193 protein-coding genes, 4 tRNA genes, 1 pseudogene and 1 riboswitch are annotated in these 181,486 nt (G+C 68.7%); of the genes and pseudogenes, 56 read left to right on the top strand and 142 right to left on the bottom strand.

Annotated elements, in window-relative coordinates; genetic code table 11:
• Positions 1-140: 140 nt before the first annotated feature.
• The 3 genes from guaA to Ahu01nite_RS10755 all read right to left on the bottom strand — a co-directional run bounded on the left by guaA (position 141) and on the right by Ahu01nite_RS10755 (position 5,164).
• Positions 141-1,694, bottom strand: a complete 1,554-nt coding sequence (gene guaA / locus Ahu01nite_RS10745) for a glutamine-hydrolyzing GMP synthase (RefSeq protein ID WP_203836328.1) — start codon at positions 1,692-1,694, stop codon at positions 141-143.
• 43 nt (positions 1,695-1,737) lie between these two features.
• On the bottom strand, positions 1,738-3,360 hold the full coding sequence (locus Ahu01nite_RS10750; protein WP_203836329.1) for a S8 family serine peptidase: 1,623 nt from the start codon (positions 3,358-3,360) through the stop codon (positions 1,738-1,740).
• A gap of 67 nt (positions 3,361-3,427) precedes the next feature.
• On the bottom strand, positions 3,428-5,164 hold the full coding sequence (locus Ahu01nite_RS10755; protein WP_203836330.1) for a S8 family serine peptidase: 1,737 nt from the start codon (positions 5,162-5,164) through the stop codon (positions 3,428-3,430).
• A 142-nt stretch (positions 5,165-5,306) separates the two neighbouring features.
• Here Ahu01nite_RS10755 and Ahu01nite_RS10760 point away from each other — a divergent pair, with 142 nt between their 5' ends.
• Positions 5,307-6,410 carry an LCP family protein gene (locus tag Ahu01nite_RS10760; RefSeq protein ID WP_203836331.1) on the top strand — a complete coding sequence of 368 codons (1,104 nt, stop codon included), beginning with the start codon at positions 5,307-5,309 and terminating at the stop codon, positions 6,408-6,410.
• Here the strand turns inward: Ahu01nite_RS10760 and Ahu01nite_RS10765 are convergent.
• Both Ahu01nite_RS10765 and Ahu01nite_RS10770 read right to left on the bottom strand, forming a co-directional pair.
• The gene (locus Ahu01nite_RS10765; RefSeq protein ID WP_203836488.1) at positions 6,400-7,782 is read right to left on the bottom strand and encodes a M1 family metallopeptidase; all 1,383 of its coding nucleotides are present in this window, start codon (positions 7,780-7,782) and stop codon (positions 6,400-6,402) included. The two genes, Ahu01nite_RS10760 and Ahu01nite_RS10765, sit on opposite strands and share 11 nt — an antisense overlap.
• Positions 7,783-7,831: 49 nt before the next feature.
• Positions 7,832-9,256 carry a M1 family metallopeptidase gene (locus Ahu01nite_RS10770; RefSeq protein ID WP_203836332.1) on the bottom strand — a complete coding sequence of 475 codons (1,425 nt, stop codon included), beginning with the start codon at positions 9,254-9,256 and terminating at the stop codon, positions 7,832-7,834.
• A 98-nt stretch (positions 9,257-9,354) separates the two neighbouring features.
• Between Ahu01nite_RS10770 and Ahu01nite_RS10775 the strand changes: the two genes are divergently transcribed.
• Both Ahu01nite_RS10775 and Ahu01nite_RS10780 read left to right on the top strand, forming a co-directional pair.
• The gene (locus Ahu01nite_RS10775; protein WP_203836333.1) at positions 9,355-10,191 is read left to right on the top strand and encodes a DNA-3-methyladenine glycosylase family protein; all 837 of its coding nucleotides are present in this window, start codon (positions 9,355-9,357) and stop codon (positions 10,189-10,191) included.
• A gap of 85 nt (positions 10,192-10,276) precedes the next feature.
• On the top strand, positions 10,277-11,485 hold the full coding sequence (locus Ahu01nite_RS10780; RefSeq protein ID WP_203836334.1) for an MFS transporter: 1,209 nt from the start codon (positions 10,277-10,279) through the stop codon (positions 11,483-11,485).
• Between the two features lie 150 nt (positions 11,486-11,635).
• Here Ahu01nite_RS10780 and Ahu01nite_RS10785 read toward each other — a convergent pair whose 3' ends face one another.
• Both Ahu01nite_RS10785 and guaB read right to left on the bottom strand, forming a co-directional pair.
• Positions 11,636-12,754 (bottom strand): GuaB3 family IMP dehydrogenase-related protein, encoded by a 1,119-nt coding sequence (locus tag Ahu01nite_RS10785; RefSeq protein ID WP_203836335.1) that lies wholly within the window; start codon positions 12,752-12,754, stop codon positions 11,636-11,638.
• Between the two features lie 64 nt (positions 12,755-12,818).
• Positions 12,819-14,306, bottom strand: a complete 1,488-nt coding sequence (gene guaB / locus Ahu01nite_RS10790; RefSeq protein ID WP_203836336.1) for an IMP dehydrogenase — start codon at positions 14,304-14,306, stop codon at positions 12,819-12,821.
• 121 nt (positions 14,307-14,427) lie between these two features.
• Here guaB and Ahu01nite_RS10795 point away from each other — a divergent pair, with 121 nt between their 5' ends.
• On the top strand, positions 14,428-14,829 hold the full coding sequence (locus tag Ahu01nite_RS10795; RefSeq protein ID WP_203836489.1) for a DUF5319 domain-containing protein: 402 nt from the start codon (positions 14,428-14,430) through the stop codon (positions 14,827-14,829).
• 711 nt (positions 14,830-15,540) lie between these two features.
• On the opposite strand, the gene Ahu01nite_RS10800 is transcribed toward Ahu01nite_RS10795, so the two are convergent.
• Entirely contained in the window at positions 15,541-16,386 is an 846-nt protein-coding gene (locus Ahu01nite_RS10800; RefSeq protein WP_203836337.1) for a response regulator transcription factor, read from the bottom strand.
• Positions 16,387-16,617: 231 nt separating this feature from the next.
• On the opposite strand from Ahu01nite_RS10800, the gene Ahu01nite_RS10805 reads away from it, so the two are divergent.
• The 3 genes from Ahu01nite_RS10805 (at position 16,618) to Ahu01nite_RS10815 (ending at position 17,977) form a co-directional block, all read left to right on the top strand.
• A complete protein-coding gene (locus tag Ahu01nite_RS10805) occupies positions 16,618-17,007 on the top strand; it encodes a WhiB family transcriptional regulator (protein ID WP_203836338.1) in 390 nt (129 codons plus the stop codon).
• Positions 17,008-17,291: 284 nt separating this feature from the next.
• Complete coding sequence (locus Ahu01nite_RS10810; protein WP_203836339.1) at positions 17,292-17,681, top strand: hypothetical protein; 390 nt, start codon at positions 17,292-17,294, stop codon at positions 17,679-17,681.
• Entirely contained in the window at positions 17,681-17,977 is a 297-nt protein-coding gene (locus Ahu01nite_RS10815) for a hypothetical protein (protein WP_203836340.1), read from the top strand. Before Ahu01nite_RS10810 ends, Ahu01nite_RS10815 begins: the two co-directional genes overlap by 1 nt.
• On the opposite strand, the gene Ahu01nite_RS10820 is transcribed toward Ahu01nite_RS10815, so the two are convergent.
• The 4 genes from Ahu01nite_RS10820 to groES all read right to left on the bottom strand — a co-directional run bounded on the left by Ahu01nite_RS10820 (position 17,964) and on the right by groES (position 22,227).
• Positions 17,964-19,466, bottom strand: coding sequence for a molybdopterin-dependent oxidoreductase (locus tag Ahu01nite_RS10820; RefSeq protein ID WP_203836341.1), 1,503 nt, complete (start codon positions 19,464-19,466; stop codon positions 17,964-17,966). The genes Ahu01nite_RS10815 and Ahu01nite_RS10820 overlap by 14 nt on opposite strands.
• 35 nt (positions 19,467-19,501) lie before the next feature.
• A complete protein-coding gene (locus tag Ahu01nite_RS10825) occupies positions 19,502-20,122 on the bottom strand; it encodes a hypothetical protein (RefSeq protein WP_203836342.1) in 621 nt (206 codons plus the stop codon).
• An 82-nt stretch (positions 20,123-20,204) separates the two neighbouring features.
• Positions 20,205-21,848: a chaperonin GroEL gene (gene groL, locus Ahu01nite_RS10830; RefSeq protein ID WP_203836343.1), complete on the bottom strand. Its 1,644-nt coding sequence runs from the start codon at positions 21,846-21,848 to the stop codon at positions 20,205-20,207.
• Positions 21,849-21,918: 70 nt separating this feature from the next.
• On the bottom strand, positions 21,919-22,227 hold the full coding sequence (groES, locus tag Ahu01nite_RS10835) for a co-chaperone GroES (RefSeq protein ID WP_498370755.1): 309 nt from the start codon (positions 22,225-22,227) through the stop codon (positions 21,919-21,921).
• A 237-nt stretch (positions 22,228-22,464) separates the two neighbouring features.
• Here groES and Ahu01nite_RS10840 point away from each other — a divergent pair, with 237 nt between their 5' ends.
• The 6 genes from Ahu01nite_RS10840 to Ahu01nite_RS10865 all read left to right on the top strand — a co-directional run bounded on the left by Ahu01nite_RS10840 (position 22,465) and on the right by Ahu01nite_RS10865 (position 28,810).
• Positions 22,465-23,634, top strand: a complete 1,170-nt coding sequence (locus tag Ahu01nite_RS10840; RefSeq protein ID WP_203836345.1) for a class I SAM-dependent methyltransferase — start codon at positions 22,465-22,467, stop codon at positions 23,632-23,634.
• On the top strand, positions 23,627-24,109 hold the full coding sequence (gene ybaK / locus Ahu01nite_RS10845) for a Cys-tRNA(Pro) deacylase (RefSeq protein ID WP_203836346.1): 483 nt from the start codon (positions 23,627-23,629) through the stop codon (positions 24,107-24,109). The genes Ahu01nite_RS10840 and ybaK overlap by 8 nt, the downstream gene beginning before the upstream one ends.
• A 263-nt stretch (positions 24,110-24,372) precedes the next feature.
• Positions 24,373-25,473 carry a sugar ABC transporter substrate-binding protein gene (locus Ahu01nite_RS10850; RefSeq protein ID WP_203836347.1) on the top strand — a complete coding sequence of 367 codons (1,101 nt, stop codon included), beginning with the start codon at positions 24,373-24,375 and terminating at the stop codon, positions 25,471-25,473.
• An 89-nt stretch (positions 25,474-25,562) separates the two neighbouring features.
• Positions 25,563-26,378, top strand: coding sequence for an ATP-binding cassette domain-containing protein (locus Ahu01nite_RS10855; RefSeq protein ID WP_203836348.1), 816 nt, complete (start codon positions 25,563-25,565; stop codon positions 26,376-26,378).
• Complete coding sequence (locus tag Ahu01nite_RS10860) at positions 26,375-27,628, top strand: sugar ABC transporter permease (RefSeq protein ID WP_203836349.1); 1,254 nt, start codon at positions 26,375-26,377, stop codon at positions 27,626-27,628. The genes Ahu01nite_RS10855 and Ahu01nite_RS10860 overlap by 4 nt, the downstream gene beginning before the upstream one ends.
• A gap of 3 nt (positions 27,629-27,631) precedes the next feature.
• Positions 27,632-28,810 (top strand): ROK family transcriptional regulator, encoded by a 1,179-nt coding sequence (locus Ahu01nite_RS10865; RefSeq protein WP_203836350.1) that lies wholly within the window; start codon positions 27,632-27,634, stop codon positions 28,808-28,810.
• Here the strand turns inward: Ahu01nite_RS10865 and Ahu01nite_RS10870 are convergent.
• The 6 genes from Ahu01nite_RS10870 to tsaB are packed head-to-tail and all read right to left on the bottom strand — an operon-like array spanning position 28,807 to position 34,668.
• Entirely contained in the window at positions 28,807-30,543 is a 1,737-nt protein-coding gene (locus tag Ahu01nite_RS10870; protein WP_203836351.1) for an ABC transporter ATP-binding protein, read from the bottom strand. The genes Ahu01nite_RS10865 and Ahu01nite_RS10870 overlap by 4 nt on opposite strands.
• Positions 30,540-32,231: an ABC transporter ATP-binding protein gene (locus tag Ahu01nite_RS10875; RefSeq protein WP_203836352.1), complete on the bottom strand. Its 1,692-nt coding sequence runs from the start codon at positions 32,229-32,231 to the stop codon at positions 30,540-30,542. The genes Ahu01nite_RS10870 and Ahu01nite_RS10875 overlap by 4 nt, the downstream gene beginning before the upstream one ends.
• Before the next feature lie 43 nt (positions 32,232-32,274).
• Positions 32,275-32,529, bottom strand: coding sequence for a hypothetical protein (locus tag Ahu01nite_RS10880; protein ID WP_203836353.1), 255 nt, complete (start codon positions 32,527-32,529; stop codon positions 32,275-32,277).
• Between the two features lie 9 nt (positions 32,530-32,538).
• Positions 32,539-33,591, bottom strand: a complete 1,053-nt coding sequence (tsaD, locus tag Ahu01nite_RS10885) for a tRNA (adenosine(37)-N6)-threonylcarbamoyltransferase complex transferase subunit TsaD (protein WP_203836354.1) — start codon at positions 33,589-33,591, stop codon at positions 32,539-32,541.
• Positions 33,584-34,012 (bottom strand): ribosomal protein S18-alanine N-acetyltransferase, encoded by a 429-nt coding sequence (gene rimI, locus Ahu01nite_RS10890; protein WP_203836490.1) that lies wholly within the window; start codon positions 34,010-34,012, stop codon positions 33,584-33,586. The genes tsaD and rimI overlap by 8 nt, the downstream gene beginning before the upstream one ends.
• Positions 34,012-34,668, bottom strand: a complete 657-nt coding sequence (gene tsaB / locus Ahu01nite_RS10895; protein WP_203836355.1) for a tRNA (adenosine(37)-N6)-threonylcarbamoyltransferase complex dimerization subunit type 1 TsaB — start codon at positions 34,666-34,668, stop codon at positions 34,012-34,014. The genes rimI and tsaB overlap by 1 nt, the downstream gene beginning before the upstream one ends.
• Positions 34,669-34,786: 118 nt before the next feature.
• Between tsaB and Ahu01nite_RS10900 the strand changes: the two genes are divergently transcribed.
• Entirely contained in the window at positions 34,787-35,512 is a 726-nt protein-coding gene (locus Ahu01nite_RS10900; protein WP_203836356.1) for an SDR family NAD(P)-dependent oxidoreductase, read from the top strand.
• A 15-nt stretch (positions 35,513-35,527) separates the two neighbouring features.
• The gene (locus Ahu01nite_RS51340; protein ID WP_203836357.1) at positions 35,528-36,109 is read left to right on the top strand and encodes a TetR/AcrR family transcriptional regulator; all 582 of its coding nucleotides are present in this window, start codon (positions 35,528-35,530) and stop codon (positions 36,107-36,109) included.
• Positions 36,110-36,152: 43 nt separating this feature from the next.
• Here the strand turns inward: Ahu01nite_RS51340 and Ahu01nite_RS10910 are convergent, their stop codons facing one another.
• From Ahu01nite_RS10910 to glmS, 7 genes are read right to left on the bottom strand one after another with little or no spacing between them, the layout of a single operon-like run.
• Positions 36,153-36,833, bottom strand: coding sequence for a uracil-DNA glycosylase (locus Ahu01nite_RS10910; protein WP_203836358.1), 681 nt, complete (start codon positions 36,831-36,833; stop codon positions 36,153-36,155).
• A 21-nt stretch (positions 36,834-36,854) separates the two neighbouring features.
• Positions 36,855-37,403, bottom strand: coding sequence for a tRNA (adenosine(37)-N6)-threonylcarbamoyltransferase complex ATPase subunit type 1 TsaE (gene tsaE, locus Ahu01nite_RS10915; RefSeq protein ID WP_203836359.1), 549 nt, complete (start codon positions 37,401-37,403; stop codon positions 36,855-36,857).
• Complete coding sequence (locus Ahu01nite_RS10920) at positions 37,400-38,515, bottom strand: alpha/beta fold hydrolase (protein WP_203836360.1); 1,116 nt, start codon at positions 38,513-38,515, stop codon at positions 37,400-37,402. Before Ahu01nite_RS10920 ends, tsaE begins: the two co-directional genes overlap by 4 nt.
• The gene (gene alr / locus Ahu01nite_RS10925; RefSeq protein ID WP_203836361.1) at positions 38,512-39,642 is read right to left on the bottom strand and encodes an alanine racemase; all 1,131 of its coding nucleotides are present in this window, start codon (positions 39,640-39,642) and stop codon (positions 38,512-38,514) included. Before alr ends, Ahu01nite_RS10920 begins: the two co-directional genes overlap by 4 nt.
• 37 nt (positions 39,643-39,679) lie before the next feature.
• Positions 39,680-41,128, bottom strand: a complete 1,449-nt coding sequence (locus Ahu01nite_RS10930; protein WP_203836362.1) for an NAD(P)H-hydrate dehydratase — start codon at positions 41,126-41,128, stop codon at positions 39,680-39,682.
• Between the two features lie 40 nt (positions 41,129-41,168).
• Positions 41,169-41,537: a holo-ACP synthase gene (locus tag Ahu01nite_RS10935; RefSeq protein ID WP_203836363.1), complete on the bottom strand. Its 369-nt coding sequence runs from the start codon at positions 41,535-41,537 to the stop codon at positions 41,169-41,171.
• Positions 41,538-41,596: 59 nt separating this feature from the next.
• Positions 41,597-43,471, bottom strand: coding sequence for a glutamine--fructose-6-phosphate transaminase (isomerizing) (gene glmS, locus Ahu01nite_RS10940; protein ID WP_239158770.1), 1,875 nt, complete (start codon positions 43,469-43,471; stop codon positions 41,597-41,599).
• A 210-nt stretch (positions 43,472-43,681) separates the two neighbouring features.
• Between glmS and Ahu01nite_RS10945 the strand changes: the two genes are divergently transcribed.
• Together Ahu01nite_RS10945 and Ahu01nite_RS10950 are read left to right on the top strand one after the other, a co-directional pair.
• Complete coding sequence (locus Ahu01nite_RS10945) at positions 43,682-44,563, top strand: MmpS family transport accessory protein (RefSeq protein WP_203836365.1); 882 nt, start codon at positions 43,682-43,684, stop codon at positions 44,561-44,563.
• 69 nt (positions 44,564-44,632) lie between these two features.
• Positions 44,633-45,808 (top strand): pyridoxal phosphate-dependent aminotransferase, encoded by a 1,176-nt coding sequence (locus tag Ahu01nite_RS10950; protein WP_203836491.1) that lies wholly within the window; start codon positions 44,633-44,635, stop codon positions 45,806-45,808.
• Positions 45,809-45,859: 51 nt separating this feature from the next.
• Here the strand turns inward: Ahu01nite_RS10950 and glmM are convergent, their stop codons facing one another.
• The 3 genes from glmM to rplM all read right to left on the bottom strand — a co-directional run bounded on the left by glmM (position 45,860) and on the right by rplM (position 48,409).
• Positions 45,860-47,212, bottom strand: a complete 1,353-nt coding sequence (gene glmM / locus Ahu01nite_RS10955; protein ID WP_203836366.1) for a phosphoglucosamine mutase — start codon at positions 47,210-47,212, stop codon at positions 45,860-45,862.
• 145 nt (positions 47,213-47,357) lie between these two features.
• A complete protein-coding gene (gene rpsI / locus Ahu01nite_RS51345) occupies positions 47,358-47,945 on the bottom strand; it encodes a 30S ribosomal protein S9 (RefSeq protein WP_275411733.1) in 588 nt (195 codons plus the stop codon).
• A 20-nt stretch (positions 47,946-47,965) separates the two neighbouring features.
• The gene (rplM, locus tag Ahu01nite_RS10965) at positions 47,966-48,409 is read right to left on the bottom strand and encodes a 50S ribosomal protein L13 (protein WP_203836367.1); all 444 of its coding nucleotides are present in this window, start codon (positions 48,407-48,409) and stop codon (positions 47,966-47,968) included.
• A gap of 639 nt (positions 48,410-49,048) precedes the next feature.
• On the opposite strand from rplM, the gene Ahu01nite_RS10970 reads away from it, so the two are divergent.
• Positions 49,049-50,173, top strand: a complete 1,125-nt coding sequence (locus Ahu01nite_RS10970; protein WP_203836368.1) for a uroporphyrinogen-III synthase — start codon at positions 49,049-49,051, stop codon at positions 50,171-50,173.
• A gap of 215 nt (positions 50,174-50,388) precedes the next feature.
• On the opposite strand, the gene Ahu01nite_RS10975 is transcribed toward Ahu01nite_RS10970, so the two are convergent.
• The 4 genes from Ahu01nite_RS10975 to Ahu01nite_RS10990 are packed head-to-tail and all read right to left on the bottom strand — an operon-like array spanning position 50,389 to position 54,938.
• Complete coding sequence (locus tag Ahu01nite_RS10975; protein WP_203836369.1) at positions 50,389-51,009, bottom strand: GTP-binding protein; 621 nt, start codon at positions 51,007-51,009, stop codon at positions 50,389-50,391.
• Positions 50,990-51,352, bottom strand: a complete 363-nt coding sequence (locus Ahu01nite_RS10980; protein WP_203836370.1) for a DUF742 domain-containing protein — start codon at positions 51,350-51,352, stop codon at positions 50,990-50,992. Before Ahu01nite_RS10980 ends, Ahu01nite_RS10975 begins: the two co-directional genes overlap by 20 nt.
• 50 nt (positions 51,353-51,402) lie before the next feature.
• Complete coding sequence (locus Ahu01nite_RS10985; RefSeq protein WP_203836371.1) at positions 51,403-51,813, bottom strand: roadblock/LC7 domain-containing protein; 411 nt, start codon at positions 51,811-51,813, stop codon at positions 51,403-51,405.
• On the bottom strand, positions 51,810-54,938 hold the full coding sequence (locus Ahu01nite_RS10990) for a sensor histidine kinase (RefSeq protein ID WP_438874767.1): 3,129 nt from the start codon (positions 54,936-54,938) through the stop codon (positions 51,810-51,812). Before Ahu01nite_RS10990 ends, Ahu01nite_RS10985 begins: the two co-directional genes overlap by 4 nt.
• A gap of 626 nt (positions 54,939-55,564) precedes the next feature.
• On the opposite strand from Ahu01nite_RS10990, the gene Ahu01nite_RS10995 reads away from it, so the two are divergent.
• Positions 55,565-56,710 carry an ABC transporter substrate-binding protein gene (locus Ahu01nite_RS10995; protein ID WP_203836373.1) on the top strand — a complete coding sequence of 382 codons (1,146 nt, stop codon included), beginning with the start codon at positions 55,565-55,567 and terminating at the stop codon, positions 56,708-56,710.
• Between the two features lie 136 nt (positions 56,711-56,846).
• On the opposite strand, the gene Ahu01nite_RS11000 is transcribed toward Ahu01nite_RS10995, so the two are convergent.
• Positions 56,847-57,632, bottom strand: a complete 786-nt coding sequence (locus tag Ahu01nite_RS11000; protein ID WP_203836374.1) for an ABC transporter permease — start codon at positions 57,630-57,632, stop codon at positions 56,847-56,849.
• A 3-nt stretch (positions 57,633-57,635) separates the two neighbouring features.
• Positions 57,636-58,751, bottom strand: a complete 1,116-nt coding sequence (locus Ahu01nite_RS11005; RefSeq protein ID WP_203836375.1) for an ABC transporter substrate-binding protein — start codon at positions 58,749-58,751, stop codon at positions 57,636-57,638.
• A gap of 87 nt (positions 58,752-58,838) precedes the next feature.
• On the opposite strand from Ahu01nite_RS11005, the gene Ahu01nite_RS11010 reads away from it, so the two are divergent.
• The 3 genes from Ahu01nite_RS11010 (at position 58,839) to Ahu01nite_RS11020 (ending at position 62,650) form a co-directional block, all read left to right on the top strand.
• Complete coding sequence (locus tag Ahu01nite_RS11010) at positions 58,839-59,783, top strand: LLM class F420-dependent oxidoreductase (protein ID WP_203836376.1); 945 nt, start codon at positions 58,839-58,841, stop codon at positions 59,781-59,783.
• Between the two features lie 133 nt (positions 59,784-59,916).
• On the top strand, positions 59,917-62,118 hold the full coding sequence (locus Ahu01nite_RS11015) for a hypothetical protein (protein ID WP_203836377.1): 2,202 nt from the start codon (positions 59,917-59,919) through the stop codon (positions 62,116-62,118).
• Between the two features lie 82 nt (positions 62,119-62,200).
• The gene (locus tag Ahu01nite_RS11020) at positions 62,201-62,650 is read left to right on the top strand and encodes a ribonuclease domain-containing protein (protein WP_203836378.1); all 450 of its coding nucleotides are present in this window, start codon (positions 62,201-62,203) and stop codon (positions 62,648-62,650) included.
• On the opposite strand, the gene thiC is transcribed toward Ahu01nite_RS11020, so the two are convergent.
• The 9 genes from thiC to Ahu01nite_RS11065 all read right to left on the bottom strand — a co-directional run bounded on the left by thiC (position 62,638) and on the right by Ahu01nite_RS11065 (position 70,608).
• The gene (gene thiC, locus Ahu01nite_RS11025; protein ID WP_203836379.1) at positions 62,638-64,236 is read right to left on the bottom strand and encodes a phosphomethylpyrimidine synthase ThiC; all 1,599 of its coding nucleotides are present in this window, start codon (positions 64,234-64,236) and stop codon (positions 62,638-62,640) included. The genes Ahu01nite_RS11020 and thiC overlap by 13 nt on opposite strands.
• 64 nt (positions 64,237-64,300) lie before the next feature.
• Positions 64,301-65,011, bottom strand: coding sequence for a bifunctional hydroxymethylpyrimidine kinase/phosphomethylpyrimidine kinase (gene thiD / locus Ahu01nite_RS11030; protein WP_203836493.1), 711 nt, complete (start codon positions 65,009-65,011; stop codon positions 64,301-64,303).
• Between the two features lie 29 nt (positions 65,012-65,040).
• Positions 65,041-65,589 (bottom strand): thiamine phosphate synthase, encoded by a 549-nt coding sequence (locus tag Ahu01nite_RS11035; RefSeq protein WP_203836380.1) that lies wholly within the window; start codon positions 65,587-65,589, stop codon positions 65,041-65,043.
• Positions 65,583-66,326, bottom strand: a complete 744-nt coding sequence (locus Ahu01nite_RS11040; protein ID WP_203836381.1) for a thiazole synthase — start codon at positions 66,324-66,326, stop codon at positions 65,583-65,585. Before Ahu01nite_RS11040 ends, Ahu01nite_RS11035 begins: the two co-directional genes overlap by 7 nt.
• Before the next feature lies 1 nt (position 66,327).
• Positions 66,328-66,528: a sulfur carrier protein ThiS gene (gene thiS / locus Ahu01nite_RS11045; RefSeq protein ID WP_203836382.1), complete on the bottom strand. Its 201-nt coding sequence runs from the start codon at positions 66,526-66,528 to the stop codon at positions 66,328-66,330.
• A complete protein-coding gene (locus Ahu01nite_RS11050) occupies positions 66,525-67,529 on the bottom strand; it encodes an FAD-dependent oxidoreductase (RefSeq protein WP_203836383.1) in 1,005 nt (334 codons plus the stop codon). The genes thiS and Ahu01nite_RS11050 overlap by 4 nt, the downstream gene beginning before the upstream one ends.
• On the bottom strand, positions 67,526-68,155 hold the full coding sequence (gene thiE, locus Ahu01nite_RS11055) for a thiamine phosphate synthase (protein ID WP_203836384.1): 630 nt from the start codon (positions 68,153-68,155) through the stop codon (positions 67,526-67,528). Before thiE ends, Ahu01nite_RS11050 begins: the two co-directional genes overlap by 4 nt.
• Positions 68,149-68,260: riboswitch (TPP riboswitch) on the bottom strand. Its footprint overlaps the gene before it by 7 nt.
• Positions 68,261-68,306: 46 nt before the next feature.
• Positions 68,307-69,962, bottom strand: a complete 1,656-nt coding sequence (locus Ahu01nite_RS11060) for an ABC-F family ATP-binding cassette domain-containing protein (protein WP_203836385.1) — start codon at positions 69,960-69,962, stop codon at positions 68,307-68,309.
• A gap of 31 nt (positions 69,963-69,993) precedes the next feature.
• A complete protein-coding gene (locus Ahu01nite_RS11065) occupies positions 69,994-70,608 on the bottom strand; it encodes a class I SAM-dependent methyltransferase (protein ID WP_203836386.1) in 615 nt (204 codons plus the stop codon).
• Between the two features lie 95 nt (positions 70,609-70,703).
• Here Ahu01nite_RS11065 and Ahu01nite_RS11070 point away from each other — a divergent pair, with 95 nt between their 5' ends.
• Positions 70,704-71,492, top strand: coding sequence for a hypothetical protein (locus Ahu01nite_RS11070; RefSeq protein WP_203836387.1), 789 nt, complete (start codon positions 70,704-70,706; stop codon positions 71,490-71,492).
• A 67-nt stretch (positions 71,493-71,559) separates the two neighbouring features.
• On the opposite strand, the gene truA is transcribed toward Ahu01nite_RS11070, so the two are convergent.
• From truA to Ahu01nite_RS11355, 57 genes are all read right to left on the bottom strand, one after another.
• Positions 71,560-72,372: a tRNA pseudouridine(38-40) synthase TruA gene (gene truA, locus Ahu01nite_RS11075; protein WP_203836388.1), complete on the bottom strand. Its 813-nt coding sequence runs from the start codon at positions 72,370-72,372 to the stop codon at positions 71,560-71,562.
• A 73-nt stretch (positions 72,373-72,445) separates the two neighbouring features.
• Positions 72,446-73,000, bottom strand: a complete 555-nt coding sequence (rplQ, locus tag Ahu01nite_RS11080; RefSeq protein WP_203836389.1) for a 50S ribosomal protein L17 — start codon at positions 72,998-73,000, stop codon at positions 72,446-72,448.
• Positions 73,001-73,031: 31 nt separating this feature from the next.
• Positions 73,032-74,054, bottom strand: coding sequence for a DNA-directed RNA polymerase subunit alpha (locus Ahu01nite_RS11085; protein ID WP_015619022.1), 1,023 nt, complete (start codon positions 74,052-74,054; stop codon positions 73,032-73,034).
• Positions 74,055-74,144: 90 nt separating this feature from the next.
• Positions 74,145-74,771, bottom strand: coding sequence for a 30S ribosomal protein S4 (rpsD, locus tag Ahu01nite_RS11090; protein ID WP_203836390.1), 627 nt, complete (start codon positions 74,769-74,771; stop codon positions 74,145-74,147).
• Positions 74,772-74,787: 16 nt separating this feature from the next.
• Positions 74,788-75,195, bottom strand: coding sequence for a 30S ribosomal protein S11 (gene rpsK, locus Ahu01nite_RS11095; RefSeq protein WP_015619020.1), 408 nt, complete (start codon positions 75,193-75,195; stop codon positions 74,788-74,790).
• 18 nt (positions 75,196-75,213) lie between these two features.
• Positions 75,214-75,594 carry a 30S ribosomal protein S13 gene (gene rpsM / locus Ahu01nite_RS11100; protein ID WP_203836391.1) on the bottom strand — a complete coding sequence of 127 codons (381 nt, stop codon included), beginning with the start codon at positions 75,592-75,594 and terminating at the stop codon, positions 75,214-75,216.
• A 174-nt stretch (positions 75,595-75,768) separates the two neighbouring features.
• Positions 75,769-75,885 (bottom strand): 50S ribosomal protein L36, encoded by a 117-nt coding sequence (gene rpmJ / locus Ahu01nite_RS11105; protein WP_015619018.1) that lies wholly within the window; start codon positions 75,883-75,885, stop codon positions 75,769-75,771.
• A gap of 47 nt (positions 75,886-75,932) precedes the next feature.
• A complete protein-coding gene (infA, locus tag Ahu01nite_RS11110; protein WP_007073013.1) occupies positions 75,933-76,154 on the bottom strand; it encodes a translation initiation factor IF-1 in 222 nt (73 codons plus the stop codon).
• A 232-nt stretch (positions 76,155-76,386) separates the two neighbouring features.
• A complete protein-coding gene (locus Ahu01nite_RS11115) occupies positions 76,387-76,902 on the bottom strand; it encodes a DUF1707 SHOCT-like domain-containing protein (protein WP_203836494.1) in 516 nt (171 codons plus the stop codon).
• 55 nt (positions 76,903-76,957) lie between these two features.
• Positions 76,958-77,401, bottom strand: a complete 444-nt coding sequence (locus tag Ahu01nite_RS11120; RefSeq protein WP_239158771.1) for a DUF1707 SHOCT-like domain-containing protein — start codon at positions 77,399-77,401, stop codon at positions 76,958-76,960.
• A 146-nt stretch (positions 77,402-77,547) separates the two neighbouring features.
• Positions 77,548-78,402 carry a type I methionyl aminopeptidase gene (gene map, locus Ahu01nite_RS11125; RefSeq protein ID WP_203836392.1) on the bottom strand — a complete coding sequence of 285 codons (855 nt, stop codon included), beginning with the start codon at positions 78,400-78,402 and terminating at the stop codon, positions 77,548-77,550.
• Between the two features lie 2 nt (positions 78,403-78,404).
• A complete protein-coding gene (locus Ahu01nite_RS11130; protein WP_203836393.1) occupies positions 78,405-79,058 on the bottom strand; it encodes an adenylate kinase in 654 nt (217 codons plus the stop codon).
• 74 nt (positions 79,059-79,132) lie between these two features.
• Positions 79,133-80,479, bottom strand: coding sequence for a preprotein translocase subunit SecY (gene secY / locus Ahu01nite_RS11135; protein WP_203836394.1), 1,347 nt, complete (start codon positions 80,477-80,479; stop codon positions 79,133-79,135).
• Positions 80,480-80,756: 277 nt separating this feature from the next.
• Positions 80,757-81,200 (bottom strand): 50S ribosomal protein L15, encoded by a 444-nt coding sequence (rplO, locus tag Ahu01nite_RS11140; protein WP_203836395.1) that lies wholly within the window; start codon positions 81,198-81,200, stop codon positions 80,757-80,759.
• Positions 81,200-81,382 carry a 50S ribosomal protein L30 gene (gene rpmD, locus Ahu01nite_RS11145; protein WP_203776584.1) on the bottom strand — a complete coding sequence of 61 codons (183 nt, stop codon included), beginning with the start codon at positions 81,380-81,382 and terminating at the stop codon, positions 81,200-81,202. The genes rplO and rpmD overlap by 1 nt, the downstream gene beginning before the upstream one ends.
• Entirely contained in the window at positions 81,382-82,002 is a 621-nt protein-coding gene (gene rpsE / locus Ahu01nite_RS11150; protein ID WP_203836396.1) for a 30S ribosomal protein S5, read from the bottom strand. Before rpsE ends, rpmD begins: the two co-directional genes overlap by 1 nt.
• 13 nt (positions 82,003-82,015) lie before the next feature.
• Positions 82,016-82,411 carry a 50S ribosomal protein L18 gene (gene rplR / locus Ahu01nite_RS11155; protein WP_438874766.1) on the bottom strand — a complete coding sequence of 132 codons (396 nt, stop codon included), beginning with the start codon at positions 82,409-82,411 and terminating at the stop codon, positions 82,016-82,018.
• Positions 82,408-82,950: a 50S ribosomal protein L6 gene (gene rplF, locus Ahu01nite_RS11160; protein WP_203836397.1), complete on the bottom strand. Its 543-nt coding sequence runs from the start codon at positions 82,948-82,950 to the stop codon at positions 82,408-82,410. The genes rplR and rplF overlap by 4 nt, the downstream gene beginning before the upstream one ends.
• Before the next feature lie 13 nt (positions 82,951-82,963).
• Positions 82,964-83,371: a 30S ribosomal protein S8 gene (gene rpsH / locus Ahu01nite_RS11165; protein ID WP_203836398.1), complete on the bottom strand. Its 408-nt coding sequence runs from the start codon at positions 83,369-83,371 to the stop codon at positions 82,964-82,966.
• A 125-nt stretch (positions 83,372-83,496) separates the two neighbouring features.
• Positions 83,497-83,682 carry a type Z 30S ribosomal protein S14 gene (locus Ahu01nite_RS11170; RefSeq protein ID WP_023358191.1) on the bottom strand — a complete coding sequence of 62 codons (186 nt, stop codon included), beginning with the start codon at positions 83,680-83,682 and terminating at the stop codon, positions 83,497-83,499.
• Positions 83,683-83,684: 2 nt separating this feature from the next.
• The gene (gene rplE / locus Ahu01nite_RS11175) at positions 83,685-84,254 is read right to left on the bottom strand and encodes a 50S ribosomal protein L5 (RefSeq protein ID WP_203836399.1); all 570 of its coding nucleotides are present in this window, start codon (positions 84,252-84,254) and stop codon (positions 83,685-83,687) included.
• Positions 84,254-84,574 (bottom strand): 50S ribosomal protein L24, encoded by a 321-nt coding sequence (gene rplX / locus Ahu01nite_RS11180; protein ID WP_203836497.1) that lies wholly within the window; start codon positions 84,572-84,574, stop codon positions 84,254-84,256. The genes rplE and rplX overlap by 1 nt, the downstream gene beginning before the upstream one ends.
• On the bottom strand, positions 84,571-84,939 hold the full coding sequence (gene rplN, locus Ahu01nite_RS11185) for a 50S ribosomal protein L14 (RefSeq protein ID WP_203836400.1): 369 nt from the start codon (positions 84,937-84,939) through the stop codon (positions 84,571-84,573). Before rplN ends, rplX begins: the two co-directional genes overlap by 4 nt.
• A gap of 96 nt (positions 84,940-85,035) precedes the next feature.
• Positions 85,036-85,311 carry a 30S ribosomal protein S17 gene (rpsQ, locus tag Ahu01nite_RS11190; protein WP_203836401.1) on the bottom strand — a complete coding sequence of 92 codons (276 nt, stop codon included), beginning with the start codon at positions 85,309-85,311 and terminating at the stop codon, positions 85,036-85,038.
• Positions 85,308-85,541, bottom strand: a complete 234-nt coding sequence (gene rpmC / locus Ahu01nite_RS11195; protein WP_203836402.1) for a 50S ribosomal protein L29 — start codon at positions 85,539-85,541, stop codon at positions 85,308-85,310. The genes rpsQ and rpmC overlap by 4 nt, the downstream gene beginning before the upstream one ends.
• The gene (gene rplP, locus Ahu01nite_RS11200; RefSeq protein WP_015618999.1) at positions 85,541-85,966 is read right to left on the bottom strand and encodes a 50S ribosomal protein L16; all 426 of its coding nucleotides are present in this window, start codon (positions 85,964-85,966) and stop codon (positions 85,541-85,543) included. The genes rpmC and rplP overlap by 1 nt, the downstream gene beginning before the upstream one ends.
• A gap of 3 nt (positions 85,967-85,969) precedes the next feature.
• Positions 85,970-86,812: a 30S ribosomal protein S3 gene (gene rpsC, locus Ahu01nite_RS11205; protein ID WP_203836403.1), complete on the bottom strand. Its 843-nt coding sequence runs from the start codon at positions 86,810-86,812 to the stop codon at positions 85,970-85,972.
• Positions 86,812-87,288, bottom strand: coding sequence for a 50S ribosomal protein L22 (rplV, locus tag Ahu01nite_RS11210; protein ID WP_203836404.1), 477 nt, complete (start codon positions 87,286-87,288; stop codon positions 86,812-86,814). Before rplV ends, rpsC begins: the two co-directional genes overlap by 1 nt.
• Before the next feature lie 31 nt (positions 87,289-87,319).
• Positions 87,320-87,601 carry a 30S ribosomal protein S19 gene (rpsS, locus tag Ahu01nite_RS11215; protein WP_014440726.1) on the bottom strand — a complete coding sequence of 94 codons (282 nt, stop codon included), beginning with the start codon at positions 87,599-87,601 and terminating at the stop codon, positions 87,320-87,322.
• A 14-nt stretch (positions 87,602-87,615) separates the two neighbouring features.
• Complete coding sequence (rplB, locus tag Ahu01nite_RS11220; RefSeq protein WP_203836405.1) at positions 87,616-88,455, bottom strand: 50S ribosomal protein L2; 840 nt, start codon at positions 88,453-88,455, stop codon at positions 87,616-87,618.
• A 14-nt stretch (positions 88,456-88,469) separates the two neighbouring features.
• On the bottom strand, positions 88,470-88,772 hold the full coding sequence (rplW, locus tag Ahu01nite_RS11225; RefSeq protein ID WP_203836406.1) for a 50S ribosomal protein L23: 303 nt from the start codon (positions 88,770-88,772) through the stop codon (positions 88,470-88,472).
• Positions 88,769-89,419, bottom strand: a complete 651-nt coding sequence (rplD, locus tag Ahu01nite_RS11230) for a 50S ribosomal protein L4 (protein WP_203836407.1) — start codon at positions 89,417-89,419, stop codon at positions 88,769-88,771. The genes rplW and rplD overlap by 4 nt, the downstream gene beginning before the upstream one ends.
• The gene (gene rplC / locus Ahu01nite_RS11235) at positions 89,416-90,069 is read right to left on the bottom strand and encodes a 50S ribosomal protein L3 (RefSeq protein ID WP_203836408.1); all 654 of its coding nucleotides are present in this window, start codon (positions 90,067-90,069) and stop codon (positions 89,416-89,418) included. Before rplC ends, rplD begins: the two co-directional genes overlap by 4 nt.
• Positions 90,070-90,079: 10 nt before the next feature.
• Complete coding sequence (gene rpsJ / locus Ahu01nite_RS11240) at positions 90,080-90,388, bottom strand: 30S ribosomal protein S10 (protein ID WP_097322778.1); 309 nt, start codon at positions 90,386-90,388, stop codon at positions 90,080-90,082.
• Positions 90,389-90,766: 378 nt separating this feature from the next.
• The gene (gene tuf, locus Ahu01nite_RS11245; protein WP_203836409.1) at positions 90,767-91,960 is read right to left on the bottom strand and encodes an elongation factor Tu; all 1,194 of its coding nucleotides are present in this window, start codon (positions 91,958-91,960) and stop codon (positions 90,767-90,769) included.
• Between the two features lie 119 nt (positions 91,961-92,079).
• On the bottom strand, positions 92,080-94,176 hold the full coding sequence (fusA, locus tag Ahu01nite_RS11250; protein ID WP_212995686.1) for an elongation factor G: 2,097 nt from the start codon (positions 94,174-94,176) through the stop codon (positions 92,080-92,082).
• A gap of 109 nt (positions 94,177-94,285) precedes the next feature.
• Positions 94,286-94,756 (bottom strand): 30S ribosomal protein S7, encoded by a 471-nt coding sequence (gene rpsG, locus Ahu01nite_RS11255; RefSeq protein ID WP_203836410.1) that lies wholly within the window; start codon positions 94,754-94,756, stop codon positions 94,286-94,288.
• Position 94,757: 1 nt separating this feature from the next.
• On the bottom strand, positions 94,758-95,132 hold the full coding sequence (rpsL, locus tag Ahu01nite_RS11260) for a 30S ribosomal protein S12 (protein ID WP_014440718.1): 375 nt from the start codon (positions 95,130-95,132) through the stop codon (positions 94,758-94,760).
• Between the two features lie 429 nt (positions 95,133-95,561).
• The gene (locus Ahu01nite_RS11265) at positions 95,562-96,035 is read right to left on the bottom strand and encodes a DUF4190 domain-containing protein (protein ID WP_239158772.1); all 474 of its coding nucleotides are present in this window, start codon (positions 96,033-96,035) and stop codon (positions 95,562-95,564) included.
• A gap of 91 nt (positions 96,036-96,126) precedes the next feature.
• Positions 96,127-96,441, bottom strand: coding sequence for a hypothetical protein (locus Ahu01nite_RS11270; protein WP_203836500.1), 315 nt, complete (start codon positions 96,439-96,441; stop codon positions 96,127-96,129).
• A 130-nt stretch (positions 96,442-96,571) separates the two neighbouring features.
• A complete protein-coding gene (locus Ahu01nite_RS11275) occupies positions 96,572-100,462 on the bottom strand; it encodes a DNA-directed RNA polymerase subunit beta' (RefSeq protein ID WP_203836411.1) in 3,891 nt (1,296 codons plus the stop codon).
• Positions 100,463-100,554: 92 nt separating this feature from the next.
• Positions 100,555-103,995, bottom strand: coding sequence for a DNA-directed RNA polymerase subunit beta (gene rpoB / locus Ahu01nite_RS11280; protein WP_203836412.1), 3,441 nt, complete (start codon positions 103,993-103,995; stop codon positions 100,555-100,557).
• Between the two features lie 618 nt (positions 103,996-104,613).
• The gene (rplL, locus tag Ahu01nite_RS11285; RefSeq protein WP_203836413.1) at positions 104,614-104,991 is read right to left on the bottom strand and encodes a 50S ribosomal protein L7/L12; all 378 of its coding nucleotides are present in this window, start codon (positions 104,989-104,991) and stop codon (positions 104,614-104,616) included.
• 55 nt (positions 104,992-105,046) lie between these two features.
• A complete protein-coding gene (gene rplJ, locus Ahu01nite_RS11290) occupies positions 105,047-105,592 on the bottom strand; it encodes a 50S ribosomal protein L10 (protein WP_203836414.1) in 546 nt (181 codons plus the stop codon).
• Positions 105,593-105,858: 266 nt separating this feature from the next.
• The gene (locus tag Ahu01nite_RS11295; protein ID WP_203836415.1) at positions 105,859-106,554 is read right to left on the bottom strand and encodes a hypothetical protein; all 696 of its coding nucleotides are present in this window, start codon (positions 106,552-106,554) and stop codon (positions 105,859-105,861) included.
• Positions 106,551-107,294, bottom strand: coding sequence for an ATP-binding cassette domain-containing protein (locus Ahu01nite_RS11300; protein WP_203836416.1), 744 nt, complete (start codon positions 107,292-107,294; stop codon positions 106,551-106,553). The genes Ahu01nite_RS11295 and Ahu01nite_RS11300 overlap by 4 nt, the downstream gene beginning before the upstream one ends.
• Positions 107,295-107,360: 66 nt before the next feature.
• Positions 107,361-108,074, bottom strand: a complete 714-nt coding sequence (gene rplA / locus Ahu01nite_RS11305; RefSeq protein WP_203836417.1) for a 50S ribosomal protein L1 — start codon at positions 108,072-108,074, stop codon at positions 107,361-107,363.
• A 59-nt stretch (positions 108,075-108,133) separates the two neighbouring features.
• Positions 108,134-108,946: a transcription termination/antitermination protein NusG gene (nusG, locus tag Ahu01nite_RS11310; protein ID WP_239158773.1), complete on the bottom strand. Its 813-nt coding sequence runs from the start codon at positions 108,944-108,946 to the stop codon at positions 108,134-108,136.
• Between the two features lie 27 nt (positions 108,947-108,973).
• The gene (gene secE / locus Ahu01nite_RS11315) at positions 108,974-109,354 is read right to left on the bottom strand and encodes a preprotein translocase subunit SecE (protein ID WP_203836418.1); all 381 of its coding nucleotides are present in this window, start codon (positions 109,352-109,354) and stop codon (positions 108,974-108,976) included.
• 115 nt (positions 109,355-109,469) lie between these two features.
• Positions 109,470-109,542, bottom strand: a tRNA-Trp gene (locus tag Ahu01nite_RS11320).
• A gap of 161 nt (positions 109,543-109,703) precedes the next feature.
• Entirely contained in the window at positions 109,704-110,099 is a 396-nt protein-coding gene (locus Ahu01nite_RS11325) for a MaoC family dehydratase (RefSeq protein WP_203836419.1), read from the bottom strand.
• A gap of 2 nt (positions 110,100-110,101) precedes the next feature.
• A complete protein-coding gene (locus tag Ahu01nite_RS11330) occupies positions 110,102-110,548 on the bottom strand; it encodes a MaoC family dehydratase N-terminal domain-containing protein (protein ID WP_203836420.1) in 447 nt (148 codons plus the stop codon).
• A gap of 92 nt (positions 110,549-110,640) precedes the next feature.
• Positions 110,641-110,808, bottom strand: coding sequence for a 50S ribosomal protein L33 (gene rpmG / locus Ahu01nite_RS11335; protein ID WP_067495822.1), 168 nt, complete (start codon positions 110,806-110,808; stop codon positions 110,641-110,643).
• 127 nt (positions 110,809-110,935) lie between these two features.
• A tRNA-Met gene (locus tag Ahu01nite_RS11340) sits at positions 110,936-111,008 on the bottom strand.
• A gap of 46 nt (positions 111,009-111,054) precedes the next feature.
• A tRNA-Thr gene (locus tag Ahu01nite_RS11345) sits at positions 111,055-111,130 on the bottom strand.
• A gap of 105 nt (positions 111,131-111,235) precedes the next feature.
• Complete coding sequence (locus tag Ahu01nite_RS11350; RefSeq protein WP_203836421.1) at positions 111,236-113,764, bottom strand: putative bifunctional diguanylate cyclase/phosphodiesterase; 2,529 nt, start codon at positions 113,762-113,764, stop codon at positions 111,236-111,238.
• Positions 113,765-113,821: 57 nt separating this feature from the next.
• Positions 113,822-113,977: a hypothetical protein gene (locus tag Ahu01nite_RS11355; protein ID WP_203836422.1), complete on the bottom strand. Its 156-nt coding sequence runs from the start codon at positions 113,975-113,977 to the stop codon at positions 113,822-113,824.
• 259 nt (positions 113,978-114,236) lie between these two features.
• Between Ahu01nite_RS11355 and Ahu01nite_RS11360 the strand changes: the two genes are divergently transcribed.
• Positions 114,237-114,635, top strand: a complete 399-nt coding sequence (locus Ahu01nite_RS11360) for a hypothetical protein (protein ID WP_203836423.1) — start codon at positions 114,237-114,239, stop codon at positions 114,633-114,635.
• Here Ahu01nite_RS11360 and Ahu01nite_RS11365 read toward each other — a convergent pair.
• Together Ahu01nite_RS11365 and Ahu01nite_RS11370 are read right to left on the bottom strand one after the other, a co-directional pair.
• Positions 114,622-115,485: a sulfurtransferase gene (locus tag Ahu01nite_RS11365; protein WP_203836424.1), complete on the bottom strand. Its 864-nt coding sequence runs from the start codon at positions 115,483-115,485 to the stop codon at positions 114,622-114,624. The two genes, Ahu01nite_RS11360 and Ahu01nite_RS11365, sit on opposite strands and share 14 nt — an antisense overlap.
• Before the next feature lie 11 nt (positions 115,486-115,496).
• Complete coding sequence (locus Ahu01nite_RS11370; protein WP_203836425.1) at positions 115,497-115,991, bottom strand: YajQ family cyclic di-GMP-binding protein; 495 nt, start codon at positions 115,989-115,991, stop codon at positions 115,497-115,499.
• A 150-nt stretch (positions 115,992-116,141) separates the two neighbouring features.
• Here Ahu01nite_RS11370 and Ahu01nite_RS11375 point away from each other — a divergent pair.
• Positions 116,142-116,222 (top strand) — tRNA-Tyr (locus tag Ahu01nite_RS11375).
• A 282-nt stretch (positions 116,223-116,504) separates the two neighbouring features.
• Here the strand turns inward: Ahu01nite_RS11375 and Ahu01nite_RS11380 are convergent.
• Positions 116,505-117,173, bottom strand: coding sequence for a DUF6082 family protein (locus tag Ahu01nite_RS11380; RefSeq protein WP_203836426.1), 669 nt, complete (start codon positions 117,171-117,173; stop codon positions 116,505-116,507).
• Positions 117,174-117,453: 280 nt separating this feature from the next.
• Positions 117,454-119,151, bottom strand: a complete 1,698-nt coding sequence (locus Ahu01nite_RS11385; protein ID WP_203836427.1) for a hypothetical protein — start codon at positions 119,149-119,151, stop codon at positions 117,454-117,456.
• Between the two features lie 38 nt (positions 119,152-119,189).
• Here Ahu01nite_RS11385 and Ahu01nite_RS11390 point away from each other — a divergent pair, with 38 nt between their 5' ends.
• Complete coding sequence (locus Ahu01nite_RS11390) at positions 119,190-120,005, top strand: tetratricopeptide repeat protein (protein ID WP_203836428.1); 816 nt, start codon at positions 119,190-119,192, stop codon at positions 120,003-120,005.
• Here Ahu01nite_RS11390 and Ahu01nite_RS11395 read toward each other — a convergent pair.
• Positions 119,931-121,151, bottom strand: a complete 1,221-nt coding sequence (locus Ahu01nite_RS11395) for an MFS transporter (RefSeq protein WP_203836429.1) — start codon at positions 121,149-121,151, stop codon at positions 119,931-119,933. The two genes, Ahu01nite_RS11390 and Ahu01nite_RS11395, sit on opposite strands and share 75 nt — an antisense overlap.
• Before the next feature lie 102 nt (positions 121,152-121,253).
• Here Ahu01nite_RS11395 and Ahu01nite_RS11400 point away from each other — a divergent pair, with 102 nt between their 5' ends.
• Positions 121,254-122,057, top strand: a complete 804-nt coding sequence (locus tag Ahu01nite_RS11400; protein WP_203836430.1) for a helix-turn-helix transcriptional regulator — start codon at positions 121,254-121,256, stop codon at positions 122,055-122,057.
• On the opposite strand, the gene Ahu01nite_RS11405 is transcribed toward Ahu01nite_RS11400, so the two are convergent.
• Genes Ahu01nite_RS11405 through Ahu01nite_RS11420 form a run of 4 tightly spaced genes read right to left on the bottom strand, consistent with a single transcriptional unit; the run spans position 122,054 to position 125,143 of the window.
• Positions 122,054-122,731 (bottom strand): MOSC domain-containing protein, encoded by a 678-nt coding sequence (locus tag Ahu01nite_RS11405; protein WP_203836431.1) that lies wholly within the window; start codon positions 122,729-122,731, stop codon positions 122,054-122,056. The two genes, Ahu01nite_RS11400 and Ahu01nite_RS11405, sit on opposite strands and share 4 nt — an antisense overlap.
• Positions 122,728-123,537 (bottom strand): GNAT family N-acetyltransferase, encoded by an 810-nt coding sequence (locus Ahu01nite_RS11410; RefSeq protein ID WP_203836432.1) that lies wholly within the window; start codon positions 123,535-123,537, stop codon positions 122,728-122,730. Before Ahu01nite_RS11410 ends, Ahu01nite_RS11405 begins: the two co-directional genes overlap by 4 nt.
• A gap of 42 nt (positions 123,538-123,579) precedes the next feature.
• A complete protein-coding gene (locus Ahu01nite_RS11415) occupies positions 123,580-124,590 on the bottom strand; it encodes an LLM class flavin-dependent oxidoreductase (protein WP_203836433.1) in 1,011 nt (336 codons plus the stop codon).
• Complete coding sequence (locus tag Ahu01nite_RS11420) at positions 124,562-125,143, bottom strand: TetR family transcriptional regulator (RefSeq protein ID WP_203836434.1); 582 nt, start codon at positions 125,141-125,143, stop codon at positions 124,562-124,564. The genes Ahu01nite_RS11415 and Ahu01nite_RS11420 overlap by 29 nt, the downstream gene beginning before the upstream one ends.
• Before the next feature lie 101 nt (positions 125,144-125,244).
• Between Ahu01nite_RS11420 and Ahu01nite_RS11425 the strand changes: the two genes are divergently transcribed.
• Positions 125,245-127,344 (top strand): acyltransferase family protein, encoded by a 2,100-nt coding sequence (locus tag Ahu01nite_RS11425; protein WP_239158774.1) that lies wholly within the window; start codon positions 125,245-125,247, stop codon positions 127,342-127,344.
• On the opposite strand, the gene Ahu01nite_RS11430 is transcribed toward Ahu01nite_RS11425, so the two are convergent.
• A complete protein-coding gene (locus tag Ahu01nite_RS11430; RefSeq protein ID WP_203836435.1) occupies positions 127,328-127,780 on the bottom strand; it encodes a DUF1707 SHOCT-like domain-containing protein in 453 nt (150 codons plus the stop codon). The genes Ahu01nite_RS11425 and Ahu01nite_RS11430 overlap by 17 nt on opposite strands.
• A gap of 28 nt (positions 127,781-127,808) precedes the next feature.
• Between Ahu01nite_RS11430 and Ahu01nite_RS11435 the strand changes: the two genes are divergently transcribed.
• On the top strand, positions 127,809-128,444 hold the full coding sequence (locus tag Ahu01nite_RS11435) for a class I SAM-dependent methyltransferase (protein WP_203836436.1): 636 nt from the start codon (positions 127,809-127,811) through the stop codon (positions 128,442-128,444).
• On the opposite strand, the gene Ahu01nite_RS11440 is transcribed toward Ahu01nite_RS11435, so the two are convergent.
• The gene (locus Ahu01nite_RS11440; protein WP_203836437.1) at positions 128,395-129,123 is read right to left on the bottom strand and encodes an SDR family NAD(P)-dependent oxidoreductase; all 729 of its coding nucleotides are present in this window, start codon (positions 129,121-129,123) and stop codon (positions 128,395-128,397) included. The genes Ahu01nite_RS11435 and Ahu01nite_RS11440 overlap by 50 nt on opposite strands.
• A gap of 84 nt (positions 129,124-129,207) precedes the next feature.
• Here Ahu01nite_RS11440 and Ahu01nite_RS11445 point away from each other — a divergent pair, with 84 nt between their 5' ends.
• From Ahu01nite_RS11445 to Ahu01nite_RS11455, 3 genes are read left to right on the top strand one after another with little or no spacing between them, the layout of a single operon-like run.
• Positions 129,208-129,819, top strand: coding sequence for a TetR/AcrR family transcriptional regulator (locus tag Ahu01nite_RS11445; RefSeq protein ID WP_203836438.1), 612 nt, complete (start codon positions 129,208-129,210; stop codon positions 129,817-129,819).
• A gap of 15 nt (positions 129,820-129,834) precedes the next feature.
• Entirely contained in the window at positions 129,835-130,251 is a 417-nt protein-coding gene (locus Ahu01nite_RS11450; protein ID WP_203836439.1) for a helix-turn-helix domain-containing protein, read from the top strand.
• The gene (locus tag Ahu01nite_RS11455; protein WP_203836440.1) at positions 130,244-130,606 is read left to right on the top strand and encodes a DUF4180 domain-containing protein; all 363 of its coding nucleotides are present in this window, start codon (positions 130,244-130,246) and stop codon (positions 130,604-130,606) included. The genes Ahu01nite_RS11450 and Ahu01nite_RS11455 overlap by 8 nt, the downstream gene beginning before the upstream one ends.
• Positions 130,607-130,759: 153 nt before the next feature.
• Here the strand turns inward: Ahu01nite_RS11455 and Ahu01nite_RS11460 are convergent, their stop codons facing one another.
• Genes Ahu01nite_RS11460 through Ahu01nite_RS11470 form a run of 3 tightly spaced genes read right to left on the bottom strand, consistent with a single transcriptional unit; the run spans position 130,760 to position 132,138 of the window.
• Entirely contained in the window at positions 130,760-131,086 is a 327-nt protein-coding gene (locus Ahu01nite_RS11460) for a hypothetical protein (protein WP_203836441.1), read from the bottom strand.
• Positions 131,087-131,090: 4 nt separating this feature from the next.
• Complete coding sequence (locus tag Ahu01nite_RS11465; RefSeq protein ID WP_203836442.1) at positions 131,091-131,813, bottom strand: hypothetical protein; 723 nt, start codon at positions 131,811-131,813, stop codon at positions 131,091-131,093.
• Between the two features lie 25 nt (positions 131,814-131,838).
• A complete protein-coding gene (locus Ahu01nite_RS11470) occupies positions 131,839-132,138 on the bottom strand; it encodes a hypothetical protein (protein ID WP_203836443.1) in 300 nt (99 codons plus the stop codon).
• A gap of 23 nt (positions 132,139-132,161) precedes the next feature.
• On the opposite strand from Ahu01nite_RS11470, the gene Ahu01nite_RS11475 reads away from it, so the two are divergent.
• The 5 genes from Ahu01nite_RS11475 to Ahu01nite_RS11495 all read left to right on the top strand — a co-directional run bounded on the left by Ahu01nite_RS11475 (position 132,162) and on the right by Ahu01nite_RS11495 (position 136,302).
• Positions 132,162-132,767, top strand: coding sequence for a hypothetical protein (locus tag Ahu01nite_RS11475; protein ID WP_203836444.1), 606 nt, complete (start codon positions 132,162-132,164; stop codon positions 132,765-132,767).
• Positions 132,768-132,881: 114 nt separating this feature from the next.
• Positions 132,882-133,769: a zinc metalloprotease HtpX gene (htpX, locus tag Ahu01nite_RS11480; RefSeq protein WP_203836445.1), complete on the top strand. Its 888-nt coding sequence runs from the start codon at positions 132,882-132,884 to the stop codon at positions 133,767-133,769.
• A 139-nt stretch (positions 133,770-133,908) separates the two neighbouring features.
• Positions 133,909-135,132, top strand: a complete 1,224-nt coding sequence (locus tag Ahu01nite_RS11485) for an MFS transporter (RefSeq protein ID WP_203836503.1) — start codon at positions 133,909-133,911, stop codon at positions 135,130-135,132.
• Between the two features lie 55 nt (positions 135,133-135,187).
• Positions 135,188-135,454, top strand: a complete 267-nt coding sequence (locus tag Ahu01nite_RS11490; protein ID WP_203836446.1) for a hypothetical protein — start codon at positions 135,188-135,190, stop codon at positions 135,452-135,454.
• 428 nt (positions 135,455-135,882) lie between these two features.
• The gene (locus Ahu01nite_RS11495; protein WP_203836447.1) at positions 135,883-136,302 is read left to right on the top strand and encodes a hypothetical protein; all 420 of its coding nucleotides are present in this window, start codon (positions 135,883-135,885) and stop codon (positions 136,300-136,302) included.
• A gap of 79 nt (positions 136,303-136,381) precedes the next feature.
• Here Ahu01nite_RS11495 and Ahu01nite_RS11500 read toward each other — a convergent pair whose 3' ends face one another.
• Positions 136,382-136,870 (bottom strand): SMI1/KNR4 family protein, encoded by a 489-nt coding sequence (locus Ahu01nite_RS11500; protein ID WP_203836448.1) that lies wholly within the window; start codon positions 136,868-136,870, stop codon positions 136,382-136,384.
• 50 nt (positions 136,871-136,920) lie between these two features.
• On the opposite strand from Ahu01nite_RS11500, the gene Ahu01nite_RS51800 reads away from it, so the two are divergent.
• Together Ahu01nite_RS51800 and Ahu01nite_RS11505 are read left to right on the top strand one after the other, a co-directional pair.
• Positions 136,921-137,091: a hypothetical protein gene (locus Ahu01nite_RS51800; RefSeq protein ID WP_369076631.1), complete on the top strand. Its 171-nt coding sequence runs from the start codon at positions 136,921-136,923 to the stop codon at positions 137,089-137,091.
• Between the two features lie 18 nt (positions 137,092-137,109).
• Complete coding sequence (locus Ahu01nite_RS11505; protein WP_203836449.1) at positions 137,110-137,748, top strand: DUF7003 family protein; 639 nt, start codon at positions 137,110-137,112, stop codon at positions 137,746-137,748.
• Positions 137,749-137,752: 4 nt separating this feature from the next.
• On the opposite strand, the gene Ahu01nite_RS11510 is transcribed toward Ahu01nite_RS11505, so the two are convergent.
• The 6 genes from Ahu01nite_RS11510 to Ahu01nite_RS11535 are packed head-to-tail and all read right to left on the bottom strand — an operon-like array spanning position 137,753 to position 144,194.
• The gene (locus tag Ahu01nite_RS11510; protein ID WP_203836450.1) at positions 137,753-139,183 is read right to left on the bottom strand and encodes an NADH-quinone oxidoreductase subunit N; all 1,431 of its coding nucleotides are present in this window, start codon (positions 139,181-139,183) and stop codon (positions 137,753-137,755) included.
• A complete protein-coding gene (locus Ahu01nite_RS11515) occupies positions 139,180-140,613 on the bottom strand; it encodes a complex I subunit 4 family protein (RefSeq protein ID WP_203836451.1) in 1,434 nt (477 codons plus the stop codon). The genes Ahu01nite_RS11510 and Ahu01nite_RS11515 overlap by 4 nt, the downstream gene beginning before the upstream one ends.
• Positions 140,610-142,502, bottom strand: a complete 1,893-nt coding sequence (locus tag Ahu01nite_RS11520; RefSeq protein WP_203836452.1) for an NADH-quinone oxidoreductase subunit 5 family protein — start codon at positions 142,500-142,502, stop codon at positions 140,610-140,612. Before Ahu01nite_RS11520 ends, Ahu01nite_RS11515 begins: the two co-directional genes overlap by 4 nt.
• Positions 142,499-142,810, bottom strand: a complete 312-nt coding sequence (gene nuoK / locus Ahu01nite_RS11525; protein ID WP_203836453.1) for an NADH-quinone oxidoreductase subunit NuoK — start codon at positions 142,808-142,810, stop codon at positions 142,499-142,501. Before nuoK ends, Ahu01nite_RS11520 begins: the two co-directional genes overlap by 4 nt.
• Positions 142,810-143,463: an NADH-quinone oxidoreductase subunit J family protein gene (locus Ahu01nite_RS11530; protein ID WP_239158775.1), complete on the bottom strand. Its 654-nt coding sequence runs from the start codon at positions 143,461-143,463 to the stop codon at positions 142,810-142,812. Before Ahu01nite_RS11530 ends, nuoK begins: the two co-directional genes overlap by 1 nt.
• Complete coding sequence (locus Ahu01nite_RS11535) at positions 143,460-144,194, bottom strand: NuoI/complex I 23 kDa subunit family protein (RefSeq protein ID WP_203836454.1); 735 nt, start codon at positions 144,192-144,194, stop codon at positions 143,460-143,462. The genes Ahu01nite_RS11530 and Ahu01nite_RS11535 overlap by 4 nt, the downstream gene beginning before the upstream one ends.
• A gap of 311 nt (positions 144,195-144,505) precedes the next feature.
• Here Ahu01nite_RS11535 and Ahu01nite_RS11540 point away from each other — a divergent pair, with 311 nt between their 5' ends.
• Positions 144,506-144,916 carry a hypothetical protein gene (locus Ahu01nite_RS11540; RefSeq protein ID WP_203836455.1) on the top strand — a complete coding sequence of 137 codons (411 nt, stop codon included), beginning with the start codon at positions 144,506-144,508 and terminating at the stop codon, positions 144,914-144,916.
• Between the two features lie 78 nt (positions 144,917-144,994).
• Here Ahu01nite_RS11540 and Ahu01nite_RS11545 read toward each other — a convergent pair whose 3' ends face one another.
• The 3 genes from Ahu01nite_RS11545 to Ahu01nite_RS11555 all read right to left on the bottom strand — a co-directional run bounded on the left by Ahu01nite_RS11545 (position 144,995) and on the right by Ahu01nite_RS11555 (position 148,089).
• Positions 144,995-146,170, bottom strand: coding sequence for a serine hydrolase domain-containing protein (locus Ahu01nite_RS11545; RefSeq protein WP_203836456.1), 1,176 nt, complete (start codon positions 146,168-146,170; stop codon positions 144,995-144,997).
• Positions 146,171-146,284: 114 nt separating this feature from the next.
• The gene (nuoH, locus tag Ahu01nite_RS11550) at positions 146,285-147,244 is read right to left on the bottom strand and encodes an NADH-quinone oxidoreductase subunit NuoH (protein WP_203836457.1); all 960 of its coding nucleotides are present in this window, start codon (positions 147,242-147,244) and stop codon (positions 146,285-146,287) included.
• The gene (locus Ahu01nite_RS11555; protein WP_203836458.1) at positions 147,244-148,089 is read right to left on the bottom strand and encodes an NADH-quinone oxidoreductase subunit C; all 846 of its coding nucleotides are present in this window, start codon (positions 148,087-148,089) and stop codon (positions 147,244-147,246) included. Before Ahu01nite_RS11555 ends, nuoH begins: the two co-directional genes overlap by 1 nt.
• Before the next feature lie 124 nt (positions 148,090-148,213).
• On the opposite strand from Ahu01nite_RS11555, the gene Ahu01nite_RS11560 reads away from it, so the two are divergent.
• Together Ahu01nite_RS11560 and Ahu01nite_RS11565 are read left to right on the top strand one after the other, a co-directional pair.
• Positions 148,214-148,711, top strand: coding sequence for an RNA polymerase sigma factor (locus Ahu01nite_RS11560; RefSeq protein WP_239158776.1), 498 nt, complete (start codon positions 148,214-148,216; stop codon positions 148,709-148,711).
• Positions 148,704-149,723 carry a hypothetical protein gene (locus Ahu01nite_RS11565; RefSeq protein ID WP_203836459.1) on the top strand — a complete coding sequence of 340 codons (1,020 nt, stop codon included), beginning with the start codon at positions 148,704-148,706 and terminating at the stop codon, positions 149,721-149,723. The genes Ahu01nite_RS11560 and Ahu01nite_RS11565 overlap by 8 nt, the downstream gene beginning before the upstream one ends.
• Here Ahu01nite_RS11565 and Ahu01nite_RS11570 read toward each other — a convergent pair.
• From Ahu01nite_RS11570 to Ahu01nite_RS11585, 4 genes are all read right to left on the bottom strand, one after another.
• Complete coding sequence (locus Ahu01nite_RS11570) at positions 149,720-151,015, bottom strand: DUF2252 domain-containing protein (RefSeq protein ID WP_203836460.1); 1,296 nt, start codon at positions 151,013-151,015, stop codon at positions 149,720-149,722. The genes Ahu01nite_RS11565 and Ahu01nite_RS11570 overlap by 4 nt on opposite strands.
• A 62-nt stretch (positions 151,016-151,077) precedes the next feature.
• Positions 151,078-151,614, bottom strand: a complete 537-nt coding sequence (locus Ahu01nite_RS11575; protein WP_203836461.1) for an NADH-quinone oxidoreductase subunit B — start codon at positions 151,612-151,614, stop codon at positions 151,078-151,080.
• A 16-nt stretch (positions 151,615-151,630) separates the two neighbouring features.
• Positions 151,631-153,067, bottom strand: coding sequence for a pyridoxal phosphate-dependent decarboxylase family protein (locus tag Ahu01nite_RS11580; RefSeq protein ID WP_203836462.1), 1,437 nt, complete (start codon positions 153,065-153,067; stop codon positions 151,631-151,633).
• On the bottom strand, positions 153,064-154,386 hold the full coding sequence (locus Ahu01nite_RS11585) for an MFS transporter (RefSeq protein WP_203836463.1): 1,323 nt from the start codon (positions 154,384-154,386) through the stop codon (positions 153,064-153,066). Before Ahu01nite_RS11585 ends, Ahu01nite_RS11580 begins: the two co-directional genes overlap by 4 nt.
• A 48-nt stretch (positions 154,387-154,434) precedes the next feature.
• Between Ahu01nite_RS11585 and Ahu01nite_RS11590 the strand changes: the two genes are divergently transcribed.
• Complete coding sequence (locus Ahu01nite_RS11590) at positions 154,435-155,853, top strand: gamma-glutamyltransferase (RefSeq protein ID WP_203836464.1); 1,419 nt, start codon at positions 154,435-154,437, stop codon at positions 155,851-155,853.
• Here the strand turns inward: Ahu01nite_RS11590 and Ahu01nite_RS11595 are convergent.
• Positions 155,772-156,737 carry an NAD-dependent epimerase/dehydratase family protein gene (locus tag Ahu01nite_RS11595; protein ID WP_203836465.1) on the bottom strand — a complete coding sequence of 322 codons (966 nt, stop codon included), beginning with the start codon at positions 156,735-156,737 and terminating at the stop codon, positions 155,772-155,774. The two genes, Ahu01nite_RS11590 and Ahu01nite_RS11595, sit on opposite strands and share 82 nt — an antisense overlap.
• 90 nt (positions 156,738-156,827) lie before the next feature.
• Here Ahu01nite_RS11595 and Ahu01nite_RS11600 point away from each other — a divergent pair, with 90 nt between their 5' ends.
• The gene (locus Ahu01nite_RS11600; RefSeq protein WP_203836466.1) at positions 156,828-157,505 is read left to right on the top strand and encodes a TetR/AcrR family transcriptional regulator; all 678 of its coding nucleotides are present in this window, start codon (positions 156,828-156,830) and stop codon (positions 157,503-157,505) included.
• On the opposite strand, the gene Ahu01nite_RS11605 is transcribed toward Ahu01nite_RS11600, so the two are convergent.
• Positions 157,506-157,808 carry an MGMT family protein gene (locus Ahu01nite_RS11605; RefSeq protein ID WP_203836467.1) on the bottom strand — a complete coding sequence of 101 codons (303 nt, stop codon included), beginning with the start codon at positions 157,806-157,808 and terminating at the stop codon, positions 157,506-157,508.
• A 61-nt stretch (positions 157,809-157,869) separates the two neighbouring features.
• Here Ahu01nite_RS11605 and proB point away from each other — a divergent pair, with 61 nt between their 5' ends.
• Both proB and Ahu01nite_RS11615 read left to right on the top strand, forming a co-directional pair.
• Positions 157,870-158,982, top strand: a complete 1,113-nt coding sequence (gene proB / locus Ahu01nite_RS11610) for a glutamate 5-kinase (protein WP_203836505.1) — start codon at positions 157,870-157,872, stop codon at positions 158,980-158,982.
• A 49-nt stretch (positions 158,983-159,031) separates the two neighbouring features.
• On the top strand, positions 159,032-160,270 hold the full coding sequence (locus Ahu01nite_RS11615; RefSeq protein ID WP_203836468.1) for a glutamate-5-semialdehyde dehydrogenase: 1,239 nt from the start codon (positions 159,032-159,034) through the stop codon (positions 160,268-160,270).
• 58 nt (positions 160,271-160,328) lie between these two features.
• On the opposite strand, the gene Ahu01nite_RS11620 is transcribed toward Ahu01nite_RS11615, so the two are convergent.
• Positions 160,329-161,135, bottom strand: a complete 807-nt coding sequence (locus Ahu01nite_RS11620) for a prenyltransferase/squalene oxidase repeat-containing protein (RefSeq protein ID WP_203836469.1) — start codon at positions 161,133-161,135, stop codon at positions 160,329-160,331.
• A gap of 55 nt (positions 161,136-161,190) precedes the next feature.
• Here Ahu01nite_RS11620 and Ahu01nite_RS11625 point away from each other — a divergent pair, with 55 nt between their 5' ends.
• The gene (locus tag Ahu01nite_RS11625) at positions 161,191-161,739 is read left to right on the top strand and encodes a DUF4240 domain-containing protein (RefSeq protein WP_203836470.1); all 549 of its coding nucleotides are present in this window, start codon (positions 161,191-161,193) and stop codon (positions 161,737-161,739) included.
• A 197-nt stretch (positions 161,740-161,936) separates the two neighbouring features.
• On the opposite strand, the gene moeZ is transcribed toward Ahu01nite_RS11625, so the two are convergent.
• Both moeZ and Ahu01nite_RS11635 read right to left on the bottom strand, forming a co-directional pair.
• On the bottom strand, positions 161,937-163,118 hold the full coding sequence (gene moeZ / locus Ahu01nite_RS11630) for an adenylyltransferase/sulfurtransferase MoeZ (protein WP_203836471.1): 1,182 nt from the start codon (positions 163,116-163,118) through the stop codon (positions 161,937-161,939).
• A gap of 112 nt (positions 163,119-163,230) precedes the next feature.
• Positions 163,231-164,139 (bottom strand): DUF3152 domain-containing protein, encoded by a 909-nt coding sequence (locus tag Ahu01nite_RS11635; RefSeq protein ID WP_239158777.1) that lies wholly within the window; start codon positions 164,137-164,139, stop codon positions 163,231-163,233.
• A 1,276-nt stretch (positions 164,140-165,415) separates the two neighbouring features.
• On the opposite strand from Ahu01nite_RS11635, the gene Ahu01nite_RS51805 reads away from it, so the two are divergent.
• Positions 165,416-166,576, top strand: coding sequence for a hypothetical protein (locus Ahu01nite_RS51805; protein WP_369076632.1), 1,161 nt, complete (start codon positions 165,416-165,418; stop codon positions 166,574-166,576).
• Between the two features lie 83 nt (positions 166,577-166,659).
• Here Ahu01nite_RS51805 and Ahu01nite_RS11645 read toward each other — a convergent pair whose 3' ends face one another.
• The 3 genes from Ahu01nite_RS11645 to Ahu01nite_RS11655 form a co-directional block, all read right to left on the bottom strand.
• Positions 166,660-167,613, bottom strand: a complete 954-nt coding sequence (locus tag Ahu01nite_RS11645) for a DUF3152 domain-containing protein (protein WP_203836473.1) — start codon at positions 167,611-167,613, stop codon at positions 166,660-166,662.
• Between the two features lie 159 nt (positions 167,614-167,772).
• Complete coding sequence (locus tag Ahu01nite_RS11650) at positions 167,773-168,732, bottom strand: alpha/beta fold hydrolase (protein ID WP_203836474.1); 960 nt, start codon at positions 168,730-168,732, stop codon at positions 167,773-167,775.
• The gene (locus Ahu01nite_RS11655; RefSeq protein WP_239158778.1) at positions 168,732-170,579 is read right to left on the bottom strand and encodes a Daple; all 1,848 of its coding nucleotides are present in this window, start codon (positions 170,577-170,579) and stop codon (positions 168,732-168,734) included. Before Ahu01nite_RS11655 ends, Ahu01nite_RS11650 begins: the two co-directional genes overlap by 1 nt.
• A gap of 240 nt (positions 170,580-170,819) precedes the next feature.
• On the opposite strand from Ahu01nite_RS11655, the gene Ahu01nite_RS11660 reads away from it, so the two are divergent.
• The 3 genes from Ahu01nite_RS11660 (at position 170,820) to Ahu01nite_RS11670 (ending at position 173,985) form a co-directional block, all read left to right on the top strand.
• Entirely contained in the window at positions 170,820-171,482 is a 663-nt protein-coding gene (locus Ahu01nite_RS11660; protein ID WP_203836476.1) for a TetR/AcrR family transcriptional regulator, read from the top strand.
• A gap of 36 nt (positions 171,483-171,518) precedes the next feature.
• The gene (locus Ahu01nite_RS11665; RefSeq protein ID WP_203836477.1) at positions 171,519-171,743 is read left to right on the top strand and encodes a DUF3107 domain-containing protein; all 225 of its coding nucleotides are present in this window, start codon (positions 171,519-171,521) and stop codon (positions 171,741-171,743) included.
• A gap of 382 nt (positions 171,744-172,125) precedes the next feature.
• The gene (locus Ahu01nite_RS11670; protein WP_203836478.1) at positions 172,126-173,985 is read left to right on the top strand and encodes a DEAD/DEAH box helicase; all 1,860 of its coding nucleotides are present in this window, start codon (positions 172,126-172,128) and stop codon (positions 173,983-173,985) included.
• A gap of 73 nt (positions 173,986-174,058) precedes the next feature.
• On the opposite strand, the gene Ahu01nite_RS11675 is transcribed toward Ahu01nite_RS11670, so the two are convergent.
• The 5 genes from Ahu01nite_RS11675 to Ahu01nite_RS11695 form a co-directional block, all read right to left on the bottom strand.
• Positions 174,059-174,352: a DUF2470 domain-containing protein gene (locus Ahu01nite_RS11675; protein WP_203836479.1), complete on the bottom strand. Its 294-nt coding sequence runs from the start codon at positions 174,350-174,352 to the stop codon at positions 174,059-174,061.
• On the bottom strand, positions 174,349-174,987 hold the full coding sequence (locus Ahu01nite_RS11680) for a biliverdin-producing heme oxygenase (RefSeq protein ID WP_203836480.1): 639 nt from the start codon (positions 174,985-174,987) through the stop codon (positions 174,349-174,351). The genes Ahu01nite_RS11675 and Ahu01nite_RS11680 overlap by 4 nt, the downstream gene beginning before the upstream one ends.
• Positions 174,988-175,056: 69 nt before the next feature.
• Complete coding sequence (locus tag Ahu01nite_RS11685; protein WP_203836481.1) at positions 175,057-176,058, bottom strand: DUF8832 domain-containing protein; 1,002 nt, start codon at positions 176,056-176,058, stop codon at positions 175,057-175,059.
• Positions 176,051-176,263 carry a heavy-metal-associated domain-containing protein gene (locus Ahu01nite_RS11690; RefSeq protein WP_203836482.1) on the bottom strand — a complete coding sequence of 71 codons (213 nt, stop codon included), beginning with the start codon at positions 176,261-176,263 and terminating at the stop codon, positions 176,051-176,053. The genes Ahu01nite_RS11685 and Ahu01nite_RS11690 overlap by 8 nt, the downstream gene beginning before the upstream one ends.
• A gap of 26 nt (positions 176,264-176,289) precedes the next feature.
• Positions 176,290-176,595 (bottom strand): metal-sensitive transcriptional regulator, encoded by a 306-nt coding sequence (locus Ahu01nite_RS11695; protein WP_239158779.1) that lies wholly within the window; start codon positions 176,593-176,595, stop codon positions 176,290-176,292.
• 74 nt (positions 176,596-176,669) lie between these two features.
• On the opposite strand from Ahu01nite_RS11695, the gene Ahu01nite_RS11700 reads away from it, so the two are divergent.
• From Ahu01nite_RS11700 to Ahu01nite_RS11720, 5 genes are all read left to right on the top strand, one after another.
• Positions 176,670-177,638: a C40 family peptidase gene (locus Ahu01nite_RS11700; protein WP_203836483.1), complete on the top strand. Its 969-nt coding sequence runs from the start codon at positions 176,670-176,672 to the stop codon at positions 177,636-177,638.
• 62 nt (positions 177,639-177,700) lie between these two features.
• Positions 177,701-178,471, top strand: coding sequence for an MBL fold metallo-hydrolase (locus tag Ahu01nite_RS11705; RefSeq protein WP_203836484.1), 771 nt, complete (start codon positions 177,701-177,703; stop codon positions 178,469-178,471).
• Positions 178,472-178,551: 80 nt separating this feature from the next.
• Complete coding sequence (locus Ahu01nite_RS11710; protein WP_239158780.1) at positions 178,552-179,346, top strand: VanZ family protein; 795 nt, start codon at positions 178,552-178,554, stop codon at positions 179,344-179,346.
• Positions 179,347-179,355: 9 nt separating this feature from the next.
• On the top strand, positions 179,356-180,021 hold the full coding sequence (locus Ahu01nite_RS11715; RefSeq protein ID WP_203836485.1) for a response regulator transcription factor: 666 nt from the start codon (positions 179,356-179,358) through the stop codon (positions 180,019-180,021).
• Positions 180,014-181,117, top strand: a complete 1,104-nt coding sequence (locus Ahu01nite_RS11720; RefSeq protein WP_203836486.1) for a sensor histidine kinase — start codon at positions 180,014-180,016, stop codon at positions 181,115-181,117. Before Ahu01nite_RS11715 ends, Ahu01nite_RS11720 begins: the two co-directional genes overlap by 8 nt.
• 158 nt (positions 181,118-181,275) lie before the next feature.
• Here the strand turns inward: Ahu01nite_RS11720 and Ahu01nite_RS11725 are convergent.
• Positions 181,276-181,486, bottom strand: a pseudogene (locus Ahu01nite_RS11725) (hypothetical protein); the annotation flags it as partial.

Here is a 181,486-nt window from a genome sequence, read left to right on the forward strand (position 1 = left end):
GCACAGCGGGCCGCGGCGCACCGCACAGCGGGCCGCGGCGCACCGCACAGCGGGCCGCGGCGTACCGCACAGCAAAGCGGGGCCGGGCTGCCCGCTCTCAGAGCGGGCAGCCACGACCCCGGCCAGAAACGTGTGGGGGCTTACTCCCACTCGATGGTGCCCGGCGGCTTGGAGGTCACGTCCAGGACGACCCGGTTGACCTCGCGCACCTCGTTGGTGATCCGGTTGGAGATCGTGGCGATCACGTCGTAGGGCAACCGGGACCAGTCGGCGGTCATCGCGTCCTCGGACGAGACGGGCCGCAGGACCACCGGGTGGCCGTAGGTGCGGCCGTCGCCCTGGACCCCGACGCTGCGGACGTCGGCGAGCAGGACCACCGGGAACTGCCAGACCGAACGGTCGAGACCCGCGGCGGTGAGCTCCTCGCGGGCGATGAGGTCGGCGGCGCGCAGGATCTCGAGGCGGTCGCGGTCGACGGCGCCGATGATGCGGATGGCCAGGCCGGGGCCGGGGAACGGGTGCCGCTGGACGATCTCCTCGGGGAGGCCGAGCTCGGCGCCGAGGGCGCGGACCTCGTCCTTGAAGAGGGTGCGGAGGGGCTCGATCAGGGCGAACTGGAGGTCGTCGGGGAGGCCGCCGACGTTGTGGTGGGACTTGATGTTCGCCGTGCCGGTGCCGCCACCGGATTCGACCACGTCGGGGTAGAGCGTGCCCTGGACGAGGAATTCGATGTGGCGTTCCTCGTCGAGCTCGCGGGCCGCCGCCTCGAAGGTGCGGATGAACTCGCGGCCGATGATCTTGCGCTTCTGCTCGGGGTCGGTGACGCCCGCGAGGTGGCCGAGGAAGACGTCGGCGGCGTCGACGACCTTGAGCCGGATGCCGGTGGAGGCGACGTAGTCCTTCTCGACCTGCTCGGCCTCGCCCGCGCGCAGCAGGCCGTGGTCGACGAAGACGCACGTGAGCTGGTCGCCGATGGCCTTGTGCACCAGGGCCGCCGCGACCGCCGAGTCGACGCCGCCGGAGAGGCCGCAGATGACCTGCTTGTCGCCGACCTGGGCGCGGATCGCGGCCACCTGGTCGTCGATGATGTTGGACGAGGTCCAGGTGGGCTCGAGGCCGGCGATGTCGTAGAGGAAACGCTTGAGCATCTCCTGGCCCTGCTCCGTGTGCGCCACCTCGGGGTGGAACTGCACGCCGGCGCGGCGGGAGGCGAGATCCTCGAAGGCGGCGACGGGCGCTCCCGGGGAGGAGGCTGTCACGGTGAAGCCGGCCGGGGGCTCGGCCACGGAGTCGCCGTGCGACATCCAGACCGGCAGGCCCTCGGGGAGCTCACGCAGGAGCGTGCCGGCCTCCGCGGCCGGGGACAGCACCGTGCGGCCGTACTCCCGCGAGCCGGTGTGCGCGACCGTGCCGCCGAGCGCCTGGGCCATGGCCTGGAAGCCGTAGCAGATGCCGAAGACCGGCACCTCGTTGTCGAACAGCGTGGGGTCGAGCGAGGGCGCGCCCGGCTCGTACACACTGGACGGTCCGCCGGAGAGGATGATCGCGGCGGGGTTCTTGGCGAGCATCTCGGCGACGGGCATCGAGTGCGGGACGATCTCGGAGTAGACCCGCGCCTCCCGGACCCGGCGGGCGATCAGCTGGGCGTACTGGGCGCCGAAGTCGACGACTAGGACGGGGCGCGGTGTGCTCATGGACAGCGAGTCTACCGACGTGGGCAGGCGCCCCGAGAGGACCTCAGCGGTACCACTTGCGGACCGGCGTTGAGGCGACATTTCCGGCACGGTCGTACGCGCGTACGCGTACCGAGATGGTCTTGCCGTATCGAGCCGTGGCCACCGCGAACCGGTGTGACGTGCCCGCGTAGGTCTGCACCACCTTGCCATTGACCTGCAGCTCCAGCCGCCGGATGGCGTTGGCGTCGGAGGCCGTGGCGGTGACGTACTTCGTGCCGCGGATCTTGCGGGTGCCGTTCGCCGGGCCGCTGGTGATCTTGACGGTCGGCGCCCCGTTGTCGACCCGCAGAGTGCGGGTGGCGCTCGCCACGTTCCCACCGCGGTCGTACGCCTTCAGCCCGAGCGTCACCGAGGCACCACGGATCGCGCCGGAGTCCCACGTGAACGCGTACGGCGACGAGCGGTCCGTACCCACAACCTTGCCGTTCACGAGCAGTTCGACCTTGGCGACGTCGACGTCGTCGGTGGCTCGCGCGGTAACGGCGACCTTGCCCCGGACCAGCGCGCCCGATACCGGCGAGGAGAACGACGTGACCGGCGCCACGGTGTCGTCGGGAAGCGGCATCGACTTCTCGACGGCGAGGGCCCGCCCGGCGTCGACCCGGCCGGAGCCGACCCAGTCTCCGCCGATCTTGACGGCGGTGGATTCCAGCGCGGAGCGGATGGTCGCCGCGTCGGGCTTCGGGGTGGTCGACGCGAGCAGCGCGGCGACCCCGGCGACGAACGGTGTCGCGGAGGAGGTGCCGCAGTACTGGCCGGCGACCTGCTTCATCGACTGTGCGAGGTTGCAGCCGGGGGCCGCGATATCGACCCAGTCGCTGCCGTAGTTCGACCACGGGTAGCGCTCGTCGCTCTGCGTCGAGCCGCCCACCGCGAGAACCGAGGGAATCGCGGCCGGGTAGTGCTTGACCGTTTTGCCGCTGTTGCCCGCTGCCGCGATGACCAGGGCACCCTTGGCGCTTGCGTACGCAGCCGCGTCACGCAGGAGCTGACTGTCGTCGGCAGCGCCCAGGGAGAGGCTGATGACGTCGGCGCCCTGGTCCGCGGCCCAGCGGATGCCCGCACCGATGTCGCTGTAGCTGCCCATTCCGTTGCTGCCGAGCACCTTGACCGGCAGGATCCGGCAGTTCCAGCAGATGCCGGCGACACCGATCCCATTGTTGCCGGCGGCAGCGATCACGCCGGCGGCCTGCGTGCCGTGGCCCTCGTCGTCGGTGGCGTCGTTGTCGCCGTTGACGAAGTCCTTGCCGGGCAGCAGCCGGCCGGCGAGGTCCGGGATCGCGGTCACGCCGGTGTCCAGTACGGCGACCACGACACCGCTCGCGCCGTGGGTGGTCCCCCAGGCGACGTCGACGCCGGTCCTGGCGATCCCCCACTGGCCCGAGTAGGAGGGGTCGTTCGTGGCGATCCGGGCGATGTGGTCCGGCTCGACGTAGGTGACCGCGGGGTCGGCACGCAGCGCCTTCGTGGCCTGGCTCACCTGGCCGGCGGGCACCTCGACGGTGGTGGGGGCGCCGGTCCGGTAGCCGACCACCAGGGTGACGGGGTCGGCTGCCACGGGCGCAGAAACGGCCGGGCTCCCGGAGAGTGCGAGGAGGCCGGCCGTCACCGCGTTCAGAATCATGCGACCAGACTCGGTGCGCTCCGATCCGAAAATCGGACCGCACCGGGTGCGATCAGGTAGCTACCGCTCAGCGCGTGTAGGTGCGCGTCGCGACGTACTTCACGTTGCCCGCGTTGTCGTACGCGCGGATCTGCATCTTCATCGTCTTCGGCTGGCTGGCGGCCTTGAACTTCAGGACGTACCCCGAAGTGGTGTCGGTCGCCTTGACCTTGCCGTTGATCAGAAGTTCGACCTTCTTGATGCCGTTCTTGTCGGACGCCTTCACGTTGACGGTGACGGTGCCCTTCACCTTCGCCTTGTTCTTCGGGGCGCTGGTGATGCTTACGCTCGGGGTGATGTTGTCGGCGGTGATCCACTTGGTGGTGGACGTCTGGTTGCCGGCCCGGTCGGTCGCCTTCAGCAGGAACGTGACCTTCCCGTTCTTGCCCTTGGTGTCATAGGTGAACTGGTGCGGCGCGGCATTGTCGCGGGAGACCCACGTGCCGTTGACGTAGAGGTCGACGTACTTGACGCCGGACCAGTCGTCGCCGGTGGTGGCCTTGATCGTGACCTTGCCGTGCATGCGCCAGCCGTTGCCCGGCGACGAGATGCTGATCGTCGGCTTGCCCCGGTCGGTACCCCGGTTGACAGCCGCACCCGCGTCGACCATGCCGTACTTGTTCCACGTGCCGATCTTGCGAGCGGACGAGAACAGCACCTGCTGCAGCGACCAGCTGTTGTAGTCGGGGTGAGCGGACTTGATCAGCCCGGCCACACCGGCCACGATCGGCGACGAGAACGACGTGCCGCTGTAGTCGCTGTTGTACGTGCCGTTCGTCGCCATGGTGGTGACGTACTCGCCGGGAGCCGCGAGGTCGACCCAGCTGTCACCGTAGTTGGAGAAGTAGACCCGGCCGTCCGAGCGGTACGAGGTAGCGCCGACCGAGACCACGTCCGGCAGCGCCGCCGGGTACATCTTGGTCCCGGTGCCCTCGTTGCCCGCCGCGGCGACGACAAGAACGCCCTTGGAGTTGGCGTACTTCACCGCGTCGGCGACGACCTGGCTGTAACCGTCGAGGCCGATGGACAGGTTGATGATCTGCGCGCCGACGTTGCTCGCGTAGGTGATGCCCTTGGCGATGTCGCTGGCGTAGCCCATCCCGTCGGCGTTGAGCACCTTGACCGGGATGATCGTGCAGCTCCAGCAGGCACCGGCCATGCCGGCGCCGTTGTTGCCACGGGCCGCGATGAGCGAGGAGACGGCGGTGCCGTGTCCGTTGTCATCCGTGGTGTTGCCCGTGTTGGCCCAGTAGTTGTAGCCACCGGCAACCGCGCCGGTGAGGTCGCCGACCTTGGCCACACCGGTGTCGACCACAGCGATCTTGATGGCGGAACCCGTGGTCTTGGACCACGCGGTCGGCCACTTGACCTGGTCGGCCTCGGGCTGGTTGCCGTTGGTGTACTCCGGGTCGTCCGGCACCACGTCGGCCACGTGGGCCTTACCGTCAACCTCGACGTACGCGACGCTCGGGTCACGCCGCAGCACGGAGGCCACGGCGGCCTGACGCGACGCGGGCACCTCGATGGTCTGAACGCCCAGCGGCGCGAGGGCCGCCTTCGCCTCGGCGGTCAGGTTGGTGAACTTGGCGCCTAGGGCGGACGCCGTGTTTGCCGATGCCGTGGTGTCGGTACCGGCCTTGAAACCGATGATCAGGCGGACCGGCGCTTCGCCCGCCGTTGCCACCGTAGGCGCCACGGCCGAGGCCGCGATGACTCCGATGGACAGCGCTCCGACGACCAGGCGTCGTGCGACATGCTTCTTCAAGCCGTGCCTCCCCGTTTGATCCGCTCGCCCGGCGGATCGCGGCGGTCAGCTTAAGACGGATTTCATGTTTGGCTAGTCCCTGTTCCATCAAGCGAGATCTTGGGTCATTGAGCTGCTTGAAAGTGTCGCCTACTGTTCCATCATGCGGACAAAGACGATCTTGTGGACGGCGGCGGCAGCGGTTGTTGTCCTTCTGCTCGCCGGAGCGGGCATCACCTTCGCCCTCCGCAGCGGCGACGACGAGGACACCGCGAGCACCGCGCCGAGCGCCGTGGCGAGTGTCCCGTTGGCACCCTCGCCGAGCGCCACACCTTCGCCGTCGCCCGGTTCCGACATCACCGGGCCGCTCGACCTGCTGCTGCTCGGGGTGGACACCCGGGTCAGCGTGGCGGACTGGCAGCCGCACTCGGACTCCATCATGTTGCTGCACGTCGACGCCGGACTCAAGACCGCATATCTCACGTCTCTGCCGCGCGACCTCCGCGTCGACATCCCCGCTTTCGCCAAGAACGGATATCCGGGTGGACGACACAAACTGACCGAGGCGATGGCGTACGGCGCCCGGGTCAAGGGCACCGACAAGGCGAACGTGCCGCAGGGCTATGAGCTGCTCGCCAAGACGATCAGCGCGTACACCGGGATCAAGAAGTTCGACGCCGGCGCGGTCCTGACGTTCGGCGGCCTCGCCAAGCTGACCGACGCGCTCGGCGGCGTGACGCTCACCATCGACCAGAAGGTCGTGTCGCACCACCGCAAGCCCGACGGCAGCATGCGTCCGCTCAAGGCGGGCGGCGGCGACTACGTGGGGCCACAGGCCGTCTACCTTCCGGGAACGCGCACGCTGGTCGGCTGGCAGGCGATCGACTACGCCCGGCAGCGGTACGGGCTCCCGAACGGCGACTACGACCGCACCCGGCACCAGCGCCAGCTCGTCAGGGCGCTGCTCACCAAGGCTGAGAGCTCAGGGCTCGCCACCGATTCGAGCAAACTGCAGGCCGTGATCACCGCGCTCGGCGACTCGCTGCTGCTGACCGGGTCACGATCCGCTGTTGAGTACGCGTACGCGCTGCGCGACCTGACCCCGGCGTCCATCAAGCTCGTCGACCTGCCGGGCGACTCGGTGTCCAGCGGCGGCGGTTACGTCGGCGAGCAGCTCAGCGCGGAGGGCCGGGCGTACCTGAAAGCAGTCGCCGCCGGGAAACCCGCGGCGTTCCTCGCCGGCCACCCGAAGCTGATCAATAAGTAGGCCGGTAGCTCCCGGAGAGCCAGACGTCGAAGAACTCGCCGAGCTTCTGACCGGAGATCCGCTCGGCGGCGGCGATGAAGTCCGCGGTGGTGACATTGCCGTTCGCGTGCGTCTTGGTCCAGGACCGCAGCAGCTTGAAGAACGAGGTGTCACCGATCCTGGTACGCAGTGCGTGCAGCGCCATCGCACCCCGCTCGTACGGGCCGGACGAGAGCAGCCCGTCCGGCCCCGGGTCCTCGGCGGGCAGCACCTGCCAGGGGTAGTTGGTGTACTGCTCGTGGACCGTCTGCTCGACCGTCGGGCCGCCCTCCTGATCGAGCCACAGCCATTCGGCGTACGTGGCGAAGCCCTCACTCAGCCAGAAATCCTGCCAGCGGGTCAGCGACACACTGTTGCCGAACCACTGGTGGGCCAGCTCGTGCGCGATCACGGCGGTGTTCTGACGCGACGAGCCGTCGAGCGCGTGCCGGCTGTACACCGGCCGGGTCTGGGTCTCCAGCCCCGAGTCCAGCCCGGGGTCGTCGATCACCACCCCGCCGTACGCGTCGAACGGGTACGGCCCGAACCGCTTCTCGAACCAGTCCGCGATCTCCCCGGTGCGGGCGAGCGCGCGGGCCTCGGGCGCGTTCGCGGACATCGTGGCCGGCACCGCGGTGATCATGGGCTTTCCCTGATGGGTACTGGTCGTGACGCGGTACTTACCGATCGCCACGAAGGCCAGGTAGGTCGCCATCGGAGCGGCCTGCGACCAGCGCCACGTGGTCCGGCCGTCCCTGCTGGTCGACCTGCCCGGGATGCCGTTGCTGATCGCGGTGAGCCCCTGCGGCACGGTCATCTCCAGCGCGAACGCCGCCTTGTCGGCCGGGTGGTCGTTCGCGGGGAACCAGGCGCCGGCGGAGAACGGTTCGCCCAGCGCGTACGTTCCCCTGGCGGTCCTGTGCCACCCGCCCGGACCGACGACGGGGGTCTTGATCTCCCGCGGGGTGCCGCCGTAACTGACGACGACCGTGAACTTCTTGCCGCGCTTGATGCCGGTCGGCGCCGCGACGGCCACTTCGGCGCTGCTCGCGCTGGTGACAGCGGTGAGCCCGTTGACAGTGACCTCGCGGACGGTCAGGCCGGTGAGGTCGAGGTGGAAGCCCGACAGGTTCTGCGTGGCGGTGGCGGTGATGGTCGCGGTGCCGTCGAGCCGGCCGGAACTCGGTTCGTAACGCAGCTTCAGGTCGTATCTGCCCACGTCATAACCGCCGTTGCCGGCCGAGGGGAAGTACGGGTCACCGATGCCCGAGCTTCCCGGGGAGAACACGACGGGTTTCGGGCTGGCGGGCATGACCGGGACCGGTGCGTCGCCGGCTGAACAGCCGGCGAGCATCAGGACCAGGGCACCCGCCACCACGACTCGCACATAGAAATAGACGCCGCTAGGGGTGCGCTGGTTGAGTACGACTTTCCAGCCAGGCCCGGAAAAAGGACGTCAGGTCCTTTCCGGATGCCCTTTCAGCCGCCGCGATGAACTCCGCGGTGGTGGCGTTGCCGTCGCGGTGCTCGGCCGGCCACGACTTCAGGAGAGCGAAGAACGCCTGGTCACCGATGGTTTTGCGGAGAGCGTGCACGGCCATCGCGCCGCGCTGGTAGACGGCGTCGCCGAAAATCTTGTCCGCGCCGGGATCGCCCGTCGGCGTCTTCCAGTCGAAGTCCCGATATGCCCGATCGAACGCCTGCTGCGTTGTTTCCTCACCCTTGTGCTCCTGCCAGAGCCATTCCGCGTACGTCGCGAAGCCCTCGTTCAGCCAGATGTCCTGCCAGCGTTCGAGGGCCACGCTGTCGCCGTACCACTGGTGGGCAAGTTCGTGCGCGACGACCGTCGGGTTGCTGCGCTCCCGGAAGAAGACGTTGCCGTAGACGGGGCGGGACTGGGTCTCGAGGGCGTAGCCGACGCGGTTGTCATCGATCACCACCCCGCCGTACGCGTCGAACGGATAGGGCCCGAAGAGGGTGACCAGATAATCGGCGATCTCCCCGGTCAGAGCCATGGACTGAGCGGCCGGTCCGTCCGCGGGCAGCGAGTCGGGGATCGCGATCACCATCGGCTTGCCGTCATGGGTCGAGCTCTGCACCCGGTACTGTCCGATGACGACGGTCGCCAGATAGCTGGCCATCGGCTTGTCCTCGCTCCACCGCCAGGTGGTCCAGCCGGCCGCGGTGCTGCGCTCACCCGCCACCCCGTTGCTGATCGCCTCCACCCCGTCGGGCACGGCCATGGCCAGCGCAAACGTCGCCTTGTCGCTGGGGTGGTCGTTCACCGGGAACCACGTGCTCGCCGATTCCGGCTGTCCCAGGGCAAAAGCGCCATCCTTGGTACGCAGCCAGCCGCCCACGCCCAGCGCATCGTTGGTCAGAGGTGCGGGCCTGCCCCCGTAATCGACGACCACGGTGAAGCCGGTCCCCTTGACGATCCCCGCCGCGGGAGTGACCACGAGCTCGTTCCCGTCAGCCTTGCTCGTCGCCGGCTGCCCACCCACGGTCACCTTGCTCGCGACGAGCGTCGCCAGGTCGAAGTGGAGACTCGACAGGTCCTGCGTGGCGGTCGCCGTGATCGTCGCGGTGCCGTCGAGCTGCCCCGACGTGGGGTCGTAGCGCAGGTTCAGGTCATACCCGGCGACGTCGTACCCTCCGTTGCCGTAGGTCGGGAAGTACGGGTCACCAGCACCCTCAGCCCCCGGCGTGAAGCTCGCCGCAACCGTCGGCGCCGTGCTCCTGACGGGCTCCGCTGGTTTCTCACCGTCCGCCGTGCACCCGCCGATCGCAAGCACGACGATGGCCGCCGCCGCGATTCCTGCCCGCATGTAACCGCTCCCCCGCTCGTCACGTCCGTACGAGGCTACGTCGCCCTGGCTTCAGCCCTTCCCTTCCGGAGGCGTTTGATGTCAGTATCCTGACACCCATGACCGATCACCAGGCCACCATCGAGCCCAGGGGCGAGTTCGAGCTCTCCCGCGCTATCGCCTTCCTTGAGGCATGGCCGGCTACCCAACTGCCGGCGAACGGCACTGACCTGTGTTTCTCCTACTGCTCGGAGAGCGACTGGCAGCCCGTCGACATCCGCGTCTCGCAATCCGGCCGCAAGGTCAACCTGACGATGACCGCCCCGGTCGAGGACGAGGTCGCCAGAATCCTCTCGCTGGACATCGATGGCACACCCCTCACCGACATCGCAGGCCGCGACCCGGTCGTGGCCCGCCTGCTCGCCGCGGCTCCGGGACTGCGACCGGTCTGCTTCTGGACCCCGTGGGAGGCGGCCTGCTGGGCGGTCCTGTCCCAGCGCACGTCGAGGCGCACGGCAACGGCCCACAAACAACGCATCACCCGCGAGCTCGGTACGCGCTCCGCGTTCCCGTCACCCCAGGTGATCCTGGAGGCGCAGGCCCTGCCCGGCGTCAACCCTGTCAAACTAGAACGCCTGCACGCCCTCGCCGCGGCGGCCCTCGACGGAACGCTCACGACCAGGGCACTACGCGCCGTCCCCGCCGCAGAAGCCCTGGCCAGCCTGCAGGAGCTCCCCGGAATCGGCCCTTTCTCCGCGGACCTGATCCTCATCCGCGGAGCCGGCTCCCCCGACATCGCCCCCACGACCGAGTCCCGCCTGCTCACCGCGATCCAGCACGCCTACGAGCTTCCGGAACCCCCGACGCCCACCGAGTTCCGCGCCATCACCGACGCCTGGCAGCCCCTCCGCTCCTGGGTCTCCTTCTTCTTCCGCGCGACCCCGCTCCCGGCTTGACAGCACAGATAATCTGATCCTCCGTACCTCCGGCCAGCCGTGAGTCGCGAGGGGGCCCCTGCCCTCTCGACACTCAGGAGCCGTAATGCGCCGGGCGCCCGCCCTCTCCTTCCTGCTCATCACCGTCTTTCTCGACCTGCTCAGCCTGGGCCTGATCGTGCCGATCGTCCCGGCCCTGCTGACCACGGTCACCGGGGACGCCGCCGACGCGGTCCGCTGGTCCGGCCTGCTCGGCTCGACGTTCGGCCTGCTGCAATTCGTCGTCGCACCGCTGCTGGGACAGCTCTCCGACAGGTACGGCCGCCGCCCGGTCCTGCTCACCTCGCTGGCCTGCCTCGGCGTCGACTGGCTGGCTCACGCGATCTCCCCGGACCCGTGGACGCTGCTGGCCTTCCACGCCCTGGCCGGTGCCTGCGCGGGCACGAACACCGTGGTCAACGCGTACGTCGCGGACATCATCGAACCCCGTGGCCGGGCCCGCGCGTACGGGCTGATCGGCGCAGCCTTCAGCTGTGGCTTCGTAGCCGGCCCCACCATCGGCGGCCTGCTGGGAGCAATGGACGTACGCCTGCCGTTCTTCGCAGCGGCCGCCCTCTGCTTCGCCAACGTCGCCTACGGCTGGTTCGTCCTCCCCGAATCCCGCCCCGGCGACCGCACGACCCCGCTGACCCTGCGAACGGCCAACCCCATCGGCGCCCTCACGGCGGTCCTCCGCCGCCCCACCCTCGGCCGCCTCGCCCACGCCCGCCTCTACAGCGACATCGCCCGCATGACCCACCAGTCAACCTGGGCCTTCTACCTGACCACCCAATTCACCTGGTCCACCGCCCACATAGGCCTGGTAATGGCCGGCGCTGCCCTGGCCGGCGCCCTCTTCCAAGCCACAGCGGTCGCCCCGATCATCCACCGCCTTGGAGTGAAACGCGCTGCGGTCCTTGGGGCCACACTCACGGTCGCCACTCTTACCGGCACCGCTTTCGCAAACGCACCATGGCAGCTCTACGCCGTTCAAACAGTCGCCGTACTCAGCTCATTCGGCCCGGCAGCAGCTCAATCTTGGATCTCCACCACTGCCACCCCCACAGAACAAGGCACAGTCCAAGGCGCCCTGACCGCAATCAGCGCAACCGCAGAAACCCTCGTCCCGATAACGGCCGCAGCAGCCTTCGCCTGGTCCCTGACCCACGCCACCCCAGGCCTCCCCTTCGCCGTAGCAGCAGCCTTCACCGCCACATCGGCCCTCCTACTGTCCAAAACAGACAGACCCCGCCCCCACCCCACGCGCCCTAACTAATCCAGCCACCAAGCGCGCAAAGCAACAGCGAGTGTTGGAACCGGGGGTGACCACAACGGGTTCGGGGCGGGCATTGCCTCACGCAGGGATCAAGCCTGACCGCCCTGCGTGAGGCAATGCCCGCCCCCGAACCCAACCGTGACGCAAAACCTACTTATCCAAAACGAGCGCCACTTTTTGGAACTCTTTAACGTCGCTGTATCCGCACTTGGCCATGGCCCGCTTGAGACCGCCGAACAGGTTCAGCTGCCCATCAGCCCGGGAAGCCGGCCCGTAAAGCAACTCCTCCATGGTCCCGTCCGGCTCGCCCGCGATGCAGAAACCGCCGCGCGGAAGGCTCGGGTGAGAAGCCGCCGAATGCCACCAAGCTCCGCCGGCGGGTGCGCCCTCGGCAAGAGAGAGGGGCTCACCGAGCATCACGGCGTCGGCGCCGCAGCCGATTGCCTTCGCGATGTCGCCCGAGGTGGAGATGCCGCCGTCGGCGATGAGGTGGACGTAGCGGCCACCGGTCTCGTCGAGGTAGTCGCGGCGGGCCGCGGCGGCGTCGGCGATCGCGGTCGCCATCGGGACGCGGATGCCGAGGACGGTGTCCGTGGTGGACCACTCGTCCGCGCCGATGCCGACGATGACGCCTGCCGCGCCGGTGCGCATGAGGTGCAGGGCGGTCTTGTAGTCGGTGCAGCCGCCGACGATGACGGGAAGGTCGAGGTCGGCGATGAATTCTTTGAGGTTGAGGGGCTCGTCGGTGGTGGAGACGTGCTCCGCGCTGACCAGGGTGCCCTGGATGACGAGCAGGTCGACGCCCGCGTCCAGGATCACCGGGGCGAGCTGGAGGGTGTGCTGCGGGGAGACGCGGACCGCGACGGTGATGCCGCCCTCACGCATGGTGCGGACGCGCTCGGCGATCAGCTCGGGACGGATCGGCTCGGCGTAGACCTCTTGGAGGCGCTTGGTGGCGTCGGCTTCCTCGTCGAGCGAGGCGAGCTCTTCGAGGATCTTGCTCGGGTCCTCGTAGCGGGTCCAGAGGCCTTCGGCGTTGAGCACGCCCAGGCCGCCGAGGCGACCGAGGGCGATGGCCGAGGCCGGGCTCATGGTCGCGTCCGACGGGTGCGCGACGCAGGGGATCCGGAACGGGTAGGCGTCCACCTTCCAGTCGGTGGATACGTCTTCCACGTCCCGGGTGCGGCGGCTGGGGACGATCGCGATGTCGTCCAGGTGATACCCGCGCTGGGCCGTCTTGCCCAGACCGATCTCCACCACGTCGCGCATCAGAAAAACCCTTCAGTCCGTATTTGGGCGGTGGGTGGGGCGGTTGGAAGGTCCTTCTTAGAATTTAGCGGGAGTGGTAGTTGGGGGCTTCGACCGTCATCTGGATGTCGTGCGGGTGGCTCTCCTTCAGTCCCGCAGCGGTAATCCTGATGAGCTGACCCTTCTGCTGCAAGTCGGGGATCGTCTCGGCGCCGGCGTAGCCCATGGCGAGCCGGAGCCCGCCGACGAGCTGCTGCGCGACCCGGGACAGCGGGCCGCGATAGGGCACCTGACCCTCGACGCCCTCGGGGACCAGCTTCTCCTCGGCGACGTCGTGCTGGAAGTAGCGGTCCTTGGAGTAGGACTTGGCCTGGCCGCGCGACTGCATGGCACCGAGCGAGCCCATGCCGCGGTAGGACTTGTACTGCTTGCCGTTGACGAAGATCAGGTCACCGGGGCTCTCCTCGGAGCCGGCCAGCAGGCCGCCGAGCATGATCGAGTCGGCGCCGGCCACGATCGCCTTGGCGATGTCGCCGGAATACTGGATGCCGCCGTCCGCGATGACCGGGACACCGGCGGGCTTGCAGGCGCGGGCGGCCTCCATGACAGCCGTGATCTGCGGCACGCCGACCCCGGCGACGATGCGGGTGGTGCAGATGGCACCGGGCCCGACGCCGACCTTGACCGCGTCGGCACCGGCCTCGACCATCGCCTTGGCGCCGGCGTAGGTCGCGACGTTGCCGCCCACGATGTCGATCGTGGCGTCCTTCTTCAGCCGGGCGATCATGTCGAGCACCTGGCGCTGGTGGCCGTGCGAGGTGTCCACGATGAGCACATCGACGCCGGCCTCGATCAGGCCGCGGGCGCGCTTGTAAGACTCGTCACCGACACCGATCGCAGCGGCGACCCGGAGCCGGCCCTGCGCGTCCTTGGTGGCGTTGGGGTGCTGCTCGGTCTTGACGAAGTCCTTGACCGTGATCAGCCCACGCAGGTGGCCGCCACCGTCGACCAGCGGAAGCTTCTCGACCTTGTGCTGCTGGAGCAGGGCCAGGGCCGCTTCCTTGCTGACGCCGACCTCGGCGGTGACCAGCGGCATCTTCGTCATGACGTCGCGCACCTTGGCGGAGTCGTCGGTGACGAAGCGCATGTCGCGGTTGGTGACGATGCCCACGAGCACGCCCTCACCGTCGACCACGGGCACACCCGAGATGCGGTAGCGACCACAGAGCTGGTCGACCTCACGCAGGGTGTCGTCGGGGCTGCACGTGACCGGGTTGGTGATCATCCCGGACTCGGAGCGCTTGACCAGGTCGACCTGGGCCGCCTGGTCCTCGGGCGAAAGGTTGCGGTGCAGCACGCCGATGCCGCCCTCGCGGGCCATGGCGATCGCCATCTTCGCTTCGGTCACCGTGTCCATCGCGGCGGACAGCAACGGGATCGAGAGCTCGACGTTACGAGACATCCGGGTGACCGTGTTGACCCGGCTCGGCACGATGTCCGATTCGCCTGGCTGGAGCAGGACGTCGTCGAACGTAAGACCGAGAGGAACCGTGCGCGCGGAGTCGTTTTCCACAGATCATCCCTACAGGAGAGGCCGAGTGTTACATCCTACCCATCGTCAAGTCGTTACCCGTGGGGACGGACAGCAGGTGCGGGCCAGCACACATTGCCCTCAGGTGGGTACGGTAGACATCGTGCAGGAAGAGCCGATCGACCCGTTCAACGGCGACCCCGCCGACCCGGCCGCCGGACTCGACGACCTCTCGGAGGACGCCGAGCAGGAACCGCTGACCGAGGCCGAGCGGCAGGACGTCCTCGAGGACCTCTCCGACCTGGAGATTTACCAGGCGTTGCTGAGTCCTACGGGCATCCGTGGGCTGGTGATCGAGTGCGAGGACTGTCACGAGCCGCACTACTTCGACTGGGATCTGCTCCGGGGCAACCTGCGGCATCTGCTGTCGTCCGGGCGGCCCAGGGTGCATGAGCCGGCTTACGACCCGGATCCGGACCACTACGTCACGTGGGAATATGCGCGCGGTTATGCAGATGGCGTTCACGACACGCTGACAGAGGGCACGGACGACGACGCTAGCTAGGTGGGTTGTCAGAGCGCTACCCAGCGCCGTGGTCTGTGAACCGAGCGCTACACAGCTCCGTGGTCTGCAAAACAGAGCGCTACCCAGCGTCGTGGTCTGTGAACTGAGCGCAATACGGCTCCGTGGGTCTGTAACGGCAAACACCCACCACCTCGGCAACCACCCACCACGGCCGGGCACCCTGAGCGCCGTGAGCGACAAACTGAGCGCAACGAGCTGGGTGGGTCTGTAAGAACCGAGCGGAGCAGAGCCGGGTGGGTCTGTGAAAAAGCGAGCGAAGCTGAGCTGGGTGGGTCTGTAACTGGCCTCCCTGAGTTTCTGGCCTCGCTTCGCTCGGCGGGCACTTCGCCCCTGGGAGCCGATGTCGAGTGCACCAAAAAGCAGACCACGGAAAAGCGCCGCGGTCTGCTTTTTGGCACCCTCAACATCGACGGGCGAAGTGCGGAGCCAGTTCACTGGGTTGGATCTGTAAAAGCGGGGCTGACTGGGTTGGATCTGTGAAAGCGGGGCTGACTGGGTTGGATCTGGAAAAGCGGGGGTGACTGGGTTGGATCTGGAAAAGCGGGGGTCGCTGGGTTGGATCTGGGAAAACGCGGTTTACTGGGTGGATCTAGAAATATGGGGTTTAGCGGGTTTAGTGGGTTGTTTTGGGGTGCGCCTGGGCTGGAGGGGGTCAGGCGCAACCAAGTTGGCGGTGGGTGACCGGGAGTGTTAGGCCACTAGGCCGGCTCGGAAGCCGGCGGCTACTGCGTGGGCTCGGTCTCGGGCGCCTAGTTTTCGGAAGAGGCGGCGGGCGTGGGTTTTTACTGTGTCTTCGGAGACGAAGAGTTCGCGGCCGATTTCGGCGTTGCTCTTGCCGTCGGCCATTCCTCGTAGAACTTGGAGCTCACGCTCCGTGAGGGTGAGGCGGCGGCCTGCCGGGGCGGCCTCGCCGGGGCGGCCGTCGTTGCCCGGCCAGACCAGCGGGCGGCCGGTGACCGGGTCGATGTCCGGGCCGTCGCCACGCTGCGCGGGGACCATCGGGGAGTTCGGCAACATGGCGGGTACGCCGGCCGCGTTGGGAGTGCCCGCCATTGCGAGGCCTTCCCGGTGCAGGCCGCGCGCGGCCGCCGAGTTGTTGTTGCGGCCCGCCTGACCCACCGCCGCGGGCTGGGCATTCGCGCCGTTCATCGGCATGCCCTGCGGGCGGACCGGCAACAGCAACAGAAGTAGAGCCTTGGCGACGACGCTGACCAGGTCGTGCTCGACGCCGCGGATGACACCGCGGGCGCCGGCGGCGACCGCGGCGGCGGCGACCCGGGGGTCTTCCGCGCCGAAGAGAACGAGTTGTGCCTGTGGGGCGCGGGCGAGTACGCGCCGGGTGAAGCCGACGCTGTCGGGACGGGTCACGGCGGTGTCGGCCAGGACAACCTCGGCCGGCCTCTCAGCCAGTCGGATCATGGCCTCGGTCTCGCTCACCGCGGTCCGCACGACACCGGTCATGCCGAGCCGGGCCGCGGTGGACGCGACGGTCTGGGCCGCTAGTGGGGTACGGACGCACACGAGGACGGTACGCACAGTGATCCTCCTTCTCTCTCAGAGGAGATCACGCGAGGGCCGCAGCATTACGCGCTTTAGATGGAAAAAATGGGAAACATCGGTAGGGTTCGCGGCACCGATGCGATACGGCTGACGAAGACATCGACAACTCGTGTGTGATCCGGCGTGTGCCGGGGTAAACGGGCGGCAGGCCTGAGCCAGGGCCCCTCATGACAACACTCCGCGGTGCCGCGCGGGAGGAGGGTGTTGATGTCGAACGTTCGCAGACTGCCCGGGCCCATCGCCGACCTTTGGGATTGGCAGCGACTCGGTAATTGCCGGGGCCGGGACAGTACCCAGTTCTTTCACCCCGACGGCGAGCGCGGGTCGTCCCGCAATCGCCGCGAGGCCAAGGCCAAGAGCATGTGTGGCGCCTGCCCGGTGCGGGCGGAGTGCGCAGCACACGCGCTGGCCGTCCGTGAGCCTTACGGGGTCTGGGGAGGTTTGACCGAGGCGGAGCGGCTGCGGCTGCTCGCGGTCGGCTGGGAAGACCTTGCCGATCGGCATCACGGACGGGTCGACCTCGTCCGGCTCGAGGCACGCCTCGGCCGGCCCCACAAGTCGACGGTTCCGGCACAACGGCAGGCACCTGCGGCCTGACGGCGCACCGAGCGCGGCACAACAACACAGCTGACGACGCGGTTCCCCTGCGGGAGCCGCGTCGGCGTATTCGACGGCATGTCAGCCGCATCCGTGGACATGCAAGCCACCGTATGAGCGAACTTGGCCTTGACGTCGGACGAAAAGTGCGGCTTTCGCGTGACACGGTTATCCGGAGTGCGCAGCGCTGACCGGATACCCGCAAACGTGCGCAGCCCGCGGAACCACGGCGATACGCTCCGGGAACCCAGCGAGCGAGTCACCGGAGCGGAGCGCAGGCGGACATGCCCGGAACCGACATCAAGCCCACCGAGCCGGACCGCCTCGACCGCATCGAGCAGGCAATCGTCCACATCTCGTCGGTGCTCGAGAGCCTCCGGCAGGACCACGATCACGCCGCTACGGGTGCGAGCCGGATGGCCTCCCGCCTCGACCTGATCGACAGCGCGGTCAGCGCCCTGGCAGCGACGGTCGCCGAACGAAAACGAGCCGAGCCTGTCAGAGAAACGACACCCGACGTCGAGGGACTGCTCACCCTGCTGGACACGAGGCAGTCGGTGCCCGGGCTCTGGCCGACGGTGATCGGCGTGGGTTCGCTGCTCGATCTGGACGGCCGGGCCACGTACGAGTCGATGGTCACGGTCATGACCGACGCTCAGGGCTACCAGAACTGATGACGACGACGTCGCAGTACTTCAAGCTCGCCGTCGAGACCCCGGACGAGGACATCAAGCGCTGTCTGCTGACCCTCGCCGAGCGGGATCAGGCCGACCGGATGGAGCTGGCCCGGCTGGCACACTCCGCCGCACGTCGCGGGCAGATCTTCGGCATCCTCGCCGTCACGCTCTGCGCGGCGCTGGCCGGCTATGTCGCCTTCCTCGGGCACCCGGGCTGGGCGGCGGCCGTCGTGCTGATCGAGGTGGCGGGGGTCGCCGGCGCCAACGTGGCCGGTCGGCTCAGTCGACGGTGACCTCGACCGAGTGCCAGCCCGTGGCGCCGTCCGGAGCCGGCGGCGCCCCCTCCTCGGTCTGCGTCTGACCCTCGGCGTCGGTGGCCCGGACCTGGATCCGGTGGTCGCCCTTGGTGCCCTGCCACGCGTAGGACCACTGCACCCACGTGTCGGCAGAAACCGCCGGCGCCAGGGTCGCCGCCTCCCAGGCGTTGTCGTCGACCTGCACCTCGACCTTGCTGATGCCACGGTGCTGCGCCCAGGCCACGCCGGCGATCATCACCTGACCGGCCGGCTTCTTGGCGCCGTCCTTCGGGGTGTCGATGCGCGATTCCGTCTTGATCGGGCCGAGCGCCGACCAGCCCCGCGGCACCCAGTACGCGTCGAAGTCGGTGAACCGGGTCAGCTCGATCTCCGTCACCCACTTGCAGGCGGAGACGTAGCCGTACAGTCCCGGGACGACCATGCGGACCGGGAAGCCGTGCTCCACCGGTAGCGGCTGGCCGTTCATGCCGATCGCCAGCAGCGCGTCGCGGCCGTCCCGCAGGACGGCGGTGGGGCTGCCGCAGGTCCAGCCGTCGGCCGACCGGGCCACCGCCTGGTCGGCGTCGGGCAGTGGGTCCGCCTCGTCGAGCAGGTCCTTGAGCGCGGTGCCGAGCCAGAGGGCGTTGCCGATCAGGTCGCCACCGACCTCGTTGGACACGCAGGCGAGCGTGACGTACCGCTCGACCATCGGCCGCTGCAGCAGCTGCTCCCAGGTGATGGTGATCGGGTTACGGACCATGCCGTGGATGCGCAGCTGCCAGGTGGCCGGGTCGACCTGCGGCGGGTAGAGCGACGTGTCGATCCGGTAGAAACTCTCGTTCGACGAGACGTACGGCGTCGCCCCCGCAACCTGGGCACCGGCCGGGACCGTGGGGACGGCGGCACTGGGCTTGGGCAGCACGACCGATTTGCGCGCCTCGGTCACAGCCCGGCTCGAGGTGAAGAGCCGCCCGGCGAATCCGCCGACGACCCCGACGCCCGCCACGATGCCGACCCCGATGAGGAAACGCCGTCTCGAGTCCGAGTCGACCGGCTCCACCGCCTGGGCCAGGGGAACAAGCCGGCGCAGAGCAAAAATCGCCACCGCCGCCGCGATGAGGGAGGGCAGGGCCGCGAACACCCCCGCGTCGTGCCGGGTGACTGCGGCGGTCACGCCGATCACGGCGAAGAGCGCGATTCCCGCGTACGCCCAAAGCCAGGACCGCAGCGCGACAATTCCCACCAGGCCGGCGTAAACACCGAGCAGGATCGCCGTCCCCGTGATGAGCGCGGTCTTGTCGTGCGTGCCGAAGACGGAGATGCCGAAGTCCTTCACCGGCGCGGGCACGTTGTCGACGACCACGCCCCCGACGGCGAGCAGCGGCGACGACAACGGACCGGTGAACACGGCGACGATCTCGGCGAGACCGACGGCCACGGCGGCGGCCGCGATCCCGGCCAGGCCCGCGCGGAGGGTGAGCTTCACGCTTCCATGGTGCACCCTCGAAGATCGCGCAACGCTTACGAACCGATGACGGCTGCCCGCAGCGGGGGCAACGCCCCGACCAGGGAGTCCAGCAGCTCCACGGCGCACCGGTCGGCACGGGGCTCCGGCAGCTTCGGCACCCCCTCGACCGGCAGGTCCCACAACACGCGCCCCGGTGACAGGCTGTCGAGGGCGGTGTACCACTGCTGTAACGGCTCCCGGAGCTGGACGTGCGCGGCGAAATTGCGCCGGCGCCGGGTCTCGTCACCGTCCCTGCGGCGCAGCAACGTCCCCGCGTCCGGCAGGGCGACGAGTACGGCGTCCGCGAACCCGAGCCGCCCGCTGCGGAACGCCTCCCGGGTCACCGCCAGCTCCCGGTCGAACCGTGCCCTCGGCGCCAGCCCGAGCGCCGCCATGCCCCACGCGTAGTGCAGTTTGACCGGGTCGGTGTCACAGAACGCGACGCCGTCCTCCCGTTCCCGTTCGCACGCCGATTCCCAGCGCTCCATGCCCACCCGCACCCAGTGCCGGGCCAGCGCCACCTCGTCGGGTTCCATCCGGACCGCAGCGCGCGACTCGGGCACGTACCTGCCGACATAACGCCGGCACCACGAGGTCTTCCCGGCCGCGGTGGGGCCCTCCACTACGACGATCATCCGCGCACCTTTCCCCGAATCCTGCATCACACACGAGAAAGGGCGCGCCGCGGGAAGCGACGCGCCCTTACGTGCTATTCGATCAGAAGCCCGGACCGTGCTGGTGACCGTGGCCACCGTGGCTGTGGCCACCGCCCTGGGCGGGCTCCGCCTCGGCCGGCTTCTCGACCACGAGGCTCTCCGTGGTGAGCAGCAGCCCGGCGATCGAGACGGCGTTGGAGACCGCGTTGCGGGTCACCTTCACCGGGTCGATGATGCCGGTGGCGGCGAGGTCGACGTACTCGTCGGTGGCCGCGTTGAGGCCGTGGCCCCAGCCGAGCTCGGACACCTTGCCCACCACGACGTAACCGTCGTGACCGGCGTTCTGCGCGATCCACCGCAGCGGCTCGACGAGCGCCTTGCGGACGATCGAGACGCCGATCGCTTCCTCGCCGGTGAGGCCGAGGTCACCATCGAGCGCGGAGACGATCTGCGCGAGGGCGGCGCCGCCGCCCGGGACGGTGCCCTCCTCGACCGCGGCCTTGGTCGCCGCGATGGCGTCCTCGATGCGGTGCTTGCGCTCCTTCATCTCGACCTCGGTCGCGGCACCGGCCTGGATGACGGCGATGCCACCGGAGAGCTTTGCCAGCCGCTCCGAGAGCTTCTCGCGGTCCCAGTCGGAGTCCGAGGCCTCGATCTCCTTGCGGATCTGCGCGACGCGGTCCTCGATGTCGGCCTTCTTGCCGCCGCCATCGACGATGGTCGTGTTCTCCTTGTCGACCACGACGCGCCGGGCGGTGCCCAGCATGTCGACGGTGACCTGGTCGAGCTTGTAACCGAGCTCGGGGGCGATCAGCTCGCCACCGGTCGCGATCGCGAGGTCCTGCAGCATCGCCTTGCGGCGGTCCCCGAAGCCGGGCGCCTTGACCGCGACGACCTTGAAGGTCTTGCGCAGGGCGTTGACCACGAGGGTGCTCAGCGCCTGGCCCTCGACGTCCTCAGCCACGATGAGCAGCGGCTTGCTGGCCTGGAGAACCTTCTCCAGCAGCGGCAGCATCTCCTCGACGCTGGAGATCTTCTGGGTGGTGATGAGCAGGTAGGCGTCCTCGAGGACGGCTTCCTGCGACTCGGCGTCGGTCACGAAGTTCGGGGAGATGAAGCCCTTGTCGAACTGCAGACCCTCGGTGACGACGAGCTCGGTGCTGAGGGCGGAGCCCTCCTCGACGGTGATGACACCGTCGCGGCCGACCTTCTCCATCGCCTCGGCGATGAGCTCGCCGATGGTCGGGTCCTGGGCCGAGATCGTGGCGACGTTGGCGATCGCCTTGTGATCGCCGACCTCGACGGCCTTGGCCAGCAGCGCCTTGGAGACGGCCTCGGCGGCCTGGTCCATACCGCGCTTGAGCGCGATCGGGTTGGCACCCGCGGTCACGTTGCGCAGGCCCTCGCGGACCAGCGCCTGGGCGAGCACGGTCGCCGTGGTGGTCCCGTCGCCGGCGACGTCGTTGGTCTTGGTCGCCACCTCCTTGACCAGCTGCGCACCGAGGTTCTGGTACGGGTCGGAGAGCTCGATCTCCTTGGCGATGGTGACACCGTCGTTGGTGATCGTGGGCGCGCCGAACTTCTTGTCCAGGACGACGTTGCGGCCGCGCGGGCCGAGGGTGACCTTGACCGTGTCGGCGAGCGTGTTGACGCCATGCTCGAGCAGGTGCCGGGCGTCGTCAGAGAAGCTGAGAATCTTCGCCATTTATGGTCCCTTCACGCACCGCCGCCCTGACCCGGGGTCCCGGGCCAGGGCGGAAAGCACTGTCAGTAGGTCACTTCTCGATGACCGCGAGGACGTCGCGGGCGGAGAGCACCAGGTACTCCTCGCCGGCGTACTTGACCTCGGTGCCGCCGTACTTCGAGTAGAGGACCGTCTCGCCGACCTGAACGTCGATCGGGATGCGGTTGCCCTTGTCGTCGATCCGGCCGGGGCCGACCGCCAGGACGGTGCCCTCCTGGGGCTTCTCCTTGGCGGTGTCGGGGATCACGAGGCCGGAAGCCGTCGTGGTCTCAGCCTCGTTCGCCTGGACCACGATGCGGTCCTCGAGCGGCTTGATCGCAACCTTTGTCGCGGTAGTCACGGGCATACCCTCCTGGGTACAGGTGTTTGCCGGCCAGCGCTGGCCGGTCTTATGCCTCATGCCACCGGGCGGGGCCGTCGTCGCGGGTGCCGGTCCGCCTGGCGCAAGCGCACGGCCTCGTTCGGATGACCCGAACAGGGCGCGCACTGGCACCCTCAGGTTGAGAGTGCTAATCGGAGATTATGCCGGAACTAGCACTCCGTCAAGGAGAGTGCCAACACGGCAGAATGACTCCGCGTGGACCTCGAACTGCTTGCCGCCCTGCGTACCCCGCGGGGTACGGACGCCCTGACCGCCGCCGCCGAGGTGTCCGGCGGCGATCCGCTGGCCGCCGCCTCCGCGCTGCGCTCGCGGGGCGTCGATGCCTCCCTGGCCGCCGCCGCGCTCACCCAGACTGAGCTGCGCAGACGTGCCGCGGGCAAGCTCGGCGCGGCGGCCGCGACGATGTTCTTCACGCGGCCCGGTTTTGAGCAGGCGACCCGCGCGGTGGTGGCCGATCGCCGGGCCGCACGGCTGCGCGCGGCGGGTGTCACCAGCATGGCCGATCTCGGGTGCGGGCTGGGCTCCGACGCCCTCGCCGCGGCCCGTCAGGGCATCCGTGTGTACGCCGTGGACGCCGATCCCGTGACCGCCGCGGTGGCCGCCGCGAACGTCGAAGCGGCCGGCCTGACCGAGCTGGTGACCGTGGAGTGCGCGGACGCCACCACCGTCGAGGTGGAGAAGTACGACGCCGTCTTCGCCGATCCCGCGCGGCGGCGCGCGGGGCGCGGACGGGTGATGGACCCCCGATCGTGGTCGCCGTCGTGGGACTTCATCGGGGCTCTGCCGGCGCGGGTGCCGAGAACTGTGCTGAAGCTCGCTCCCGGCATCGACCACGCGCTGCTGCCGGCCGGCGCCGAGGGCGAGTGGGTCAGCGTCGACGGCGACCTGGTCGAGGCGGCGTTCTGGTGCGGCCCGCTGGCCGAATTTCCTCGACGGGCGAGCTTGCTGGCGTCCGGGGCAGAACTGCACGGTTCCGGGGTCGAGAAGGCGCCGGTCGGGGAGGTCGGGCAATTCCTCTACGACCCCGATCCGGCCGTTGTCCGCTCGCACCTGGTCGCGGAGTTCGCCGCCACGATCGGCGGACGGCTCGCGGACCCGGAGATCGCGTACGTCTACACCGACGAGCCGGTGCCGACGCCGTTCGCCCGGCAGCTGGAGATCACCGACGTGCTGCCGTTCTCCCTGAAGCGGCTGCGCACCCTGCTGCGTGATCGTGGCATCGGCCGGCTGGAGATCCGTAAACGCGGGTCCGCGCTGGAGCCGGAGCAATTACGCAGGGATTTGCGCCTGAGCGGTTCCGCGGGGGCCTCGCTGGTGCTGACCCGGGTCGCGAACGCTCCCGTAGTTATGATCTGCCGTGGCTAAGAAGGCGGCCGGTACCCCGGCGACAGCGGTGCTCATCTCGGCGAAGGTGGCGCACGATCTGCATCCGTACGAAGTTTCGCCCGATGCCCCCAATTACGGCGCGCTGGTTGCCGCGGCTCTGGGCGTACCCCCCGCATTGCTCTTCAAGACCTTGATCGCCGAGGTGGACGGGCGGCTCACTGTCGCGGTCGTCCCGGTCACCGGGGAATTGGATCTCAAAGCGCTCGCCGCCGCAGCGGGCGGCAAGAAGGCGGCGCTCGCGGACCGTACGGCGGCCGAGCGCAGCAGCGGGTACGTCCGGGGCGGCATCAGCCCGCTGGGCCAGCGCAAACGGCTCCCCACGACGATCGACGACTCCGCGCAGGAGCTGTCCTCGATGTACGTCTCGGCCGGGCGCCGGGGGCTCCAGGTATCGCTCGCCCCCGCCGATCTGATTCGTCTGACCGATGCCTCAGTGGCTCGAATAAGGACATAGAAGTCGATAGCACTCAGTGTCCGATCTTTCTCAAGAGAACAGCCTATTTCGGTTCGCAAAGTGACCTAGCGTCACGGTGTAAAGCATCTCCGTGTCCGGGTCCGAGTGCCCTTCTGATCACCGGCCCGTAGCGGTTGTGCTGCAACGCGCGACGGGAATAGGTTGCCCGACACACTCCTCTGCGGTCCACGGGCGGCAGTCCCGGCTACGCGCGCCAAGGGAATCCGAGGCAAGATCCGGATTGATCCGAGAGGACACGAGGAATGCGTAAGGGAATGTTCGCTCTTGCCGCGGTGGGCCTGCTGGCCGCCGGCAGCACTGCCGCTTGCGGCGGAGACGACGACACCACAAGCTCCGGAAGCGGCAGTACGTCCACGGTCGGCAAGGTCGGCGTGATCCTGCCGGACACCGCGAGCTCCCAGCGATGGGGTTCGGACGACCCCAAGTTCCTGAAGGCGGCGTTCGACGCTGCCGGGGTCACGGTCGACATCCAGAACGCCCAGGGCGACAAGAGCCAGTTCCAGACCATCGCCGACGGCATGATCTCGAGCGGGGTCAAGGTCCTGATGATCGTCAACCTCGACTCGGGTACGGGTAAGGCGGTCCTCGACAAGGCCACCGCGGCCGGAATCGCGACCATCGACTACGACCGCCTCACCCTCAACGGCGGCGCGAAGTACTACGTCAGCTTCGACAACACCGCCGTAGGCAAGCTCCAGGGCGAGGGCCTCGTCAAGTGCCTGACCGACATGAAGGCGAGCAAGCCGGTGGTCGCGGAGCTCAACGGCTCCCCCACCGACAACAACGCGACCCTCTTCGCCGAGGGATACGACGGGGTCCTCAACCCGCTGTACACCTCGGGTGAGTACGTGAAGGGCCCGAACCAGTCGGTGCCGGACTGGGACAACGCCCAGGCGGCCACGATCTTCGAGCAGATGCTCACCCAGAACAGCAAGATCAAGGGTGTGCTCGCCGCCAACGACGGCCTCGGCAACGCGGTGATCTCGGTGCTCAAGAAGCAGAGCCTCAACGGCAAGGTCCCGGTCACCGGCCAGGACGCGACCGTGCAGGGCCTGCAGAACATCCTCGCCGGCGACCAGTGCATGACCGTCTACAAGGCGATCAAGCAGGAGGCCGAGGCGGCCGCCGACCTGGCCATCGCGCTGGCCAAGGGCGAGACCAAGTCGGTCACCCAGAGCGTCACGGACCCCGAGTCCAAGGCCACCGTCCCGGCGGTGCTGCTCACCCCGAAGGCCATCTACAAGGAGAGCGTCAAGGATGTCGTCGCGGACGGCTTCGTGACCAAGGACCAGATCTGCACCGGTGACTTCGCCAAACTCTGCACCGACAACGGCGTCAGCTGAGGTTTGTTTTTCCTGCCGGATCTGATCATCGGCGCCGCCCACGCCTGGCCAGGGCGTGGGCGGCGGCGCATCGAGAAGGAGAACCATCCGTGGCCGCGACACCTCTGTTGGAGCTGCGCGGGATCGACAAGAGCTTCGGTCCCGTCCAGGTGCTCCATGACGTCGGACTCAGCGTCTATCCCGGCGAGGTCACCGCCCTCGTCGGCGACAACGGCGCCGGCAAGTCGACCCTGGTCAAGTGCATCAGTGGCATCTACACGATCGACGCGGGCACGGTGACGTTCGACGGCAACCAGGTCGCGGTCAACAGTCCCCGCGACGCCGCCGAGCTCGGCATCGAGGTCGTCTATCAGGACCTCGCGCTCTGCGACAACCTCGACATCGTCCAGAACATGTTCCTGGGCCGGGAGAAGAAGCGCGGTCTCGTCCTGGACGAGCCGACGATGGAACAGATGGCCGGCGAGACGCTGGCCAGCCTCTCCGTCCGCACGGTCAAGTCACTGCGCCAGCTCGTCGCCAGCCTCTCCGGCGGCCAGCGGCAGACCGTGGCGATCGCCAAGGCGGTGCTCTGGAACAGCCGGGTGGTGATCCTCGACGAGCCGACCGCCGCGCTGGGTGTCGCGCAGACCGCCCAGGTGCTCGAGCTGGTCCGCCGGCTCGCCGACAACGGCCTCGGCGTCGTGCTGATCTCGCACAACATGAACGACGTCTTCGCCGTGTCCGACCGCATCGTCGCCCTGTACCTCGGCCGGACCGCCGCCCAGGTGAAGACCACCGACGTGACCCACTCCCAGGTGGTCGAGCTGATCACCGCGGGACGCAGCGGAACCATCGGCCTGCCGCCCGAGAAGCCGGCCGGTGCCGCGGGCTTTACCGACATCACGCCCCCGGGAGCCGACGCATGACAACGACGACCTCATCCGACGCGCAGGTCAAGGTGGTGAAACCGACCGTCGCGAGCCACCTGCACGACTACTGGGGGCGCGTACGCGGCGGTGACATCGGCAGCCTTCCGGCCGTCCTCGGCCTGATCGTGCTCTGCCTGGTCTTCGGCATCGCACGCCCGACCTTCTTCAGCGCCACCAACTTCGCCAACCTGTTCCCGCAGGGCGCCGCGGTCATCTTCATCGCGATGGGCCTGGTCTTCGTCCTGCTGCTGGGCGAGATCGACCTCTCGGCGGGTTTCGCCAGCGGCGTCTGCGGCGCGGTCATGGCGCTGCTGATGGCCGACCACGGCTGGAGCTGGTACACAGCGATCCCGGCGGCGCTGATCACCGGTCTCGTCATCGGCTTCGTGCTCGGCTTCCTGGTGGCGAAGCTCGGCATCCCGTCGTTCGTCGTGACCCTGGCCGGCTTCCTCGCCTTCCAGGGCATCCTGCTGGTGCTGCTCAGTGGCGGCAAGATCGTCTCGATCCGGGAGACGTTCGTGCTCTCGCTGGCCAACAAGAACGTACCGGCCGTGTGGAGCTGGATCCTCGCGATCATCGCGGTCGCGGCCTACGCGGGTGTGCAGTTCCTCAAGGTGCGTAACCGCGCGGTCCGCGGGCTCGTGACGGACCCGATGGGTATCGTGCTTGCACGCATCGCCGGACTCGCTGTGCTGCTGCTCGTGGCGGTGGCCGTACTGACCAAGGAGCGCAGCATCAACCCGCTGGTCATCTCGGTGAAGGGCGTACCGATCGTCGCCCCGATCATCGCGGTGGTGCTGGTTGTCTGGACGTTCGTGCTGGGCCGCACCGCGTACGGCCGGCACATCTACGCCGTCGGCGGCAACACCGAGGGCGCCCGCCGCGCGGGTATCCCGGTGGACCGGATCCGGATCTCGGTCTTCGTCATCGGCTCGTTCATGGCCGCCATCGGCGGCATCATCGCGGCGAGCCGGGCCAACTCCGTCGACCCGAACTCCGGCGGCAGCAACGTCCTGCTCTACGCCGTCGGCGCGGCCGTCATCGGCGGCACGAGCCTGTTCGGCGGCAAGGGCCGGGTCTTCGACGCGGTCATCGGTGGCGCGGTCATCGCCGTCATCGACAACGGCATGGGTCTGATGGGCTTCAGCTCCGGCACGAAGTTCATCTTCACCGGCCTCATCCTGCTGCTCGCGGCGAGCGTGGACGCGCTGTCCCGCCGGCGGGCCTCCGCGACCGGTAACCGATAGCCGATGCGGGCGGCCCCCACTCAGGAGGAGGTTCGCCGGCACAACCTGGGCACGCTGCTCCGATACGTCCACATTCATGGTGCTACGTCCCGAGCGGAGCTCACCACCCGCCTGGGCCTCAACCGCAGCACCATCGGGGCGCTCACCGCGGACCTCACCGCCGCCGGGCTCGTCATCGAGAAGAAGGAAGCACTGCGCACCGGCCGGGCCGGGCGACCGTCACTGGTCGTCCGGCCCGAGTCGTCCCGGGTGTACGCGTACTCCCTCACCATCGAGGTCGACAGCCTGCACGCCGCCCGGATAGGCCTCGGCGGCCGGATCCTGGACCGGCGGGAGGCGCCACGCCCCCGGGGCATGCAGGTCGGCGACGCCGTCCAGCCGCTGGCGAACTTCGTCCACGAGATGCGCGCCGACGTGCCACCGGACTCCCGGTGCGTCGGCGCCGGGCTGGCCATCGCGGGCATGGTCCGCCGCGCGGACGGCATGGTCCGGCTGGCGCCCACGATCGGCTGGGTCGACGAACCGGTCGGCGACGCCCTGGTCGAGGAGATCGGCGACGTGGGCCCGATGTTCGTCGCCAACATCGCCGACGTCTCCGCCATGGTCGAGCACACCCGCGGGGCGGCGGCCGGCCGGGACAACGTCATCTACCTGTACGGCGACGTCGGCGTGGGTGCGGGGATCATCGTCGGCGGGCAGCGCATCACCGGCCACGGCGGGTACGGCGGCGAGGTCGGGCACATGGTCGTCAACCCGGACGGCCAGCCGTGCAGCTGCGGCTCACGCGGCTGCTGGGAGACCGAGATCGGCGAGTACCCGCTGCTGCGGCTCGCCGGGCGCGGGGACCGCAGCGGCCGGGAAGCGGTCCTGGCCGTGGTCGACGCGGCGATGCGCGGCGACTGGGTGGCGCAGCAGGCGGTCCGGCAGGTCGGTGAGTGGCTCGGCCTCGGCGTCGGCAACCTGGTCAACATCTTCAACCCGGAGGCGGTGATCTTCGGCGGCACGCTGCGCGACGTCTACCTGGTCGCCGCCGCGCAGATCCGCAGCCGGCTCAACGAGGTGGCGCTGCCCGCCTGCCGGGACGAGATCCGGCTGCGTACGCCGGAGCTCGGCCGCGACGCCGCCCTGATCGGCGCCGCCGAGCTCGCCTTCGAGCGGCTCCTCGCCGATCCCCTCGGCTAGTTCTTGCCGTGCCACGAATCCCATAGCGCGGCGTAGGAGCCGCCCGCCGCGACCAGCTCGTCGTGCGAGCCCAGCTCCGTGATCCGGCCGCCCTCGACCACCGCGACCCGGTCGGCGTCGTGGGCCGAGAAGAGCCGGTGCGCGATCGCGACGACCGTACGCCCCTGGAGCACCGCCGCCAGGGACTGCTCGAGGTCCCGGGCCGCCCGCGGGTCCAGCAGCGCCGTCGCCTCGTCCAGCACCAGCGTGTGCGGGTCGGCGAGGACAAGCCGGGCCAGCGCCACCTGCTGCGCCTGGGCCGCCGACAGCGTCACCCCGCCGGCACCCACCACGGTGTCCAGCCCGTTCGCGAGCTGATCAGCCCATTTCAGGGCGTTCACGGCGGTCAGCGCCTCGCGGACGTCGGCCAGCGAGGAGCCCGGCCGGACCATGGCAACGTTGTCGCGCAGCGTACCCATGAAGACGTGATGCTCTTGACTCACCAGCGCGACCTCGGTGCGCAGCCGGTCCAGAGGCAGGTCCGCCAGGGCGACCCCGCCGACCGTGAGCAGGCCGCTGACCGGCGCGTGCACCCCGGCGAGCAGCCGGCCCAGGGTCGACTTGCCCGCGCCCGAGGGCCCGACGATCGCCAGCCGCTCCCCCGGCGCGATGGTCAGCGAGATACCGTGCAGCACCTCGCGACCCTCCACGTAGGAGAACCGCACGTTCTCGGCGACGATCTCGGTGCCCTGCGGGCGGCGCGATGTGCCGGGCTGCGCGGTGAACGAGACGCCGAGGAGCCGGGCCAGCGACGCGGCGCCCACCTGCAGCTCGTCGAGCCAGCCGAGGAAACGGTCGAGCGGGTCGATGAGCAGCTGGGTGTAGAGCACCGCCGTCGTCACCTGGCCCAGGGTCACCCAGCCCTCGAAGTAGTACCAGCCGCCGATCAGCAGGGTGCCGACCACCGGAAGGATGTAGCCGAACTCGACCGTGGGGCTCCACACCGTACGCAGATAAAGGGTGTAACGCTCCGCCTTCCAGGACCCGCGGAGGTCGTTGTCGGTGCGGCGGCGCCGCTGCTCCTGGCGCCGCAACGCGTCAACCGTGCGGGCCCCCTCGACGGTCTCCGCAAGACCATCCGTGACCTGCGAGTACGCGGCGTTCTGCCGCAGATACCCGGCCGCGGCCCGGCGCAGGTACCAGCGCGCCGAGAAGACGATCAACGGTACGGCGATCAGCAGCGGCAACGCCAGCATCGGGCTGACCAGCACCAGCGCAACGACCGCGAGCGAGACGGTGATCAGCGAGATCAGCGTCTCCGGCACGGCGAAACGCACGCAACGGGACAGGGCGTCAACATCGCGGGACGTACGCGTGAGCAGGTCACCGGCGCCGGCCCGCTCGACCGTGGAGAGCGGGATGGCCAGCACCCGGTCGATGAACTCCTCGCGCAGTTCGGCGAGGACCCGCTCACCGAGCCGCGCGGAGGCGATGTAGGCGAACCGGACCAGCACCGCCTGCACCGCGATGAAGACGGCGATCAGGATCGCGATGCGGTCGACCGCCGACACGGCCGCGCCGCGCTCGATGGACTCGACGAGGCTGCCCAGCAGCCGGGGACCGACCAGTCCGGCGATGGCCGCGAAGGCGTGCAGACCGATGGCGGTGGCGAGGGCGCGCGGGTGCCGGCGGAACAGATCGCGGGCGTACCTGCGCACCTGGCGGGTGTCGGCCACCGGGAGCGCGTTGCTCACTCGCGAAGCACCGTCCTTGCGTAGGCGAGGCTGCCGTCCAGCAGCTCGCGGTGGGTACCTTCGGCGACTGCGAGCCCGTCCTCGACGTAGACGACGTGATCGGCGCGGGCCAGCACCAGCGGGCTGGTCGAGCAGACCACCGTCGTGCGGCCACGCCTCGCCTCGCCGAGACGGGCCGCGATGCGGGCCTCGGTGTGCGCGTCCACCGCGCTCGTCGGTTCGACCAGCACCAGGATCTCGGGATCGGCGACGAGCGCCCGGGCCAGCCGCAACCGTTGCTGCTGACCGCCGGAGAAGCTGCGGCCCCGCTCGGCGACCTCACTGTCCAGCCCCTCGGGCAACTCCGCGACGACGTCGTCCGCACTTGCTGCCGCGAGAGCAGCCGGCGCTCGCCCGGTGCGGTCCGGATCGAGATCGTCGTGCAACGGTCCGGAGAACAAGCGGGCGTCGTTGTCCGCCACCAGGATCCGCTCCCGCAGAACCCCCAGATCAAGATCCTTCAGTGGTACGCCCGCCAGCAGCGTCTCATCCCCGTCCGCGGTGTACCGCCCGAACCGGTCGGCGATGGTCACCGCGTCAGCCGGCAGCGCGGCGGCGATAGCGGTGATCAGACCGGCACGGACGACCACACCGGACACCGGGTCGACGAGGTCGCCGTCCACCGGCGTCTTCTGCGGATGCGCTGTTTCCGACAAGTCCGACGTGACCTGCAGCATGTCGACAACCCGCCGCCCCGACACGTGCCCGCGGGTCATCTTGTCGATCGTCTCGGTGAGCTGGCGCAACGGCGAGACGAGGAACGCCGCGTAGCCGTAGAACGAGACGAGCTGCCCCACCGTGATCCGACCGGTGAGCGCGAACCGGGCGCCGAGCCACGTCACCAGCACCAGGAAGATCCCCGGCACCAGGACCTGCGCGCCGTCGAGCAGCGCCTCGACCCGCGCGACCCGTACGCCGGCCTCGCGCAGCTCCTGCGACCCGGCCTGGTACCGCTGCGACATCACCGGCTCACCACCGACCCCGCGCAGCACGCGCAGCCCGCCGACGAGGTCAGCGGCGCGACCGGTGAGCAGGCCCTGCTTCTCGCGGTACTCCTGCTGGCGATGGTGCAGCGGCCGGATGAGCAGGCTGACCACCGCCGTGAGCAGCGGGATCCCGAGCACGACCACCAGACCCAGCGGCACCGAGGTGACCAGCAGGATCGAGGTCACGGTCAGGACCGCCACGACCGAGCCGATGCCGCGGGCGGTGATGTCGATCGCGTTGCCGATGTGGCTGATGTCGGCTGTGCCGATCGCCACGACCTCACCGGCGTTGAGCCGGCGCGGCAGCGCCACCCCCAGCCGCCCGGACTGCCGGACGGACAGCTGGATCGTGCGGAACGCCGCGGACAGCCAGTTGAAGACCGCTCGGCGGTGCCGCAGCACACCGGCGACGGCCTGCGCGGCACCGATGCCGAGCAGCACCAGACCCCAGAAGATCAGGTCGCCGGAATCGTGTTTGCTGAGGCCGGCATCGATCGCCTTACCGACGACGGCCGGGACCAGGGCCTGGCACACCATCCACAGGACGGCGAACAGGACCGCGGCGCTCAGGGATGGCCAGGTACGCCGGGCAAGCCACCCGAGATATCGGGTGGCGGACCGGTCATCGGGGGTGCCGGGATCGGCGGGGGGCAGATCTCGCATCGCCCTTCGACGTTACGTAACCCCGCCGTCACGATCCATAGACTTATCTATCGACCGGCGTGAAATCCCACACGTGCGGAGTTCTAGCGATCAGCTCCGCGGGCGGCGCCGGAAGGTCCTCAGGCGCGTTCCGCCACTTCGAGATGACCACTATGCGTAGATCCGTCGAGGAGAAGACCTCGCTCGACATGAACGAGGGCAGCACCTCCAGCTGCGGCAGCGCCACGTCGCAGACCCAGCTCAGCAGCTCGTCGAGGCCGCTGCGCGAGGCCCGTACCTCCCACATCCGTGCGATCATCCTGGCTTCCTACCCCGCGACGGCGATGGAGGTCAATGCCATCGCGGAATCGGCGGGAAGATCGAGGCGGCTGGGAGCGATCCCGGCCGCGACCAGATGTGACCCCAGAGCGGCGACCATCGCCCCGTTGTCGGTGCACAGCTGCGGGCGGGGAACGCGCACCCGGATCCCGAACTTCGCGGCCCGCTCCTCGGCCAGGAGCCGCAGCCGGGAGTTGGCGGCAACACCACCACCGATGATCAGGGTCTCCACGCCGTGCTCGCGACAGGCGTCCAGCGCCTTCGCGGTGAGCACGTCACAGACGGCGTCCTGGAAACTCGCGGCGACATCCGCGGCCGGCACCGGCTCACCGCTGCGCTCGCGTGCCTCCACCCAGCGGGCGACGGCCGTCTTCAACCCGGAGAACGAGAAGTCGAACCGGTGCTTGGCGAAATCCTTCGGCGCGGTCAGCCCCCGCGGGAACGAGATCGCCCCCCGATCGCCCTCGCGGGCCAGCCGGTCGATCACCGGACCGCCCGGGAAACCCAGCCCCAGCAGCCGCGCGACCTTGTCGAACGCCTCCCCTGCGGCGTCATCGATCGTCGCGCCCAGCGGGGTGACCCCGGCGGTCAGATCGTCGACCAGCAGCAGACTCGAATGCCCGCCCGAGACCAGCATCGCCACGGCGGGCTCCGGCAACGGACCGTGCTCCAGGGTGTCGACAGCCACGTGCGCGGCGAGATGGTTGACGCCGTAGATGGGTTTGTCGGCTGCGAGTGCGTACCCCTTGGCGGCCGCGACCCCGACGAGCAGCGCCCCCGCGAGCCCCGGCCCGGCGGTCACCGCGATCGCGTCGATGTCGTTCAGGGTGACCTTCGCCTCGTCGAGCGCCCGCCGCATCGTCGGCACGATCGCCTCGAGATGCGCCCGGCTGGCCACCTCGGGCACCACCCCGCCGAACCGCGCGTGCTGCTCGACACTGGACGCGATCTGATCGGCCAGCAGGGTGTGCCCGCGCACGATCCCGACACCGGTCTCGTCGCAGGAGGTCTCGATCCCGAGGACCAGAGGCTCGTCAGACATCACGCATCATCACCAGGGCATCGGTGTTACTGGGCTGGTAGTAGCCGCGCCGGATCCCGACGGGCTCAAAATCATGGACGGCGTAGAGATGCTGGGCCGGCTTGTTGTCCACGGCCACCTCGAGCAGCACCTTGCGCTTCCCGGCACGCTCGAGCAGGGTCTCCAGGAGTCGCCGGCCGACACCACGCTGCTGCGCGGTGCGCTTCACAGCGATGTTCTGCACCCAGCTCTCCTCCTGGTCGATGACCGCCAGACCGGCGTACCCGACCAGTTCGTCCCCGTCCTTGGCCGCGACGTAGAAATGGCGCTGCGCCAGCTCGTTCCAGAACATGGACGACGACCACTTCTCCGGCCCGAACAGGTCCTCCTCCATCGGGAGAACCTCGGCGATGTCCCACCACCGGAACCGCTCAATCGTGATCACTGCAGCACGTGTTTGCGCTCGGTAGCGGCCACGGCATCGGGACGCCGCAGGTAGAGGGGGGTGAGCACCCCGCCCTCCGCGCCGGCCCCGATCTCCCCGAGGGCCAGCGCGATCAACGCCTCGCCGGAGGGGTAGAGCACCCGGTCATCGATCGGGATCCCGAAGATCTCGCTGTACTTCACCGCGCCCTCGCCGACCGCCCGCTCCGCGTCGACCGGCACGTCGGCGGGCTTGGCCACCTCGGGCCCGGTCACCCGAACCCCGTCCTGGTAGGTCGCGAAGTAGACCTCACGCCGCCTCGCATCGGTGGCGACCAGCACCCGGCCCGGCCCGGCCGCACGGCCAAGAGCATCAAGCGTGCAGACACCGTACGCCGGGATCCCCAGCGCCTGCCCCATCGCCGCCGCGGTCGCCAGCCCGACCCGGAGCCCGGTGAACGGCCCCGGCCCCAGCCCGGCCACGATGGCACCGAGATCTCGCGGAGCCTTCCCGGCGTCGGCGAGCACCCGCTGGATCTGCGGCGCGAGCAACTCCCCATGAGCCCGCGGATCAACGACCCGCCGCTCCCCGAGCCCTCGCAGCCCACCGCCGCCGACCTCGGCCAGCGCAGCAGTCACCGCAGGCGTAGCGGTATCCAACCCAAGAACCAGCACCCGCAAACCCTATCCGGCCGCTCCGCCACCCCATCTTTAGACAGGTTCGTCTAACACCTTGATCTTTAGACAGGTCTGTCTAATACTCGTTTAGACAGACCTGTTCAAAGGAGAACTCATGAGTGACCTTTCCGGCAAGACCGCTCTGATCACCGGCGCCTCCTCCGGCATCGGCCGGGCGACAGCAAAACTGCTGGCCACGCAGGGGGCGATGGTTCTGGTGAACGGCCGCAATGCCCCACGCGGAGCGGAAGTCGTCCAAGAGATCGAGGCGGCCGGCGGGAAGGCCCGCTTCATCCTCGCCGACGTGAGCGACCCGCAGGACGTGGCTCGGCTGGCCCAGGAAGCCGGCGACGTCGACGTGCTGGTCAACAACGTCGCGACGGCCACCTTCGGACCCAGCGCCACCATCACCCCCGGCCAGTTCGACGCGATGATCGACAGCAACGTCCGGGCGACGTACCTGCTGACCGTGGCCCTGGCCCCGCGCATGGTCGAGCAGGGCACCGGCAGCGTGATCAACGTGAGCAGCGCGGCCGGGACGATCGGCGACACCAACAACGCCGTCTACGGTGCCACCAAGGCGGCGATGAACTCGCTGACCCGTGCGTGGGCAGCCGAGTACGGCCCGGCCGGCGTACGCGTCAACGTGGTCTCACCCGGCCCCGTCTACACCCCCGCCATCCCCGTCGAGGTGGCCGAGAGCTTCATCCCCCTCATCCCGATGGGCCGGGTCGCCCAGCCGGAGGAGATCGCCGAGGTGATCGCGTTCCTGGCCGGCCCGCGAGCCTCCTACGTCAACGGAGTCACGCTCGCTGTGGACGGCGGGCGCACCGCGGTCTGACCGTACGATGGGCGCATGACCTCCTCGCCCAGTCCGAGCAGGCGTTCCGCCCGGGAACGCCTGCTCGAGACCGCCGACCGGCTGTTCTACGCCGAGGGCATCCACGCGGTCGGCATCGACCGGATCCTCGAGGAGTCCGGCGTCGCCAAGGGCTCGCTCTACTACAACTTCGGCGGCAAGGACGACCTCGTCCGGGCCTACCTGCGCCGCCAGCACGCCGGCTGGGTCGCCGCCATCACCGCCCGCACAGCCCAGCAGACCGAGCCGCGCGCGAAGATCCTCGCGGCCTTCGAGGCCCTGGTCCCGATCTTCGCCAGCCCCACCTTCGTCGGCTGCGCGTTCCACCACGCCGCCGCCGAGGCCCATGCCGGCAGCACGGAGGATCTGGCGGTCAAAGAATTCCGCACATGGCTGTACGAGCTGTTCGCCGCCCCGGTCGACCAGGGCGGCTACGACAACCCGCAACGGCTCGTCGCCCAGCTCGTCCAGCTCTTCGACGGCGCCAACATGACCGCGGCCGCCGACCACGACCAGCAAGCCGCCGAGCACGCCCGCGCAGCCGCCGACGTTCTGCTCGCCGCCGCCACCCCTCACTGAACGGCGTGTTGCCGTCGCCCGTTCAGCCTCGTCGGCGGGGGCGTCAGCTGCGCGGGTCCCAATCGATCAGGGGACGGCCGCCGTCGGCGAGAGCCTTGTTGGCCGCGCTGAACATCCGGGCGCCGAAGAAGTCCCGGCCGCCGTTCATCGGGCTCGGGTGGCCCGACTCGATCACGGTGTGGACGGGATTGGTGATCAGGGCCGCCTTCTTGCGGGCGTACGTCCCCCAGAGCAGAAAGACGATCTTCTCGTCGCGAGCGTTGAGGGCCTGGATCGTGGCGTCGGTGAAGACTTCCCAGCCCTTGTTCTTGTGCGACGCCGCAGACTTCGCCCGCACCGTCAGAACCGCGTTGAGCAGCAGAACGCCCTGCTTCGCCCACCCGGTCAGATCCCCGCTCGCCGATGGCGCCACCCCGATGTCCTCGGCCAGCTCCTTGTAGACGTTGCGCAGCGAGGGCGGCACCCGGACGCCGTCGCGCACGCTGAAGCTGAGCCCGTGTGCCTGGCCCGGACCGTGGTAGGGGTCCTGGCCCAGCAGCAGCACCTTCGTCTGCTCCGGTGCGCAGAGCCGGTAGGCCGCGAAGAGATCCTCGATCGGCGGGTAGACGGTCTGCGTCTCATACTCCCCGGCGACAAAGGCGCCCAGCGCCCCGGTGGCGGCGGGGTCGAGGAACGGCGTCAACTCCGCGCGCCAGGCGGGGGGAAGCAGCTCGGTCAGATTCACATCATCTCCGGTTTCCGATGGTCATGGCAGTTCCGTCGCTTTCTGCAGGCGCGTGGCCCAGCCGCCGTCCTCCAGGCGCGTGGCCCAATCGCTGTCCTCCAGGCGCGTGGCCCAGTCGCCGCCGTGCGGCGCGAGGTCGATGACGCGGGTGTCGTCGTCGAGGCGGTCGATGCGGACGGCGAGGTATTCGTCGTTGAGCTGCTCGACCAGGCCGGCGCCCCACTCGACGACCGTGACGGCGTCGTCGGCCGAGGCGTCCAGGTCGAGGTCGTCGATCTCCGCGCGCGGGTCGGCCGCGTCGCCGAGCCGGTAGGCGTCGGCGTGCACCAGCGGGACCGTGCCGCCCCGCGCCGGGTCGGGCCGGTGCACGCGGGCGATCACGAAGGTCGGCGAGGTGACGGCGCCGAGCACGCCGAGCCCCGCGCCGATGCCCTGGACCAGCGCGGTCTTGCCGGCGCCGAGCGGGCCGGTGAGCAGCAGGAGATCACCGGGGCGCAACAGAGCGGCCAGCCGCTCGCCGAAGGCCCGGGTGTCCTCCACGGTGGACAACCGGATGCCGGTGGTCGTCATGAGATCCTGTCCAGGAACGGGAGCAGTGCCGCGTTCACCTCGTCCGCCTTCTCCAGCATGACCACGTGGCCGCTGTTGTCGATCTTCACCAGCTCCGCCTCGGGGAGATGCCGGAGGATCTCCTCGGAGTGCGTCACCGGGGTCAGATAGTCCTTCGTGCCGACCAGGACCAGCACCGGCACACCCTTGAGCGCTGACAGCGCCGGGAACCGGTTGTGGGTGTAGAGCGTGTGCAGATACTTCGTCAGCGTCTCGACCGACGTCTTGGAGTTCATCTGCTCCACGAACGTGACCAACGAGGGACTGGGTCGCGAGTCGCCGAAGCCGTAACGGCGGGTGAGCAGCCAGGCCAGATCGGACGAGACGACCCGGGCGCGGTCGATGGCACCGCCACCGAGCCGGGCCGAGACTCCCCACAGCGGGAAGAACGGCGCGCTCGCGCGGGCCACGAGCGTGGGCAGGCCCAGCTTCGACTTGTCGATCAGGCCCGCCGAGGTCGACATCAGCACGACACCGGTCACCCGCCGGCCGAACCACTCCGGATACTGCTCGGCGAACGCCATGATCGTCATGCCGCCCATGGAGTGTCCGACGAGGATGATGTGGCCGTCGGGCACGGTCGCGTCGAGCACCGCCGCGAGTGACTTGCCCAGCGCCGCGATGTCGTAGTCGCCGGATTTCAGCCGGCTGGACCGCCCGTGGCCGGGCTGGTCGTAGAAGACCAGCCGCTGGTCGCCGCGCTCGGTGAGCGCCTGCCGCTGGAAGTAGAAGGTGCCCATGTCCAAGGCGAAGCCGTGCACGAAGACGATCGTCGGCTTGCCGGCCGGGTGCTTCGGCTCGACGATCTCGACGTGCAGGTCGGTGCCGTCGGCTGCGGTGACGGTGAGCTCCGTGTCGAACGGCTGGTCGTTGAACTCCTCGTCGGCGTGCGGGTCGCCGGGGACGTTGAGCGACTTGCGGACCAGCGCCCGCTCGACGGCGAACGCGGTGGCGAGCCCGGCAGCGGCGATGCCGACGACGGCCCCGGCGATGCCGACCTGCTTCACCCGTTTGGCCGGCAGCTTGGCTTTGACCGGCAGCTTGGCTTTGACCGGCAGCTTCGCGGGACTCATGCGACCTCCCCGGCCGTACCGTCATAGACGCGGGGGACGCGTGTCCCGCCGAACCTGGTCACGATCTCGTAGTTGATCGTGCCGATCGCGTCGGCCCAGTCCGTGGCCGTCGGCTCGCCGTTCGTGCCGGGCCCGAACAGGGTCGCCACGTCGCCGGCCTGCACCGGGTCATCGCCGACGTCCAGCACGATCTGATCCATGCAGACGCGCCCGGCGATCGTGCGCACCGCGCCCCCGAGCAGCACCGGTCCCACATTGGACGCGTGCCGGGGCACCCCGTCGCCATAACCGAGCGGCACCAGGGCGAGCGTCGTCTCCCGCTCGGTGTGGTAGGCGTGCCCGTAGGAGACGCCCTGCCCTCCCGGAACCCGTTTGGTGAGCGCGATCCGGGCACGTGCGGTCATCGCCGGGCGCAGGCCGGCCGGCTGGGGCCCGGGCAACGGCGACAGCCCGTAGATCGCCAGACCAGGCCGGACCAGGTCGTAGTGGGAGTCGGGCCGGGTCAGGGTGGCCGCAGAATTGGCGATGTGGCGATAGCGTGGCTCGATGCCGTAACGCTCCGCGGTCGCCAGCGCCTCGGCGAAGACCGCGAGCTGCTGGTCGATCATCTCGTGGCCGGGCTCGTCCGAGCGGACGAAATGGCTCCAGACCCCGACGATCTCAAGATCACCGTCGGCCTGCGCCTTCGCCGCGGCCTCCACCAGGGCCGGCCATTCCGCCGGCGTCGCGCCACCACGTGCCAGACCAGTGTCGATCTTCAGATGTACGCGGGCAGCCCGCCCAGCCCTCCGAGCAGCGGCAACCAGCTCACCGAGCAGCTCGAGGCTCCCTGCGTTGAGGTCGACATCCGCCTCGACGCCCTCGTGCAGCGCGAGCCCGGGCGAGTGCAGCCACGCCAGCACCGGCGCCGTTATCCCGGCCCGGCGTAACGTCAGCGCCTCGTCGAGGGTCGCCACGCCGAGCCACGTCGCACCCCCGGCCAGGGCCGCACGGGCGACGGGCAGCATGCCGTGCCCGTAGCCGTCGGCCTTGACGACGGCCATGACCTCGGCGGTCGTGCCCGCCCGCAGGGTCGCGACGTTGTCCCGGATAGCGTCCAGATCGACGCGAACTTCGGCCTGCCACATGTTCATCAGCCTACTGATCGGGTGTGACAGAACCGGGTCACAGCAGGTCGGCGAGGACCGGACGGAGCGCCTCGGCCACATCGGCGGAGGTCACCGGCCCGTCCTCAGCCGCCCGCCGACCGGCCAGACCATGGACGTACGCGGCCATCACCGCGGCCTTCTCCGCGGGCACCCCGGCCGCCAGCAACGAGCCCAGCAACCCCGCCAGCACGTCGCCGGAACCGGCCGTGGCCAGCACCGAACTGCCCGTCGGGTTGGCCCACACCTCACCCGCGGGCGTCGCCACGATGGTCCGGTCACCCTTGAGCAGCACCACCGCGTTGATCCACGACGCGAGCTTGAGGGCGGCGGCCATCCGGTCCGGCCCGGGAGCCTCCCCGGCAAGCCGTTTGAACTCGCCGTCGTGCGGCGTAATCACCAAAGGTGCGTCCCGTCGCAGGTCAGCGGCGTGCTGACCGCCGACCAGCAGGGTCAGGGCGTCCGCGTCGAGCAGCACGGGCAGCGACGTCGCGAGGACGCTGCGCAGCTCGGTCCGCGCGTCGTCATCGGTTCCGAGCCCCGAACCACACACCCAGGCCTGCACGCGTCCCGCGTCGGCGACCCGCTCGGCCGCCACGACCGAGGGATGTTTCCGCAGCACTTCCTGGCTGGCGCTGCCCGCATAGCGCACCATGCCGGTGGGGCCGGCCTGCGCACCGGTGACCGACAACACCGCGGCGCCCGGGTACTGCGCGGATCCGGTGGCCACTCCGACCACGCCACGGGAGTATTTGTCGGAGGAGGCGGAGGGTCGCGGCCACCACTCGGCGATGTCGGAGGCGTCGGGTACTCGTACGGCGGGAGCCGCGTGCAGCGTCACACCCAGCCCGATGTCGACGAGTTCCACGTGGCCCGCCAGGGCCGCGGCAGGACCCACCACGTGCGCCGGCTTGAGGCACCCGAAAGTGACCGTGATGTCCGCGTGAACCGCGTCCCCCGGCACATCGCCGGTGTCGACCGTCACACCGCTCGGCACGTCCACCGCCACCACCGGAGCCCTTGCGCCGTCCCGGCCCCGAAGCTCGGTGAGCCGCTTGACCAGAGCCGCCGCCGGAGGACGCAGGCCACCGGTCGCACCGATGCCCACGATGCCGTCCATCACCAGGTCGGCGCGGGCCGGCAGCTCCTCGATGACCCGCCCGCCCGCGTCGAGAAGCGCCTTGAGCCCCGCGAGATGCACGTGCTCGGGCCGGAGCAGGATCGCGAGCACCCGGGCACCGCGTGCCGCCAGCCGCGCCCCCGCGAGGAGCGCATCGCCGCCGTTGTCCCCGCTGCCCACCAGCAGCACCACTGTCGCGCCGTAAACGCCGCCGCTCTCGTGGAGCAGCAGCGCGCACCGGCGCGCCAGGCCCGCGGCGGCCCGCTGCATGAGGGTCCCGTCGGGGACCGTCGCCATCAGTGCTTTCTCGGCCGACCGTACGTCGGCCACCCGCCATGCCTGCCGCATCCGTGCTCCCCTAACTCCGGGCCTGGATTCCCTGGCCCGCTCAGGCCTCGGCGACCACCATGGCCGAGGCGATGCCACCGTCATGGGAGAGCGACAGGTGCCAGCGGTTCACGCCGCGCTCGGCGGCGACCGCGGCGACCGTGCCCGACACGGTCAGCCAGGGCCGGCCGTCCGGGTCGGAGACGACCTCGCAGTCGTGCCAGCGCAGGCCACCGGGGGCGCCGAGGGCCTTCGCCACGGCCTCTTTCGCCGCGAACCTGGCCGCCAGCGACTCGGGCGAGCGGGGGTTTCCCGACCGCGTCAGCCGCTCCGAGTCACTGAAGAGCCGGTCCGCGAGCATCGGAGTGCGTTCCAGCGCCTTGGCGAACCTCTCCACCAGCACCACATCGATCCCGACAGACACGATCACACGGCCAAGCCTATCGGGACGGCTCATCCACAGCCGGGCGCCTCGGGACCTGGGCCGTGCTACTCGACGGTCACGGATTTCGCCAGGTTGCGCGGCTGGTCGACGTCGTGGCCCCGGGCGGCGGCGATCTCGCAGGCGAGGATCTGCAGCGGCACGGCGGTCATGAGCGGCGCGAGCAGCGTGGGCGTGCGCGGCACGAGGATCAGGTGGTCGGCGTAGGCAGCGACCTCGTCGTCGCCCTCCTCCGCGATGACGATCGTGCGGGCGCCACGGGCCCGCACCTCCTGGATGTTCGAGACGACCTTGTCCCGCAGGACGCCGCGACCCGCCGGCGACGGCACCACGCAGACCACCGGCGTGCCCTTGTCGATCAGGGCGATCGGCCCGTGCTTCAGCTCACCCGCCGCGAAGCCCTCGGCGTGCATGTAGGCGAGCTCCTTGAGCTTCAGCGCGCCTTCCAGGGCCACTGGGAAGCCGACGTGGCGCCCGATGAAGAGGATGGTCGACGCGGTCTTGAGGTCGCGGGCCAGCTCGCGCACGTCCTCCATCCGCGTCAGCAGCTCCCGGAGGTTGTCCGGGGTGCGGCGCAGCCGGGAGACGACGGCGGCGACCTCGTCGGCGTACATGACGCCACGGATCTGCGCGAGGTGCAGGCCGATGAGATAGCAGGCGACCAACTGGGTGACGAAGGCCTTGGTGGAGGCCACGGCGATCTCGGGGCCGCCGTGGGTGTAGAGCACGGCGTCCGACTCGCGCGGGATCGTGGAGCCGTTGGTGTTGCAGATGGCCAGCACGCGGGCCTTCTGCTCCTTGGCGTGCCGCAGCGCCATCAGCGTGTCCATGGTCTCGCCGGACTGACTGATCACGATCATCAGGGTGGAGCGGTCCAGGATCGGGTCGCGATAGCGGAACTCACTGGCCAGCTCCACCTCGCACGGGATGCGCACCCAGTGCTCGATCGCATACTTCGCGACCATCCCGGCGTGGTAGGACGTGCCGCAGGCGACGATGAAGACCTTGTCGACGTCGCGCAGGTCCTGGTCGGTGAGGCGCACCTCGTCGAGGACGATGTCGCCGCGCTCGGAGAGCCGCCCGAGCAGGGTGTCCGCGATGGCCTGCGGCTGCTCGGCGATCTCCTTGAGCATGAAGTAGTCGTAACCACCCTTCTCCGCGGCCGAGGCGTCCCAGTCGATGTGGAACTCCTTGCCGGTGGCCACCGCGCCGGTGAAGTCGGTGATCTCGATGCCGCCCGGGGTGATCAGGACGACCTGGTCCTGGCCGAGCTCGATCGCCTCGCGGGTGTGCTCGATGAAGGCGGAGACGTCGCTGGCGAGGAAATTCTCGCCGTCGCCGCGACCCACGACCAGCGGCGAGTTGCGCCGGGCGGCGACCACCGCGTCCGGAACCTCGACGTCGATGGCGAGGAGGGTGAAAGCACCCTCCAGACGGCGCACGACGCGGCGCATGCCCTCGGCGAGCAGGTGCGGGCCCTCGGGTCCGTCGCCGGCGTCACGCAGGGCGCGCATCTCGGCGGCGAGCAGGTGGGCGGCGCACTCGGTGTCGGTGTCACTGACGAATTCGACCCCGGTCGCCTCGAGCTCGGCGCGCAGCCGGGAGAAATTCTCGATGATGCCGTTGTGGATCACCGCGACACGGCCGTCGGCCGAGAGGTGCGGGTGGGCGTTGCGATCGGTCGGGCCACCATGGGTCGCCCAGCGGGTGTGCCCGATGGCGGTCGACCCGACGGCGATCCCGTCACTGGAGCGCTCCGCCAGGGCCTTTTCGAGATTCGCCAGTTTCCCGGCCTTCTTCTCGGTCAGGATGACCTTGTCGTTGACGACCGCGACACCGGCGGAGTCATATCCGCGGTATTCGAGGCGCCGAAGTCCATCGATAACGATCTGCAGCGCCGGGCGGCCGCCAACGTAACCCACGATCCCACACATGTGGGGCAGCGTAGCGGACTTTCGCTCACGGCGGATGCGCGAGAGGCATACTTTCGCGCATCCCGCGTGATCGAAAGGCTTGTCGATGGGTGCTGCGCCGATGGGCTCGCAGGTCAGCGCCGATCGCGACACGTCCGGGTGATCCGGAGCTGGCACGCAGCGCGTACCTTCAGGGACAAGCCCTGCCAGGAGAGTCGAATGAGCTACCCACCGCCCTCGGACCCCACCCGTCCACTCCCTCCGGAGGAACCGGCCTCGGGTCAGCCCTGGTCGGCCCCGTCAGGAGACGCGCTCTCCGGCCGGCCGCCGCAGTTCCAGCCCGGCCACGCGCCCCTACCCCAGAGCGGGCCCCCGGACGGCTACCCGCGGACCGAGCAGTTCCCTCCGGTGCCGCAGTACCAGCCGCCCCAGTATCAGGAGCAGGGGTATGCGCCGCAGGGGTACGAGCAGCCCGGCTATGGACAGCCCGGCTATGGACAGCCACCGGGACCGCCGCCGGGCTATCAGCAGCCGGGCTACGGGCAGCCGGGTCATCCGGGCCCGCGGCCGAAGCGGAACAAGGCCCCTCTGGTCGCCGTGCTGATCGCGGTCACGCTGCTGCTCTGCGCGGGCGGGGTCACCGCGGTGGTGCTGGCGGTCAACAAGGCGACCGAGAAGGCCAAGGAAACGATCAACTCGGTGAACGTCCCGGACATTCCGACGGTCGTGCCGACGGGCCTGCCCACCGACCTGCCGACGGATCTCCCGACCGATCTCCCGACCGACCTTCCCGGCCTGCCCAACCTCCCCGGCGAGGGTCCCGAGATCACGATCGACTACGAGGTGACCGGCGACGGCCCGGTCCGCATCCTCTACCTCGAGAAGAACGACGGGACCCCGAAACAGCTCAGCAACCAGAAGCTGCCCTGGCACGTCAAGGTCAAAACAAACAGCCCCGCCGTGCTCTCCGTCGTCGCGGTCAGGATCGGGCTCTCGGAGGGGACCCTGAGCTGCGTCACCAAGGTCAACGGCGAGCAGGTGGCCCAGAAGACCAGCACGGGCTCCTTCAACACCGTGTCCTGCACCAAGATCGTCCAATAACCCAATCCGCAGGCTTCAGGCGCGTCCCGTGGTGGGCCGCGCCGTAGGGTGGCGGATGTGACCTCGTCGATCTCGGCGGACCCGCTCGTCGGCCGCATGCGCCCGTTCGGCACCACCATCTTCACCGAGATGTCCGCGCTCGCCGCGCGGACCGGCTCGGTCAACCTCGGGCAGGGTTTCCCCGACACCGACGGCCCTCCGGAAATGCTGGACGCCGCCGCCGAGGCACTGCGGTCCGGCGCCAACCAGTATCCGCCGCTGCCCGGCATCCCCGCGCTGCGCCAGGCCATCGCCACGCATGAGCAGCGGTTCTGGGGCCTGACCCGCGACCCGGACACCGAGGTCGTGGTCACCGCCGGCGCGACGGAGGCGGTCGCCGCGGCGATTCTCGGGCTGTGCGAGTCCGGCGACGAGGTGGTGTGCTTCGAGCCCTACTACGACTCGTACGCCGCCTCCATCGCGCTGGCCGGAGCGGTCCGGCGAGTTGTCACGTTGCGCCCGGGGCCGGACGGGCGCTACAGGTTCGACGAGGGCGAGCTGCGGGCAGCCTTCGGGCCACGGACCCGCCTGATGCTGCTCAACTCACCGCACAACCCGACCGGCAAGGTCTTCACCCCGGACGAGCTCGCCCTGATCGCACACCTCTGCCAAAAACACGATGTGTACGCCGTGACGGACGAGGTCTACGAGCACCTCGTCTTCACCGACGCGTCCACGCCGCACGTCCCACTCGCCACGCTCCCCGGGATGAGCGAGCGCACCCTGCGGATCTCATCGGCGGGCAAGACCTTCTCGTGCACCGGCTGGAAAGTCGGCTGGGCCACCGGACCGGGCCCGCTCGTGTCATCCGTGCTCCGCGTGAAACAGTTCCTGACCTTCGTCAACGCCGGCCCCCTGCAGCCGGCGGTCGCCGTGGCCCTCAACCTGCCGGACAGCTACTTCACCGGCTTCCGGGACACCCTCCAGTCCCGCCGCGACCGCCTCGTCGCAGGCCTCGCGGACGCGGGCTTCGGCCTGCTGCCATCCGAGGGCACCTACTTCGTCACGGCCGACATCAGACCCCTCGGCGGCACGGACGGCGTCGACTTCTGCCGCACCCTCCCGGAACGCTGCGGCGTCGTCGCCGTGCCGACCCAGGTCTTCTACGACCACCAGGACCGAGGCCGTCACCTGATCCGCTTCGCCTTCTGCAAACGCGAAGAAGTCATCGACAAAGCCGCCGAACGCCTCCGCACGCTCGTCTGACACAGCACGCCGGCCCGCTGAGCGGGCCGGCGTGCTGTCAAGGCGGGTGGATCAGGCGGGGCTGGCACCCTCGACCTCGGCGGCGACGCGTTCGGCGACCGTGCGGGCCTGCTCCTCGGTCTCGGCCTCGACCATGACCCGGACGAGGGGCTCGGTGCCCGAGGGGCGGAGCAGGACCCGGCCGGTCTCGCCGAGTTCGGCCTCGGCGATGGCGACCGCGGCCTGGACCGTGGGAGCGTTGGCGCCGGCTTCCCGGTCCTTCACCTTGACGTTGATCAGGACCTGCGGAAGCTTGTGGACGACCGAGGCGAGGTCGGCCAGGGACTTGCCGGTGGAGGCGATCGTGGCCATGAGGTGCAGGCCGGTCAGGACGCCGTCGCCGGTGGTGGCGAAAGCGGGCATCACGATGTGGCCGCTCTGCTCGCCGCCGAGGGCGTAGTTGTTGGCGTTGAGCTCTTCGAGGACGTAGCGGTCGCCGACCTTGGTCTCGATGAGACGGATACCCGCCTGCTTCATCGCCAGGCGCAGGCCGAGGTTGCTCATCACCGTGGCGACCAGGGTGTCGCCGGTGAGGGTGCCCGCGTCGCGCATCGCCAGGGCCAGGATCGCCATGATCTGGTCGCCGTCGACGACCTCACCCGTGGCGGTGACCGCGAGGCAGCGGTCGGCGTCGCCGTCGTGGGCCAGGCCCAGGTCGGCGCCCTCGCGCAGGACCGTCTCGATCAGCGATTCCATGTGGGTGGAGCCGCATTCCTCGTTGATGTTGAGGCCGTCCGGCTCCGCGTGGATCTTGATTACGGTGGCGCCGGCTTCCTCGTAGGCCGTGGGGCCTGCCTCGCTGGCGGCGCCGTTGGCGCAGTCGACGACGACCTTGACGCCTTCGAGGCTGTGCGGGGTCGAGGCGACGAGGTGCTTGATGTAGTGCTCCGCGCCGTCGAGCAGGTCGTGGACGCGGCCGACACCGGCACCGGTCGGGCGGCCGACCAGGGCGTGCCCGTCGGCAACCGCCGTCTCGATGCGCTCCTCGAGCTCGTCCGGCAGCTTGAGGCCGCCCGGGGCGAAGAGTTTGATGCCGTTGTCGGGCATCGGGTTGTGGGAGGCGGACAGCATGACGCCGAGGTCCGCCTGGGTCTGCCCGACCAGGTAGGCGACTGCCGGCGTGGGCAGCACCCCGACCCGGACGACATTGGCCCCGGCACTGGTGAGCCCCGCCACGACGGCGGCCTCCAGCATCTCGCCGCTGGCGCGTGGGTCCCGGCCCACGATGGCGAGCGGCATATGGCTCCGGTCGCTCTCGATGAGCACGCGAGCCGCCGCTACCGCGACCGAGAGCGCCAGCTCCGGGGTGAGTAGCTCACCGTTGGCGAGCGCGCGTACGCCGTCCGTGCCGAAGAGTCGCCCCATGGCGGCCTTTCCTTTCGCCGATCGCGACCGCGGCCGGACCGGGTGTGTCGTTCGGAGAAGAAAATGCGAAACGGCCGGGCGCGCCCCAAGCGAGGGGGCGCACCCGGCCGTCCCGTTCAGACCTGGTGCAAGTCGAGCGCTGCGATCAGCGCTTCGAGTACTGCGGAGCCTTACGGGCCTTCTTGAGGCCGTACTTCTTGCTTTCCTTGACCCGCGAGTCACGGGTGAGGAAGCCGGCCTTCTTGAGCGCCGGACGGTCGTCGGGCTCGTCGGTGATGAGCGCACGGGAGATGCCGAGACGCAGCGCGCCGGCCTGACCCGTGATGCCGCCGCCGCGGAGGTTGGCGACCACGTCGAACTGCTCGGTCTTCTCGGTGGTCACGAACGGCTCACGGATGAGCTGCTGGTGCACCTTGCTCGGGAAGTACTCCTCGAGCGCGCGGCCGTTGCAGGTGATCTTGCCGTTGCCGGGCACGAGGCGCACCCGGACGATGGCCTCCTTGCGGCGGCCGACGGTCTGGATCGGGCGGTCACCCGGGCGAGCGACGCGGACAACGGGGGCCGGCGCCTCGACCACGACAACGGTCTCGGCGGGCTCTTCGACGGTCTCGACGGTCTCGACCGTTTCGGCGGTCTCAGCCGGCTCAGGGGTCTCAGCCGTCTCGACAGCCGCAGCGGTCTCAGCGGGCTCTTCGACGGTCTCGGCGACCTCGGGCTCGACGATGTCGGACATGCTGTTTCCTTCGCCCGCGCTCACTGCGCGATCTGCTTGATTTCGAACGGCACCGGCTGCTGCGCGGCGTGCGGGTGCTCGGCGCCCGGGTAGACCTTGAGCTTCTTGATGACCTGGCGGGCGAGCTTGTTGTGCGGGAGCATGCCCTTGACGGCAAGCTCGACCGCGTGCTCGGGGCGCTTGGTCAGCAGCTCTTCGTAGCCGATCTGCTTGAGGCCGCCCGGGTAACCCGAGTGACGGTAAGCGACCTTGGTCTGGCGCTTGTTGCCGGTCAGCGCGACCTTGCCGGCGTTGATGATCACTACGAAGTCGCCGGTGTCGACATGCGGGGCGAACGTCGGCTTGTGCTTGCCACGCAGCAACGTGGCGGCGTGGGTGGCCAGGCGGCCCAGAACGACGTCAGAAGCGTCGATAATGTGCCACTGACGCTCGATCTCACCCGGCTTCGGGCTGTACGTACGCACAGAATTACCTTGTCTCGTCGTCGGTCTGGGGGCGCGCGCTGGTCCGTAGCGAGCACGAACATAAAGCGTACCTGAAAGGGGACGCTCGCAGCTGTCGCACAACAGCAGGCAACAATACCCGCCTGCGCGGCGCGCGGTCAAAACGGGCTAGGAGGCCCGCCACTACCGACGGACCGCATAACTTATCCGTCTAAGAGTAGGCGGTGACGCACGGCACGCCGACAGCGGGGCTCAAGATTGCCCCCGGCACGGCCCTGCGGAGAGATCCCCAGGAATGCCGAAGGGATGAATGCCTCTTAGCAGGCTCGAAACATACGGGACCCGGGTCCGAAATTCCCCGGCGGCAGTCTTCCGTCATGGCGAGTGATGCTTTCTCCCCGATGACGCATTCCGGGCTCCTGCCCGGAAGCGTCCACGGGTGCATCATCGCCCCCGAGCCACCGCCAGGGTTGAGGACGGACCTGGCGGTGCCCGCTGGGACGGGTGACCGTTCCGGCGCAGGGAAGCTGCGGCGTGTGCCGGCCGGAGGTACGGCGGTGAACGCAGGCGTGACATGGGAGCGGGTCGACGCTGAGGACGGCGGGATCCGAGCGTGCCCTTCGGTGGACCGGTCGGCCACGCCGCGGCTTTTCGGAACAAATGAGTAGGTCGATCATCAAGGCCTCGGCGCTCGAGGAGCCCACGGCGTCGCTGTCCGGATACACGATCGGGGTCACCTCCGACCGGCGCCGGGACGAGCTCGCCGGACTCCTGGAGAACAGGGGCGCCCGCGTGGTGATCGCCCCCGCGCTACGGATCGTGCCGATCGCCGACGACGCGGAGTTGCGTGCCGCGACCCGGGCCTGTCTCGAGACTCCCCCCGACATCGTGCTGGTCAACACCGGTATCGGGATGCGCGGCTGGCTCGAGGCCGCCGAGGGCTGGGGGCTGACGGAGCCGCTGCGCGCGGTGCTGTCCCGCGCCTATCTCGTCGCCCGGGGGCCCAAGGCCAGGGCCGCCGTGCGCTCCGCGGGCCTGCAGGACCAGTGGTCGCCCGAGGGCGAGAGCTATGAGGAAGTCGTCGACCACCTGACCGCGCGGGGCATCTCCGGGCTGACGGTGGCGATGCAGCTGCACGGCGAGAGCCAGCCGGAGATCACCGAGGCGCTGCAGGACGCGGGTGCCCGCGTGATCGAGGTTCCGGTCTACCGCTGGGCGGCACCGATCGACCCGGCCCCGCTGCACCGGCTCGTCGACCTGATCGCCGGGCGGCTGGTGGACGCGGTGACGTTCACCTCGGCGCCCGCCGTCAGCGCGCTGCTGCAGGCGGCAGGCCCGAGCACCGATTCCCTGATCGAGGCGCTACGCACGGATGTCCTGGCCGCCTGTGTGGGCCCGGTGACGGCCGCGCCGCTGCGCAGGCACGACATCCCGGTCACGGCCCCGGCCCGCGCACGGCTGAGCGCCCTGGTCCGCACCATCGTGGACGAGCTGCCGAAACGGGCGCTGAGCATCGAGGTGGCCGGTCACTCGCTGACCCTGCGGGGACACGCCGCGATCGTCGACGGTGACCTGAAGCCGCTCGCGCCGGCGCCCATGGCGGTCCTGCGGGCGCTGGCCACGACGCCCGGGCGGGTGCTCTCCCGCGCGGCACTGCTGCGTACCCTGCCGCGGGGCGCGGACGAGCACGCGGTCGAGATGGCGGTCGCCCGCCTCCGCGCCGGCCTGGGCACGCCCGGCGTGATCCAGACCGTGGTCAAACGCGGCTATCGCCTCCCCAGCTAAAGAGGGCGCCTCCCCAGCTAAAGAGGGCGCCTCCCCAGCTAAAGAGGGCGTCTCCCCAGCTAAAGAGGGCGCCTCCCCGGCTAAAGAGGGCGTCTCCCCAGCTGAACAAAAAAGCGCCCAGGATGATGGGCGCAGCACAGGGGGCCCGTGCGAGGCACGAGCCAACCTGAGGGAAGAACAATGACCGGCGCCGACCGCGAGGGGCCGGCGCCGGATCAGCCGACCGGAGCCGGAAAACCACGTCCCTGCTCGGCCACCAGCGTGCGCATCGCGTGTTCCACGACACCCACGAGCACCTGCTTGACCGATTCCCGGTTACGGGCGTCGGTCAGGATCAGGGGCACGTTCGGCGAGATGGCCAAAGCCTCGCGGACCTCTTCCGGCTCGTACCGGGGAGCTCCGTCGAAGCAGTTGAGCGCCACCAGATAAGGCAGGTGGCGGTTCTCGAAATAGTCGAGCGGTGCGAAGGCGTCGGAGATCCGGCGGGTGTCCACCAGGACAGCCGCCCCGACCGCACCGCGGATGAGCTCGTCCCACATGAACCAGAAGCGGGTCTGGCCCGGTGTTCCGAACAGGTACAGGATCAGGTCGTCGGCCATGGTGATGCGGCCGAAGTCCATCGCCACCGTGGTCGTCTCTTTGCCCGGCACCTTGGACGCGTCGTCGATGCCCTGCCCCGCCGAGGTCATCACGGCCTCGGTGGTCAGGGGTTCGATCTCGGAGACCGCGCCGACAAGCGTCGTCTTGCCCACGCCGAAGCCACCGGCGACGACGATCTTCGCGGAGGTGATCTCCTTGGGTTGCGCCCCCGCCCGCTTAGAGCTTGCGAAGTCCACTCAACACCCTCTCCAGCAGATCCATCCGCTCCGTGAACCCTTCCTTGGGAGCGGCGCTGTGCAGCGACAGCATCCCGTCGGCGACCATGTCGGCGACGAGTACCCGGGCGACGCCCAGCGGGAGCCTGCTGTAGGCCGCGATCTCGGCCAACGACTGCGCCCGTGGCTCACACAGCACGGCGATGCGGTACTTGTCATGCCCGGCGAACCGGGCCTCCTGCACAGCGGCCTGGCTGGCGACCAGGACCGCTTCAATCGGTATGTCCCGGCGCGGTTCCGTCCGGCCCCGGGTGACCGCGTACGGCCGGACCAAATTTCCGCGCGGGTCATTCGGCTGTCCCATCGTGCGGGCACCTCCTTCCGGCAGTCATCGGATGCGCTTGGGGACGCAACTCAGTGGTTGGCAACGGCCTCGCGCGGAGCCGGCACGAGTGCCGCGCCGACACGCTCGACCAGCAGCGCCATCTCATAGCCGACCTGGCCGACGTCGCAACTGCGCGCCGCCAGGACCGCCATCGACGAACCGTCGCTGATGGACATCAGGAAGAGATACCCGCTGTCCATCTCGATGATCGTCTGCTGCACTGCGCCGGCGTTGAACATCCGCGACGCGCCGTCGGTGAGGCTGACGACGCCAGAGGTGATCGCGGCTAGCTGGTCGGCCCGGTCCGCCGGCAGATCCCGCGAGGAGGCCAGCAAGAGGCCGTCCGCGGAGACCGCGACCACGTGGGCGATACCTGCCACGCTGTCGGCGAAGTTGCTGAGCAGCCAGCCCATGTCCTGCATGGTGGGGGGCCTGGTCACTGTCCGTTCTCCTTCGGAGCAGGGGCGCCCGCGGCAGCTTCTTCACTGCCGGCCGTACGCCCTCGTTGCACGCCTCGGTGATACGCGGAGAGGAGTCCGCGCACCTGGTCCGGGCTGCGCCGGTGTTGATCCAGCGGAGTTGTCTGCACCCCGCCCGGCACGAGCTGTGCCTGGGGTGTCCGCTTGGGCAGCCCGGAGCGGGTGGTGTCGGTAACGGTGGGATCCGCTGCCGCCATCGCCCGCTGCCATCCTTCATCGGCGGCGGTGCGCCAGGCATCCTCGGCAGACCTGCGCTGCCGCGGGAGGGACTGGCTACCGCTGTCCGGACCGGCTTGCGCCGATCGCGATCCATTCTGCCCCGCGTTTCCGGAACGGGCCGCGGCCGGCGCTGGGGACGCCGGTGCCGCCGGAGTAACGGGGGCCGGTTGAGCCGCCGGGATGGCGGCTTCCGGCGCGGCGTTGGGCGCCGCTGCTTGGGGAGCCTGCGCGGGCGCCGTGATGGCGGCACCGGCGGGCTGGTTGGGTGGTGGGGCGTAGCCCGCTGTCGGCATGCTCCACTCCTCGCTGCTTTCGCCTTCCTGACCCTTGAACCAGCTCTGCTGCATCTGCAGGAAGATCGGGGCGGCCTCGGCACGCTCCTCCTGCTGGATCGCAGCAGCGGGAACCGACGGCGCGGGCGGCATCGCGGCGAGCGCCGCACCCCAGCCGTTGGTGCTGGGGGTCGCGGCACGCTCCGGCGCGGGGAACCCGACCGACGGCGAGACCTGCTGGGTGGCCTGGACGTCGACGGCGGCCCGCTGCTGCATGGTCGGGTACGCCATCGTCGGGTTGCTGGTCGCCGCGGTCTCGAACGTGGGGGTACGCACCGGCTCGGGCTCGGGTGCGGTGACCCGGGTCGGCAGTGCGCGGTCCTCCATGCCCCGTTTCGGCAGCATGGGCCGGTTGGGCGTGGGGAAGCCCTCGCCCGTGTTCGACGACATCTGCGAAGGCTGCGCGGGGAGCAGCGGGTGTGCCGGGAGCGCCGGCGCCTGGGGCTCGGAGATTCCGCTGGAACCCGCCCGGGCGAAGCTGTCCTCGCCGGAGTGCTGCTGCCAGGGATCCTGCGAGATCGCCGGGAGGGTCGCGGTCGCCGAGCTGGAGCGGCTCAGGGCCATCGGGTCGTTCCAGCCGGCCGGGCCCGGGTCGAGCTGGCGGTTGCCACGCGACGGCGGGTCCAGCGGGCGGTTGCCGGGCAGCTCGACGATGCTGTTCGGCAGGATCACCTGGGCGACCGTGCCGCCCTCGATGTTGGCGCGCAGCTCGACGCGGATGCCGTAACGGTTGGCGAGCCGGCTGACCACGGCCAGGCCCATGAGCCGGAACGCTGCCACGTCGACGTCGGGCGTCTCGGCGAGCCGCCGGTTCAGGCTGTCCATCTGCTCTTCGGACATGCCCAGGCCGCGGTCCTCGACCTGGATCACCACGTAGTCGCGGATGCGGCGGCCGTCGGCCACCACCACGGTGTTCGGCGGCGAGAACCGGGTCGCGTTGTCGAGCAGCTCGGCGACGAGCCGGACGACGTCGTTGACGGCCACCGCGGTGATGGAGATGTCGGTGTCGACCGTGCCGAACTCGATGCGGTTGTAGAGCTCGACCTCGGACTGCGCGGCGCGCAGGGCGTCGACGACGAGGGCGTCCTCGCGGCGCGGCGCGCTGGAGTCGGCACCCGCGAGGACCAGCAGGTTCTCGTCGTTGCGGCGCATGCGGGTGGCGAGGTGGTCGAGCTCGAAGAGCTGGGCAAGCCGCTTCGGGTCCTCCTCGCCGCGCTCGATCTGGTCGAGCTCGCCGATCATCCGGTCGACCAGGCTCTGCGAGCGGCGGGCCAGGTTGAGGAACATCGCCGAGACGCTGGTCCGCAGGGCTGCCTGCTCGGCCGCGATCCGGACCGCCTCGCGGTGGACGACGTTGAACGCCTGGGCGACCTGGCCGATCTCGTCCCGGTTGGTCATCCGGATCGGGTCGCGGACCTGCCGGATAATGTCGTCGGCACCGCCGTCGCCCAGGTTGCGCACATCCCGGAGCCGGGCGACCGCGTCGGGCAGGTCGCGGTTGGCCACCGCGAGCGCACCTTCACGCAACCGGCGCAGCGACTGGTTGAGCGAGCGGGCCAGCATGACCGCCAGGGCGATGGCCAGGATCAGGGTGAGCACGACCAGACCTGCCTCGACCGCGGCCTGCCGGCTGACGGTCGTGCTCTCGTCGATCGCCTCCTGCAGCGCCTCGGCTTCGAGCTCCTGCTCGGCCCAGCGCATCAGGTCGACGACCGCGCCGAGAGAGTTGGTGATGTCCTCGGGGGCCACCGACGCGGCGTTACGGGTCAGCGACGTGGTGGTCTGGTCGGCGAGGTTGACCGCGTCACCGGTGACCGTCTGGTCGACGAGCGCCTGCTGGTCGACGGTGGCGACCAGGGTGAACGCCTCGAGCGCCTCCTGCTGGCCGGTCTGCGTCGCCGTGAAGACGTTGAGCTGTTCCTTGCTGATGTCGCCGGAGACCCGGGCGGCGTACCCGACCGCTTCCTGCTCGGCGGTGCCGGCCTTGGCCCGGGCGAACGCGGAGACCGAGCGCAGGCTGTCGGCGACCTCACCCGCGCCGGCGTACTGTCCGAGCACCTCGCCGTAGCCCACGAGGTCGGTGATGACGACGCCGTAGCGGAGCACCGCCTCGGAGACGACGATCTGATCGCGATCGGCGATCTTCTTCCGGGTCGCGTCCATGGTGCGCAGGTGGTCGTCGATCCGGACGAGCCGGTCCTCGATCGCGGCCGGCGGATTGTCCAGCCCGCGACGGTCCGTGGTGAACTTCGCGATCTTGTCATCACTCTGCGAGATGACCGCGTTGTAGACGTCCGGCTTGGCGCCGGGTGTGGCCAGATACTCGGCTGCGGTCATCCGCTCCTTGTGGAGGGACTGCGTCAGGTCCGAGATGTCCGTCGAGAGCCGGGTCAGGTCCTCCACCCGGCTGGCGTCCACGGCCTGGAAGCCGACTGTCACGAGCCGCACCGTCGCCAGGGCCAGAACCGCCACCAGAGGCACGAAGAGAATGAGGGCGAGCTTCGATCGGATGCGCGCATCCTGAAGTCTCGGAATACGACTGCGGCGCTCAAGTCCGCTATTGCCCTCGTCGCGTGCCCCGTCGTCACTGCCGGAGGCAGGACTGACGGCGGAGCCCGCGGGATAGGTCGAAGCCTGGGTCGAAGATCCGGTGCTCACGACATCTCCTCGCTGATCATCCCCGCATCTCGTCACTCGCCCGGACGTCCACCGCCGGGCCTGGGACGCGTCCCGGCCGAACTTTCGCGGCAAGGCACATGCCGCACGCGGCACGGCCGCGATTTCATCAGAGTCGACAACTGTTTGGGAAGTCCGACTTAGCCCAGAAGAAGCGTTCAGCTCCCGGATTCAATGGGCTGTTCGGGTCGACAATCGACAGTGACTCGGCTTTGACGTGCGCTGATACGCCACTCATTACTTAGCGTATTGATACAATTACAGCCATCCATCAAGATTCCTACCACTATGTGAGATCAACATCCCGCAGAGCGCCTTCCACGCAGCTTGACCAGGGACCCTCACGTTGGCAAGGTTTGCCGCGGTTGAACGGACGGACTGTCCGTGTTCGAGCGGTCCACACCGGACAACGTTGCGCTCTGCGGGACACATCACGTCCCGTCTCCGCCCTCTAGGAGGCACCCCCAGTGAGGCTCCCCCGCCGTATGACGGCGTTCGCCGCCGCCCCGGCGCTCATCCTGACCGCTCTGGCGGGCTGCAGCTCGGACAGCGACGTCAGCACCAGGACCAAGATCGTGATCGGCGCCGACCTGGCGCTGGGCTCGGCGGTGGACAACGCGTACGCCGACGCCCTCCAGCTGCGGATCGAGCAGATCAACGCGTCGAACAAGCTCCCCGATCACGAGCTCGAGCTGCGCGTCATGGACAACAGGTCGGAATCGAAGCAGTCGCTGAGCAACATCAGCACGCTCGCGGACGACCCCGGCATCGCCGCGATCATCACCGGCGAATGCGACGAGTGCGTGGTGGGCGCCGCCAAGACGATCAACGACAAGCGCGTCCCGACAATCGCGCTGGCCGCTGCCGACCAGGTGGCCACACCGATCGAGAGCCGACGATACCTGTTCAAGATCGGCCCGAACGGCTCCGACAGCGCCGCCGCGCTCACCGCTGAGCTCGACCGCAGCGGGAAGAAGAAGGTCGCGATCGTCTACGCGAACAACCTCTACGGCAATGGCGTACGCAGCCATCTGGTGTCCGAGCTGCAGAAGAAGCCGCAGATCACGGTCATCGAGCCGGCGCCGGTGAAGCCCACCGCGACCGACGTGTCGCAGGTGATCGAGACCGTGACCGCCGACAAGCCCGACGCTCTGGTCGTCTTGACCGGTTCCGATCAGGCGACGGCGGCCGTGACCGCCGCCAAGGCGGCCAAGTTCAAGGGCCAGGTCTACTTCGACGCCGCCGCCGCGAACGACTTGTTCGTCCCGCAGGAGGCCGCGGTGGCCACCGAGAACACGACAATGGTCTTCACCCAGATCCTCGCGATCGACGACGTGATCGCGACGTCACCGGCCAAGGCCGCCCGCAAGCAGTGGTTCCGGGACTACACCTCCCGCTACGGCAGCTACTCCGGCGTCGCCTCGTTCGGCGCGGACGCGGTCGACCTGATCGCCGACGCGGTGGTCCGGGCCGGCGGCGACCGCCAGCGCCTGCGGGACGTGCTCGAGACCTCCCAGACCGACGGCCTCTCCGGCCCACTGCGACTCACTCCGGACAACCACTCCGGCCTGATGCCGCAGGCACTCACCCTGCTGGTCGCACGAAGCGGCCGCTGGCGCCTGCTGAGCTGACCTGCCAGAACCACCGCGAAAGGCGCCGGACCGTCGTTGGTCCGGCGCCTTTTTCAGTACGCCGTCAGCGCACCGAAGTAGCTCAACGCACCGAAGTACCTCAGCGCCCCGAAGTACCTCAGCGCCCCGAAGTACCTCAGCGCACCGACGTGGTCGCCCGCACCCACGGCAGGGTCAGCCGCTCGACCAGCGCGAGCAGGTAATACAGCACGATGCTGACACCGGCGAGCAGCACGATCGCCGCGAACGCCGCCGACGTGTCGCCCTGCCCGCTGGTCTGCACGATGATCATGCCGAGGCCGGTCTCGCCGTATTGCATCTCCCCCACGACCACGCCGATCACCGCCAGCGGCAGGCCGATCTTGAGCCCGACGAAGATCTGCGGCAGCGCGGCGGGCAACCGGATCCACCGGAACGTCTGCACCCGTGAGGCGTCCAGCGACCGGGCGAGTTCGGCCAGTTCGGACGGGGTGCTGGTCAGCCCGGTCGCGGTGGAGAGCACGATCGGGAAGAAACAGACCAGGAAGGCCATGGCGAGTACGGGGGTACGCCCGTAGCCGAACCAGATCAGCATCAGGGGCGCGAGCGCCACCTTGGGCACAGCGTTGAACGCCACGAGCAGCGGCGAGAACATCCGCTCGAACGGGCGCCAGGCGGCGATGGCGACCCCGATCAGCACACCGACGACGACGGAGATCGCGAAGCCGAGCAGCGTCGCCACCGCCGTGTGCCCGGACTCCTTGAGCAGGGTCTCCGAGTAGCGCCCGAAGCCGTCGGCCACGTCGGGCGGCGCCGGCAGGACGACCGGGTTGACCGAGAGCACGGCGGTGGCCGCCCACCAGGCGCCGATGGTGACGGCCAGGCCCAGCAGGGGCCAGAGAACCAGCGACGCGACGCTGCGGCGGGTGGCGACGTCGGACACGGGTCAGGCCTTCGGGACCAGGTCGAAGCTGATGACGTCCTGGGGTTTCAGGCCGGTCGGGATCTGCCCGGCGCCCTGCAGGATCGCGATGCAGCGCGCGACCCGCTCGGTGTCGAGGGCGCCGACGGGGACGCCGGAGGACTCCGAGCGTACGAAGGAATTCATCAGGGTGAGCTCCGCCGCCGCCGACGCCGGAACCGCCGTGCTGACGTACTTCTGCAGGATCGTGCCCGCCTCCTCCGGTTTGGTGACGGCGTCCTGCAGCCCCTTGAGCAGGGCTTCGGTGAACTTCGTGACCTTCTCGGGGTTGCTCTTCGCGTAGTCGGCGCCGGTGATCAGCACGTTGCCATAGAGGTCCTGCAGCACGTTGCTGTAGGGCAGCAGCACGGCGTCCTTCTTGGCGATGGCCTCGATGGTGGGCTTGCCGACGACGAACTGCCCGATCGCGTCGACCTTGTGCTGCGCCAGCGTGCCGAACAGGGTCTGCGCGGTGCCGTTGACGAACGTCACCTTCGACTCGTCGATCTTGGCCAGCTTCGCGTACGTCGGGAAGAGGTTGCGCACGACGGAGCCGGGGGTGTCCGCGATGGTCTTGCCCTCGAGATCCTTGGGCGTCCCGATCCCGTAGCCGGCGAGCGACATGATCGCCGCCATGGTGCGCTGCTGGATCGCCGCGACCGCGGTGAAACCGGTGACCTTGGGCTGGCCGTTGGCACCACCCGCGGCGAGCAGCCCGCCGGTGAGGTCGATCGGGGTGAACTGGGCCGTGCCGCCGACGATCGCCTTGACGTTCTCGAGGCTGCCGTTGCCGGGCTTGATGTCGACGTCGAAGCCGGCGTCGCTGAAGTAGCCCTTCTCCTTGGCGACGTACGCGTACGCGTCGCGCCCGAACGTCCCGAACGAGGTCAGATAGGTGATCTTCTCCAGCGCCCCGGCGTCACCGGACCCGCCGTCGGTGTCGTCGTCGCTGCACCCGGCCGTCGCGGCAACCGTCGTAGCCAGCGCGGCCGCTCCGAGCGTACGGATAAATGATCTTCTCTGCACTATGTCCCTTTCCAACCGCCACAGGTGGTGATTCAAGAAACTCGCGGCGTAATCGTAGGGGAAAGAGTCGATCATCAATGACACTGTGGACGGCCATATGATGGGTGACCACAGCGGTGACACGGACGAGTGACAACCTCCTTCCTTCCTTAGGGGTCGCCGATGCGCGTCAGCCTTTTCATCGAGCCGCACCGCGGCGCCACCTACGACGACCAGCTGCGACTGGCCCGGCACGCCGAGGACGCCGGCTTCGACGGTTTCTTCCGCGCCGACCACTACCAGTCGATGGGTGCCGACCCCGGGCTGCCCGGCCCGACCGACGCCTGGCTCACCCTGGCCGGGCTGGCCCGCGAAACGTCCCGCATCCGGCTCGGCACGCTGGTCAACTCGGTGACGTTCCGGCTGCCCGGGCCGCTGGCGGTCATGGTCGCCCAGGCCGACGCGATGAGCGGTGGCCGCATCGAGCTGGGCATGGGCGCGGGCTGGTTCGAGCGCGAACACACCTCGTACGGCATCCCGTTCCCGCCGGTCGGCGAGCGCTTCGACCGGATGGCCGAGCAGCTGGCGATCATCACCGGCCTGTGGGCCACCCCCGACGGCGAGACCTTCTCCTACGACGGCAAGCACTATCGACTGCTGGACGCGCCCGCGCTGCCCAAACCGGTGCAACGCCCCGGCCCGCCGGTGATCGTCGGCGGGAAGGGACCCCGGCGAACCCCGGAACTGGCCGCCCGCTTCGCGGACGAATACAACGTGCCGTTCAAGTCGGTGACGGAGACGGCTGCGGCATTTATGCGGGTACGCAGAGCATGTGACACGTACGCAAGACCCGGCGATCGCCCGTTGACGCTGTCCGCGGGAGTGGTGGCCGCGATCGGGCGTACCGATGAAGAAGCCCACCGCAGAGCCGCACCCCTGCACGTGCCCAGCGCCCTGCCACCCGAGGATCCGGTGGTCGGATCGCCGGAGGCCCTGGTGCAACGGCTCGGCGAACTCGCCGAAATCGGCACTTCCCGGGTCCACATCCGCGTTATCGACATGTCCGACCTGGACCATGTCGACCTCATCGCCGAGCGGGTCCTCCCACACGTCAGCGCGCTGCAATAGTCACGGTGCGTATAACGGCCATGTCAAGATACTTAAGACGCACATCAATGCGTCCTCATGAGAATTTTTCCAAGCCTTAAGAGTTACCTCCCGGACTGGCGGTCACCGGGGCGCATTCCGTAACCTGCCGGTCATGGCATTTCGGACCTGGGCCAAGGTGTTGTCGGCCACCCTCGGTGTCGGCGCTCTCGCGGGCGCCGGCGAGCTCGGCATGGCGTACGGCCTCGGCATCGTGCGCCTCACCCGGGTCGTGGATGTCACCGCGCGTGATCAATGGACCGCGCAACTCGCCTGGGTCGCCTGGTTCCCGATGGTGGCCGCCGTCGTCGGCGCCGTCGTCGGCTCCCGCCTCCTGCGCCGCTGGTCCCCCGGCTTCCGCGGCGGCGTCGGCACCGAGCTGGCCCTGTCCTTCGCCGCGGCGCTGGGCGCGGCCGTCGCGGTCCCGCTGACGATGCAGCCCGCCCGCACCGCCCAGATCGCGGGCGTGGACCCGGTCGTGGTGATCGCCATCTGCGCCGGGATAGGCGCCCTGATCGGCATCTTCGCCGCATGGGCAGCGCTGGCCCAGGCCGTCGCCCGCTGGAGCCTCGCCGCCATGAGCATCGCGGTCGGCGTGGTCGCGGTCATCTCGGTCTCCTCCTCACTGGCACCGACCGACCCGCTCCCCGCCGTACGCCTCGGCGTCCTCGACGCGACCTTCCTCTCCACCTCGGTCATCTCCCGCACGGCCCTGGCCACCATGCCCGCGCTGGCCCTGCTCCTGGGTCTCGCCCTCGGCTGGACCGCCCGCCGCCGCGGCCTCCCGACCCTGACGATCGCCCTGGCCGGCCTCCCCGGCCCGGCCCTGCTGACGCTCGCCTACCTGATCGCGGGCCCCGGCTCCGGAGCCGACCGCTACCAGATGACCCCTTACTGGGCCGCGATGACCGCAACCGGCGCGGGCGTCCTCGGCTCGGTCCTGGCCGCGGTCCTCCGCCGCACCCCCGCCCAGGAGGACGACCCCGAACCCCCCACCGACGGCCGCCCGGCGCTGCCCCGCCGCCCCGAAGCCCACGAATCCGCCATCGCCGCCGCCGCCTCGCCGACTTCCCCGGCCGCCGGCCCACCGGCCGCTGCGGCGCCCGCGCCCGGCGAGATCCCGACTCCCGGGAGTCCTGCCGCCGGCTCGCCGCTGCGCCCCGCCGACACCGCGGTCTTCGACACCCCCGCCGACAGCAGCCACCGCCCGGCGCCCGAAGCCCGGCACAGCGTCGCCCTCGGCGAATACGCCCACGAGCAGCCATCAGCCTTCGACGGCTTCGGCCACAGCAGCGCGCCGCAACAGACCAGCTCAGGCCCGCGCAATGACTCGGGCCCGCGCAATGACTCAGGCCAGCGCGGTGACTCGGGCCGGCAGACCAGCCCGGCCCAGCGCGGCGGCTCGGCCAATCAGGGTGGCTCGGTCAATCGGAGCGGATCGGCCAGTCAGGGTGGTCCTGCACCACAGGGCGTCGCCCACCAGAGCCGCCACAGCCCCGCCGCCGCCGCCCTGCCCTATGTCCCGGAGCCCGCCACCCGCCCGCTCCCACCGGAAGTCACCCAGCACCGCCCGACCGGCGGCAGCGCAGCCCGCAACCTGCGCCCAGCCTCCCGGAACCGCAACGCCCCCACCTCCCCCGCCACGCCCACACCCGCGACCAGCCACGGGCCGGCGACCAGCCACGCCCAAACGCCGAGCAGCGGCCCTGAGTCCAGCTACAGCCAAGCGCCCGGCAACGGGCCGGCGTCCAGCCACAGCCAAGCGCCCGGCAACGGGCCGGCGTCCAGCTATGGCCAGACGCCCAGCCGGGGCCGGGGACGTGCCGAGCCCATGGTCCCGGAGCCCACAGCGATCAGCGCACCCCTGCCCAGCCCGGAGCCGATCACCCCGGCCCACCCGGCGACCCCGCCGCGCCTGTCCCGCCCGATCACCCCGCCCGAAGCCCCCAACGCCGCCGCCTCGAGCCCGGGCACCGCGCCGGGTGGCGCCAACCGCTCAGGCAACCGCTCCGGGTCCGGCACCCCGCCCAGGTCCGGCACCGCACCCGGGTCCGGCACCCCGCCCAGGTCCGGCACCGCGCCCAGGTCCGGCACCACACCCGGATCCGGCAGCGCGTCTGGCTCCGGCAGCGCGCCTAACTCTGGCGCCGGGACGAATCCCGCCGACACGACGCCGCGGTTGTCGCGGCCGATTGCCCCGCCGGTGACGGACCCCGAGGTGATCTTCCCGAAAGAGGACAAGGGCCGGGGGAAGTTCGGGCTGCGTCGCCGCAAGGACGAGGATTACGTGGACTGGGTCAGCGAGCTGGGGAAGTAACCGGCAACGCATAGGCGAACATCAATGTAATGATGCGTCGGGGATGTTTCCCGCACCCGCCGCGGCACTCCACGATGGGTGCATGACCAAGCACGCACCGGCACCTCGTCCGTCCCGCCTGCGCCGCTTCCTCTCCGCGGCCGCCGTTGTCTTCGCGCTCACCGGTGGATCACTCGTCGCGCCCGCGGTGGTCGCGCCCGAGCAGACCACCGCGTCAGCCGAAGCCGCGGTCTACTCGACCTGCACCATCTCGCGGTGTTCCGCCGCCCGCACGGCCCGCACCGGCTGGAGTTCGCTCGGCTGGCCGACCTCGGCCGGCTGGTACGCCTGGCCGTACGGGCAGTACAACTACACCGGGGGCACGTTCCAGAACCGCGAGGGACAGCTGCCCGCCAACGCGACCTACAGCGAGTACGACGTCTACTCACGAGCCCAGGGCGCGTCGCGGGACGCGTACCGGATCGTGGTGAACCGGTCCACGCGCGAGACCTGGTTCACCCCCGACCACTACGTGAACTTCTACAAGCTCTGAGCATCGGCGGCCGTGACCGGGAGGTACACGCGACCTCCCGAGTTCACGAACTCGTCGCTCTTGTCCCGCATGCCGCGGGCCGCATATTCCTTCAGCTCCTGGGTGATCTTCATCGAGCAGAATTTAGGTCCGCACATCGAGCAGAAGTGGGCCGTTTTCGCGGGCGCGGCCGGCAGGGTCGCGTCGTGGTACGCCCGCGCGGTTTCCGGGTCGAGCGCCAGGTTGAACTGGTCCTCCCAGCGGAACTCGAACCGGGCCTTGGACAGCGCGTTGTCCCAGTCCTGGGCGCCGGGGTGGCCTTTCGCCAGGTCGGCGGCGTGGGCGGCGATCTTGTAGGCGATGACGCCGGCCTTGACGTCGTCGCGGTCGGGCAGGCCGAGGTGTTCCTTCGGGGTGACGTAGCAGAGCATCGCGGTGCCGAACATCCCGATCATGGCGGCGCCGATGGCCGAGGTGATGTGGTCGTAGGCCGGCGCGATGTCGGTGGTCAGCGGCCCGAGGGTGTAGAACGGCGCGCCGTCGCAGAGCTCCTGCTGCAGGTCGACGTTCTCCTTGATCTTGTGCATGGGCACGTGGCCCGGTCCCTCGATCATCACCTGTACGCCGTGGTCCCACGCGACATGCGTGAGCTCGCCCAGCGTCCGCAGCTCGGCGAACTGGGCCGCGTCGTTGGCGTCGGCGATCGACCCCGGTCGCAGCCCGTCACCCAGCGAGAACGTCACGTCGTAGCGGGCCAGGATCTCGCACAGCTCGGCGAAGTTCTCGTAGAGGAAGTTCTCCCGGTGATGGGCGAGGCACCAGGCTGCCATGATCGAGCCACCGCGCGAGACGATCCCGGTGACCCGGTCGACGGCGAGCGGGATGTAGGGCAGCAGCACCCCGGCGTGCACGGTCATGTAGTCGACGCCCTGCTCGGCCTGTTCGATCACCGTGTCCCGGAAGATCTCCCAGGAGAGCTTCACCGGGTCGCCGTCGACCTTCTCCAGCGCCTGGTAGATCGGCACGGTCCCGATCGGCACGGCGGAGTTGCGGATGATCGCTTCCCGGGTCTCGTGGATCCGTTTGCCGGTGGACAGGTCCATGACGGTGTCCGCGCCCCAGCGGGTGGCCCAGGTCAGCTTCTCGACCTCCTCGGCGACGGACGACGTGACCGCGGACGTACCGATATTGGCGTTGACCTTGACCAGAAAGGCCGCGCCGATGATCATCGGCTCGCTCTCCGGATGGTTGACGTTGACCGGGATGACGGCCCGGCCCGCGGCGATCTCGTCGCGCACGAGCGAGGCCGGGACGCCCTCCCGGATGGCGACGAACTCCATCTCGTCGGTGACGATCCCGGCCCGCGCGTACGCGAGCTGCGTCGGCCGCTCCCCCGCCAGCGGAGTTCCACCACCCGCAACCGGCGCAACGTCCCCGCGCGCCGCGATCCACGGCCCACGCAACGGCGGCAGCCCGACCTCCGGATCACTGCCCGGGCCTGACGTGTCGTAGAGCCGGACGGGCGGGTTGTCCCCGGTCAGCTCGATCTCCGCGAACGGCACCCGAAGCTCCGGCCGCGACCCCTCGACGTACACCTTGCGTCTCATGAATTACCTCCAAGTTGGACAAAACGGGCGCCGGAAGGCCGCGAAAGGCCCCGGCGAGGTGCCCTCAGATGAAGTGGTGCAGCGGGCCGGGTCCGGCCCCGAGCTTCCAATCACGACCGCCGAGCAGCGCCCGTGCGACGTAGGCCTTGGCAAAGGAAACGGCGTCGATCAATTCGTCACCGAGCGCCAGCCGGGCGGCGATCGCGGACGAGAACGTGCATCCCGACCCGTGGTTGTTGCGGGTCGGCACCGGCTCGCCGCGCAACTCCAGGCGCTGCCCCTCGTAATGCAGGACGTCGACCGCGTCCTCGCTGCCGGTCACGACAACTGCGGCGTCGCCGAGAAAAGACCCGCGGAGAGCTTCGGCCTCCTGCCGATTAGGCGTGAGAATCTTCGCGTACGCGAGGAGCGGCGCAATGGCCCCCACCTCCGACAGCCGGCTCCCACTCGTAGCGACCAGCACCGGATCAACCACGAGGTTCGGCAGCCGGCCCGCCCGCTCAGCGATCACCGCGGCCACCGCCGGATCGCTGACCATGCCGGCCTTGACCGCCGCCACGGGAAAGTCCGCGAGCACCGCATCGAGCTGCGCCGCCACAATCGCCGGCGGCACCGAGTGGATCGCCGTAACCCCCAGCGTGTTCTGCGCGGTGATCGCCGTGATCACCGAAACGCCGTACGTCCCCAGCGCCGCAAACGTCTTCAGATCAGCCTGAATCCCCGCCCCACCCCCGGAATCCGACCCCGCAACCGTCAACACCACCACCGGCGTCACCCCGCCCGCAGCCGCGCCGGAAGCGCGCGTCATCCCGCCACCGCCGCGAGTGATCGTGCCAATGCGGGGTCTCGCATCACGGCGCCCATGACGGCGACCCCCGCGGCCCCGGCGGCCATGCACTCAGCCGCCCGCGCGGCCGAGTCGATCCCGCCGAGAGCCAGCCACGGCCGGGGCCCCGCGAGTGCAGCCGCCCCGGCAGCACCCAGCGCGGGCCCGTACCCCGGCTTGGAAGCGGTAGGAAAAACCGGCGACAGCGAGACGTAGTCCTCATCGGACAGCGCCTCGGTCCCGTGCCACGATCGCCCGACCAGCTCAACCCGCTGCTCGCACGAATCGGTCGCGGCCAGATGAACGGCGTTGCCGCCCAACGCATCCGGCCCCGCGACGATGACCCGGCCCGGCGCGACGGTGCGGAGTTGAGAAGCGAGTGCTGATCTCTGGGCGTACGGTAAATCCTTCTCGCGGAGAATGACCCACGATGCGCCGTGAGCAAAAGTCTGTTTGACCGTCTCGACCAGCGGCCCGGCAGCGAGCCGCCGATCGGTGAGCACGACGACGCCCGACGGGATCACCATGCCGGCATTCCCTGGTCGGAGGTGGAGGCCAGCGCGTGGTATCGCTTGGGAATCCTCCCGGCACCCGCCGCGAGCCGCCCCGCCTCGACCGCGTGCCGCATCGCCGCGGCCATCCGCGCGGGATCGGCAGCCCGGGTGACCGCGGAAGCGATCAGCACTCCGTCGCAGCCCAGCTCCATGGCCAGCGCGGCGTCGGAGGCCGTGCCAATGCCCGCGTCGAGGATCACCGGGACGGCAACGCTGTCGCGGATGAGCCGGATGTGATGCGGATTGCTGATGCCCAGCCCCGAGCCGATCGGCGAGCCCGCCGGCATGACAGCGGCGCAACCGACATCGGCGAGCCGGCGCGCGAGGATCGGATCATCACTGGTGTACGCGAGCACCTGGAACCCCTCCCCCACCAGCGTTTCCGCCGCCCGAAGCAGCTCGATGCCGTCCGGCAGCAGGGTCCGCTTATCGCCGATCACCTCGAGTTTCACCAGATCGGTGTCGAACGCGTCGCGGGCCAGCCGGGCAGCCTTGATCGCGTCCGCGGCGGTGTAACAACCGGCGGTGTTCGGCAGCACCCGCATCTTGAGCCGGTCGAGCAGCGGCAACAGCCCCGGCCCGGCGGCATCGACCCGGCGCAGCGCGACGGTGACCATGTCGGTGCCCGAAGCAACGATGGCCGACTCCAGCGCGGCCAGGCTCTCCGCGCCGCCGGTGCCGAGGATCAGTCGTGACTTGTCCAGGAGCATGTCAGCCGCCCTGGGCCGCGGTGAGAACCTCGACGCGGTCGCCCTCGTGCAGTTCGGCGCCGGGCCAGGCCGATCGGGGTACGACCTCGCCGTTGACCGCGACCGCGACGCCGCGGCGGGCCGGGGTGACCGTGGCGACCAGGCCCTCGACGGTGCTGGTGGCCTCGACGACGCGGGTGGTGCCGTTGATGCTGATCCTCATGCGAACCTCCCGGGGGCGAACGCTGCGAGCAACGGGTCGGGCCGGCCGGTGACCACGAGATCGGCGATCAGGTCGGCGGTGATGGGGGCGAGCAGGATGCCGTTGCGGTGATGACCTGCGGCGACGTAGACGTCGCCGGGCAGCCGGCCGAGCACCGGCGCGTTGTCCGGAGTGGACGGCCGGTGGCGTACGACGGTCTCGGCGAGCTCCATCTCGGCGAGTTCCGGGACGAGGTCGGTGGCCGAGCGCAGCAGTTCCAGCACGTCCCCGGCGGTGACGGTGGCGTCCGCGCGCTCGTCCTGGGTCGCGCCGACGACGATCTCGCCGTCGGCGCGCGGGACCAGGTAGACGTGCCGCCCGTCGACGTAGCCGTTGACGACGTGACGCAGCACTCCGGGCTCGCCGCGCAGCCGTAGGACCAGGCCTTTCACCGGACGGATGGGGAGCCCGGTGAGCTGGGCGGTCCCGATGCCGGCAGCGATGACGGTCGTGGTTTCCGTGGGCGTCCCGGCAACGACTCCACCGACAGCCTGCCGGAGGGCCGCGACCGTGCGACGTGGGTCGACCTGGTGATCGTCGGGGATGAACGCACCGCCGCGGATCCGCGGTGACAGGGCTGGTTCGAGGTCACGCAGCTGCGTCGGTGTGCGAGGCACCGGATCCGCGCGAAAGGTCCACAGCCGACGCGCTTCGGCGAGATCGTCGCTGGTCAGAGCCACGTCCAGGGCACCGGTCCGGTCATAGCCGAGTTCACGCCCGGTCGCCTCGACGAGGTCGGCGGCGAACCCCGGCCAGCGCCGTGAGGACTCGAGCAGCAGCTCGGTCAGGGACTCCTGCCCGAACGAGGTCTCCCCGGCCGGTGCCAGCATCCCGGCCGCCGCGTACCAGGCGCCGTCGTCCCCGCCCCGGTCGTATACCGCGACGCTCAGACCACGTTGGATACACCGCCACGCGATGCTCAGCCCGATGATGCCCCCGCCGATGACAGCGAGGTCGGTCACGACAGCGCCTTCAGCAGCCGCTCGGTGGCCGCACCCGGATCCGCCGCTTCGGACACGGCACCCACCACCGCGATCCCGATGGCCCCGGCTCTGATCAACTCACCCGCGTTGCCGGCGGTCACCCCACCGATCGCGATCACGGGGGTACGCGGAACAGCCGCCGCAACCGCACCCACGGCGGCGGGCCCCAGCGGCGCGGGCAGCCCCGGCTTGGTGGCCGTCAGATATGCGGGTCCGACACCGAGGTAGGTGGCGCCGTCGGCCACCGCGGCACGCGCTGATTCGGGGTCACGGCACGTCGCGCCGACCACGCCGCCCATGATTTTCCGGGCCGCCGCAACGGGAAGATCATCGGCGCCGACGTGACCGCCGTCAGCCCCGACCGCGAGTGCGATGTGCAGACGATCGTTGACCAGGCACAACACGTTTTGCGGGCGGCAGATTTCAAGGATCTCGGCTGCTAAGAGGAACGCGGCGCGGTCGGTTATGTCGTCTTCTACGCGTACCTGAATCGCAAGCTGATCAGGCACGCCCAGCCGGAGCGACGCGGCCACCGCGGCGGTGACGACCTCGACCGGGCGTCGAGCACCCGTGATGACATGGAGACGCGGAAATACCGGGTCCACAACACGCTCCTCCCTGCGCCGGCATGATCCGGATCAGGTTCGACGGTCGGGGGCCGCGACAGCCCCCCTCTCAGCCCGGTGCACCGGACTCCCGTGGGGTTGGTTCCGTGACGGACCATAACCCCGTCGTGTCGTTTCCGTAAAGAGTTGTCTAGCGCACATCCCAGACGGGCTCGGGGGTCTCGACGACCTCGCCGTCGCCCTGGAACAGCACGAAGCGGTCGAAGCCCCGGGTGAACCAGCGGTCGTGCGTAACGGCGATCACCGTGCCCTCGAACGCTTTCAGGCCCTCTTCCAATGCCTCGGCCGACGCGAGGTCCAGGTTGTCCGTGGGCTCGTCGAGCAGCAGTACGGTCGCGCCGGAAAGCTCCAGCAACAGCACCAGGAATCGTGCCTGCTGACCGCCGGAAAGCGTGCCGAAAAGCTGATCGCCCTGCGCGGCCAGCTCATAACGGTTGAGCGCTTTCATCGCCCCCGCACGGTCCATTCCGGAGCGATGGTCGTCGCCGCGCCACAGAATTTCGACGAGGGTACGTTCGAGCAGCTCAGGACGGTCGTGTGTCTGCGAGAAATGCCCCGGCCTGACCCGTGCGCCGAGCCGCGCCTGACCATTGTGGGCAACGTGTGCGAGCGGTGCGCCGTCGACCGGTTTGTTGTCGACATCCGGGCTCGAGCCGCCGGCCGCGAGCAGCCGCAGGAAATGCGATTTGCCGGTGCCGTTGGCGCCCAGTACGGCGACCCGGTCGCCGTACCAGATCTCCAGATCGAAGGGGAAAGTCAGATTCTCCAGCTCCAGGCCCGTGCACATGACGGCCCTTTTCCCCGTACGCCCACCGCGCAGATTCATCCGCAACGACTGCTCCTTCGGGGGCACCGGCGGCGGACCGGCCTCCTCGAACTTGCGCAGCCGCGTCTGCGCCGCCTGATACCGCGAGGCCAGCCCGTCGTTGAACGCGGCCTTGGTCTTCAGCGTCAGGACCAGCTCTTTCAGCTTCTCGTGCTCCTCCTCCCAGCGGCGGCGCAGCTCCAGCAGCCGCTCGTGGCGGTCGGAGCGGGCCTCGTGCCACGACGCGAACCCACCGGGATGGATCCACGCGCCGCCGCCCTCCACGGCCACCACCCGGCCCGCGGTCTGGTTGAGCAGCTCCCGATCGTGTGAGACGAAGAGCACCGACTTGGACGACTCGCGCAGCCGCGCCTCGAGCCAGCGCTTGCCCGGCACGTCGAGGAAGTTGTCCGGCTCGTCGAGCAGCAGCACCTCGTCGCCGCCGCGCAGCAGCAGGTCGAGGGCGAACCGCTTCTGCTGGCCGCCGGAGAGGGTGCGCACCGGGCGCTCCCGGACCTGGTCCCACGGCTTGTCCAGGATCGAGACGGCCACCACGTCGAAGAGCACCTCGGCGTCGTACCCACCGGCCTCACCCCAGCCGGCCAGCGCGTTCGCATAGGCGATCTGCGCTTTCTCCGACTCGGGGGCGGCCAGCAATCGTTCGTTGGCCGTGGCCAGCTCGGCACCGGCCTTGCGCAGCGGCGGCGCGACCAGCGACAGCGCGAGGTCCTCCAGCGTGCGGTCGTCGCCGATCATGCCGATGAACTGGCGCATCACCCCGAGCCCGCCGGAGCGCGCGATCGTGCCGACCGGCACGGGGATGTCCCCGGCGACCATCCGCATCAGCGTGGTCTTGCCGGCTCCGTTCGGCCCGACCAGCGCGACCTTCGCACCCTCGCCGACCCGGAACGACACATCGGAGAAAAGCTCTCGTCCGTCCGGCAACACGAACCCGGCTCCGGAGACATCTATGTAACCCACGGCGCCATCCTCTCGGTCTTTGCCCCGCTGGTCAGGTGGTTTTCCGCGTCACCCTGAGCACCCGGAACCCCCGCTGGCTGGCCGTCCGCTCCACCACCCAGTCCAGGCCCTCCAGCCGGGTGTGCAGCGAATCACCACCCAGGTTGCGGTTGATCACGAGCCAGGCGACACCCTGCGGCGCCAGCCGGGCCAGCCAGCGGTCGATCAGCTCGTTCAACCCCGCCTTGCCGATGTGGGTGGGCGGGTTGCTCCAGATCTGATCAAATTCGACATCGGCGGGTACGTCGTCCGGGGCGCACACTCGCACCCGGTCGGCCAGGCCCAGCGTCCCGGCGTTCTCCTCGGTCAGCGCGCGTGCCCGGGAGTTGACGTCGATGGCGTAAACGGTCACCGCGGGCGCCTCAGCGGCCAGCACGCACGTGATCGGGCCATAGCCGCAGCCGATGTCGAGGAACGTGCCGGTGGCCGAGGCGTCCGGCAGCCCGCCCTTGCGCAGCAGGACGGCCGTTCCCGGGTCCAGCCGGCCCGCGGAGAAGACGCCGCGCGAGGCCGCGAGGGCGTAGTCACGGCCCGCCACGGTGAACTCGATCCGCTCCCGGGTCTCCGGGGCGGAAGGCTCGGCACTGAAGTAATGGTCGGCACTCACCCCGCAAGTTTCCCGCCGCGGAACGACGCCGGCCGCACCGGGGTGCCGCACATCCAGTGCGTTCATCGATCACCGTGCACCCCTAACGTGAATGCATGCCTCACGCGCGCTCCGCTCATCGCGCTCCGCGCGGCCTCCTCAGCCGGCCACCCGCGCAGCACCTGAACCCCGAGCCGCCGGCGCACGAACCACGTCAGACCCTGCAGCTGCTGCTCACGGGGCTCGCGGCGCTGATACTCACCTCGATCGTGGTGCTGGTCGGATTCTTCGTCGTCGCCGAGGAACGCCGGGGTCACGGCGGCGGCACGTCCGCCGCTCCGCGGGCCCTCTCCCCGTCGGCGATCAGCTCCCGGGAGGCCGACCCGGCGCCGCTGACCCGCAAGGAGGTCTTCCCCGCGAACGAGATCCGGATGGTCACGGGAGCCGCGCCCTACGAGGTATCGGTCACCCACGTGGACTCCGACTGCAGCCGCGCCACAACCGGCGAGCTCGATACCCTGCTCCTCGATCACGGCTGCTCCCAGATCGTCCGGGCGAAGATGATCGCGCCGTACGGCGATTACCAGGTCACCGCGGGCATCTTCAACCTCGCCGACGACACGGGCGCCGACGAGGCGGCCTCGCTGGCGGGTCAGATCCTGGAGGCCGGGCGCGGCGGGTTCACGCCCATCGGCTCGCTCGGTGACTTCGGCGACCCCGAGGACCTGCCGCTCGCCCAGGCAGGATGGCAGGCCCGGGGGCACTTCCTGCTCTACTGCCTGATCTCCCGGCCGGACGGGCAACTAGTCACCGACGATGACCCGTACGCCCGCCGCATCACCGCCGACATGATCGACCAGTACCTCGCCGACGATGTCCTCGCGGCGCGCTCCCTCAAGCTCTGAGCCTTCTACCCTCTTCTAGGCTCTCAACCGACGACCCTCTCTTAGGCTCTCAACCGACGACCCTCTTCTAGGCTCTCAACCGGCGAGTAGCGTCAGCGCGATCCGCGTATTCCGACTCGTCGGGGTAGCCCACCTCCACCAGCGTGAGGCCGTGTGCCGGCGCAACCGTGACCTCGCTGGAGCGTTCCCGCAGCGTCAACTGCTTCGCCGGCCAGCCCGGATCGCGCCGTCCGTCCCCCACGGTCAGCATCGCGCCGACCAGGCTGCGCACCATGGCCTGACAGAACGCGTCCGCCTGTACGGTCGCCACGGCCACGCCGTCGGGCTCGCGACGCCAATCCAGCCGGGTGATGGCCCGTACCGTCGTCGCGTGCTCCTTGCGCTTGCAGAAGGCGGCGAAATCGTGCAGCCCGACCAGCCCCTCGGCGGCCGTGTTGAGGCGGTCCAGGTCAAGCGGGCGGAGCCAGCCCAGCGTGTCGTTGCGGCGCAGCGGCTGGGGGCCGTAGACGGTGTCGGCGACGCGGTACTCGTACCGGCGGAATGTCGCGGAGAAGCGGGCATCGAACGTGTCCGGGACGGGAGTTATCGCGCGCACCCGGGCGTCCGCCGGCATCAACGCGGCGAGCCGGCGTAGCAGCGAATCCCGCAACGACTCCCAGAGGTCCGACGGGAGGTTCACGTGACACACCTGACCGATCGCGTGCACCCCGGCGTCCGTGCGCCCGGCCACCGTCAGGCCCAGCTCCACTTCGGGACCCGTCAGTCGCGCAAAGGCCTCCAGGAGGACACCGGCGACCGTACGCCGGGAGGGCTGCACCGCCCAGCCGGAGAAGTCGCCGCCGTCGTACGAGACATCCAGCCGCAGCCGGGTCGTGTCCACTCTCGTCCTGCCCCTTCATAAGAAAAAACGGCCCGGCACCCCCTCGGGGTACCGGGCCGTCCTACTGCCTAGCTCAGGCCTTGCTGTCTTCGCCCTCGGCCTTGTCCCCGGAAGCGTTCTCCGGAGCCTCGGCGTCCTGGTCCGCGTCGTCGGCCTTCGCGGCCGGCTCGGCAGCCGGGGTCTCGTCGTCGCGGGTCAGCGCCTCGACCTTGTTCTGCTGCGCGGCGGCCTTGCGGGCCTCCTTGGACGGGCCGGTGACGGCCGCGACCTGCAGCTCCTCGACCAGCTCGATGACGGCCATGGGAGCGGCGTCACCCTTGCGCGGGCCGGTCTTGGTGATCCGGGTGTAGCCACCCGGGCGGTTGGTGTACCGCGGCGCGATCTGCTCGAAGAGCGAGTAGACGACGTCCTTGTCCCGGACGACACCCAGCACCCGGCGACGAGAGGCCAGGTCACCGCGCTTGGCCTTGGTGATCAGCTGCTCCGCCAGGGGACGAAGGCGCTTGGCCTTGGTCTCTGTCGTCTTGATCTTCCCGTGCCGGAAGAGCTCCGTGGCCAGGTTGGCCAGCAGCAGCTTCTCGTGCGCCGGGCTGCCGCCGAGGCGGGGACCCTTGGGGGGCGTGGGCATTAGTGCTCCTTGTAAATGGCGGCAGCCGGAATTACAGCTGCTCGGTCTCGCGGTAGTCGTCGGTGTCGTAATCCACGTCGCCGAACGAATCGACCACGTGCGCCGGGTCGAAGGACGGCGCGCTGTCCTTCAGGCCCAGGCCCATTCCGGCGAGCTTCATCTTGACCTCGTCGATCGACTTCTGACCGAAATTCCTTATATCCAGAAGGTCGGCCTCCGTCCGCCCGATCAGTTCGCCCACGGTGTTGATGCCCTCGCGCTTGAGGCAGTTGTACGACCGGACCGTGAGGTCCAGCTCCTCGATCGGCAGGGCAAGGTCGGCGGCGAGCTGGGCGTCCTGCGGGGACGGCCCGATGTCGATGCCCTCGGCGGTCTCGTCCAGCTCGCGGCAGAGGCCGAACAGCTCGACGAGAGTCGAGCCGGCCGACGCCAGCGCGGTGCGGGGCGAGATGGAAGCCTTGGACTCGACGTCGATGATCAGACGGTCGAAGTCGGTGCGCTGCTCGACACGGGTGGCCTCGACGCGGTAGGTCACCTTCATGACCGGCGAGTAGATCGAGTCGACCGGGATACGGCCGATCTCGGCGCCGGCGCTCTTGTTCTGCGCTGCCGTGACGTAGCCACGGCCCCGCTCGACGGTGAGCTCCATGTCGAGCCGGCCCTTGCTGTTGAGCGTGGCCAGCTTCAGGTCGGGGTTGTGCACGGACACGCCGGCCGGGGGCTGGATGTCACCAGCGGTGACATCACCCGGGCCCTGCTTGCGCAGGTACATGCTGACCGGCTCGTCGTGCTCGGAGCTGACGGTGAGCTCCTTGACGTTCATGACCAGCTCGACAACATCCTCTTTGACACCGGGGATGGTGGTGAACTCGTGCAGAACGCCGTCGATCTTGATGCTGGTGACCGCCGCGCCCGGAATGGACGACAGCAGGGTACGCCGCAGCGAGTTGCCGAGGGTGTAGCCGAAGCCCGGCTCCAGCGGTTCGATGGTGAACCGGGAGCGGGTCTCGCTGAGCGTCTCCTCCGAGAGGGACGGCCGCTGGCTGATGAGCACGCTGTTCTTCTTTCTGTCAGGGAAGCCGCTATTTGCTGCCCGTCGGTGTTACCGGGCCGCCGGCCGTGAGGCCGGCGACCCGGGAGAGCGCTACTTGGAGTAGAGCTCGACGATCAACTGCTCCTGGACCTGCGTGTCGATGACAGCGCGCGCCGGGAGCGTGTGGATCAGGATCTTCATCTCGCTGGGGATCGGCTCCAGCCACGCCGGGGTGGGGCGCGAACCGGCCTGGGCCTGCGCGACGACGAAGGGAGTCATTTCCTTCGACTTCTCGCGGACCTGGACGATGTCGTGCTCCTTGACCCGGTACGACGGGATGTCGACCTTCTGGCCGTTGACCAGCAGGTGACCGTGCTTCACCAGCTGGCGGGCCATGTCGCGGGACGCGGCGTAGCCGGCCCGGTAGACGACGTTGTCGAGACGGGACTCGAGGATCTGCAGCAGCACCTCACCGGTCTTGCCCGGCTTGGTGACAGCTTCCTCGTAGTAACCGTGGAACTGCTTCTCGAGGACGCCGTACGTACGACGAGCCTTTTGCTTCTCGCGGTGCTGGAGAAGGTACTCGGTCTCCTTGGTCCGGCCGCGGCCGTGCTGCCCGGGCGGGAACGGCCGGGACTCGAACGGGCACTTCGGACCATCGCACTTGCTGCCCTTGAGGAACAGCTTCATCTTCTCGCGGCGGCAGCGCTTGCAGTCCGCCCCTGTGTAACGAGCCATTGCTTCTAACTCTCCCTTAGACCCGGCGACGCTTCGGCGGACGGCATCCGTTGTGCGGCTGCGGCGTGACGTCGGAGATCTGCCCGACCTCGAGGCCGGCGGCCTGCAGCGAACGGATCGCGGTCTCCCGGCCGGAGCCGGGGCCCTTGACGAACACGTCGACCTTGCGCATGCCGTGCTCCATCGCCCGGCGAGCGGCGGCCTCGGCGGCCAGCTGCGCGGCGAACGGGGTCGACTTGCGGGAGCCCTTGAAGCCCACCTGGCCGGACGAGGCCCAGGAGATGACAGCACCGGTCGGGTCGGTGATCGACACGATGGTGTTGTTGAAGGTGCTCTTGATGTGCGCCTGCCCGTGGGCGACGTTCTTGCGTTCCTTGCGCCGGACCTTTTTGACAGGGGCCCCAGCGCGTGCCTTCGGTGGCATAAGTCTTCTGCGCTCCTATTACTTCCGACCGGGCTTCTTCTTGCCAGCGACCGTGCGCTTCGGACCCTTACGGGTACGAGCGTTGGTCCGCGTCCGCTGTCCGTGGACGGGGAGCCCCCGGCGGTGGCGGATGCCGGCGTAGCAGCCGATCTCAACCTTGCGGCGGATGTCGGCGGCGACCTCGCGGCGCAGGTCGCCCTCAACCTTGAAATGGCCCTCGATGTAGTCGCGGAGCTGAACCAGCTCCTCGTCCGTGAGGTCCTTGGCGCGCTTGTTCAGGTCAATCTCGGTCGAGGTCAGCGCCTCGATCGAACGGGTCCGACCGATCCCGTAAATGTAAGTGAGCGCGATCTCCATCCGCTTGTCACGGGGAAGATCGACGCCGACGAGTCTTGCCATAAGTGGGCGTACTCCTCAGGTCTCTCACGGAGGTCTGTGCCCGTTCCGCTCCCACCTGCCCGGGTGGGCCCCGGCCTCCGACCGGGGGTGACGCCGCATGTCATCGCCAGGGCGATGAACTACGACGGGAACGCGCTTGTGCTGTGGTGCGGATCTGGCAGCGAGAGGCTGAAATCAGCCCTGACGCTGCTTGTGGCGCGCGTCGGTCTTGCAGATGACCATGACGCGGCCGTGCCGCCGGATGACCCGGCAGTTGTTGCAGATCCGCTTGACGCTCGGCTTGACCTTCACGGTTTGCCTTAACTCTCAGTCGGACGGGAACGATCCCCGCGACCCTGCTACTTGTAGCGGTAGACGATGCGCCCACGGGTCAGGTCGTACGGCGAAAGTTCTACGACGACCCGATCCTCGGGAAGGATGCGGATGTAGTGCTGCCGCATCTTGCCGGAGATGTGAGCCAGCACCTTGTGACCATTGGCGAGCTCGACGCGGAACATAGCGTTCGGCAACGGCTCGATCACTCGGCCTTCGATCTCGATGGCTCCGTCTTTTTTGGGCATGTCCTCCGCTACCTGTACATCGGGTTCTGGGGCAAGCTCACAACGTTCATCACGACCCCGTTTCCGGGGACGGACCAGCCGCGGCTCCGGCACCCATCAGAAGCGCTTGATGGACAGGCCGGAGTGGACGCTGTGCGCCAGCTAGCCAGTGTACGCGCGCCCCAGCATCGACACCAAACCGAGGCCCCCGTAACCCGGGGTCGGGTGTGTCGACGGTGCTCAAAATCGGACTTCAGGGCATCTTATTCTCATGTTGGAGCGCTTTCCGCTCGCGCTTGAGCTGCTTCTGCTCCGCCTTGCGGGCCCGTTTGCGCTCTTCCTTGCGTGGCGTCCCCGTGACGAGGCCCATCGCCGAGACCCAGACCAGCACGACACCCCAGGGCCCCCCGACCCAGACCGGCCAGAAGTAGGTGAGCTGCCCGCTCGCGACACAGCTGAAGAGCCAGATGACCGTAGTGATCCCCACCACGGCGACCCAGCTGGTCCAGACCTCGGTGAGCCAGCGCACGGTCGCGTCGCGGTCACTGACACCCTGAGCGGCCCGCGCAGTCGGTGCTGTCGGCGCGACCTTCGCGACAGGCCCGGTGGCAGGCAGATCGTGCAACAACGGACTCAGCTCGCCATAGGTCTTCGCGGCGTAAGCCTGCTGCAGGCGGTCGTCGTACTCGTGCAGATCGAGCCGGCCCTCATCCAGCGCAACCCGGAGCTGATCGGCGACGACCTGCCGATCGGCGTCCCCGGCCCTCATCTCGTCCCGGCCCATGCGTTCCAGCATGACAGCGCGACGCTCGTCCGGCATCCGGCTATCGGCCGCGGTTACCGAACCTGCCGACAACCCCGAAGATGAGCGGAATGAGCATCCAGGCCGGCCAGAAGTAATTGAGCTCCCCCGACGCGAGTGAGGTCACGCCCCAGATGACGACGCAGACGAGGATCACGCCGCCGTAGGAGGCCACCCAGGGCGGTCCCGAGGGCTTGCGCATCTCCCCCACCTCGGAACCCGGGGTGGGCCCGGATGCCGGCGCCTTGGGTTGCTGCGGCGCGACCTGAGCCCGCTGCACCGGAACCGTGCCCGGCAGGTCGGTGGTCAGACCCTCGAGATCACGGAAAGTTTTCGCAGCGTACGTCTGCTGCAGCCGCTCGTCGTACTCGTGCAGATCGAGCCGGCCCTCGTTGAGCGCCGCCTTCAAGGTCTCGGCGACAGCCTCACGATCGGCATCCCCGGCTCGCATGTCTTCACGCCCCATCCCCCAAGCATGACAGCCTCGACGTGGATCGCCAGCCCCAGCTACTCCGCACGGGCCGGCTTCTTCAATCGGGCACTGCGACCGGGCCTTGGGCAGGATCGCGCCGCCGCGGCCGCCTGAGGGCCGCTGGGCGGTGTCAGGACCGGCTATTCCGCGAGGGAGTCGGCAGCGGGCTGGCGGGCGGTGACAAGATCGCCCAGCCGGGCGCGGCCGCCGTCCGGGGCCGTGGTCACCCAGACGCCGTCTTCGAGGATCGCCATCGTGTGCTCCACGTGCGCCGCCATCGAACGGTCGCGGGTGATGACCGTCCAGCCGTCGTCGAGCTCCACCGTGCGCGGGGAGCCCATGGTGATCATCGGCTCGATGGCCAGGCAGAGACCGGGCACGAGGCGCGGGCCCTTGCCGGGCTTGCCGTGGTTGAGCACGTGGGGGTCCTGGTGCATCTCCGTGCCGATGCCGTGGCCGCCGTACCCGTCGACGATGCCGTAACGGCCGGCCTTGCGGACGACCTTCTCGACATTGAAGGAGATGTCGGTGAGACGGCCTCGGCCGTTGGCGGCACCGCGCGCCGCGGCGGCGATGCCGGCCCACATGGAGTCCTCGGCGATCTCGGCCATCAGGAGCAGCTCGGGGTCGGTCTCGCCGACCCCGACGGTGATGGCCGAGTCGCCGTGCCAGCCGTTCAGGATGGCGCCGCAGTCGAGCGACAGCAGGTCGCCCTCCCGCAGCACCTGCCCGGTTGACGGGATGCCGTGCACGACCTGCTCGTTGACCGAGGCGCAGATCGAGGCGGGAAAACCGTGGTAACCCTTGAACGACGGGGTCGCCCCCGCGTCACGGATCACCTTCTCCGCGATCGCGTCGAGATCACCGGTCGAGACGCCCGGGGCCACGGCCTCGCGCATCGCGTCCAGCGCGGCGGCGACGACGAGGCCGGCACCGCGCATGAGCTCGATCTGTTCGGGGGATTTCAGCTGGATGTCCAGCTGCTGGCGACGCATCTCTAGCCTCCGTACGACCGCAGCGCGTCGATCGCTCGCACCGTGACGTCCTCGACCGGGCCGGTCGCGTCTATTCCCACCAGCTTGCCCTGGGCGCCGTAGAAGTCGACCAGGGGCGCTGTCTTGTCCGCATATTCGACCAGGCGGTTGGCGATCGTCTCCGCCCGGTCGTCGTCACGCTGGAAGAGCTCGGAGCCACACCTGTCACAGATGTTCTCCTTGCTCGTCGGGTCGAACTCGACGTGCCAGATCTTGCCGCAACCCCGGCAGGTACGCCGGCCGGACAGCCGCCGGATGACCTCGTCGTCGTCGACCACGAGTTCCATCACGAGGTCGAGCGCCGTGCCGAGGTCGGCCAGCAGCTTGTCCAGTGCCGACGCCTGCGGGACGGTTCTCGGGAAACCGTCCAGCAGGAAGCCGTCCGTCGCGTCCGGCTCGGCGAGCCGGTCGCGAACCATGTTGATGGTCACCTCGTCCGGGACGAGGTTGCCCGCGTCCATGTACCGCTTCGCTTCCAGCCCGAGCGGCGTGCCCTGCGACACGTTCGCCCGGAAGATGTCACCGGTCGAGATCTTCGGTACGGCGAGATGGGCAGCGATGAACTCAGCCTGGGTCCCCTTGCCGGCCCCCGGAGGGCCCACCAGTACCAGCCGCACCTACATCGCCTCGCTTCGGTGAGAACGAGCCTCGCAAACCACGGACGCGAGAGCCCCCCGGCTCCGCGCCCCCACTACCGGAGGAACCCTTCGTAGTTGCGCTGCATCAACTGGCTCTCGATCTGCTTGACCGTCTCGAGACCCACACCAACCATGATCAGCACCGCCGTACCGCCGAACGGGAAGTTCTGGTACTGCTTACTGTTCAGCCAGATGAAGAAGAAGTTAGGCAGAACCGAGATCAGACCCAGATAAAGCGCACCCGGCAGCGTGATCCGGCTGAGGATGAAGTCCAGGTAGTCAGCAGTGGGCTTGCCCGGCCGGATGCCCGGCACGAATCCACCGTACTTCTTCATGTTCTCCGCGACCTCGGTCGGGTTGAACGTGATCGACACGTAGAAGTACGTGAAGAAGATGATCATCAAGAAGTACGTGGTGATGTAGATCCAGTGGCTGGGGTTGGCCAGGTTGTTCTGGATCCACTGCTGGTAGCCCTTGAGGTTGTTCTGGTCGAAGAACTGCAGGTACAGCTGCGGCAGGTAGAGCAGCGAGGACGCGAAGATCACCGGGACGACACCGGCCTGGTTGACCTTGAGCGGGATGTACGTCGAGGTTCCGCCGTACATGCGCCGGCCGATCATGCGCTTCGCGTACTGCACCGGGATCCGGCGCTGGGCCTGCTCGATGAAGACGACCGCGGAGATGACCAGCAGCACCAGGACGATGACGAGCCAGAACTTGCCCCACCCGCTGCTCTCCTTGATCGTCCAACCCTCGCCGGGGAGGCGGGCGGCGATCGAGGTGAAGATCAGGACGGACATGCCGTTGCCGACACCGCGGTCGGTGATGAGCTCACCGAGCCACATGACCACACCCGTGCCGGCGGTCATCGTGATGACCAGCATGAGCAGCGTGAGCCAGAGCGGCAGCCCGGTGTTCTCCGGGACGATCTGGAGGTTGGCCTGGTCCTGCGGGCACGCGTTGGCGAAGAGCTGACCGGAGCGGGCCAGCGCGACGAACGCTGAGGACTGCAGGATCGCGAGACCCAGGGTCAGGTACCGGGTGTACTGGGTGATCTTCGCCTGGCCGGACTGGCCCTCCTTGCGGAGCTGCTCCAGCCGGGGGATGACGACGGTCAGCAGCTGCAGGATGATCGACGCCGTGATGTACGGCATGATGCCCAGCGCGAAGACCGAGAGTTGAAGGAGCGCGCCGCCGGAGAAGAGGTTCAGCAGGTTCAGGACCCCGCCGCCGGCGTTCGAGCTGTTCACTGCTTCCAGACAGTTCTGGACGTTGGTGTAGGACACGCCTGGGCTGGGCAAAGTGGCGCCGAGCCGGTAGACCGCGATGATCGCTACTGTGAACAGCAGTTTCTTGCGCAGGTCAGGCGTCCGGAACGCACTGGAAAAGGCGGAGAGCAACTTCTTCCTCCTGCGCGAGGTGGCCGCCTGAAACCGGCGGATGGGGGTAGGCATCGGTCCGGACGACCGATATCCCTAGCTGGGAACGGACTTTAACAGCCTGACGTGCCTGTCGTTAGGCACGGTCGCCGCTTGTGCAACACCCGGGGACGAAGAGCTATGCCGCAATTGCTGGAACTTTGCCGCCCGCCGGAGTGAAATAGCAGGTCAAACGCCACAACGGGGATGCCGGCCGGGTATCGCGCTTGGATACCCGGGCCAGCACCCCCGGCAGAAATCACAGTTCGGTGGCGGAACCACCGGCTGCGGCGATCTTCTCCTTGGCCGACTCGCTGAACGCGTGCGCAGAGATCTGCAGCGCTACGCCACCCAGCTCGCCCGAGCCCAGAACCTTCACCAGCTGGCCACGACGGACCGCGCCGGCGTCGGCGAGCTCGAGCGGACCGACCTCGCCGCCGTTCGGGAACAGCTCGGCAAGCCGGTCCAGGTTGACGACCTGGAAGACGACCTTGTTCTTGTTCTTGAAGCCCTTGAGCTTCGGCAGGCGCATGTGGATAGGCATCTGCCCACCCTCGAACCGGGCCGGAACCTGGTAACGCGCCTTGGTGCCCTTGGTGCCTCGACCAGCGGTCTTTCCCTTGGAGCCTTCACCGCGACCCACACGGGTCTTCGCGGTCTTGGCACCGGGCGCCGGGCGAAGGTGGTGAACCTTGATCGCCATTATTCGACCTCCTCGACACTGACGAGGTGGCTCACGGCGAAGATCATGCCCCGAATCTCGGGGCGGTCCTCCTTGACCACCACATCGTTGATCCGCTTCAGCCCGAGCGACCGCAGGGAGTCCCGCTGGTTCTGCTTACGGCCGATGCCGGACCTGAGCTGGGTGACCTTCAAGCGTGCCATCAGTGCACCGCCGCTTCCGCACGCGCCGCCAGCATGGCAGCGGGCGCGACGTCCTCGACGGGGAGACCACGGCGAGCCGCGACCTGCTCCGGCGACTCGAGACCCTTGAGGGCCGCGACGGTCGCGTGCACGATGTTGATCGGGTTCGAGGAGCCGAGGCTCTTCGAGAGGATGTCGTGGATACCGGCACACTCCAGCACGGCGCGCACGGGGCCACCGGCGATAACACCGGTACCAGCCGACGCCGGCTTGAGGAGCACGACGCCCGCGGCGGCCTCGCCCGTGATCGGGTGCGGAATGGTCGCACCGATCCGCGGCACCTTGAAGAAGTGCTTCTTGGCCTCCTCGACGCCCTTGGCGATAGCCGCGGGCACCTCCTTGGCCTTTCCGTAGCCGATGCCGACGGTGCCGTCGCCATCGCCGACGATCACGAGGGCGGTGAAGCTGAAGCGACGACCACCCTTGACGACCTTCGCGACACGGTTGATCGCGACGACCCGCTCGAGATGCGGGGTCTTCTCGACGGGCGCGTTACCGCGACCGCCCTCACGGCGGTTGTCGCGGCGGCCACCTTCGTTGTTACCGCCGGACCCGCCGCCTCGGCGCTGCTGACCAGGCATTGGTCATTCCCTCCTAGAACTCGAGTCCGGCTTCGCGAGCAGCGTCCGCAAGTGCGGCGATGCGGCCCGCGTACTTGTTGCCGCCACGGTCGAAGACGACCTTGGACACGCCCGCAGCCTTGGCCCGCTCGGCGAGCAGAGCGCCGACCTTGCCGGACAGCGCGCTCTTGTCACCCTCGGTGCCCCGCAGGGAGGCGTCGAGCGTGGAGGCAGAGGCCAGCGTGTGGCCCTTGAGGTCGTCGACGATCTGCGCGGTGATGTTCCGCGAGGACCGGGTGACGACCAGGCGCGGACGCTCGGCAGTGCCGCGGACGTTCTTCCGAACCCGGAAGTGCCGACGCGCCTTGCCGACGGCGCGCTTGGAGGCGACACCGCCGCCATTGCGGCGCTTGAGCAGCGTGGCGGTCACTTCTTACCTGCCTTTCCAGCCTTGCGGCGGATGACCTCGCCCTGGTACTTGACGCCCTTGCCCTTGTAGGGCTCCGGCGGGCGGATCTTCCGGATGTTCGCGGCGACCTCGCCGACGAGCTGCTTGTCGATACCGGTGACCGTGAACTGCGTCGGCCGCTCGACCGAGAAGCTGATGCCGGCCGGCGCGACCACGTTGACCGGGTGCGAGAAGCCCAGGGCGAACTCGAGGTCCTTGCCCTTGGCGGTCACGCGGTAACCGGTGCCGTTGATCTCGAGGGTCTTCTTGTAGCCCTCGGTCACTCCGACGATCATGTTCGCCACGAGGGTACGCGACAGGCCGTGCAGCTCCTTGGCCTTGCGCTCATCGTTGGGGCGGTTGACGTGCAGCTCGCCGTTGTCTGCCTTCTCGACCGTGATCGGTTCGGCTACGACGTGCGAGAGCTCGCCCTTGGGGCCCTTGACCTTGACGGTCTGGCCCGAAATCGTGACATCGACGCCGGTCGGGACCGGGATCGACTTACGTCCAATTCGCGACATGTCTAAGTCTCCGTTACCAGACGAAGGCGAGGACTTCCCCGCCAACGCTCCGCTTGCGGGCCTGCCGGTCGGTCAGGAGGCCCTGGGACGTCGAGATGATCGCGACGCCCAGGCCGCCGAGCACCCGGGGGAGCTCGTCGGACTTGGCGTACACCCGGAGACCGGGCTTGGACACGCGCTTGATCCCGGCGAGGCTGCGCTCGCGGCTCTGGCCGTACTTGAGTTCAACGACCAGGCGCTTGCCGACTTCGCCTTCCTCAGGCTCCTCGGCCGTCCAGGACGCGATGTATCCCTCTGCCTTGAGGACCTCGGCGATGTTCGCCTTGATCTTCGAGAAGGGCATCGTCACCTTGTCGTGATACGCCTGGTTGGCGTTTCGCAGACGCGTGAGCATGTCTGCGATCGGGTCCGTCATCGTCATGGGTATTCGTCAACCTTTCTCGCCGGGGTTCCCAGGCTTGCGCCCGGGCCTACGGCGAAGCGGTATTTCTTAAGATCCAGCCTTCAGTCCGCCCAAGGGCGGTGGCGGGGCGGTTGGAAGGGGGGTTACCAAGAAGCCTTGGATACGCCCGGGAGCTCGCCGCGGTGGGCCATGTCCCGGAGGCAGACCCGGCAGAGGCCGAATTTGCGGTAGACCGAGTGCGGGCGACCGCACTTCTGGCACCGGGTGTAGGCCCGCACAGCGAACTTCGGCTTCGCGGCCGCCTTGATGATCAGGGCCTTCTTAGCCATGCTCAGTTCTCCTTGAACGGGAAGCCCAGGAGCTTGAGCAGCTGCCGGCCCTCCTCGTCGGTCTTGGCGGTGGTCACCACAGTGATGTCCATGCCCCGGGTCCGATCGATCCGGTCCTGGTCGATCTCGTGGAACACCGACTGCTCGGTCAGACCGAACGTGTAGTTGCCGTGCCCGTCGAGCTTGCGCCCGTCCAGGCCGCGGAAGTCACGGATACGCGGCAGCGCGATCGACAGCAGCCGGTCCATGAACTCCCACATGCGGTCGTTGCGAAGGGTGACCTTCGCGCCGATCGGCATGCCCTCGCGCAGCTTGAACTGCGCGATCGACTTGGTCGCACGACGGACCAGCGGCTTCTGGCCGGTGATCGTGGTGAGGTCTTTCACGGCGCCGTCGATCAGCTTGGCGTCGCGGGCAGCCTCGCCCACACCCATGTTCACGACGACCTTGACCAGGCCGGGAATCTGCATGGGGTTGCCGTACTTGTACTGCTCCTGAAGCGCAGAGATGACCTCACTGCGGTACTTCTGCTTCAGCCGGGGCAGGGTCTTCGTCTCGGTAGCGGCAGTCATCACAGGTCCTTACCGGTCGTACGCGCGATCCGGACCTTCTGGCCGCTGTCGTCGATGCGGTAGCCGACCCGGGTCGGCTTGCCCTCGGAGTCCACGATCTGCACATTCGAGATGTGGATCGCGGCTTCCTGCGTGACGATGCCGCCGGTCTTCGAACCACGCTGCGACGTCTGGATACGCTCGTGCTTCTTGATGCGGTTGACGCCCTCGACAAGGACCTTGTCGCGACGGGGGAAGGCCGCGATGACCTTACCCTTCGCGCCCTTGTCCTTACCGGCGATGACGACGACCGTGTCGCCCTTCTTGATCTTCACGGTCAGAGCACCTCCGGCGCCAGGCTGATGATCTTCATGAACCGCTTGTCGCGCAGCTCGCGGCCGACCGGGCCGAAGATGCGCGTACCGCGGGGGTCCCCGCCGTCCTTGATGATGACGGCGGCGTTCTCGTCGAAGCGGATGTACGAGCCGTCGGGACGGCGCCGTTCCTTGGCGGTGCGAACGATGACAGCCTTGACGACTTCACCCTTCTTGACACCCGCACCCGGAATGGCGTCCTTGACCGTGGCCACGATGACGTCGCCGATGCCCGCGTAACGGCGACCGGAGCCGCCCAGTACGCGGATGCAGAGGATTTCCCTCGCACCCGTGTTGTCGGCGACACGCAGTCGCGACTCCTGCTGGATCACGTCTGTCTCCTATGTCTGCCAGTTCTCCGGGAAAGTGCTTGCCGAAGCTTGGCGGAACGATGGTCGGGTGGGCCGGCTCGCGCCGGCCCACCGGACTCACTTGGCCTTTTCGAGGATCTCCACGACACGCCACCGCTTGGTGGCTGACAGCGGACGGGTCTCCATCAGCAGAACCCGGTCGCCGGTGCCGCACGCGTTCTGCTCGTCGTGCACCTTGAGCTTGCGCGTACGACGGATGACCTTGCCGTAGAGGGCGTGCTTAACACGGTCCTCGACCTCGACAACGATGGTCTTGTCCATCTTGTCGCTGACCACGAGGCCCTCACGCGTCTTGCGCTGGGTCCGCGGTGCAGCAGCTGTGTTCTCACTCATGCTGTCACCTCACTCGGCGCGGCTGAGAGCCCCAGCTCACGCTCACGCATGATCGTATAGATCTTCGCGATGTCCTTGCGGACAACCTGGAGCCGACGGTGATTGTCGAGCTGACCCGTCGCACCCTGTACGCGAAGATTGAACAGCTCCGCCTTCGCCTCCCGCAGCCGCGAAACAAGCTCCTCTTCGGAGAGTTCGCGCAGCTCGGCCGGCTTCACGCCCGCTGCCATCAGCTTTCACCCACTTCGCGTGTCACGATGCGGCACTTCATCGGGAGCTTGTGGATCGCGCGGCGCATCGCCTCGCGCGCGATCGTCTCGTTCGGGAACGACATCTCGAAGAGAATGCGTCCCGGCTTGACGTTCGCCACCCACCACTCCGGTGAACCCTTACCGGAACCCATGCGGGTTTCGGCAGGCTTCTTGGTCAGCGCCTGGTCCGGGAAGATCGAGATCCAGACCTTACCGCCACGCTTGATGTGACGCGTCATGGCGATACGGGCCGACTCGATCTGGCGGTTGGTCACGTACGCAGGCTCGAGGGCCTGGATACCGAATTCACCGAAGACCACGCGGTTGCCGCCCTTGGACGCGCCGTGGCGGTCCGGGTGGTGCGGCTTCCGGAAGCCCTTCGGGGGCTTACGCGGCATCAGCATATGTCAGCCCTCCTGCTGCGTTTCCGCCGCGGCCGGAGCTGCAGCGGTCTCGTTCGGCTCGGTGGTCGCCGCGGCGGCCTGAGCCTGTGCGGCGCGGCCGGCCTCGGTGCCACCCGCGGTGGTGCCGGACGAACCGGAACGACCACGACGGGGACGCTCGGGACGGTCACCGCGGTCACGGCGGGGACGCGCGGGCGCCTCGGGGGCAACCTCGCGACCCGGTACGGCGTCGCCCTTGAAGATCCAGACCTTCACGCCGATGCGACCGAACGTGGTACGGGCCTCGAAGAAGCCGTAGTCGATGTCGGCGCGCAGGGTGTGCAGCGGAACGCGACCCTCACGGTAGAACTCCGTGCGGCTCATCTCCGCGCCACCGAGGCGGCCGGAGACCTGAACCCGGATGCCCTTGCAGGCCGGGTTCTTCATCGCGGACTGCATGGCCTTGCGCATCGCCCGGCGGAAGCTGACCCGGCTGGACAGCTGCTCGGCGACGCCCTGCGCGACGAGCTGTGCGTCCGACTCCGGGCTCTTCACCTCGAGGATGTTGAGCTGGACCTGCTTGCCGGTGAGCTTCTCGAGCTCGCCGCGGATGCGGTCGGCCTCCGCGCCCTTACGACCGATGACGATGCCCGGCCGGGCGGTGTGGATGTCGACGCGGACCCGGTCCCGGGTGCGCTCGATGTCCACCTTGGAGATGCCGGCGCGCTCAAGACCCTTGGACATCATGCGGCGGATTTTGACATCCTCGCCGACGTAGTCCTTGTAGAGCTTGTCAGCGAACCAGCGGCTCTTCCAGTCGGTGGAGATGCCGAGCCGGAATCCGGTGGGGTGAACTTTCTGACCCATTACTCGGCACCTTCCGTGCTCTGGGACTCGACCGGCGTGGCCTCGGCGGCGGGAGCCGCCGTCTTGGCCGGCGCGGCCTTCTTCGCGGCGGCCTTGCGAGCCGGCGTGGCGACCTGGACGGCCTCCACCGCGATGGTGATGTGGCAGGTGCGCTTGCGGATCCGGTACGCCCGGCCCTGCGCCCGCGGCCGGAACCGCTTCAGCGTGGGACCTTCGTCAACGAACGCCTGGGCGACCAGGAGCGCGTCCGGGTCGAGCCGCTCGTTGTTCTCGGCGTTCGCAATCGCGCTGGCGAGCACCTTGTAGACCTGCTCACTCGCAGCCTGCGGCGCGAACTGCAGGACCGTGAGAGCCTCCTTCGCGGGCAGACCGCGGACGAGGTTGATCACACGGCGCGCCTTGGTCGGCGAGAGGCGCACGTGGCGCGCAACTGCCCGAGCGCCTGGAAGCGCCGGAACATCGCTCTTGACTGGCATCGCTGTAACCCCTTTCTGATCCGTGGACTGACTAGCGACGACGGCTCTTGCGGTCGTCCTTCTCGTGACCCTTGAACGTACGGGTCAGAGCGAACTCGCCGAGCTTGTGACCGACCATGGCCTCGGTGATGAACACCGGGACGTGCTTGCGTCCGTCGTGCACGGCGATCGTGTGCCCGAGCATGTCGGGGATGATCGTCGAGCGACGCGACCAGGTCTTGATGACGTTCTTGGAATTCTTCTCGTTCTGGACTTCCACCTTCTTGATGAGGTGGTCGTCGACGAACGGGCCCTTCTTCAGGCTGCGAGGCATCTTTTAAACTCCCGTTACCCGCGCTTGCGGGTGGCGTAGCGGCGGCGAACGATCATGCGGTCGCTCTCCTGGCCCTTGCGGCGGGTACGGCCCTCCGGCTTACCAGCCGGGTTGACCGGGTGGCGACCACCAGAGGTCTTACCCTCACCACCACCGTGCGGGTGGTCGACAGGGTTCATGGCGACACCACGGACGGACGGGCGCTTGCCCTTCCAGCGCATGCGGCCGGCCTTACCCCAGTTGATGTTCGACTGGTCGGCGTTACCGATCTCGCCGACGGTGGCGCGGCAGCGCACGTCGACACGACGGATTTCGCCGGACGGCATACGCAGCGTGGCGTAGACGTCCTCACGGCCGAGCAGCTGGATACCGACGCCGGCCGAACGGGCCAGCTTGGCACCACCGCCGGGACGAAGCTCCACGTTGTGGATCGTCGTACCGACCGGGATGTTGCGCAGGGGAAGGTTGTTCCCCGGCTTGATGTCCGCGCCCACGCCGGCTTCGACGCGGTCGCCCTGCTTCAGGTCCTTCGGCGCGACGATGTAACGCTTCGAGCCGTCGGCGTAGTGGAGCAGTGCGATGCGGGCGGTGCGGTTCGGGTCGTACTCGATGTGAGCGACCTTGGCCGGCACGCCGTCTTTGTCGGCGCGCTTGAAGTCGATCAGCCGGTACTGACGCTTGTGACCGCCGCCCTGGTGCCGCGTGGTGATGCGGCCGTGGACGTTGCGGCCACCCTTTTTGGGCAGCGGCACCAGCAGAGACTTCTCCGGCGTCGACCGGGTGATCTCAGCGAAGTCGGCGACGCTCGAGCCGCGACGGCCCGGCGTGGTCGGCTTGTACTTACGGATAGCCATGATCTACAAACCCCTTAGCTGACCGGGCCGCCGAAGGCCTCGATACGGTCACCGTCAGCCAGCTTCACCAGTGCGCGCTTGATCGCCTTGCGCTGACCGAAGCCGGTCTTGGTGCGCTTGCGCTTGCCCTGGCGGTTGATCGTGTTCACCGTCAGCACGCGGACATCGAAGATCTGCTGGATCGCGATCTTGATCTCGGTCTTGTTGGCGTCCGGGTGGACCTCGAACGTGTACCAGTTCTGGTCGAGAACGCTGTAGCTCTTCTCGGAGACCACGGGCGCGACGATGATGTCGCGCGGGTCGGCGATCGTGCTCACTTGTCCCCCTCCTCGGAAGCTTCGGCCGGTACGCCCAGGAACTCGTCCAGGGCGTCCTTCGTGAAGACAACCGCGTCAGCCACCAGCACGTCGTACGTGTTGAGCTGGCCGGACTCGATGAGGTGGACCGACGGCTCGTTGCGGAGCGAGATCCAGTTCACCGCGTCCAGGCTGCTCAGCACCACGAGCACCTTGGTGGACTCGGTCGCCTTGCGCAGCGTCGCGATCGCAGCCTTCGTGGACGGCTTCTCGCCGGTGACGAAGCCCTCGACCACGTGGATGTGACCGTCGCGGGCCCGGTCGGAGAGGGCGCCACGCAGGGCAGCGGCCTTCATCTTCTTGGGGGTCCGCTGGGAGTAGTCGCGCGGCACGGGGCCGTGCACGACGCCACCACCGGTGAACTGAGGAGCGCGGATCGAGCCCTGACGGGCGCGGCCGGTGCCCTTCTGCTTGTACGGCTTCTTACCGCCACCGGCGACCTCGCCGCGGGTCTTGGCCTTCGCCGTACCCTGACGGGCCGCGGCCAGCTGCGCCACGACGACCTGGTGCATCAGCGGAATGTTCGCCTGCACGTCGAAGATGTCGCCGGGCAGGTCGACCGAGCCGGCCTTGGTGCCCTCGGCGTTGATCACGTCAACGGAGCTCACTTCTTGACACCGCCCTTCTTCGCCGCCGTACGGACCAGGATCAGCGCGCCCTTGGGACCAGGAATGGCACCCTTGACGAGCAGCAGGTTCTTCTCGATGTCGACTGCCTGCACCGTGAGGTTCTGCACGGTGAAGCGGTTGCCACCCATCCGGCCGGCCATCCGGACGCCCTTGAAGACGCGACCGGGAGTGGCGCAGGCGCCGATGGAGCCCGGGTGACGGTGCTTACGCTCGACACCGTGGCTGGCCTTCAGACCGTGGAAGCCGTGCCGCTTGATGACACCGGCGTAGCCCTTGCCCTTGGTCTTGCCGGTCACGTCGATCGGCGCGCCAACGGCGAACGTGTCGACGTTGATTTCCTGGCCGAGCTCGTACTCGCTCGCGTCGGTGGTGCGCAGCTCCACGAGGTGGCGCCGCGGCGACACACCCGCCTTCGCGTAGTGACCGCTCTCGGGCTTGTTGACCTTGCGCGGGTCGATCTGGCCGAAGGCCAGCTGAACCGCGGTGTAGCCGTCGGCCTCCTGGGTGCGGACCTGGGTCACGACACAAGGGCCGGCCTGCACCACGGTCACCGGGACAACCTTGTTGTTGTCCCAGACCTGGGTCATGCCGAGCTTGGCGCCCAGGATCCCCTTAACTTGCCTGTCCATTGTCCGGTCCCTACAGCTTGATCTCGATGTCGACGCCAGCCGGCAGGTCGAGGCGCATGAGCGAGTCGACCGTCTTCGGAGTCGGGTCGATGATGTCGATCAGCCGCTTGTGCGTGCGCATCTCGAAGTGCTCGCGCGAGTCCTTGTACTTGTGCGGCGAACGGATCACGCAGAAACGGTTGATCTCCGTGGGCAGCGGCACCGGGCCTGCGACCGACGCACCGGTCCGCGTGACCGTCTCGACGATCTTGCGTGCCGAGGAGTCGACGACCTCGTGGTCATAGGCCTTGAGCCGGATGCGGATCTTCTGTCCCGCCATGGTGGCTTCTGTTTCCTTCTCTCGATGCCGCTACGTGCGAAAGCGGTGGCTTTCGCATGCCCGCAGGACGCTTGATCCTGCGTTGTCCGACCCCCGCGGTCGGGCGTGTCGCGCCTAGTGGCAGAAAACTCTGCAAACAGGCTTCCGCCCCAGTGAACTGGCGCGGTTGTGCCCGTGGTGCAACTCCACCAGAGCTAACCGGAAGAGCAGCCCCATCCGTCGGGATCGGGGCGGCCGGCGGCTTTCACACACACGCCGGACACCGGGCGAGGGTGGTCGGCTGCCAGAACTGCAAAGGCAACCAACCACCCTGCGCGGACGCAACCTGACTAGTATGCCGTATCGAACCCGGCAACGCTAATCGGGGTCACTGTTAACTCAGACGTTGATCTTCGTGACCGTTCCGGCGCCGACGGTGCGGCCACCCTCACGGATCGCGAACTTCAGGCCCTGCTCCATAGCGATCGGCTGGATCAGCTTGACCGACATGCTGGTGGAGTCGCCCGGCATGACCATCTCGGTGCCCTCGGGCAGCGTGACGACGCCGGTGACGTCCGTGGTGCGGAAGTAGAACTGCGGGCGGTAGTTCTGGAAGAACGGGGTGTGCCGGCCGCCCTCTTCCTTTGAGAGGATGTAGACCTGGCCCTCGAACTCCGTGTGCGGGGTGCTGGACCCCGGCTTCACGACGACCATGCCACGCTCGACGTCCTCGCGCTTGATACCACGCAGCAGGAGGCCGACGTTCTCACCCGCGCGGGCCTCGTCGAGCAGCTTGCGGAACATCTCGATGCCGGTGCAAACGGTCTTGGTCGACTTCTCGCGGATACCCACGATCTCGACCTCCTCGTTCGGCTTGAGGATGCCGCGCTCGGCCCGGCCGGTGACGACCGTGCCACGACCGGTGATCGTGAAGACGTCCTCGATGGGCATGAGGAACGGCTTCTCGACGTCACGCTCGGGCTGCGGGATCGCGGTGTCAACCGCGTTCATGAGCTCCAGGAGCTTGGCGCTCCACTCGGCGTCGCCCTCGAGCGCCTTCAGCGCCGAGACGCGCACGACCGGCAGGTCGTCGCCCGGGAACTCGTACGTGCTGAGCAGCTCGCGGACCTCGAGCTCGACGAGCTCGAGGAGCTCCTCGTCGTCGACCATGTCGCTCTTGTTCAGCGCCACGACGATGTACGGAACGCCGACCTGGCGGGCCAGGAGCACGTGCTCCTTGGTCTGCGGCATCGGGCCGTCGGTCGCCGCGACCACCAGGATCGCGCCGTCCATCTGCGCGGCACCGGTGATCATGTTCTTGATGTAGTCCGCGTGGCCGGGGCAGTCCACGTGCGCGTAGTGACGCGACGCGGTCTGGTACTCGACGTGCGCGATCGAGATCGTGATACCCCGGGCCTTCTCCTCCGGCGCCTTGTCGATCTCGTCGAAGGGGGTGTAGGGGTTCAGGTCCGGGTACTCGTCGTGCAGGACCTTCGTGATGGCCGCAGTCAGCGTCGTCTTACCGTGGTCGATGTGACCAATGGTGCCGATGTTGACGTGCGGCTTAGTCCGCTCGAACTTCGCCTTCGCCACTGGTGTCCTCCTGTGGACTGTGGTTTTCTTCGCTCCCGGCACGCCCGATAAGGCGCTGGGGACTCTGTCGACTGCTCGTGCGCGTGCGGCCCTCGACGGACCGCACGCGCCTCAACGCATCAGGCGCCGGTGGCCTTCGCGATGATCTCCTTCGCCACGCTCTGAGGAACTTCGGCGTAGGAGTCGAACTGCATGCTGTAACTCGCCCGGCCCTGCGTCTTCGACCGGAGGTCGCCGACGTAGCCGAACATCTCCGACAACGGCACCAGGGCCTTGATGACGCGGGCGCCGGAGCGCTCTTCCATCGACTGGATGATGCCACGACGGGAGTTCACGTCGCCGATGACATCGCCCATGTTGTCCTCGGGCGTGGTGACCTCGACGGCCATCATCGGCTCGAGAAGAACGGGGTCGGCCTTGCGGGCCGCTTCCTTCATCACGATGGAGCCGGCGATCTTGAACGCCATTTCCGACGAGTCGACCTCGTGGAACTGACCGTCGACCAGTGTCAGCTTGACACCGACCAGCGGGTAGCCCGCGAGCACGCCGTACTGCAGCGAGTCCTGCGCACCGGCGTCGACCGAAGGGATGTACTCCTTCGGGATGCGACCACCGGAGACCGCGTTGACGAACTCGTAGGTCGGGCCGTCCGCCTCGAGCGGCAGGGGCTCGACCGTGACGACGACCTTCGCGTACTGGCCGGAGCCACCGGTCTGCTTCTTGTGGACGTAGGTGAGCTTCTCCACGGTGCCGCGGATCGTCTCGCGATACGCCACCTGGGGCTTACCGATGTTGGCCTCGACGTTGAACTCGCGGCGCATGCGGTCCACCAGGATGTCCAGGTGGAGCTCGCCCATGCCGGCGATGACCGTCTGACCGGTCTCCTCGTCGTTGAAGACGCGGAAGGTCGGGTCCTCTTCGGCCAGGCGCTGGATCGCGGTGCCCAGCTTCTCCTGGTCCGACTTGGTCTTCGGCTCGATGGCCACCTGGATGACCGGCTCCGGGAACGTCATCGACTCGAGGATCACCGGGTTGGCCGGGTCGCTCAGCGTGTCACCGGTGGTGGTCTGCTTGAGACCCTGCACGGCGATGATGTCGCCGGCCTGCGCCGTCGGACGCTCTTCGCGCTTGTTGGCGTGCATCTGGTAGATCTTGCCGATCCGCTCCTTGCGGTCCTTGGTGGAGTTGACCACCTGGGAACCGGAATCGAGCGTGCCGGAGTAGACCCGGACGTACGTCAGCTTGCCGAGGTGCTTGTCCGTCTGGATCTTGAAGGCCAGGCCGGAGAAGGGCTCGCTGTTGGAGGGCTTACGCAGCATCGGCGTCTCGCCGTCCGGCGCGGTGCCCTCGATGGCCGGGACGTCCAGCGGCGACGGGAGGAAGTCCACCACGGCGTCGAGCATGGGCTGAACGCCCTTGTTCTTGAACGCCGAGCCGCACAGCACCGGGTTGGCCTTGCTGGCGATCGTGGCGCGCCGGATGGCGTCCTTGATCTCCACCTCGGTCAGGCTCTCGCCGTCGAGGTACTTCACCATCACGGCGTCATCGACGTCAGCGAGCGTCTCGATGAGCTTCTCGCGCCACTCGGTGGCCGAGTCGAGCAGATCCGCGGGGATCTCCTCGATGGCGTAGTCGTCACCCTTGGCGGTCTCGCCACGCCAGGTCAGCGCGCGCATACCGATCAGGTCGACGACACCGATGTGGTCGCCCTCGAGGCCGATCGGGATCTGCAGCACCAGGGGGGTGGCGTTGAGCCGGTCGATCATCATCTGCACGCAGCGGAAGAAGTCCGCACCGGTGCGGTCGAGCTTGTTGACGAAACACATACGCGGGACGTGGTACTTGTCCGCCTGGCGCCAGACGTTCTCGGTCTGCGGCTCCACGCCGGCCACACCGTCGTACACCGCGACGGCGCCGTCGAGCACACGCAGCGACCGCTCGACCTCGACCGTGAAGTCGACGTGGCCGGGCGTGTCGATGATCTGAATCGTGTAGCCCTTCCACTCGCACTTCGTGGCGGCGGAGGTGATCGTGATGCCGCGTTCCTGTTCCTGTTCCATCCAGTCCATGACGGCCGCGCCCTCGTGGACTTCACCGATCTTGTACGTGATGCCGGTGTAGAACAGGATGCGCTCGGTCGTCGTGGTCTTACCAGCGTCGATGTGCGCCATGATGCCGATGTTGCGTACCTTGGCGAGCGCGTCTGCGGCAGCCACTGCAATCCCTACTCTTCGTCGTCGTATCGACTTTGTTCCCGCGGGATGCCGCGGGGAGCCGGATCGACCGGTGTCCCGGCCCGGCGGTTGCCGGACCGGTAACAGGGTCCTACCAGCGGTAGTGCGCGAAGGCCTTGTTGGACTCCGCCATCTTGTGGGTGTCCTCGCGACGCTTGACAGCGGCGCCGAGACCGTTGCTCGCGTCGAGCAGCTCGTTCTGCAGCCGCTCGATCATGGTCTTCTCGCGACGGGCCTTGGAGTACTGCACCAACCAGCGCAGGCCCAGGGTGGTCTGGCGCGGGGTGCGCACCTCGACCGGCACCTGGTAGGTCGCGCCACCGACGCGGCGGCTGCGGACCTCGAGGGTCGGCTTGACGTTGTCCATGGCGCGCTTGAGCGTCACCACGGGGTCGGTGCCGCTCTTCTCCCGGGCACCCTCGAGGGCACCGTAGACGATGCGCTCGGCGAGCTGACGCTTGCCGCCCACGAGGATCTTGTTCACCAACTGGGTGACAAGCGGGGAGTTGTAAACCGGGTCCGCAACCAACGGGTGGCGCGGAGCGGGGCCTTTACGCGGCATATCAGCTCTTCTCCTTCTTCGCGCCGTAACGGCTGCGGGCCTGCTTGCGGTTGCGGACACCCTGGGTGTCCAGCGAACCACGAACGATCTTGTAGCGGACGCCCGGGAGGTCCTTCACTCGACCGCCACGCACGAGCACGATCGAGTGCTCCTGCAGGTTGTGGCCGACGCCCGGGATGTACGCCGTCACCTCGATCTGGCTGCTGAGCTTCACACGAGCGACCTTGCGCAGCGCAGAGTTCGGCTTCTTGGGGGTGGTGGTGTACACGCGCGTGCACACGCCGCGCCGCTGAGGACTTCCCTTCAGCGCCGGCGTCTTGGTCTTACTCGTCTTCGCCTGTCGGCCCTTTCGGACCAGCTGCTGGATCGTGGGCACCGGGTTTCTCCGCTCCCTTCGGCCGCCCTTCAGCGGCCGCAACGTCTTCGTTTTGCCTGGTGTGCGCACCGACCCTGGGGGTCGGCCCGCACCCGCGGTCGGGCGTGTCGTCCGGCTCACGGTCCCGCCACACGCGGTTGCGCGTAACGAGTTCTGTCATTGTCGGGCTCAGCCCGTCGTGCTCATCGCCCCGTCGTTCTACAGACTCGGGCGCACGCACGAGTTGCCCGGGCGAGCCCGGGCGCAAGGGGAAAGAGTACCCACCATTAGCACGCAGGTCAAAACGAGAGGCTCGAACATGAGCAGCTCAGACCAACCAGCTTGACGATGGACATCTCCGCTTAGCAAGTGTACCGGGTCTTCCTGGGACGCAACGCCGCGGTGCCGGTTTCCCGCAGCTGGCCCCAAGATGACCTCACAAGGGCGGCCTCAGGATGACTGCAACACCACTACCAACAGCAGAGTCAGGACCGCAATTCCCGCTCCCGCACCACCACACCAGATGCCCGCGAGCGCCACACCGCCGCCCGTGAAGCGCACGCGACCGGCCTGGCCTGAGCGTTTGATCTGGCGCCGCGCCGCCAGACCCACCGTGATCGCACCCCCACCGGCTATGGCACTGAGCAGAGCGAATGCCCCGGCCACCAGCGCACCCCACCCCTGCGACGACCCGGCCAGGCCGAAGCAGAGCACCAGGGTGGAGACCAGGATCGCTGCGATCCCCGCCGCGAGTGCGCCGACGGCGAGGCCGGACGTGATCGGCGGCACCCTGAGCTGCACCAGGCCGAACTCGGTGCCGGGCACGGGGTCGACCCGCTCCGGGGTCCACGCCTCTCCCGCCTTGGGCGCCATCACCACCGGCTGCCCCGGCTGCCCGGGCCACGAACCTGGCTGTTGCGTCACCAGCTGTCCCTCTCGACCGCGTTCCCATACGTGCATGACGAGCATGTCACCCGAACGTGGCACAGCGCAGCCCGAGGGACGCCGGACGGGCTCAGTCGGTGCCGGGGGCGAAGTCCTGGCCGCCGGAACTCCCGGCGAAATGCAGCAGACCGGCGATGACGGCGACGACCAGCGCGGTCAGCGCCAGGACTATGCCGGCCCAGGCCAGCGCGCGGCCGCGGCGCACCCATCTGGCGCCGAGCAGGTAGCCGCCCGACGCGTAGTGCTCGCGGGAGACCTGCCGGGCGAGCAGCAAGGCGATCGTGGCCGGGATCACGCCGCCGATGAACGGGCCGGTGAGCAGCGCCACCAGTCCGAGGGCGAAGACGGCCCGCGCCTTGGTGGCGGGCACCGGCTCCGGGTCCATCGGATGGCGGGTGGGTGCGGCGGAGACAGGGAGCGTCACCGCTCCATTCTAGGAGCACGAGGAACGCCGAAGGGCGCCCGCGCGATGCGCGGACGCCCTTGGCTCAACAGCTCAGATCAACAGCAGGAGATCAGCGGTACGACCCGAAGTCGAAGTCGTCCAGCGGAACTGCCTGTCCACTGGCCGGCCCGAAGCCGTAGTCGGTCTCGGGGTACCCGGTCATCGAGTACACCTTGGCCTTCGCCTCCTCGGTCGGCTCGACCCGGATGTTGCGGTACTTGCTGATGCCAGTACCCGCCGGGATGAGCTTGCCGATGATGACGTTCTCCTTGAGGCCCACCAGCGAGTCGCTGCGCGAGTTGATCGCAGCGTCGGTGAGCACCCGGGTGGTCTCCTGGAAGGAGGCCGCCGAGAGCCAGGAGTCGGTCGCCAGCGAGGCCTTGGTGATACCCATGAGCACCGGACGACCGGCGGCGGGCTCGCCACCCTCGCCGACGATCCGGCGGTTCTCCGACTCGAAGAGCGCCCGGTCGACCAGCACGCCGGGGAGGAACTCCGCGGCACCCGAGTCGATCACCGTCACCCGCTTGAGCATCTGGCGGATGATGATCTCGATGTGCTTGTCGTGGATCAGCACACCCTGCGAGCGGTAGACCTGCTGGACCTCGGCGGTCAGGTGGACCTGAACCGCGCGCGGGCCCATGATGCGCAGGAGCTCGTGGGGGTCGATCGTGCCCTCGGTCAGCTTCTCGCCGACGGCCACGTGCCCGCCGTCGGGGATGCGCAGCTTGACGCGCTTGGAGATCTTGTCGTACACGATCTCCTCGCTGCCGTCGTCCGGGATCACGACGATCTTCCGCGAACGCTCGCCGTCCTCGATGCGCACGCGACCGGGGGTGTCGGCGATGGGCGCCTTACCCTTCGGCACGCGAGCCTCGAAGATCTCCTGCACACGGGGCAGACCCTGGGTGATGTCCTCACCCGCGACACCACCGGTGTGGAAGGTACGCATCGTCAGCTGCGTTCCCGGCTCACCGATGGACTGGGCGGCGATGATGCCGACGGCCTCGCCGATGTCGACCGACTTGCCGGTCGGCAGCGAACGGCCGTAGCAGGCCGCGCAGACGCCGAGCTTCGACTCACAGGTCAGGACGCTGCGCACCCGGACCGTCTCGACGCCGGCCGCGACGAGCGCGTCCACCATGATCGAGTTGAGGTCGTCGCCACGCGACACCACCCGCTTGCCCTGGGCGTCGTCGATGTCGTCGGCCAGCGTGCGGGCGTGCACCCCGGTCTCGGCGTGCACGTGCACCAGGAGCGTGCCGTCCGGCTCGCGATCGGCGACCTGCATCGGGATCGCGCGGTCGGTGCCGCAGTCCTCCTCGCGGATGATCACGTCCTGCGAGACGTCCACCAGACGACGGGTCAGGTAACCCGAGTCGGCGGTACGCAGCGCGGTGTCGGCCAGACCCTTACGGGCACCGTGCGTGGAGATGAAGTACTCCAGGACGGTCAGGCCCTCGCGGTAGGACGAGGTGATCGGGCGCGGGATGATCTCGCCCTTGGGGTTGGCCACCAGACCACGGATCGCGGCGATCTGACGGAGCTGGAGGAGGTTACCGCGAGCGCCGGAGTTGATCATGACCCAGAGCGGGTTCTCCTGCGGCAGCGCGAGCTCCATCTCCTTCGAGATGTCCTTCGTCGCGTTGGTCCAGATGTCGATGAGCTCGCCGCGACGTTCCTCGGCGGTCATCAGGCCACGCTGGTACTGCTTGTCGATCCGGTCGGCCTCGCCCTGGTACCGCGCGATGATCTCAGGCTTGCGCGGGGGGCCGATGACGTCGCCCATACCGATCGTCACACCGGACCAGGTGGCCCAGTGGAAACCGGCCTCCTTGAGCGCGTCCAGGGTCGCCGCGAGGGCGACCTTCGGGAAGCGCTCGGCGAGGTCGTTGACGATTGCGGAGAGCTGACCCTTGCGGATCTCGTAATTCACGTAGCGGTAGCCCGGGGGCAGCGTCTCGTTGAAGATCACCCGTCCCAGGGTGGTCTCGACGAGCAGCTTCTCGCCCGAGGTCCAGTCCTCCGGCTGCTCCCACTTCGCGTCCTTGGCGCCGTTGTCGACACCGATGATCTCCTGCAGGCGGATCTTCACCTTGGCCTGCAGGTGCAGCTCGCCGTTGTCGAACGCCATCCGAGCCTCGGCGTCCGAGCTGAAGACCCGGCCCTCACCCTTCGCACCCTTGGTGAGGTGCGTCAGGTAGTAGAGGCCGATGACCATGTCCTGGGTGGGCATGGTGACCGGCTTGCCGTCGGCCGGCTTGAGGATGTTGTTCGACGAGAGCATCAGGATCCGCGCCTCGGCCTGGGCCTCGGCGGACAGCGGCACGTGGACCGCCATCTGGTCACCGTCGAAGTCGGCGTTGAACGCCGTACAGACGAGCGGGTGGATCTGGATCGCCTTGCCCTCGACCAGCTGCGGTTCGAAGGCCTGGATGCCGAGGCGGTGCAGGGTCGGCGCGCGGTTCAGCAGCACGGGGTGCTCGCTGATGACCTCTTCGAGGACGTCCCACACGACCGGGCGCTGACGCTCGACCATCCGCTTGGCCGACTTGATGTTCTGCGCGTGGTTAAGGTCCACCAGCCGCTTCATCACGAACGGCTTGAACAGCTCCAGCGCCATCTGCTTGGGCAGACCGCACTGGTGCAGCTTGAGCCGCGGGCCGACGACGATGACCGAACGGCCGGAGTAGTCGACGCGCTTGCCGAGCAGGTTCTGACGGAACCGGCCCTGCTTGCCCTTGAGCATGTCGGACAGCGACTTGAGCGGGCGGTTGCCCGGACCGGTGACCGGCCGGCCACGGCGGCCGTTGTCGAACAGTGCGTCGACGGCCTCCTGCAGCATCCGCTTCTCGTTGTTCACGATGATCTCAGGGGCGCCCAGGTCGATCAGGCGCTTGAGGCGGTTGTTGCGGTTGATGACCCGGCGGTACAGGTCGTTCAGGTCGCTCGTCGCGAACCGGCCACCGTCGAGCTGCACCATCGGGCGCAGGTCCGGCGGGATGACCGGGACGCAGTCCAGGACCATGCCCAGCGGCGAGTTGCGCGTGTTCAGGAACGCCGCGACAACCTTCAGACGCTTGAGCGCGCGGATCTTGCGCTGGCCCTTGCCCGTGCGGATGATCTCGCGCAGGTTCTCGGCCTCGGCGACCAGGTCCATGTTCTGGAGCAGCGCCTTGATGGCCTCAGCACCCATGCCACCGGTGAAGTACTCACCGAAGCGGTCCCGCAGCTCGCGGTAGAGCAGCTCGTCGGTGACCAGCTGCTTCGAGTCGAGCTTGCGGAAGGTGTCGAGCACCTCGTCGAGGCGGTCGATCTCGCGCTGCGCCTTGTCACGGATCTGGCGCATCTCGCGCTCGCCAGCCTCCTTGACCTTGCGGCGCACGTCAGCCTTGGCACCCTCGGCCTCGAGTTCGGCCAGGTCCTGCTCCAGCTTGGCGGCGCGCTTCTCGATCTCCGAGTCGCGGCTGTTCTCGGACTGGCGCTTCTCGGCGAAGATCTCGTTCTCGATGGTGGACATGTCGCGGTGACGCGCCTCGGCGTCAACGCTCGTGATCACGTACGAGGCGAAGTAAATGATCTTCTCGAGATCCTTGGGCGCCAGGTCGAGCAGGTAGCCCAGGCGGCTCGGCACACCCTTGAAGTACCAGATGTGCGTGACCGACGCGGCGAGCTCGATGTGGCCCATGCGCTCTCGACGGACCTTGGACCGGGTCACCTCGACGCCGCAGCGCTCACAGATGATGCCCTTGAACCGGACCCGCTTGTATTTTCCGCAGTAGCACTCCCAGTCGCGCTGAGGGCCGAAGATCTTCTCGCAGAAGAGTCCGTCCTTCTCAGGCTTCAGGGTGCGGTAGTTGATCGTCTCGGGCTTCTTGACCTCGCCGTGCGACCACTGGCGGATGTCGTCAGCGGTGGCCAGGCCGATGCGCAACTCGTCGAAGAAGTTGACGTCCAGCACTTGGTCTATCCCTCGTGTTTCCTTGCTCGGATGAATTCCAGGCCGGCGGGGGGCGTCCCCGGCGAGAAGAAGCTCACCGGGGACGCTCTCCGTCAGATCTCTTCGACGCTGCTGACGCCCTCGTTCGGGCGCCGGGACAGGTCGATGCCGAGTTCCTCCGCGGCCCGGAAGACCTCGTCGTCCGTCTCGCGCATCTCCAGGGCCACGCCGTCGCTGGAAAGCACCTCAACGTTCAGGCACAGCGACTGCAGCTCCTTGAGCAGCACCTTGAAGGACTCGGGGATGCCCGGCTCCGGGATGTTCTCGCCCTTGACGATTGCCTCGTAGACCTTCACGCGGCCGAGAACGTCGTCGGACTTGATGGTCAGCAGCTCCTGCAGTGCGTAAGCCGCACCGTAGGCCTGCATCGCCCAGCACTCCATCTCGCCGAACCGCTGGCCACCGAACTGCGCCTTACCACCCAGCGGCTGCTGCGTGATCATGGAGTAGGGGCCGGTCGAACGAGCGTGGATCTTGTCGTCGACCAGGTGGTTCAGCTTCAGGATGTAGACGTAGCCGACGGAGATCGGGTCGGGCAGCGGCTCGCCGGAGCGACCGTCGAAGAGCTGCGCCTTGCCGTCACCGTTGACCAGCCGCTTCCCGTCACGGTTGACGAGAGTCGACTCGAGGAGACCCTTGATCTCCTCTTCCTGCGCGCCGTCGAAGACCGGGGTCGCGACGTTCGAGTCCTTGGGGGACTCGTGCGCCTCGATGGCCCGCAGCTGACGCTTCCACTCGGAGTCGTCGCCCTCGACCTCCCAGCCGGTCTTGGCGATCCACCCGAGGTGGGTCTCCAGAACCTGGCCGATGTTCATACGCGAGGGCACACCCAGCGGGTTCAGCACGATGTCGACCGGGGTGCCGTCCTCCAGGAACGGCATGTCCTCGATCGGCAGGATCTTCGAGATGACACCCTTGTTGCCGTGCCGGCCGGCGAGCTTGTCGCCGTCCTGGATCTTGCGCTTCTGTGCCACGTAGACGCGAACGAGCTCGTTCACGCCCGGGGGCAGCTCGTCGCCGTCCTCGCGGGAGAAGGTCCGGACGCCGATGACCGTGCCGGTCTCGCCGTGCGGAACCTTCAGCGAGGTGTCGCGGACCTCGCGCGCCTTCTCACCGAAGATCGCGCGGAGCAGCCGCTCCTCGGGGGTGAGCTCGGTCTCGCCCTTGGGCGTGACCTTGCCGACCAGGATGTCGCCGGGCACAACCTCGGCACCGATCCGGATGATGCCGCGCTCGTCCAGGTCAGCGAGCATTTCCTCGCTGACGTTGGGGATGTCGCGGGTGATCTCTTCCGGGCCGAGCTTGGTGTCACGCGCGTCGACCTCGTGCTCCTCGATGTGGATCGAGGTGAGCACGTCCTGCTGCACGAGGCGCTGCGACAGGATGATCGCGTCCTCGTAGTTGTGGCCTTCCCAGCACATGAACGCGACGAGCAGGTTGCGGCCGAGGGCCATCTCCCCCTCGTCGGTACACGGACCGTCGGCTACGACCTGGCCGGCCTCGACCCGGTCGCCTTCGAAGACGACGGGCTTCTGGTTGACACAGGAGCCGGCGTTGCTGCGACGGAACTTGTGCAGCAGGTACGTACGGCGGTGGCCGTCGTCCTGGTGGACCGTCACGTAGTCGGCGCAGAGGTCCTCGACCACACCGCCGACCTCGGCCACGACCACGTCGCCGGCGTCGACCGCGGCACGGTATTCCATGCCGGTGCCGACCAGCGGCGCCTCGGCCTTGACCAGCGGCACCGCCTGACGCTGCATGTTCGCACCCATGAGGGCGCGGTTGGCGTCGTCGTGCTCGAGGAACGGGATCATCGCCGTCGCGACCGAGGTCATCTGTCGCGGCGAGACGTCCATGTAGTCGACGTCCGTGCCGGGCACGTAGTCGACCTCACCGCCCTTACGGCGGACCAGGACGCGATCCTGTGCGAACGTGTTGTCCGCGGCGAGCGTGGCGTTCGCCTGCGCCTTGATGTACCGGTCTTCCTCGTCCGCGGTGAGGTAGTCGACCTGGTCGGTGACCACGCCGTTGTCCACCTTGCGGTACGGGGTCTCGACGAAACCGAACGGGTTGACCCGCGCGAACGTCGAGAGAGCACCGATCAGGCCGATGTTCGGGCCTTCCGGCGTCTCGATCGGGCACATCCGGCCATAGTGGGACGGGTGCACGTCACGGACCTCGAAGCCGGCCCGCTCACGGGACAGACCACCCGGGCCGAGCGCGCTCAGCCGGCGCCGGTGGGTCAAGCCCGCCAGCGGGTTGGTCTGGTCCATGAACTGCGACAGCTGCGACGTGCCGAAGAACTCCTTGATCGCAGCCACCACGGGGCGGATGTTGATCAGGGTCTGCGGCGTGATCGCCTCGACGTCCTGCGTCGTCATGCGCTCGCGGACAACCCGCTCCATGCGGGAGAGGCCGACGCGAACCTGGTTCTGGATCAGCTCGCCGACGGTACGCAGGCGACGGTTGCCGAAGTGGTCGATGTCGTCGGCCTCGTAGCCTTCCTCACCGGCGTGCAGCCGGCAGAGGTAGTCCACGGTCTTGACGATGTCTTCCTCGGTGAGCGTGCCGCGGACGATCGGTACGTCGATGTCCAGCTTCTTGTTGAACTTGTAACGGCCGACCTTGGCGACGTCGTACCTCTTCGGGTTGAAGAAGAGGTTGTCGAGCAGGGTCTGCGCGTTCTCCCGGGTCGGGGGCTCGCCGGGACGGAGCTTGCGGTAGATGTCGAGCAGGGCCTCGTCCTGCCCGCCGATGTGGTCCTTCTCGAGCGTCGTCATGAGCAGCTCGGACCAGCCGAACCGCTCCCGGATCTGGTCCGCGGACCAGCCGATCGCCTTGAGCAGGACGGTGACTGCCTGCCGGCGCTTGCGGTCGATGCGGACACCGACGGTGTCGCGCTTGTCGATGTCGAACTCGAGCCAGGCGCCCCGGCTCGGAATGACCTTGACGCTGGAAAGGTCACGGTCGGAGGTCTTGTCCGGCTCCTTGGTGAAGTACACGCCCGGCGAACGGACGAGCTGACTCACCACGACGCGCTCGGTGCCGTTGATGACGAACGTCCCCTTGGGGGTCATCATCGGGAAGTCACCCATGAACACGGTCTGGCTCTTGATCTCGCCAGTGGTGTTGTTGGTGAACTCCGCGGTCACGAACAGCGGTGCGCAGTAAGTCAGGTCCTTCTCCTTGCACTCCTCGATCGAGGCCTTGACCTCGTCGAAGCGCGGAGCGGAGAAGGACAGTGACATGGTGCCGGAGAAGTCCTCAATGGGACTGATCTCCTCAAGGATCTCTGCGAGGCCCGAGTGGGCGTGCGGATCGTCCGTCGTGCGGGTCTGCCAAGCCTCGTTACCCACCAACCAGTCGAACGAGTCCGTCTGGAGGGCAAGGAGGTTGGGGACCTCAAGCTGCTCTTGGATCCGGCCGAACGAGATACGGCGGGGAGCGTAAGCGCTCGACGTACGGCTGGTCTTCGCAGGGCGGGAAGCTGCCAAGATGCGTCCTTCCGAGGACCGGTGCTGCTGATGCGGCTGAGCTGCTGATGCAACTGCTGCGCTGTCTACTGCCCTGGGCACTCCAATGGACCCCCAGGAAATCATCCTGATGGATGTCCCTGCAGGGCTCAAGGCAGAAGGCAGCGCAAACTAGCAGTGTAGCCGCTCGGCTAACCGCTGTCCAGCCCACACCTGAGGGTGCCTGCGGAACACGTCCCGAACGCCTCTGACCTGCACCTTTATCGGTGCTCCCCGGTCAGTGCCTCAGCGGGACCGCTCAACGCGGCGTGCTGCCCTCCGGTGCCGGTCCGCAGGAGCCGACAAAATCTCGGCTGCCCTTGGACGGCTGTCGCAAGCGCGGAAACTTGCTGATGTCAGCGTGCCTGTCAGCGGACACACAGTCAAGGGTTGTGCCGCGGGTCGAACGTGTGCCGTCGTCCCGCAGACGCCGCGCTGCGCCTGAGAATCAGCATAAAAGATGATTGGCCGTTTTCGTCAGTCGTCCATCCGACCGCCGAAGAAACGGCTCCTGACCTGCGGTTCTATCGGGATGCGCGAACGAGCGGAGACCCTGTGAAGGGTCCCCGCTCGTGCGAGGTGGTGCGGTGGAGCCTCAGGTCACTTGAGGGTGACCTTGGCGCCCTCGCCCTCGAGCTTGGCCTTGGCAGCCTCGGCCTTCTCCTTGTCGACACCCTCGAGGATCGCCTTGGGGGCGGCCTCAACGGCGTCCTTGGCCTCCTTGAGGCCCAGGCCGGTCAGCTCACGCACGACCTTGATGACCTGGATCTTCTTGCCACCGTCGGCCTCGAGGACGACGTCGAAGGAGTCCTTCTCCGGCTCCGCCTCGGCGGCGACGGCGGCCGGGCCGGCAACCGCGACGGGCGCGGCGGCGGTGACCTCGAAGACCTCTTCGAACTGCTTCACGAACTCGGAGAGCTCGATCAGGGTCATTTCCTTGAACGCGTCGAGCAGCTCGTCGGTGCTGAGCTTCGCCATGTCTGGCAACCTTTCGTTGGTTCTGTGGGTGTTAAGTCACTCCGCGCGGGCCGAATCAGGCCTCGGCGGAACCGTCCTGCGCGCGCTTGTCCTGCAGCGCAGCCGCAAGACGTGCGACCTGGGCGAGCGGGGCCTGGAACGTGGCCGCTGCCTTGGTCAGGTTGCCCTTCATGGCGCCGGCCAGCTTGGCCAGCAGCACCTCACGGGACTCGAGGTCAGCGATCTTGCTGACCTCGGCCGCCGAGATGGCCTTGCCCTCGAAGACGCCGCCCTTGATCACCAGGGCGGGGTTGGTCTTGGCGAAGGCACGAAGGCCCTTGGCCGCCTCGACCGGGTCGCCGCTGACGAACGCGAGCGCGGTAGGACCGGCGAAGAGCGCGTCGAGACCATCGATGCCCGCATCGGTGGCAGCACGCTTCGCGAGCGTGTTCTTCGACACGGAGTACTTGGTCTCGCGGCCGAGGGTGCGACGCAGTTCACTGATCTGGGCAACCGTGAGACCGCGGTACTCGGTCAACAGGGTGGCCGACGAGTTACGGAACTGCTCCGTGAGCTCGGCAACGGCAGAGGCCTTATCGGCCCGGACCGGCTTGTCCGCCATGTCCCTCCTTTCAATGCTCGAAGATCCGCTGGTGAGATAGCGGGCCCGAACATGAGAAACGCCCCGGCGCAGGGCGCACGGGGCGGGACATGGGCACCAGAGGCGCCTTCATGATCACGAACCGTTCTCCCCTGCGCGGGTCGCCCGCATGTCGCGGGACCTTCGTCCGAACCTGCCGTCTTTCGACGGGGAATCGGATACCAGCGGTCTATGGGTGGAACTCTGAGTCAGAGGTTACGCGGAGAAGCGCCCGGATCCAAATCGGCTCACGAGCGCCGGCGCCGGACCGCGGCGTACCCGGCGAGAACGGCACCGCACCACACGACCGCCCAGCCGACGAGCAGCAGGAAGGCCCCTGGGCTGGGCACGGGCACCTCGGCGAGCGCGCGGGAGACAGCCATCACCGGCGGCACGGACCAGGGTGCGATCGAGCCTCGTAGCCCCAGGACGACCACGAGCACCGACCCTGTGACGAGCACCACGACCCCATTGCGGACCGTACGCGTAACCGCCCGGCAAGCAACCGACCCCAGCGCCACCCCCGCCCCCAGCGCCAGCACATGCGCGAGCACCCCGAGCCCGACACCGGCGACGATCGAGGTCTCCCCCGGCTTCGGTGGACCGATCGCGCCCATGACCAGCGGAACAGCGATCGCCACGACGGTGAACGCCAACCCGGCCGCAACGGCAGCCAGAGCGCCCGCGGCGGACTCCCGGGCAGCGCCCACGGCGACGCGGGCGAGGCGGCGCTGGACGTCCGGCTCGGCGTCCAGGACCACCTTGGTGAGCCAGGCGAAGACCGGGAACAGCATGGCCGCCGAATATCCGTAGGCGGAGGCAGCCGGCGACTGGCCGCCGCCGTGGATGATGCCGAGCACCACGAGCCCGGCGATCAGGGGTGCGAGGATCCGGCCACCGCGGACGAGGGCCACGAGGCGCATCCGAGCCAACGCGATCGTCATGCGCGCTCCTCGCGTACCCGGAGAATGCGATGACCCTCGGCACTCAGCCGGGCCATCAGCTGGTCTGCCTCCGCTCGTGGGACGGCGAGCTCGAGAATGACGTCCTCCGGGACCGGCTCCGGGGCAGGGACTCCGGTGACCACCGTGCCGTTCTGCACGCTCCAGCGGATCGCGCCCGGCAGCGACGCGATCTCGCCGCGATGATCGCTGATCAGAACCGCTCCCCCGGCACCGGTCACCTCGGCGACGATCTGCGGGACCAGGGTGCGGGCTGCGGAGTCCAGGCCCTCCCACGGCTCGTCCAGGACCAGCAGACCCGGCGGGACCAGGAGTGCCTGGGCGAGGCCGACCTTCTGCGCCGTGCCCTTGGAGAGCGCGCCCAGCCGGATGTGGCGGTGCTCACCGAGACCGAGCCGCTCGATCCAGTGATCGATCTCGGACCGGCTCCGCGGCCCGCGCAGACCTCGCAGGGCCGCCATCGCGGTCAGATACTGCTCGGTGGTGAACGGCTGGTCGGCGGGGAAACGCTCGGGGACCCAGCCCACGACCGGCGGTCGATCCAGGACCGCACCACGCACCGGCTCCAGGACGCCGGCGGCCAGCTGAAGGAGGGTCGACTTGCCCGCGCCGTTGCGGCCCAGCACGACCACCGTGGCGCCGGGGTCGACGGTGGCAGTCACTTCCGTGAGCGCCCAGCCCGCGCGGCGCGCGTAGCGGAACCAGATCCGGTCGAATCGCACGCGGGCAGCCTCGCACAAAAAAGCCCCCGGGGATGTCCCCGGGGGCTTTCATGACAAACGGTGCGATCAGGCGTCAGCGTTGTCGCGGAGGTTCTTGACGACCTTCGGGTCGACCGGCACGCCGGGGCCCATCGTGGTGCTGACGGTGACCTTCTTGAGGTAGGTGCCCTTGGCGGCCGACGGCTTGGCCCGCAGGACCTCGTCGAGCACCGCGCTGTAGTTCTCGAGGAGCTGCTCGGCCGAGAACGACGCCTTGCCGATGATCAGGTGCAGGTTGGAGTGCTTGTCCACCCGGAACGTGATCTTGCCGCCCTTGATGTCGGACACGGCCTTGGTCACGTCGACGGTGACCGTGCCGGTCTTCGGGTTGGGCATGAGGCCACGGGGGCCGAGGATCCGGGCGATCCGGCCGATCTTGGCCATCTGGTCCGGGGTGGCGATCGCGGCGTCGAAGTCGAGCCAGCCGCCCTGGATGCGGGCCACGAGCTCGTCCGTGCCGACCTCGTCCGCACCGGCGGCGACGGCCTCTTCAGCCTTGGCGCCCTGGGCGAAGACGATGACGCGGGCGGTCTTGCCCGTGCCGTGCGGCAGGTTGACGACGCCACGGACCATCTGGTCAGCCTTACGCGGGTCGACACCGAGGCGCATGGCGACCTCGACCGTGGCATCGAACTTGGCGGTGCTGCTGCCCTTGGCCAGGGACACGGCCTCGGCGGGCGCGTAGAGCGAGTCGAGGTTGATCGACTCGGCGGCCTTGCGGTAAGCCTTGCTGCGCTGCATTTTCTTTTACTCCTGTGGTAGATGGCGGGGCTGGAGAGCCCCTCCCACGACGAACCAGGTCAGATCTTGGCGACCTGGTTGAAGTTCAGCTCGACCGGGGTCTCCCGGCCGAAGATGGACACCAGCACCTTCAACTTCTGCTGGTCGGCATTGATTTCCGAGATGGAGGCCGGCAGCGAGGCGAACGCGCCGTCGGTCACGGTGACCGAGTCGCCGACCTCGAAGTCGAGGACCCTGATCTCGGGCTTCGCCTTCTTCTCCTCCGCCACGACGGCCGGTGCCAGCCACTTCAGCACCTCGTCGAGCGAGAGCGGAGCCGGGCGGTCGACGCGGTCGGTCGCCCCGACGAAGCCGGTCACACCGGGCGTGTTGCGCACACAGGAGTAGGACTCAGGGCTGAGGTCCATCCGGACCAGGATGTAGCCGGGGAAGACCTTGGCCTGCACCTGGTTGCGCTTGCCGTTCTTGACCTCGACCTCTTCGCGGGTCGGCACCTCGACCTGGAAGATGAAATCCTCCATGTCGAGGCTCGTGATCCGGGTCTCGAGGTTGGTCTTGACCTTGTTCTCGTAGCCGGCGTAGGAGTGCACGACGTACCAGTCGCCCGGCGCGTAACGCAGCTTCTGACGCAGCTCGGCCACGGGGTCGTAGTTCTCGTCAACGTCGGGAGCGACCTCGTCCTCGGCCTCGGCGGCCTCGTCCTCGGTGGCACCGTCCTCGACAGCCTCGTCCGAATCGATGGCCTCGGCGGCCTCGGCGGGCTCAGTGGCGGCCTCGACCGACTCGGCGTCGCCCGCCGTGGCCACCGAGGACTGCTCGTCGGCGGCGGAGCCCTTCTCCAGGGCGGCGGTCTCGTCGTCGTACTCAGGCACGCTTGCTCACTTCCGTAACTATCAGCTTCAGTTGCCGAACGACGCCAGGATGGCCTTGCCGAACCCGTAGTCCAGAACGGCCACGATCGTGGTCATCACAGTGACGAAGGCGATGACCACGCCCGTGTAGGTCAGCAATTCCTTACGCGTCGGCCAGATGACCTTACGCAGCTCACCGACAACCTCGCGGAAGAAACCACCGAAGCGTCCACTGCGCCGGGATTCCTTCTTCGGCTTGCTCTTGTCGGAGCTCTCGGCGTCGGAAGTCTCGTTGCGCTCAGCGGTCCCGCCGCCGACGGCCACCGGCTCGTCGTCCGCGACGACGTCATCCGCAACAACGGAGTCGTCGAACGCCTCGTCGTCGCCGGGGCGGTCAGCGTCGTCACCGGGTCGCTTACTCTCGGCCACTTCGCCCTCTTCCGTCATCGGTCGGTGGTGGTTCCTGGGCACCTGACGCGGCGCCTAGGTCGTACCGGCGGCCCGCGCCGGGCGGTCCGCCGCCGGGCCGATACGGGTCGGTGCGCAGGGGTGACAGGACTTGAACCTGCAGCCTGCGGTTTTGGAGACCGCTGCTCTGCCAATTGAGCTACACCCCTATGTGCGGCTGCTCAGCCTGCTCCCCGAACGTTTTCACACACGGAAGGCAGGGACGATTAGCCCCACGGCGAACCAGTGTACGGGTAGAGAGCCGGGTTGCCCAACCCGGCCCACCCACGCCTCACGCTGAGCCTTCCCGCAGCGGAAAACCCAGGCCAAATCACCTTTTACGGATCACAGCCTTGCCCAGCGACAAAACCTTGACCCCATCGCAGGTCGCAACGACGTCAATCTTGGTCAGCCCGTCGTCGGTGACTTCCTTGATCACGCCGGTCACGACGACCTCGGTGCCCTCATCGGTGTCGGGCACGGGGACCGGGCGGGCGAAGCGCACGCCGTACTCCACGACCGCGTCAGGGGCACCGGCCCACGTGGACACGGCCCGGCCGGCGAGCGCCATCGTGAACATGCCGTGGGCGATCACACCGGGCAGGCCGACGCTCTGCGCGATCCGCTCGCTCCAGTGGATCGTGTTGAAGTCGCCGGACGCACCCGCGTAGCGGATCAGGTCGGCGCGGGTCACCTGGAAAGTTTGGGGCGGCAGCTGCTCAGCCATGATCAGCCCTCTCCACGCTGGACAAGCTTGGACCAGACCGAGACGACGGCCTCGCCGGCCTCGGTGGTGACGTCGGTGCGGGTGGTGATGAACTCGTGGCCGCCCCGCGAGATGATCTCCTCGACGGTGTTCACGCAGACGAGAGCATCACCCGCGACCACCGGACGGGTGTACGCGAACCGCTGGTCCCCGTGCACGACCCGGCTGTAGTCGATGCCGAGATCGGGGTCGGCGATGACCTGCCGGTTGGCGGCCATCGTGATCACGACGGGGAACGTCGGCGGGGCCACGACGTCCGGATAGCCGGCGGCACGCGCGGCCTCGGGGTCGTGATATTCGGCGTCGGTGGCGCCGATCGCGGTGGCGAACTCGCGGATCTTCTCGCGGCCCACCTGGTAGGGCTCGGTGGCCGGCCAGCTGCGGCCGACGAAGGACTGGTCCAAGGGCATGCGCCGAAACTACCTTGAAACACTGGTCGTGCAGAAATACGAAAATGGCGGCTACCCGTCGCCGGGTGCCGCCATTTCGGTGTTGCTACAGGTCAGCGCGTTTCGCGGTGCAGGGTGTGCTTCCCGTCCCGGGGGCAGAACTTCTTCAGCTCGATGCGGTCCGGGTCGTTACGGCGGTTCTTGCGCGTGATGTAGTTGCGCTCCTTGCACTCCGTACACGCCAAGGTGATCTTGGGACGGACGTCGGTCGCCTTGGCCACGGCGGGGTGCCTTCCTGCTCACGGGATTCACTACGACATGTGAGAGTAACTGCTTGCCACTCGGACATGCAAAACGCCGGACATTCGTCCGGTTTCGTACATCAATTCGGAGGTGAACCCGAACCAGTAGCGGTGGCCGGACTTGAACCGGCGACACAGCGATTATGAGCCGCTTGCTCTACCATCTGAGCTACACCGCCGCGCCAGGCTGAAATACCGCGCCTGAGGGCGGATCACGAACCCGGGTGGAGCCCCCTTACGGAATCGAACCGTAGACCTTCTCCTTACCATGGAGACGCTCTGCCGACTGAGCTAAGGGGGCGCGCTCGCGCGATATCTCGCTTGTTGCGCAGACAGAAGCTTACACAACTCCGCTCCCGAGGTGAAATCGGTATCCCGGCGCGGCGAAACCGCACGTCAGAGCGGGTCAGCCAACCGCACGCAGCCGCCGAACCTCGCCGGTCGGGGTCTCCTCGGGCTCGGTCTGGGCGCTGAGCCACATGTTCAGCCGCTCCACCGGTAGCGGCCGGCTGAAGAAGTAGCCCTGCCCGATCTCGCAACCGAGCTCAGCGAGCAGGTCCAGGGTCAGCTCGCTCTCGACACCCTCGGCCACCACGGTCAGGCCGAACTCCCGCGAGAGACCGATCACAGCCCGCACGATGGCCAGGTCTCCCGAGTCGGTCGCCATGCCCTGCACGAAGCTGTCGTCGATCTTCACCTCGTGCACGGGCAGCTGACGCAGGTAGGAGAGCGACGAGGCACCCGTACCGAAATCGTCCACCGAGAGCCGCACACCCAGATCTCGCAGTCGGTAGAGCGTGGGCAGCGCCCGCTCGATCTCGCCGAGCATGCCCGGCTCGGAGATCTCGAACGTCACCTGGCTCGCCGGCACCTGATAGCGCAGCAGCAACCCGTTGACCTGGTCCACGAAGCGGGGGTCCAGCAGGGTGCGGGCCGACAGGTTGACCGCGATGGAGAGCGGGCGGCCGGCGTCGGCCCACTCACGGCAGTGCCGCAGCCCCGCGGTCAGGATGACCTCGGTGAGCCGGTGCAGCTGTCCGGTGTGCTCCGCGACGGCCACGAAGTCCTCCGGGGAAACCTCGCCGTGTGCCGGGTGCTGCCAGCGGGCCAGGCACTCCACCCCGATGAGGTGCCGATCCTGGATGGACACCTTCGGCTGGAAGTGGACCTCCAGCTCGCCGGAGTCCAGGGCGCGGCGCAGGTCGGCCGCCAGCCCCAGGCGGCGGACCGCTCGGGACTCCAGGGCCGGATGGAAGAGCTGTACGCCGTACGGAAGCGCCTTGGCCGCGTTGGAGGCGAGCTCAGCACGCCGCAGCAGGGCCTCGGGGTCGTCGCCGTGGTCCGGATGCACCGAGACACCCGCCGCGGTGTCCACATCGAGCGTGAGCGTCCCCACGGCCATCGGGCCACGTAGCTGCTCGCGCATCTCGGTGGCGAGCCGTACGGCCTCCTCCGTGCTCTCGGCCCGCAGCGTGACAACGAACTCGTCGCCGCCGATCCGCCCGACCAGCGCACCCGCCCCGGCGATCCCCCGCAGCCGCTCGGCCACCTCGGCGAGAAGCTTGTCGCCGTTGGCGTGCCCCATCGACTCGTTCACGTCACGCAGACCGTCGACGTCGAAGAGCATGACCGCGACGACCTCGCCGGGCGCACGCACCTTGACGGACTCCGCGAGCGCGTCGGTGATCCGGCGCCGGTTGGGCAGCGACGTCAGCCGATCGTGGTAGGCGTCGTAGCGCAGCCGCCCGACCAGCCGGGAATTCTCCACCGCGACGGCCACATGGGCCGCGATGGTCTCGAGCACCTGCACGTCGGCGTCGCGGAAGCTGAGTGCGTCACCGAGCCGGTTGATGACCTCCAGGCTGCCCACCGTCGTCTGCCCGGAGCGCAGCGGCACCACCACGACGTCCTTGACCCCGCTCTCCCGCAGATAGGGACGCAGGTGCGGGGTGGCGGGGAAGCGGCTGCCGACCGAGACCGTCCGGCCGGTCTTGACGGCCTGCTCCCGCACGGGTGCCGGGGTCGGCGAGATGTCCAGCAGCCCCTTGCCGTCCACTCGGGAGGTCAGCAGCACCTCGGGGTGCAGTCCCTGGTCGGCCAGCCACAGCGTCGCGAACTCGGCGCGCATGAGTTTGCGGACGGGGCTGAGCAGCACGTCGGGGAGGCTGCCGTCGTTGCCTTCCTCGCGCATCGCCCGGGTGAGCTCGTAGACCTCGGTCAGGGTCCGGTGCTGGCGGAAGAATTCGGAGAACGAGCGGAGCACCAGCGCGAGAGCGAGCAGGAGCACGCCCAGCGGGACCGCCGCCCACCAGGTCGCGTCGAGTGCCACGAGGAAGACGAGCCCGACGACGATGTTGATGGCCGCGGTGATGAGGGTCTGTGAGCCGGCCCGCAGGGCTTCCTGCCCCGCCCGCAGATCCTGGACCACAGTGATCACGCCGGCGTAGGAGAGCCAGCTGACGACGGAGCTGGTGGCGACCGCGGCGGCGAGAATCCCCCAGGTGCCGGGCCCGGCATGATGAATCTCGGGCAGGCAGGACACCACCACGAGCGCAGCGGCCGTACGCGCTGCGGATTTCGCCACGTTGTACGCGGTCTTGGTCGCGTCCATCCTCGACCACAGCTGCGTGATCAGGCTCGCGATCGTCTGCGCCAGGATGACCGTCACCGGCGACAGGAAGTAGATCGCCAGAATGAGGGGTATCTCATTCAGGACGACGAGAAGCACCTGCTGGCGCACGACCACGTTGAAGACGCTGACGTGCGCGACCACGAAGGCCGCCGTGAGCAGCAGGCCCCAGGCCCACTCATGCCACCAGCCGGCCCCGTGCAGCCAGTAGACGATCAGGCTGATCGTGGCGAAGAGCGCAAGTGGACTGGTGACCAGCCACGCGTACTGCGGAGATCCCCCGCGCGTAGATGATCGTCCGGCCACAGCGCGCTCCTCGTCATCGAACCGTTTGGCGCTACTGCCTCATGAACGGTGGTCCGGTCAGCCCCAGTCGATGTCAACGAGCTGGACCTGAACCGATGCCGTGGCAGAACCCCCGGCGGCATGCTGGGCGGAGACCGCTGCGGCACTGCCGCCGGCGAGCGCCACGAGCATGAAAACCAAGCCGGCGAAGCGGCCCAGCTTCCTTGCAGACATGTTGGCTCCTAGAACAAGAAAAGTGCTTCGGGCGGGGGGTTTCATGATGGTGCCACACGGGCTGTCCGTCAGACAGCGCCCAACGGCGGGTCGAGGCCGCATCTCCGGAAATCTTGGCTGAACGGCTGAGGTGTTCACGCGTATCCAAGCCGCAAAATTGACGGCTTTGAGCCCGATTTAATGGCAGATGTGAGGGCAATTCACCTGGTCCTCGTCAGGTCAGCTTGACGTCAGGAGTACTTGACGTGAGAGTGAAGACATGACTACTCCTGACGAACTGGAGCAACAACACACGCTCTCCACCGCAACAACGCGTTATGACGAGCTTCGGATGCGCGACGCGCTGGCGGCGATGACCGGGGACGAGGACACCGAGACCCTCTCCCGGAGCGAATCACTGGAGTTGCTCGCGCTCAGCGAAGTCGTCATCCGCAAGGCCGGATATGGCCGGCAGGCGATGGTTCGCACCGCGAGGGGCGCCGGGGCGTCGTGGACGCAGATCGGCGCGGCCCTGGGGACGAGCAAGCAGTCGGCATGGGAGACCCACAACCGCTGGATCGAGGACCAGGCCCGCCAGCACGAGCTGACGGGCCATCAGGGCTTCGACCCCGGCGAGGCGGACACGGCGCGCGGACTGGCCGGGCCTAATCCCCGATAGCCGCAGGGCGGGCAGTATCCCCGGTAGCCGCAGGGCGGGCAGTATCCCCGGTAGCCGCAGGCTGGTCGGTCGCGCTGTATTGCGACCACGAACCCGGGTAGAGACGCCCGGCTCCGAGCCCGGCGTGCTCCAAAGCGATCAGGTTGTGGCAGGCCGTGACGCCGGAGCCGCAGTAGGAGATGACATCGCTGCCCTTCACGACCCCGACCTCGGCGAAACGCTCACGCAGCCGCTCCACCGGCAGGAAACGCCCCGACTCGTCGAGATTCTCCCGGCAGGCGAGATTGCGGGCGCCCGGAATATGCCCCGGCCGCGGATCGACCGGCTCGACCTCACCACGGAACCGGGCGCCATCGCGGGCATCCAGCACGACACCGGGGCCGGCCGCGGCCTCTTCCAAGGTCGCGATCCGCTCCTGCGGCCAGGGCCTGGGAGCAAAATCAGCGGGGCTGCGGGTGGGTGGTCCGCTCACCAGACTTCCCTTGTACGCGCTGAGCCCGCCATCCAGCAGCGCCGCATCGTGCCCCGTGACCCGCAACATCCACACGAGCCGGGCCGCGATCACGCCGCCGGCGTCGTCGTACGCGATGACGGTGTCCTGGTCCCCGATGCCCGCGGCTGCCATACCCTCCGCGAAGACCCCGGGGTCCGGAAGCGGATGCCGGCCCTCGGCGGGTGACCCGTGGGCGGCGAGCCACCGATCCAGGTCGATGAAGACCGCACCCGGCAGATGCCCCTTCACGTACGCCTCACGCCCGGACCGCCCGTCCAGGTACCACCGCACGTCGGCGAGAACGACCCGGTCCCCGCGCTCGCGCACCCATTGCAGGTCGACGACCGGATCGATCACGAACGCACCCCTTACCGGTAGTTGATGAACTGCAGCGCGACGCCGAAGTCCTCCTGCTTGAGCAGCGCGATCACGGCCTGCAGATCGTCCCGCTTCTTACCGGTGACGCGCAGCTGATCGCCCTGGATCTGCGCCTGAACGCCCTTGGGGCCCTCGTCGCGGATCTTCTTGCTGATGACCTTCGCCTTGTCCGTCTCGATCCCCTCGACGACCTTGCAGTCGATCTTGTAGGTCTTCCCGGACTGCCGCGGCTCGCCGGCGTCGAGCGCCTTCAGCGAGATGTTCCGCTTGATGAGCTTCTCCTTGTAGACGTCCAGCGCGGCGGAGGCCCGCTCCTCGGTCTCGGAGGTGATGGTGACCCCGTTCTCCCCCGACTTGTCGATCGTCGTCCCGGTCCCCCGGAAGTCGAACCGGGTCCCGAGCTCCTTCTCCGTCTGGTGGAACGCGTTGTCCACCTCCTGGCCGTCGACCTTGCTCACGATGTCGAACGACGGGCTGGCTGCCATGATCAGACTCCAACTGCTGGGCCACGAATCGATGTCCACGAGGACCGCCACAGGGCCCCCGACATGCCGACCGTACCCGGTTGCGGAACCACCCGTCGCTACAGCTATTCTGTTGTCCGCTGTTGAGGGAGACTGAAGCAGCGATGCCCAGGCGGGTTGCCCGAGCGGCCAATGGGAGCGGACTGTAAATCCGTCGGGAAACCTTCGCAGGTTCGAATCCTGCACCCGCCACAGGCAAGGAGAACGGCCCCGGTAGCTGCGGAAACGCACTCCGGGGCCGTTCTCGTTGGGCCCGGCACGGCCTGAGTGAATCTGGCCCCTACCAAGGCCTGCAAGAGCATCACGGGAACACCTTGAGGCGACCGCTCCCCCACCCGCCAGTCTGGCCACCGTTGACCCATCTATCGCGATCCGGTCACCGCCGCCGGGCGCTCCATGTCCGCCATCGATGAGATCGTGAAACTTGTCGGACACCGGCAATCCGTCGTCGCGTCCTCTGGTCCAGCCATCCCTCTAGAGGTCCCCTGCATACCCCTCCGCAGCACTGGCTGGATCAGATTTTGCATCAACGCGATTGTCACCCGCCTCGCTCATAGTTCGGTCACGCTCGTCGATTCGCGCACTGATGGCATCCCTGTATGCCGCATGCGCAATCGCCATGAACGTTCTCCGCCGCCTGTCGGGGTCGGTACTCCATGTTGCGCCGCTCCTCGTCCACCAGTTGAGAGCGACTTCTTCTCCGAAGAGCTCATCGAAGTGCACCCGCGCCTCCAAGGCACCCATATCACTGGCATCCCAGAGCATCGCCCAGTACGAAACCCAGAGGTTGAAATAGGCAACCTGCCTCCTCTCAACCACTGTCCTACCCAGGGATGTCGGGAATATCAGACTTGGATCTTCGAGCCCTAGCTTCACGAGCTCGAAATGCCGCTCCCTAGTGGCCAGTAGCTGGGTCAGACGAACCTGGCGCCATTGGAGCAGTAACGAGACGGCGATCCCGCAGAAGGCGAGCCCTGACAGGATGGCAGAGATGCCGCCATACGCTTGGCCGACATCCGACAGCTCGCGCCACTCTTCAGCTTGACCTAAAAACGGCCTGATGATCCAAGGCGATACAACGATCGCACCGACGAGGCCAAGCGTCATTACTCCCGTAGCGAGAACGAATCGAACCATCTTCATAGGTTGATAGTGACTGCACGTGTCCAGTCCATCACTGAGAATTACACCAGCCGGATGTCGATCACGACGAAACCCCCCAAACTTACTTAAATCACATTAATGACTAAAAGTGCGAAGCGCCGCGGATAAAATCTAGATCGGCGAAGATCCGCAATAGCCCAGGTTCGATGCGCCGACCGGAACACGCTGGGAAACAGAAGCAGTATTCAGCCGCCGAAGGCGCACAGAACGTCCTCAGAGAGTTGTGAAACCGCACTCTCGAGGGCGTTTAGTCGTTCCCTCAGCGCAACAAGTACTGACTGCTCAGGGTCTGGGGGCGGTCGGAGACGGCGCGCAGGATCGCGATGCCCTTGACCGGTGGCTTCCACGTCGTGGTGTTGGGGGTCAGGGTGTAGGCGGCTGTGGCGTGCGGGGCCAGGGTTTCCGGGCCGGCTGAGATTTTCCAGTACTCGGAGATGTCGATATCGGTGGTCACGGCGAAGGCTGGGGCGACGGCCCGGGAGGACCGGTTCTCCACCTCGACGGTCAGTGTTTTGAAGGCCTGGCCGCGGGTGACGGGTGTGGTGACAGTCATGTCCAGGGGCTGCGGGGTGGCGATGGCGATCGCCAGGCAGGCCACGGTCGGCAGGAACAGGGCCACGGTTGCGGCTCGGGCGGCGCGGGCGGGGAGCCGGAAGTTGAAGCGGTAGGCGTCGGCGAAGTCGTCGCGGCCGGTGGTGAGGAGGGCGACGATCCACAGGGGCATGGTGAGGACCCAGTAGCCGTCCTGGGAGCGGGTGGAGACCATGAACACCAGCCAGGGCAGGACCACGGCGGCGGGGCCGACCGTGCGCAGGTTCAGCGCGTATGTGATCAACATCGCAACCAGCAGGACGTGGGAGGCGGTGCCGTAGAAGTCGAGCGCGCCGCTGCCGCCGATCAGGTAGTACGAGATGCCCATGATGCCCTGGCCGTGCGGGACGGCGTGTTGCAGCAGGGGCTCGAAGACCCCGGTCAGCCACGCGTGCGGGGACAGCACCAGGAACGGGGCGCTGGTCAGCACGAACGCGCCGAGCGCCACGAGCCCGTAACGCAGAACCACTCCGGCGGCCCGGCGCAGCGGGAGGTCGCCGAGGCGCAGCACCGCAATGCCGGTCACCAGGAACAGGGCCAGGAACCAGCCCAGTTGGTGGGTGGAGCAGGCCAGGCCGAGGGCGACCGCGCGCAGCAGCCCGTCGCGGCCGAGGCGCCCGCCACGACCGGTCGCGGTCCACTTCCACACCGCGAGACACAACAGCGGAAGAGCGATGAGCGACGGGTACGCGTTGTTCGCATAACTCGTCAGCGTGCCGAGCCCGAGCACCCCCACGGTCGCCACCGGCCGCAACGGGACCGGCGCCATCCGGAACAGCATGATCGCGGTGACGATCAGCGCGAACCAGGCCAGCACCACGACCGCCACACCGGACGGGAACACCCGCTGCAGCAAGGCGCTGACCTCGACGCCGAACGGCGGGTAGGCGAAGTCGAAGACGCCATCGCCGTTCATCAGCTGCGTGGGCAGCGCGACGGCGAGATCCGGCCAGGTCGCCAGGTACGGGTTGTGCCCCTCGGCCAGGGTGCGCGTGGCGTAGTCCATGAGGATGCCCTCGTCGACGCCGATCGTCTTCTCGCCGGTGATGCTGGGCCACGCGCCGATCAGCTTGATGACGATCGCCGTGCCGAGCACCAGCACGTCCACCCTGGCCAGCGCCCTGCCGGTGGACACGCACAGCGCCAGGATCGCGGCGATCAGCATCACGATGTAGCCGCCGGTCAGCACGAGCGCCAGACCCGGGCGGGGCAGCGCCTGCACGTTCCAGAACGTACGGGTGCCGACGACCAGGGCCATCACCGCGCAGAGGGTCAGACCGCGATGCAGCCACAGCGGCACCGGGTCCCGATCCGGTGTCAGGGCGGGGGTTTCCAGGACGTCATCGCCCACGGTCTGGTTCGGCACCGGCAGATCGTACAGACGCCATCGCCTATGGTGGCGCCGTGCGGGACACATTGAGCCAGGCGAAGGAACTTGTCGGCGATGGACGGTTCGCGGACGCCGTACAGCTGCTGGAAGGTCTGCTGGCGGAGCATCCGGAGGATGCCGTGGCGTGGCACCGCCTGGCCGGTGCGCTGATCGGCCTGGACCGCAACGAGGAAGCGGTCGCCGCGGCCGACCGGTCCATCGCCCTGGATCCGGCGGTCCCCGCGGCACATCGGATGCGGGCGCTGGCCCACCTCGGCCTCAAACAGTGGGCGGAGCTGCGGGCCGACGCCGGGCGGGCCCTCGCCCTGGACCCGGACGACGCCGAGGCCCTGACCCTGGCAGCCCAGGGCGAACTGGGCTGCGGCGCCGACCTGGGCGTGATCGAACCGCTCGTCACCCACGCCCGCCGGATCAACCCTGCCCACCCGGCCGTGGGAAGCCTGACGGCGCTGATCCGCAAGGCCCGGTTCCTGGCCGCCGGGGTGGCCTGTTTCATTGCCGCGCTCGCCCTGGCGCTCGGCTGGCTTGCGCTCGACCCGAGCGGCGACGGCGTGGCTCCCCACCTGATGTGGGCCCTGCTCGTCCTGATCGTGGCAGGCATGGCCGGCACCGCGGCGGGAAGCACGCCGGGGCTGCGGCAGGTGCCGCTGAGCCGCAAGGTCCTGGTGCTGTCAGCGGCAACCTCCGCCGTCGTGTCCGGCGCCACGACGGCAATCATCACCGGCGAGGCCACGGCAGGCCTGCTCGTCGCCGTCCTAGCCGTAATTCTCACTGTGCTGTTCCGCCTGCCGGGTCTGATTGCTCAGGCGCGCAACCAGAAGCAGCGGTAGCAGGCACAGCGCCGCGTTGACCGCTGTCGCCGTCCGGATCGCCGTGAGGACATCGGGGAGGACGACCGTCACGATCGCGGACATCGCCGGGATGCCCAGGGTGATGCCGAGCTGCTGGCTCAGGGTGGCCAGACCCGCCGCCAGGCCCTGCTCCCCGTCGGGCAGGCCGGAGGTCGCCGTCACGGTGAAGCCCACGATCGCGACGAGGTTGGCTACGCCACCCACGAACGTCGCCACCAGCAGGTACGGCAGCCAGGCGCGGGACTGGCCCAGGAGGACCAGCGAGATCGTCGCGAAGGCCTGGACGAGCAGGCCCAGCAGGATCGCGCGGGGTGCGTTGCCCAGGCGGGCGATCACCTTCGGGCCGAGGACACCGCCGAGGATGGTGCCGAGGCCCAGGACGGCGAAGGCCAGACCTGCCGTCAGCGGTGGATAGCCGAGGACTTCCTGCAGGTAGAGGGTCAGCAGGAAGACCAGGGACGTCTCGGTGGCGAAGGCCAGGAAGCCGGCCAGGTTGCCGACCGCGACCGTACGCCGCCGGAGCACCCGCACCAGCACGGCGCCGGGCAGGTCCAGGGCCGGGCGCCGGGCGGCACGAACGTCCGATGGCAGCACGAACGGACCCACGGCCAGCACCGCCACTGCCACGACGACGTTGACGAAGAACGCCCAGCGCCAGCTCAGCACGCCGGTGAGGACGCCACCGAGGATCGCGCCCGTGGTGAATCCCGCCGCCATCAGGGCGCCGTTGAGACCGAGGACACGGTCCCGGCGTGGGCCTTGCGGGAACGACGTCGTCAGCAGGGACAGCGACGCCGGGGTGATCGCCGCGGTGGCGAGACCCTGGGCGACACGGGCGGCCAGCAGCACAGCCGGAGTGGTGGCCAGACCACCCACCAGGGAGGAGACGCCGAGCAGCGCGATGCCGGCGAGAAACATGCGGCGCCGGCCGAACAGGTCCGCGGCCCGGCCGAACGGCAGCGTGAACCCCGCGGCGCTGAGGGCGAAGGCGGTGGCGATCCATTGCAGGCCGGAGAGGGAGAACCCCAGATCGGTGCCGATGACAGGTAAGGCCACGGTGAGGATCGAGAAGTCGACCGCCAGCGTGAAGCCGGCGGCCAGCAGGACCAGGGCGAGAGCGTTCATGGCACCCACCGTGGGCCGATCCCCCGGGGGCAGCCAGGACCGTGGTCTGACTAGTACTCGCAGGATCAGGCACGGTGACCGCGGACCGGGCACGATGGTGGCATGCGCGACGAGCTGGCCCATTTCCTGCGGACCCGGCGGTCCCGGGTGCGGCCCGAGGACGTCGGCCTGGTGTCGTACGGCGCCCGGCGGGTCCCCGGATTGCGGCGCGAGGAACTGGCCAGGCTCGCCGGGGTGAGCCCGATCTACTACACGCGGCTGGAGCAGGGGCAGAGCACGAACGCGTCCGAGTCGGTCATCGAGGCGATCGCCCGGGCATTGGTGCTGAGCGAGGACGAGCGGGCGTACCTGCATGAGATCGCCCGGCCGCGGCCGGTGGCGAAGAGCCGGACGACGACGGTCGAGGCGGGTGTCGAGCGGCTGATCACCGCCATGGGGGACGTGCCGGCTCTGGTGCTCGGGCGGCGTACCGAGGTGCTGGCCTGGAACGAGCTCGGGCATCTGCTCTTCGCCGGGCACTACGACCGCGACGCGCGGCCCAACCTGACCCGGATGCTGTTTCTCGATCCGCATACGCGGGAGCTGTATCGGCGCTGGGACGAGGAGGCCGCGCGGGCGGTGGCGTCGCTGCGCGTGATCGCCGGGAAGCACCCGGACGATCCGGCGATGGCCGCACTCGTCGGGGAGCTGACGATGAAGAGCCCAGAATTCGCGGCTTGCTGGGCGGGGCACCCGGTGCAGGTGTGCACCTCCGGGTCCAAGTACCTCCATCATCCCGTCGTCGGGGATGTCGACCTGGACTTCGAGGCGCTGCACCTGCCGGGGACGGACGGGCACCGCATCATCACGTATACGGCGGCCCCCGGCTCCTCCACGGAGGCCGCGCTCAGGCTGATCCGCTCCTAGATTTTGAGTTTGCGGCGGATCTCGGCGCGCAAACTTTCCGGCAGGCCCTCCAGATCGGCGAACTGGGCGAGCAGGTCGGGGGCGTGCATCCAGGCGTAGAAGCCTTCCGAGATGGTGACGCCGTGGTCCGGGCCGGCGATGACGCGGATCTCGTCGCCGGCCTGGACGTTGCCCGGGGTCAGGACGCGGAAGTAGGCGCCGGGGAGGTTCTGGTCGGCGAAGCGTTTCACCCAGCGGGGCTCGCCCATCTTGGCCTGGAAGGTGGAGCAGGGGACGCGGCCGAACGTGGTCTGCAGGACGAGGGTCTCGCCGATCTGCCAGGTTTCGCCGATCAGGGCGCCGTTGACGGTGATGCCCTCGGTGGTGAGGTTCTCGCCGAAGATGCCACCCGGGAGGGTCCGGCCCAGCTCCTTCTCCCACCAGTCGTAGTCCTCGCGGGCGTACGCGTAGACGGCCTGGTCGTCCCCGCCGTGGTTCTGGATGTCGAAGATCTGGTCGCCGGCGACACCGCTCGCGTGCTGCGGGCTGAGCGTGCCCTTGGCGCCGCCGGGTGCCGCGACCGCCACCGGATAGGTCACCGGCTGCTTGTTGATGCCGGTGGTGCCGACCCGCTTGGCGCTGCTCTGCTCCGGGACGGCGATGTTGACCTGCAGAACCCTGCCCGTGACGCTCATGACGTGAACTCCATCGTGGTCCGGTCCCACAGCGGGACGTAGCCGATCCGAGGGTAGAGGGCGTTGGCCGTGGGGTTGGCGAGGTCGGTGAAGAGCAACACCTCGGTGACGCCACCGTCCAGGAACAGCCGGGAGATGGCGTGTGTGGCCGCGGCGGCGTACCCGTGGGACCGGTTTTCTTTGGGGGTGTAGACCGCCTGGATGCGCACCATGCCGGAGTCGGGGCGGGTGGCACTGGCCATGGCAACCGGTTTGCCGTCGACTTCCCAGAACACATAGCCGCCGTACGCGATGCGGTCGTCGACGAACGCACCGATGTCGGTGATCTCGCCCACCTCGTGGAAGAACTCCCCGGTCCAGTCGAGCAGCACGGCCCGGTCGGCGGCGACCGCGACGCGGGCAGCGCCCACCGGCATCCGTGGCGGCAGCACCAGCGTGCCGAGCCGGAAGAGCCGCATGCGCTTCGACACGGACGCGGAACAGCCCGTGCGCCGCTGCCACTCGGCGGCGAATGCCTCGACAGCGGCCTCGGGGCCGGTCACTCCGGGCAGCGGGCCTTCGAGGGCGTCCGCCAGCGCGATCGCGGCGTCGGCGGGCATCGCCGACAGCAGCGCCGGGAAGGGCGGCGTGTGCAGGAACACCGCGTCCGCCGCCCAGCCGAATAGTGCGGAGCCCGTCCCGGTGCCACTGCGCCGGACCGACTCGGCGGCGGTGAGCAGGACGGTGTTCTCGACCGGGTTCTGCCGCAGGAAGTCACCGGCCGCGGCCAGGAACTCGTCGACGTTCTCAGTGATCTGCCAAGCCATCGCCCGATTGTCGTCCGTCCCGGGCGATTCGGCAGCCCGGTTTTACAACCCCCAGGCCTTGGCGATGCGGGCGAGCGAGTCCTTGCGCGTCTCCGGGTCGAACTGGGTGCCGGCCAGGATCAGCTCCTTGGCGCCGGTGCGTTCCACGAGCGTGTCGAGGGCGGCGACCACCTCGTCGGCGGTGCCTGCGTACTGCGTGCCGGGGAGCTGGGCGAGCAGGCCGCGTTCCAGGTCGGAGAGCTCGGTGGCGGCTGCAGTCTCCGGGGAGACGATCGGGCCGAGCCGCCCGGTGCGCAGGCTCAGCGCCATGATCCGGCTCGGTCCGGCGAGGAAGTCGGCCTCCTCGGTGGTGCCGGCGGCGATGACCGAGGCGCTGACCATGAGGTGCGGCTCGGGGAAGCGCGGGGACGGCTTGAAGTTCGTGAGATAGAGCCGGGCTGCGGTGTCCACGTCGGAACTCATCGCGAAGTGATATGCGTAACAGAAGGGCAGACCCAGCGCGGCGGCGACCTGAGCGCCGTACGTGGACGAGCCGAGCATCCACACCTCGGGGAACGTCTCCGGGAACGGCGTGGCCTGGAGCCGCTCGACACCCTTGGGCGTGACCCGGTCGTCGCCGAGCAGGGCCAGCACCATGGCGAGGTGGTCGGGGAACTGCTCGACGGTCAGGTGCGGGGAGACGCCGCGCAGGGCGGCGGCGGTGGCCTGGTCGGTGCCGGGCGCGCGGCCGATGCCGAGGTCGATCCGGCCCGGGTGCAGCGCCTCAAGCAGCGCGAACTGCTCGGCGACGACGAACGGCATGTGGTTGGGGAGCATCACGCCGCCCGAGCCGACCTTGATCCGGCCGGTGTTCGCGGCGAGGTGGGCGATCAGGACCGGCGGCGAGGTGGAGGCGACGGCCGGGGCGTTGTGGTGCTCGGCGACCCAGAACCGGGAGTAGCCCAGCTCGTCGGCGGTCTTGGCGATCTCGGTCGTCCCGCGCAGCGCGTCGGTGCTGTTGTGCCCCTCGCGCACGGTGGCGAGGTCAAGAACGGACAGGGGTACGCGACTCATCGGTCGTCCAATCCAGAGTGTCGAAGCCGGCCCGGATGAGGGCGTGCAGGCCGGTGATGCCGTCGTCGGGGGCCCAGTGCGGGCAGGCTGTGTTCAGAACCGTGCGCGCGGCGTTGATGGTGAGATCCAGCTGGAAGTCGGACAGATTCGAGGGAGCCCAGGCCCGGATCGCGTCCCAGAACCGGTCGGCCACCTCGCGGGAGCACCCGGCGAGCTCGGGCGAGGCGGCGCGCACCTGACGCTGCAGGATCATCCGCTCGGCGGTGGCGGTCGTGTAGCCGAGCAGCAGCTCACGCAGGGAGATCCAGAGCGGCTCCCCCGCCGGGCGCTCGGCCAGCAGCCGGTCCCAGAGCTCCGGGTCGCCGGGATCAGGGTCGAAGACGACCGACTCCTTGCCGGCGAAGTAGTTGAAGAACGTGCGGCGGGAGATGCCCGCGGCGGCCACGATGTCGTCGACGGAGACCGCGTCGAAGCCCCGCTCGGTCATCAGGCGCAGCGCGGTGCCGTGCACGAGGCGCCAGGTTTCGCGCTTCTTGAGCTCTCGCACGGTCATGCCCCCACGCTAGCTCTCTTGCACTCAGTGCAACTTGCACTTGGTGCATGAACTTCGCCACACGTACATCTGGCGTTAGGACGTGACTGATTCACTACCGCGTGTCCATCAGCTCTCCCTCCCGGACGACCATCCCCTCGCAGCGCGGCGACGGCCGGCAGCCTGGCGCTCACCTCGGCTTCCGCCCCGACATCGAGGGCCTGCGCGCGGTCGCAGTCGTTCTGGTGGTGCTCTCCCACGCCGGCGTCGCCCGGCTCGAGGGCGGCTACGTCGGCGTCGACGTCTTCTTCGTGATCTCCGGATTCCTGATCACCACGTTGCTGGTCAAGGAGCTCGGCCGCACAGGGACGATCTCGCTGACCAACTTCTACTCGCGGCGCGCCACCCGGCTGCTGCCCGCGTCGACGCTGGTCCTGGTCGCGACGCTGATCGGCAGCTGGTTATGGCTGCCGTCCACCCGCTTCGCCTCGATCGCGAAGGACGCGCTGTTCAGCACGTTCTACGGGATCAACTGGCGCCTGGCCGCGGAGGGCACCGACTACCTCAACGCGACCGCCGCGCCGTCCCCGCTGCAGCACCTGTGGTCCCTGGCTGTCGAGGAGCAGTTCTACTTCGTGTGGCCGCTGCTGCTCCTCGCCATCTGGGCGTGGCGGCGCAAGGCTGCCGGCGTTGCTCTGTCGGTGATCGTCGTGGTGTCGCTGGCTGTGAGCGTGCATCAGACGGCCACGGCGGCTCCGTGGGCCTACTTCGGGGCGCACACGCGGGCTTTTGAGCTGGCGATCGGGGCGCTTGTCGCGATCGGATCGGCCACTTTTGGGCGTACCCCGCGGATCTGGGCGTTGATGGTGACCTGGGGTGGTCTGGCCGCGATCGTCCTGGCCGCTGTCGTCTTCGACGACCACACCGCTTTCCCCGGCTATGCCGCATTGCTTCCGGTCCTGGGCACGGCCGCTGTCATTGCCGGGGGTACGTCCGGAGCTCGCGGGGGCGCGGGCCTGCTGCTCGGCACCAGGCCGTTCCAGGAGATCGGCAAGCTCTCGTACGGCTGGTACCTCTGGCACTGGCCGGTGCTGATGATCGGCCCGGCGGCCCTGGGGCGCACGCCGTCGCTGAAGCTCAACGCGGTGCTGGCGCTCGGTGCGCTCGTGCTGGCGTTCGCGTCGTACCACCTGGTCGAGAACCCGATCCGGAAGCGGCGTTCGTTGTTGCTGGGCCTGGCATTCTCCGCGTCGGCGGCAGCGATCTCCCTGATCGCGATGCAGTTCACCCCGCCGCTGCCGGTCGGACCGGCCGCGGCGCAGACCGCCGCCGAACTGTCGGCCGCGAGTGACCCGCAGGCCCGCCTCACCGAGCTGATCAAGGCGTCGGCCAAGCAGACGAAGGTGCCGTCGAACCTCACACCCGCGCTGAACGACGCGGGCGCGGACGTGCCCAGGATCTACGCCGACCAGTGCCACCTCAACTACGAGCCCGCCCACCAGGACCGGCCGTGCGTCTACGGCGACCCGAACGGCGCGAAGACGGTCTACCTGATCGGCGACTCGCACGCCGCGCACTGGTTCCCGGCGTTCGACCTCGCCGCCCAGCAGCGGGGGTGGAAGCTGGTCGCGCTGACCAAGAGCGCGTGCCAGGTGCCGTCGGTGCTGGTGTGGAACGTTCCGCTGAAGCGCCCGTACGCCGAATGCGTCACCTGGCGCGACCAGGTCTTCGACCGCATCCGCGCGGACAAGCCGGCCCTCGTGGTCATGTCCTCGAACGATCTCGACAACGGCGGCCTGATCGACGCGAACGGGAACAGGATCCCGACTTCGGGCCGTGACGACGACAAGCTGTGGGTCGACGGCTGGCAGAAGTCGTTCGACCGGCTCGGTCAGCCCGGCACCCAGCTCCTGCTGCTGCAGGACTCACCCTGGCCCAAGGGGACCGCGCCGGAATGCGTGGCCGCCCACGCCGACAAGGTCACCGACTGCAACCGGCCCCGCAACGGATCCATCGTGGAACCGGCCCGGCGCAACGCGGTCGCCGCGGCGGCGAAGGCCCGGGGCATCCGGGTGGTCAACCCGCTGAACTGGTTCTGCACGGCGACCTGCCCGGCGGTGATCGGCAACACGCTGGTCTTCAAGGACAACAGCCACCTGACCACGGCGTACGCCCGCGCGCTCGCGCCGTTGATCGCGCGGCAGGTTATCGGCGCTTCTTGATGTTCTGCACCCCGATCGTGGTGGCACCGAGGGCCACGCCGGGAACCAGGAGCCAGATGGGCCAGGGGTAGACGGCCTCCGCCGTGATCGCGACCAGGATCCAGACGACGACGTTGATCGCGGCGATCGAGCCGTAGATCGTCCAGAGCACCATCAACGCCGTCGGCAGCCTGCGGGCCGCCTTGCGCTCCTCGGCTAGGCGGCGGGCGTTGACCTCCTCGGCGCTGACCCCGGCCCGGGGCAGATCGTCCACCAGCACGAGCAGGTCGGCGTAGGTGCGTGCGGCGTACGCATCGCGCACCCGCTCGTCGTACTCGAGGAGTGACAGCCGGCCCTCGTCCAGCGCCGCCTTCAACTGCTCGGCGATCTTGTGGCGATCGGCGTCGGCCGCGCGCATCGATTCGACCTCTTGCTTGCGCACGACTTCCTTGGGCATGTAGGCAGGCTAATCGAGGGAGGGCTGCATGAGCTACGAAGAAGTGGTCGACAGTCTGCGTACGATCTACGACTCGCGGGCCGACGCACGTGACCGGCTGAACAAGCACCCCTGGAAGGGTGACGAGCGGGCGGCCTTTCTGGACCGGCTCCGGGTGATCGGCGCGTCGTCGCTGCTCGAGGTCGGCGCGGGAACCGGGCAGGACAGCCGCTTCTTCGCCGACGCCGGGCTGACGGTCACCGCGGTCGACATCTCGCCGGAGCACGTGACCCGCTGCCGGGCCAAGGGGCTCACCGTTTTCGAGCGCGATGTCCTCAACCTCGGCTTCGCGCCCGGGTCGTTCGACGCGGTGTGGTCGATGAACTGCCTGCTGCACGTCCCGGATGCCGATCTACCGGCGGCGTTGCGGGCCATTCACGACGTACTGATCCCCGGCGGTCTGTTCTTTCTCGGCCTGTGGGGCAGCGCGGACTCGGAAGGGATCATGGAGGAGGACGGGCGGTTCTTCTCGTTCCGGTCGAACGAGCGGCTGCTCGATTTCGCCGCCGGCTCGTTCGACCTGGTCGACTTTCACGTGATCTCGCACGGCTTCCAGTTCCAGGCGCTGACACTCGTCAGACCTGCTTCTCCCCACCGTCCACATAGAGCTCGCTCCCGGTCATGAAGCTACTCTGATCGGAGGCCAGGAAGAGGGCCGCGTTGGCGATCTCATCGGGGTGCGCCAGCCGGCCCAGCGGCACATTGGCCGCGAGCTGCTTGAAGAGCGCCTCGGTGTCGGGAGCGAGGCCGCCCAGACCCGGCGTCTCGGTCGGCCCTGGGACCAGGGTGTTGACCCGGATGTTCCGGCCGGCCAGCTCCCCCGCCCAGGTGGAGGCGAACGATCGCAGGGCCGCCTTCGACGCGGCGTACGCCCCGAACGACGGCGCTCCGTGCCGCGCCGAGGTCGACCCGGTCACGATGATCGAGGCACCGGCCTTCAGCTTCGGCAACGCCTTCTGCACGGTGTAGACGGTCCCCCGCACGTTCCGGTCGAACGAGCCCGCCAGGTGCTCGGGCGTGTAATCCGCGAGCGCCCCGAACTCCCCGCCACCCGCGTTGGCGAACACCACATCCAACTCGTCCACCTGCGCGAACAACCGATCAAGATCCTCAAGATCGGTCACATCTCCCTGTACGCCCACCGCGCCCGCGCCGATCTCCTCCACCGCCGCGTCGAGCGCCTCCTGACGCCGCCCGGTGATGTAGACCTTCGCGCCCTCGGCCGCGAACCGCTTGGCCGCCGCGAGGCCGATCCCCGTGCTGCCGCCGGTGACCAGGGCCGTCTTGCCGTCGAGCTGTCCCATGTCAGTTCTCCTCTGTATCTTCACCCGGCATCTTTACCGCTCGGTAAAGTTAGCACCTGCTTTACCGTCCGGTACAGTTATGTGATGCACGTTGCACCGGAACGCGGCCGCCGCGCCTTCGACCCCCTTGTCGCCCTCAACGCCGCCAAAGAAGTCTTCTGGCGACATGGGTACGAAGGGGCGTCGCTCACCGACCTCACGGCCGCCATGGGGATCAACAAACCGAGCATGTACGCCGCCTTCGGCACCAAGCAGGAGCTGTTCGAAAAGGTCATCCAGGCGTACGCGGCCGACGACATGGCCTACGCGCGGGCAGCCATGGAACAGCCCACGGCGTACGAGGTGGCCGCGGCTCTGCTGCACGACAACGCGATCGCGGTCACCCGCCCGGACTGCCCACCCGGCTGCCTGTCGATCCAGGGCGGCATCTCCACCGGCCCGGCCAACTCCTCGGTCACCGAATTCCTGGCCACCAGCCGCCTGGCCGGCGAAGCCCTGCTCGCCGACCGCTTCCGCCGCGCCATCGACACCGGCGACCTGCCGCCGGGCACCGACCCCGCGGCGCTGGCCCGCTTCCTGATGATCGTCACCGAGGGCCAGGCGATCCATGCCACCGCCGGGGTCTCCCGGGCCGATCTTCAGGCTTCAGCTTCTCTCGCGCTGCTGGTCTTTCGTTCCCTATCTGTCTCTTCATAGGGTAGTTTAGGGAACATGGAGGATGGATGGTTGTCGGTGGAGCAGGTCGCCGAACGGCTTGGTCTGCATGTGCGAACTGTGCGGAGCTACATCCGCGACGGCCGGCTCAAGGCCGTACGCATCGGCAAGCAATACCGGATCTCCCCCACCGACCTCGCCGCCCTGACCGGCACGGCGGTTCTACCCACGCCGCGCGTCGAGGTGTCCTCAGTGGTGGAGATCGACCACATCGGCCCGACCACCGCAGACCGTCTCAGCACCCTGCTCGTCGCAGGCGCCCAACTCGCCCCCGACCTGCGCATCCGCACGATCTACGACGACACCCGCCACCGCCTCAAACTCATCATCCTCGGCAGCCCCGCCTCCACCGCCGAAATCCTCCGCACCCTCGACGAGGTCCTACAGCCAGAAAGCGGACTCATCAATGACTGACGCGATCACCGAACGGTCCGGCCTGCCCATCCTGCTGTGCGCCCCCGAAGGCCCCCCGATCCGCACACCCCAGGACGCCCTCGACCTCATCGGCGCCACCTACGCAGGCGCAGACACAGTGGTCCTGCCGATCGAACGCCTCGACCCGGCCTTCTTCACCCTCAGCAACGGCATCGCCGGCGAAATCCTGCAAAAGTTCGTGAATTACCACGTCCGCCTGGTCATCCTCGGCAACGTCACCAACCACGGCAACGCCTTCCGCGACCTCGTCCACGAATCCAACCGAGGCCCCCACATCTGGTTTTTAACAGACCTCGAAGCCCTGGACTCCCGCCTTCAGTTGAGCGGGAAATAGGTGCCGCTGACCTTGTAGTCGCACTCATGCTTCTCGGATCCGGCGGCTGGTGCCATGTTCACGCTCTCGCCTGATTGCCGTCGCCGGCCTGGTGCGATGTGCCCGCGTTGCGGGTTGACATCCCGAAGGGAGCTTCTCTCGCGGGATCGCTAATCATTCTTGGCGGTTGATGCGCTCGTTCTCTGCGTCGAAGGCGCGTTTGCCTTCTTGCGCCAGGTTGTCTCGCTCTTCCTGGCTGAGCTCGTCCCAGCGCTCTCCGAACTTCTTGACGCCTGGCTCGACGCCGACTGCGAAGGCCGGGGTGTTGTAGACATCACGCAGGCTGGCGCGGCCGTTCAGCACGTCGTCGACGACACGGCGGAAGTCCTCGTTGTGGCTGCGGTCTCGCAAAAGTTCGAGCGACTTGTTCAGGTGCCGGGAGAGCGCTTTGTTACCGCGGGCCACGTCCAATGTGACCTCGTCGGGCTCGGAGTGGGTCACGGCTTCAGGCTCCCGGGAAGTCATAGGCCCCGCTGGGCAACGGGTGCTTTTCCATACCGTGCAACGCCCCCAGATAACCGGCGGCAAGACCGGTGAATCCTTGAACGGCTGCCCAAGCGGCATCATGGGCATCGAGAATCAGGTACCAGAGCTTCACGGCTTCGGCAATCTCGACAGCGGTGGCGGAGCCTCCGATGATCGCGCCTACACCTGTCCAACTCGTCGCTGCCGTGGCAGCCGCACTGATACCGATGACGATGAGCATGTCGGCCAAGTCCTGGCAGAGACTTTGCAGGGCTTGAGCCATTTCCTCCATGCCGGCGGCGAGGCTGCGGAACTCGCCGGCAACACCCTTCAGTGCATCGACCTGCTCCTGCAGCGCAGCCGAGAGACTCACGAAGTATGCCTGGGCCTGTGCAGCGGCGTTACCATCCCATTCGTCGGGGATGAGTGCTTTCGTCTGCTCAGCGACGACACCGGAATACCTGGTGTTGAACTCGGCGAGCTTGTTGAGTGCGTCGCTGGCTTCAGCCGCAGCATTCCAGTCCCCGGCGAACTGCTCGGCGATCCAGCCCCAAGGGTTGACCCCGCACACCTTTTCCATCACCCAGCCCACCCAATAGGAGGGGCTGATGTACTGCTTGCCTCCCAGGATGTTGTTAACCAGGTCCGGGATGGGTGCGACAGCAACGGGTGGGGTCAGCGCATCAACGGGTGCAGCAGTCACCAAGATGCCTCTCTGTCAAAGACGCTCAGTAAGTGGCGTCAAGGCGGGCGGCGGCGGCATGGTCAGAGTCGCGGTAGCCCTTCGCCGTTTTGTCGACCTCGACCGCGGAAGCGTCAATGAGCTTGGCCAACTGGGTGTAGTTCGCCTTGAGTGCTTCCCTGACACTGGTAGCGGTCTCGACAACGGTGAAAAACATGCGGCCGTCCTTGTATCCGATGCCGAGAGCGTCACTGGCATAAGAGGTGGCGCGGTCCGCATCGTCGGTCAACCCGCCGAGCACGTTTCCGAACTGTCGGATGGCTTCGTGGTCCGCGCTGAAGGACATCGATTCCCCCGAGTGAGCAGTCAATGGCTACGCTGCTGTCGAGCAGCTCGATCATGGTAGCGGCGAGAACGAAAGTTGGAGGTCCCGTGCCGCCTGCAGGTGCGATCGATGTGTCCGCCGCTTGGCTTGCCACCAACCCGGTGCTGCCGGACCGCTGCGTGAAACACGGACTTCCTGTGCAGCGGCGCGTCAGCTTTGTGGTCAAGTCGCGGCCGAAGGTTTCGCCTGTTCGGAAGCTTTTTGTTCCGGGGTATACCGCCCTGAATCGGGGCGAAGAGTATTTGAGCAAGGTGCAGTTCGTCAGGGTGCAGGGGTGGCCGCTGTGCGCGGAATGCGTGCGACGGCGGCGGCTCGGGATCACGTTCGCGGCCGTTCTCCTTTTTGGCGGGCTGGCCGCGATCGTCGTAGCGGTCATAGCCCGCTCCGCGATGTCGGGGAATTCCGGCGTTCTGGGCGTCCTCGTTGCGGTGGGATTTGTTGCGATGCTCGTGTCGCCGGTGCCGTTCAGTTGGGCTGGCTTGCCCAGGCTGACCCAGACCCAGGCGACTGCCGACGGGGACGCCGTTCACGTCGACCATGCCAGTCCGGAGTTTGTGCGGCAGATCGAGGACGGCTCGCAGGGCGGGTAAGACGCCTGGAGTGACCACGCACAGCGAACTCTCAGTCACTGGCGGATGAATTCACACGCTTGCGATGTTCCATGGAGTGCGGGCCTACCGGTTCCGCTTCGTGAAGGAGTGATCGTGCACAGGCATCACAACGGTCTCAAGACGGCCGGTCTGCTGGGTCTGCTCACCGCTTTGATTCTTGCCGTGGGGTACTGGGTCGGCGGGAGCGGTGGCCTGGTGTTCGCCGTCGTTCTTTCGCTGGCTTTAAACGCCGGCAGTTACTTCTTCTCCGACAAGCTGGCGTTGCGGTCGATGGGGGCTCAGCCGGTCAGCGAGGCGGAGTTTCCCGCGTTGTACCAGATTGTCCGGGAGCTGGCCACGGATGCGGGGCAGCCGATGCCTCGCCTCTACGTGAGCCCGTCGTTGCAGCCCAACGCGTTTGCCACCGGGCGTGATCCGCAGCATGCGGCCGTTGCGGTGACCGTGGGGATCACGCAGATTCTTGATCGGCGGGAGCTTCGTGGGGTCATCGGGCATGAGCTGTCGCACGTCTACAACCGGGACATCCTGATCTCGAGTGTCGCGGCGGCGCTGGCCGGGATCATCACGATGTTCGCGCAGCTGGCGATCTTCCTGCCGCTGGGTGGCTCGGATGATGATGACGGCCCGAACATGGGCTCGCTGCTGCTGATGCTGATTCTCGGGCCGCTGGCGGCGTCGATCATTCAGCTGGCGATCAGCCGGAACCGGGAGTACCAGGCGGACGCTTCGGGTGCGACCCTGACGCGGGATCCGCTGGCTCTGGCCAGTGCGCTGGAGAAGATTCAGTACGGTGCTCAGCGCCGCCCGCTCCCCGCCGACGGACAGCTCGCCACCTCGGCCCATCTCATGATCGCCAACCCGTTGCGTACGGGTGGCATCGCCGGCCTCTTCTCGACGCACCCGCCGATGGAGGAGCGCATCAAGCGGCTCCACCAGCTCGCCGCGGTGACCGGGACCGGGCCGGTGCAGTTCCAGCGCTGACGAAGCTGAGACTTCGGCCACCGGGACGAGTATTTCGTTCGTGTTACGCCGCCCCCGACCGTTACGGTCAGGGGCGGCTTTCGCTCGTTACCACGTTGCCCGGGGAGGGGTTGTGCGTCAGTACCTTGACGTGTGGCACATGCCCGGCGGCCGGGTGCTGCTGATCGTCGGCATCCTGGCCCGGCTCGGCATCGGCATGACACCGTTGGCCTTGCTCCTGCTGGTCGAGCAGAGCACCGGCCGCTACGCGACCGCGGGTCTGGCAGGCGGAATGTACGCCCTGGCCGGCGCCGCCATCAGCCCGATCGCCGGCCGGATAGCCGACCGCATCGGCCCCTCCCCGGTCCTGATCCTCACCGGCGTGCTCCACCCGCTCGCACTCGGCGGCGTGCTGCTGGCCACCCGCGGCGACTCCCCGGCGCTCCCGTGGATCTTCGTGGCATGCGCCTCGGCGGGCGCCACCTACCCGCCGCTGACAGCCGCCATCCGCCGGGCGTGGACCGACGCGACCGACGTACGCTCCGGCCGTCACGCCCTGCGCCCCGCCGCGATGGCCGCGGAAACGTCGCTGTTCGAGCTGGTCTTCGTCCTCGGCCCGATGCTGGTCGCGGCGTTCGTCGTCGTCGCCCGCACCCCCGCGGCAGCCGTCATCTTCGCAGCGGCGGTGACGCTGATCGGCACGCTGTGGATCGCCATGCTCCCGGTGATGCGCGGCTGGACCCGCCACGCATCCCACGAGACAGCCCGCGGCCTGGGCCCGCTGAACGCACCCGGATTCCCGGCGCTGCTGGTGTGCGTGAGCGCGCTGGGGATCGCTTTCGGCGCGGCGGGTGTGATCGTCCCCGCGTACGCAGCACAGCATGGCGGCGGTGAGGGCCTGGGCGGCGTACTCCTCGGAGTGTGGGGCATCGGAAGTGCCATCGGCGGCATCTGGTTCGGCACCCGAACGCCCGCTATGGCCCTGCCCCGGCAGTTCGCCTGGCTGTTGGGCGCGGTGGCGACGAGTTTCCTGATCCTGTCGGTGATGCCTACGCCGATCGCGTTGGGTGCGGCGCTGGTGGTCGGCGGCGCGACGATCGCGCCGGCTTTGACGGTGGAGAACAACCTCGTGGGACGGATCGCACCGGCGTCGATGCTGAACGAGGCGTACACGTGGATCGTGACCGTGTCGGTGGGTGGCAGCGCGGCCGGTGGGGCGGTTGCGGGGGCGATCGTCGATCAGCCGGGCGGGTTGCCGTGGGCGTTCGTGTTCGCCGCGGGGGTGCTGGCGGTGGCTGCGCTGATCGCAGCGGTCCCGGCCGGGCCCATGGCCCGCGCCGACCAGCACGCAACGGAGCAGCTACGCAACGCCCTCGCAGGCTGAGGTATCACAGGGTACTTTGGTACCACGGTACTTCACTTCTCGGAGGGGAGCCCTCGTGGCCGTTACGTCCGCCCCCATCAAGGTCGATGTTGCTACTGATCAACTGATCTCTCACGCTGCCCACTTCCTGGGTAAGGCCAAGAAAGATCTGGTTGAAGTCGCTGTTCGTGAATACATTGAGGCCCACCGCACCGAAATCAACGACGGCATCAGGGCTGCCCTGAGCCGCCTTGATGGTTCTTCTGCGTCCGCCGTCTCGCTACTGGCCGACGTGCCAGTCGATCAGCTTGATGAGTATGGCGGCATGCCCGACGCCGACTAAAAGGTTTGGCTCTGACCCAGTCCGAGTCTCAGGCTTACACGATGAGCGGTGAGGCCAATCCCGTCCGGCCGACACAAATCTGCATGGCAGATCTCAATGTGCGGACTCCCCCCATCAGCGAATCTCTCAGCAGATTAGAGCATCCTCTAATTGCCGAGGCCCAACGACTTCCTGACACCCATGCCGCCGGCGGTGTCGAAAGAATCCTTACGCTGAAAGATCGCGTGTGGTTCAAAGTCAAAACAAGGCGCTGGCGAGGGGCTGCAACTCGCTTGCCCGAAGCCGATCACATCGACGCGAGTCCTGAAGTCCGCCAAGCCCCGTGGTGGCTCGGCGCAGCAGGCTATCGACGGGAGGGCGATCCGAGCGACTTCTACTCGGCTCTCGCTACGACCTGGGACCGCGAGGGCAGCAGCTCCGACAGATGAATGCCTTCCGCTTGGGACTGGACCCGCTTCAAGCTGGAACAAGCATTTGCTTGGGAATCTCAGATCCGAAGTACCGTACGCCACCTGATTGCTCGATCACTCCACGACGGCCGTCCGTATCAGGCCGAGTTTCACCACTATAAAGTGACGGCGCTTGCCAGGGCCCAGGGTCAGGAGACATACCTGGTCATCGGCACGGAGAACATTGCCGACCCACGAGTGTTCGCAATCATCATCAATGCGGTGCCGGGCATAGATCATGCCAGCTGGCTGCCAGAGCCGGACGGCGTTGCGGGTATATCACCCCAACCTGGCGAGGTCATCTGGTCGACGATCATGCCACCTGACGTAGCCGCACAGATTCTTGCCGCATTCTTGGACAGCGACCGGATCACAGGCGGCACGAATTCCGGGCACTAAAGGCACTCTCTCCGCCATAGGGCCATCGCCCATGTCGCCGACATATCTCATTCCAGAAGCTGTCCACCGCGCTGACCTGCTACGTAGTGGCGACCTTCACGAGCGCTTCCAAGAGGGGCAGTTCGGCGTCAGCGGTCTCATATATCGCTTCGAGAGGGCGGGCCGTATCACCGGTGTAGCGCTGCGCCAGCTCGATCAGCTGCGGAAACGGTTCGGGGTCGCGGTCGATGCCGTCGACTCGTTCCAAGGGGCCGACGCCGTTGGCCAGCAACCACAGGTAGTCGCCCATGTCCCGGGCGATAACCGCGATCTCACCCTCGGAGCCGAGGAAGACGATCGGCCCGCGCGCCCAGACAGCGGCCAGCCCGCCGGCCCCGTCGCGCCCGAAGACCCGGAACGGCGGGGTTTCCGCTGCCGGGTCGCCGGTCCAGGCCCGCCACCAGTCCGTGGTCTCCACGGCCGAGTCGAACTCGTCGTCCGGCTGAAAGTCATGCCCTTCGTGGTCCTCAAAGAACCCCAGCGAATGAGCTTCCACAAGCACATCCGGCAGCGCGCGGTCCTCATTCACCACCGAATCGTACAAAGGCAGACGGGCCTCTTGCGCTCTTCGGTGCTGACGTGGTTTCGGCAGAGCCGCTCAAGACCAGCGGGTTGCACGTGCTCTTCGGCAACGGAGTGCAGCTCAGCGTGGATCCGGATCCGGATTACGAGGCTGGGAATGCGCGGGGCCAGGTGACCTGCTGCTTGTTGCTGGCCTGGCGGCGGCATTGCGTTGTGGGGCTGAGGTGATTACTACACTGCTCGGCCATGCGGGCAGAGGAGATCCTGGGGCAGTTTGATGCGGCGGCCGAGGCATTCGTTTTTCCGGATGTGGGGCATGTGTACTACTACGCCGTTGAGGCTCGGCTGCACGGGTATCGGGATGCTGAGCGGTGGGCGCTGGTGGTCGAGGTTGTCGGGTATTCGCCTCGAGCCGGGAATCTGGTCGATGTGCTGCATGTCTTCGGTAACTGTCTGACCCAGGGCGAGCCCGGGTTAGACAATGATGACTTCCTGGAGCGGGTGGAGAACTGGGACGAGATCGAGGATGTGGACGAGCCGGAGATGTACCACGGTGGGCCGGTTGTCATTCGCGGGCAGGCGATCGCCGTGGACGCGGAGCCGGGTGACGAGCTGGTTGACGTGCTACGCGAGTTGACGCCAGAGCACCGCGAGTTGCTTCTGGCGGACGAAGGTGAGCTGCGGCGCAGGATTCCCGCTGACCTGCCCGAAGTGCTTCGGGTCGATAAGTGGCACCAGCCTGATGTGGTCGAGCAGCGGCCCAGTGAGTCCGAGGTCTACCGGCAGATCGCCGAGGTGCTGGCGACCGGGGACCTGAGCCGTTACGCCCCTACCCAACCGCCCAATACACACTGGTCCCACTGGCCAGACTCGGGAAGCCTGTAACCGATCAACGGCTGAGCAGGGTGAAGATGGCTTGGGGCGCGAAGCCGAAGATGATCGCCGCTGCCGCGCCCACGGCCAGCGCCGCGGTCACCGCTGCCGGGACGGGGAGGCGGGGGTGGGTGGCTCGGTGCAGGAGTTCCGGGTCGACCACCGAGATGCCGACCGGTTTGATCGGGGCATAGAGCAGGGCGGCGACCCGGATGTAGTAGGCCAGGGCGATCACCGCGTTGAGGGCGACCACACCCGCCAGCCAGCCCCAGCCTGTGTCGATCAGTGACGCGATCACGGTGATCTTGGCGAACAGGCCGGCCAGGCCCGGCGGGAGACCGGCCAGGCCGGCGAAGGACAGGACCAGGGCCGCGCCCAGCCATTTGTTGCGGCGGCCCGCGCCCCGGTAGTCGTCGATCGTGCCGCCGTCCAGGGCTGGGCCGCGCAGGGCGACCACCACGGCGAAGGCGACGAATTCCAGCAGGATGAAGAAGATGGCGTACGCGAAAGCTGCCTCTACGCCGTCGGATCCGGCGGCCAGGGGCGCGATGATGTAGCCGGCCTGGGCGACCGAGGACCAGGCCAGGAGGCGGACCATGCGGGTCTGGCGCAGGGCGACCAGGTTGCCGACCGTCATGGTGAGGACGGCGAGGACCGCCATGATCGGGCCGGTGTCGAGACGCTGGACCACGGCGGCCAGGGCGATCACGCCGCCGAGTTTTGACGCTGTGGAGAGGTAGGTCGCGACCGGGATCGGGGCGCCGTCGTACGTTGTGGGGGCCCAGGCGTGCAGGGGGACCGCGGCGATCTTGAAGGCGAAGCCGATGATCAGCAGGGCCGTGCCGACCGTACCCAGATGGGTGAAACGGCCTGTGCCCGCGGTGAGGGCGGACAGGTGCAGGGCGCCGGTGGCGATGTAGAGCAGGGCCGCGCCGAGCAGGGCCACCGCCGTCGAGATCACGCTGATCAGGAAGAACGTGACCGCCGCCGACGAGCCACCCGCGAGGCGCCTGCGCAGCCCGACCAGGATGTAGAGCGGCAGGGTCAGGGTTTCGAGGCCGACGATAAGGGTGATCAGGTCGCCCGCGTAGGCAACCGTCACGCCGCCCGCCATCGAGCAGGTGAGCAGGAAGCAGAACTCGCCGACCGGGGCGTACCCCTCGCGGAGAGCGCCCGCGGAGAGCGCGAGAACACCGGCGGTGAGCGCGGCGAAGAGGGCCGCGAGCAGGGCCGCACGCGACGATCCCACCCAGGAGCACAGGTCCGCGCTGCAGAACGTGTCCCGCGGTGATGAGAAAAGGGCGCAGAAGACGGTTGCTGTCGCGCCCAGAACGCCGGCGAAAAGCTGGAATCTGCCGAATGCGAGGTCGCAGACGAGGACCAGCAGGGCCGTGCCCGCCGCGGCGTAGAGCGGAAGCAGGGCGAGGTTGTTGACGGCCTGGGTCATCGCAGGGCTCCGATCGACGCCAGGGAGTCGAGCGCGGGGGTGAGGACCAGCGCCGGGACCAGGCCGACGGCGAGGGTGAGGACGATGAGCGGGGACCAGGCGAGCCATTCCGTACGCGTGATCGCCGAAATGCCGGTCAGCGCGGATGTCGCCGGGCCGTGGGTGAGCTTGCGCAGCAGACGCATGAAGTAGAGGGCGGTGAGCGCGCCGCCGATCGCCGCAATCACCGCGAAGGTGGTCCAGCCGCGGTGGAGCGCCGCGACGACTGCGAACGCCTCTCCCCAGAATCCGGCCAGGCCGGGCAGTCCCAGCGACGCGATGCACGCGAAACCGACCAGCCCGGCGAGCCGGGGCGCGGTCTCGCGCAGACCGCCGAGGTCGGCGAGGTTGCCGGTGTGTGCGCGGTCCTTGACCGCCCCCGCGAGGAAGAACAGCAGGCCGGTGATGATGCCGTGAGCCACGTTGCCGATCAGCGCGGCCTGGACGCCGGCAGTCGTCTGGGTGGCGATGCCGAGCAGGACGAAGCCCATGTGCCCCACGCTGGAGTAGGCGATCAGGCGTTTGAGCTCGGTCTGGCGCAGGCAGATCAGCGAGCCGGCGACGATCGCGGCGACGGCGAACGCCCCGAGCACCCAGGAGGCCCAGTCAGCGCCCTCGGGTGTCACGCCGATGCCGATCCGGATCAGGCCGTACGTGCCCATCTTCAGCATGACGCCGGCGAGCAGGACGCTGCCCACGGTCGGGGCCTCGGTGTGCGCCGCCGGCAGCCAGGTGTGCAGCGGCCAGAGCGGCGCTTTCACCGCGAACGCGAGCGCGAAGAGAGTGAAGGCCACGCACTGCGTGGTGCGGGAGAGCCCTGCGCCATAGGCCAGCATGGACATGTCGGAGGTGCCCGCCGCCGCGACCACGGTGAAGACGCCGAGCAGCAGCAGGACCGAGCCGGCGAGGGTGTAGAGCACGAACTTGCGGGCCGCCGCGCGACGGTTCGGGCCGCCCCAGCCGGCGATCACCGCGTACATCGGCAGGAGCACGACCTCGAAGAACACGAAGAACAGGACCAGGTCGAGCGCGAGGAAGGTGCCGAGGATGCCGACTTCCAAGACCAGGATCAGAGCGCTGAGGGTACGCCCGGAGCCGCCCTCAGGCACCTTCCACACCGTGTACGCGCAGCACAGCACGGTCAGCAGCGCAGTCAGCACGACGAGCGGGTAGGAGATCCCGTCGACGCCGAGGTGGAAGTTGATGCCGAGCCGCGGTACCCACAACCAGCTGACGTCAGAGGACGACCACGAGCTCACCGCCACGACCAGGGTCAGCGCCGCGAAGACGGTCGCAGTGATCCGGGCGGTTCGTTCCGGGAGCAGCGCCGTCACGAGTGCCCCTGCAGCGGGCAGCGCGAGGACGGCGACGAGCAGCACTTGGCCGATCATCCGGCCACCCCCACGATCGCGGCCAGCACGCCGAGCAGCAGCGCGCCGCCGAGGACTGCGACGGCCGCCCGGGGCAGGGCCGCGCGATGGGCGCCGGCGAGCACGGTGCCGAGCCGGGTCGTCGTGGTGCCGGTGCCTTCCACCGCGGCGTCGACCACTTTCTCGTCGAGGAGGCGTACGGCGTCGGCGAGGGCGCGCACCGGGCGTACGACCAGAAGATCCTGCACTTGATCGAGGTGGAAGCCGGCGGCGAACAACGGCCGCAACCGGCCGAGGGCCTGCGCCGGGTCCACGCCCGGGGCGGTGTGCCAGAGCCACCAGGAGCTGCCCGCACCGACGATGAGCAGCAGCAGCGGCGCCACGATCGAGACGCCGAGGTGCGGCGACTCCAGTTCGAGGGCGCTGCGGAAGCCGGGCAGGAACGCGGCGAACCCGAGCAGCACGGCGGGAACCGCGAGCACGATCAACGGCCAGCGCATAACGCCGGGCGGGTCGTGCGCGGGACCGGGCGGCACCTCGTAACGCGCGTCGTCGAAGCCGACGAACCACTCCTCGGTGCGCGAGCGGACGTGGCCGAAGAACGTGCGCAGCAGCAGGCGGGTCGCGTACCAGGCGGTGATCGCCACGCCCAGCAGGCCCGCGATCCAGACCATCCAGCCCACCCAGGCCGGCGCGGGACCGCCGCCCTCGGTGGCGTGCGCGGCCGCGACCAGCACGTTCTCCTTGGTCCAGAAGCCGGCGAGCGGCGGCACACCGGCCAGCGCACCGAGCCCCACCACAAATGCCACGAACGTCACCGGCATATGGGTACGCAGCCCGCCCATCCGCGACATGAAGTTCGTCCCGACCGCGTGGATGATCGCGCCCGCCGCCAGGAACAGCAGCGCCTTGAACGCGGCATGGGTGAGCAGATGGAACAGCGCCGCGGCGGGTGAGCCCACGGCCAGCGCCCCGGTCATGTACCCGAGCTGCGACACCGTCGACCAGGCCAGCACCCGTTTGAGATCGTCCTGCGCGGTGGCGGCCAGCGCGCCGAGGAGCAGCGTGACCGAGGCCATCACCCCGAGCACCGCAAGCGTGACCTGCGACGCGGCGAAGAGCGGGAACAGCCGGAACACCACGAAGACCCCGGCGGCGACCATCGTGGCCGCGTGGATCAACGCGGAGATCGGCGTCGGGCCGGCCATCGCGTCCGGCAGCCAGGTGTGCAGCGGGAACTGCGCGCTCTTGCCGGCCACCCCGGCGAGGATCAGCAGCATCGCCGCCGTGTGCACCCCCGGCTCGGCCAGCAACTCGTCGATCCGGAACGTATGGGCGTCAACGGCCAGCCAGGCGATGCCGAGCAGGAAACCGACGTCGCCCACCCGGGTCACCACGAACGCCTTCACCGCGGCGGCCGGCGCCTCGGGCAGCCGGCGGTCGTGACCGATCAGCAGGTACGAGCAGGCGCCCATCACCTCCCAGCCGACCAGCAGCAGGACCAGGTCGTTCGCGGAGACCACCAGCAGCATCGCGCCGGTGAAGAGGGCGACCTGAGCTGCGTACGGTGCATAGCGCGGGTCGTCGTGCAGATAGCCGACCGAATAGATCTGCACGCAGAGGGCCACGACACAGACCGCCAGCGCGACATAGAGCGCGGCCGGGCCGAGCGAGAAACTCAGGCTCACGGTCAGGTCGCCGAACCGCACCCACTCCATGCCGACCTGCACCGGAGCGTCGACCACGACGACCAGCACGATCGCGATCAGCAGCGCGAGCGCGGCGCCGGCGATCCCCAGGAAAGCAGCTGCCCTGCGCGGACCGCGATCACCCGGTCTCAAGATCAGACCCACCAGGCCCAGCAGCAACGGTACGCCCGGCAGCAGCGGAGTCAGCACCTCGGCGATCATCCGGCGTTCTCCCCGTCCAACCGCACATCGTCAATGTGGACCGCCGCGCGCATCCGGTAGTACTGCAGAATGATCGCCAGGCCGACCCCGACCTCGGCCGCCGCCAGCACAATCACGAACAGCGCAAACGCCCCGCCGCGATATCCGTTGTCCAGCGTCACGTCCGCGGTCACCAGGAGCAGGTTCACGGCGTTCAGCATCAGCTCGACCGCCATCAGGACAAGAATGGCGTTCCGGCGGCGCAGGACACCGTAGACGCCCAGCCCGAACAGCAGGGCCGCCGTCACGTACGGGATGACCGCGTGCATCAGGACCCGTCCTTCTGCTTCTCGCGCTCCGGCTCTTCAACCCGCTGCGGGCTGGGGTCGGGCTGCTGCGCACTGACGTTGGGCCGCTGCGGGCCGGGAGTGGGCTGCTGCGCGCCGGGGGTGGGCTGCTGCGGCTGCGGGCCCGGGGTGGGCTTTGGGGCACCGATGTCGGGGCGGGACAGGATAATCGCGCCGACCAGGGCGGAGAGGAGCAGGATGGAGAGGACTTCGAACGGGAGGACCCAGTTGCCGAAGAGCTCGGCGCCCATCCGCTCGGTCGTTCCCGGAGCCGGCATCCCGTAACGCACCCAGCGGAACGCGTCCACGAACAACGCCGCCAGGCCCAGCCCGACCCCGCCCCCGACAACCAACGCCGGCCAGGCCGGACGGTCCAGGTCGGCGGACGGGCCGATCGGCGCCCGCGTCAGCATCACCGCGAACAGCAGCAGCACAACAACCGCGCCGACATAGACCAGCACCTGCACCCAGGCAACGAGCTCGGCGCCGAGAACCAGGTAGAGACCCGCCATCGCACCGAGGCTGATCACCAGGTAGAGGCCGGCCCGCACGATCTGAGTGCTGGTGACTACCAGCGTCCCCGACCCTACGGCGACAGCCCCGAGCGCCAGCAACAGCGCATCGGCGACCGTCACTGCCCCGGCTCCGGCGCCGCAGTCGGCCCAGACGCTGCGGGCGGCTCTGGAGCTGCAGTCGGTCCGGAAGCTGCAGTCGGCCCAGGAGCTGCGGGCGGCTCTGGAGCTGCAGTCGGCCCAGGAGCTGCGGGCGGCTCGGGGGTTGCGGTTGTGGGGGGCTTTGGGCGTACTGATGGCCTGGCGGTTTTGGCGGCGGTGGCCGCTCCCGGGCCGGCGAGCTTGCGGGTCGCGGTGGCCTCTTCCTTGGAGGGTTCGCCCAGGACATCGTGCGCGGGCGGTGCGGGGACCGTCGGCATCCACGCGGCCAGCCGGTTCTTGTCGTGCAGCAGGTCGAGGACGTCCGTTTCCGCGTACTCGAACTCGGGCGACCAGTGCAGGGCGTCGAACGGGCAGACCTCGATGCAGATGCCGCAGTACATGCACAGCGAGAAGTCGATGTCGAACTTGTCGAGCACATTGCGCTGCCGCGGCCGCGCGGCGCCCGGGACGACGACTTCTTCCTTGTGCGAGTCGATGTAGATGCACCAGTCCGGGCACTCCCGGGCACAGAGCATGCAGACGGTGCAGTTCTCCTCGAGCAGCGCGATGACGCCCCGCGAGCGCGGCGGCAGGTCGGGCTCGACATCGGGATACTGCTGGGTGGTCGACCGCTTGGTCAACGTCTTGAGCGTGACGGCGAGCCCGTTGACCAGGCCCTTGCCAGGCGTGGACCGCTCTGCCTGCTCACTCATAAGGCCATATCCTGCCCGGTCCCGCCCGCAGAGGCGAGAACACCCCCACCACATCTTCCCGTGCGGCGTCGCGGCCCCCACCAGAAAATCAGTGCTCGCCTCATCGCCGCGCCTCCAAAAACCCACCGTGACTACGCAGAAGTAACTCAGAGTGATCGCGCAGGGGCAGGTTTGCGCAGTGAGGGCGTGAAGATCATTTTCAGGGGTTTCACAGATTAACTTGTAAATAATGATGATCGTCAGTTTGATGGGCGTGTGTCCGGTTAAGACGTGTGCGACAGCAAACGTTCGACCACAATGGAGGGACACCTATGACTGTCAAGAACCGGGTCATCACCGCCACATTCGCCGCCGCCGGGCTTGCAGGTCTGCTCGGAGCCGCAGCTCAGCCCGCTGCCGCCGCGCCCGAACTGCTCGCCGCACCCTGCGTGCAGAAGATCGCCGTCGTGAACAACGGTGGGTTCGTCATCAACTTCCAGATCACTACCCGCGACGGGGCTCTCTCCGCGGCGACCGACGACTACCCGATCAACGAGTGGCGTCTGGTCGACCTCACCTCGACCCCGCTGACCGAGGGCTCCGACGTCCGGCCCCTCGTGCACGCCACAGCCGGTGACGACGTGCTGGGCAACAGCTTCGTGTCGTACTGCACGAACGGGCAGACCGCGACCTACACGGCCAGCGGCACCACGCTGAACTACACCGTGACGCTGCTGACCTGATCCATGTAGTTTCCCAGCTCCAAAGCGGACAATGGCCGGGCGCACCGCAACTGCGCCCGGCCACCCCGCGTTCTCAGCTCACTTCGTGGCGCACAGGGCCATGTCGACGAACTCCATCACGCCGTTCGCCTGATCCTCGGTGGACGGCAGCGAGGTCACCGCAACCTGCACCGCCCGTCCGTTCCCGGCCACCCCACCGCGGGTCTCGTAACCGGGGATGTCACCGCCGTGCCCCCAGGCCAGACCGCCGCAGGTGAGCGGGAAACCCATGAGGCCGAGCCCGTACCGTGCGCCCGGAATGAAGTCGATGGTCTCCACGGTTTTCTTCATCTCGGCGAGCTGGGCGGCCGGCATCAGCTTGCCGTCGAGCAGCGCGGTGAAAAACTTGTTCAGGTCCGAGGGGGTGCCCACCATCTGCCCGGCGGCCCAGCCCCACGACGGGTCCAGGTCGGTGACGTCGAGCAGCTTGCCGGTGTCCTCCGGCGTGTACCCGTTCGGGTGCCGCTCCCGGATGACCTCTTCCCCGACCGGCGGGAAGTAGGTGTGCTTCAGCCCCGCCCGCGCGATGACCCGCCTGGTCACCTCTTCGATGATCGGCCGCCCGGTGACCTTCTCCACGAGCAGCCCCGCGACGACGTAGTTCGTGTTGCTGTAGGACCAGCTCGTCCCGGGCGCGAAGATCGCCGGATGGGCCAGCGCGGCATCGAGCAGATCCCGCGGCTCGAAATACCGGTGCAGGTCCGTCTCATCCTCGAGCTCGAGATAGTCCGTGTAGTTCGGCAGCCCGCTCGTGTGCTGCAACAACTGCCGCACCGTGATCTTGCGCCCGTCGATCCCGTCGCCGCGCAACAGCCCCGGCAGATAGGTCTCCACGGGAGCGTCCAGCACGACCTTCTTCTCGGCCACCAGCTGAAGAACGACAACCGAGACAAAAGTCTTCGTATTACTGCCGATCCGCACCTGGCCGTCGACCGGCACAGCCCGGTGCGTCCCCACCTGAGCAACCCCGGCAACCAGATCACGGGTACGCCCACCGCGCGCCTCCACACTCGCCAGCGCCCCCGGCCACCCGTCCGCAGCCACGATCCCCCGCAACCCGTCAAGCACCGGATCCTTCGCTGCGTCCTGGGCTTGCTGGGGCTGGGCGAGCGGATGTCGGACGGCCGCGGCGGCGGGCTGGGCGGTTGCTGCCAGGACCGCGAAGGCCGTGACAGCAGCGGCGACGTGGCGGCCGGACAAGCGTCGCACGGACATGTGAACTCCTCGGAGTCGTCGATTACCTGACTCCTATGAGCCTCGACGACACAGCGACCCGAATCGATACAGCCAGCGGGCCGAACCGGGTAGGGCTACCACTACCCGCGCCGGTTAGAGCGCGACCTTCACGGCGGCGGTCAGGACGAGCTGGGCGAGCGAGACCGGGACGAGGATCAGCCAGCAGAGTCGCTGGAGCTGGTCCTCGCGCATGCGGGGGTAGGTCACGCGGAGCCAGATGATGACGAAGGCGACCGCGAAGATCTTCAGGAGCGTCCAGAGCCAGCCGAGATGGTCCGAGGCCGGTCCGTGCCAGCCGCCCAGGAACAGGACCGTGGTCAGGGCGGCGATCACGACGATGCCCACATATTCGGCGAGCAGGAAGAAGGCGAAGCGGAGGCCGGTGTATTCGGTCATGTAGCCGAACACGAGCTCCGAGTCGGCGATCGGCATGTCGAACGGAGGCCGGCGGATCTCGGCAAGACCGGAGATGAAGAAGACCAGGGCGGCCGGCGCCTGCCACAGCAGCCACCACGGGTTCCACGCCTCGACGATGCCGGGCAGGCTCAGGGTGCCCGCCGCCATGGCGATGCTCGCCGCGGACAGCACAAGGGGCAGCTCGTAGCCGAGAAGCTGAGCGGCGCCGCGCAGACCGCCGAGCAGGCTGTACTTGTTGGCGGACGCCCAGGCAGCCATCAGCACGGCCACCACGCCGATGCCGAGGACGGCGAGGACGAAGAACAACCCGACGTCGAGGGACTGAGCGACAAGGCCGCCGGGCCCGAGCGGGATGACCAGGATGACCACTAGGTACGGAAAGAGCGCCACCATCGGCGCCAGCCGGAACACCGCCCGGTCGGCATCACGCGGGGTGATGTCCTCCTTCTGCACGAACTTGACCCCGTCGGCCACCAGCTGCGCCCAGCCGTGGAACCCACCCGCATACATCGGACCGAGGCGGCCCTGCATGTGCGCCATCACCTTGTGTTCCGCCTGCCCGACGACCAGCGGCAGCACGAGGAACCCGATGAGGACCGCAACGACCCGCACCAGCAGGTCCAGCCAGAGCGGCATCAGCCCTCCCCCTCAGCCTCGGTCGAAGCCTCACCCGCAGGCGCGGCCGGAGGGGCAGGCGCAGCAGGCGCAGCAGGCGCAGCAGGCGCAGCAGGCGCAGCAGGCGCAGCAGGCGCAGCAGGCGCAGCAGGAGGGACGGCCGCGGCAGGCGCAGAAGGGCGGTCGCCCGGAGCAGGACGGGCGGGGCGGTCGGCAGGCGCGCGGCGGGCGGGGGTTTCCGGGGGTGGGACCTTGCCCTTGAGGGGGCCCCAGTCGTTCGGGTCGGGGACACCGGGGGGTCTGATCGGGGCTCGTTTGGCGGTGCCGGCTTCGGATTCGCCGGGCTCTTTGGCGCCGGGCCAGGACTTGGCGACGCGGGAGGCGAGGATGAATTCCTTGCGCATGGGGTGGCCCTGGAAGCCGGGCGGCAGGAGGAGGGGGCTGAGGTCGGGGTGGCGGGTGAAGGCGATGCCGAACATTTCGTGGGTTTCGCGCTCGTGCCAGGAGGCGCCCGGGAAGAGGTCGGTGACCGATTCGATGACGGGGGTGTCGCGGGGGATGCGGGCTCTGATCAGGATGCCGTGTTTGCGGCGGGTGGACCAGAGGTGGGCGACGACGGTGAAGCCCTCGGATTCCTCGTCGACGGCGGAGAGCCAGTCGAAGAAGTCGCAGCCGAGGGCGCCCTGGTCGCGGGCGGCGTCGAGGGCGGTCCACCAGAGGGCGGCGGGCACGTCGAGGACGGCCCGGGCATAGGCGCCGCCGCCGCCGGAGACGCTCGCGGTGATCGCCGATGGGTCCACCGGCGCGTCGGTATTGTCGGCTGTCAGCAGCGCGACCATCCGCTCGCCGACCTCTTCGGGCGTCATGGCGTTCATCCTATGGGCCCGCCGGAATCTGCTCGGCGACGCGGCGCAACCCTGTGGATAACTCGGGCGTGTAGTGGTCGTGACATCGGAGGCGATAGCGATAAGACACGAGCCGGCGACCGCCGTGCCTGCCCCGCAAGTGTCGTTCGACGAGTTGTACGCCGCGCACTACGCCGATCTGACGGTGCAGCTGTACGCGTACTTCGGTGATCGGCAGGAGGCGCAGGACGTGGTTCAGGAGGCGTTCTGCCGTGCGCTGGCACGGTGGCGGGCCGTGGCGGCGTACGACGATCCGGTTGCCTGGATCCGCCGGGTGGCCTGGAATCTGGCGGTCAGCAAGTGGCGGCGGACCAGGACGGCGTTGTCGTTCCTGCGGAAGCATCGGGCCGCGGACGAGCAGGTGGCCGGGCCGAGCCCGGAGCGGGTGGCGCTGGTCGCCGCGCTGGCCACGTTGCCGGCTACGCAACGGCGGGCCACGGTGCTGCACTATCTGGCCGATATGTCCATCGCGGAGATCGCCGACCGGGAGGGCGTACCCGAGGGAACTGTGAAGTCCTGGTTGTTCCGGGCCCGCGCCTCGCTGGCCGCTCAGCTCACCACCGAGGAGGTGCGAAATGCCTGATCACATCGAGAACCTGTTCGCCGGGCTGCGCGCCGACACGTTGCCCCAGGTGCTGCCGCCGGGGACGGGCGCGGCCCGCCGGACCGTACGCCGTCGCAAGACGATCCGGCTCGTCTCGGTCGCTACCGCGGCGCTCGCCGTCGCGGGGGTGGTCACGGTGGCCGGGTTGCCGCGGATGAGCGATCGCCAGCAGCCCGTCGCTGCGAGCCAATGGGTGTCCAAAGCCCGCGCGGCCGTCCTTGAACGGCATGGCGAGGGCCACGGGGATGTAGATGTCACCATCGCCGGCCGTCAGGCGTCGGACGGCACGGTCACCGCTGACGGGACGGCGTACTTCGACGACGTGAACCCGGCCGGTTACACGCTGACGGTGGCGTGCGGGGGTCCCGGCGTACTGACAGTGGCCACGAGCTTGACCCATGACTCGGGTGACCCGATCGATCTGGGTGGGCAGGTCCTGACCTGTGGAGCGGAGCCGGAAGCGGCTGATCTGCAGTTCCGGGTGCAGAGCACAGGCACGCTGACGGTGTCGCTGAGCGGTGACGCGCAGGCTGTGGGCTCAGCCGGGTACGCCCTCGCGCTGTATCTGAACGCGGACAGCGGGGAGCCCGCCACGGTGAGCCCGCAGGCCAGGTACAACGTCGGTCGGGCCAACAGCCTGCTCTCGGCCGGCCCGGAGACTCAGCAGGACTCGTTGACGACCGAGGCGGACAGCCAGTCGACGATTGTCGAGACGAAGAAGGCGGGCGAGTATCAGTTGCGGGTCGCCTGCGCGGGCGGGGGCAGCGTCCAGTTGATCGTGGGCCAGATGGAGCTGAAGAACGGCACGTTCGTCCAGCACGAAGGCTTTGTCTTCGAGGACACCGTGCAGTGCGTCGATGTCGGCCCGACGCCGTACCCGGGCCTGATCGACCTGCCGATGCCGAAGAACTCCGCGGTCTCGGTGACGATCAAGCCCGACGAGGCCGCACGCAACACGGCCGGCCTGGCCTTCACGCTCCAAAGGAGCTAGAACAGCCGGCCGTTGCGGAAGAGGTCGACGAAGTCCTGGTGGTCCTCGCGGGCCTGGTCGCCGTAGCGGTGCGCGAAGTCCACCAGGACATCGACGAAGCCGGCCTCGTCCTTGTCGACCTCGGCCACGATCGCCTCCTCGGTGGAGAAGTCGACCAGGTCGTGGCTGGATTCGTCGTCGGCGACCGAGTGCATCCGGGCGACCGCGCGGCCCAGGTCGGCCACCACTCCGGTCAGCTCCTCCGGCTCGTTGACGTCGGACCAGTCGAGGTCGCTGGCGTACGGCGAGACCTCGGCGACCAACTGCCCGACGCCGCTGAGCTCGGTGTAGCCCAGCCACGGGTCGGCGTGCGCCTGCAGGGCCCGCTGCGACTCGGCGGTGCGGTGGCCCTGGTGCTTGAAGTACGCCCGGACGCGCTCGTCGTCGATCCAGCGCGCCACGGCCGGCACCTGGGCCTGCTTCATGTAGATGATCACGTCGTTCTCGAGGGCCTGGGTGTGCCCTTCGAGCAGCATGTTGTACGACGGGAGCCCCGCCGAGCCGATGCCGACGCCCTTGCGCAGCTTGATGTCCTTGATCCCGGTGGAGATCCCGTCGCCGTGCGAGGGCAGCGTCTTCAGGTAGTCCTGGAACGCGGCGGTGACGGTGGCCGCGGTCTGCTCGTCGACGTCGTAGACACCGTCACCGAGGGAGAAGCGGCGCTCGTACTCGTCGATCGTGGTCTGACCCGCGAGCAGGTCGACCCGGGTGTTGAGCCGGGCCTCCTGCAGCACACGCCGCAGCACACCGTCGGCGTTGTCCAGCGTGATCGAGCCGATCGCATCGTCGCCGCCGTGCGCGATCGCGCGCAGCTCGGTCAGGTAGGCGCCGGCGAACGTCCGCACCAGCGAGGTGATCACGTCGTCGGAGAGGGCCTTGCTGTAACCGATGAGCGCCAGACTCGCGCTGAAGCGTTTGAGGTCCCAGATGAACGGCCCGACGTAGGCCTCGTCGAAGTCGTTGACGTTGAACACGAGCTGCCCGGAGGAATTCATGTAGGTGCCGAAATTCTCGGCGTGCAGGTCACCGTGGATCCAGACCCGGCTGGTGTGCTCGGTCAGGAACCGGTCGTCCTGATAGGCACCGGCCTGGTCGGCGTAGAAGAGCGACGCGCTACCGCGGTAGAACGCGAACGGCGACGCGGCCATCTTGCGGAACTTGCGCCGGAAGGCTGCCGGATCGACCGCGATCAACTCGCCGAATTCCCTGGTCAGCACGTCGATGATGAAGTCGGGCCGCGACTGTTCGCTCATGATTCGCAGGGTAGCCCCGCAAGTCGATAGCTGTATGTCGCACACACGACCGTCAGCAAAGATCAGCTGGGCGGCTTGACCACGGGAGCGGTCAGCGCGGCGGCGTCGCGCAGTGGATCGGGGCGCGAGACGCCACCGACACCGGCCTGCTCCGCGGCGATCTTCTCCTGGAGCTGCAGGATGCCGTGCAGCAGCGCCTCCGGGCGGGGCGGGCAGCCCGGGACGTAGACGTCGACCGGGATGATCTGGTCGACGCCCTTGGTCACCGAGTAGGAATCCCAGTAGGGGCCGCCGGAGTTGGAGCAGGACCCGAACGAGATGACGTACTTGGGCTCGGGCATCTGGTCGTAGAGCCGCTTGATCGCCGGCGCCATCTTGTCGGTGACCGTGCCCGACACCACCATGAGGTCGGCCTGGCGGGGGCCGTGCGCGAACGGGATCACGCCCATCCGCATGAAGTCGTGGCGGCTCATGCTCGTCGCGATGAACTCGATCGCGCAGCAGGCCAGGCCGAAGTTGAAGACCCACAGCGAATAACGGCGTCCCCAGTTCAGCACGAACTTGATGGGATCACCGACGACTCCAGGTAGCGCGGCCACGCCGTCAACCTACCCCTTACCAGGATGGACGTTGGAGCAGGCTGAGGAAGCCGGTCAGGAGCGCCTCCCGTAAATCCGGAGGTGCGACGTTGAGGAGGGAGTTGACCGCGGCCATCGGGCCGGGTGGTGCTCCGGGCTCCAGGCCCAGTTGCAGGGCGAGACCGCCGATCAGGTCGGGGGTGATCATCTCGGAGGTCAGGTCGCCCAGCAGGGGTGGGAGCGGGACCGGGCCGCGTTTGCGGGTCGCGGTCACTGCTGCGGCGAGGTCGGCCGCAAACTCCGTCGCCGTCGCGCGCACTGCGGCCGTCACGGTGAGGTGGATGGTCGGGGGCAGCTGTTCGTACGCCATCTGGGGCTGGGTGTGCCAGCCGAGCGCGGCGAGCTCGTCGGCGAGGACGAACGGATCGACGTCCGGATCGGTGGCGAGGCACACGACGATCACCGGGGGCGCGTAGAGGCGTACGCCGGAAGTCTCGGTGACCGCCGCCGCCAGGATCTCCACGGCTTCCTGGGTCTTGGTCGCGAGTGCCAGATAGCCGTCGCCGCCCAGGTGGCGCAGGGTGGCGAGGGCCGCCGCGATCGGGCCGCCGGAGCGCGTGGAGGAGACCACCGGGTTGATCATCGTGTAGCCGGGCCAGCCCGCGTAGGCGAAGTACTGCGGGAGGCGCAGCTCGGCGTCGCGGTGCAGGAGAACCGAGACACCCTTCGGGGCGTACGCGTATTTGTGCAGGTCAACCGAGATGCTCGTGACGCCCGGCACCTCGAAGCCGAACGGCGGGATGTCCGCGCCGAGGTCCCGCAGATAGGGCAGCACCCAGCCGCCGAAGCACCCGTCGACGTGGAACCGCACCCCGCGCTGCTGGGCGAGAGCCGCGAGCTCGGGGATCGGATCGATGACGCCGTGCGCGTAGGAGGGCGCGGAACCGACGATCAGCACGGTGTCGGGGCCGATCCGATCGGCGGTCGCGGCGACGTCGGCGCGCAGGTCGGCGCCGACCGGGACCACGTCGAGCTCGACACGCAGGTAGTGCGCGGCCTTGGCGAACGCGGCGTGCGCGGTGGACGGGACCACGATGCGGGGGCTGCGCGTGGTGGCGGCGTCCCGGGCCGCCTTGACGGCGAGCAGCAGGGACTCGGTGCCGCCGCTGGTCACGCTGCCGACAACCTCGGGAGCAGCCGTGCCAGGGCCGCCGCCGAGGCGTCTGCCGGCCGCTGCGACCAGCGCGTTCTCCATGGCGAGCAGGGACGGGAAGGCGGTCGGGTCCAGGCCGTTGACATGGGCGGAGATGTCGTACGCCCGCAGCGCCAACTCGTCCAGCCCGGAAACATCGGAGTCGTACACGTACGCAAAGAGCCGCCCACCGTGCGTCGGCAGATCGCTCTCCCGAAGTTTCCGCAGCTCAGCAAGGACCTGCCCGGCTGGGATCCCCCGGGCGGGAAGTGCGTCGATCACCGTTGCCCCCGATCGTCGTAGCGGCGTAGCAGCAGCACGGCAGCACCCACCAGCAGCCCTGGGACGACGGTGAAGCCGAGCAGCACCCCCAGCTTGGCAGTTCCGTCCTGGGTCGCGGGGACCCCTGTGGATGACGAGACGTAACCGAACACCTGGAGGATCAGCGCGAAGATGCCGGGACCGAACGCGAGCCCCAGAGTTTCGCCCGCTGTCCACAGGCCGGTGAAGACGCCCGCCTGACGCCGCCCGGTTCTGGCAGTGTCGTAGGCGATGCAGTCCGGGAGCATGGCCATCGCGAAGACCTGCTGCCCGGCGTATCCGCAGCCCACGACGGCGACGAAGGCATAGGTGAAGGGGGCGGGCATGACACCGGCGGTGAGCAGGGCCACAACACCCACGGCGAACAGCAGCGACGCGATGATCAGGCCGCGGAGCTTGCCGAGCCGGGCGCCGACGCGGCTCCACAGTGGCATCACCAGCAGGGCCGGGCCGACGAACGCCGCGAAGAGGAACGTCGCGCCGGAATCCTGCTCGAGGATGTGGTCGGCGAAGTACTGCACGCCGGCGAGCAGGGTGCCGATGCCCGCCGACTGGACGATCCAGCAGAGCAGGAGACCTCGGAAGGGCACGTTGGCGAAGGCCGTCGCCAGTTGGACGCGGAGGCTGCTTTCCGGTTCGGGGGCGGTGTGCTGCTGGGCTCCGCGCGTACCGAAAAAGGCACCCAGGGTGCCCACGACGATGAGGGAGCCGACGAAGATGCCGGACCACCGGTGGCCGGTCAGGCCGCCGCCGCCCGAGTCGACCACGAGCGGGGCGAGCGCGCCGGAGACCAGGATGGCGACCGCGATGACCGCGACCCGCCACGTCATCAGCCTCGTCCGCTCGGCGTAATCGCTGGTCAGCTCGGCGGGCATCGCGACATAGGGCACCTGGAAGAACGCATACGCGGTGGCCGCCGCGAGGAAGGAGAACGCCACGTAGGCACCGGCCGCGCCGCCGTGACTGAACGGCCCGGCGAAGATGGCCGCGAAGAGCACACCCAGGAGCAGACCGGCAATGATCAGGTACGGGCGCCGCGCACCGCTGCGGTCGGAGAGCCGGCCCGCCACCGGGTTGACCAGCACGTCCCACGCCTTCGGGAGCAGGACGAAGAGCCCCGCCGCGCCCGCGGCCACGCCGAGCGTGTCGGTCAGATAGGGCAGAAGGAGCAGACCGGGCACGGTTCCGAAAGATCCCGTCACCAGCGAACCCAGGGCATACCCGGCCAAGGTGCGGCGTGGCAAGGCTTGTACGCCGGTGGGGGGATCGGCGAGCGTCATGGACGCGGATGGTAACCATCCGGGGCCCTGACCTCTACGCTTCCGCCAATGGAGTTCTCCCAGCAGTCCAGGCCGATCGCCGCCGGGGTCGCGGCAAGTCACCCGGCCACCGCCGCCGCGGGAATGCGGATCTTGCAGGCCGGAGGCTCAGCGGCCGACGCCGCGGTGGCCGCCGTGCTCGCGACCTGTGTGACGGAGACCGTCTACACCGGGCTGGGCGGTGGGGGATTTGCCACATACTTCGATGCGGCTTCGGGCAACGTCACCTGCCTCGACTTCTTCGTCGCGGTTCCCGGCACCGACGGTGATCTCGAACCGGGCCCGATGGTCTCGGTGGACGTGTTCTTCGGCGGGATGCCCCAGGTCTACGCGATCGGCGGTGCGAGCGTCGCCGTGCCGGGCGTGCCCGCGGGCTGCGGTGAGGTGCACCGGCGCTGGGGGCGGCTGCCGTGGGAGTCGCTGGTGGCACCGGCGCACGAACTCGCGGTCACGGGCGCCGATCTGCCCGCGGCGCACGCGCGGACCTTGGAGTCTTGCGCGCCCGCGCTCACCTACGGGTCCGGCGCGGAGGTCTACGCGCCGGGTGGACGGCTGCTGGGCGGCGGCGACCGGCTCTTCCACCCCGGGCTGGCGACCGCCATGGCACGGCTGGCCGACGAGGGACCGTCACTCTTCTACACCGGTGCGTACGGAGCCCAGCTCGTCGAGACCGTACGCGAAGCCGGTGGCTCGATCGGCCCGCTCGACCTGGCGAACTACCGGGTGCTCGAGACGCCGGTCGATCACGCCACGCTGGGGTCCTACCGGGTGCGGGCCCGGCACGACCTCAGCCGGACGGTCGACACCATCGCGGCCCTGCCCGCGAACCTCACCGGCCTGCCCCGGCCCGAGCGTGCCGTTGCCCTCGCCGCAGCCCTGCGCGACCTCGGCCGGCAGAAGATCGGCGACACCACCAACGTCTCGGTGGTCGACCCGGACGGCAACGCCTGCGTCATCACCACCACGCTGGGGCTGGGCGCCGGAGTCTGGCTGCCCGGCCTGGGCATCAACCTCAACTCGATGCTCGGCGAGGGCGAGCTGATCACCGACGACCTCGCCCCCGGCCGGCGGATGTCCTCCAACATGTGCCCGCTCGTCGTCATCGACGCGGCCGGCGATCTCGCCCTCGCGGCCGGGTCCGCCGGGGCCTCGCGCATCCGCACCGCGCTGATCGACACGCTGCTCGGCGTGCTGGTCGACGGCCTGGACACCGGGACGGCCCTGAGCCGCCCGCGGTTCCACGTGGTCGACGACACCGTGCACGCCGAACCCGGATATCCCGCCGATGAGCTGGACGCGCTGGCCGCGGCGGGCTGGCGGATCCAGCGGTGGCCGGAGCTCGACCACTACTTCGGCGGCGTCACCGCCGTAGCCGCCGGCAGCGCGGCCGGCGATCCCCGGCGCGGCGGGGTGGGGCTGCTGCTGTAGGCCGCCTCCTCACGGATGGCGACGTCGAGGTCGGTGGGCTGCAGGCCGAACGTGCGGGCCGTCTCCGTGGCGTCGAGGAGGTACGGGCCGTAGAACTGGTAGTCCATCTCGGCGAGCTCGCGGGCCATCGGCACCGCCAGACCCGCCGTCCGCATCACCCAGCGCGGCAGCTTGCGCATCTTCACCTCCGGCACGCCGGCGAGCTGGGCGTGCCGGGCCGCGAGCTGCCGGACGCTCTCCGCCGGGGCTGACGGGACATGCCATGCCCGCCCCCAGGCGCGCTCGTCCCGGGCGAGCCGGACCAGCGCGGTGGCCATGTCGCCGATGTAGGTCCAGGTGTGCGGGGCGTCCGGGTCGCCCGGCACATACGCGGTGCGGCCCTTGGCGATGGCCGGGCCGATCACCGCGGAGAAGACGCCGGAGGCGCCCGCGCCCACGTAGTCGCAGCCGCGGACCTCGGTCGTGCGGATGCCGCTGTCCAGGGCGTCCTGCCACATCTTGTTGCGGACGCGGCCCTTGACCCCGGTTGCCGCGAGGGGCGTGTGCTCGGTCATGCGGCCGTCGGGCTGGGGGCCGTACCCGTAGACGTTGCCGGTGATGGCCAGGACCGCGTCGTTCGCCTTCGCCGCGGCGATCATCGCTCTCGAGATCGGGGGCCAGAGCTCAGGCCATTTGGTGTACGGAGGGTTCACGCAGTTGTAGATCACGCTCGCGCCCTGAGTGATCTCCACGAGCCCCTTCGCCGCATCAGCTCTGACTTTTTCGATCATCGGGTGCTCCGGCCCGCTCCCACTCCGCGTGACAATCCGGACTTTCTGCCCCTGCTCGACCAGCTGGTGCGCGATTGCCGTCCCGACCGGACCCGCTCCGACGATTACCTGCATGGCGTTCTCCTTTGTGAGCACTGCTCTCAGTTAAGAGCAGAGCACGCGACTGAGTCAAGAGCAGTGCTCTCGGTGTGGCACACTGATTCCATGAGTGCCGCTTCGCTGCGCGCGCGGATCCGCGCCGAGATGTCCGACGAGATCAAGGCCGCCGCGCGCAAGCACCTGGCCATCGAGGGCGCGAACCTGTCGCTGCGCGCGGTCGCCCGCGACCTGGGGATGGCGTCGTCCGCCCTCTACCGCTACTTCGCCAGCCGGGACGAGCTGCTCACGGCACTGATCATCGACGCGTACGACGCCGTGGGCGCCGCCGCCGAAGCAGTCCCGGTGTTTCCCACGGCGCCGCAGCGCTGGGTCGAGATAGCCCACGCCGTCCGCAACTGGGCGCTGGCCAACCCGCACGAGTGGGCCCTCGTCTACGGCAGTCCGGTGCCGGGCTACCAGGCGCCCTCCGACACCATCGGCTCGGCGACCCGGGTCATCTTCGCGTTCGCCAGGGTCGTGGCCGAAGCCGCGACAACGGGTCACGCCGCGGCGGGCAGCCCGGTCGACGGCCAGCTGGGCGAGGAGTTCCACGCACTCGCGGAGCTCGCACTGCCGGGCATGGCTCCGCAGCTGGCCGGGCGGGCGATGGCCGGCTGGATCCAGGTCTGCGGCGCGGTCAGCGCGGAGCTGTTCGGCCAGCTCGCCAACACGATCGACGCCCGCCGCGAGTTCTTCGAGTTCCAGATGCGCGGCACGGTCGACTGGATCGGTCTCAAGGCTTAGCTACGGGGTCCAGCTCGCCTTGGCCATGTCAACGCGGTCACCCTTCAGGGGCACGCCCTCACTGAGTAGGAGCTGCCGGGCCTCCTGCTCGTGACCGGGCGGCATCCGGCCGGCGCTGTTCACCACGCGGTGCCAGGGGACCGCGCCGCCGTGCCGCGCCATGATGTTCCCGACCTGCCGGGCGGAGTTGCGCCCCGAACGGTCGGCGAGCGCGTCCGCGACCGCGCCGTAGGACATCACCTTGCCCTCCGGGATGGCCTCGATGAGCCGCAGCACCTCTTCCACGTACTCCTCTGGTGTCACCGTCGCCACGATATGGGATGTGAAGTCCGCCCGGCACGCCGCGGCGAGCAGAATGGGCCGGGTGCGCAACGAGGTGACCGGAGCTCGCCGGATCGTGGTCAAGGTGGGGTCGTCCTCGCTGACCACGGCCGCCGGCGGTATCGACGACCTGCGCGTCGACGCCCTGGTCGACGTGCTCGGCAAGCTGGCCACGCAGGGCCGTGAGGTGGTGCTGGTCTCCAGCGGCGCGATCGCGGCCGGCCTGGCCCCGCTCAAACTGCGCCGGCGTCCGCGCGACCTGGCCACCCAGCAGGCCGCGGCCTCGGTGGGCCAGGGCCTTTTGATCGCACGGTACGCAGCCGGCCTCGCAAGACACGGGCTGACCGTCGGGCAGGTCCTGCTCACGGTCGACGACGTGACCCGGCGCAAGAACTACCGAAACGCCTACCGGACCCTGCGCAAGCTGCTCGACCTCGGTGCCCTGCCGATCGTCAACGAGAACGACACCGTGGCCACCGAGGAGATCCGCTTCGGGGACAACGACCGGCTGGCCGCGCTCGTGGCCGCCCTGGTGCAGGCCGACCTGCTGGTGCTGCTCTCCGACGTGGACGCGCTCTACACGGGTAACCCCGCAGACCCCACATCACAGCGGGTGCCGCTCGTCTCGCCTGACACCGATCTGTCGCATATCTCGGTCGGGAGCGTGGGTTCGTCCGGGGTCGGCACCGGTGGCATGGTCACCAAGGTCGAGGCCGCCCGGATCGCCACCGGCTTCGGCATCCCCGTCGTGCTGACCGCGGCGCCACTGGCCGCGGCCGCCCTCGACGGCGACGACGTCGGGACCCTGTTCCATGCCGCCCAGCACCGGCCCACCGCCCGGCTCTTCTGGCTGGCCCACGCCACCTCCCCCCGCGGCCGGCTGCACCTCGACCCCGGCGCGGTCACCGCCGTCGTCGCCCGGCGCAAGTCACTGCTGCCCGCCGGCATCACCGCCGTCGATGGCTCGTTCGCGGCGGGCGACGCCGTCGACCTGGTGGACGCGGGCTCCGGCGCCCCGATCGCCCGCGGGCTGGTCAACTACGACGCGGTCGAGCTGCCCGCACTGCTCGGGCGCTCCACCCCGGAGCTGGCCGCGTCGCTCGGCCCCGGCTACGAACGCGAAGTCGTCCACCGCGACGACCTGGTCCTGCTCTGACGACTTTCCTGACCGCCTCCCCAAGCCCCTTTCGACTTTGGAGATCATCGTGAGTGTGCTTCAGCAGGCCGCCGACGCGCGGATCGCCGCCATCGACCTGGCCTCCGCCATCCGCTCGGAGAAGGACGCGGCGCTGCTCCTGATGGCGTCACGCCTGGTCGAGCGCGCGGACGACATCGTCACCGCGAACGCCGTCGACGTGGAGAATGCGCGTACATCAGGCCTGTCGGAATCCATGATCGACCGGCTGAGCCTGACCACCGACCGCATCACCGCGATGGCCGAAGGCCTGCGCCAGCTCGCCGCCCTGCCCGACCCGGTCGGCGACGTGATCCGCGGCTCGACCCTGGCCAACGGCCTCGAGCTACGCCAGATCCGGGTCCCGTTCGGCGTGGTGGGCATCATCTACGAGGGCCGTCCCAACGTGACCGCCGACGCCGCGGGCATCTGCCTCAAATCCGGCAACGCGGTCCTGCTGCGCGGCTCCGGCTCGGCCATGAGCTCCAACGCCGCGATCGTCTCGGTGCTGCGCAAAGCGGTCGCCGACGCGGGCCTCCCCGCCGACGCCATCCAGCTGCTCGACGCCTCCAGCCGCGACTCGGTCAAGGAGCTGATGCGCGCCCGGGGCCTGGTCGACGTCCTCATCCCCCGCGGCGGCGCCTCGCTGATCAGGACGGTGGTCGAGGAATCCACGGTCCCGGTGATCGAAACCGGCGTCGGCAACTGCCACGTGTACGTCGACGAGGCCGCCGATCTCGAAAAAGCCCTCGCCGTGGTCCTCAACTCCAAGACCCAGCGCCTCTCCACCTGCAACACCGCGGAGACGCTCCTGGTCAACGCCACCCTCGCGGAGACGTTCCTCCCCCTCGTGGTCGAGGAGCTGATCAACGCCGGCGTCACCATCCACGGCGACCCCCGCGTCGCCACGCTCGACGGCGTGGTCCCGGCCACCGACGAGGACTGGGACAAGGAATACCTCTCCGCGGACATCGCCGTCGCCGTCGTCGACACCCTCGAAGACGCCCTCGACCACATCCGCCGCCACGGCACCGGCCACACCGAGGCCATCGTCAGCGAAAACGTGACAGCCACCCGCCGCTTCACCGCCGGCGTCGACGCGGCAGCCGTCATGATCAACGCGTCGACCCGCTTCACGGACGGCGGCGAGTTCGGCTTCGGCGCCGAAATCGGCATCAGCACCCAGAAACTCCACGCCCGCGGCCCGATGGGCCTCCCCGAACTGACCTCCACGAAGTACGTGGTGACGGGCAACGGCCACACGCGCTGATCTGGGCAGATGCTTCAGCGGCAGGCGCTTCAGCGGCGGACGCTTCAGCTGCAGCGCTTCAACGGCAGGCGCGGATGGCGGTCAGGGTGATGTTGACGTCGAAGATGGGGCCTTCGTCGCTGTCCCAGCCGCCGTCCGTGCGCTGCGTCTCCCCGAGCCGCTTCCGGGCACTGCGCAGAAGCCAGTCATCACCCAGGTTGACCCGGCGCAGGGCCGCCGCCATGTTCGCGACATCCGCCGCGGACATGTCACCGAGCCGGTCACCCAGCACCAACTGCACCCGCGCCGACTCGTAGAAGAACTGGGCCTCGTTCAACAGTCCCGCCGCATGCCAGCCTGCCGCCAGAAACGACGGCCACGTCCCGTCCGGTCGCAACTGCCCGGCCACAAAGGCAGCGGCTCTGGCGAGGGTGTCGCCATGACGGGCCGGCGCCTCATGATGGGGATGGGCTTCGAGCTCCGCCACGGACATCCAGAACCCGGCCACCGAGCTCAGATAGAGCGTCGCCTCAGGATCGCCCGGCATCGCCCACGCGGGAGCCTCCGCGGCCAGCGCGGCATCCTCCTGCCAGCTGCCGTCGGGCCGCTGCACCGCCGCCAGCCAGGCCAGCGCCTTGTCGATGTGCTCGCCGCCCAGATCCCCGAGGTCGTCAAGCTCCGCCAGCCGGAAACAGGTCGCGTCAACCGAAGGCACGTCGCGATCCCCACCGGCGGGCCACCCACCGGCCGCGGTCTGCCCGCTGTCGATCCGCTCCAGCACACTCTCGGACGGCCGGCTCCCCGCCCTCAGATATGACAGCCGAGCCCGCTCAACGGCGTCACCGTGCGCCACGACGTACCCGATCGCCGCATCGATATCGACCACCCTCGTGACGCTACAACGGTCCCGGTGCTTTCGCCCGCCCGTCACAATCATCGTCGTGGACACCACAGACGTATGGCACCTGATCGACCAGGCCCGAGCCGACCTGACCGACCCCCGCGACGCCGACGACATCGCCGCCCGCGCGACCTCCCTGCTGGCCGGCCGCCCACCTGCCGACATCGAGGCATTCGCCCAGCCGCTGTGGGACCTGCTCGCCCACTCATACCGCGCGGACCTGTGGGCCGCCGCGTACACGATCAACGGCGGCGCCTCCGACGACGGCTTCGACTACTTCCGCGGCTGGCTCATCGCCCAGGGCCAGGCAACCTACGACCAGGCACTCACCGACCCGGACAGCCTCGCCGACCACCCCGCCGTCATCCAAGCCGCCGCCGACGAAATGGAACTCTCCGGCGAAGACATCCTCGGCATCGCCTGGACGGCCCACCGCCAGGCCAGCGGCAAGGACCTACCCGACAACGCCTTCACCATCACCTACCCGGACCTGGACCCAGCCTGGGATTTCGACTTCGACAACCCAGAAGAAATCCACCGCCGCCTACCGAAACTGGCCGCCCTCTTCCTGGAGCCCGACGAAACCTGAGCCGGCGCCCCGCGCCGCGCTGTTGATTGCGCTGCAAGCGCCCCACCCTCCGTGGTCTGCAAGCGCCCCGCGCTGCAAGCGCCCGCCCAGCCACTCCCCCACCGCAACCCGGCCACCCACCCCGCTCGATGCCAAAGGCCGCCCGCACCCCCGGACCCCGGGCGCACGGACGGCCTTTGACCTAAAGCGAAGCGCTATCAGTAAGAAGGCAACGAAGGATCAACAGTGTTGACCCAGGAAACGATCCCACCCTGGACATGTACGGCGTCCTTGAAGCCGGCCGACTTGATCACGGCCAGCGCCTCAGCAGACCGCACGCCGGACTTGCAGTGGAGCACGATCTGCCGGTCCTGCGGGAAGCGGGACAGTGCCTCGCCCGAAAGGATCTCGCCCTTCGGGATCAGCGTGGCGCCCGGGATCGAGACGATCTCGTACTCAGCGGGCTCGCGGACGTCGACGAGGAACACGTCCTTGCCCGCGTCCTGCCACTCCTTGAGCTCCCTGGCGGTGATCGTGGCGTCGAGGGTGGCTTCCTGGGCCTCGGTGGAGACGGCGCCGCAGAAGTCCTCGTAGTCCTCGAGGAGGTCGGTGACCGTGGGGTTCTCGCCGCAGAGTGCGCAGTTGGGGTCCTTGCGGACCTTGATCTTGCGGTACTCCATCTCGAGGGCGTCGTAGACAATCAGCTTGCCGACCAGGGGCTCGCCGATGCCGGTGATGAGCTTGATGGCCTCGTTGACCTGGATGGAGCCGATAGACGCGCAGAGCACGCCGAGGACGCCGCCCTCAGCGCAGCTCGGGACCATGCCGGGCGGCGGGGGCTCGGGGTAGAGGCAGCGGTAGCAGGGGCCGTGCTCTTCCCAGAACACGGATGCCTGGCCGTCGAAGCGGTAGATGGAACCCCAGACGTACGGCTTGCCGAGCAGCACCGCGGCATCGTTGACCATGTAGCGGGTCGCGAAGTTGTCGGTGCCGTCGACGATCAGGTCGTACTGACTGAAGATCTCCTTGACGTTGTCGACGTCGAGGGCGGTGTTGTGGACGACCACGTTCACCAGCGGGTTGATCTCGCGGATGCTCGACGCGGCAGACTCGGCCTTGGGCCGGCCGACGTCGGAGACACCGTGGATGATCTGGCGCTGCAGGTTGGACTCGTCGACGGTGTCGAAGTCGACGATGCCCAGCGTGCCCACCCCGGCCGCGGCCAGGTAGAGCAGGGCCGGCGAACCGAGACCGCCGGCGCCGACGACGAGCACCTTGGCGTTCTTGAGCCGCTTCTGCCCGGCCATGCCGACGTCAGGGATGATCAGGTGACGGGAATAGCGCTGGATCTCATCGATCGACAGCTGAGCCGCCGGCTCGACGAGCGGGGGCAGTGACACGGTGAACTCCCCGGGTTGACGGTAAGGTGCGCCCACCATTGTTGCTCGTTGATTGCCGGAGTGGGAATGACGAGGAACACCGGCCCGACATGCGGGACGCGGGAATCATTCGTCAGTCGATCGGGTTCCCGGCGTACCGCTTCCCGTCCAGGTACGCCCAGGCGTTCGCAACGCACCCGTTGAGCCCGTAAGTCTGCTGCATCATGACCGGAGCGGGCTTCCCCTTGCCCGGGCAGGCCTCGTGCGAGTGCCCGAGCTGGTGTCCCACCTCGTGGTTGATCGTGTACGCCCGGTACACCTCGAGCGGCGCGTCGTAGTCGGGCACGGCATCACGCCACCGGTCGAGGTTCATGATGACCTGCCCGGGCATCCGGCACGAGCTGAACGCCGCCGTCTTGAGACCCCCGGTCGCGCACATCTTCTCCGACGTCTTCGCCGAGCTCAGATAGATCGTGAACTCCGACCCGGCCGCCTGCGGAACCCGCTGCAGCCGGAACTGCCGCCCCGCGATCCAGCTCCGCGGGTCACCGAGGATCCGGTCGACCTCAGCGGCGAACTCGTTCCCGTTACCGTTCCCGGTCCGGTTCTCCACCGCCACCTTGAACCGCCGCAGCGTGCCGGTCGTGCCGAGCACCGGCCCGTACCCTCCGACGAAGGAGAATCCGGTCGAGCTCACGTTCGTCGGTGCCTTCGTCGGCGGCTGATCAACGGCATCGGGCGGAATTCCACCCGCAGTGGTCTTGGTGGGAGCGGCAGTCGCGGTCGCAGTCGGCTCCGCCGGCTTCACGGGTACGCCCTGAGCGCCGGGCGCCAGAGCCCCCGTCCCCGCCTTGTCGACCGGAGTCGCGCTGTTGTTGCTGCTCCGCACGACCTGCCCGACCACCAGCACCACAATCGCGATGAGCAGGAAAATCAGCACAGCCGCCTGCCGCCGCCGCAGCATCCGCCGGACGCCGGGCTCCACGGTCGCCGGAGCGCCCTGCCCTGCGACAACAGCGTCCGCATCGGCTGCGGGCGGCATGACCATATCCGGCCCGACGATGGGCGGCATCTGCTCAGTGGCCGCGCCTTCAGCCCAAATACTCTGGGTACGCCCACCGGGCGCCACCCCGAACGGAGCCCCCACCGGCGGAAACCCATACTCCCCAGGAGCAACGAACGCCCCCGGCACCCCCCGCACCGCAGCACCCGGCCCTGCACTGTCGAGCCCTGCGCTGTTGAGCTCTGCGCTGGTCGGCCCCGCGCTGCTAGGCCCGGCACTGGTGGGCCCGGCACTGCTGGGCCCCGCGCTATCCGTCCCTGCCACCGCGAGACCCGATGCCTCCACCGGCGAGGCGTTGCGGCTGGCAGGGGCCTCAGCCGGCGCGACGCTGCGACTGGCCGGAGCCTCGACCGGCATGGCCACCTCGGTAAGCGCAGCCGACTCGCCGACCTTGGCATCCACACCACTACCGTCAGCCGCTATCTCGACAGGCTCGGTCGCTTCCACCGGCCTGCCCGGCTCGATGGGAATTGTCGGCCGAGTAGGAATTTCCCCCGGCGGCGTCCCCTCCACCGGAGGCCGGGTCGCTGCCCCCGTACGCGCAGCCGAAGGCCGGCTCCTGCCCGAAGTCGCCCGCGAAGGCCGATTGGCAGGCCCCGCAGTCTTACCCCCCGAACGCCGAACCGGCCGCTGAACCTCAGTCCCTGCCGCAGCCATAACAAGCGCATCAGCCGCAACCGCACCCCCCGCCGCCCGGCTCTTGGCCCCCGCGGAAGCATCAGCCTCGCCGGCGGCATAAGCCTCAGCGACATCCTCAGCATTGAGAACCCCACCAGACTCCCCCACCACAGCCCGAGCAGCCCGACTCCGAGCCCGAGTCGCAGTAGCCGGAGTCGCCTTCTTCTCCGGCACTACAACCTCGGCCAGGCCCCCTTGAGAACCCGTCACCTTTGCCGCGGTTCCCTCTGCCGACGTCGCCTTGGTAGGTGCCGCCTTACGAGGGGCAGGTTTGGTCGAGGTTGCGCTCGTTGACTCGGTCTTCGTAGTACCGGGACTTGTTGAGGTCGCCTTACCCGCGGAAGCCGCCTTGATTACCGGACCCGCGGGAGCCGACTTGGTTGCGGTCTTCGTGGCCGCGGTCGTGGCAGGGGCAGCCTTCGCCGGCGTCGCCTTCGCTGCCCCTGCTTTAGCGGTCGTGATCTTGGTCGGCGCGGTCTTAGCCGGTGCGGCCTTAGCCGGCGCGGGCGTGGTCTTGACCGCCGCAGGTTTGGTCGCCGGAGGCTTCTCAGCCGAGGTTTTTGCGGAGACGGCCTTGGTGGGCGACGTTTTCGCAGGGTTTGCCTTGGCAGGGGTCGCCTTGGCAGAGGCCACCCGGGTCGCGGTCTTGACCGGGGCGGTCATCGCCGTCGCGGTCTTGGCAGGCGCGGTCTTGGCAGGCGCGGTCTTGGCAGGCGCGGTCTTGGCAGGCGCGGTCTTGGCAGGCGCGGTCTTGGCGATCGGTGCCTTTGCGGGAGCCGTCTTGCCTACTCCGGCTTTCGACGCCGTGGCTGCGGATGTCTTGACCGGAGCGGCTTTGGTTGCCGCCGCGCTGGTCGAAGCCGTCCTGGTGGCGACCGACTTGGCCGCGGGAGCCTTAGTGGCGGCAGCCTTGGTGGTAGTCGACTTGGTGGCAGTCGACTTGGCCGGAGCGGAGCCAGCCGCGGCTCCGCTCGCCGCAGTTGACTTACCGATAGCTGCGGTAGTCACGCCTGAATTCGCCGGCGTCGACCTTGTAGCAGCCACCGTGGCCTTGGACCGCGCCGCAAGAGGCCCCCCAGACCGCGCCGCACGCGACCCGGCCGCACGCGACCCAGCCGCACCAGACCCGGCCGCGCCGGATCGGGCCGCACGAGACCCAGCCGCACCAGACCCGGCCGCGCCGGATCGGGCCGCGCCAGACCCAGCCGCAACAGAGCGGGCCGCACCGGATCGGGCCGCACCGGATCGGGCCGCGCCAGACCTGCGCGGGGCCGATCCGATATCGACCACAACTGCTTGCTGGGTCGCGGCATCTGGGGTATCTCCGGGATGGACCGATCCAGGCTCAGCACCACCAGGCCGCACCACACCGGGCTGGACCACACTGGACCCGATCGCGCCGGACCCAACAGCCGTGGCCCTTGCCCCCATCGGCTCAACCACATTGGGCTGGGCCGTCGCAGGCCTAACCGCAGCAGGCCTAACCGCAGCACGCTTAGCCATCGCACGCTCAGCCACATCGGGCTGGGCCACAACGGCCTGGGCCACCGCGCGCTCAGCCACCGCAGGCTCAGCCGCAGCGGGCTGGGCCGGGGTCGGCTTGGGCTTGGTGGGGCGTGGGCGTGCGGGGGTGTTGGTGGGCGCGGGGGTCTTCGCCGTCGGTGGGTTCCTGGGGGGCTGCTCCTCAGCGGCGGTCCGGGGAGCTGCGGAACCTTTTGTCGCCTTTGCCATAACATAGGCCAGAGTGCCAGAGGGCGGCGGTTGTCACAGGCGTTTCGCGAGACGTACTCAGAACCATCCGATCGTATGGGCCCCGGCGGGTCAGACCGGTGGACCTTGGAGCAGGTTGCCATCTCTGCGTGGCCAAGGGTATGGGATGCAACCACGAAGGGTGAGGGTCTGCTGGACCATCACCGGGGCCGGGCCTCCGCGTTTTGGGCAGCCTTCGTGGTGGCGGCCCAGTTCGTGGCCCACCTCGTGGTTGATCACGTACTGGCGGTAGACCGCGAGGGTGATTTTGGCGCTGATGTAGGGCTGGGCCGAGAGCCGCCAGCGGTCCAGGTTGATGATCGCGCGGCCGGTGGAGCGGCAGGATGTGTAGGGGCGGCCGCCGACGTCGATGGCCACTCCTCCGATGCGGCACATGCGGCCGGCGGTTTCGCGGGTGGCGAGGTAGACGGTGAAGCTGGCTTTCACGTTGCCCGGGACCCGTTGCAGGCGGAGCCGGCCGTCGCCGATCCAGCTGCGGTCGTCGCCGAGGATGGCCTCGACCTGGGTGGCGAACGAGTTCAGGTCCTCGTTGCTGCCCTTCTCGACCGCCACGTGGAAGCGGCGCATGGTGCCGGACGTGCCGAAGATTTTGCTCCAGCCCTGCGCATAGTCGAAGGTTCCCGTGCCGCGGGTCGGCACGGCTCCCGGGAGCGCGGTCACGGCTTCCGGGCTCACCTCACCAGCAGGGGAACCCGGACCGGCAGAGGAAACCGCATCGGTGGGGGGAACCGCACCGGCAGACGGAGCAGCGCCGGCAGCGGAAGCATCGGACGGACCAGCGGCAGAGGGCAGGACACCGGCAGATATAACAGGTGACGGAGCAGGCCCGGCAGAAGCGCCGGAGGTGCCCGGCGTGGAGGTCGTCGACGACCAGACCGTGGGCAGGAGCAGGCCTCCGACCAGGAGTACGACCACGACCATCATCGCGGCGAGCCACCAGCGGCGGCGGTCGGTGCCCGGCTCGGGCGCTTCGGTGACGGCGTCGGGCGTGGGGGTGTCGATCATCGGCCGTCAGGGTGCCACACGGCATCGGGGGTGATTCGCGCGCCTGTTGTCACTGAGATCTCTTACCCAGCGGCGCGCGTGGCGTATCCCCGAACGCCGATTGTCACCCCGCCGGGGAGCCGAACCGGTTGTCACCCCGCCGGGGAGCGGAACCGATTGTCACCCCACCGGGGAGCGGACGTCCTGGAGGAGACCGACGATTGCGCGGGCGATCACCCGGGGGACCTCCATCTGGGCCACGTGGCCGACGCCGGGCAGGAGCAGCAGGCGGCTGTCGGGGATCACGCGGGCGACCTGGGCCGGCACCCGCGGGTCGATCAGGGTGTCGCGAAGACCGCCGGTGATGAGGGTGGGCACGGTGACACGCGCGGCCAGCCGCCACTGGGAGTTGACCCCCGGAAGGTACGCCCGGAGGAAACTCGACACGAGCCCTCGCAGCGTGCCCATGTAGGCCCGGGGATAGTGCTCGACGGTGTAGCGCAGCCGGATCTCCTCGATCGCCTCGAACCGGCGCTGGTCGCTGACCTTCGCGGTGTCGCCGAAGCAGGCGAGCAGCACCTGTTTGGCCTGCTCCTCGGCGGTGATGCGGCTGATGCCCCAGGCGAAGAGCCGGTCGGCGCGGGGCAGTGCGAGCAGCGGCAGGATCGGCCCGTGTGCCGTACGCCGCGGGTTGAGGAAGGGCATGGCCGGGCTGATGAGGGTCAGGGTGCGTACGAGGTCGGGGCGCAGCGCTGCCACCCGTACTGAAATGGATCCGCCCAGCGAATTGCCGACCAGATGGACCGGGCCGCGGGCCTCGTGGTCGAGGAAGCCGATGAGCCGGTCGGCGAACGCCTGGATGGAGTATCGCCTGCTGGGGTCGCTGTAACCGAAGCCGGGCAGGTCGACGGCCTGGGCGTCGAAGCGGTCGGTGAGCAGGCCGGCGAGGTCGGTGAAATTCTGCGAGGAGCCGCCGAGGCCGTGCACGTAGACGGCTGGCTCGGCGCCGGGCGCGGTGGCCGGGGTGTCGCGGACGTGCAGCATCGTGCCGTCGATCATGACCTTGCGGGCCGGCCAGGGCGGCGGGACGGCACCCGCCACCGGCAGGGCGTCGTCCGCCGCGAGTTGTGCACCCTTCATCAGGACAAGAGTGCCTCCAGCCGGCGGTTCACCGCCGCCAATGTGGCGCGAACCATCGCGTGCCGGTCGTCACCGGTGACCACGGCCGAGCCGGCGAGCTGCTCGACCCACCCGTCGGTGGCGAGCAGGACGATGACCACGGCCACCTGGATAGATCCGAAGGGTACGGCGGCCGCGTGCTCGATGAAGCACTTGGCCGGCCCGTCGGCATGCCCGGAGCGGGTGAGGATCTGGTCGACGGCGTTGGCGGTCGCCGTGGCGCAGAGGCGCAGCAGGTAGCCGTCGACCGAGGGTCCGGTGGCCTCACCGGCGGCGATCTGGCCGTCGACGACGAGCCGGACCTTGACCGTGGCCTCGGTGCCGAACGTGTTGACCTGGACGTTCTCGATCATGATGCGCGGGCCGGGGCGGGAACCGGCGTCGAGCAGCGGCCGGGGTGCGGCCGGGTCGACGCCGCTGGGGATGTGCTCGGAGGTGGTGGGCAGGCGCTGCGGCAGGCCGCGGCCGGCGGGGTTCGGCTGGCTGGGCACGAACGGCGCGAGCGGGACGCCGGCCGGGGGCGACGACGAGGGTGCCATCGGTGCGCGTCCCGCGATGGGCGGGCCGGACGGGGGTGCGGATGTCGGGGCAGGCGCGGCCGAAACGGGCCGGGCGGGTGGCGCGGAGCGCGGTGCGACCGTCGGGATGGACCGGGACGCGGTGAGCGGCGGACCGGTGGAGGGTGGCGCCGAGCGCGGCGCGGGGGCTCCGGCACGGGGCGGGTCGTCGAGCGGCCCGCCCGCCATCGGCATCGCGCCCTGCATCGCGGCGTCGAGGCCCATCCGGTCCTGGAGCAGACGGGCGACCTGCCGGCTCACCTCGGCCGGGTCGGCGCCCTCGGCGAGGTCGAGGCGCAGGCTGTGCGCACCGGCCGGGGTAGTGCGCAGCGCGGCGTCCCGGACTCCGTCGACCTCGCGGACCGCCTCGAGGATGGCGTTGACGTCGAAACCCTCGTGCCGCTCCTGGGGCGCGTCGTCACGGCGCAGGTGCGTCGCGATCCGCGCGAGCGCGGGGGTCTCGGCCGTTGGCTCCACGGACGGCGGCTCCGGGACAGTGGGCACGTCCGGCTCGGCCGGGACGCGCTGGGGCAGGGCGGGAAATGCTTGCTCGCCCGGGGTCCCGGGGCCGGGGTCTCCGGGCCGGGTGAACGCCGGTTGCGGTGCCTCATAGGGCAACCGGCGTGGGAAGCTGGAGGGATCGTACGACGGACGATTCAACCTTTGATCACCGGAACGTGACTCGTCGGTAGCCGGCAGGACCCGGGGCAGGCCCGCGGCGGGGGTGGGTTCGAGCGCGTGACGCGCTGACTCGGGGACGGCCCAGTCGGAGCGCGGACCGGGCGCTGCGGGGCGTACCGATGGAAAAGGCCTGTCGCCGTTGTAGGACGACCTGGGCTGGCGCGCATCGTCCAGGTCTCCCTCATAGGGGTACGGCGGGGCGCTCGACGGCAGCAGCCCCGGCGTGGTCTCGTCGCCGCGCAGCAACTCGGGCGACAGCGGATCGGGCCGGGCCGGCGGCGCCGGAGGGGCGGCCGGCCCGTCGCCGTTGGGTGACAGGTGGTTGAGCAGGTCCGAATAGCGGGCGCGGCTCGAGGACCAGCGCGGCGCGGCGGCGTTCTCGAGCGGGAAAGGCTCGATGTCGGACGCGGGCTCGGGCAGGTCGGCCTCAGGGGCGGGCGGGAACGACTGCGGGAGATGGAAGGGACGGGCCTCGGTCGCCGGTCGGCGCCAGGCCGGGATGTCCGCTTCGGCGTCCAGTGCGGCACCCGCGTTGGACCACGGGCTCTCCCGCGCGGCCCAGCCGTTCAACAGGGTGCGGTCACGCGAATCAGCACCGGTACCACCTTCCGCGGTACCTGCGTCACCGTTTTGCCCTGTTTCGTCCACCACGCGCTCCTCGCTTGCCCCGTGCTGAGGCTACCGTGTGGGGGCAGTGGCGATAAGTTGCAGCGTCGCGACAATTGCCCGCCCGGAACGCGACAGACGACGAACCGGGCAATCCGCTTCGCGCACCCGCGGGATCGGACCTAGCACCGGAGGTTGGTAGACATGACCGCTGCGTCCGGCGGGGCACAGACGGCGGGGCGCCCGACGCGCCTGCCGCGCTCCGCGCGTCGTAAGCAACTGCTTGCCGCCGCGCAGCAGATCTTCGTGGCTCAGGGGTATCACGCCGCGGCCATGGACGAGATCGCCGAGCGGGCCGGGGTCTCCAAGCCGGTCCTCTACCAGCACTTCCCCGGCAAGCTCGAGCTCTATCTGGCGCTGCTGGACACGCACTGCGACGCGATAATCGCCAAGGTTCGCAGCGCGATGATGGCCACCCCGGACAACAAGGAGCGGGTCAAAGGCGCCGTCCGGGCGTATTTCGACTTCGTCGATCACGAGAGCGAGGCGTTCCGGCTCGTCTTCGAGTCCGACCTGCGCAACGACCCCCAGGTCCGCGAGCGGGTCGAACGAGTCGAGCAGGGCTGCATCGCCGCGGTCACCGACACTGTGGTCTCCGACACGGGTCTCAACCGCGCCAACGCCGAGCTGATCGCGTCGGGCCTGGTCGGAGCCGCGGGGCAGGCGGCGCAGTTCTGGCTCGCCTCGGGCCGCCAGACCGCGAAACCCGAGGCGGAAGCCCTGGTCGCGGCCCTGATCTGGCGGGGTATCGCCAGCTTCCCCCTGCATGGTGAGTCAACGCCGGGAACGTCCGCGGAAATCGGCTAGCCTTCAGGTCGGAAGACTGCTGAAAGGGAGGACCCCGTGGAGGTCAAGATCGGCGTGCAGTACGCCGCGCGCGAGCTGGTGCTGGAGAGCGCGCAGACGCCGGCCGAGGTCGAGCAGGCTGTGACCGAGGCGATGGCCAAGGACAGCGTCCTCACCCTGACCGACGAGAAGGGCCGCAAGGTGATCGTCCCGATCTCCAAGGTGGCCTACGTGGAGATCGCCGAGAGCGCCAACCGCCCGTTCGGCTTCACCACCCGCTGAGTCGGGAGTTTCATCGCTCCATCGGCAACCGGAGTTTCATCGCTCCACCGGCAAAATGCAGCGAATTTACGTCAGGGGATCCGCCGGGGTCCCCTGACGTAGCTTTACCACCCCGTGAGCTTCGGCCTGAGGTGCACAATCTCTCTGTCGGGTAGACTTGGCACGTCGCCGCAGACGTCGATCCATTCAGCGTTGACCAGATCCCGGTGTTTGTTGACCAGATCCGGGTCTTTCTCGCTGGCAGCGGGTCTTTTCCGCTGCTCCATCGCCGCGGCGACGCGCGTGCGGCCCGCGAGCTCTCATCTCGCGTGTGGCCCGCGCCCTACCCAGACCGCGCCCAGGAATTCGACGGGCGCACCACGAGAGGCACCCGTAGAACTTCATGACCGACATCGAAACGAATGAGACAGAACCCGCCCTGGTACCGGTACTGACCCGCGCCCCCGTCCGCGCCGACAGCCCGACCTTCGCCGAGCTGGGCGTCCGCGCCGAGACCGTGGAGGCGCTCGCCGCCGCCGGGATCACCCGGGCCTTCGCCATCCAGGAGTATGCGCTCCCCATCGCCTTGCGCGGCACGGACCTCATCGGTCAGGCGCCCACCGGCACGGGCAAGACCCTCGGCTTCGGCCTGCCCATCCTCGAGCGGGTCACCGCCCCCTCGGAGGGCGCCGACGGCAAGCCGCAGGCCCTCATCGTCGTCCCGACCCGCGAGCTCGGCATCCAGGTCGCGCGTGACCTCGCCGCCGCCGGTGCGACCCGCGGCGTGCGGGTGCTGCCGATCTACGGCGGCGTCGCGTACGAGCCGCAGGTCGAGACCCTGAAGAAGGGTGTCGAGATCCTGGTCGGCACCCCCGGCCGACTGCTCGACCTCGCGAAGCAGAAGCAGCTCAACCTCAAGTCCATCAAGGCGCTCGTGCTCGACGAGGCCGACCGGATGCTCGACCTGGGCTTCCTGGAGGACGTCGAGAAGATCCTCGCGATGCTCCCCGAGCAGCGTCAGACGATGCTGTTCTCGGCGACCATGCCGGACCCGATCGTCGCGCTGTCGCGCCGGTTCCTGAACCACCCGGTGACCATCCACGCCGGTCACACCGCGGACAGTGGCCCCTCGCCGCTGACCAAGCAGGTCGTCTATCGCACCCACCCGCTGAACAAGCTGGAGATGGTTGCCCGCATCCTGCAGGCCCGCGACCGCGGCCTGACGATGATCTTCACCCGCACCAAGCGGGCCGCCGACCGGGTCGCCGAGGACCTCGACTTCCGTGGCTTCGCCGTCGCGGCCGTCCACGGTGACCTCGGCCAGGGCGCTCGCGAGCGGGCACTGCGCGCGTTCCGCAGCGGCAAGATCGACGTCCTGGTCGCCACCGACGTCGCGGCCCGCGGTCTCGACGTCTCGGGCGTCACGCACGTCATCAATTATGACTGCCCCGAGGACCCGGACACCTACACGCACCGCATCGGCCGCACCGGCCGGGCCGGCGCCACCGGCGTCGCCGTGACGTTCGTGGACTGGGAGGACATGCCGCGCTGGGTGCTCATCGACAAGTCGATGGGGCTCAACATGCCGCAGCCGCCGGAGACGTACCACACCTCGCCGGCCCTCTACGCCGACCTGGACATCCCGGCCGACATCTCGGGGACCCTGCCGACCGCCGACCGCAGCCGGGTGGGCCTCTCCGCCGAGGTCGAGGAAGACCTGGGCGGCACCCGTCGGCGCGGGCGCAACGACCGGAACGACCGTGGTGGCGACCGCAATGACCGCGGTGGTGACCGTGACAGTGGTGGCCGCTCGGCCCGCCCGCCGCGCAGCCGCTCCCGCCGTGGTGGCGACGACGCCCCGGCCCCGGCCCCGGCCGCAGCCGCGCCCGTGTCGGACGCCGCCGAGACAGCAGTAGCGCCTTCTTCCGAGGAGGCCTCCGACCGGCCGCGCCGGCAGCGTCGTCGTCGCAAGGTCGCGGACGGCGTCACAGGCGAGGCCGCAGCGGCGGAGTCCGGCACCGTGGTCCCGACGTTCTCCGCTGCGGAGTCGGACGGTCCTGCGGCTTCCGACGCCGGTTCGGACAACGGGTCGGACAACGGCTCGGACAACGGCTCGGACAACGGCTCGGCCGATGGTGAGACGCGGCCCCGCCGGCGTCGCCGTCGTGGTGCCCGTGGTGCCGGGGACGCTGCGGAGTCTGTGACCGCGGGCGAGATGTCCGGTGGTTCCGAGGCCGGCGTCGGCACGGGCACCGAGGACTGATCATTGTCGGGTGCGCTTTCGGCGTACCGTAAAAATCAGGGCGTCCCACCGACTGGCGGGACGCCCATTTACGTCAGTGCGTGGGCTCTATGCCCAGGGCCACGCATGCCTGCTGGTACATGCGGACGGCCTCGCCACGCACCTGCCTGCGCTCGGTGAGGCGCTGCGCGAACGGAATCCGCACCGGCACCGCTATGCCGTCCACAGTGGCCTCGAAGTCCATGCCGTCGGCGTCCATCCCGGACATCCGCGCCGCGCTGGCCGACCCGATCCCGGCCAGCCCCCGCACGATGAGCACATTGTCGTCGGCGTGATCGCCGTTCATGTGGCTCGCGATCTGCGCGACGACCTCCGGGGTGAACGTCATGACCAGCGCTCCTTCAGCTCGGCGAGAACGGCGATGTTCAGCCTGTACGCCTCCACGACCTCGGTCAGGAAGCGCTCCTCATCCTCCGGGGAGAACGCCGCCCCGTCGAGCAGTTCGCGGTAGCCGGTCCGGAAAGCGGGCGGCTCGATCCCGTCGAACACGAAGAACTCATGGCCGGCACCGTCCAGCCCGTACGCCTTGGCGATGGCCGGCCCCAGATACTGACCACCGGAGAGGTCGCCCAGATAACGCGTGTAGTGGTGCGCGACGAAACCCCACGGCTCGTCGAACGCCACCTCGCGCATCCGCTCGCAGTACTCCTCGGTGGCCGGCAACGGTTCCTTGACCTCGACCGTCAGATGCGCGAGGTCGGCCGTGAGCGCGGGCAGGCGGGTCAGCTCCGGGAAGACGAACCGGCCGGCGACCGGGTCGCCGGCCATCGCCGCGGCCGCCTGCTCGAGCGTCTCGTAGATGAAGTAGTGCTGGGTGGCGAGGTCCGCATACGCCGCGCGTGGCAGGTCCCCGGCGGCGAGCCGATCGAGGAACCCGCTCCCCTGCGCCGCGTCATGGTCAGGCCGGGTCCCCGTCCGCAACCGTACGGACAGTGGCTCCGTCGCAGGATCGGCCAACGTCATAGCAGCACCTCCATGCTTGGTTAGGGGAGCCTAACCCAGCCTGACCCGGTTTGGAGATCCACATTTTCGTCAGGACCCGACGACGACCGTGTACGCCGCGGTGTGCACCTGGCCGGCCACCTGGAAGTCGAAGAACATGCGGTAGCGGCCCGGGCCGGGAGCGGCCAGCCAGAACTTCACCGCACCATCCGCGAGCTGCGGCTCCGGATGCACGTGGACATAGCCGACGTCACCCTCGCGGAGCACAACAAGATGACCGAATGCTCCTAGGTACGGCTCGAGCGCCGCCGATTTACCCGCCTGATCACGGACGGTCAGGAGGAGGGGCTGGGTGGAGCCGATCTGCGGGCTGCCTGCGTACGAAACGGTGAAGGTGCCGGCAGTCGCCTCGGTGACCGGCGCGGGGAGCGGGACCGGGACGTAGTTTCCGGCGACCGTGAGATCGACGCCCAGGGCGACCGGAGTCTGCCGGCCGCCGACGATCGCCGTGAAGTCAGCGATCGCGCGGTAGCTGCCGGGCTCGGCCGGGGGAAGGTCGATCGACCAGGTGCCGTCCGGGGCCATCGTGGGGTGCAGGTGCTGGAAGCCGGTGAGGTCGCGGCGGATCACCACGAAGTGCAGGGGCTTGTCGTGGACCACCGCGTAGGTGGTGATGGGGGCACCGCCCGCTCCGGTGATGCGGAAGCTGAACTTCTGCTTCTTGCCCGCTTGCAGGGTCGCGGTCTCGGGGACCATCGTCAGGCCGCTCGCGGTGAGCGCCAGGCCGCCTACCGATTCCCCGGTCGCCGGCGCGACTGCCGCTGCCTGAGAGACCGTGCCGTCCGCGTTATGAACGTGGGCCGGCTGACCGGCGTCGTCATGCGACATTCCCGACATATCCGTCATTTGCGGTTGCGGCGGGGTGGCCGCTGCTTCGACCGAGTTGTTCAAGCGGCCGATGCCGTAGCCCGCGAAGAGGACCACGACGAGGGCCGCGCCGAAGGTGGCCAGCCGGAAGGCCGCGCTTCGCTCTTCCGTTTTCTGGGGGGCGGCTTTTTGGGGGGCGGCGTTTTCTGGGGCGGCTTCAGGCATTGGCCAGCTCGTAGCCGGCCTCGTCGACCGCGGCACGGACGGCGTCGTCGGTGAGGGGCTCGGTGCTCGTGACGGTGACGGCTCCGCTGCCCAGGTCGATCTCCACACCGGCAACGCCGGGAAGCTCGGACAGCTCACTCGTGACGGCCTGGACGCAGTGGCCGCAGGTCATGCCGGAGACGGTGTATGTGCTGGTGACAGCCATGACTGACACTCCCTCTATTCGATGATTCAGGACCGGACCAGGCGCGCGATGGCGTCGGAGGCTTCCTTGACCTTGGCGGTGGGGTCACCGGCGCGCGCGGCGTCGACGACGCAGTGTGCGAGATGGTCCTCCAGCAACCCGACGGCGACAGCCTGCAGGGCACTCTTCGCGGCGGAGATCTGAGTGAGGACATCGATACAGTACGTGTCCTCGTCGACCATCCGCTGCAGCCCCCGGATCTGCCCCTCGATGCGCCGCAACCGGCCGAGCAGGGCAGCCTTGTCCCCCGAGTATCCGTGCGGCCCGACGTGCTCGTGCTCCTCGGTCGTCATACCGCCAGCATACCCCCCACCCGTATCCGTACCCTATCCCGTGGCTTTTGTGGCTTTTGCGTCGTTATCAACCCGTGCCAACTCTCGCCCGAGCCCTCGCAGCGGCGGTGCTGTCGGCTCTGCTGCTCACCGGCCCCGCCGCTTTCGCCTCGCCGCTCAAGGACAAACCGACCGCTGCGGAGCTCGACAAGCAGATCGCCGCGGCCGCGCGCCAGCTCGAGGTGATCGTCGAGCAGTACAACAACTCGCGTGAGGACCTGCGAGCCACTCGGGAGCGTACGAGAAGCCTGGGTGTGACCTTGCGCCCCCTCACCCGGGCCCTGGGCACCCGGCAGGCCCTGATGGACGACCTGATGTCGCGCACCTACCAGCGCACGCGGTCCGGCCCGACGGTCACCCTGCTCGCCTCCGCGAACCCCCACGAGTTCGTCGACAAGCTGCTCATCCTGAACCAGCTCGCCACCACCTCCCGGAACGCGGCGAAAAACCTGCGCCGGGCCCGAGCCGACGTCGTCAGCACCCGGACGACCCTCAACGCCCTCGCCGCCCAGCAACGCACCCTCGAACTCCAGCTCATCACGCGCAAAGCCACGGTCACCGGCGAGATCAACACCCTCAGGCAAATGCGATCCCTGACGTACGCGGGGAGCTCACGTTTCGGGCCTTCCCCCGAAGCCACCCCGCCGCCCTACATCGCCGGCGCCGCGGGTCGCGTGGTCGACTTCGCGTTCGCCCAGCTCGGCAAGCCGTACTCGTGGGGCGCTGACGGACCGAACGCGTACGACTGCTCCGGTCTGACCATGGACGCCTGGCAGCAGGCCGGCATCAACCTCCCGCACAACGCCGCCCGGCAGTACGGGTCGCTACCCCACGTGAGCAGGAGCGACCTCCGCCCCGGCGACCTCGTCTTCTTCTACGCACCGATCAGCCATGTGGGCGTCTACATCGGAGACGGCAAAATGATCCACGCCCCCGAGTACGGCGAGAACATCCGGATCGCCACCATCGACACCCAGCCGATCAGCGGTTTCGGGCGGCCCTAGCCTTTGGCTGTTTCGGGCGGCCCTAGCCTTTGGCTGTTTCGGGCGGCTCTAGCCTTCGGGTTGTGAAGATTCACCATCTTAATTGCGGCACGATGCTGATGCCTACCGCGCCCATGGTCGCCCACGTGCTGCTGCTCGAGACCGCCCAGGGCCTGGTCCTGGTCGACACCGGCTTCGGATTGCAGGACATCGCCGACCCGGGACGCAGGCTCGGACCGGTCCGTACCCTGATCCGACCGGTCCTGCGCCCCGAGGAAACCGCCGCCCACCAGGTCGAACGGCTCGGCTTCCGCCGCGAGGACGTACGCCACATCCTCATCACCCACTTCGACCTCGACCACATCGGCGGCATCGCCGACTTCCCCCACGCGTCGATCCACGTCACCGCCACCGAAGCCCTCGGCGCCCGAACCACCCCGACCCGTATGGAGAAGAACCGCTACCGCCCACTCCAATGGGCCCACGGTCCGAAACTGGTCGAACACACCCCCGCCGGCGAACCGTGGCAAGGTTTCGCCGCAGCCCAGCCCCTCACCGGTATCGACGAGGGAATCGTCCTCATCGCCCTGCCCGGCCACACCCGCGGCCACATGGCCGTAGCCGTCGACGCCGGCAACCGCTGGATTCTCCACGCAGGCGACGCGTTCTACCACCGGGGCACCATCGACGGCACCACCCGCGCACCCCTCGCCCTGCGCATCCAGGAACGCCTCGTGGCCCACGACATCACCAAGGTCCGCGCCAACCACGCCCGGCTCGCCGAACTGCACCGGTCAGGCCTCGCCGTCATCAGCGCCCACGACCCGGTCCTGTTCGCCGCGTTCGCGTCCTAGGCCTGTTGTATCGCGTTGTATCGCGGGCGTATCCAAAACTGCATACGCCAAGGCAACGGGCCTCCCTCTCTAATAGGGGGATGCAGCTCCGCCGTGTCTTGCCGATTGTCGCCGTCCTGGTCATAGTCGGCCTGGGGTACGTCGCGCGACGGCCTCTCACGATGGCCGCCCCGGCATGCATGGCCGGACGGTGGCACGGCTGCTTCGACACGGAAAACGGCGTGGTCCTCATGACGCTGATCGGCCTGCCGTTCGCCCTGCTCGCGGCCGGGGCCCTCACACTCCTGCGCCGCACCGCCCGCCGTCCGCCTGCCGCTGGTCTCCCTTCGGCGTGGCGGTTCTCGGTGGCCGAGGTCGGCATGATCTATGGGACGGCGCCGTTCCTGTGGATGACCCTGATGCCGGGCCCCGGCGCCGGCATCGTCCCAGGCAGAGTGAGCCTGATCCCGTTACGCGACCTGGTAACGATGGGCCCCATCGGCATCGGCGGCAACCTGCTGGTCTTCGCGGCGCTGGGGTTCTTCGCACCGATCCGGTTCGCGGCACTGGCATCCGTCCCCCGGATCATGGCACTCGCGGCAGGCTGCTCAATCCTGGTCGAAATCTCCCAGTACGCCTTCCAGCTCGACCGCGTGTCCTCCGTGGACGACGTGCTCGTCAACACCGCCGGCGCCGTACTCGCCGCCCTGGGATCACGCCGCTGGTGGCGCACCGCAGCCTCCCCTCCCACTTCCCCTCCCACTCCCGTTCCTCCTCCCGCTCCCACTTCCGCTCCCGTCTCTCCTTGCGCTCCTACTTCCGCTCCCGTCTTTCCTAGCCCTCCTACTTCCCCTTCCGCTCCTCGGCGGGCTGATCTCGATGTCCGATATGAATAGGCTTGCGGCATGCGCGTACTGATCGTGGAGGACGAGCCCCACCTGGCCGAAGCCGTCCGTGACGGTCTGCGGCTGGAAGCGATCGCGGCCGACATTGCTGGCGACGGCGACTCCGCCCTGGAACTGCTCAGCGTCAACTCCTACGACCTTGCAGTCCTCGACCGCGACATCCCCGGCCCCTCCGGCGACGAGGTGGCCAGGCGCATCATCGCGTCCGGCAGCAGAATGCCGATCCTCATGCTCACGGCCGCCGACCGGATCGATGACAAAGCCTCCGGGTTCGAGCTCGGCGCCGACGACTACCTCACCAAGCCGTTCGAGTTGCGTGAGCTCGTCCTGCGGCTCCGCGCACTCGACCGCAGACGCGCGTACGCCCGGCCCCCGGTCCACGAGCTCGAAGGCCTACGCCTCGACCCCTTCCGCCGCGAGGTCTTCCGCGACGACCGCTACGTCGCCCTGACCCGCAAGCAGTTCGCCGTGCTGGAAGTCCTGGTCGCCGCCGAGGGCGGAATCGTCAGCGCCGAAGAACTGCTGGCCCGCGCCTGGGACGAAAACGCGAACCCCCTCACCAACGCCGTCCGCATCACCGTCTCCGCCCTGCGCAAACGCCTCGGCGAACCCTGGATCATCGCCACCGTCGCCGGCGTCGGCTACCGAATCGACCTTCATGGCTAGGCTCCCCGGGGCGAGCGTCCGCCTCAAACTCGCCCTCAGCTACGCCGCTTTCCTCATGATCGCGGGCGCCCTGCTGCTCGCCGCGGTCTGGGTCTTCCTCCTGCGCTACGTCCCCGACCAGGCAAAACTCATCGTCCCGGACACCACCCAGATCACCACCGGCGTCTTCCCCATCCGATCCAACCTGTTGCGCTTCTTCGCACCCCGCGCCGCCGCCGTGCTCGCATTCCTGCTCGTGTTCGGTCTCGCCGGAGGCTGGATCCTCGCCGGCCGCATGCTCGCCCCGCTGGCCCGCATCACCGAGGCCACCCGCACGGCCAAGGCCGGGTCGCTCGCCCACCGCATCCTGCTCCAGGGCCGCAACGACGAGTTCCGCGAACTAGCCGACGCCTTCGACTCCATGCTCGCGCGACTCGAATCCCACATCGCCCAGCAGCAACGCTTCGCCGCGAACGCCTCCCACGAACTACGCACCCCGCTGGCAATCTCGCGAACACTCCTCGAGGTCGCCCGCAACGACCCAGCCCGCGGCCCCGACGAACTCATCGAACGCCTCCACGCCGCCAACAACCGAGCAATCAACCTCACCGAGGCCCTCCTCCTACTCAGCCGCGGCAACCAGGGAACCTTCACCCGCGAACCCGTCGACCTCTCCCTCATAGCCGAAGAAGCCACCGAAACACTGCTCCCCCTAGCCGAACAACGCCAGATCACCCTCGACATCACCAGCCGCCCAGCCCCCACCAACGGCTCCCCCGAGCTGCTCTCCAGAATGACAACAAACCTCATCCAGAACGCCATCGTCCACAACCTCCCCACAGGCGGCACAATCACGATCCACACCGAATCAACCGGCACAACAAGCCTGCTGCAAGTCACCAACACAGGCCGCCAACTCCCACCCGACCTCCTCCCCACCCTCACCGAACCCTTCCAACGAGGAACGGAACGCACCCACACCAACGACCACTCCGGCGTAGGCCTCGGCCTGGCCATCGTCCACACCATCGTCCACGCCCACCACGGAACCCTCACCCTCATCCCCAACCCCAACGGCGGCCTCCTCATCACGGTCCAGCTCCCCCTCACGCCATAGCCACCGTCCCAGAGCCGAAGCAGCGCAGACCAGTTCCCTAACCACCGCCCCCGAAGCCGTAACCACCGCTCCTGGATCCGTAGCCACCGCTCCGAGCCCCAGCCCCCGGAGCCCGTAGCTATCGCCCCAGTGCTGTAGCTATTCGCCCGGAGCCATAGCTATAACCAGCCGAAGCGGCACAGGGCGGTGCCGTAGCCGTGTCGCCCGGTGCATGAGTCACCGCCCCGGGCCGGGCGGGCCAGGCGGCCCGGGGCGGCCCGGGGCAGGCCGGGGCAGGCCGGAGCAGGCCGGAGCAGGCCGGAGCAGGCCGGAGCAGGCCGGAGCAGGCCGGAGCAGGCCGGAGCAGGCCGGAGCAGGCCGGGGCAGGCC

This window comes from Winogradskya humida (assembly GCF_016862215.1).
Classification (GTDB): domain Bacteria; phylum Actinomycetota; class Actinomycetes; order Mycobacteriales; family Micromonosporaceae; genus Actinoplanes; species Actinoplanes humidus.

What these genes read in the sequence shown, in the direction of transcription:
- Ahu01nite_RS10875 (WP_203836352.1), bottom strand. Translation starts at nt 32,231, where the DNA reads ATGCGAGATCTGCCCCCCGCCGATCCCGGCACCCCCGATGACCGGTCC.
- thiS (WP_203836382.1), bottom strand. Translation starts at nt 66,528, where the DNA reads ATGAGGATCAGCATCAACGGCACCACCCGCGTCGTCGAGGCCACCAGC.
- rpsE (WP_203836396.1), bottom strand. Translation starts at nt 82,002, where the DNA reads ATGCCTGGTCAGCAGCGCCGAGGCGGCGGGTCCGGCGGTAACAACGAA.
- Ahu01nite_RS11015 (WP_203836377.1), top strand. Translation starts at nt 59,917, where the DNA reads ATGGCATTTCGGACCTGGGCCAAGGTGTTGTCGGCCACCCTCGGTGTC.
- Ahu01nite_RS11720 (WP_203836486.1), top strand. Translation starts at nt 180,014, where the DNA reads ATGGCTAGGCTCCCCGGGGCGAGCGTCCGCCTCAAACTCGCCCTCAGC.
- Ahu01nite_RS10900 (WP_203836356.1), top strand. Translation starts at nt 34,787, where the DNA reads ATGAGTGACCTTTCCGGCAAGACCGCTCTGATCACCGGCGCCTCCTCC.
- Ahu01nite_RS11270 (WP_203836500.1), bottom strand. Translation starts at nt 96,441, where the DNA reads ATGGACCCGGAGCCGGTGCCCGCCACCAAGGCGCGGGCCGTCTTCGCC.
- rpsD (WP_203836390.1), bottom strand. Translation starts at nt 74,771, where the DNA reads ATGGCTCGTTACACAGGGGCGGACTGCAAGCGCTGCCGCCGCGAGAAG.
- Ahu01nite_RS11405 (WP_203836431.1), bottom strand. Translation starts at nt 122,731, where the DNA reads ATGAGCGTCACGGGCAGGGTTCTGCAGGTCAACATCGCCGTCCCGGAG.
- Ahu01nite_RS11535 (WP_203836454.1), bottom strand. Translation starts at nt 144,194, where the DNA reads ATGAGTGAGCAGGCAGAGCGGTCCACGCCTGGCAAGGGCCTGGTCAAC.
- Ahu01nite_RS10880 (WP_203836353.1), bottom strand. Translation starts at nt 32,529, where the DNA reads ATGATCGCACGGATGTGGGAGGTACGGGCCTCGCGCAGCGGCCTCGAC.
- Ahu01nite_RS11020 (WP_203836378.1), top strand. Translation starts at nt 62,201, where the DNA reads ATGACCAAGCACGCACCGGCACCTCGTCCGTCCCGCCTGCGCCGCTTC.
- Ahu01nite_RS10860 (WP_203836349.1), top strand. Translation starts at nt 26,375, where the DNA reads ATGACAACGACGACCTCATCCGACGCGCAGGTCAAGGTGGTGAAACCG.
- rpsJ (WP_097322778.1), bottom strand. Translation starts at nt 90,388, where the DNA reads ATGGCGGGACAGAAGATCCGCATCCGGCTCAAGGCCTATGACCACGAG.
- Ahu01nite_RS11635 (WP_239158777.1), bottom strand. Translation starts at nt 164,139, where the DNA reads ATGCCGCCCGCAGCCGATGCGGACGCTGTTGTCGCAGGGCAGGGCGCT.
- Ahu01nite_RS10785 (WP_203836335.1), bottom strand. Translation starts at nt 12,754, where the DNA reads ATGCGCGACGTGGTGGAGATCGGTCTGGGCAAGACGGCCCAGCGCGGG.
- Ahu01nite_RS11170 (WP_023358191.1), bottom strand. Translation starts at nt 83,682, where the DNA reads ATGGCTAAGAAGGCCCTGATCATCAAGGCGGCCGCGAAGCCGAAGTTC.
- Ahu01nite_RS10970 (WP_203836368.1), top strand. Translation starts at nt 49,049, where the DNA reads ATGAGTAGGTCGATCATCAAGGCCTCGGCGCTCGAGGAGCCCACGGCG.
- Ahu01nite_RS11555 (WP_203836458.1), bottom strand. Translation starts at nt 148,089, where the DNA reads ATGACGCCCGAAGAGGTCGGCGAGCGGATGGTCGCGCTGCTGACAGCC.
- Ahu01nite_RS11600 (WP_203836466.1), top strand. Translation starts at nt 156,828, where the DNA reads ATGAGTGCCGCTTCGCTGCGCGCGCGGATCCGCGCCGAGATGTCCGAC.
- rpsG (WP_203836410.1), bottom strand. Translation starts at nt 94,756, where the DNA reads ATGCCGCGTAAAGGCCCCGCTCCGCGCCACCCGTTGGTTGCGGACCCG.
- rplC (WP_203836408.1), bottom strand. Translation starts at nt 90,069, where the DNA reads ATGGACAGGCAAGTTAAGGGGATCCTGGGCGCCAAGCTCGGCATGACC.
- Ahu01nite_RS11680 (WP_203836480.1), bottom strand. Translation starts at nt 174,987, where the DNA reads ATGACGTTGGCCGATCCTGCGACGGAGCCACTGTCCGTACGGTTGCGG.
- Ahu01nite_RS11070 (WP_203836387.1), top strand. Translation starts at nt 70,704, where the DNA reads ATGCCTCACGCGCGCTCCGCTCATCGCGCTCCGCGCGGCCTCCTCAGC.
- guaA (WP_203836328.1), bottom strand. Translation starts at nt 1,694, where the DNA reads ATGAGCACACCGCGCCCCGTCCTAGTCGTCGACTTCGGCGCCCAGTAC.
- Ahu01nite_RS10995 (WP_203836373.1), top strand. Translation starts at nt 55,565, where the DNA reads ATGACGGCGTTCGCCGCCGCCCCGGCGCTCATCCTGACCGCTCTGGCG.
- rplL (WP_203836413.1), bottom strand. Translation starts at nt 104,991, where the DNA reads ATGGCGAAGCTCAGCACCGACGAGCTGCTCGACGCGTTCAAGGAAATG.
- alr (WP_203836361.1), bottom strand. Translation starts at nt 39,642, where the DNA reads ATGTGGCAGGCCGAAGTTCGCGTCGATCTGGACGCTATCCGGGACAAC.
- Ahu01nite_RS11380 (WP_203836426.1), bottom strand. Translation starts at nt 117,173, where the DNA reads ATGAAGATGGTTCGATTCGTTCTCGCTACGGGAGTAATGACGCTTGGC.
- rplQ (WP_203836389.1), bottom strand. Translation starts at nt 73,000, where the DNA reads ATGCCCACGCCCCCCAAGGGTCCCCGCCTCGGCGGCAGCCCGGCGCAC.
- Ahu01nite_RS11360 (WP_203836423.1), top strand. Translation starts at nt 114,237, where the DNA reads ATGACTACTCCTGACGAACTGGAGCAACAACACACGCTCTCCACCGCA.
- Ahu01nite_RS51340 (WP_203836357.1), top strand. Translation starts at nt 35,528, where the DNA reads ATGACCTCCTCGCCCAGTCCGAGCAGGCGTTCCGCCCGGGAACGCCTG.
- Ahu01nite_RS11675 (WP_203836479.1), bottom strand. Translation starts at nt 174,352, where the DNA reads ATGACGTTCACCCCGGAGGTCGTCGCGCAGATCGCGAGCCACATGAAC.
- glmM (WP_203836366.1), bottom strand. Translation starts at nt 47,212, where the DNA reads ATGGGGCGACTCTTCGGCACGGACGGCGTACGCGCGCTCGCCAACGGT.
- Ahu01nite_RS11485 (WP_203836503.1), top strand. Translation starts at nt 133,909, where the DNA reads ATGCCCGGCGGCCGGGTGCTGCTGATCGTCGGCATCCTGGCCCGGCTC.
- Ahu01nite_RS11400 (WP_203836430.1), top strand. Translation starts at nt 121,254, where the DNA reads ATGCGCGACGAGCTGGCCCATTTCCTGCGGACCCGGCGGTCCCGGGTG.
- nuoK (WP_203836453.1), bottom strand. Translation starts at nt 142,810, where the DNA reads ATGCACGCGGTCATCCCGTACGTGACGGCGGCCCTGCTGTTCGGGCTG.
- rpsC (WP_203836403.1), bottom strand. Translation starts at nt 86,812, where the DNA reads ATGGGTCAGAAAGTTCACCCCACCGGATTCCGGCTCGGCATCTCCACC.
- Ahu01nite_RS10930 (WP_203836362.1), bottom strand. Translation starts at nt 41,128, where the DNA reads ATGCGGCAGGCATGGCGGGTGGCCGACGTACGGTCGGCCGAGAAAGCA.
- Ahu01nite_RS10780 (WP_203836334.1), top strand. Translation starts at nt 10,277, where the DNA reads ATGCGCCGGGCGCCCGCCCTCTCCTTCCTGCTCATCACCGTCTTTCTC.
- rpsK (WP_015619020.1), bottom strand. Translation starts at nt 75,195, where the DNA reads ATGCCACCGAAGGCACGCGCTGGGGCCCCTGTCAAAAAGGTCCGGCGC.
- Ahu01nite_RS10815 (WP_203836340.1), top strand. Translation starts at nt 17,681, where the DNA reads ATGACGACGACGTCGCAGTACTTCAAGCTCGCCGTCGAGACCCCGGAC.
- Ahu01nite_RS11355 (WP_203836422.1), bottom strand. Translation starts at nt 113,977, where the DNA reads ATGTCTGCAAGGAAGCTGGGCCGCTTCGCCGGCTTGGTTTTCATGCTC.
- Ahu01nite_RS10770 (WP_203836332.1), bottom strand. Translation starts at nt 9,256, where the DNA reads ATGCGGGCAGGAATCGCGGCGGCGGCCATCGTCGTGCTTGCGATCGGC.
- Ahu01nite_RS11570 (WP_203836460.1), bottom strand. Translation starts at nt 151,015, where the DNA reads ATGAGCGAACAGTCGCGGCCCGACTTCATCATCGACGTGCTGACCAGG.
- Ahu01nite_RS11410 (WP_203836432.1), bottom strand. Translation starts at nt 123,537, where the DNA reads ATGGCTTGGCAGATCACTGAGAACGTCGACGAGTTCCTGGCCGCGGCC.
- rplB (WP_203836405.1), bottom strand. Translation starts at nt 88,455, where the DNA reads ATGGCTATCCGTAAGTACAAGCCGACCACGCCGGGCCGTCGCGGCTCG.
- map (WP_203836392.1), bottom strand. Translation starts at nt 78,402, where the DNA reads ATGCGTCGCCAGCAGCTGGACATCCAGCTGAAATCCCCCGAACAGATC.
- Ahu01nite_RS10865 (WP_203836350.1), top strand. Translation starts at nt 27,632, where the DNA reads ATGCGGGCGGCCCCCACTCAGGAGGAGGTTCGCCGGCACAACCTGGGC.
- rplV (WP_203836404.1), bottom strand. Translation starts at nt 87,288, where the DNA reads ATGCCAGTCAAGAGCGATGTTCCGGCGCTTCCAGGCGCTCGGGCAGTT.
- Ahu01nite_RS10765 (WP_203836488.1), bottom strand. Translation starts at nt 7,782, where the DNA reads ATGCTCGCCGGCTGTTCAGCCGGCGACGCACCGGTCCCGGTCATGCCC.
- Ahu01nite_RS10775 (WP_203836333.1), top strand. Translation starts at nt 9,355, where the DNA reads ATGACCGATCACCAGGCCACCATCGAGCCCAGGGGCGAGTTCGAGCTC.
- Ahu01nite_RS10850 (WP_203836347.1), top strand. Translation starts at nt 24,373, where the DNA reads ATGCGTAAGGGAATGTTCGCTCTTGCCGCGGTGGGCCTGCTGGCCGCC.
- rpsH (WP_203836398.1), bottom strand. Translation starts at nt 83,371, where the DNA reads ATGACGATGACGGACCCGATCGCAGACATGCTCACGCGTCTGCGAAAC.
- Ahu01nite_RS11475 (WP_203836444.1), top strand. Translation starts at nt 132,162, where the DNA reads ATGGCTACGCTGCTGTCGAGCAGCTCGATCATGGTAGCGGCGAGAACG.
- Ahu01nite_RS11010 (WP_203836376.1), top strand. Translation starts at nt 58,839, where the DNA reads ATGCGCGTCAGCCTTTTCATCGAGCCGCACCGCGGCGCCACCTACGAC.
- Ahu01nite_RS11510 (WP_203836450.1), bottom strand. Translation starts at nt 139,183, where the DNA reads ATGACCCAGGCCGTCAACAACCTCGCCCTGCTTCCGCTCTACGCCGCG.
- nuoH (WP_203836457.1), bottom strand. Translation starts at nt 147,244, where the DNA reads ATGCCGCTCTGGCTGGACCTGCTGGTGCGGGTCGTTGCGGTCCTCATC.
- Ahu01nite_RS11695 (WP_239158779.1), bottom strand. Translation starts at nt 176,595, where the DNA reads ATGACGACCGAGGAGCACGAGCACGTCGGGCCGCACGGATACTCGGGG.
- Ahu01nite_RS11455 (WP_203836440.1), top strand. Translation starts at nt 130,244, where the DNA reads ATGACTGACGCGATCACCGAACGGTCCGGCCTGCCCATCCTGCTGTGC.
- Ahu01nite_RS10920 (WP_203836360.1), bottom strand. Translation starts at nt 38,515, where the DNA reads ATGAGTCCCGCGAAGCTGCCGGTCAAAGCCAAGCTGCCGGTCAAAGCC.
- Ahu01nite_RS11690 (WP_203836482.1), bottom strand. Translation starts at nt 176,263, where the DNA reads ATGGCTGTCACCAGCACATACACCGTCTCCGGCATGACCTGCGGCCAC.
- rpsQ (WP_203836401.1), bottom strand. Translation starts at nt 85,311, where the DNA reads ATGAGTGAGAACACAGCTGCTGCACCGCGGACCCAGCGCAAGACGCGT.
- Ahu01nite_RS11470 (WP_203836443.1), bottom strand. Translation starts at nt 132,138, where the DNA reads ATGTCCTTCAGCGCGGACCACGAAGCCATCCGACAGTTCGGAAACGTG.
- rplO (WP_203836395.1), bottom strand. Translation starts at nt 81,200, where the DNA reads ATGGCGATCAAGGTTCACCACCTTCGCCCGGCGCCCGGTGCCAAGACC.
- Ahu01nite_RS11445 (WP_203836438.1), top strand. Translation starts at nt 129,208, where the DNA reads ATGCACGTTGCACCGGAACGCGGCCGCCGCGCCTTCGACCCCCTTGTC.
- Ahu01nite_RS11415 (WP_203836433.1), bottom strand. Translation starts at nt 124,590, where the DNA reads ATGAGTCGCGTACCCCTGTCCGTTCTTGACCTCGCCACCGTGCGCGAG.
- Ahu01nite_RS11430 (WP_203836435.1), bottom strand. Translation starts at nt 127,780, where the DNA reads ATGCCCAAGGAAGTCGTGCGCAAGCAAGAGGTCGAATCGATGCGCGCG.
- Ahu01nite_RS11495 (WP_203836447.1), top strand. Translation starts at nt 135,883, where the DNA reads ATGCCTTCCGCTTGGGACTGGACCCGCTTCAAGCTGGAACAAGCATTT.
- tsaE (WP_203836359.1), bottom strand. Translation starts at nt 37,403, where the DNA reads ATGACGACCACCGGCATCCGGTTGTCCACCGTGGAGGACACCCGGGCC.
- Ahu01nite_RS11685 (WP_203836481.1), bottom strand. Translation starts at nt 176,058, where the DNA reads ATGCCTGAAGCCGCCCCAGAAAACGCCGCCCCCCAAAAAGCCGCCCCC.
- Ahu01nite_RS11710 (WP_239158780.1), top strand. Translation starts at nt 178,552, where the DNA reads ATGCAGCTCCGCCGTGTCTTGCCGATTGTCGCCGTCCTGGTCATAGTC.
- Ahu01nite_RS11040 (WP_203836381.1), bottom strand. Translation starts at nt 66,326, where the DNA reads ATGCTCCTGGACAAGTCACGACTGATCCTCGGCACCGGCGGCGCGGAG.
- Ahu01nite_RS11565 (WP_203836459.1), top strand. Translation starts at nt 148,704, where the DNA reads ATGCCTGATCACATCGAGAACCTGTTCGCCGGGCTGCGCGCCGACACG.
- Ahu01nite_RS11440 (WP_203836437.1), bottom strand. Translation starts at nt 129,123, where the DNA reads ATGGGACAGCTCGACGGCAAGACGGCCCTGGTCACCGGCGGCAGCACG.
- Ahu01nite_RS10945 (WP_203836365.1), top strand. Translation starts at nt 43,682, where the DNA reads ATGAGCTACCCACCGCCCTCGGACCCCACCCGTCCACTCCCTCCGGAG.
- Ahu01nite_RS11330 (WP_203836420.1), bottom strand. Translation starts at nt 110,548, where the DNA reads ATGCCCTTGGACCAGTCCTTCGTCGGCCGCAGCTGGCCGGCCACCGAG.
- Ahu01nite_RS11520 (WP_203836452.1), bottom strand. Translation starts at nt 142,502, where the DNA reads ATGATCGCCGAGGTGCTGACTCCGCTGCTGCCGGGCGTACCGTTGCTG.
- Ahu01nite_RS11505 (WP_203836449.1), top strand. Translation starts at nt 137,110, where the DNA reads ATGCGGGCAGAGGAGATCCTGGGGCAGTTTGATGCGGCGGCCGAGGCA.
- rplE (WP_203836399.1), bottom strand. Translation starts at nt 84,254, where the DNA reads ATGACTGCCGCTACCGAGACGAAGACCCTGCCCCGGCTGAAGCAGAAG.
- Ahu01nite_RS11645 (WP_203836473.1), bottom strand. Translation starts at nt 167,613, where the DNA reads ATGATCGACACCCCCACGCCCGACGCCGTCACCGAAGCGCCCGAGCCG.
- Ahu01nite_RS11325 (WP_203836419.1), bottom strand. Translation starts at nt 110,099, where the DNA reads ATGGCTGAGCAGCTGCCGCCCCAAACTTTCCAGGTGACCCGCGCCGAC.
- rplA (WP_203836417.1), bottom strand. Translation starts at nt 108,074, where the DNA reads ATGCAGCGCAGCAAGGCTTACCGCAAGGCCGCCGAGTCGATCAACCTC.
- Ahu01nite_RS11370 (WP_203836425.1), bottom strand. Translation starts at nt 115,991, where the DNA reads ATGGCAGCCAGCCCGTCGTTCGACATCGTGAGCAAGGTCGACGGCCAG.
- Ahu01nite_RS11395 (WP_203836429.1), bottom strand. Translation starts at nt 121,151, where the DNA reads ATGAACGCTCTCGCCCTGGTCCTGCTGGCCGCCGGCTTCACGCTGGCG.
- Ahu01nite_RS11035 (WP_203836380.1), bottom strand. Translation starts at nt 65,589, where the DNA reads ATGGTGATCCCGTCGGGCGTCGTCGTGCTCACCGATCGGCGGCTCGCT.
- groL (WP_203836343.1), bottom strand. Translation starts at nt 21,848, where the DNA reads ATGGCGAAGATTCTCAGCTTCTCTGACGACGCCCGGCACCTGCTCGAG.
- Ahu01nite_RS11295 (WP_203836415.1), bottom strand. Translation starts at nt 106,554, where the DNA reads ATGACGATCGCGTTGGCTCGGATGCGCCTCGTGGCCCTCGTCCGCGGT.
- Ahu01nite_RS10980 (WP_203836370.1), bottom strand. Translation starts at nt 51,352, where the DNA reads ATGGGACAGCCGAATGACCCGCGCGGAAATTTGGTCCGGCCGTACGCG.
- Ahu01nite_RS11120 (WP_239158771.1), bottom strand. Translation starts at nt 77,401, where the DNA reads ATGGGGCGTGAAGACATGCGAGCCGGGGATGCCGATCGTGAGGCTGTC.
- rpsI (WP_275411733.1), bottom strand. Translation starts at nt 47,945, where the DNA reads ATGTCCGACATCGTCGAGCCCGAGGTCGCCGAGACCGTCGAAGAGCCC.
- Ahu01nite_RS11515 (WP_203836451.1), bottom strand. Translation starts at nt 140,613, where the DNA reads ATGATCGGCCAAGTGCTGCTCGTCGCCGTCCTCGCGCTGCCCGCTGCA.
- Ahu01nite_RS10805 (WP_203836338.1), top strand. Translation starts at nt 16,618, where the DNA reads ATGTCGAACGTTCGCAGACTGCCCGGGCCCATCGCCGACCTTTGGGAT.
- Ahu01nite_RS11540 (WP_203836455.1), top strand. Translation starts at nt 144,506, where the DNA reads ATGACTGTCAAGAACCGGGTCATCACCGCCACATTCGCCGCCGCCGGG.
- rplF (WP_203836397.1), bottom strand. Translation starts at nt 82,950, where the DNA reads ATGTCGCGAATTGGACGTAAGTCGATCCCGGTCCCGACCGGCGTCGAT.
- Ahu01nite_RS10825 (WP_203836342.1), bottom strand. Translation starts at nt 20,122, where the DNA reads ATGATCGTCGTAGTGGAGGGCCCCACCGCGGCCGGGAAGACCTCGTGG.
- rpsM (WP_203836391.1), bottom strand. Translation starts at nt 75,594, where the DNA reads ATGGCAAGACTCGTCGGCGTCGATCTTCCCCGTGACAAGCGGATGGAG.
- rplP (WP_015618999.1), bottom strand. Translation starts at nt 85,966, where the DNA reads ATGCTGATGCCGCGTAAGCCCCCGAAGGGCTTCCGGAAGCCGCACCAC.
- rpsS (WP_014440726.1), bottom strand. Translation starts at nt 87,601, where the DNA reads ATGCCTCGCAGCCTGAAGAAGGGCCCGTTCGTCGACGACCACCTCATC.
- Ahu01nite_RS10810 (WP_203836339.1), top strand. Translation starts at nt 17,292, where the DNA reads ATGCCCGGAACCGACATCAAGCCCACCGAGCCGGACCGCCTCGACCGC.
- rpmC (WP_203836402.1), bottom strand. Translation starts at nt 85,541, where the DNA reads ATGGCAGCGGGCGTGAAGCCGGCCGAGCTGCGCGAACTCTCCGAAGAG.
- thiC (WP_203836379.1), bottom strand. Translation starts at nt 64,236, where the DNA reads ATGAGACGCAAGGTGTACGTCGAGGGGTCGCGGCCGGAGCTTCGGGTG.
- rplJ (WP_203836414.1), bottom strand. Translation starts at nt 105,592, where the DNA reads ATGGCGGACAAGCCGGTCCGGGCCGATAAGGCCTCTGCCGTTGCCGAG.
- Ahu01nite_RS11660 (WP_203836476.1), top strand. Translation starts at nt 170,820, where the DNA reads ATGACCGCTGCGTCCGGCGGGGCACAGACGGCGGGGCGCCCGACGCGC.
- Ahu01nite_RS11435 (WP_203836436.1), top strand. Translation starts at nt 127,809, where the DNA reads ATGAGCTACGAAGAAGTGGTCGACAGTCTGCGTACGATCTACGACTCG.
- Ahu01nite_RS11670 (WP_203836478.1), top strand. Translation starts at nt 172,126, where the DNA reads ATGACCGACATCGAAACGAATGAGACAGAACCCGCCCTGGTACCGGTA.
- rpmD (WP_203776584.1), bottom strand. Translation starts at nt 81,382, where the DNA reads ATGGCACGCTTGAAGGTCACCCAGCTCAGGTCCGGCATCGGCCGTAAG.
- Ahu01nite_RS11715 (WP_203836485.1), top strand. Translation starts at nt 179,356, where the DNA reads ATGCGCGTACTGATCGTGGAGGACGAGCCCCACCTGGCCGAAGCCGTC.
- Ahu01nite_RS10750 (WP_203836329.1), bottom strand. Translation starts at nt 3,360, where the DNA reads ATGATTCTGAACGCGGTGACGGCCGGCCTCCTCGCACTCTCCGGGAGC.
- Ahu01nite_RS11420 (WP_203836434.1), bottom strand. Translation starts at nt 125,143, where the DNA reads ATGACCGTGCGAGAGCTCAAGAAGCGCGAAACCTGGCGCCTCGTGCAC.
- Ahu01nite_RS11005 (WP_203836375.1), bottom strand. Translation starts at nt 58,751, where the DNA reads ATGATCGACTCTTTCCCCTACGATTACGCCGCGAGTTTCTTGAATCAC.
- Ahu01nite_RS11585 (WP_203836463.1), bottom strand. Translation starts at nt 154,386, where the DNA reads ATGACGCTCGCCGATCCCCCCACCGGCGTACAAGCCTTGCCACGCCGC.
- Ahu01nite_RS11115 (WP_203836494.1), bottom strand. Translation starts at nt 76,902, where the DNA reads ATGAGGGCCGGGGACGCCGATCGGCAGGTCGTCGCCGATCAGCTCCGG.
- infA (WP_007073013.1), bottom strand. Translation starts at nt 76,154, where the DNA reads ATGCCCAAAAAAGACGGAGCCATCGAGATCGAAGGCCGAGTGATCGAG.
- Ahu01nite_RS11545 (WP_203836456.1), bottom strand. Translation starts at nt 146,170, where the DNA reads ATGTCCGTGCGACGCTTGTCCGGCCGCCACGTCGCCGCTGCTGTCACG.
- Ahu01nite_RS11450 (WP_203836439.1), top strand. Translation starts at nt 129,835, where the DNA reads ATGGAGGATGGATGGTTGTCGGTGGAGCAGGTCGCCGAACGGCTTGGT.
- Ahu01nite_RS11650 (WP_203836474.1), bottom strand. Translation starts at nt 168,732, where the DNA reads ATGAAGGGTGCACAACTCGCGGCGGACGACGCCCTGCCGGTGGCGGGT.
- tsaD (WP_203836354.1), bottom strand. Translation starts at nt 33,591, where the DNA reads ATGTCTGACGAGCCTCTGGTCCTCGGGATCGAGACCTCCTGCGACGAG.
- Ahu01nite_RS10760 (WP_203836331.1), top strand. Translation starts at nt 5,307, where the DNA reads ATGCGGACAAAGACGATCTTGTGGACGGCGGCGGCAGCGGTTGTTGTC.
- Ahu01nite_RS11590 (WP_203836464.1), top strand. Translation starts at nt 154,435, where the DNA reads ATGGAGTTCTCCCAGCAGTCCAGGCCGATCGCCGCCGGGGTCGCGGCA.
- Ahu01nite_RS11595 (WP_203836465.1), bottom strand. Translation starts at nt 156,737, where the DNA reads ATGCAGGTAATCGTCGGAGCGGGTCCGGTCGGGACGGCAATCGCGCAC.